The 230,686-nt window shown below is 64.7% G+C and carries 197 protein-coding genes, 3 tRNA genes and 1 riboswitch (2 of these 201 cut by a window edge); of the genes, 134 read left to right on the top strand and 66 right to left on the bottom strand.

Annotation, left to right across the window (positions count from 1 at the left end; all coding sequences use genetic code 11):
• The 6 genes from ACSU04_RS06905 to ACSU04_RS06880 all read left to right on the top strand — a co-directional run.
• On the top strand, positions 1–940 hold the 3' portion of the coding sequence (locus ACSU04_RS06905) for a substrate-binding domain-containing protein (protein WP_439288867.1). The gene continues 56 nt to the left of window position 1, outside the view; 940 of the gene's 996 nt are visible here — the last part of the coding sequence; its start codon lies beyond the left edge, outside the window; the stop codon is at positions 938–940.
• Positions 941–1,039: 99 nt separating this feature from the next.
• Positions 1,040–2,797, top strand: coding sequence for a dihydroxyacetone kinase family protein (locus tag ACSU04_RS06900; RefSeq protein ID WP_439288866.1), 1,758 nt, complete (start codon positions 1,040–1,042; stop codon positions 2,795–2,797).
• The gene (locus tag ACSU04_RS06895) at positions 2,794–3,267 is read left to right on the top strand and encodes a ribose-5-phosphate isomerase (protein WP_439281361.1); all 474 of its coding nucleotides are present in this window, start codon (positions 2,794–2,796) and stop codon (positions 3,265–3,267) included. Before ACSU04_RS06900 ends, ACSU04_RS06895 begins: the two co-directional genes overlap by 4 nt.
• Positions 3,260–4,081 (top strand): triose-phosphate isomerase family protein, encoded by an 822-nt coding sequence (locus tag ACSU04_RS06890; protein WP_439288865.1) that lies wholly within the window; start codon positions 3,260–3,262, stop codon positions 4,079–4,081. The genes ACSU04_RS06895 and ACSU04_RS06890 overlap by 8 nt, the downstream gene beginning before the upstream one ends.
• Positions 4,082–4,101: 20 nt before the next feature.
• On the top strand, positions 4,102–4,932 hold the full coding sequence (locus ACSU04_RS06885; RefSeq protein ID WP_439281359.1) for a DeoR/GlpR family DNA-binding transcription regulator: 831 nt from the start codon (positions 4,102–4,104) through the stop codon (positions 4,930–4,932).
• A gap of 48 nt (positions 4,933–4,980) precedes the next feature.
• The gene (locus ACSU04_RS06880) at positions 4,981–5,646 is read left to right on the top strand and encodes a 2-phosphosulfolactate phosphatase (RefSeq protein ID WP_439288864.1); all 666 of its coding nucleotides are present in this window, start codon (positions 4,981–4,983) and stop codon (positions 5,644–5,646) included.
• Here ACSU04_RS06880 and ACSU04_RS06875 read toward each other — a convergent pair.
• From ACSU04_RS06875 to ACSU04_RS06865, 3 genes are all read right to left on the bottom strand, one after another.
• Positions 5,643–6,134: a SprT-like domain-containing protein gene (locus tag ACSU04_RS06875; protein ID WP_439281357.1), complete on the bottom strand. Its 492-nt coding sequence runs from the start codon at positions 6,132–6,134 to the stop codon at positions 5,643–5,645. The genes ACSU04_RS06880 and ACSU04_RS06875 overlap by 4 nt on opposite strands.
• An 85-nt stretch (positions 6,135–6,219) precedes the next feature.
• Positions 6,220–6,747, bottom strand: coding sequence for a hypothetical protein (locus ACSU04_RS06870; protein ID WP_439281356.1), 528 nt, complete (start codon positions 6,745–6,747; stop codon positions 6,220–6,222).
• Between the two features lie 80 nt (positions 6,748–6,827).
• Entirely contained in the window at positions 6,828–7,694 is an 867-nt protein-coding gene (locus tag ACSU04_RS06865) for a spermidine synthase (protein WP_439288863.1), read from the bottom strand.
• A gap of 194 nt (positions 7,695–7,888) precedes the next feature.
• On the opposite strand from ACSU04_RS06865, the gene ACSU04_RS06860 reads away from it, so the two are divergent.
• From ACSU04_RS06860 to rpoC, 6 genes are all read left to right on the top strand, one after another.
• Positions 7,889–9,571, top strand: a complete 1,683-nt coding sequence (locus ACSU04_RS06860) for an ABC transporter substrate-binding protein (protein WP_439288862.1) — start codon at positions 7,889–7,891, stop codon at positions 9,569–9,571.
• Positions 9,572–9,665: 94 nt separating this feature from the next.
• Complete coding sequence (locus ACSU04_RS06855; protein ID WP_439281353.1) at positions 9,666–10,670, top strand: ABC transporter permease; 1,005 nt, start codon at positions 9,666–9,668, stop codon at positions 10,668–10,670.
• Positions 10,667–11,617, top strand: coding sequence for an ABC transporter permease (locus ACSU04_RS06850; RefSeq protein WP_439281352.1), 951 nt, complete (start codon positions 10,667–10,669; stop codon positions 11,615–11,617). The genes ACSU04_RS06855 and ACSU04_RS06850 overlap by 4 nt, the downstream gene beginning before the upstream one ends.
• A 49-nt stretch (positions 11,618–11,666) precedes the next feature.
• Positions 11,667–13,325, top strand: coding sequence for an ABC transporter ATP-binding protein (locus tag ACSU04_RS06845; RefSeq protein ID WP_439288861.1), 1,659 nt, complete (start codon positions 11,667–11,669; stop codon positions 13,323–13,325).
• Between the two features lie 222 nt (positions 13,326–13,547).
• Positions 13,548–17,042 (top strand): DNA-directed RNA polymerase subunit beta, encoded by a 3,495-nt coding sequence (gene rpoB / locus ACSU04_RS06840; protein WP_439281350.1) that lies wholly within the window; start codon positions 13,548–13,550, stop codon positions 17,040–17,042.
• Positions 17,043–17,094: 52 nt separating this feature from the next.
• A complete protein-coding gene (rpoC, locus tag ACSU04_RS06835) occupies positions 17,095–20,970 on the top strand; it encodes a DNA-directed RNA polymerase subunit beta' (RefSeq protein ID WP_439281349.1) in 3,876 nt (1,291 codons plus the stop codon).
• A gap of 72 nt (positions 20,971–21,042) precedes the next feature.
• On the opposite strand, the gene ACSU04_RS06830 is transcribed toward rpoC, so the two are convergent.
• Complete coding sequence (locus ACSU04_RS06830) at positions 21,043–21,636, bottom strand: hypothetical protein (protein ID WP_439288860.1); 594 nt, start codon at positions 21,634–21,636, stop codon at positions 21,043–21,045.
• A gap of 73 nt (positions 21,637–21,709) precedes the next feature.
• Here ACSU04_RS06830 and ACSU04_RS06825 point away from each other — a divergent pair, with 73 nt between their 5' ends.
• From ACSU04_RS06825 to ACSU04_RS06780, 10 genes are all read left to right on the top strand, one after another.
• A complete protein-coding gene (locus ACSU04_RS06825) occupies positions 21,710–22,630 on the top strand; it encodes a carbohydrate kinase family protein (RefSeq protein ID WP_439288859.1) in 921 nt (306 codons plus the stop codon).
• An 87-nt stretch (positions 22,631–22,717) separates the two neighbouring features.
• A tRNA-Tyr gene (locus tag ACSU04_RS06820) sits at positions 22,718–22,799 on the top strand.
• A gap of 170 nt (positions 22,800–22,969) precedes the next feature.
• A complete protein-coding gene (locus ACSU04_RS06815; RefSeq protein ID WP_439288858.1) occupies positions 22,970–23,842 on the top strand; it encodes a bile acid:sodium symporter family protein in 873 nt (290 codons plus the stop codon).
• Between the two features lie 9 nt (positions 23,843–23,851).
• Positions 23,852–24,346, top strand: a complete 495-nt coding sequence (locus ACSU04_RS06810; protein ID WP_439288857.1) for an FBP domain-containing protein — start codon at positions 23,852–23,854, stop codon at positions 24,344–24,346.
• A 54-nt stretch (positions 24,347–24,400) separates the two neighbouring features.
• Positions 24,401–25,198 carry an enoyl-CoA hydratase/isomerase family protein gene (locus tag ACSU04_RS06805; RefSeq protein WP_439288856.1) on the top strand — a complete coding sequence of 266 codons (798 nt, stop codon included), beginning with the start codon at positions 24,401–24,403 and terminating at the stop codon, positions 25,196–25,198.
• A 124-nt stretch (positions 25,199–25,322) separates the two neighbouring features.
• Positions 25,323–26,384 carry a hypothetical protein gene (locus ACSU04_RS06800; RefSeq protein ID WP_439288855.1) on the top strand — a complete coding sequence of 354 codons (1,062 nt, stop codon included), beginning with the start codon at positions 25,323–25,325 and terminating at the stop codon, positions 26,382–26,384.
• Between the two features lie 8 nt (positions 26,385–26,392).
• Positions 26,393–27,181 (top strand): inositol monophosphatase family protein, encoded by a 789-nt coding sequence (locus ACSU04_RS06795; protein ID WP_439288854.1) that lies wholly within the window; start codon positions 26,393–26,395, stop codon positions 27,179–27,181.
• Positions 27,182–27,321: 140 nt separating this feature from the next.
• Positions 27,322–28,407 carry a M23 family metallopeptidase gene (locus ACSU04_RS06790; protein WP_439288853.1) on the top strand — a complete coding sequence of 362 codons (1,086 nt, stop codon included), beginning with the start codon at positions 27,322–27,324 and terminating at the stop codon, positions 28,405–28,407.
• Between the two features lie 66 nt (positions 28,408–28,473).
• Positions 28,474–28,545 (top strand) — tRNA-Thr (locus ACSU04_RS06785).
• Positions 28,546–28,579: 34 nt separating this feature from the next.
• Positions 28,580–28,653 (top strand) — tRNA-Met (locus ACSU04_RS06780).
• A 220-nt stretch (positions 28,654–28,873) separates the two neighbouring features.
• On the opposite strand, the gene ACSU04_RS06775 is transcribed toward ACSU04_RS06780, so the two are convergent.
• Entirely contained in the window at positions 28,874–29,101 is a 228-nt protein-coding gene (locus ACSU04_RS06775; RefSeq protein ID WP_439281340.1) for a hypothetical protein, read from the bottom strand.
• A gap of 65 nt (positions 29,102–29,166) precedes the next feature.
• On the opposite strand from ACSU04_RS06775, the gene ACSU04_RS06770 reads away from it, so the two are divergent.
• The 18 genes from ACSU04_RS06770 (at position 29,167) to ACSU04_RS06685 (ending at position 45,749) form a co-directional block, all read left to right on the top strand.
• The gene (locus ACSU04_RS06770; protein WP_439288852.1) at positions 29,167–29,445 is read left to right on the top strand and encodes a hypothetical protein; all 279 of its coding nucleotides are present in this window, start codon (positions 29,167–29,169) and stop codon (positions 29,443–29,445) included.
• 221 nt (positions 29,446–29,666) lie between these two features.
• Positions 29,667–30,251 carry a TetR/AcrR family transcriptional regulator gene (locus tag ACSU04_RS06765; RefSeq protein ID WP_439289436.1) on the top strand — a complete coding sequence of 195 codons (585 nt, stop codon included), beginning with the start codon at positions 29,667–29,669 and terminating at the stop codon, positions 30,249–30,251.
• Between the two features lie 168 nt (positions 30,252–30,419).
• Positions 30,420–31,541 (top strand): ATP-grasp domain-containing protein, encoded by a 1,122-nt coding sequence (locus tag ACSU04_RS06760; RefSeq protein WP_439288851.1) that lies wholly within the window; start codon positions 30,420–30,422, stop codon positions 31,539–31,541.
• Positions 31,538–32,416, top strand: a complete 879-nt coding sequence (locus tag ACSU04_RS06755; RefSeq protein ID WP_439288850.1) for a succinate--CoA ligase subunit alpha — start codon at positions 31,538–31,540, stop codon at positions 32,414–32,416. Before ACSU04_RS06760 ends, ACSU04_RS06755 begins: the two co-directional genes overlap by 4 nt.
• 77 nt (positions 32,417–32,493) lie before the next feature.
• Positions 32,494–33,714, top strand: coding sequence for an FAS1-like dehydratase domain-containing protein (locus ACSU04_RS06750; RefSeq protein ID WP_439288849.1), 1,221 nt, complete (start codon positions 32,494–32,496; stop codon positions 33,712–33,714).
• A gap of 54 nt (positions 33,715–33,768) precedes the next feature.
• Complete coding sequence (locus ACSU04_RS06745) at positions 33,769–34,929, top strand: CaiB/BaiF CoA transferase family protein (protein WP_439288848.1); 1,161 nt, start codon at positions 33,769–33,771, stop codon at positions 34,927–34,929.
• Positions 34,926–36,116, top strand: coding sequence for a CaiB/BaiF CoA transferase family protein (locus tag ACSU04_RS06740; protein ID WP_439288847.1), 1,191 nt, complete (start codon positions 34,926–34,928; stop codon positions 36,114–36,116). Before ACSU04_RS06745 ends, ACSU04_RS06740 begins: the two co-directional genes overlap by 4 nt.
• Entirely contained in the window at positions 36,113–36,949 is an 837-nt protein-coding gene (locus tag ACSU04_RS06735; protein ID WP_439288846.1) for an FAS1-like dehydratase domain-containing protein, read from the top strand. The genes ACSU04_RS06740 and ACSU04_RS06735 overlap by 4 nt, the downstream gene beginning before the upstream one ends.
• Entirely contained in the window at positions 36,946–37,782 is an 837-nt protein-coding gene (locus tag ACSU04_RS06730; protein WP_439288845.1) for an HpcH/HpaI aldolase/citrate lyase family protein, read from the top strand. The genes ACSU04_RS06735 and ACSU04_RS06730 overlap by 4 nt, the downstream gene beginning before the upstream one ends.
• 239 nt (positions 37,783–38,021) lie before the next feature.
• Positions 38,022–38,768, top strand: coding sequence for an SDR family NAD(P)-dependent oxidoreductase (locus tag ACSU04_RS06725; RefSeq protein ID WP_439288844.1), 747 nt, complete (start codon positions 38,022–38,024; stop codon positions 38,766–38,768).
• Positions 38,765–39,532: an N-acyl homoserine lactonase family protein gene (locus tag ACSU04_RS06720; RefSeq protein WP_439281330.1), complete on the top strand. Its 768-nt coding sequence runs from the start codon at positions 38,765–38,767 to the stop codon at positions 39,530–39,532. The genes ACSU04_RS06725 and ACSU04_RS06720 overlap by 4 nt, the downstream gene beginning before the upstream one ends.
• A 36-nt stretch (positions 39,533–39,568) precedes the next feature.
• Entirely contained in the window at positions 39,569–40,483 is a 915-nt protein-coding gene (locus ACSU04_RS06715) for an NAD(P)-dependent oxidoreductase (protein ID WP_439288843.1), read from the top strand.
• A 17-nt stretch (positions 40,484–40,500) separates the two neighbouring features.
• Positions 40,501–41,718, top strand: a complete 1,218-nt coding sequence (locus ACSU04_RS06710; protein ID WP_439288842.1) for an ABC transporter substrate-binding protein — start codon at positions 40,501–40,503, stop codon at positions 41,716–41,718.
• Positions 41,719–41,753: 35 nt separating this feature from the next.
• The gene (locus ACSU04_RS06705) at positions 41,754–42,614 is read left to right on the top strand and encodes a branched-chain amino acid ABC transporter permease (protein WP_439288841.1); all 861 of its coding nucleotides are present in this window, start codon (positions 41,754–41,756) and stop codon (positions 42,612–42,614) included.
• A gap of 6 nt (positions 42,615–42,620) precedes the next feature.
• Positions 42,621–43,652, top strand: a complete 1,032-nt coding sequence (locus tag ACSU04_RS06700; RefSeq protein ID WP_439288840.1) for a branched-chain amino acid ABC transporter permease — start codon at positions 42,621–42,623, stop codon at positions 43,650–43,652.
• Positions 43,649–44,464, top strand: coding sequence for an ABC transporter ATP-binding protein (locus tag ACSU04_RS06695; protein ID WP_439288839.1), 816 nt, complete (start codon positions 43,649–43,651; stop codon positions 44,462–44,464). The genes ACSU04_RS06700 and ACSU04_RS06695 overlap by 4 nt, the downstream gene beginning before the upstream one ends.
• Entirely contained in the window at positions 44,457–45,152 is a 696-nt protein-coding gene (locus ACSU04_RS06690; RefSeq protein WP_439288838.1) for an ABC transporter ATP-binding protein, read from the top strand. The genes ACSU04_RS06695 and ACSU04_RS06690 overlap by 8 nt, the downstream gene beginning before the upstream one ends.
• Before the next feature lie 9 nt (positions 45,153–45,161).
• Positions 45,162–45,749, top strand: a complete 588-nt coding sequence (locus tag ACSU04_RS06685) for a cysteine hydrolase family protein (RefSeq protein ID WP_439288837.1) — start codon at positions 45,162–45,164, stop codon at positions 45,747–45,749.
• Positions 45,750–45,818: 69 nt separating this feature from the next.
• Here the strand turns inward: ACSU04_RS06685 and ACSU04_RS06680 are convergent, their stop codons facing one another.
• On the bottom strand, positions 45,819–46,169 hold the full coding sequence (locus ACSU04_RS06680) for a DUF3870 domain-containing protein (RefSeq protein WP_439288836.1): 351 nt from the start codon (positions 46,167–46,169) through the stop codon (positions 45,819–45,821).
• A 132-nt stretch (positions 46,170–46,301) separates the two neighbouring features.
• Here ACSU04_RS06680 and ACSU04_RS06675 point away from each other — a divergent pair, with 132 nt between their 5' ends.
• Positions 46,302–49,712, top strand: coding sequence for a pyruvate carboxylase (locus ACSU04_RS06675; RefSeq protein ID WP_439288835.1), 3,411 nt, complete (start codon positions 46,302–46,304; stop codon positions 49,710–49,712).
• On the opposite strand, the gene ACSU04_RS06670 is transcribed toward ACSU04_RS06675, so the two are convergent.
• Positions 49,693–49,851 carry a hypothetical protein gene (locus tag ACSU04_RS06670; RefSeq protein ID WP_439281320.1) on the bottom strand — a complete coding sequence of 53 codons (159 nt, stop codon included), beginning with the start codon at positions 49,849–49,851 and terminating at the stop codon, positions 49,693–49,695. The genes ACSU04_RS06675 and ACSU04_RS06670 overlap by 20 nt on opposite strands.
• Positions 49,852–50,000: 149 nt before the next feature.
• Between ACSU04_RS06670 and ACSU04_RS06665 the strand changes: the two genes are divergently transcribed.
• Together ACSU04_RS06665 and rraA are read left to right on the top strand one after the other, a co-directional pair.
• Positions 50,001–50,390, top strand: coding sequence for an SHOCT domain-containing protein (locus ACSU04_RS06665; protein ID WP_439281319.1), 390 nt, complete (start codon positions 50,001–50,003; stop codon positions 50,388–50,390).
• Positions 50,391–50,500: 110 nt separating this feature from the next.
• Complete coding sequence (rraA, locus tag ACSU04_RS06660; RefSeq protein WP_439281318.1) at positions 50,501–50,968, top strand: ribonuclease E activity regulator RraA; 468 nt, start codon at positions 50,501–50,503, stop codon at positions 50,966–50,968.
• Positions 50,969–51,040: 72 nt separating this feature from the next.
• Here the strand turns inward: rraA and ACSU04_RS06655 are convergent, their stop codons facing one another.
• Positions 51,041–51,895, bottom strand: a complete 855-nt coding sequence (locus ACSU04_RS06655; RefSeq protein ID WP_439288834.1) for an SDR family oxidoreductase — start codon at positions 51,893–51,895, stop codon at positions 51,041–51,043.
• 96 nt (positions 51,896–51,991) lie between these two features.
• On the opposite strand from ACSU04_RS06655, the gene ACSU04_RS06650 reads away from it, so the two are divergent.
• Genes ACSU04_RS06650 through ACSU04_RS06640 form a run of 3 tightly spaced genes read left to right on the top strand, consistent with a single transcriptional unit; the run spans position 51,992 to position 54,485 of the window.
• Positions 51,992–52,369 (top strand): winged helix-turn-helix transcriptional regulator, encoded by a 378-nt coding sequence (locus ACSU04_RS06650; RefSeq protein ID WP_439288833.1) that lies wholly within the window; start codon positions 51,992–51,994, stop codon positions 52,367–52,369.
• Between the two features lie 59 nt (positions 52,370–52,428).
• A complete protein-coding gene (locus ACSU04_RS06645) occupies positions 52,429–52,797 on the top strand; it encodes an ArsR/SmtB family transcription factor (RefSeq protein ID WP_439281315.1) in 369 nt (122 codons plus the stop codon).
• Entirely contained in the window at positions 52,794–54,485 is a 1,692-nt protein-coding gene (locus tag ACSU04_RS06640) for a SulP family inorganic anion transporter (RefSeq protein WP_439281314.1), read from the top strand. Before ACSU04_RS06645 ends, ACSU04_RS06640 begins: the two co-directional genes overlap by 4 nt.
• Here ACSU04_RS06640 and ACSU04_RS06635 read toward each other — a convergent pair.
• Complete coding sequence (locus ACSU04_RS06635) at positions 54,445–55,758, bottom strand: M20/M25/M40 family metallo-hydrolase (RefSeq protein WP_439281313.1); 1,314 nt, start codon at positions 55,756–55,758, stop codon at positions 54,445–54,447. The genes ACSU04_RS06640 and ACSU04_RS06635 overlap by 41 nt on opposite strands.
• Positions 55,759–55,847: 89 nt before the next feature.
• Here ACSU04_RS06635 and ACSU04_RS06630 point away from each other — a divergent pair, with 89 nt between their 5' ends.
• From ACSU04_RS06630 to ACSU04_RS06620, 3 genes are read left to right on the top strand one after another with little or no spacing between them, the layout of a single operon-like run.
• A complete protein-coding gene (locus tag ACSU04_RS06630; protein WP_439281312.1) occupies positions 55,848–56,777 on the top strand; it encodes a MetQ/NlpA family ABC transporter substrate-binding protein in 930 nt (309 codons plus the stop codon).
• Entirely contained in the window at positions 56,774–57,817 is a 1,044-nt protein-coding gene (locus ACSU04_RS06625) for a methionine ABC transporter ATP-binding protein (protein WP_439281311.1), read from the top strand. The genes ACSU04_RS06630 and ACSU04_RS06625 overlap by 4 nt, the downstream gene beginning before the upstream one ends.
• On the top strand, positions 57,817–58,506 hold the full coding sequence (locus ACSU04_RS06620) for a methionine ABC transporter permease (protein ID WP_439289435.1): 690 nt from the start codon (positions 57,817–57,819) through the stop codon (positions 58,504–58,506). The genes ACSU04_RS06625 and ACSU04_RS06620 overlap by 1 nt, the downstream gene beginning before the upstream one ends.
• A gap of 14 nt (positions 58,507–58,520) precedes the next feature.
• Here ACSU04_RS06620 and ACSU04_RS06615 read toward each other — a convergent pair whose 3' ends face one another.
• Positions 58,521–59,198: an endonuclease/exonuclease/phosphatase family protein gene (locus tag ACSU04_RS06615; RefSeq protein WP_439281309.1), complete on the bottom strand. Its 678-nt coding sequence runs from the start codon at positions 59,196–59,198 to the stop codon at positions 58,521–58,523.
• Positions 59,199–59,250: 52 nt separating this feature from the next.
• On the bottom strand, positions 59,251–60,096 hold the full coding sequence (gene truA / locus ACSU04_RS06610) for a tRNA pseudouridine(38-40) synthase TruA (RefSeq protein ID WP_439281308.1): 846 nt from the start codon (positions 60,094–60,096) through the stop codon (positions 59,251–59,253).
• Positions 60,097–60,159: 63 nt separating this feature from the next.
• Between truA and ACSU04_RS06605 the strand changes: the two genes are divergently transcribed.
• The 4 genes from ACSU04_RS06605 (at position 60,160) to glmM (ending at position 64,664) form a co-directional block, all read left to right on the top strand.
• On the top strand, positions 60,160–62,145 hold the full coding sequence (locus tag ACSU04_RS06605; protein WP_439288832.1) for an acyltransferase family protein: 1,986 nt from the start codon (positions 60,160–60,162) through the stop codon (positions 62,143–62,145).
• 184 nt (positions 62,146–62,329) lie between these two features.
• The gene (rplM, locus tag ACSU04_RS06600) at positions 62,330–62,776 is read left to right on the top strand and encodes a 50S ribosomal protein L13 (protein WP_439281306.1); all 447 of its coding nucleotides are present in this window, start codon (positions 62,330–62,332) and stop codon (positions 62,774–62,776) included.
• Between the two features lie 29 nt (positions 62,777–62,805).
• Positions 62,806–63,291, top strand: a complete 486-nt coding sequence (gene rpsI / locus ACSU04_RS06595; RefSeq protein WP_439281305.1) for a 30S ribosomal protein S9 — start codon at positions 62,806–62,808, stop codon at positions 63,289–63,291.
• A gap of 14 nt (positions 63,292–63,305) precedes the next feature.
• Positions 63,306–64,664 (top strand): phosphoglucosamine mutase, encoded by a 1,359-nt coding sequence (gene glmM / locus ACSU04_RS06590; protein WP_439281304.1) that lies wholly within the window; start codon positions 63,306–63,308, stop codon positions 64,662–64,664.
• A gap of 113 nt (positions 64,665–64,777) precedes the next feature.
• Here glmM and ACSU04_RS06585 read toward each other — a convergent pair whose 3' ends face one another.
• Positions 64,778–65,749, bottom strand: a complete 972-nt coding sequence (locus tag ACSU04_RS06585) for an acetylxylan esterase (RefSeq protein ID WP_439288831.1) — start codon at positions 65,747–65,749, stop codon at positions 64,778–64,780.
• Positions 65,750–65,908: 159 nt separating this feature from the next.
• Between ACSU04_RS06585 and ACSU04_RS06580 the strand changes: the two genes are divergently transcribed.
• From ACSU04_RS06580 to ACSU04_RS06565, 4 genes are all read left to right on the top strand, one after another.
• Positions 65,909–67,417 (top strand): glycoside hydrolase family 43 protein, encoded by a 1,509-nt coding sequence (locus tag ACSU04_RS06580; protein WP_439288830.1) that lies wholly within the window; start codon positions 65,909–65,911, stop codon positions 67,415–67,417.
• Positions 67,418–67,520: 103 nt separating this feature from the next.
• Entirely contained in the window at positions 67,521–68,519 is a 999-nt protein-coding gene (locus ACSU04_RS06575) for an ABC transporter permease (RefSeq protein ID WP_439288829.1), read from the top strand.
• A gap of 13 nt (positions 68,520–68,532) precedes the next feature.
• Entirely contained in the window at positions 68,533–69,501 is a 969-nt protein-coding gene (locus ACSU04_RS06570) for a carbohydrate ABC transporter permease (protein ID WP_439281300.1), read from the top strand.
• 32 nt (positions 69,502–69,533) lie between these two features.
• On the top strand, positions 69,534–71,291 hold the full coding sequence (locus ACSU04_RS06565; protein ID WP_439288828.1) for an ABC transporter substrate-binding protein: 1,758 nt from the start codon (positions 69,534–69,536) through the stop codon (positions 71,289–71,291).
• An 89-nt stretch (positions 71,292–71,380) separates the two neighbouring features.
• Here ACSU04_RS06565 and ACSU04_RS06560 read toward each other — a convergent pair whose 3' ends face one another.
• A complete protein-coding gene (locus ACSU04_RS06560) occupies positions 71,381–71,992 on the bottom strand; it encodes a YesL family protein (RefSeq protein ID WP_439288827.1) in 612 nt (203 codons plus the stop codon).
• The gene (locus ACSU04_RS06555; RefSeq protein WP_439288826.1) at positions 71,993–72,976 is read right to left on the bottom strand and encodes a LacI family DNA-binding transcriptional regulator; all 984 of its coding nucleotides are present in this window, start codon (positions 72,974–72,976) and stop codon (positions 71,993–71,995) included.
• A 144-nt stretch (positions 72,977–73,120) separates the two neighbouring features.
• On the opposite strand from ACSU04_RS06555, the gene ACSU04_RS06550 reads away from it, so the two are divergent.
• The 4 genes from ACSU04_RS06550 to ACSU04_RS06535 all read left to right on the top strand — a co-directional run bounded on the left by ACSU04_RS06550 (position 73,121) and on the right by ACSU04_RS06535 (position 81,631).
• Entirely contained in the window at positions 73,121–75,151 is a 2,031-nt protein-coding gene (locus ACSU04_RS06550; RefSeq protein WP_439288825.1) for a beta-galactosidase, read from the top strand.
• The gene (yicI, locus tag ACSU04_RS06545; protein ID WP_439288824.1) at positions 75,148–77,445 is read left to right on the top strand and encodes an alpha-xylosidase; all 2,298 of its coding nucleotides are present in this window, start codon (positions 75,148–75,150) and stop codon (positions 77,443–77,445) included. The genes ACSU04_RS06550 and yicI overlap by 4 nt, the downstream gene beginning before the upstream one ends.
• Positions 77,445–79,922 carry a glycoside hydrolase family 3 C-terminal domain-containing protein gene (locus tag ACSU04_RS06540; protein ID WP_439288823.1) on the top strand — a complete coding sequence of 826 codons (2,478 nt, stop codon included), beginning with the start codon at positions 77,445–77,447 and terminating at the stop codon, positions 79,920–79,922. The genes yicI and ACSU04_RS06540 overlap by 1 nt, the downstream gene beginning before the upstream one ends.
• Before the next feature lie 113 nt (positions 79,923–80,035).
• Positions 80,036–81,631, top strand: coding sequence for an isocitrate lyase (locus ACSU04_RS06535; protein WP_439288822.1), 1,596 nt, complete (start codon positions 80,036–80,038; stop codon positions 81,629–81,631).
• An 80-nt stretch (positions 81,632–81,711) separates the two neighbouring features.
• On the opposite strand, the gene ACSU04_RS06530 is transcribed toward ACSU04_RS06535, so the two are convergent.
• Positions 81,712–82,653 (bottom strand): Ppx/GppA phosphatase family protein, encoded by a 942-nt coding sequence (locus ACSU04_RS06530; protein WP_439288821.1) that lies wholly within the window; start codon positions 82,651–82,653, stop codon positions 81,712–81,714.
• Positions 82,654–82,711: 58 nt separating this feature from the next.
• On the opposite strand from ACSU04_RS06530, the gene coaA reads away from it, so the two are divergent.
• Complete coding sequence (gene coaA, locus ACSU04_RS06525) at positions 82,712–83,665, top strand: type I pantothenate kinase (protein ID WP_439281638.1); 954 nt, start codon at positions 82,712–82,714, stop codon at positions 83,663–83,665.
• A gap of 78 nt (positions 83,666–83,743) precedes the next feature.
• Complete coding sequence (gene glmS / locus ACSU04_RS06520) at positions 83,744–85,591, top strand: glutamine--fructose-6-phosphate transaminase (isomerizing) (RefSeq protein ID WP_439288820.1); 1,848 nt, start codon at positions 83,744–83,746, stop codon at positions 85,589–85,591.
• 141 nt (positions 85,592–85,732) lie between these two features.
• Here the strand turns inward: glmS and ACSU04_RS06515 are convergent, their stop codons facing one another.
• Positions 85,733–86,566 (bottom strand): endonuclease domain-containing protein, encoded by an 834-nt coding sequence (locus ACSU04_RS06515; RefSeq protein WP_439288819.1) that lies wholly within the window; start codon positions 86,564–86,566, stop codon positions 85,733–85,735.
• A 219-nt stretch (positions 86,567–86,785) separates the two neighbouring features.
• Here ACSU04_RS06515 and ACSU04_RS06510 point away from each other — a divergent pair, with 219 nt between their 5' ends.
• From ACSU04_RS06510 to ACSU04_RS06470, 9 genes are all read left to right on the top strand, one after another.
• A complete protein-coding gene (locus ACSU04_RS06510) occupies positions 86,786–87,163 on the top strand; it encodes a holo-ACP synthase (RefSeq protein ID WP_439288818.1) in 378 nt (125 codons plus the stop codon).
• Entirely contained in the window at positions 87,160–88,266 is a 1,107-nt protein-coding gene (gene alr, locus ACSU04_RS06505) for an alanine racemase (protein ID WP_439288817.1), read from the top strand. Before ACSU04_RS06510 ends, alr begins: the two co-directional genes overlap by 4 nt.
• The gene (gene tsaE, locus ACSU04_RS06500; protein ID WP_439281287.1) at positions 88,263–88,748 is read left to right on the top strand and encodes a tRNA (adenosine(37)-N6)-threonylcarbamoyltransferase complex ATPase subunit type 1 TsaE; all 486 of its coding nucleotides are present in this window, start codon (positions 88,263–88,265) and stop codon (positions 88,746–88,748) included. Before alr ends, tsaE begins: the two co-directional genes overlap by 4 nt.
• 63 nt (positions 88,749–88,811) lie before the next feature.
• On the top strand, positions 88,812–89,456 hold the full coding sequence (gene tsaB, locus ACSU04_RS06495; protein ID WP_439288816.1) for a tRNA (adenosine(37)-N6)-threonylcarbamoyltransferase complex dimerization subunit type 1 TsaB: 645 nt from the start codon (positions 88,812–88,814) through the stop codon (positions 89,454–89,456).
• Positions 89,453–89,923: a ribosomal protein S18-alanine N-acetyltransferase gene (gene rimI, locus ACSU04_RS06490; RefSeq protein ID WP_439288815.1), complete on the top strand. Its 471-nt coding sequence runs from the start codon at positions 89,453–89,455 to the stop codon at positions 89,921–89,923. Before tsaB ends, rimI begins: the two co-directional genes overlap by 4 nt.
• Positions 89,920–91,005, top strand: a complete 1,086-nt coding sequence (gene tsaD / locus ACSU04_RS06485) for a tRNA (adenosine(37)-N6)-threonylcarbamoyltransferase complex transferase subunit TsaD (RefSeq protein ID WP_439288814.1) — start codon at positions 89,920–89,922, stop codon at positions 91,003–91,005. Before rimI ends, tsaD begins: the two co-directional genes overlap by 4 nt.
• Positions 91,002–91,460, top strand: a complete 459-nt coding sequence (locus ACSU04_RS06480; protein WP_439288813.1) for a hypothetical protein — start codon at positions 91,002–91,004, stop codon at positions 91,458–91,460. The genes tsaD and ACSU04_RS06480 overlap by 4 nt, the downstream gene beginning before the upstream one ends.
• A 3-nt stretch (positions 91,461–91,463) precedes the next feature.
• Positions 91,464–92,132 carry a hypothetical protein gene (locus tag ACSU04_RS06475; protein WP_439288812.1) on the top strand — a complete coding sequence of 223 codons (669 nt, stop codon included), beginning with the start codon at positions 91,464–91,466 and terminating at the stop codon, positions 92,130–92,132.
• A 13-nt stretch (positions 92,133–92,145) separates the two neighbouring features.
• On the top strand, positions 92,146–93,207 hold the full coding sequence (locus ACSU04_RS06470) for a hypothetical protein (protein WP_439288811.1): 1,062 nt from the start codon (positions 92,146–92,148) through the stop codon (positions 93,205–93,207).
• A 10-nt stretch (positions 93,208–93,217) separates the two neighbouring features.
• On the opposite strand, the gene ACSU04_RS06465 is transcribed toward ACSU04_RS06470, so the two are convergent.
• On the bottom strand, positions 93,218–94,405 hold the full coding sequence (locus tag ACSU04_RS06465; protein ID WP_439288810.1) for a THUMP-like domain-containing protein: 1,188 nt from the start codon (positions 94,403–94,405) through the stop codon (positions 93,218–93,220).
• A gap of 183 nt (positions 94,406–94,588) precedes the next feature.
• Here ACSU04_RS06465 and groES point away from each other — a divergent pair, with 183 nt between their 5' ends.
• The 3 genes from groES (at position 94,589) to ACSU04_RS06450 (ending at position 97,439) form a co-directional block, all read left to right on the top strand.
• Positions 94,589–94,885: a co-chaperone GroES gene (gene groES / locus ACSU04_RS06460; RefSeq protein ID WP_028502311.1), complete on the top strand. Its 297-nt coding sequence runs from the start codon at positions 94,589–94,591 to the stop codon at positions 94,883–94,885.
• A 186-nt stretch (positions 94,886–95,071) separates the two neighbouring features.
• Positions 95,072–95,989 carry an EamA family transporter RarD gene (gene rarD / locus ACSU04_RS06455; RefSeq protein WP_439288809.1) on the top strand — a complete coding sequence of 306 codons (918 nt, stop codon included), beginning with the start codon at positions 95,072–95,074 and terminating at the stop codon, positions 95,987–95,989.
• Between the two features lie 181 nt (positions 95,990–96,170).
• Positions 96,171–97,439: an ABC transporter substrate-binding protein gene (locus ACSU04_RS06450; RefSeq protein WP_439283997.1), complete on the top strand. Its 1,269-nt coding sequence runs from the start codon at positions 96,171–96,173 to the stop codon at positions 97,437–97,439.
• Between the two features lie 89 nt (positions 97,440–97,528).
• Here ACSU04_RS06450 and ACSU04_RS06445 read toward each other — a convergent pair whose 3' ends face one another.
• From ACSU04_RS06445 to ACSU04_RS06430, 4 genes are read right to left on the bottom strand one after another with little or no spacing between them, the layout of a single operon-like run.
• Positions 97,529–98,296 (bottom strand): ABC transporter ATP-binding protein, encoded by a 768-nt coding sequence (locus ACSU04_RS06445; RefSeq protein ID WP_439288808.1) that lies wholly within the window; start codon positions 98,294–98,296, stop codon positions 97,529–97,531.
• The gene (locus ACSU04_RS06440) at positions 98,293–99,291 is read right to left on the bottom strand and encodes an ABC transporter ATP-binding protein (RefSeq protein WP_439288807.1); all 999 of its coding nucleotides are present in this window, start codon (positions 99,289–99,291) and stop codon (positions 98,293–98,295) included. The genes ACSU04_RS06445 and ACSU04_RS06440 overlap by 4 nt, the downstream gene beginning before the upstream one ends.
• Positions 99,281–100,258, bottom strand: a complete 978-nt coding sequence (locus ACSU04_RS06435) for a branched-chain amino acid ABC transporter permease (protein WP_439283992.1) — start codon at positions 100,256–100,258, stop codon at positions 99,281–99,283. Before ACSU04_RS06435 ends, ACSU04_RS06440 begins: the two co-directional genes overlap by 11 nt.
• 2 nt (positions 100,259–100,260) lie before the next feature.
• Positions 100,261–101,619, bottom strand: coding sequence for an ABC transporter permease subunit (locus ACSU04_RS06430; protein WP_439283990.1), 1,359 nt, complete (start codon positions 101,617–101,619; stop codon positions 100,261–100,263).
• A gap of 205 nt (positions 101,620–101,824) precedes the next feature.
• Here ACSU04_RS06430 and guaB point away from each other — a divergent pair, with 205 nt between their 5' ends.
• The 17 genes from guaB to ACSU04_RS06345 all read left to right on the top strand — a co-directional run bounded on the left by guaB (position 101,825) and on the right by ACSU04_RS06345 (position 124,148).
• A complete protein-coding gene (guaB, locus tag ACSU04_RS06425) occupies positions 101,825–103,327 on the top strand; it encodes an IMP dehydrogenase (RefSeq protein ID WP_439283988.1) in 1,503 nt (500 codons plus the stop codon).
• 75 nt (positions 103,328–103,402) lie between these two features.
• Positions 103,403–103,678 (top strand): DUF2277 domain-containing protein, encoded by a 276-nt coding sequence (locus ACSU04_RS06420; RefSeq protein WP_439283986.1) that lies wholly within the window; start codon positions 103,403–103,405, stop codon positions 103,676–103,678.
• 115 nt (positions 103,679–103,793) lie between these two features.
• Entirely contained in the window at positions 103,794–104,345 is a 552-nt protein-coding gene (locus ACSU04_RS06415; RefSeq protein WP_439283984.1) for an OsmC family protein, read from the top strand.
• A 111-nt stretch (positions 104,346–104,456) separates the two neighbouring features.
• The gene (locus ACSU04_RS06410) at positions 104,457–105,575 is read left to right on the top strand and encodes a GuaB3 family IMP dehydrogenase-related protein (protein ID WP_439284021.1); all 1,119 of its coding nucleotides are present in this window, start codon (positions 104,457–104,459) and stop codon (positions 105,573–105,575) included.
• A 58-nt stretch (positions 105,576–105,633) separates the two neighbouring features.
• Positions 105,634–106,389, top strand: coding sequence for an SURF1 family protein (locus ACSU04_RS06405; protein ID WP_439284019.1), 756 nt, complete (start codon positions 105,634–105,636; stop codon positions 106,387–106,389).
• Between the two features lie 151 nt (positions 106,390–106,540).
• The gene (locus ACSU04_RS06400) at positions 106,541–111,190 is read left to right on the top strand and encodes an ExeM/NucH family extracellular endonuclease (RefSeq protein WP_439288806.1); all 4,650 of its coding nucleotides are present in this window, start codon (positions 106,541–106,543) and stop codon (positions 111,188–111,190) included.
• Between the two features lie 237 nt (positions 111,191–111,427).
• Positions 111,428–115,534 (top strand): ExeM/NucH family extracellular endonuclease, encoded by a 4,107-nt coding sequence (locus ACSU04_RS06395; protein ID WP_439288805.1) that lies wholly within the window; start codon positions 111,428–111,430, stop codon positions 115,532–115,534.
• A gap of 132 nt (positions 115,535–115,666) precedes the next feature.
• Positions 115,667–115,789, top strand: a complete 123-nt coding sequence (locus tag ACSU04_RS06390) for a hypothetical protein (protein WP_439283979.1) — start codon at positions 115,667–115,669, stop codon at positions 115,787–115,789.
• 10 nt (positions 115,790–115,799) lie between these two features.
• Complete coding sequence (locus ACSU04_RS06385) at positions 115,800–116,324, top strand: DUF3817 domain-containing protein (protein ID WP_439283977.1); 525 nt, start codon at positions 115,800–115,802, stop codon at positions 116,322–116,324.
• Positions 116,321–117,898 carry a glutamine-hydrolyzing GMP synthase gene (guaA, locus tag ACSU04_RS06380; RefSeq protein ID WP_439288804.1) on the top strand — a complete coding sequence of 526 codons (1,578 nt, stop codon included), beginning with the start codon at positions 116,321–116,323 and terminating at the stop codon, positions 117,896–117,898. The genes ACSU04_RS06385 and guaA overlap by 4 nt, the downstream gene beginning before the upstream one ends.
• A gap of 4 nt (positions 117,899–117,902) precedes the next feature.
• Positions 117,903–119,288 carry a glycosyltransferase gene (locus ACSU04_RS06375; protein ID WP_439288803.1) on the top strand — a complete coding sequence of 462 codons (1,386 nt, stop codon included), beginning with the start codon at positions 117,903–117,905 and terminating at the stop codon, positions 119,286–119,288.
• Positions 119,289–119,449: 161 nt separating this feature from the next.
• Entirely contained in the window at positions 119,450–119,650 is a 201-nt protein-coding gene (locus ACSU04_RS06370; RefSeq protein ID WP_439288802.1) for a hypothetical protein, read from the top strand.
• An 86-nt stretch (positions 119,651–119,736) separates the two neighbouring features.
• Positions 119,737–120,258 (top strand): GNAT family N-acetyltransferase, encoded by a 522-nt coding sequence (locus ACSU04_RS06365; RefSeq protein ID WP_439288801.1) that lies wholly within the window; start codon positions 119,737–119,739, stop codon positions 120,256–120,258.
• A gap of 157 nt (positions 120,259–120,415) precedes the next feature.
• Complete coding sequence (locus ACSU04_RS06360) at positions 120,416–120,922, top strand: RNA polymerase sigma factor (protein ID WP_439288800.1); 507 nt, start codon at positions 120,416–120,418, stop codon at positions 120,920–120,922.
• Positions 120,923–120,967: 45 nt separating this feature from the next.
• Entirely contained in the window at positions 120,968–122,296 is a 1,329-nt protein-coding gene (locus ACSU04_RS06355; protein ID WP_439288799.1) for a hypothetical protein, read from the top strand.
• A gap of 140 nt (positions 122,297–122,436) precedes the next feature.
• A complete protein-coding gene (locus ACSU04_RS06350) occupies positions 122,437–122,865 on the top strand; it encodes a YciI family protein (RefSeq protein ID WP_439288798.1) in 429 nt (142 codons plus the stop codon).
• A 20-nt stretch (positions 122,866–122,885) separates the two neighbouring features.
• Positions 122,886–124,148 (top strand): RNA polymerase sigma factor, encoded by a 1,263-nt coding sequence (locus ACSU04_RS06345; RefSeq protein WP_439289434.1) that lies wholly within the window; start codon positions 122,886–122,888, stop codon positions 124,146–124,148.
• On the opposite strand, the gene ACSU04_RS06340 is transcribed toward ACSU04_RS06345, so the two are convergent.
• Entirely contained in the window at positions 124,145–124,417 is a 273-nt protein-coding gene (locus tag ACSU04_RS06340; RefSeq protein ID WP_439283965.1) for a GlsB/YeaQ/YmgE family stress response membrane protein, read from the bottom strand. The genes ACSU04_RS06345 and ACSU04_RS06340 overlap by 4 nt on opposite strands.
• Before the next feature lie 144 nt (positions 124,418–124,561).
• Entirely contained in the window at positions 124,562–125,467 is a 906-nt protein-coding gene (locus tag ACSU04_RS06335; RefSeq protein ID WP_439288797.1) for a Bax inhibitor-1/YccA family protein, read from the bottom strand.
• A gap of 89 nt (positions 125,468–125,556) precedes the next feature.
• On the opposite strand from ACSU04_RS06335, the gene ACSU04_RS06330 reads away from it, so the two are divergent.
• From ACSU04_RS06330 to ACSU04_RS06305, 6 genes are all read left to right on the top strand, one after another.
• Positions 125,557–126,543, top strand: coding sequence for a glycerophosphodiester phosphodiesterase family protein (locus ACSU04_RS06330; protein WP_439288796.1), 987 nt, complete (start codon positions 125,557–125,559; stop codon positions 126,541–126,543).
• A gap of 53 nt (positions 126,544–126,596) precedes the next feature.
• Positions 126,597–127,529 (top strand): ABC transporter ATP-binding protein, encoded by a 933-nt coding sequence (locus tag ACSU04_RS06325; RefSeq protein ID WP_439288795.1) that lies wholly within the window; start codon positions 126,597–126,599, stop codon positions 127,527–127,529.
• Positions 127,526–128,548: an ABC transporter permease gene (locus tag ACSU04_RS06320; protein WP_439283957.1), complete on the top strand. Its 1,023-nt coding sequence runs from the start codon at positions 127,526–127,528 to the stop codon at positions 128,546–128,548. The genes ACSU04_RS06325 and ACSU04_RS06320 overlap by 4 nt, the downstream gene beginning before the upstream one ends.
• Before the next feature lie 127 nt (positions 128,549–128,675).
• A complete protein-coding gene (locus ACSU04_RS06315; protein WP_439288794.1) occupies positions 128,676–131,903 on the top strand; it encodes a lamin tail domain-containing protein in 3,228 nt (1,075 codons plus the stop codon).
• A gap of 101 nt (positions 131,904–132,004) precedes the next feature.
• Positions 132,005–132,295, top strand: a complete 291-nt coding sequence (locus tag ACSU04_RS06310; protein WP_439288793.1) for a ribbon-helix-helix protein, CopG family — start codon at positions 132,005–132,007, stop codon at positions 132,293–132,295.
• Positions 132,292–132,720 (top strand): type II toxin-antitoxin system VapC family toxin, encoded by a 429-nt coding sequence (locus ACSU04_RS06305; protein ID WP_439288792.1) that lies wholly within the window; start codon positions 132,292–132,294, stop codon positions 132,718–132,720. Before ACSU04_RS06310 ends, ACSU04_RS06305 begins: the two co-directional genes overlap by 4 nt.
• A gap of 6 nt (positions 132,721–132,726) precedes the next feature.
• Here ACSU04_RS06305 and ACSU04_RS06300 read toward each other — a convergent pair whose 3' ends face one another.
• Positions 132,727–133,122 carry a YccF domain-containing protein gene (locus ACSU04_RS06300; protein WP_439283951.1) on the bottom strand — a complete coding sequence of 132 codons (396 nt, stop codon included), beginning with the start codon at positions 133,120–133,122 and terminating at the stop codon, positions 132,727–132,729.
• Positions 133,123–133,200: 78 nt separating this feature from the next.
• On the opposite strand from ACSU04_RS06300, the gene ACSU04_RS06295 reads away from it, so the two are divergent.
• From ACSU04_RS06295 to ligD, 3 genes are all read left to right on the top strand, one after another.
• Positions 133,201–135,675 carry an ATP-dependent helicase gene (locus tag ACSU04_RS06295; RefSeq protein ID WP_439288791.1) on the top strand — a complete coding sequence of 825 codons (2,475 nt, stop codon included), beginning with the start codon at positions 133,201–133,203 and terminating at the stop codon, positions 135,673–135,675.
• Between the two features lie 67 nt (positions 135,676–135,742).
• Positions 135,743–136,852 carry an SseB family protein gene (locus tag ACSU04_RS06290; RefSeq protein WP_439283947.1) on the top strand — a complete coding sequence of 370 codons (1,110 nt, stop codon included), beginning with the start codon at positions 135,743–135,745 and terminating at the stop codon, positions 136,850–136,852.
• A 38-nt stretch (positions 136,853–136,890) separates the two neighbouring features.
• Complete coding sequence (gene ligD, locus ACSU04_RS06285) at positions 136,891–137,934, top strand: non-homologous end-joining DNA ligase (RefSeq protein WP_439288790.1); 1,044 nt, start codon at positions 136,891–136,893, stop codon at positions 137,932–137,934.
• Positions 137,935–137,936: 2 nt separating this feature from the next.
• Here the strand turns inward: ligD and ACSU04_RS06280 are convergent, their stop codons facing one another.
• From ACSU04_RS06280 to ACSU04_RS06270, 3 genes are all read right to left on the bottom strand, one after another.
• A complete protein-coding gene (locus ACSU04_RS06280) occupies positions 137,937–138,668 on the bottom strand; it encodes a hypothetical protein (RefSeq protein ID WP_439288789.1) in 732 nt (243 codons plus the stop codon).
• A 90-nt stretch (positions 138,669–138,758) separates the two neighbouring features.
• Positions 138,759–139,802, bottom strand: coding sequence for an ATP-dependent DNA ligase (locus ACSU04_RS06275; RefSeq protein WP_439283942.1), 1,044 nt, complete (start codon positions 139,800–139,802; stop codon positions 138,759–138,761).
• A gap of 107 nt (positions 139,803–139,909) precedes the next feature.
• Positions 139,910–141,361 (bottom strand): phytoene desaturase family protein, encoded by a 1,452-nt coding sequence (locus ACSU04_RS06270; protein ID WP_439288788.1) that lies wholly within the window; start codon positions 141,359–141,361, stop codon positions 139,910–139,912.
• A 93-nt stretch (positions 141,362–141,454) separates the two neighbouring features.
• On the opposite strand from ACSU04_RS06270, the gene ACSU04_RS06265 reads away from it, so the two are divergent.
• Entirely contained in the window at positions 141,455–141,946 is a 492-nt protein-coding gene (locus ACSU04_RS06265; RefSeq protein WP_439283938.1) for a hypothetical protein, read from the top strand.
• Between the two features lie 4 nt (positions 141,947–141,950).
• Here the strand turns inward: ACSU04_RS06265 and ACSU04_RS06260 are convergent, their stop codons facing one another.
• Positions 141,951–142,616, bottom strand: coding sequence for a TetR/AcrR family transcriptional regulator (locus ACSU04_RS06260; protein WP_439283937.1), 666 nt, complete (start codon positions 142,614–142,616; stop codon positions 141,951–141,953).
• A 113-nt stretch (positions 142,617–142,729) separates the two neighbouring features.
• Between ACSU04_RS06260 and sucC the strand changes: the two genes are divergently transcribed.
• Positions 142,730–143,896, top strand: coding sequence for an ADP-forming succinate--CoA ligase subunit beta (gene sucC, locus ACSU04_RS06255; protein ID WP_439283935.1), 1,167 nt, complete (start codon positions 142,730–142,732; stop codon positions 143,894–143,896).
• 28 nt (positions 143,897–143,924) lie between these two features.
• Complete coding sequence (gene sucD / locus ACSU04_RS06250) at positions 143,925–144,827, top strand: succinate--CoA ligase subunit alpha (protein ID WP_439283933.1); 903 nt, start codon at positions 143,925–143,927, stop codon at positions 144,825–144,827.
• A gap of 85 nt (positions 144,828–144,912) precedes the next feature.
• Here sucD and ACSU04_RS06245 read toward each other — a convergent pair whose 3' ends face one another.
• Positions 144,913–145,899: a glycerophosphodiester phosphodiesterase gene (locus ACSU04_RS06245; protein WP_439288787.1), complete on the bottom strand. Its 987-nt coding sequence runs from the start codon at positions 145,897–145,899 to the stop codon at positions 144,913–144,915.
• A 185-nt stretch (positions 145,900–146,084) separates the two neighbouring features.
• Between ACSU04_RS06245 and ACSU04_RS06240 the strand changes: the two genes are divergently transcribed.
• Complete coding sequence (locus tag ACSU04_RS06240) at positions 146,085–146,525, top strand: nitroreductase family deazaflavin-dependent oxidoreductase (protein ID WP_439283929.1); 441 nt, start codon at positions 146,085–146,087, stop codon at positions 146,523–146,525.
• A 34-nt stretch (positions 146,526–146,559) separates the two neighbouring features.
• Here the strand turns inward: ACSU04_RS06240 and ACSU04_RS06235 are convergent, their stop codons facing one another.
• Entirely contained in the window at positions 146,560–147,144 is a 585-nt protein-coding gene (locus tag ACSU04_RS06235) for a TetR family transcriptional regulator (RefSeq protein ID WP_439283927.1), read from the bottom strand.
• 74 nt (positions 147,145–147,218) lie between these two features.
• Between ACSU04_RS06235 and ACSU04_RS06230 the strand changes: the two genes are divergently transcribed.
• On the top strand, positions 147,219–147,626 hold the full coding sequence (locus ACSU04_RS06230) for a VOC family protein (RefSeq protein WP_439288786.1): 408 nt from the start codon (positions 147,219–147,221) through the stop codon (positions 147,624–147,626).
• On the opposite strand, the gene ACSU04_RS06225 is transcribed toward ACSU04_RS06230, so the two are convergent.
• The 4 genes from ACSU04_RS06225 to ACSU04_RS06210 form a co-directional block, all read right to left on the bottom strand.
• On the bottom strand, positions 147,604–148,650 hold the full coding sequence (locus ACSU04_RS06225) for a hypothetical protein (RefSeq protein ID WP_439288785.1): 1,047 nt from the start codon (positions 148,648–148,650) through the stop codon (positions 147,604–147,606). The genes ACSU04_RS06230 and ACSU04_RS06225 overlap by 23 nt on opposite strands.
• Before the next feature lie 82 nt (positions 148,651–148,732).
• Complete coding sequence (locus ACSU04_RS06220) at positions 148,733–150,700, bottom strand: glycerophosphodiester phosphodiesterase (protein WP_439288784.1); 1,968 nt, start codon at positions 150,698–150,700, stop codon at positions 148,733–148,735.
• Between the two features lie 165 nt (positions 150,701–150,865).
• On the bottom strand, positions 150,866–151,615 hold the full coding sequence (locus ACSU04_RS06215) for a GntR family transcriptional regulator (protein WP_439283919.1): 750 nt from the start codon (positions 151,613–151,615) through the stop codon (positions 150,866–150,868).
• A 110-nt stretch (positions 151,616–151,725) separates the two neighbouring features.
• Complete coding sequence (locus ACSU04_RS06210; protein ID WP_439283917.1) at positions 151,726–153,198, bottom strand: NCS2 family permease; 1,473 nt, start codon at positions 153,196–153,198, stop codon at positions 151,726–151,728.
• A gap of 93 nt (positions 153,199–153,291) precedes the next feature.
• Between ACSU04_RS06210 and ACSU04_RS06205 the strand changes: the two genes are divergently transcribed.
• From ACSU04_RS06205 to ACSU04_RS06170, 8 genes are all read left to right on the top strand, one after another.
• On the top strand, positions 153,292–154,683 hold the full coding sequence (locus ACSU04_RS06205) for a cell division protein PerM (protein ID WP_439288783.1): 1,392 nt from the start codon (positions 153,292–153,294) through the stop codon (positions 154,681–154,683).
• Positions 154,684–154,692: 9 nt separating this feature from the next.
• Positions 154,693–155,274: a phosphoribosylglycinamide formyltransferase gene (gene purN, locus ACSU04_RS06200; RefSeq protein ID WP_439288782.1), complete on the top strand. Its 582-nt coding sequence runs from the start codon at positions 154,693–154,695 to the stop codon at positions 155,272–155,274.
• A 75-nt stretch (positions 155,275–155,349) separates the two neighbouring features.
• A complete protein-coding gene (gene purH / locus ACSU04_RS06195) occupies positions 155,350–156,957 on the top strand; it encodes a bifunctional phosphoribosylaminoimidazolecarboxamide formyltransferase/IMP cyclohydrolase (protein WP_439283912.1) in 1,608 nt (535 codons plus the stop codon).
• Positions 156,958–157,048: 91 nt separating this feature from the next.
• Positions 157,049–158,599, top strand: coding sequence for a DNA-3-methyladenine glycosylase 2 family protein (locus ACSU04_RS06190; RefSeq protein ID WP_439288781.1), 1,551 nt, complete (start codon positions 157,049–157,051; stop codon positions 158,597–158,599).
• Positions 158,596–159,108: a methylated-DNA--[protein]-cysteine S-methyltransferase gene (locus tag ACSU04_RS06185; protein ID WP_439288780.1), complete on the top strand. Its 513-nt coding sequence runs from the start codon at positions 158,596–158,598 to the stop codon at positions 159,106–159,108. The genes ACSU04_RS06190 and ACSU04_RS06185 overlap by 4 nt, the downstream gene beginning before the upstream one ends.
• 268 nt (positions 159,109–159,376) lie before the next feature.
• Complete coding sequence (locus tag ACSU04_RS06180; protein ID WP_439288779.1) at positions 159,377–161,290, top strand: ABC transporter ATP-binding protein; 1,914 nt, start codon at positions 159,377–159,379, stop codon at positions 161,288–161,290.
• Positions 161,287–163,101, top strand: coding sequence for an ABC transporter ATP-binding protein (locus tag ACSU04_RS06175; RefSeq protein WP_439288778.1), 1,815 nt, complete (start codon positions 161,287–161,289; stop codon positions 163,099–163,101). The genes ACSU04_RS06180 and ACSU04_RS06175 overlap by 4 nt, the downstream gene beginning before the upstream one ends.
• A gap of 150 nt (positions 163,102–163,251) precedes the next feature.
• Positions 163,252–164,169, top strand: a complete 918-nt coding sequence (locus ACSU04_RS06170; RefSeq protein WP_439288777.1) for a hypothetical protein — start codon at positions 163,252–163,254, stop codon at positions 164,167–164,169.
• A 75-nt stretch (positions 164,170–164,244) separates the two neighbouring features.
• On the opposite strand, the gene ACSU04_RS06165 is transcribed toward ACSU04_RS06170, so the two are convergent.
• Positions 164,245–166,578, bottom strand: a complete 2,334-nt coding sequence (locus ACSU04_RS06165; protein ID WP_439288776.1) for a glycosyl hydrolase family 95 catalytic domain-containing protein — start codon at positions 166,576–166,578, stop codon at positions 164,245–164,247.
• Positions 166,579–166,769: 191 nt separating this feature from the next.
• Positions 166,770–167,228: a GNAT family N-acetyltransferase gene (locus ACSU04_RS06160; RefSeq protein WP_439288775.1), complete on the bottom strand. Its 459-nt coding sequence runs from the start codon at positions 167,226–167,228 to the stop codon at positions 166,770–166,772.
• Positions 167,229–167,347: 119 nt separating this feature from the next.
• Between ACSU04_RS06160 and ACSU04_RS06155 the strand changes: the two genes are divergently transcribed.
• Positions 167,348–169,564 carry an NADP-dependent isocitrate dehydrogenase gene (locus ACSU04_RS06155; RefSeq protein WP_439288774.1) on the top strand — a complete coding sequence of 739 codons (2,217 nt, stop codon included), beginning with the start codon at positions 167,348–167,350 and terminating at the stop codon, positions 169,562–169,564.
• 76 nt (positions 169,565–169,640) lie between these two features.
• On the opposite strand, the gene ACSU04_RS06150 is transcribed toward ACSU04_RS06155, so the two are convergent.
• The 3 genes from ACSU04_RS06150 to ACSU04_RS06140 form a co-directional block, all read right to left on the bottom strand.
• The gene (locus tag ACSU04_RS06150; protein WP_439288773.1) at positions 169,641–171,083 is read right to left on the bottom strand and encodes a L,D-transpeptidase; all 1,443 of its coding nucleotides are present in this window, start codon (positions 171,081–171,083) and stop codon (positions 169,641–169,643) included.
• Positions 171,084–171,231: 148 nt separating this feature from the next.
• The gene (locus tag ACSU04_RS06145) at positions 171,232–171,699 is read right to left on the bottom strand and encodes a hypothetical protein (RefSeq protein ID WP_439283894.1); all 468 of its coding nucleotides are present in this window, start codon (positions 171,697–171,699) and stop codon (positions 171,232–171,234) included.
• Positions 171,700–171,824: 125 nt separating this feature from the next.
• Entirely contained in the window at positions 171,825–172,232 is a 408-nt protein-coding gene (locus ACSU04_RS06140) for a RidA family protein (protein WP_439288772.1), read from the bottom strand.
• Positions 172,233–172,257: 25 nt separating this feature from the next.
• Here ACSU04_RS06140 and ACSU04_RS06135 point away from each other — a divergent pair, with 25 nt between their 5' ends.
• From ACSU04_RS06135 to nagB, 5 genes are all read left to right on the top strand, one after another.
• The gene (locus ACSU04_RS06135) at positions 172,258–173,475 is read left to right on the top strand and encodes an alanine racemase (RefSeq protein ID WP_439288771.1); all 1,218 of its coding nucleotides are present in this window, start codon (positions 172,258–172,260) and stop codon (positions 173,473–173,475) included.
• Positions 173,466–176,774: a family 20 glycosylhydrolase gene (locus ACSU04_RS06130; RefSeq protein WP_439288770.1), complete on the top strand. Its 3,309-nt coding sequence runs from the start codon at positions 173,466–173,468 to the stop codon at positions 176,772–176,774. The genes ACSU04_RS06135 and ACSU04_RS06130 overlap by 10 nt, the downstream gene beginning before the upstream one ends.
• An 80-nt stretch (positions 176,775–176,854) precedes the next feature.
• Complete coding sequence (locus tag ACSU04_RS06125) at positions 176,855–178,042, top strand: ROK family transcriptional regulator (protein WP_439288769.1); 1,188 nt, start codon at positions 176,855–176,857, stop codon at positions 178,040–178,042.
• A 38-nt stretch (positions 178,043–178,080) separates the two neighbouring features.
• The gene (locus ACSU04_RS06120; RefSeq protein WP_439284014.1) at positions 178,081–179,013 is read left to right on the top strand and encodes an ROK family protein; all 933 of its coding nucleotides are present in this window, start codon (positions 178,081–178,083) and stop codon (positions 179,011–179,013) included.
• On the top strand, positions 179,006–179,785 hold the full coding sequence (gene nagB / locus ACSU04_RS06115; RefSeq protein WP_439283884.1) for a glucosamine-6-phosphate deaminase: 780 nt from the start codon (positions 179,006–179,008) through the stop codon (positions 179,783–179,785). The genes ACSU04_RS06120 and nagB overlap by 8 nt, the downstream gene beginning before the upstream one ends.
• A gap of 83 nt (positions 179,786–179,868) precedes the next feature.
• Here the strand turns inward: nagB and ACSU04_RS06110 are convergent, their stop codons facing one another.
• The 6 genes from ACSU04_RS06110 to ACSU04_RS06085 form a co-directional block, all read right to left on the bottom strand.
• The gene (locus tag ACSU04_RS06110) at positions 179,869–180,282 is read right to left on the bottom strand and encodes an NUDIX hydrolase (RefSeq protein ID WP_439288768.1); all 414 of its coding nucleotides are present in this window, start codon (positions 180,280–180,282) and stop codon (positions 179,869–179,871) included.
• A complete protein-coding gene (locus ACSU04_RS06105) occupies positions 180,275–181,636 on the bottom strand; it encodes an FAD-binding oxidoreductase (RefSeq protein WP_439288767.1) in 1,362 nt (453 codons plus the stop codon). Before ACSU04_RS06105 ends, ACSU04_RS06110 begins: the two co-directional genes overlap by 8 nt.
• On the bottom strand, positions 181,633–182,004 hold the full coding sequence (locus ACSU04_RS06100; protein ID WP_439288766.1) for a YrdB family protein: 372 nt from the start codon (positions 182,002–182,004) through the stop codon (positions 181,633–181,635). The genes ACSU04_RS06105 and ACSU04_RS06100 overlap by 4 nt, the downstream gene beginning before the upstream one ends.
• Before the next feature lie 30 nt (positions 182,005–182,034).
• Positions 182,035–184,098, bottom strand: a complete 2,064-nt coding sequence (locus tag ACSU04_RS06095; RefSeq protein WP_439288765.1) for a sigma-70 family RNA polymerase sigma factor — start codon at positions 184,096–184,098, stop codon at positions 182,035–182,037.
• Positions 184,099–184,456: 358 nt separating this feature from the next.
• Positions 184,457–185,605, bottom strand: a complete 1,149-nt coding sequence (locus ACSU04_RS06090) for an N-acetylglucosamine-6-phosphate deacetylase (protein ID WP_439288764.1) — start codon at positions 185,603–185,605, stop codon at positions 184,457–184,459.
• On the bottom strand, positions 185,605–187,101 hold the full coding sequence (locus ACSU04_RS06085; protein ID WP_439288763.1) for a beta-N-acetylhexosaminidase: 1,497 nt from the start codon (positions 187,099–187,101) through the stop codon (positions 185,605–185,607). Before ACSU04_RS06085 ends, ACSU04_RS06090 begins: the two co-directional genes overlap by 1 nt.
• A gap of 75 nt (positions 187,102–187,176) precedes the next feature.
• Positions 187,177–187,260, top strand: a riboswitch (ZMP/ZTP riboswitch).
• 27 nt (positions 187,261–187,287) lie between these two features.
• Here ACSU04_RS06085 and glyA point away from each other — a divergent pair.
• Both glyA and ACSU04_RS06075 read left to right on the top strand, forming a co-directional pair.
• A complete protein-coding gene (gene glyA / locus ACSU04_RS06080; protein ID WP_439288762.1) occupies positions 187,288–188,562 on the top strand; it encodes a serine hydroxymethyltransferase in 1,275 nt (424 codons plus the stop codon).
• 139 nt (positions 188,563–188,701) lie between these two features.
• A complete protein-coding gene (locus tag ACSU04_RS06075; protein ID WP_439283868.1) occupies positions 188,702–189,583 on the top strand; it encodes a bifunctional methylenetetrahydrofolate dehydrogenase/methenyltetrahydrofolate cyclohydrolase in 882 nt (293 codons plus the stop codon).
• Between the two features lie 17 nt (positions 189,584–189,600).
• Here the strand turns inward: ACSU04_RS06075 and ACSU04_RS06070 are convergent, their stop codons facing one another.
• The 4 genes from ACSU04_RS06070 to xylA form a co-directional block, all read right to left on the bottom strand.
• Positions 189,601–190,161, bottom strand: a complete 561-nt coding sequence (locus ACSU04_RS06070) for a hypothetical protein (RefSeq protein WP_439288761.1) — start codon at positions 190,159–190,161, stop codon at positions 189,601–189,603.
• Between the two features lie 62 nt (positions 190,162–190,223).
• Positions 190,224–190,943, bottom strand: coding sequence for a DUF6882 domain-containing protein (locus tag ACSU04_RS06065; protein ID WP_439288760.1), 720 nt, complete (start codon positions 190,941–190,943; stop codon positions 190,224–190,226).
• Between the two features lie 145 nt (positions 190,944–191,088).
• A complete protein-coding gene (gene xylB, locus ACSU04_RS06060; RefSeq protein WP_439288759.1) occupies positions 191,089–192,492 on the bottom strand; it encodes a xylulokinase in 1,404 nt (467 codons plus the stop codon).
• A 2-nt stretch (positions 192,493–192,494) separates the two neighbouring features.
• Positions 192,495–193,682: a xylose isomerase gene (gene xylA / locus ACSU04_RS06055; RefSeq protein ID WP_439288758.1), complete on the bottom strand. Its 1,188-nt coding sequence runs from the start codon at positions 193,680–193,682 to the stop codon at positions 192,495–192,497.
• A 385-nt stretch (positions 193,683–194,067) separates the two neighbouring features.
• Between xylA and ACSU04_RS06050 the strand changes: the two genes are divergently transcribed.
• Complete coding sequence (locus ACSU04_RS06050) at positions 194,068–198,327, top strand: endo-1,4-beta-xylanase (protein WP_439288757.1); 4,260 nt, start codon at positions 194,068–194,070, stop codon at positions 198,325–198,327.
• Positions 198,328–198,348: 21 nt separating this feature from the next.
• On the opposite strand, the gene ACSU04_RS06045 is transcribed toward ACSU04_RS06050, so the two are convergent.
• Positions 198,349–199,383, bottom strand: a complete 1,035-nt coding sequence (locus tag ACSU04_RS06045) for a LacI family DNA-binding transcriptional regulator (RefSeq protein ID WP_439288756.1) — start codon at positions 199,381–199,383, stop codon at positions 198,349–198,351.
• Between the two features lie 162 nt (positions 199,384–199,545).
• Between ACSU04_RS06045 and ACSU04_RS06040 the strand changes: the two genes are divergently transcribed.
• The 5 genes from ACSU04_RS06040 (at position 199,546) to ACSU04_RS06020 (ending at position 206,415) form a co-directional block, all read left to right on the top strand.
• Positions 199,546–200,844, top strand: a complete 1,299-nt coding sequence (locus tag ACSU04_RS06040; protein ID WP_439288755.1) for an extracellular solute-binding protein — start codon at positions 199,546–199,548, stop codon at positions 200,842–200,844.
• 10 nt (positions 200,845–200,854) lie between these two features.
• Complete coding sequence (locus tag ACSU04_RS06035) at positions 200,855–201,871, top strand: carbohydrate ABC transporter permease (RefSeq protein WP_439288754.1); 1,017 nt, start codon at positions 200,855–200,857, stop codon at positions 201,869–201,871.
• The gene (locus ACSU04_RS06030; protein WP_439283850.1) at positions 201,868–202,758 is read left to right on the top strand and encodes a carbohydrate ABC transporter permease; all 891 of its coding nucleotides are present in this window, start codon (positions 201,868–201,870) and stop codon (positions 202,756–202,758) included. The genes ACSU04_RS06035 and ACSU04_RS06030 overlap by 4 nt, the downstream gene beginning before the upstream one ends.
• Positions 202,759–202,763: 5 nt before the next feature.
• Positions 202,764–205,145 (top strand): beta-glucosidase, encoded by a 2,382-nt coding sequence (locus tag ACSU04_RS06025; protein ID WP_439288753.1) that lies wholly within the window; start codon positions 202,764–202,766, stop codon positions 205,143–205,145.
• A gap of 106 nt (positions 205,146–205,251) precedes the next feature.
• On the top strand, positions 205,252–206,415 hold the full coding sequence (locus ACSU04_RS06020) for an ROK family transcriptional regulator (protein ID WP_439288752.1): 1,164 nt from the start codon (positions 205,252–205,254) through the stop codon (positions 206,413–206,415).
• Between the two features lie 42 nt (positions 206,416–206,457).
• On the opposite strand, the gene ACSU04_RS06015 is transcribed toward ACSU04_RS06020, so the two are convergent.
• Genes ACSU04_RS06015 through ACSU04_RS05985 form a run of 7 tightly spaced genes read right to left on the bottom strand, consistent with a single transcriptional unit; the run spans position 206,458 to position 214,046 of the window.
• Positions 206,458–207,900, bottom strand: a complete 1,443-nt coding sequence (locus tag ACSU04_RS06015) for an aldehyde dehydrogenase (NADP(+)) (protein ID WP_439289433.1) — start codon at positions 207,898–207,900, stop codon at positions 206,458–206,460.
• 13 nt (positions 207,901–207,913) lie between these two features.
• A complete protein-coding gene (locus ACSU04_RS06010; RefSeq protein ID WP_439288751.1) occupies positions 207,914–208,984 on the bottom strand; it encodes a mandelate racemase/muconate lactonizing enzyme family protein in 1,071 nt (356 codons plus the stop codon).
• Positions 208,981–209,892: a 5-dehydro-4-deoxyglucarate dehydratase gene (locus ACSU04_RS06005; protein WP_439288750.1), complete on the bottom strand. Its 912-nt coding sequence runs from the start codon at positions 209,890–209,892 to the stop codon at positions 208,981–208,983. Before ACSU04_RS06005 ends, ACSU04_RS06010 begins: the two co-directional genes overlap by 4 nt.
• Entirely contained in the window at positions 209,885–210,841 is a 957-nt protein-coding gene (locus ACSU04_RS06000; protein WP_439288749.1) for an NAD-dependent epimerase/dehydratase family protein, read from the bottom strand. Before ACSU04_RS06000 ends, ACSU04_RS06005 begins: the two co-directional genes overlap by 8 nt.
• Entirely contained in the window at positions 210,838–212,187 is a 1,350-nt protein-coding gene (locus ACSU04_RS05995) for a Gfo/Idh/MocA family protein (RefSeq protein ID WP_439288748.1), read from the bottom strand. The genes ACSU04_RS06000 and ACSU04_RS05995 overlap by 4 nt, the downstream gene beginning before the upstream one ends.
• A gap of 16 nt (positions 212,188–212,203) precedes the next feature.
• Positions 212,204–213,115 carry a carbohydrate ABC transporter permease gene (locus ACSU04_RS05990; RefSeq protein WP_439283836.1) on the bottom strand — a complete coding sequence of 304 codons (912 nt, stop codon included), beginning with the start codon at positions 213,113–213,115 and terminating at the stop codon, positions 212,204–212,206.
• Entirely contained in the window at positions 213,105–214,046 is a 942-nt protein-coding gene (locus tag ACSU04_RS05985) for a carbohydrate ABC transporter permease (protein WP_439283835.1), read from the bottom strand. Before ACSU04_RS05985 ends, ACSU04_RS05990 begins: the two co-directional genes overlap by 11 nt.
• Positions 214,047–214,209: 163 nt before the next feature.
• On the opposite strand from ACSU04_RS05985, the gene ACSU04_RS05980 reads away from it, so the two are divergent.
• From ACSU04_RS05980 to ACSU04_RS05965, 4 genes are all read left to right on the top strand, one after another.
• Complete coding sequence (locus ACSU04_RS05980) at positions 214,210–215,211, top strand: LacI family DNA-binding transcriptional regulator (RefSeq protein WP_439283833.1); 1,002 nt, start codon at positions 214,210–214,212, stop codon at positions 215,209–215,211.
• Between the two features lie 111 nt (positions 215,212–215,322).
• On the top strand, positions 215,323–216,630 hold the full coding sequence (locus ACSU04_RS05975; RefSeq protein WP_439288747.1) for an ABC transporter substrate-binding protein: 1,308 nt from the start codon (positions 215,323–215,325) through the stop codon (positions 216,628–216,630).
• 176 nt (positions 216,631–216,806) lie between these two features.
• Positions 216,807–218,126, top strand: coding sequence for an ABC transporter substrate-binding protein (locus ACSU04_RS05970; RefSeq protein WP_439288746.1), 1,320 nt, complete (start codon positions 216,807–216,809; stop codon positions 218,124–218,126).
• 70 nt (positions 218,127–218,196) lie between these two features.
• Positions 218,197–219,834: an MGH1-like glycoside hydrolase domain-containing protein gene (locus tag ACSU04_RS05965; RefSeq protein WP_439288745.1), complete on the top strand. Its 1,638-nt coding sequence runs from the start codon at positions 218,197–218,199 to the stop codon at positions 219,832–219,834.
• Here the strand turns inward: ACSU04_RS05965 and ACSU04_RS05960 are convergent.
• Genes ACSU04_RS05960 through ACSU04_RS05950 form a run of 3 tightly spaced genes read right to left on the bottom strand, consistent with a single transcriptional unit; the run spans position 219,815 to position 222,282 of the window.
• The gene (locus ACSU04_RS05960) at positions 219,815–220,699 is read right to left on the bottom strand and encodes a glycoside hydrolase family 43 protein (protein ID WP_439288744.1); all 885 of its coding nucleotides are present in this window, start codon (positions 220,697–220,699) and stop codon (positions 219,815–219,817) included. The two genes, ACSU04_RS05965 and ACSU04_RS05960, sit on opposite strands and share 20 nt — an antisense overlap.
• A 26-nt stretch (positions 220,700–220,725) precedes the next feature.
• Entirely contained in the window at positions 220,726–221,775 is a 1,050-nt protein-coding gene (locus tag ACSU04_RS05955; RefSeq protein WP_439288743.1) for a M24 family metallopeptidase, read from the bottom strand.
• 54 nt (positions 221,776–221,829) lie between these two features.
• The gene (locus tag ACSU04_RS05950; protein WP_439288742.1) at positions 221,830–222,282 is read right to left on the bottom strand and encodes a flavodoxin family protein; all 453 of its coding nucleotides are present in this window, start codon (positions 222,280–222,282) and stop codon (positions 221,830–221,832) included.
• Positions 222,283–222,407: 125 nt separating this feature from the next.
• Here ACSU04_RS05950 and ACSU04_RS05945 point away from each other — a divergent pair, with 125 nt between their 5' ends.
• The gene (locus ACSU04_RS05945) at positions 222,408–223,733 is read left to right on the top strand and encodes a short-chain fatty acid transporter (RefSeq protein ID WP_439284010.1); all 1,326 of its coding nucleotides are present in this window, start codon (positions 222,408–222,410) and stop codon (positions 223,731–223,733) included.
• A gap of 64 nt (positions 223,734–223,797) precedes the next feature.
• Here the strand turns inward: ACSU04_RS05945 and ACSU04_RS05940 are convergent, their stop codons facing one another.
• The 6 genes from ACSU04_RS05940 to ACSU04_RS05915 all read right to left on the bottom strand — a co-directional run bounded on the left by ACSU04_RS05940 (position 223,798) and on the right by ACSU04_RS05915 (position 230,312).
• The gene (locus ACSU04_RS05940; protein ID WP_439288741.1) at positions 223,798–224,622 is read right to left on the bottom strand and encodes an HpcH/HpaI aldolase family protein; all 825 of its coding nucleotides are present in this window, start codon (positions 224,620–224,622) and stop codon (positions 223,798–223,800) included.
• Positions 224,607–225,392, bottom strand: coding sequence for a 2-keto-4-pentenoate hydratase (locus ACSU04_RS05935; protein WP_439288740.1), 786 nt, complete (start codon positions 225,390–225,392; stop codon positions 224,607–224,609). The genes ACSU04_RS05940 and ACSU04_RS05935 overlap by 16 nt, the downstream gene beginning before the upstream one ends.
• 9 nt (positions 225,393–225,401) lie before the next feature.
• Positions 225,402–226,559, bottom strand: a complete 1,158-nt coding sequence (gene hpaD / locus ACSU04_RS05930; protein ID WP_439283817.1) for a 3,4-dihydroxyphenylacetate 2,3-dioxygenase — start codon at positions 226,557–226,559, stop codon at positions 225,402–225,404.
• 108 nt (positions 226,560–226,667) lie between these two features.
• Positions 226,668–228,164, bottom strand: coding sequence for a 5-carboxymethyl-2-hydroxymuconate semialdehyde dehydrogenase (hpaE, locus tag ACSU04_RS05925; RefSeq protein WP_439288739.1), 1,497 nt, complete (start codon positions 228,162–228,164; stop codon positions 226,668–226,670).
• 13 nt (positions 228,165–228,177) lie between these two features.
• Positions 228,178–228,858, bottom strand: a complete 681-nt coding sequence (locus ACSU04_RS05920) for a GntR family transcriptional regulator (protein WP_439283813.1) — start codon at positions 228,856–228,858, stop codon at positions 228,178–228,180.
• Positions 228,855–230,312: a fumarylacetoacetate hydrolase family protein gene (locus ACSU04_RS05915; protein WP_439288738.1), complete on the bottom strand. Its 1,458-nt coding sequence runs from the start codon at positions 230,310–230,312 to the stop codon at positions 228,855–228,857. Before ACSU04_RS05915 ends, ACSU04_RS05920 begins: the two co-directional genes overlap by 4 nt.
• 127 nt (positions 230,313–230,439) lie before the next feature.
• On the opposite strand from ACSU04_RS05915, the gene ACSU04_RS05910 reads away from it, so the two are divergent.
• Positions 230,440–230,686: the 5' end (the start) of an MFS transporter gene (locus ACSU04_RS05910; RefSeq protein WP_439283809.1), read on the top strand. The gene runs 1,127 nt beyond the window's last position; 247 of the gene's 1,374 nt are visible here — the first part of the coding sequence; it begins with the start codon at positions 230,440–230,442; the stop codon falls past the right edge of the window.

The raw sequence follows: 230,686 nt of genomic DNA, 5'->3' as shown, positions 1-230,686 counted from the left end.
CCTCGCTGGCTGCGCCAGCGGAGGTACGGACGACGCAGCCGAGCCGACGGATACCGGAAGCGCTGACGGCGGCGGTCTCATTACGATCATCGTCAACGACCCGTCCAACCCGTACTGGAAGACCGAAGGCGACGTTGCCTCGGCTGTTGCCGAAGAGCTGGGCTACGAGGCAACGGTAGGCGCTCACAAGGGTGACGCCAACACCGAGAACACGCTCATCGACACGGCTATCTCGAACAAGTCTGTCGCGATCATCCTCGACCCGGCGAACGCTGACGGTTCGATCGCTGCGGTGAAGAAAGCCAATGCCGCGGACATTCCGGTGTTCCTGGTCAACGCTGAAATCAACGAGACCGGCCTCGCGAAGGCACAGCTCGTCTCGAACAACGCTCAGGGTGCCGCTCTCGGCGCCCAGGAGTGGGTTGCCGCCATGGGCGAAGCCGGCGAGTATGTCGAGCTCTTCGGCGCTCCCGCCGACAACAATGCTCAGACGCGCTCGAACGGTTTCACGACCGTGATCAGCCAGTACCCCGAACTCGTTCAGGTCGGCAAAGAGGTAGCCGACTGGGATCGCACCAAGGGTCACGACAAGATGCAGTCGCTGCTGCAGGCCAACTCGGACATCAACGGTGTCATGGCCGGTAACGACGAGATGGCGCTCGGCGCGATCGCCGCGCTCAAGGAAGCCGGCAAGCTCGAGGGCATCGTCGTCGGTGGGTTCGACGGCGCACCTGACGCTGTTGAGGCTGTCATCGCTGGCGAGATGGCCTACACGGTGCTGCAGCCGGTCGCTGTCTTCGCCGAAGAGGCTGTCGTCCTGGCGGACACCTTCATCCGCACGGGCGAGGCTCCTGCGGAGGAGAAGCAGTCCTTCGACTGCATCCTCATCACGGCGGACAACGCTGCCAACATGACGGCGCCGTTCACCTACACGCCCTGATCGACTGAGTAACATCTCGCGCGAACCTGCGCGAAACGGCGGGGGTGGGAGCCTTCCGGCATCCGCCCCCGCATTTTCACACCAAGACCGAGAGACACTATGAGCTACGTTGTGAATGACCCAGCGGCCTTCGCCGATGAATCCACTCTCGGATTCATCGCGGCGAACAAGGCTCTCGTGCGGCGGGTGACCGGCGGCGTCGCACGCCGCTCGGCAACACCGGACGGACAGGTCGCCATCGTCGTCGGCGGCGGATCCGGTCACTATCCTGCCTTTGCTGGCCTTGTCGGCGCAGGGCTCGCGCACGCCGCGGCACTGGGTAATGTCTTCGCATCGCCGAGCAGCCAACAGGTCTATTCCGTCGCCAAATCTGTGGCGACGAAGGCCGGAGTGCTCCTCAGCTACGGCAACTACGCCGGTGACGCATTGAACTTCGATCTCGCACAGCGCAGGCTGATCGCCGAGGGCATTGCCTGCCGCACGGTGCGGGTGACCGATGACATCTTCAGCGCCTCCGTGGACGAGCGCGAGAAGCGCCGCGGCATCGCGGGGGACCTCGCGATATTCCGTGCTGCGGCATGGGCAGCAGAGCAGGGGTTCGACCTCGATGCTGTCGCCACGATCGCCAGCCGTGCGAACGAGCGGACACGGTCCATCGGTGTCGCCTTCTCCGGGTGCACTCTTCCCGGAGCAGTCGAGCCTCTGTTTAGCGTTCCGGCAGGGCAGATGGCTGTCGGGATGGGCATTCACGGCGAACCGGGCATTGAGATGAGGCCTTTGCCCACCGCGCGCGAGTTGGCAGTGTTTCTCGTCGAGAGCCTGCTCTCCGAGATCCCCGACGGCGTCTCGGTCAACGGGGCCAAAGCGGGCATCATCCTGAACGGTCTCGGCGCTGTGAAGTCCGAGGAACTGTTCGTCATCTACGGCACCGTTGCCGCAGAGCTGGAAGCCGCAGGCGTCACCGTGATCGACCCGGAGGTCGGCGAGCTCGTCACCAGCTTCGAGATGGCGGGCGTCTCGCTGACTGCTTTCTGGCTCGACGACGAGCTGGAAGCCGCGTGGACCTCGCCCGCTTACGCCCCGGCCTACCGCAAGGGCGTCGTGGCGCGCGGGGATGAAGCCGATGTCGCCGACGAGGCCATGGACGAGGTTTTCGCTGTCGTGGGCGAATCATCCGACGCTTCGGTGGCGAGCGGGCCGCGTGTGGCCGCGGTCATCGAAGCCATTCGGGTGGTCATTGATCGCGAAGCCGACGAACTGGGACGACTCGATGCCATCGCCGGTGACGGGGATCATGGCATCGGAATGAAGCGCGGTTCCCTGGCTGCTGCTGCTGCCGCGGCGGAAGCGGTGAAGCGCGGCGCAGGGGCAGGATCGGTCCTCACGATCGCCGGAGATGAATGGGCCGACAAAGCAGGCGGCACCTCGGGTGCGCTGTGGGGCGCTGGACTGCGTGCTGTCGGCGAGACGGTCGGTGACCAGGATGCTCCGGATGCCAGAAGTATTGCGGCCGGCATCGAAGCTGCGCGTGCGGCAATCCAGGACTTCGGAAAGGCGATCGTCGGGGATAAGACTCTCGTCGATGCGCTGGTTCCCTTCGTGGAGACACTGGCAGCGCGGGTGGCCGATGGGGCCGGGCTCGCCGCAGCCTGGACGGATGCCGCGTCGGTTGCGAGCATCGCCGCCGACGCCACCGCAGAGCTGCTTCCCCGGATGGGCCGGGCCCGCCCGCACATGCAGAAGAGTCTGGGAACACCGGACCCCGGCGCGATTTCCCTCGCGTTGGCGATGACCGCGGCATCCGCGGTGCTGAACAGCTCGGCTCAAAACAGTGCAGATACAGAGGAGAACTCATGACCGCTCAGTGGCGCATCGTCGTCGGATCCGACGACGCAGGATTCCAGTACAAGGAAGCACTCAAGGCCGACCTGGAGAAGGACCCGCGCGTTGCGTCGGTCATCGACGTCGGAGTGGATGCGGACGGGCACACTGCTTACCCCCGCGTGGCGATCGCTGCGGCTGAGAAGATCCGTGCGGGCGAGGTCGACCGCGCTCTGCTCGTCTGCGGTACCGGTCTCGGTGTCGCAATCGCGGCAAACAAGGTGCCCGGCATCCGTGCCGTGACCGCGCACGACAGCTACAGCGTCGAGCGCAGCGTGCTCAGCAACAACGCTCAGGTGCTCACCTTCGGCCAGCGCGTCGTCGGACTTGAGCTCGCTCGTCGCCTGGCGAAGGAATGGCTCGGCTACGTCTTCGATGAGGGCTCTGCCTCTGCCGAGAAGGTTGCAGTCATCGAGGAGTACGAACAGACAGGTACCTGTGAGTGACCCATCGTCGGCGTCCGAGAGATCGGCATCCGAACGCCCTGTGATTCTCGGGATCAGCCTGAAGCTGTACCTCGATATCGCCCAGACCACGCAGTGGGCGCTCGATGTCGCTGCGATCGCGCGCGCTCATGCGGCAGTAAAGAGTGGTGCAGTCAGGCTGTTCGCGCTGCCCTCTCTGCCAGCGCTTCCCGCTGTGCGCGAGGCGCTGACCGACAGCGAAGTGGCATGGGGTGCGCAGGATCTTCACTGGGAGGATCGTGGCGCGTTCACCGGTGCCATCAGTGGCGCCGACCTGGCAGCCGTCGGCTGCAGCGTCGTGGAAGTCGGTCATGCCGAGCGACGGCATGTCTTCGGCGAGAGTGACGACATGATCTGGCGGAAGCTGGCAGCAGCATTCCGCAACGGATTGACGCCGGTGTTCTGCGTCGGCGAGCAGGAAGAGATGTCTGCGGATGCCGCGGGGGCGGAGTGCATTGCTCAGCTCGAGGCGGCGCTCGCCTCAGCAGTCGCGCATGCCGATGTCGATCAACACGGTTTCGTCGGTGAACTCATCGTCGCCTACGAACCAGAGTGGGCAATCGGCCGGGCGCAACCGGCATCGGTGGAACACGTCATCGCCGTGGTTGGCGCATTGCGCGCCCGGCTGGCATCCGAATCATCGCTGCGCTCCTCCTCGGTGATCTACGGCGGCAGCGCGCAGCGGGGCACGCTGGCCGCGCTGGGTAACAGTGTGGATGGGCTCTTCCTCGGTCGTTTCGCCCACGACCCGGAGGATCTCGCTCACATCATCGACGAAGCCGCCGCGCTACGGTGAATGCTGGGAGGTCGAATTCGATGGACAGCACGACGCACGAGGATGACACCGCGGCAAGCGATTCACGGCAGAGCCGCCAGCTGACGCGTCAGCGTGCGATCACCGAGGCGGTGATGGCCGAGGGATCCGTTCGAATCGAGCAGCTCGCGGAACGCTTCGACATCAGTGTCATGACCGTTCATCGAGATCTCGACGACCTTGAGGGTCGGGGACTCCTGCGTAAGAACCGCGGCGTCGCGACCGCGCTGTCGACCGCGCTCGTCGAGTCCTCCGACGTGTACCGGACCGGTCGAGAGAGCGCTCAGAAAGAGGCGATCGCGCACGCCGCACTCGAGTTCATCGAGCCGGGGCAGGCGATCATGCTCGATGATTCGACCACCGCGATGCACCTCGTCCCTCATCTGAGGGCGAAACGGCCGCTGACGGTGATTACCCACACGCTCACGATCATGGATCAGCTCCGTGGGGCGAACGGCATCACCCTGCTGGGGCTCGGGGGCGAATATCACAACTGGTGCAGCTCATTTATGGGGCACATCACCACCACCGCCATCAAGGCGATGCGCGCCGACCTGTTCATCATGTCGACCGCGGCCATCACTGATGACGTCGCCTTCCACCAGACGTTGGACACGGTGGACGTCAAACGCGCCATGTTCGATTCTTCGATGAAGCGCATCCTTCTGGCTGACAACACGAAGTTCGACAAGCGGGCGCTGCACGCGCTGCTGCCGCTGAGCGAGTTCGATGCGGTCATCGTCGACACGGACACAGACCCCAGCCATGTCGCTCGTCTGCGAGGCAAGGGCGTCGAGGTCGTGGTCGCCCGCCGGCCAGCGGCAGTGCGCTGAGCCGTCGGCTCACACCGCGCCGCTCGAATCCGGCCATAGGCTGGATGAATGCCTCAGCCGTTCGACCAGTCCTCGTATCAAGTCCGCTTCGAATGGGGCGTCGCTGGTCTCACGCGCCTCGCCCAGGCAGACGTGGTCGTGGTTGTCGATGTGCTCCGCTTCTCATCGACGGTGACGGATGCCGTGGCATCCGGACGCAGCGTCTCACTGACAGATGCCGCGGGCTGGTCGCGAAACGGCGCAGCGACGGCCGCTGCGGCCGCCGAGACCGGTGCGACGGTACTGCTCGGATCGTTGCGGAACGCTTCGGCGGTCGCGCGCACGGTGCTCGAGCTGCAGAATCGGCGCCAGCAGCGCACCTCGGTCGCGGTGATCGCGGCGGGTGAGCTGACGGATGTCGGAGAGCTCCGTTTCGCCGTGGAAGATCAGCTCGGTGCGGGAACGATCATCGCGGCACTCAGCGACTTGGGCGCCGATCACACCTCACCCGAGGCCGCAGCAGCATGCGAATCGGCGCGGGGGCTGCGTCGGGCGATGCGGCATCTGCTCACCGCATCCGGATCCGGCAAAGAACTCGCGGATGGCGTCGCGGTGACCGCACGCATCGAAGCGGCCGGACTCGTTCCTACCGAAACAGCCGCAGCAGCTGAGGTCGACGCGACTGACGCCGTGCCTGTGCTCGCGGATGGCGTCTTCGTCGCGTTCGAGGCTTAATCCCGCGGCATCTGTGCGGCCAAGCGCACGGCCGCGCTGATCTCACGACGCACCCAGTCGAACGCGAACCGCGCATCGAACGCCCGCGAGCACTTGGCGCATGAGGTCGGCCGGCCCGGTCGCCGATGCCGATAGGTCACGTGCCCGGCAGGGCAGGTGCCGACCCACGGCGCCAGTTCTTCTGCCGTTTCGCCGCGGTGTGTCGTGCCTCCGACATAGCCGAGATCGCGGGCGATGTGTTTCCACTTCGCACCGTGCGCGGCACGGTGACCGGCGAGCGCGTGGGCGACCTCGTGCAGCAGCACCTGATGGATCTCATCGTCGTCGAAACGTGCGGCGAGATAGCGCGAAACGGTGATCCGCTTCGCCTGAAAATCACACTGTCCGGCGCGGCGCTTCGCATGGTCGAAACCGAACGACCATGAGTCATCCAGGTGCAACCGAATCAGCGCCTCGCCCCAGATGCGCACACGGTCAAGTTCGGCCATGCGCCAAGGGTAAATCATCCCGCGGACATTTAGCGACAGTGCAGTGACGCTCCAGTGTAGTGACGCTCCAGCGCCATCGTCTAAGTTAGCCCGTGATGAGTTGGCTGCTGCCGCGCTTCTGAGCGGCTTCAATCGCCAGCAACGCGGTCTCCAGTTCCTGGTCCGGAGCGCCGGTCTCGCGACGCAGGAACAGTGCCCGCTTGAAGCTTTCGCGCGCCTCGTCGAAGTCGCCGGCGTCATAGGCATTCTTGCCGTGGTGCTGGTGTGCGAACGCCGCGATCGAGGCCCAGCCTTGACCTTCGGCTTCTGACGCGCACGTGGCCAGTTCCTGCCCGGCCGCAGCGAACGCGCCGCGGTACTGCAGAATCGTTGCGTGCAGCACACGGGAGCGCAGTACGTCCTTGCGTGTGCCAGCCATACGGGCGACGCGCACTGATTCGTCAGACAGTGTGAGTGCCTCGTCGAGGCGGTCGAGGACCTTCAGTAGCCAGACGCGCTCCAACAGTGCCGGCAGGCTCCGCTGCGTCTCGATCTCGGCCAGTCGGTCGGCGCATTCGCGCAGATCAACCTGTTCCCGAAGAGTCTCTGAGTCGTAACCCCTGATGTAACCCATATGCTCTCCTCTCGCAGCGCTCTTCCCAGTGTGCCTGCCCGTTCAGCGGACTGACGGTTGGCGCGCCCCGGACAGCGATTTCAGCGCAGGAAGATCGACGCGTCGGGCTTGGGGGATGCCACGGCATCCGCATCGGTGACGATTCGTGCGCCCTTGGCGAAGGCGGTGACCTCCGCATCCTGAGCGATCTTCGCCGGATGTGGACCTGCCGCCAGCATCCGTGGAAGCCATTCGGTCGGCAGAGGAGAAGCGGATGCCGCGACCACGAGGTTTCCGAATCGGCGGCCTTTGAGTACCTGGGTGTCGGCGAGCAGCGCGACCTCGGGAAGCACCTGCGCGACGGTGGCGACCTGGCGCCGAGCGAAGGCAAGACCGGGCCCATCGGCAACGTTGATGAGCAGCACACCGGTGGGCGCGAGCAGGGCGCGCAATTCGGTGTAGAACTCGACGCTGGTCAGGTGTGCTGGCGTCTGCGCACCGGAGTAGACATCCGAGACGACCAGGTCGCAGGCGCCGGTCAGCGCAGCGGGAAGTTTCTGCACTCCCGAGCGGGCATCGCCGATACGGATGCGGATCGCCGCCCCGCGAGGCAGCGGTAAACGCTCGCGAACGAGCGCGGCCAGCGGTGCTTCCAGTTCGATCACCTGTTGCCGCGAACCGGGCCTCGTCGCCTCGATGTAGCGCGGCACGGTCAGCGCACCGGCGCCCAGATGCACAGCGGTGAGGGCCGCACCGGGCGAGGTCAGCTGATCGATCACCGCGCCCATTCGCACGACGTACTCGAAGTGCAGGTGAGTGGGGTCGTCCAGGTCGACGTGCGACTGAGGAGTGTCGTCGACGATGAGCTCGAAACCGCTCGTGTACTCCGAGGGGATGATCCGGGCGGTACCGCCGTGGTCAAGGCGGGCCTGGGGATGCTCGGTGTCCTTCGCGCGCGTTCTGCCCATGGTCTCGAGCCTACGGCGTGCCGGTGAGCGAGTGCCCATGTCACGTGGCGTTACCGAGCTGATACCGGATCGCAACATGGATGCGTTTGGATTCCAGGAGCGGGCTGGGTAGCGTCGGATCATCACCGTGTTACGGGAGCGATGACGCAACCGGCACGCGCAAAGAAGCGCCCCACCAGGGAAGGTACACAGACATGCTCCACTCATCCATGCGCCGGCGAGGTCTCATCGCCGTCACCGGAACCGCGATCGCAGCGATGCTGCTCGCGGGTTGCGTCGCCAGCGATCGCGGCGACGACACGGGCGACACCGCCGAAGGCTCGGGTGACGTCGACGGCACATTCGTGTTCGCCGCATCATCTGACCCGGCCAGCCTCGACCCGGCCTTCGCTCAGGACGGCGAGACTTTCCGCGTCGCGCGCCAGATCTTCGAAGGACTCGTCGGCACCGTGCCCGGCACCGCCGACCCCGCTCCGCTGCTTGCCGAGTCGTGGGAGCCGTCCGAGGACAACATGTCGTACACGTTCGCGCTGAAGGAGGATGTCACCTTCCAGGACGACACCCCGTTCAACGCGGAAGCGGTCTGCTACAACTTCGACCGTTGGTACAACTGGGAAGGACTCGCCGCTTCTGAGGCGTTCGGCTACTACTACAGCAAGCTCTTCCACGGGTATGCATCGAACGCTGCGGATGCCGTCTACAAGTCCTGCACCCCTGATGGCGACTACTCGGTCACCATCGAGCTGAACAAGCCGTTCGCCGGCTTCATCCCGTCCCTCTCGCTGCCCGCGTTCTCGATGCAGAGCCCCTCCGCTCTCGCCGAGTTCGAAGCGGATGCTGTGAGCGGCTCCGCCGAGGCGCCGCAGATGTCTGAGTATGCGATGGGGCACCCCGTCGGTACCGGTCCGTACCAGTTCGACTCCTGGGCACCCGGTGAGAACGTCACTCTGAAGAGCTACGACGGCTACTGGGGCGACAAGGGCCAGATCAACGAGATCATCTTCCGCACGATCGATGACCCGACCGCACGCCGCCAGGCGCTCGAATCCGGCTCCATCGACGGTTATGACCTCGTCGGTCCCGCCGACACCGGTGCGCTTGAAGAAGACGGCTTCACCATGGTTCCGCGCCCGCCGTTCACGATCCTCTACCTGGCGTTCAACCAGGCGATTCCTGAGCTGCAGGATCCGAAGGTGCGCGAGGCGCTGTCCTACGCGATCGACAAGGACGCGCTGATCACCCAGGTGCTGCCTGCGGGTACCGAGAAGGCCATCGAGTTCATGCCGGACTCTGTCAACGGTTACAACCCAGACGTCACGACCTACGACTACGACCCGGCGAAGGCCACGGCGCTGCTTGCTGAGGCAGGATACGACGAGGCCAACCCGCTGAAGCTGGACTTCAACTACCCGGTCAACGTATCCCGTCCGTACATGCCAGACCCCGAGCAGATCTTCACCGTGCTGTCCACGCAGCTCGCTGAGGTCGGCGTCGAGACCACACCGGTCTCCGAGGAATGGGTCGAGTACCTCGACCGCACCACTGGTACCCCGGATCACGGTATCCACCTGCTGGGCTGGACCGGCGACTACAACGACACCGACAACTTCGTCGGCGTGTTCTTCGGTGCGCAGAGCTCGGAGTGGGGCTTTGACAACCCGGAGCTGTTCCAGAAGCTCGCCGATGCTCGCGGAGTGTCCGACCTCGAAGAGCAGAGTGCCCTGTACGAGGAGATCAACGAGGACGTCGCGACGTTCATCCCCGGTGTGCCGCTCGCACACCCCGCTCCCACGCTGGCATTTGACCCGCGTGTGGAGAGTTACCCGGCCAGTCCGGTGAACGACGAGGTCTTCACGGACATCGTCCTCACCAAGTAGGGCTCACTGACGCGACACCCCTCTGGCTTCTGACCCTGTTCCAGGGCAGACCGGAGGGGTGTCGCGCCGCACCTGAAAAGCTGGGAGATACCTCTTGCTGCGTACTATCGGCAGGCGACTGCTGTTCCTCATTCCCACACTGATCGGCCTGAGCATCCTGCTGTTCGCCTGGGTCAGGGCCCTTCCCGGCGGCCCGGCCGTCGCCCTTCTCGGCGAGAAGGCGACACCGGATGCGATCGCCAGGGTCAACGAACTTTATGGCTTCAACAAGCCGCTCCTCGAGCAATACTTCATCTGGGTCGGAAGGCTCCTGCAGGGCGACTTCGGCGCATCGATCCAGACCAACCGGCCCGTGCTGGAGGAGTTCCTGCGCCGGTTCCCTGCGACGCTGGAGCTGTCCATCGCCGCGCTCATCTTCGCGGTGGGTGTCGGTGTTCCGCTGGGCTATTGGGCCGCTCGGCGGCACGGCAAACTCACCGATCACGCCTCCGTGGTGTTGAGCCTGGTCGGCATCACGATCCCGGTGTTCTTCCTCGCGTTCATCCTGAAGTACATCTTCGCGGTGGAGTTGGGGTGGTTGCCTTCCGACGGCCGCCAGAACCCGCGGATCGACGCCACTCATCCGACCGGCTTCTACATCTGGGACGGAATCATCACGGGGGAGTTCGACGCCTCATGGGACGCCCTCCTGCATCTCGTCCTCCCCGCGCTGGCGCTGGGCACGATCCCCTTGGCGATCATCGTGCGCATCACCAGGGCGAGTGTCCTTGAAGTGCAAAACGCGGATTACGTGCGCACCGGCCGGGCGAAGGGCGTCGCTCCTGCGACGCTGCGGAATCGCTTCATCCTCCGCAACTCGATGCTGCCCGTGATCACCACGATTGGGCTGCAGACCGGGTTGCTGATCTCCGGCGCAGTGCTCACCGAGACGGTGTTCGCCTTCCCCGGCATCGGCGCTTTCCTGGCTCGAGCGATCTTCACCAGGGACTTCCCGGTGCTACAGGGATTCATTATCTTCATCGCAATCGCCTATGCGTTGATCAACTTGGCTGTCGACGTGTCCTACAGCCTGATCGACCCGAGAGTGAGGGTCCAATGAGTGCAGTTCTTCCTCCCGCCCAAGGCGGAGAGATCATCAACACCGTCTCTGTCGCGCAGGCGAACCTCAAAGAGGGACCCGGTGGGTTCTGGCGGGACGTCTTCCGCAGAATCCGGCACAACCCGACCGCATGGGCGGGCGCGGCGATCGTGCTGCTGTTCGTTCTTGTCGCGGCGCTCGCGCCGCTGCTCGCCCCATACCCGGAGACGGCGCTGCCCGGTGCGAAGTTCATCACACCGACCCACATTCCGGGGCCCGGCGATCTCCCCGAGTTCCCTCTGGGGCTGGACCGCTTCGGCGGAGACGTGCTCTCCAAACTCATCTGGGGCGCGCGGGCGTCACTCCTGGTCGGTGTCGTATCCACTGCGCTGGGGCTCGTTGGCGGCATGGTGCTCGGCCTCGTCGCCGGCACCTTTGGTGGTTGGGTCGACACGGTCATCATGCGCATCGTCGACATCATCCTGTCGGTGCCGAACCTGCTCCTCGCCGTCTCGATCGCCGCGATCCTCGGGCAGACTCCGTACGCGGTGATGATCGCCATCGGAGCATCCCAGGTGCCGATCTTCGCCCGGCTGCTGCGCGCATCCATGCTGCAGCAGCGCTCATCGGACTATGTGCTCTCCGCGCAGACCCTCGGTCTCGGTCGAGGCAAGGTCACAATGTCGCATGTCCTGCCCAACGCGGTCGGACCGGTCATCGTGCAGGGCACGCTGACGCTGGCGACCGCCGTGATTGATGCGGCGGCGCTCTCCTTCCTCGGTCTCGGTGGCGGACGACCGGAGACAGCTGAGTGGGGGCGGATGCTCACCTACGCGCAGAGCGAGTTGGCGATTGCGCCATGGCTGGCGTTCTTGCCCGGTATCTGTATCGCGGTCACTGCGCTGGGCTTCACCCTCTTCGGTGAAGCTCTACGTGAGGCCATGGATCCGAGGACGAGGGCACGCTGATATGTCTCCCGCTGACAAGACTCCTGCCTCCACGAGCAAGGAACAGAACATGAGCTCTACCCCGTTACTGTCGGTCCAGGGCCTCGCGGTCGACTTCTCCACGCTGGACGGTCCCGTCCATGCGGTCGAAGGTGTGGACCTCGAGATCTCTGCGGGCGAGACAGTCGCGATTGTGGGGGAGTCGGGCTCCGGCAAATCCACCACCGCGATGGCGATCATCGGCCTCCTCGCCGGCGGCGGACGCATCACTGCTGGCAGCATCCGTCTCGACGGGCGCGAGATATCCCAGGCGCCAGAGCGTGAGATGCGCACCATCCGCGGACGCGACATCGGGCTCGTGCCACAGGACCCGATGTCGAATCTGAACCCGGTTGCCAAGATCGGCACGCAGGTGGCTGAGACGCTCCTCGCCCACGGGCTCGCGACGCGCCACAACGTGTCGGCGAAGGTCGTCGAAGCGTTGGAAGCCGCGGGGCTTCCGGATGCCGCGAAGCGGGCCAAGCAGTATCCGCACGAGTTCTCCGGCGGGATGCGCCAGCGTGCACTGATCGCGATCGGCATGGCCTGCAACCCGCGCCTGCTGATCGCCGATGAGCCTACGAGTGCTCTGGACGTCACGGTGCAGCGGACGATCCTCGACCAGATCGGGGCGATGACGCGTGAGCTCGGCACCGCTGTGCTGCTGATCACGCACGATCTGGGATTGGCCGCGGAGCGCGCGGAGCGAGTCATCGTCATGCACAGGGGCAAGGTTGTGGAGCAGGGTGCGGCCAGGCAGATCCTGGAGGCACCGCAGCATCCATATACGCAGTCGCTGGTGGCTGCTGCGCCCTCCGTCGCCGTCGCGCGACTGCAGCCGCAGGCGCTTGCGTCTTCGACGAAGGAACGGGCGCCTGAAGCATCCGGCGCAGTCGGAGCATCCGACAATATCGTCGAGATGAAGAATCTCACCAAGGTGTACCCGGTACGTGGTCGTGGTGAAGATTTCGTCGCCGTGAATGATGTGTCGTTGGTGATTCCGCGCGGTGAGACAGTCGCGATCGTGGGGGAATCAGGTTCGGGTAAGACCACGACGGCACGGATGCTGCTGAAGGTGATCGAGCCGACCAGCGGCCTGATCACCTACGAGGGCAAGGACATCTCGAAGCTCAACCGCGCGGAGACCCGCGATTTTCGCCAGCGCGTGCAGCCGATCTTCCAGGACCCGTATTCGAGCCTGAATCCGATGTTCACGATTGAGCGGCTGATCGCCGAGCCGCTGGAGTTCTACAAGCGGGGAAGCAGCGCCGAGCGGCGCACGCGCGTGCGAAAGCTGATGGATGATGTCGCGCTGCCGCATTCGATGCTGCGCCGGTATCCGTCTGAGCTGTCGGGCGGTCAGCGTCAACGCGTGGCGATCGCCAGGGCGTTGGCACTCTCGCCCGATCTGATCGTCTGCGACGAGCCGGTCTCGGCGCTGGACGTGCTCGTGCAGGACCAGATCCTCACGCTGCTGCGCGACTTGCAGAGCGAGTACGGGCTCAGCTATCTGTTCATCTCGCACGACCTCGCCGTCGTGCGACTGATCAGCGATTACGTGTGTGTGATGAAGGATGGCGCGCTCGTGGAAGCGGCGACATCCGAGGAGATCTTCACCAACCCTCGTGATCCATACACCAGGCGTCTGCTGGCATCCATCCCCGGCAACGAACTTGATATCGCTTCGTAGCCTGCGCGGAGGGTGGGGCGAACGGATGCTTCTACCGCAGGTTTCGGAATTGGTCAAGGATCCCGCTTGCCATGTCGCGAAATCCGACGTATAGTTGATCTTTGCGCCTCGGTTCTCCCTGCCCTCATATGGTGGTCGGCAAGTTGTTGAGCATACGAGTGCGCAATCAACCTGACGACAAAGGAATCGAGAAGCCCTGCGGGGCTCACGGAGGTTATTCCCTTGGCTGCTGCTCGCAACGCATCCACATCCACCACCAACAAGAACGGGCGCGGCGTATCGCGGCTCTCGTTCGCCAAGATCTCCGACACGCTGGAAGTCCCTGACCTCCTCGCGTTGCAGACCGAGTCGTTTGACTGGCTCGTTGGCAATGAGACCTGGAAGGCCCGCCTCGCTGAAGGCAAAAAGGCCGGCCGCACGGACCTCAATGAGTTCAGCGGTCTGGAGGAGATCTTCGAGGAGATCTCTCCGATCGAGGACCTCAGCGAGACCATGCAGCTGAGCTTTACGAACCCGTACCTCGAGCCTGAGAAGTACTCGATCGATGAGTGCAAGGAGCGTGGCAAGACATACGCCGCTCCGCTGTACGTCGAAGCCGAGTTCATGAACCACCTGACCGGTGAGATCAAGACTCAGACCGTCTTCATGGGTGACTTCCCGCTGCAGACGCTGCGCGGAACCTTCATCATCAACGGCACCGAGCGTGTCGTCGTGTCGCAGCTCGTCCGCTCGCCGGGTGTCTACTTCGACAAGTCCCCGGACAAGACCTCCGACAAGGACATCGTCTCCGCTCGCGTGATCCCGAGCCGTGGCGCATGGCTCGAGTTCGAGATCGACAAGCGCGACCAGGTCGGCGTGCGCATCGACCGCAAGCGCAAGCAGTCTGTCACCGTGTTCCTCAAGGCCCTCGGCATGACCAGCGAGGAAATCCTCGTTGAGTTCGCCGGTTACCCCTCCATCGAGGAGACCCTGGCCAAGGACACCATCCTTACCAAGGAAGACGCGCTTCGCGACATCTACCGCAAGCTCCGTCCGGGCGAGCAGGTTGCCGCTGAGGCTGCCCGCGCACTGCTGGACAACTTCTACTTCAACTCGAAGCGTTACGACCTCGCGAAGGTTGGTCGTTACAAGATCAACCAGAAGCTGGGCCTGAACCAGCCGCTGGACTCGTCGGTGCTGACCGTCGAAGACATCGTCGGGACTATCAAGTACCTCGTGCGTCTGCACCGTGGCGATGAGACCTTCGAGGGTCTCCGCAGCGGCAAGAAGGCCGAGATCCGGATGTCCACTGACGACATCGACAACTTCGGTAACCGTCGCATCCGCGCTGTCGGCGAGCTCATCCAGAACCAGGTCCGTACGGGTCTTTCCCGCATGGAGCGCGTCGTCCGCGAGCGCATGACCACGCAGGACATCGAAGCGATCACGCCGCAGACCCTGATCAACGTGCGCCCCGTCGTCGCCGCGATCAAGGAGTTCTTCGGAACGTCGCAGCTGTCGCAGTTCATGGACCAGAACAACCCGCTCGCGGGTCTGACCCACAAGCGTCGCCTTTCGGCGCTGGGCCCGGGTGGTCTGTCTCGTGACCGCGCTGGCGTCGAGGTCCGTGACGTTCACCCGTCGCACTACGGCCGCATGTGCCCGATCGAGACCCCTGAAGGCCCGAACATCGGTCTGATCGGCTCGCTCGCAACCTTCGCGCGCATCAACGCCTTCGGATTCATCGAGACCCCGTACCGTCGCGTCGTCGATGGCAAGGTCACCGATGACATCGACTACCTGACCGCGTCCGAGGAGAACGACTTCATCGTCGCTCAGGCCAACGCCGGTCTCAAGGCAGACGGCCGCTTCCGTGACGCACGTGTTCTGGCCCGCCGCCCCGGTGGCGAGGTCGACATGTTCGAGCCGACGGAGATCGGCTACATGGATGTCTCCCCGCGCCAGATGGTGTCGGTCGCGACTTCGCTCGTGCCGTTCCTCGAGCACGATGACGCTCAGCGCGCGCTCATGGGCGCCAACATGCAGCGTCAGGCTGTGCCGCTGCTGCGCAGCGACTCGCCGCTGGTCGGAACCGGTATGGAGGGCTACGCGGCTATCGACGCCGGCGACGTCCTCAGCGCCGAGAAGGCCGGTGTGGTCACAGAGGTTTCTGCAGACCGCGTCATCGTTCAGCTCGACGAGGGTGGAACCCAGGAGTACTACCTCCGCAAGTTCGACCGCTCCAACCAGGGCACGTCGTACAACCAGAAGGTTGTCGTCTCCGCTGGTGAGCGTGTCGAGGTCGGCGAGATCATCGCTGATGGCCCCGCCACGCAGAACGGTGAGCTCGCGCTCGGCAAGAACCTGCTGGTCGCGTTCATGACCTGGGAAGGCTACAACTTCGAGGATGCGATCATCCTCAGCCAGGACCTGGTGAAGGACGACACCCTCTCCTCGATTCACATCGAAGAGTACGAGGTTGACTCCCGCGACACGAAGCTCGGCAAGGAGGAGATCACCCGTGACCTCCCCAACGTCAGCCCCGAGTTGCTGAAGGACCTCGACGAGCGCGGCATCATCCGCATCGGCGCCGAGGTTCGCCCCGGCGACATCCTCGTCGGCAAGGTCACGCCGAAGGGTGAGACCGAGCTGAGTGCTGAGGAGCGTCTGCTCCGTGCGATCTTCAACGAGAAGAGCCGTGAAGTTCGCGACACTTCGCTGAAGGTTCCCCACGGTCAGCAGGGCACGATCATCGCTGTCAAGGAGTTCAACGCCGAAGACGGCGATGATGAGCTCGGCAGCGGCGTCAACCGCCGCGTCGTGGTCTACATCGCCCAGAAGCGCAAGATCACCGAGGGTGACAAGCTTGCTGGCCGTCACGGCAACAAGGGTGTCATCGCGAAGATCCTTCCGATCGAGGACATGCCGTTCCTTCCGGACGGCACCCCGGTTGACATCGTCCTGAACCCGCTCGGTATTCCTGGACGAATGAACTTCGGTCAGGTGCTGGAGACCCACCTCGGGTGGATCGCCAAGCAGGGCTGGAAGGTTGAGGGCAACCCGGATTGGGCTTCGACTCTGCCGAAGGCCGCCTTCGAGGCAGCTCCAGGTACAAAGGTCGCCACCCCGGTGTTCGACGGTGCGGAAGAGCACGAGATCGCAGGTCTCCTCGACTCCACGCTGCCGACACGCGACGGTGTGCGCCTGATCGACTCGACCGGTAAGACGCAGATGTTCGACGGCCGCTCCGGCGAGCCGTTCCCGGCGCCGATCTCGGTGGGCTACATGTACATCTTGAAGCTCCACCACCTGGTCGACGACAAGATCCACGCGCGTTCGACTGGTCCGTACTCGATGATCACCCAGCAGCCGCTTGGTGGTAAGGCGCAGTTCGGTGGACAGCGCTTCGGTGAGATGGAAGTGTGGGCCCTCGAGGCCTACGGTGCGGCATACGCACTCCAGGAGCTCCTCACGATCAAGTCCGACGATATCCTCGGCCGCGTCAAGGTCTACGAGGCGATCGTCAAGGGCGAGAACATCCAGGAGCCTGGCATCCCCGAGTCGTTCAAGGTGCTCATGAAGGAGATGCAGTCGCTCTGCTTGAACGTCGAGGTCCTCTCGGCTGACGGCACGACGGTCAACCTCCGCGACACCGATGATGAAGCATTCCGCGCAGCGGAAGAGCTCGGTATCAACATCTCCAGCCGATTCGAGTCCGCCTCGATCGACGAGATCTGACGCTTCGACAGCGTCCGATTTCGCAGAATTTTATTGAGACACAGGAGAACTAGTGCTCGAGTCAAACACCTTTGATGAGCTTCGCATTGGCCTGGCCACCGCTGACGACATTCGCGGATGGTCCTACGGTGAAGTGAAGAAGCCCGAAACCATCAACTACCGCACGCTCAAGCCCGAGAAGGATGGCCTCTTCGGAGAGCAGATCTTCGGACCCAGCCGCGACTGGGAGTGTGCCTGCGGTAAGTACAAGCGTGTCCGCTTCAAGGGCATCGTGTGCGAGCGTTGCGGCGTGGAGGTCACCAAAAGCTCCGTTCGTCGTGAGCGCATGGGTCACATTGAGCTGGCCGCACCCGTCACCCACATCTGGTACTTCAAGGGCGTCCCTTCGCGTCTTGGATACCTGCTGGACATGGCGCCGAAGGACCTCGAAAAGGTCATCTACTTCGCCGCCTACATGGTGATTTCGGTTGACGAGGATGCTCGTCACCGCGACCTCGCCACGCAGGAGAACAACATCCGCCTCGAGCTGAAGACGCTGGGGGATCGCCGGGACTCGAAGATCGCTGAGCGCCTCACCAAGCTGGAGGAGGAGCTCGCCGCTCTCGAGGCGGAGGGTGCCAAGGCTGACGCTAAGAAGAAGGTCAAGGACGCCGCCGAGAAGGAGATGACTCTCACCCGCAAGGGTGCAGACGAGCAGATCGCCAAGCTTGAGCGCGTGTGGGAAGACTTCCGCACGCTCTCTGTTGGTGCGCTTCGTCCGGAGGATGACGTCTTCCACGAGCTGCAGGACCGGTTCGGACAGTACTTCGAGGCCTACATGGGCGCCGAGTCGATCCAGCGCCGCCTGGCAGCTTTCGACCTGCAGGCCGAGTCCGAGAGCCTGCGTCTGCAGATCTCTGAGGGCAAGGGCCAGCGCAAGATCCGTGCGATCAAGCGTCTGAAGGTCGTCAACTCGTTCCTGGAGACCGGCATGAGCCCGGCCGCCATGGTTCTCGACGTCGTTCCGGTCATCCCGCCGGAGCTGCGCCCGATGGTGCAGCTCGACGGTGGCCGCTTCGCGACCTCTGACCTGAACGACCTCTACCGTCGTGTGATCAACCGCAACAACCGTCTTCGTCGTCTGATCGACCTCGGTGCCCCCGAGATCATCGTCAACAACGAGAAGCGGATGCTGCAGGAGGCCGTCGACGCACTGTTCGACAACGGTCGCCGTGGTCGCCCGGTCACCGGTACCGGCAACCGTGCCCTCAAGTCCCTCAGCGACATGCTGAAGGGCAAGCAGGGTCGTTTCCGTCAGAACCTGCTCGGAAAGCGTGTTGACTACTCTGGCCGTTCGGTCATCGTCGTCGGCCCGCAGCTCAAGCTGCACCAGTGTGGTCTGCCCAAGCAGATGGCACTCGAGCTCTTCAAGCCGTTCGTGATCAAGCGCCTGATCGACCTCGGTCACTCGCAGAACATCAAGGCAGCCAAGCGCGCCGTTGAGCGCACCCGTCCCGAGGTTTGGGACGTGCTCGAGGAGATCATCCGCGAGCGTCCGGTGCTGCTGAACCGTGCACCTACCCTGCACCGCCTGGGCATCCAGGCCTTCGAGCCACAGCTCGTCGAGGGTAAGGCCATCCAGCTTCACCCGCTCGTGTGTGCCGCCTTCAACGCGGACTTCGATGGTGACCAGATGGCTGTGCACCTGCCGCTGTCGGTCGAGGCTCAGGCCGAGGCCCGCGTGCTGATGCTCGCGTCGAACAATATTCTGAAGCCGTCTGACGGTCGTCCGGTCACCCTGCCTTCGCAGGATATGATCATCGGCCTTCACCACCTCACGGTGGTCAAGAAGGGTGCTTCCGGCGAGGGACGTGCATTCGTTTCTGTCTCCGAGGCAATCCTGGCCAAGGATGAGGGCAGCCTCGACCTGCAGGCGAAGGTCCGCATCCAGATCCCGGGTCTGACCTTCCTCGAAGGCCAGGCTCCTGAGGGCTACGAGCGCCACGGCCTCGTGGACGCCTCGCTGGGCCAGGCGCTCTTCAACGCGACGCTCCCGAAGGGCTACCCCTTCGTGCGTGAGCCTGCCGACAAGGGCAAGCTCTCGCAGATCGTCAACAAGCTGGCCGAGGAATACCCCAAGGTCGAGACGGCTGCAACGCTGGACCGCATCAAGGATGCCGGGTTCTACTGGGCCACGCGCTCCGGTGTGACCGTCGCCCTTAGCGACATCCTCACTCCTCCGAACAAGAAGGAGATCGTCGGTCGCTACGAGAAGCTGGCCGCGAAGGTTCAGTCGCAGTACGAGAAGGGTCTGACGACCGACTCCGAGCGTCGCCAGGAGCTCATCAAGATCTGGACCGAGGCTACCGACGAGGTTCAGGTCGCGATGCGCGAGAACTTCCCGGAAGACAACAACATCAACCGGATGGTCACATCTGGCGCTCGTGGTAACTGGCTGCAGATCCGTAACATCGCGGGTATGCGAGGCCTGGTGAACAACCCGAAGGGTGAGATCATCCCTCGCCCGATCATCTCCTCGTACCGCGAGGGGCTGTCGGTTGCGGAGTACTTCATCGCGACGCACGGTACCCGTAAGGGTCTGGCTGACACCGCTCTGCGTACCGCCGACTCGGGTTACCTGACCCGTCGTCTGGTGGATGTCTCGCAGGACGTCATCATCCGCGAAGAGGACTGTGGCACATCGAAGGGCCTTGAGCTCCCGATCGCCGCACCGAACTCGCAGGGTGAGCTTGTGCGCGACGCGAACGTCGAGAACTCGGTGTTCGCTCGTACGCTGGCTTCTGGTGTTGTCAGCGAATCCGGTGAGGTTCTTGCCTCTGCCGGTGACGACGTCGGAGACGTTCTGATCGACAAGCTCGTTGAGCTCGGTGTTGACACCATCAAGGTGCGCTCCGTGCTGACGTGTGACTCGGCAGTCGGTGTCTGTGCACAGTGCTACGGCCGCTCGCTTGCAACGGGTCAGATCGTTGACATCGGAGAGGCCGTCGGCATCATCGCCGCACAGTCGATCGGTGAGCCCGGTACCCAGCTGACGATGCGTACGTTCCACACTGGTGGTTCGGCATCGGCGGATGACATCACTCAGGGTCTGCCCCGTGTGCAAGAGCTTTTCGAGGCTCGTACGCCGAAGGGTGCTTCGCCGATCTCAGAGGCCGATGGCCGCATCACGATCGACGAGAACGACAAGGCTAAGAGGGTTATCCTCACGCCAGACAACGGTGACGAGGAAGTGATCTACCCGGTGCTGAAGCGTGCAACGCTTCTCGTCGAGGACGGTCAGCACGTCACGGTCGGTCAGCCGATCCTGGTTGGCACGTTGGACCCCAAGGAGGTCATGCGTGTCATGGGTGCCCGCGAGGTGCAGCGTTACCTCGTCAATGGCGTCCAGGGTGTCTACCGTTCGCAGGGTGTGCCGATTCACGACAAGCACATCGAGGTCATCGTCCGTCAGATGCTCCGCAAGGTCACCGTCGTCGATCACGCCGACACTGACCTGCTGCCGGGTGAAATGGTCGACCTCAAGCGTTACCAGGCAATCAACCGCGCGACTGTCGCCGAGGGCAAGCGCCCGGCGTCGGGTCGTTCGGAACTGATGGGTATCACGAAGGCGTCGCTTGCGACCGAATCGTGGCTGTCGGCCGCCTCCTTCCAGGAGACGACCCGTGTGCTCACCGAGGCTGCCATGCAGGGCAAGCGCGACCCGTTGATCGGTCTCAAGGAGAACGTCATCATCGGTAAGCTCATCCCCGCTGGAACTGGCCTCTCGAAGTACCGCGACATCATTGTCGAGGCGACGGAGGAAGCCAAGAGCGAGCGCTACCCGAACCGGATCTTCGCATCCGACGGCGCGTACGCCGAGGGCGACTTCGGTTACGTCGACTTCGACGCGTTCTCAACAGATGACGTCACCCCCGGTACTTACAACTGAGTGTGACTGATTGAAGAAGGCCCCGGTTCCGCAAGGAATCGGGGCCTTCTTCGTGTGTGCGTGAAGCGACGATCAGTCGAACAGGCTCGCCACGATGCTCGCGGTGTAGCCACTGGGAGCGAGGTTTGAGTACGTGGTGTCGATCAGCACGTCGTCGCGCCAGTACAGCGTGCGCCCGTCGGTGACCGGGTACAGCGCGTTCTCCCACGTCTTCTCGCAGCGTGTGCCGTCGTCTGGCGTGAAGCAGGTGAAGGCCTCGTCCTCGACGAGTGCGTTCAGCATGTCGAGTGCGGGCCCCCGGTTCATTCCGGAGATCTCGGTGACCAGCCCGGTCGTGTCGGCTGCGGGATCGCGCCAGATGCACAGCAGTGATCCATCGGCCTGCACTCCAGACGTGCCCAGGCTCGGGTCATTCAGTGGCACATCCGCGAGTTGCGCGAGCACGTCCTCCGAGAGGATCTCCTTGCAATCCTTCGGAAGGGCCACCGGCGTCGAGGTCGGAGTCGGTGTGGCGCTTGGGGTCGCGGACGCTGCCGACGAAGCGCTCTCGCTCGGGGACGGGGCGGTGTTCGAGGGGGAGTCGCCGGGCTCCCCGGCACAGCCAGCGAGCACTCCGGTGAGCAACAGCATGGCTGCGGCGCCGGTGATAAGACGTGATGCGTTCATGGCCACACAGTAGCGCCGCCACGCCGGTGTGTGAGGCAGGCTCGTCGATCCCGTGATACGTCAGAATGGCAGGATGCAGCAAAACGCACTGGGCGTCGTCGTCATCGGCGATGCCCTCATCGACGAAATCCATGACACCGGCGGCGTTCGCGAGTTGGTCGGTGGTGCCGCGTTGAACGTGGCTGTCGGGCTCCGGCGTCTCGGTGTGCCGACAACCCTCGTCGCCATGGTCGGCGATGACGAAGCCGGTGCGCACATCCGCGGGTACCTGGCAGACCACGATGTGCGTCTGATCGCGAGCGCGGCGCCGCACGGATCGTCTCGCGCGATCGTGCAGCGCGACGCGCACGGTGAGCCGACCTACGTCTTCAACGAGGCGGCTCAGCGCCGCAGCATCCGCTATGGGCAAGAAGCTCGGCAGGCACTCCTTGACGCGGATCTCGCTGTGATCAGCTGCTTCCCGTTCGATGTTCCGGCCGAGGTGGATGCCGTCGCCGAAGCGCTTGTGGGCGTCAGGGTCGCGATCGACCCCAACCCGCGCGCTGGAATGCTCAGTGATCGTGCCGAGTTCGTGCGCGGCTTCGAACGGCTGGCTGTGGATGCAGCGATGGTCAAGGTGGGTGCGGACGATGCAGTGCTGCTCTACGACGGCGACCTTGATGCGCTGCGGTCGAGGCTACGTGCGCTGGGTGCGGAAGCTGTGCTCGCGACGGCAGGCAAAGATGGCGCAGTGCTGGAGGCAGATGCGGGAACCTTCTCCGCCGGAATCTCTGCGCTTCCAGGGCCAGTCATCGACACCGTGGGCGCTGGTGATGCCACGCTGTCTGGTGTCGCGGAAGGGCTTGTCGGGAAGCGTCCGCAGACCGGCGAAGAGTGGCAGTTGTTGCTCGAGCGGGCGATGGATGTCGCCGCGGCGACGTGTCGCGCCGAGGGCGGGCTGCTCCGCACTCCGGAGTCGTTGGAGGCCGGCGAACGCGGAGTGACAGGCAGCTGAACCGTCGATTTCTTGCACTCGCTTCTGGCGGGTATGCTTGATAATCGCGCCCCCGGTTGGCTGTACAAGCTGGACGGGTGCGCACCTGGCAAGTTACCCAAGCGGCCAAAGGGATCTGACTGTAAATCAGACTGCTCAGCATTCGGGGGTTCGAATCCCTCACTTGCCACAACCGCAGAATCACGCAGTAGAAAGCCCCGGCAGGATCTCTCAGGAGGTACTGACCGGGGCTCTTTCGTTCTCGGTGAGGACACTTGTGAGGACATTAGCGCGCGCCCCGGACACCGAGGTGTCGTAATTGCGTGACACCGAGGCTCACTATCAGCCAGACTGAGCACCATGGGATCAGCGTTGACCACCATCGGATTACCTGTCGCACTCGGCATCATTATGCTCGGGCTGGGATTGAGCCTCACGCTCGCGGACTTTGCGCGCGTACTGAAGCAGCCGAAGGCGGTGATCATCGCCCTTGTTTGCCAGCTCCTGGTACTGCCAGCCGTCTGCTTCGGCCTCGTGTTGCTGTTCCAACTCCCACCCGTGCTGGCTGTGGGCATGATGATGCTTGCGGCGTCGCCCGGTGGCACCACAGCAAACCTCTACAGTCATCTATTTCGCGGCGACATCGCACTGAACATCTCGCTCACTGCGGTGAACTCGGTCATCGCAGTGATCACGCTCCCCGTGATCACGAACTTCGCGATCATGTACTTCAACCCGTTCGACGACCAGCTCGGACTGCAGTGGGCCAAGGCGCTGGAGGTGTTCGCGATCGTGCTGCTCCCCGTCGCGATCGGGATGCTGGTGCGGCGCTTCTGGCCGAAGTTTGCAGACCGTATGGACAAGCCAGTGCGTATCGCCAGCGTGGTCATCCTCGTCGTCGTGATCGGAGGCGCCGTGGCATCCAATTGGGAACTCTTGGTCGACAACTTCGCCCAGCTCGCACTGATCACGGTCTTGTTCTGCCTGATCAGTCTTGCGATCGGATTCTGCGTACCGCGGATGCTGAAGGTGGGCAAACGGCAGTCGATCGCGATCTCGTTCGAGATCGGCATCCACAACGCGACCCTGGCGATCGTCATCGCGCAGACGGTGTTGGGATCGGTCGAACTGAGCCTGCCGGCGGCGGTCTACGGCGTGCTGATGTTCTTCATCGCGTTCGGGTTCGGGTTCCTCATCCGCGGCCGCGAGCCGAGTGTCGTGGCGGCTTCGTAGACTGGACGGATGCGAGCGCTCACCGAACTGGACGTCCGTGCATCCTTCATCAATGCCGCGGAGGAGGAGCTCGGACTGATCGGCATGCCGCACGACTTCCTGCTCGTGGACTGGGAATTCCACGACTTTCTCGCCTGGCGAGACCCTGCGTCGAGTAAACGCGGCTGTGTGGTCGTAGAGACTGACCGGGGTCCCGTCGGGATCGTGCTGCGTGCGAGCAACACCAGTCGCACACGCTCCGGCATGTGCAACATCTGCCAGACGATGCAGCCCGGCAACCAAATTGCGTTGTTCTCAGCGCGGCGAGCGGGGGCTGCCGGTCGTCGCGGCGACAGCGTCGGCACTTATATGTGCACTGACCTGTCCTGTCACGAGGGCGTGCGGCTCGCGCATCCGCTCGCTCCCAACGAGATTCGTGCTGAAGGACAGGTCGACATGCGACTCGATGGCACGCGTCGACGCATGGAACGCTTCGTCGCGCGTGTCTACGAAGGAACGGACTGACTTCGGGCCGCGGTTAGGCTGGCAGAGTCCGTCCAGTGCTTCAAGGGAGACGCCATGAGCGATGCCATTCTGTTTTCAGTCGATAAGGGGTTGGCTCGGCTGACGCTGAACCGCCCCACTCGCCTCAACGCTTTCAATGCCGACCTCGCACAGGCGTGGCGCGAGGTGACGACAGAGGCGACGTCGCGTGATGACGTGCGCGCCATTGTGCTGGATGCCGCCGGCCCCGCTTTCTGCGCGGGCGGCGACGTGATCGATATGGCGACGACCATGGGCGAGGGCTCGCAGATCGCCGATCTCGCAGGTGTCATCAATGTCGGTATCCGTGCGCTGACCGAGTCAGCGATTCCGGTGGTGGCGGCAGCCCACGGCACGACAGCGGGCGGCGGCCTCGGCATCCTGCTTTGCTCTGACTATGCCGTCGTCGGCTCCCGCTCCAAGATCGGCAGCCTGTACGCGAACATCGGCCTCACTCCTGACCTTTCGGTATCTGCCCACCTCGCGGCCGCCGTTGGGCAGCGCCGCGCCCTGCAGCTGGTGTTGCAGGATCGTCTGCTGACCGCCGATGAAGCGCAGGAGTGGGGGATCGCCGCAGAAGTTGTCAGCGGAGCGGATGCTGCGGACGAGGCCGACCGTGTACGCGAGCGCGCGGAGGAGATCGCGCGCTTCTGGCTCGCAGGCGCCGCTGGTGCTTATGGGCAGGCGAAGCGGCTCGTGCGCTCTCGGCCGGAGCGCACTTTTGTCGAGCAGCTGGAGGAAGAGGCGCGCTCCATCGGTGCGGCCTTCGACACGGCGGATGCGAAGGCGCGCGTAGCGAGTTTTGCGGCAGCATCTGCAAAGAAGGCACGCTGACGCACCGACTGGTTATCCACAATCGTGCGGACGCACCGAATTATTCACAATCGCGCGGCTCCACAGTGTGAAGGTATTCGCGCGTGGCAGGATGAGAACATCGTCGACCGAAGAGGGGACCACCATGTCAGAGGTCACAACTGAGCAAAAGGGGAAGGCGAACGCTTCCCTGATGATCAGAGGGGCGATCTGGATCGCCATCGGTGCGCTGATCGCGGCCGCCATCGTCTGCGTCGTCTGGGTCCTCGTCGGCAATCAGGACGGCATCATCGGGCGTGCGTTCCTGACGATCGTGCTGCTTGCAGGGTTCGCCGGCATCGCGATCCTCGAGGCAGGGCTTGCCACGAAGCGGCCGGAATGGCTCGCGCTCGCCAGCATGATCACCTGGATCGTCGCGCTCCTCGTCGGTGCGATTAAGATCTGGCTTCCCGAAGCACACGACGAGTACACCGGCGGTGTTGGGCGCTTCTTCATGCTGCTGCTTGTCATCGGTGTGATGCAGCTCGCGCTTCTGCACGTGCGCCTGTTCACTCCCGCAGCTCGTCGCTACGTCACGACATTCACCCAGGTCATCTACTACGTCACCATCTCGATTCTGGTGCTGTTGGTCGGCATGCTTGTGATCTACCTCACGCTCCCGGATACCTTCGAATACGGCGATCTGTACTGGCGCATCGTGGTGGCGCTGGCGATTCTCGCCGCGGTCGGAACCACTCTCATTCCGCTGTTGAATGCCCTGTTTGCTCCGAAGAAGCACGAGGCTCAGGCTGTTCATTTCGCGCCCAACTCGTTCGCTTCGGCTCCGGCGGTTGCGCCGGGCGCTGCACCGGTCGCTCAGCAGTGGCCGACCTACGCCGATGGGGCGACTCCGCTCCCCGTGCTGCAGGACGGATCACCAGACTGGAACGCGTACTACACCGGGTACCCGACGCAGCAGCAGGCTCAGATCCCTGCCCCCGCGCAGAGCTTCCCGGTCGCGCCGGACTATTCGCAGGCACAGCCCGCCCCGCAGGTGGCTGAGGTGCCGGTTGTGCAAGAGGTGCCGGTTGTGCCGGAGGTTCCTGCCGCGGAGCAGCCCGCGCCCGAGCAGCCCGCGCCCGAGCAGCCTGCGCCCGAGCAGCCTGCGCCCGGACAGCATCCCGCTCCCGGCGCCTTCCCGCCTCCGCCGCCGGCGCCCCCGCAGTGAGCAGCGGTGTGAGTGACGTTCGGCACCTTCAGGCGCTCGCATCCGATATCGCCAGGGAAGCGGGCGAGCTCGCCCGCCAGCGGCGCGCCGAGGGCGTCTCGTTAGCGGCCACGAAGACGACAGTCGCTGATATCGTCACCGACGCCGACCGTGAGGTGGAAGTGCTCATCCGGTCGCGGCTTCAGGCAGAACGACCCGGTGACGGATTCCTCGGCGAGGAATCTGGCGGAGCCCGCAGCTCCACCGGTGTGACGTGGGTCGTTGACCCGATCGACGGCACCGTGAACTACGCGTACGGCATGCCGGCGTACAGCGTGAGTATTGCGGCAGTTCAAGGTGATGCTGACCCGAGCAGCTGGACGGCGCTGGCCGCGGCCGTGTGCAGTCCCGTGCTGGGGGAGTTGTTCACCGCGGCTCGCGGTGAGGGTGCGTGGCTGGATGGCAAGCGGCTTGCTGTCAACACCGAGACACCGGCCGGAGCACTGCTGGCGACCGGGTTCGGCTACGACCCCGCGACGCACGACGGGGATCTGGCCACGGTACGGCGGGTCATGCCGCTTGCGCGCGACCTGCGCAGGATCGGATCAGCGGCGCTCGATCTGAGCTACGTGGCTGCCGGGCGGTTGGACGGCTACTTCGAACGGGGGCTCAAACCCTGGGATTTCGCAGCAGGTGCGCTCCTGGTCGAGGAGGCCGGAGGTGTGGTGTCACGGTTCGACACAGCATCGGATCGTCCGATGTTGATCGCCGCCGGTCCTGATTTGCACGAGAAGATTTCCGTCCTTCTCAACAAATGAAAACTGGGAGTCCTTGCATGGCATTCTCAGGCCGAGCACGATAGTGTTTATCTGTTCGTTATCTTCGTTGCCCGAACTTCGAAGGTCCCCCCGCTTCTTTACGAATCCCCGAGAGAACCGTTTTGCCCTTCGATTCCCCTATGGCTGAGCCTGTGGCCACGCGCCGTACCAGCCGTCACCGGACCGCGAATTCTGCGAACCCGGTTCGCGTCGAAACGACCTCTCCGATGGATGCTTTCGTGCAGCCGCTTTCGCGTCGTGCCGTCCGCGAGCGCCAGCGCGCCGCGATGTCGGCCGAGACCCAGATCGAGGACGACGCTGTTACTGAAGACGTCGAGCCGGATGCTGATGTTGCTGCTGACCCGTTCCTCTCGGCATCCCGCGCGTTCCGTACGGTAGCGACGGAGCCGTCGAGTTTCGGAGCCGCTTCCGAGCAGTCACTCCCGGCTGAAGCGACCACGATTCACGTGGCTCCGCGCAAGGGCAAAGCCCGACGCAAGTTTCTTGCCGCCGGTGCGACGGTGGGAGTCATGGGAATCGCGGGCCTGCTCGCGGTGTCGATGACGCTTCCCACGGAGGCCGTCGCTGCGGCGCAAGGTGCCCAGGTGACGTCGGCCACTTCGTTGGTCGCCACGTCGCAGGTGCTCGCATCCGAAGTTTCTGAGGCCGAGATTCAGGCGTACGTCGCCTCATCCGATGTGCAGAACGAAACGATCCAGCGCACGGAAAACTTCTCGACGGCGTCGCTCATCGACCTCGCAGCCGAGAAGGGCATTCACTACTCGAGCGCGCTCTACACGAACGACGCTGATGCAGCCATCCAGTGGCCGTTCGTGGTCGGTGTAGCGATGAGCTCGCCGTACGGCATGCGCAACACCGGGATGCACGAAGGTATTGACCTCGTTCCCGGTGCTGGTGCTCCCGTGCAGGTGATCGCCGACGGAACCGTGCGTATTGCGACCGAGTCCGGCGGTAACTACGGCGTGACCGTCTACGTCGATCACATCATCGACGGAAAAGTCATCACGAGCCACTACTCGCACATGCAGTACGGCTCGCTACGGGTCGCCGCAGGTGAGAAATTGAAGGTCGGCGACATCATCGGATTGGTCGGCAACACCGGTCGTTCCTACGGTGCGCACATGCATTTCGAGCTGATCGTCAACGGATCCACCATCGATCCGCTGCCCTGGTTGCAGAAGAACGCGGGAAGGTATGACTACTAACCGCCTCGGTTTTTGAGAACGCCGAAGAACTGGTATTCTCGTATAGTTGCCTTCTGGGCAGCGAGCGCCCCGATAGCTCAGTGGTAGAGCACTTCCATGGTAAGGAAGGGGTCCCGGGTTCGAATCCCGGTCGGGGCTCGCAGCATTCATCTCACGCGGACGGATGCCTCGCGGCAGGGTAGCTCAGCTGGTTAGAGCGCACGACTCATAATCGTGAGGTCGCGGGTTCAAGCCCCGCTCCTGCTACAGATAGAAACCCCCGGTAAATCGGGGGTTTTGTCGTATCCGGGACGCGTTGGTGTGCCCCGAGGTGTATCTCTGTGCCGGTATTGTGCCGGTTCGATACGCCGATGAGGCACTGCTGGCCCTGCACAGCACGTCCGCGGTACACTTGAGTCACGGCGGGCAGTAGCCCTCGGAGCCTGGCAGTCTTCCGGACGGTATGACGAGCCGGGCTCACGTGTTTCTATAGCCGGGTGACGCGAGACTCGACGATCGTGTCGATGCGACGGGTCCAGTCGCCGCCGTTCGAGTAACACCAGGCGACGGCGTCGCTCACCCAGAGCAGCGGATGCTCGTGAGGTACGACATGCCGGTACTGCATTTCTGATGATCCAGCGCGGCGGATCACATTGGCGATCAGCTGACGGTCAGCACGTTCAAGGGACGCGTCTCGTTCGATGATCAGCGGCATCCATGTGCAGGCGCGGTGTTGCCGCACAGTTGCGAAGGCCCCACGTGTGGCGAGAGTCTGGTGTCATGGACGAACGAGAGAACCTGGTGGCTCGCCGACAGATCCTCGGTGCCGTTCTGCTCGCTATGGAGAACGCGCCAAGAGTCCTTCAGGTGTGCGCGAACGCATCCGGTGACAATGATGTAGTGGCCACCGCGCTTGCCGCAGCTTTCGGCATCAGCGAGTTTGAGGCGCAAATCATTCTCGACATGCAGGTGAAACGATTCACGCCGCAGAACATCACGCGGGCGCGATCCGAACTGGCAGCAGTCGAACAACGTATCGGCGACATTGATGGCGCGTGAGCGATGTCGTCTGGTCGATGTCGTCCCGCAACGGGCATTAGGCGGGCCGTGCTCCTGAATGAGCCAGGCGGACCTCGTTAACGGCAGCGGGATGGCCGAGAATCCGCGAACACATCGTGCACCAAACCCGGCATGATGGCATGCATGTGCACACGTTCGCCAACGAGCGGGGTCAGAATTTCGTGGTCCCCTGAAAACAGCAATGGAGCGTCGCCGTGGTGATGCGGGCTGTCGATGCTGAAACTATCGCTGCGACACCGGTCAAGCTCGAGCGCTGGCGGTCGATCAGGTCCGCCGCGATCGCACTGATCGAACGTGATGGCTACGCGGCGGTGTCAATCGACCACATCGCTCAGGCTGCAGCCATTTCACGGCGAACTTTCTTTAATTACTTCGACTCCAAATCATCTGTATTGTTCGATCCGGACCCGAGCCAAGCCCGAAGCCTGGCTGAGTTGCTGGACGCGGAATCGCCTGAAGGCGATCTGTGGGGTGCGCTGACTCGAAGTCTCAGCGCCTACATGCAATCTCAAAGTGAGATCGTCACCACGCGGCGTCGTATCCTGCACATGGATCCAACGCTCTACTCATATTTCCTCCAGACCAACTCTCATTTCAAGGAAACTCTCGTGCACTGGTTGACCGCTCGCGGTATGGACAGCTTTCACGGCAGTCTCTTCAGTGGCATGGCACTCACCGTCGTGCGGGAATCGTTCCTGCACTGGAATGCGGATGACGGAGCCGACGCCTTGGGTGCTCTGATGGCCCGCGGTTTCTCCGTCGTGGCGACGGGAATCGAAAACTGAAAGTTGACAGATGCGCTGGCATGAGCCAGAGTGTGATTGCTGGGGTGAACGGACATAGTCGTCGCCCCCGGTATTTGCACCATCATCGGCGGTCAGCTATTTAGCTAAACCATCCCGGAGTGGGATCGCAATACCTTGATCGGCTTGATTGCCGGTCTTGGAGTATTGATGTTGCTCACGGAAGCGGCCGGAAAACGGCTTCTGCGTACGGCTTTTGTTCCCACCGCTGACGGCGTCGTGGTTCAAAGCGAACAGGACCTCACTGATTCTGCCCCCTGGCCATTCCCGGTCGCTGCGAAGGCGCAGGTCGCCGCTGGCGGCCGTGGCAAAGCAGGCGGAATTATCGCCTGCGATGACGAGGCGGCGCTACGAGACGCGTTCACCCACATCATGGGCTCGACGTTCTCGGGAGAGGCGCCAAGCGGCGTTCTCATCGAACCCTGGCTCACGATCGAACGCGAGTTGTACCTGTCAGTCGTGCTTGATCCTTCAGCAGACGGCTACACGGTGCTGTATTCGCCGACAGGCGGCGTCGAGATTGAATCCGCTGATACCGTGGTTCGCTATCCGTTCGGCGATCCCGCAGATTTCCGGGGCCACCTCCTACGGGAGGCAATCTCGGGCGTAGAAAGCGATGAGAGCGTGCGCGAGCACGTCGTCTCGTTCGCACGTTCACTGCTCGATATTGCAACACGCTTCGAGGCAACCACGGTCGAGATTAATCCGCTCGCCTACAGCAACAGACGGCTCATCGCGGTCGATGCAAAGGTGGTGCTTGACGACTCGGCCGTCTTCCGGCAGTCGGTAACCGCGGAACAGTTGGCCATTGCGTACTCCCAGGAGGATGAAGTCGCTGCCGCCTGCCGTGCTGCCCGGCTAGTCTTCGTGCCGCTCGGCGGCTCCGTTGGTTTGGTATCCGGAGGCGCGGGCATGACCATGCGTGCTATGGATGCCGTGTCAGAAGCCGGCGGATCGGCTGCCGGCTTCCTTGATATCTCCAGCAACCCGACGCCAGACGGCATCGCAGTCGCCGTTGAGTCGCTGCAGCAATTGGAGGGAGTCGACCGGATCCTGATCAGCATCTTCGGTGGTGGCCTCGACGTGGGACGTATCGCTAAGTCTTTGGTGGGCCTGCTTGACTCTGGACGGATCACGCTCCCGGTTGCTTTCCGGCTCTCCGGCTCTGGACGGGATGCCGCGACCACCGCGCTGGATCAGCGCGGCCTGACCAATCACGACACTCTTGAGTCCGCGGTCGCGGAACTGATGACGAAAGAGGTCGTCGCATGAGCGTTCTTCTCAACGCAGAGTCGAAGGTCGTGGTCGTAGGCGCCACCGGCCGGTTCGGTCGCCAGACGCTGGAAGACATGCGGGCCGCCGGGACGAATGTCGTGGCAGGCGTGGCATATAAGGCTAGCTCCGACGTCGACCCGACGCTGCCGTTGTTCTCGTCGGTGTCTGGCGCGGTTGCTCAGACGGGCGCGAATGCAGCGATTGTCTTCGTACCGGCATCCCGTGCTGTTGACCCACTGCTTGAAACACTCGAATCGGGTGTGAAACTGGTGGTTTACCCGGGCGAGGGTCTACCCATTCTCGATGCGATCACTGTTCGACGGGCGGCGTTGGCAAACGGTGTCGTGTATGTCGGAGCCAACACGCCCGGGCTGATTACTCCTGGGGTAGCGAAGCTCGGGTTCATGCCCACTGACTGCTACACCCCTGGCCCAGTGGGTGTGATCTCCCGCAGTGGCTCGCTCTCCTACGAGGCAGCCGCAGCGCTCACAACTGCTGGTATCGGTCAATCGACTGCCATCGGCATCGGTGGTGATCCCATCCGGGGCCTCACTGCCGGTGAGGCAATCGAGCTCTTCCATAGTGATGACGCAACGCAGACGGTCGTGTACCTGGGTGAGATCGGCGGCGATGCGGAGTACGAGATTGCCGATTATGCAGCGCGACCGGATGCGAAGCCGGTTGTCGCGCACATTGTTGGTCGTACCGCGCCCAAGGGCAAGCAGATGGGACACGCTGCAGCGCTGGTCGGTTCTCATCGCGATACTTGGGACGCCAAAGTCGAGGCGCTCGAAGCGGCCGGTGTCGTTGTCGCACGCTCGATGCGCGAGCTCCCCGAGGACGTCGGGCGCGCCCTGCGCGGTCACGAATGAGCCCGGCACTGTCGGCGCTCCCGAAGAATAACGCTGCCACTCGCAGTCAACTTTGAAACCTCTAGAAAGGAAACACCATGAGCACCAGCACCACTGAAATCGATCACGAAGCCGCCGTCGGGACAGCTCCCAAGGAGGGAGTCATCACCGAACAGGGCATTGAGGATGCCCGCAGCATGATCGGGCTGCAGTTGCGACCCGAAGGCCCGTACCTTCGGGACGCGTCACCCGACACGATCATGAACTTCTCGAACGGCATCGGCGATCTGAACCCGCTGTACCGTGACTCCGAGCATGGCCGCAACTCGCGCTACGGCACTGCGGTCGCGCATCCGATGTTCCCGATGGCCTACGGCTGGATCGGGCGCACCCGCTGGGGCCTTCCTGGGGTGCACGGCTTCTACGCCGGAAACGACTGGGAGCTGTTCCGCCACATCCGTCCAGGCGACACGATCAATGCGATCGAGCGCGTGGTCGGCGTCGACGTGAAACAGTCCAAGTTCTCCGGCACGCTGGTTCTGCAGTATGTCGAGGGCACATACTACAACCAGCGCGGTGAGATGGTGGCCCGGGCACTCGGCACCTGCACTCGTCACGAGCGCAAGGCCGCACGTGACGCCGGTAAGTACGCCGACATCACGACCTACGATTACTCCAGCGAGGAGTACGACCAGATCCACGAAGCGATCATGGGCGAGCAGGCGAACATCCGCGGCGAGCAGATTCGCTTCTGGGAGGACGTCAACGTCGGCGACGAGCTGCCCTCGATCGTGCGTGGTCCGCTTTCTCTCATGGATACCATGGGCTTCCTAGTGGGCTGTGGCCGTGGTCACACGAACGGCGTCATCTACCAGGCCGCGATGAAGCACCCAGGCCACTTCTTCCGCAACCCAGAAGCCGGTGGAGGCATCGAGTACACCGGCATCGGCCATCACCGCGAGTCGGTGGCAAAGAACGTCGGCGTCCCCGGAACGTACGACTACGGCCCCCAGCGCTCAGCTTGGATGGCCAGCCTTGTCACGAACTGGGCCGGCGATGCGGCCTTCGTGAAGCGGGTACGCACGCAGATGCGCGGCTTCAACATCATGGGTGACTCCACCTGGTGCAAGGGCAAGGTTTCGGCAAAGTACATCAAGGATGGGCACGCGCTGGTCGACCTCGAGATCTGGGGCGAGAACCAGCGGGGCGAGATCACCACACCGGGAATGGCAACCGTCATCCTCCCGTCTCGCGATGTGAACATCCGGCCGTTCATCGATGGTGGCAACCTCGATCTCGAGCTGCCTGTCGTTCGGTGACGTTCCCCTCCCCACGCTGCCGATCGCAGCATCCACTCTCACAATGAGGTGAAGATGAACAGCTCTGATGCACCCCTAGATGGACTCACGGTGATCGAACGCACCCAGTCCGTCGCCGGGGCTTATGCTGGCCGGCTTCTGTCGGCGCTCGGCGCGAATACGGTGTTGGTCGAACCGCCCGAAGGTCACCGACTACGCCGTCAACCGCCGATGCTTGCTGAAAACCAGAGCAGTCTCTTCGCCTATCTGGCGGCGGGGAAGCGCAGCGTCTCACTCGACCTGCGTGACCCCGCCGACCAGACGCGTCTCACCGACCTCGTCTGTGACGCAGACATCTATATCGACGACTTCTCATCTACGGAACGCGGTCACACGACGGCCCCGTCGACGTTCAGAATCGAGCATCCGCAACTGATCTACGTCTCGGTGCGGCCATACGGGATGACTGGACCGAAGGCTGACTGGGACGGCGAGGAGGTCACTATTCTGCACTCCACGGGTGAAGGCTACCTCTTGCCCAATGGGCTGGCCTACGAGCGTCATCCCAATCGGGCGCCGATCAAGATCTTCGGACACTTCGCAGAAATGCAGGCGGGAATTGCCGCGGTGCTCGGAACCCTGGCCAGCCTGGTGAGCGGTGTCGGACAGGTGATCGACGTCGCGATTCAGGATGCCGTTGTTGCGCTCGCAGCATTCGGCCTTCAGCGCTTCGGTGACGGATCGATCGAGCATCGTAGCGCACGCTCCTTCAAATATGGCGGTGTGCTGGAATGCGCCGACGGTTATGTAGAGCTTCTGACTCTTGAGGATCGTCAATGGCACGGACTTGTCACCCTGATGGGTGGCCCGGAGTGGGCTACCGATCCCGCGCTCGCCGACGGTGTGGGCAGAGGGCATCATGGAGCTGAGATCAACGAGCGCCTTCGGTCCTGGGCGAGGACGCTCAACGCAGCCGATCTAGTGAAAGCAGCCCAGGAACTGAACGTGCCGGCCGCGAAGTACGCGACCCCGTTCGAGGTGCTGCGTGACCCGCACGAAGTCGCACGTGGACTGTTCCAGCAGGCATTCGTGCCCGGCTTCGGCGACATCGATATCGTGTCCGCGCCATTCCAAATCGATGGAGTGGTGCCCCGGCTGAATGGTGGTCCACCAGAGCTTCCGATCAGGCAGGCGGCCATCCCAGCTGACACAAGTGCACGTGGAGGGCTCCGATGAGGCCGCTTGCTGGCGTGCGAATCGCCGACTTCACCATCCATGCGGCCGGGCCCTTTGCCACCCATGTGCTCGCGCAGCTGGGTGCCGAGTGCATCAAGATAGAGAGCGCCGCACGTCCAGACATCTTCCGCAAACCTCACGCGGTGTACGGACGTATGGAAGCCGCGACCTTCGACCAAGTTTCATCTGGAAAGCTCTCGGTGCGCCTCAACCTCAAGGACCGCCGCGGGCGTGATCTGGCTCGCCGTATCGTGGGTGTCTCGGACATCGCAGCTGAGAGCTTCCGACCTGGGGTGATGGACCGATTGGGGCTGTCCTATGACGATCTGCGCGCGGTGAAACAGGACATCGTGATGGTGTCGGTTTCATCGTCGGGCCAGTCTGGCCCTGACTCAGTCTTCGCAGGTTACGCACCCCTGTTCGGCGCGTGGAGCGGGTTGGGTACGCTGACTGGGCATGCCGACGGCCCGCCGGTAGAGATCCGACATGTAATGGACCACTCGGTCGGGCTCAACGCTGCCACAGCTGTTCTCGCTGCGCTGATTCGTCGCCGCCGCACCGGCATGGGCGGGCATGTTGATGTCGCAGCGCGAGAGGTCGCAGCATCCCTCATCGGCGAAGCGCTCGTGGAGGCATCGGCCGGAATACAGACCGAACGTCTCGGCAACAGCAGCCCCGCCCTCGTACCGTCGGGTGTCTACCGGTGCGCAGGTGAGGACGCCTGGGTGGCTGTCGCTGTCTCGGATGATGTGCGCTGGGCGCAACTCATCGAACTCATCGGTACCCCGCCGGCGGGACTGACGGCGACATCGACGCTCGAAGCGCGGATCAGTCATCGCATTGAGCTTGACGCTTGGATCGAGGCCTGGACTCTGCAATCGACACCGGACACATCAACGGCAGCACTTCAGTCAGGCGGGATCGCAGCGCATCCGGTCTGGTCGACCGCAGATGTCGCCGCCGACCAGCACTTGCGCGAACGTGGAGCCGTCATAGAGGTAGCGGAGCCTTCGGGACGTGTGCGCCAGGCCGTTGGTGTGCCGATCGTCTTCTCCGAGACCACCGATGTCGGGATACATCGAGGCACTCCGGAGCTCGGCGGAGACGAGGACTATGTGTATGGCGAATTGCTCGGCCTTGGCCGTGCGGAGCGCATGCGATTGGAAGAAGAAGGAGTGATCTCATGACCGATGAAGACCGTCTGGCCTCGTGGGTCGGAACGACACAGGAGAAAACTGTGTTGGTGCGGCCCGAGATTGACAGCGCGTTGCGGGGAGTTCTCGGACTGCCAGAAGACAACGGTGCAGGCTTCCTGCAAGGACTGCACTGGTTGCTCTTCGACGAGTTTGTCCCGGTCTCGCAGATCGGTGTCGATGGGCATCCGAAGCGGGGAGGATTCCTCCCGCCAATCGAACTGCCGCGCCGGATGTGGGCGGGTAGCCGCATCGAGTTCCTCGCTCCGGTGCACCCCGGCGACGAGCTCACTCGGCACAGCACGATCGCTGCGGTGACGCCCAAAGAAGGCAAAGCCGGTCCGCTCGTGTTCGTCACGGTCGATCACGTGGTCTCTTCCGGCAATGAGGTGCTCATCCGTGAGCAGCAGGACATCGTCTACATGAACATTTCGCCTGCGGCTTCTCGTGCAGCAGAGGTTGAATTCAACAGCGAAAGCGAAGCTTCGACCACAATATCGCCGGACGAAGTCATGTTGTTCCGCTACTCCGCGCTCACTCGCAACAGTCACCGAATCCATTACGACGCTGATTACGCACGTGAGGTTGAGCTGTACCCCGGCCTTGTGGTTCACGGACCGTTGACGGCGACTCTGCTGATGTGGTTCTCGAGCCAAAGTGCAGGCAGTGCGCCGCTGCGCTCATTTGCCTTCCGCGGTCGCTCACCACTCTATGTCGGGGATCCGCTCCGTCTGGAAGCTGACCACACGGAGGATGGTATTGCCACCACTGCACGCAACGCGGGCGGTGGGGTCGGCATGACCGGGCTTGCCACGGTGGCACAATGACCGTCGCTGAGGCGCTCGAATCGGCTCGGACCTTCCTGTTTGTGCCGGGCAACCGGCCCGATCGATTTGACAAGGCGCTCGACGCGGGGGCGGACGTCGTCGTATTCGACCTCGAGGATGCGGTGCCGCCCGGCGAGAAAGTGAGTGCCCGGCAGCACATCATTGACGTACTGCGCAGGGTTCACGTGCCGGTTGTCGTGCGCATCAACGGGGTGGAGACGATTTGGCATGACGACGATGTGCGCGCCGCCGTCGCTGGAGGAGCGCACATTATGCTCCCCAAGGCGGAGGCGCCGTGGACGATCGACGCCATGGGGATACCGTCGGACTCGGGAGTAAGGGTCGTCGCGTTGATCGAGACGCCGACCGGCGTGCTCAATGCGGTACAAATCGCACGCAGCCCGCTCGTCGCCCGGCTCGCCTTCGGCAGCCTCGATTTGGCGGCTGCATTAGGGGTCGACCCTGATCACCGGGAGGCGTTGGTTGCCGCCAGAGCGCACCTAGTGCTCGCATCGGCTGCGGACGAGTTGCCAGGGCCCATCGACGGTGTCACTCAGGCTGTGCGCGACGAGGACGCTCTCGACGCCGATCTGTGCCATGCAAAGATGCTGGGGTTCACTGGCAAGCTTTGCATCCATCCGGCACAGCTGCCACAAACGCGGCAGTCATTTGCTCCGACAGCGGACGAGCTGCGCTGGTCAGCGCGCGTCCTTGACGCGGTGACATCCCAGGCTGGCGCCGACGGCGGAGTCACCGTCCTGGACGGAAAGATGATCGATGCTCCAGTCATCAAGCGAGCTCAGCTCATCCAAGCTGCGGGTGTCTTCACATGATCATTGACGCGCTGCACAACACCGGGCTAGAGTCCTACACAACCGAGTCCTGCTCATCGTTAGCGGGCCGCGGCCAAGCAAATGTGGAACCGCCCCGTCATCGCCGACGGGGGTCGACCCTCCGCTGCGAACGCAAATCAACCTCTGCTCCCATACGCTTTTTTATGAGCCGGTTTTCTTCTAACCGTTCCGTATGGTGCACTGAGTGCAATAGTTCGCGGAAGCGTTGAGGCGGAGACATGATGGTCGTTCCCACTAGTAGCAATGAAGGCCTGGCTGGCAAGGTCGCCGTCATCACAGGCGGGGCCGGCGGCATCGGCCGCAAGGTTGCCGAGGCACTTGAGGCGCGAGGCGCGAAGGTGTACCTCCTCGACCTGAACAAGCCCAGTGGCGATCACGATTCCCGGCCGTTCCTGGCCTGCGATGTGAGTAGCTTCGGTTCCGTAAGCACAGCGATCAATCTCGTTGTCGCGGTGGCCGGTCGCGTGGACATCGCCGTCGGATGCGCTGGTGTCGTCTCCGGCACTGGACTGCTCGATCTCGATGATGACGAGAACAAGCTGATCCTCGACGTGAACCTCCTCGGTTTCATCAACTTGCTACGTGCTGTTGTTCCGCCTATGCAGAAGCAAGGCGGTGGAAAAGTTGTCGCCCTCGGTTCCGTCGCCAGTCGTATCGGCGGGGTGAAGTCCGGGCCTGTTTACGTCGCAGCAAAGGCAGGTGTCGCCGGTGTCGTGAAATGGGCAGCAAAAACCTACGGGCCCGACGGTATCCTCGTCAATGCTGTCGCTCCCGGGCCAGTGCTCACGTCCATGTGGGAAGGCTTGAACGGAGGACAGCTCGAAGAGGATGCCACTGGTTACCCGCTGGGGCGCCTCGGTCGCCCCGAGGACATTGCTGAACCGATCGCATTCCTGGCTGGACCGGAGTCGAACTGGATCACCGGTCAGACCCTCGATATCAACGGTGGGAGCTACTTCTCATGACCGTCGAGAGAGTGTGGCTGTTCAATTGTGGATGGATCGACGTCGAAGGTAGCCTGCTGATGTACCGGCAGGATTTTGGTAATCGCCGCACAATTCCGGTGACCGCGACCCTGGTTAAATCCACTGAAGGCTACTTCCTATTCGATACCGGACTGAACGTCGACGCGGTAACGGATCCCGACGGGGCCTTGGGTGCCAAAGCGGGAGCTCTCGTCGACTTCGATGAGGAGCACGGCATCCTCGCCCACCTCGACAGCGTGGGCATCGGCCCGTCCGACATTCGTTGGATGACGAACTCTCACCTGCATTGGGACCACACCGGCGGCAACGCGTGTATCGACGCCGATGAGGTGCTCGTGCAGCGAGAGGAGCTCCGCTTCGCCCATGATCCTGACGCCTTCGTTTCGCAAATCTATCTGCAGAAGCAGTACGGGCTACCGGAAGACGTGACCGTCATCGACGGTGATCACGTGGTCACCGACGGTATCGGTCTCATCAGCACTCGAGGTCACACCCCGGGACACCAATCACTGCTCGTTCGGCTGCCCTCGGGGCGCACCATTCTCTGTGCAGGCGATGCGGCATACAGTCACGCGAACGTCGATGAGAGCTGGCCACCGGGCAACGCGTGGTCAATGCCAGATGCGTATCGGTCGCTGCGGCGGATGGGCTTCGAGCAGAACTTCACGAACGCCGAACTGGTCATTGGCCATGATCCGGATCTTTGGTCGCGCGACGGGGAGCGCATCAAAGAACTTCACTGAGGCAGCGAACCTCGAATTCACAAAGGAGTGAAAACAATGAGCAAAATCGGATACTTGGGCCTCGGCGCAATGGGCGGAGGTATGGCGCGCAATCTGCTGCGCAAAGACTGCGACGTGACGGTTTTTGACACCCGTCCTGCCGTGCTCGCGGAGTTTGCAGAACTCGGTGCCGGAGTCGCTGGGTCTGCACGAGAACTGGCATCGCTGGTAGATATCGTCATCACATCACTCCCGGGAGTTGCCGAGGTGCGCAACGTCTACCTGGGCGATGACGGGATCGTTGCGGGCTTGCGGGCGGGATCTCTCGCCATCGATATGAGTACGATTCCACCGGCGACGTCCCGCGAGATCGCCGATGCGCTGAGCAAGACCGGGGGAGCGTACATCGACGCGCCGGTGGCACGCACAAAGCAGGCGGCCGAAGCGGGCACCCTTGCGATCATGGTTGGCGGTGCATCGGCCGATTTCGAGCGAGCACGCCCGGTCCTCGAGCTCATGGGCACATCGGTGCGATACGTCGGACCGGTAGGCAGTGGAAACATCGCCAAACTTGTCAACAACGCGGTTCTGATGGCCAACATCCTCGCGGTCAGCGAAGGCCTCGCTCTCGGCGACAAACTTGGCGTCGACACTGTCGAACTGGCGGAGGTGTTGTCTGAGGGCTCCGCCAATTCGTTCGCGCTGCAGAATCACGTCATCGGCTCCGTCCTCACAGGCGAGTTCGGTGAGGGGCGTTTCCCATTGACCTACGCCATCAAAGACATCACGTACTTCCTCGAATCGGCCGAATCGGTCGATCTGGTCAGTCCACAGCTGAGTCAGATGGCCACGTTCTACCTATCGGCACTCGGTCGAGGATTCGACAACGAGTACTTCCCGATCGCCACCACAGTCCTCGACGAAATCAACCACACCGCGATTGTCGGCGCAGCGACGCGTCGCAATCACTGACTACACCTGGAGACCCCATGAAGAACCGAAATCGCGCACTACGCGCCGCGGCGCCTCTCACACTGGCTGCCCTCTTGCTGTCCTCTTGTGCTTTCGCAGGTGGGGCAGAACCACTCGAGGCTGGAGCAGAGCAGGGCGTCGACATTGAAGCCAAGACCATCGAGATTGGCTCATTCGTGCCTGAGACCGGCCCTGTCCCTTCCTACAAGCTGATTGCCGAGGGATCAAAGGCTTACTTCGACTGGCTGAATGCAAACGGCGGACTCGACGGCTGGACCATCAACTACACCCAGATCGACGACGGCTACGACCCGGCCCGAAGTCTCGCAGCGACCAAGGAACTCGTCCAGAAGAACCAAATCTTCGCGCTCGTCGCACCGATCGGAACGCCGACGAACTCGGCCGTCCAGCCGTTTGCCGTAGCGGAGAGTCTGCCCGTTGTCGGTGCCGTCGGCGGGGACCCCTCCATGGCAGAGCAGGAGAACTACTTCGTCCTGCTGCCGAACTACTATGACGAGGCGAAGCTGGACACCATTTTTGGGGTGGAGGAGCTCGGCGCAACGAAGGTTGCGGTGCTCTACGAGAACGATGACCTCGGAAAGCCGGCTCTGCAGGGTGTGAAGGATGCCGTCGAAGAGTTGGGCGTGGAATTGGTTGCCGAAGAGGCATTCAACGTGAGCGACACCGACCTTACGGCTCAGATGACCAAGGCGAAGGAAGGCGGCGCAGAGCTCACCGTCGTGTGGGGCTCGAACAGCAACATCGCCACAGCGGTCACCACTGCCGAGCGCCTCGGTTTTGAAACCCAGATGTTCGCCCCGTTCTACACCGCGGACCCGACAACCTACGCACTCGCGGGTGACGCGCTGGACGGCACGATGTTCGGCTCGTGGCTGCTTCCCACCACTGATGACAACGCATCGGTGCAGGCGTATGTGGAACAGATGACTGCTGACGGCAACGCCGACGAGATCGGCGTGTTCAGCCTCAACGGATGGACGAATGCGGCACTGTTTGCTGCTGGCCTGGAGAAGTCGCTCGAGACCAGCGATTCGCCCACCAGGGCCGGCCTGCTCGAAGCACTCAGTGGCTTCGAAGAGGTGTCGGTCGGTGGGGCGCCTGCAGTGACGTTCAGCCCGGGAAACCACGCGGGCACACGTTCGCTGTCGATTATTCAGGCAGGCGATGGCGCCTTCGCCACGATCACCGACGAGACAATCCCGTTCAGCTGGTAGATCGAGAACAAGCGTAAAGAAAGGAGGGACGGACCATGTGGCAAGTACTCTTCCAAGGCGTGGTTACCGGACTGCTGTACGGTATCGCCGGACTGGGGCTGGTGTTCATCTTCCGGGCAACTGGGGTCGTGAACTTCGGCCAGGGCTATATGCTCACGTTGGCACTGTTCGGGATGTCGACGGTGATTCTGGCCGGTGGTCCGTTCCCCTTCGCATTACTCGTTGCGGTGGCGATTGCGGCCGCTATCGGCCTGGCGACCAACGAAAGCCTCAAGCTCATCAAGGACAAGAGCGAGCTGAGTATGGTCATGGCCACGCTCGCGATAGGCCTGGTGATCAAAGGTGTCGTGAGTATGGTGTGGGGCTCTCAAACCCGCGCGATTGAGCTTCCGTTTCCTGACGGCGGCCAGCAGTTCGGCCCCGTATTCGTGGAATGGAGTCAGCTGATCACCCTCGGACTTGGTCTCCTCATCGCGGCCAGCGCATTCGCGGTGATCAACTTCACTCGCGCCGGGCTCGGCATGCGGGCAGTGTTCGAGAATGAGGGCAATGCACGACTTCTCGGAGTTCCGGTCCGGCGACTGAGAATGCTCGCGTGGGCCATCGGCTCCGCGTACGCGATATTCGCCGCAGTCCTGGTCGTTCCGCAGACCTACCTCAATGAGGCCAGTCTCGTGACCTTCGCTCTCGTCTCGTTCGCTGCGATCACCATCGGCGGGTTGAGCAATATGTTCGGCACCCTGGTGGGCGGCATCCTTGTGGGCGTCGTGCTCAATCTCGTGGCTCTCTACCTCTCCTCGTCTCTGGCGCACACGGCAACTCTCGTTCTGATCGTCGTCGTGCTCTTCCTCCGGCCGCAGGGGCTGCTGTCCGCTCGTCGAATCGTGAAGGTGTGATGCACCGTGGCTACAAACGCAACTGACCAGGTCATCGCCAAGGCGCATGAGTCGCCTCCTCCCGCGCCCACGCACACCCGAGCAGCGATCGGGGAGTTCGTGCGAAACTATCGGACGCTCATCGTGGTGGGCCTGCTCCTGGTCTTACCGCTGTTCATTCCGGTAGACGAGCAGTACAACGCGAACCTCTGGGCGGCGATGGCGATCATGGCACTCAGCGTTGTGGTGGTCACTGGAGGATCAGGACAGGTGACCCTTGGTCACGCAGGCCTGATGGCTGTGGGAGCGTACGGGGCTGCGATCGCTTCGACGAAGCTGGATCTACCGCAGCCGCTTCCGCTGTTCGTCGCGCTGGGGGCAGCCACGCTCGTCGGCACCCTGCTGGCGTTCGTCTGTCTCCGACTCAACGGCATCTATTTGGCCGTGGTGACGCTCGCCTTCGGTTGGGCCGTGCCCGAGCTCGTGATGCGGTTCGAAGGTCTGACCGACGGCTACCGGGGTCTTTTCCCGGGGCCAATCATGATCGGAGACACCGAAATCACTTCGGGGCTACCCGGTGTGTATTTCGGAGTGATCGGTGTGATCATCGCGTTCGTGCTCGCCAGTAACATGCTCGGTAACTGGTCTGGCCTCAACGTTCTTGCGGTGAAGCAGTCGGAGATCCTCGCTGGAGCATTCGGCGTCGTGCCAGCACGTCAGCGCATCTGGGCGTTCGTCGTAAGCTCCTTCCTGGCCGGGCTTGGCGGTTATATCTATACGTTCTCGGTCGGCGCGGTCACCCCATCGTCGTTCACCTTCGACAACTCGATCGCCTTTCTGTCGGCCGCGGTCATCGGTGGCGTGGTCTCACCCATCGGAGCGCTGATCGGCGCAGCATTCGTATCAGTGGTGCCCAATCTGCTCGCGTCGAGTCCTGAGGTTGCGTCGATCGCATACGGAGTGCTGCTGTTCGCGGCACTGGGACTGCGAAGTGCGTTCCGGCAGTTCTCGTTCGCAGGGTTTAGGAAGAAGAAGAGCAAGAAGGGGACGGGACTGTGACGCTACTCGATAGCAGATCCGAGGAGACCACGCTCGGCGACTGCGTTCTCGAGGTCGACGGGGTCAGCATCCAATTCGGCGGCGTTGCCGCACTCAAAGGTGTGTCGTTCCGTGTCCATGCTGGCGAAGTTGTGGGGCTCATCGGACCCAACGGTGCTGGCAAATCGACGATGCTCAACTGCATCTGCGGCTTCTACCGCCCCACCGCAGGCAGGGTACGGGTGGACGGCACCGACACCGTCGGCACTGTCCCACACCTGATGCGGTCCCGCGGAGTGGCACGCACATTCCAGGAAACGTTGCTTATCGACGATCTCTCACTGATCGACAACGTCATGCTGGGTCGTACAGTGCAGCGTCGCCGCGATCTGCTGCGTGGTGTGTTTACCCTTCCCGGAGCGAGCCGCCACTATCGTGAGCAACGAGAGCGGGCTGCCGTGCTGCTCGAGGAATACGGACTGCGGACCTATACGCACACAGCTGCGGGCTCGGTCCCATACGGTGTGCGAAAGCTCGCTGAGGTTGCGCGTGCGCAGTTCGCCGAGCCCCGACTCCTGCTGTTGGACGAGCCCGCGGCAGGCCTCGGACCGGTTGAAGCCGAGAACCTTGCCGATCGACTGGCCAGTCTTGCGGCCTCGGGTATCGCCGTGGTTCTCATCGACCACAACATGGACTTCGTGGCACGCGCGGCCGATCGGGTTGTCGTGATGAGTGCTGGCGCGCTGCTCGCTGAGGGTACGCCGACCGAGATTCGACAGAACCAACTGGTGACCGAGGCTTACCTCGGTCGGGGGAGAGGCAACCGTGCTTGAAATCACTGACCTGACGGCCGGATACCGCCCTCGCGTCGACGTGCTTCATGGCGTGACGATGACCATCGGGGACGGCGACTTCGTGGCCATACTGGGCGCGAACGGTGCAGGAAAATCATCTCTTGCCCGCACGATCTCCGGCATGATCCGGCCGCGGTCAGGCTCGATCACTTGGAATGGTGTGGCCCTGCCCTCGGATCCCGAGAAGGTGGCGCGCATGGGCATCAACCACGTGCCAGAAGCGCGCGGAGTCTTCGGCAACCTCACCATCCACGACAACCTCCTCCTCGGCGCCTACTGGGTACGCGACCGACGCACCCTGACCGAGCGTGCAGAAGTTGCCTATGAGATGTTCCCGATACTTCGTGAGCGACGTGACCACCTGGCAGGGACGCTCAGTGGTGGCCAGCAGCAGATGCTCGCGATCGGCCGCGGGTTGATGGCGAACCCGAAGTTGCTGATCGTCGACGAACCATCGCTCGGCTTAGCGCCAAATCTTGTCGAAGAGGTGATGGAGACTCTTGCGTCACTCAACAGTTCGGGTGTGACAGTGGTACTGATCGAGCAGAACGCAATCGCCCTGGAGTACTGTCAGCGCGGCTACGTTCTGCGCGCGGGCCGGGTCGTTGTCGGAAACACTGCAGAGGCGCTGGCAGGCAGCGACCTCCTCCGTGACAGCTATTTGTGAGGTGAAGGCATGACTGACGTACTGCTTCTGATGGATTACCAAGAGGGCATCTGCCGCTCGGACGGGGTGATCGGTGTTGCCGGTATGGGGGCACAGGCTGAGAAACGTGGCGTGCTGCCTGCGGCCGCCCGAGTGCTCGAGAAATACCGGGAGCTGGACTTGCCGAGGGTGTTTGTACGGGTCGCATTCGACGCCGACTATCAGCGGCTCTCGAGCGCCTCACCACGATTCGACGGATTTCGTGGCCGCGGCTTGATGATCGAAGACTCTGATGAGGCACAGATCTGCTCGGAGATCGCCCCGCTGCCGGGCGAGCGGGTGGTGTCAAAGGGATGCGTGATCCCCTTCATTGGCACTAATCTCACGTCCATTCTGACCAAGCTCGGCGCAACTCGGCTAGTACTGGGCGGTGTCGCAACCAACATGGTGGTCGAGGGGACCGCTCGAGTTGCAGCTGACTCCGGGTACGCCGTCACTGTATTAGAGGACCTGTGCGCCAGCTCGAGCATCGAAGCTCACGAGTTCTCGGTGGGGCAGATGTTGCCGGCATTCGGCTCAGTTCAGCACTCTGAGGAGTATCTGGCGCGACTCGCCTAGCCCAAATCGCGGCGACGGTTTTTTGTGTCGAGGCAGGAAACCGTCGCCGTTCCGGGGTAGCGCAGAATCTCAGCTGCTACCCGCGGCATTTCCGTGCGCAGAAGAGGCTTCAGTGAATCGCCTAACGAGGTCGCGGAAAGCCGCGATCATCGCCTTCTGGGCAAGTCCGTGGTACCGAAGCGACAGGAACTCGATGAATGATGCTGCATCGGTGCTCAGTTTTCGTCCGACCATCGCGCGGCAGATGAACTCATCCGCGGTGCGCGTGGCGAGGGTCGTTGAAACGTCGATCACCGTTCCCGTTTGCCTGTCTACCAGAGCGACGACAGCGAGCACCTTATGCAGGGCCTCGGCGCTCGTGCCCTGCGGGAACTTGCCGTATCCAGCCACGATCATGACGTCGTCGTCGACAGACTCCACGGCACACTCAACTTTCTTCACGAGACAGAGCAATGTCAACACTCCGTCGACCAACTCGCCGGTTTCCAATGCGAGCGTGGCAATACTCTCACAGTCGATCGATTCTGCGGTTATCGAGATAGGGCTCTAAAGATGGCATTCTTCAATAAGATTCTGGTCGCGAATCGTGGTGAGATCGCGATCCGGGCATTCCGCGCGGCATATGAGTTGGGTGCGAAGACGGTGGCGGTGTTCCCGTATGAGGACCGCAATTCGATGCATCGACTGAAGGCCGATGAGTCGTACCAGATTGGTGAGACGGGGCATCCTGTGCGGGCATATCTCGATGTGGCGGAAATCCTCCGGGTAGCGAAGGAGAGCGGTGCTGACGCTATTTACCCGGGCTATGGGTTTCTCTCGGAGAATCCTGAACTGGCGCGGGCTGCGGCTGCGAACGGGATCACCTTCATCGGTCCGGGTGAGCATGTGCTGGAGATGGCGGGAAACAAGGTCACCGCGAAAGAGCATGCGATCGCGGCGGGCGTGCCAGTGCTCGCATCGACGCCAGCCACGCGCGACATCGATGAGTTGATCGCGGGCGCTGCGGCAATCGGATTCCCGGTATTCGCCAAGGCTGTCGCAGGTGGTGGTGGCAGGGGGATGCGCCGGGTCGAACGGCCAGAAGATCTACGCAGTGCACTGGGGGCCGCCATGCGCGAAGCCGATAGTGCGTTTGGCGATTCGACGATGTTCGTGGAGCAGGCCGTGCTTCGGCCTCGGCACATCGAAGTACAGATTCTCGCCGACCGTGCGGGGGAGACCTTTCATCTGTATGAACGGGATTGCTCGGTACAGCGCCGCAATCAGAAGGTGGTCGAGATCGCTCCGGCGCCAAACATCAGCGATGAGCTGCGGGCAGCGTTGCACGCTGACGCGATCAAATTCTCGAAGTCAATCAACTACGTCAACGCGGGCACGGTCGAGTTCCTGGTCGACACCATCGGCGATCGCGCGGGTCAACATGTGTTCATTGAGATGAACCCGCGCATCCAGGTGGAGCACACGGTGACCGAGGAGGTCACAGACATTGACCTGGTGCAATCGCAGATGCTGATTGCGTCGGGCATGACATTCGCCGATCTGGGCCTCGTCCAGGAGGATATCCAGTTGCGCGGTGCGGCTTTGCAATGCCGCATTACGACAGAGAACCCGACCGTGGGGTTCCGGCCAGACACGGGCAAGATCACCGCATACCGTTCGCCCGGTGGTGCAGGGGTGCGTCTGGATGGCGGCACGCTGGATGTCGGTTCGCAGATTAGCCCGCACTTCGATTCGATGCTGGCGAAGATGACGTGTCGTGGCCGGGACTTTCCCGGGGCGGTGCGGCGGGCTCGTCGGGCGCTAGCGGAGTTCCGCGTCCGCGGAGTGTCGACGAACATCCCGTTCCTGCAGGCGGTGCTGGACGATGCCGATTTCATCGCGGGTGACGTGTCGACCCAGTTCATCGAGGAGCGGCCACAATTGCTCGGAGGGTACCAGTCGAAGGACCGCGGGACGAAGATTCTGAGCTGGCTCGCGGACGTGACGGTGAACCAGCCCAACGGTGTCCGCGTGGGCACGATGGATCCGGCCGATAAGCTGCCGACGATTGACCTGGGAGTTCCTGCGCCGCACGGTTCGCGGCAGCGACTCCTCGAACTCGGGCCGGGCGGCTTCGCCGCGGCGCTGCGTGCACAAGCCTCGCTTGCGGTCACTGAAACGACGATGCGCGATGCGCACCAGTCACTGCTCGCGACCCGCGTGCGCACCCGTGACCTCGTGGCTGTGGCGCCGTACGTGGCACGAATGACTCCCGAGTTGCTGAGCGTGGAGGCATGGGGTGGGGCGACATACGACGTGGCGCTGCGGTTCCTGGGCGAGGACCCGTGGGAACGCCTCGGCGCGTTGCGGGAGGCCTTGCCGAACGTGGCGATCCAGATGCTCCTGCGCGGACGCAACACCGTTGGCTATACCCCGTACCCCACCGAGGTGACTGATGCGTTCGTGCGCGAGGCCGTGGCAACCGGAGTCGACCTCTTCCGCATCTTCGATGCCCTGAACGATGTCGAGCAGATGCGCCCTGCGATCGAGTCCGTGCTGGCCACCGGCGTTGCGGTCGCGGAGGTCGCCGTATGTTACACCGGTAATCTTCTTGATCCGGCTGAAGACCTGTACACGCTCGACTATTATCTCCGGCTTGCCGATCAGATCGTTGCGGCTGGCGCACACGTGCTCGCGATCAAGGACATGGCGGGGTTGCTGCGTCCGGCCGCGGCTGCAAAGCTCGTGACGGCATTGCGGCACGCGTTTGAGCTGCCGGTACACGTACACACCCATGACACAGCTGGCGGTCAGTTGGCCACTTTGCTCGCGGCAAGCGCAGCGGGTGCGGATGCTGTCGATGTGGCATCCGCGCCGATGGCGGGAACGACCAGTCAGCCCAGCGCGTCCGCTCTGGTCGCAGCATTGGCTCACACTGAGCGCGATACGGGCCTCTCGCTGGCTGCCGTCTCGAATCTTGAGCCGTATTGGGAGGCGGTGCGCCAGGTCTACCGCCCCTTTGAATCCGGGCTGTCGGGCCCAACCGGGCGCGTCTACCGTCACGAGATTCCCGGTGGTCAACTGTCCAACTTGCGCCAGCAAGCCATGGCATTAGGGCTGGCAGACGACTTCGAGCGCGTCGAGGACCTGTATGAGGCTGCGGACAAGATCCTGGGCCGTGTACCCAAGGTCACACCCTCATCGAAGGTCGTGGGAGATCTTGCGCTGCACCTGGCTGCAGTCAAGGCTGACCCAGCCGATTTCGAGGAGAACCCGCACAATTACGACATCCCGGACAGCGTCATCGGTTTTATGGCGGGTGAACTGGGAGAGCTACCTGGGGGCTGGCCTGAGCCGTTTCGTACCAAGGTGCTCGCCGGTCGCACCGTGAAGGCAGGCCTCACCCCGATCTCTGCGGACGACGAAGCTGCGCTCGCCGACAACGGTCGGCCACGTCAGGAAGCCCTGAACAGACTGCTGTTTCCCGCGCCCACCAGCGCGTTCATCGCGCAGCGGGAACTGTTTGGTGACCTCTCCGCGATTGACACCGTCGATTATCTTTACGGTCTCACCCAGGGTGTAGAGCACGTTGTCGAGATCAGCAAAGGTGTGCGTTTGTTGGTGGGGTTGGAGGCCATCGGCGTAGACGACGAGGGCATCCGCACGGTTATGACCACGCTCAACGGGCAGTTACGTCCGGTGAATGTGCGTGACCGTCAGGTGGCGGTCGACACCAAGTCTGCCGAGAAGGCGGATATTGATCAGCCTGGGCAGGTGCCCGCGCCGTTTTCCGGGGTGGTGACTCTCAACGTGAAGCAAGGCAGTACAGTCGGCGCTGGCGATGCGATTGCGACGATCGAGGCCATGAAGATGGAAGCAGCCATTACGACTCCCGTAAGCGGCACGGTCACACGCCTTGCGATCTCGAAGACTCAGCAAGTAGAGGCAGGTGACCTCCTCGCCGTTATCGCTCCCGGTTCCTAACAGGCCGCCGGCGCAGGTTCGACTTGATCGTTCCGAGTGCCTTGCGAGACAGGCGGATCGTGTCGACCGCGCTGTGCAGGTCACCTCGCACGAGTGGGATATCGGATGCTTCGAGCGTGACGTCCGTGCCGGTGCTCATGGTCAGACCTAGCGTGAGGAGTTATCTTGGGTATCGGTCGTATTCCTGGACGTATACATGCCTTCTGCGCCATACTTCGATTGGGGTCGATTCGGCGCGACACGTCCACGCATCGAGTCCTATTCATCACTGACGAAGGGGTCTGATCCATGTCTTTCTGGTCTGCAATCTGGGATGTGCTGCTGTGGGCGCTGACCTTCACGGTCTTCATCGCGTACCTGATGGCGCTTTTCTCGATCATCAGTGACTTGTTCCGCGACCACAAGCTCAACGGCGTAGCCAAGGCAATCTGGTTGATCTGCCTGATCTTCCTGCCGCTGCTCACCGCTCTCGCCTACCTCATCTTCCGTGGACGGGGCATGAGCGAGCGCGCGGCTGCTCAGCAGCAGGCCGCCAAGAATGCAGCGGACAGCTACATCCGTACCGTCGCAGGCAACCCGGTCGAGGACATCGCTCGGGCCAAGGAACTGCTCGACGCGGGAACGATCACCGCTGACGAGTTCGCCCAGCTCAAGTCGGCAGCGCTCGCGAAGAGCTGATCTGACACACCTGGAGGAGGCTCCCGACTTCGGTCGGTGGCCTCCTTTTGCGTGTCCCGAGATTCATCGCGTGAGACGATGGCCGCATTGCCGAGACGTGAGGAAATCCCATGACCATCGCCACCGCTGACCTCTATGACGAGCTCGACGAGAGCATCCAATCCCTGCCTGTGCAGTTGCGCTCCTTCGGACGCAAGGCCGCCTTTGACGGGCCGATTCGCACGATCCGCTGCTTCGAGGACAACGCCCTCGTGAAATCGACACTGGCGACACCCGGCGACGGCGCCGTGCTCGTCGTTGACGGAAGTGCTTCGCTGCAGACCGCGCTGATGGGTGACATGATCGCCGACTCCGCCGTTGCGAACGGCTGGGCAGGCGTCGTCATCAACGGCGCGATCCGCGACAGTGTCGCAATCAACGCGCTCGACCTCGGAGTGAAAGCGCTCGGAACCAACCCGCGCAAGAGCAGCAAACTCGGCGCCGGTGAACTGGACGTCACCCTGAAATTCGGGGGAGTGGTCTTCCGCGTCGGCGCACACCTGTACAGCGACGAGGATGGCATCCTCGTCGAGCGGTGAGTTCCCCTCCGGTCGCGATTTCTGTCGCCTGAGCGCGACTCAAGCGACAGAAATCGCGACGGGAAGCGCGGATCAGGCGAGCGCGCGGAGGCTCTCGGCGAGCGGCGTCGTCGGGCGGCCGATGAGACGGGCGAGCGTGCCGTCGGTGTCGGCGAGTGCACCGCCGCGGATGCCGGCCTCCAATGTCGTCACGAAACCGATGGTTCCGGCATCGAGGCCTGCCGACTCCAGCGCGGCAGCGTGCTGCTCGGTTGAAAGTGCCGTGTACTCGACCGGGCTGCCTGCGACATCGGCGATCGTGGCCGCAAGCTCGGCGTGATCCCAGGCGGCGTCGCCGCCGAGTTCGTACACCGCACCGATGTGGCCGTCTTCGAGGAGGACGGCGGCCGCGGCATCCGCGAAGTCACGGCGGCTGGCCGAGGCGACCTTTCCGTCTCCCACGCTCGCGGCGAGCACCCCGGTTGACGCTGCCTGAGCCATGGGCCCGGCGTAGTTCTCGTTGTACCAGTTGTTGCGTAGGATCACGGCGGGGATGCCCGATGCGGCGATGAGCTCCTCGGTGTCCTTGTGGTCAGGCGCGAGTATCAGGTCGCTGGTGGTGGCTTTGGGCGCGCTCGTGTAGACGAGCTTCGCGACACCGGCCGCCTTCGCAGCATCCACCACAGTCTGGTGCTGTGTGACGCGCTTGCCGAGCTCTGAGCCAGAGATCAGCAGCACGGCATCGACGCCCTTGACGGCCGCGGTGACGGTGGCGGCATCGTTGTAGTCCAACGACGCGACGCGCACTCCGCGCGCCGCGAGGTCGGATGCCTGGGCCACGTCGCGGGCTCCGGCCACAATCGACTGCGGATCCGTGCCGCGGGCGATCAGGCTGTCGATGACGAGGCGGCCGAGCTGTCCAGTTGCGCCGGTGATGAGAATGCTCATGTGAGGTCCTTTCGTGGGGAAGATCATCGGGGACAACTCTCTCTGCACCGATAACCTTCCAAACCGGCGGTACCCACTTTGAAGTAAGGTACCCACATGACAGTGAGTTTTGCGCAGATTCAGGAGAGATCACCCAACGTCTTCGAAGAAGGCTGCAGCACACGGGTGATCCTCGATCACATCATGAGCAAGTGGGGCGTGCTCGTCTTGGCTTGTCTGTCGGAGGGGACCCGTCGATGGGGCGCACTGCGCCGTGAGGTCGACGGCATCAGCGAGAAGATGCTCGCCTCCACTTTGCGCAAACTCGTTGATGATGGTCTCGTGCATCGGGAGGCTTTCCCCACCGTGCCTCCGCACGTCGAGTACAACCTGACGCCGCTCGGCCTGGATCTCATGGAGCGGATGCTGCCACTGGTCGCGTGGGTTGCCGACAACGCGGACGGAATGCTGGGGCGTGGGGATACAGGCCAGTAGACGAGAAGGAGCCGGCCACCCACCCCACGGTATCCACTCGATGATATGATGATTTCATCATGTCATTAAGTAATGCGCAGAAACCGCTGTACGAGGTGAAGGCGAATCTGTTCAAGGGGCTCGCGCATCCCTTCCGCATCCGCATCCTCGAACTCCTCTCCGACTCGGACGAGGTCAGCGTCGCGCAGATGCTGGCAGAAACGGGGCTGGAGGCCTCGCACCTGTCGCAGCATCTGGCGGTGCTCCGACGCCATCGGCTCGTGGAGTCCGAACGGCGGGGGAGCCACGTCTACTACCGTCTCGCGCACCGGCAGGCGGCGGAGATGCTCGCGGTCGCCAGACTCCTGCTGCTCGAAGTTCTCGCGTCGGATGGTGAGCGTCTGGACGAAGCGCGCGCGCTGCCTGCCGTCGGCCGCGGAAGCCGATGACCATGGGCGCAGGAGCCGCTGCACGGATCGGCGCGCGCCTGCGCGCGCTCCTTCCCTCCCCAAAGGACTATCGGGGGCTACGACGCACGTGGCGAGGCGATCTCGTCGCCGGAGTCACCGTCGGTATCGTCGCACTTCCACTGGCGCTGGGTTTCGGAGTCAGCTCGGGGCTTAGCCCCGCAACGGGACTGGTGACGGCAATCGTCGCGGGCGTCCTGGCCGCGATATTCGGCGGCTCACATGTGCAGGTCTCCGGACCCACCGGGGCGATGGCGGTCGTGCTGCTTCCGATCGTCGCGCTGCACGGGGCCGGTGCCGTTGCCCTCGTCAGCATCATGGCCGGCATCATCGTGCTGGCAGCCGGAGCCCTGCGCCTGGGGCGAGCGGTCAGCTTCATCCCCTGGCCGGTCATCGAGGGGTTCACCCTCGGCATCGCCGTGATCATCTTCTTGCAACAGGTGCCATCGCTGACGACGCCGGTCGCGATGGATGCCGCATCCCACAGCTCCAACGCGCTCGTCGCTGCGGCGCAGGCCGTGGCTTCCGCCGACTGGACCTACGTTCCGTGGGGTGTCGGGGCGGCGCTCATCGTCATCGTCTGCATGGTCGGAGCGCAGCGTCTGCATCGCGGAATCCCTGGCTCACTGGTGGGCATCGTCGTCATCACCGTGCTCTGCGCGTTCGTGCCGAACTCGCTGGCTGTCATCGGCGCGCTGCCGGCCAGCCTGCCCGCGCCCACCCTGCCCCCGCTGGTTCCCAGCACGCTGATGTCGCTTGTCGGTCCTGCGCTGACTGTCGCGGCCCTCGCTGCCATCGAGTCCCTACTGTCTGCGCGCGTCGCGGCCTCGCTCGATGACACCGGGCCCTACGACGCTGATCGCGAGCTGGTCGGGCAGGGCATCGCATCCATCGGCTCTGGGCTCTTCGGAGGCATGCCGGCGACGGGTGCCATTGCCCGCACCGCGGTCAACGTGCGATCGGGTGGTCGTTCTCGACTCGCTTCGATCATGCACGCCCTGGTGCTGCTGCTCATCGTGGTGGCAGTGTCTGGGCCGGTGGGGATGATCCCGCTGGCGGGCCTGGCCGGCGTGCTCATGCTGACGGCCGTTCGCATGGTGCAGCGGGCGACGATGATGTCAATTCTGCGCTCGACGCGCGCGGATGCCGCAGCGTTCTTCCTCACCGCGATCATCACCGTGTCGTTCGATCTCATCGTCGCCGTGATCATCGGCATCGTCTTTGCGGGGATCTTCGCGGTCCGCAACCTCTCACGCACGTCAGGCGTTCAGCGCGAGACGCTGCCAGGCGAAGCGATCCCTGGCGATGACCGGATCGCGATCGTGCGGTTCGACGGCCCCCTCATCTTCGCATCCAGCGATCGGGTGTTCGACGAGGTGACCGCGGTGCGAGATGCCACTGTCGTGATCTTGCGCATGTCCAGGGTCGAGCACGTCGACGCCACCGGCGCGCACATCCTCTCCGACATCGTGCGTGCGCTCGAACGCCGTGGCATCACCGTGCTCATCAAAGGTGTCCAGCCTGCGCACGAGGGCCTGTTTCGTACCGTTGGCGTGCTCGCATCGCTACGACATCATCGGCATCTTTTCGCCGACATGGACGCGGCCGTCGCCCATGCGCGCGATCACGTCAGGCGCTCTGAAGGATCCGCGCCGTCGTCCTCGCACTGAAGTACAGGCTCTCCACCGGTACGCATTCGTCGGCCGCATGGAACTGTCCATACACATCGAAGTCGTCAGGCACACGCAGCGGCACGAAGCCGTATCCGTTCACTCCGAGCCGTGCGAAGTGCTTGTTGTCAGTGGATGCCGGCAGCAGATAGGGCACGACGACACCGTCCGGATCTTCGGCGCTGATGGCCGCGGCGATCACATCGATGAACGGCCCATCGATTGGTGCATCGATCGGCGAGATCATCCGCTGCCAGGACACCTCCACCGTGTCTCCGGCGAGCTTCTCGATGCCGTCTCGCAGAGCGGCTTCGCCATCGGGTAGCGCCCGCAGATCGACTGTCGCATGTGCGCTGCCAGGGATGATGTTGCTCTTGTCGCCCGCGCGCAGCACTGTGGGAGCCGCGGTGTTCCGCGCGGCTGCGGCGATCACTCGCCCGACGAACCCGAGGGCCTCGAGCTCAGCATCCAGATTCTCATCGGTGAACTCGACACCACGCGCCGCGCCGAAAACCTCGAGGAACCGTTCCAATGCGGGCGTACGCACCACCGGAAAACGGTGCTCCCCGATCCGAGCCACAGCGCCGGCGAGCTGCGGCACCGGATCGCTCGGCAGCGGCCGTGATGCGTGCCCTGCCTCGCCGCGCGCGGTCAGCTTCACGCTGCCGACGCCCTTTTCTGCAGTCGCGAGCAGGTACGCACGGCGTCCCTGGGCCAGCGGAACTGAGAATCCGCCGACCTCGCTGATCGCCTCACTCGCACCGGCGAACAGCTCTGGCCTGTTGTCGACCAGCCACGACGCGCCCCACACGCCGCCGCTCTCCTCATCTGCGAGGAACGCGAAGATCAGATCCCGACGAGGGCGGATGCCGGAACGCGCGAAGTGCCGCGCCACTGCGAGGATGACACCGGCGAAATTCTTCATGTCGACGGCGCCTCGGCCGTACAACAGGCCGTCTTCGATTTCGGCGCCGAACGGCGGATGCGTCCAATCGTCAGCGTTGACCGGAACCACATCGAGGTGTGCGTGCACGATCAGCGCCGCAGCATCCGTGTCACTGCCGGCGATGCGCGCGATCACGCTGCCGCGCCCAGGAATCGGCTCGACGAAAGTCGTCTCGATACCGACTTCTTCCAGCTTGGCCTGCACGAATCGCGCAGCACGGGTCTCGCCGTCGCCGATCGTCTCGAGGTCTCCGGTGTTGACGCTGTCGATGCGGATGAGATTGCGGACGAAGGTGAGGGTTTCTTCTTCCAGCAGGTGGTGAGTCACCACCTCAGCGTATGTCGGACACCGCGTGCGTTACGCACGGTTACCTCTCGAATCGGAGTGGTGGTCGCTCGCGTGGTTCACTCACTCTCGTGAACAACTCCCGCGTGAAGAAGAAGCTTCTGTCCGTTCTCGGCGTGCTGGCAGCCGGCGCGCTGACCATGTCGATGGCGGCATGCGCGGGTGGTGAGCAGAGCGCCGCCGGTAGCGCTGGTACCGCTGGCGGCGAAGACAGCAAGATCGTCCTCGTCGCGGATGACGGCATCGAGGCGCACTGGACGCTTCTGAAGGAGAAGCTGGCAGACGAGGGCATCGATCTCGAGGTGCGCACTCTCACCGACGGCGTGCAACTCAACCAGGCCGTTCAGGACGGCGAAGCCGACATCAACCTGTTCCAGCACCTGATCTTCCTCTCCGACTTCAACGTGAACAGTGGGGGCACCCTGGTGCCCGTCGGCGCCACGGCACTGTACCCGCTCGCGCTGTACTCGGAGAAGTACTCCGATGTCGCAGATATCCCTGAGGGCACCGTCGTCGCAATCCCGAACAATCCCACCAACCTCGCACGCGCACTGCTGAACCTGCAGCGCGCAGGCCTGCTTGAGCTCAAGGATGGCGGCGACGCCTTCTCCTCGGAAGCCGACATCACCTCCAGCACGGTCGAGATCCTCGCCGTCGACTCGAACCAGACCGTCACTGCACTCAAGGACGGCAGCGCCGAGGCGGCAGTCGTCAACAACACCCAGGCGCAGAAGGGCGGGCTCGGCGACGACCTGATCATCTTCAAGGAAGAGCTCGATAACCCTGAGCTCGCGCCCTACATCAACGCCTTCGTCGTGAAGGACGAGAACAAGGATGACCCGCGCTGGGCGACACTCATCGAGGCCTACCACTCGGCCGAGGTCGAGGCCGCGGTCTCTGATCTGAACCAGGGCAACCTGGAATTCAAGGGCGATTGGACCGCAGAAGACCTGCAGGCCGAGCTGACCGACCTCGAAGATCAGCTGCGCGCTTCGAAGTGACATCGCGCAACGACGGGCCCGAACACCGCATCATCACGTTCGAGAATGTCTCCAAAGCGTTCCCCGGAACGCGCAAGGGGCCCGTCGTTGACGCCCTCGATGACGTCGACTTGGAAGTCCAGCAGGGCTCCATCGTCGGCGTCATCGGATACTCGGGCGCGGGAAAATCCACGCTCGTCCGGTTGATCAATGGGCTGGAGAAGCCTTCGTCCGGCACCGTAAACGTGCTCGGAACAGATGTTGGCAACGCGTCGGAGAACCAGCTGCGTGCCCTGCGTGGGCGCATCGGCATGATCTTCCAGCAGTTCAACCTCTTCAACTCGCGCACGGTGCGCGGCAACGTCGCATATCCACTCAAGGTCGCCGGGTGGAAGAAGGCAGACATCGGCCCGCGCGTGAGCGAACTGCTCGACTTCGTCGGCATCGGCGAGAAGGCCGACAGCTTTCCGCGTGCGCTCTCGGGCGGGCAGAAGCAGCGCGTCGGAATCGCGCGGGCGATCGCGACGAATCCTGAGTTGCTGTTGGCGGATGAAGCGACCAGCGCACTCGATCCGCAGACCACCGGAGAAGTACTGGCGCTGCTGCGTGAGATCAACCGCAGCCTCGGCATCACGATCGTCGTCATCACTCACCAGATCTCCGTCGTGCACGAGCTGTGTGATCAGGTCGTCGTGATGGACGGCGGCCGCGTGGTCGACAGTGGCGACACCTATCGCGTCTTCGCTCACCCGCGGGCCGCGCTCACCGAGCGATTCGTCTCGGCGGTCACCCAGGGGGTGCCATCGGGGGAGACCCTGGATGCTCTGCGTGCAGGAGGCGGGACGCTGGTCAGCGTCGACGTCAACGAGTTTACGAGCGAGAACGTCGACGAGGTCTTCGAGAAGCACGCGCTGCGCCGCGCTGTCGTTTTCGGCGGCGTGACCGACATTCGTGGTCGCCAGCTCGGCACACTCACCTACCGAGTGCAGGCGGGGCCGGATGCTGTCACCGCTGTCGTCGCGGAACTCACTGCGAACACGAAGGCGCAGGTGCTTGCGTGATGGGGGTCGGCACGCTGGGGGTTCGCACAGCGACTGACTGGATCTCACTGACCCCGGTACTTCTGGAATCGATCCAGGAAACCGTCTACATGGTTGCGGTCACTCTGCTGATCGGCGGCGTCGCTGGACTCCTGATCGGCGCATCGCTCTATGCCACGCGCCCGGGCAATCTTTTCGCGAACCGCGGCGTCTTCAATGTGATGAACTTCGTGATCAACGTGGTGCGCCCCATCCCGTTCATCATCTTCCTCACCGCTGTAGGACCACTGACGAAGGTGATCGCGGGAACCTCGCTCGGCACGGACGCCGCGATCGTGCCCATGACGATCATGGCGGCCGTGGTGATCGGACGCGTGGTCGAGCAGAACCTCGTCGCGGTCGACCCGGGGGTTGTCGAAGCAGCACTGGCCATCGGTGCCAAGCGGATTTCGATTCTGTTCGGCGTCGTGATCCCTGAGGCGCTGGCCCCGCTGATCCTCGGTTACACGTTCATGTTCATCGCGGTCGTCGACATGTCGGCGATGGCCGGATACATCGGTGGCGGAGGACTCGGAAACTTCGCCATCATCTACGGCTATCAGCAGTTCAACCAGGAAGCCACCTGGGTCACCGTGGCGATCATCATCGTGATCGTGCAGGTCGGCCAGATCTTCGGCAACTGGCTCGCGCAGCGGGTGCTGCGGCGTTAGCAGCCGGCTGAGATTTACCGCACCTGATCCACAGCGGCAGTTATCAGGATCGGCCGATGATCGCTGGAGCGCTGCGGAAGAGTCTGGATGCTGTCGATCGTGAAGCCGTCCGACGTCGCGAAATCATAATGCCCCTTGAACACGCGGTACCGCGTGTACGTGCGGTCATCGCTGAGCGTCAAGGTGTAACCGTGATCGCGCACGGTCTGGCTGAGGTTTTCTTTGAACACCGGGTAGTTGTAGTCGCCGACCATGAGCAGTGGTAGCCCCGGGCCCATCAACCTGAGCTCGGAGAGCGCGGCGCGGATCTGGTTGCGTCGCAGCGAGTTCAGCGCGGTGAGGGGAGCGGCATGGAACGAAGCCACGATCAGCTCGCGTCCGTCATCGATGTCCTGCAGTCTCACTCCGAGCACTCGTTCATGCGCCGGCTTCAGCATTCGGTCGTGCAGCGACTTCTTCAGACCGAACGTGCGCATCGCCCGCAGACGAAAAGTGTTCGTGCGGTAGTAAACGGCCAGACCGAGACGATTCCCCTGCGTAGCATCCGCAAGCGCGAGGCCGCCGATCTCATCCGGCAGAGCGGCCACGTCGCATTCCTGGAGGCAGAGGAGATCCGGCGCATACTCGGCGGCGAGCTCCTCGAGCTCGGTCGCAGCACGATGCTTGCGCAGGTTGTACGAAATGACCTTCATCATTGCCACGCTACTGCGTTTGGACGTGCGTGCGGGTGCCAACCGGAAACGTTCATTCCGATCGGTCGCGCCGTGCGCGTGTCTGCTCGGCTCGCGTCGCGAGCAGGTCATCGGCGGGATAGCCGACCTCGGTCAGTGTGAGTCCGCGGGCCGCAAGAACCTTGAACTGGCTGGTGCGATCGAGCGCGTCGCGCAGCACCACGAGATCGCTCACATCGAGGCGCTGTTCACCGACGGCGACGCATCCGCCCACGAGCGCCCGCACCATACTGTGGCAGAACGCATCGGCCTTGACCTCGGCGATCAGTACACCCTCGGCATCACGATGCCAGCGGTAATCGAGGAGCGTGCGAATCGTCGTCGCCTCCTCGCGGGCCTTGCAATAAGAGGCAAAGTCATGCAGGCCGATCAAGGTCTGTGCCGCGGCATCCATCGCCTCGACATCGAGCACACCACGGATACTGGTGGTATCGAGCCTGCGCGATGGATCGAAGCCAGCGACGTCGTCTGCGAGCCGGTAGCGATACCGGCGCCAGACCGCAGAGAACCGGGCATCGAAGCCTTCTGGGGCGAGCGAGGAACGATGCACGGTGGCGTCGGGGTAGGCGCCGAGGACTCCGCGCATGCGACGAGCGATGGATGCTGCCGGATTCTCCATAGCGAGACCATGTCGTGCGTGGATACGCGACCACTGGTCTTCATTGAGATCGACGTGCGCGACTTGGCCTGCGGCGTGTACTCCCGCATCCGTGCGCCCGGCGATCACGAACTGCACGTCTGAGCCAACGATGCGCCCGAGCGCGGCCTCCAACGTGCCTTGAACGGTGCGCAGCCGTGGCTGCTTTGCCCAGCCGCGGAAATGGGTGCCGTCGTAGGCGATGTCGAGCCGAATTCGCACCAGGCCAGCTTAGACTGGACTTTTGACTTCGTTTCGGCCGCGAGCCGACGCGCACCCCTCACGATGACACAAAACCAGACCTCTTCCCTACGCTTCGCAGGCCTTGACGGCCTGCGTGCGGTCGCCGTCATCCTCGTGGTCATCTATCACCTCTTTCCTGGCTCGCCACTGCGGGGCGGATTCGTCGGGGTCGATGTCTTCTTCGTGATCAGCGGGTTCCTGATCACTTCGTTGCTTTTGCGGCCGTCGCGCCTCGGGCGCCTGGGTACGCCCCGTCGTCTTATCGATTTCTGGCGTCGCCGCGCTCGCCGATTGCTGCCGGCGCTGGCCGTCGTCGTCACTGTGTGCGCGACCGCAGCCTGGCTGCTGGGTGGTGACCTGCTGGTCGGGATGGGCCGCCAGGTGCTGGGTGCTGCGACCTTTAGCTACAACTGGCTGGCCGTCGCCGACGGCACTGACTATTTCACCGCAACCGCACCGGAGCTGTTCCGTAACTTCTGGTCGTTGGCGGTGGAAGAGCAGTTCTATGTGGTGTGGCCGTTGCTGCTTCCGCTCGTCCTGTTGATCCCCGGGCGCTGGGTGCGCGTGGCTTTGCTCGTCGTCGCGGCGGGCGGGTCTGCGTGGTGGATGGCGCAGCTCGTCGGAGCCGGCGACGTCACGCGGGCATATTTCGGCACCGACGCGCATGCATTTGGGCTGCTGCTCGGTATCGCGCTGGCGCTGACCATCGTCAATATGCCGGAGAAGGCATGGATGCGCGGGCGAGGGATGCAGGTGACCTCGCTGTTCATCGGAGTGGTGGGTCTCGGTGCAATCGTCATCGCCGCGCTGATGCCGGAGTCTCCGGACACGGCGACCTTCCCTGGTGCGCTGCTGCTGGCTACCGTCGGTAGTCTGCTTGCGGTGCTCGCTGGCGCCTGGCCGGGTTCGTGGTTCGGGCGCGGCCTGGATGTCGCTCCGCTGCGCTGGATCGGCGATCGCTCGTACGGCATCTATCTCTGGCACTGGCCGGTTCTCGTGCTCGTGCTCGTGGGCACACAGGGCTTCGGGCCCGAGGCGGGAGTGCCGGTGATGGCCGGACTGTTGGCCCTCGTTTTGTCGGTCACGGCGGCCACGCTGTCCTACCGATTCGTCGAGCAGCCTTTGCGTCGATACGGATTCCGTCGTTCGCTTCGCGTGCTCGGGCAGCGGATTGCCGGCACTGCGGTGGCTCGCTTCACCGGGCTCGCAGCGCTGACCGTCGCTGTCGTCGCGATCGGTGGGACTACCGGCGCGATCGTGAACGCTCCGCACGCGTCGTCGGCCGCCGCGATGATCCACCTCGGCGCGCAGGCAGTCGAGGAGGCATCCCAGACGCCCGCGCCTGTGTCGTCAGATGAGCCTGTGTTACCGACTGCGTCGCCCTCGCCGGACGTGCCTGGGGAGCTGGGCGCGACGGGTGAGCCTGCGGAGTCTGGTGAGCCTGGTGCTGGGGCATCCGAATCGGTGATCGTCGTGCCTGACGGCACGCAGATCACGGCCGTGGGTGATTCGGTGATGCTCGCGTCGGCGCCGTCGTTGATCGAGCAGTTTCCCGGGATCACAGTGGATGCGGAGGTGTCGCGTTCGATCTGGGCGGCACCCGACATCCTGAACGCGCTAGCAGAGAACGGCGGGCTCCGCGAGAACGTCGTCGTCGCTCTCGGGACCAACGGGCCGGTCGACTGGGGCGTGCTCGACCAGATGGTGCAGATCGTCGGTGCCGACCGGAACCTGATCCTCGTCAACGCACATGCGCCGCGTGACTGGATTCCCGGTGTTAATGCTGACCTCGATGCCTTCGCCGGCAGCCATCGCAAGGTGTGGGTCGCAGACTGGTCGGGAGCGATCGGTGCGCGCACGGATCTGCTCGCCGGCGACGGCATCCACCCCGGCCGAGGCGGCGGAGATGTGTTCGCGGCATGCGTGGAGTCGGCCTTCCAGACGATCGAGAAGGAGCGCATCCGCGCGGAGAAGCGCTTTGAACAGGCGCCGTCCGGCCGGGCACCGCGCGTGCCGTTCCCGGAGTGAGTCGGACACCGCGCCCGCCAGCAGCACACCGATTCCCACTTCCGGGCAACATGACGTAAGCTATATCTTTGGTACTCGACTGCCGAGTGCCGCGAACGTGAGCCCTCCACTGGCGTGTTCCATAGGAACCACCCCGGAGTGGGATTCACGAACCTCTCCGTTCGAACAAGAAAGCAGCACTATTGTGACGCGCACTTACACCCCGAAGGCCGGGGAGATCCAGCGTGACTGGGTCATCATCGACGCCAACGACGTCGTTCTCGGCCGCCTCGCCTCGCACGCCGCAGCGCTCCTGCGCGGCAAGCACAAGCCGACCTTCACCAACCACCTCGACTCGGGTGACTTCGTGATCATCGTGAACGCCGACAAGGTCGCGCTCACGGGTCAGAAGCTCCAGAAGAAGATGGCGTACCGCCACTCGGGCTACCCGGGCGGCCTCAAGAAGGTCTCTTACGAAGAGCTCCTCGAGAAGAACCCGATCCGCGCTGTGGAAAAGGCCATCCGTGGCATGCTCCCCAAGAACAGCCTCGGTCGCGCGCAGCTCACCAAGCTCAAGGTTTACGTCGGTGCAGAGCACCCGCACGCTGCTCAGCAGCCCACGACGTATACCCTCGACCAGGTCGCCCAGTAAGCGCCGCAAAGATTACTAAGGACATTCTCGTGGCTGATACTCAGGACACCACCGAAACCCCTCAGAACTACTCGACGTCGAGCCCGGAGACCGAAGTAACGGAGACGGCTCCCCGTCCCGTGCTGAACGTCCCCGGCGCAGCTGTCGGCCGTCGCAAGCAGGCAATTGCCCGCGTGCGTCTGGTCCCCGGCTCCGGCACGATCACGGTCAACGGCCGTACGCTCGAGGACTACTTCCCGAACAAGCTGCACCAGCAGCTGATCACCGACCCGTTCACGGTGCTGAACCTCGTCGGTGCGTACGACGTCATCGCGCGCATCTCCGGTGGCGGCGACTCGGGTCAGGCTGGCGCATTGCGTCTCGGCATCGCCCGTTCGCTGAACGGCATCGATGAGGAGAACAACCGCGCGACCCTCAAAAAGGCCGGCTTCCTCTCCCGTGACGCTCGCGTCATCGAGCGCAAGAAGGCCGGACTCAAGAAGGCCCGCAAGGCGCCTCAGTACTCGAAGCGTTAAGGTCCACCAACTCGATGCCGCTTTTCGGCACGGATGGTGTGCGGGGGCTTGCCAACGGCATCCTCACCGCTGACCTCGCGCTCACCCTGGCCCAGGCGACTGCTGTCGTCCTGGGCCAGGGCCGCACTGCAGAGGCTCGTAAGTCTGACGGCAAGCGACTGTCCGCAGTCGTCGCCCGCGACCCGCGTGTTTCCGGTGAATTCATCGTGGCTGCAGTTTCTGCCGGCCTCGCTGCCTCTGGTGTCGATGTTCTCGACGCCGGCGTCATTCCGACTCCGGCACTGGCGTTCCTCGTCGCAGATCACGATGCCGACTTCGGCGTCATGGTGTCTGCGTCGCACAACCCGGCGCCCGACAACGGAATCAAGATTTTCGCCCGTGGTGGTGTGAAGCTCCCCGACGTGGTCGAGCAGCGCATCGAAGCCGCGATGGCGGGGGAGATGCTTCTCCCCACTGGCTCTGGCGTCGGCCGCATCAAGCGGTTCTCCGACGCTGAGGACCGCTACAAGCTGCACCTTCTCGCGTCGCTGCCGCATCGTCTTGACGGCATCCATGTGGTGCTCGATTGTGCGCATGGTGCGGCATCCGGTGTGTCGCCTGAGACGTTTAAGGATGCTGGCGCCACCCTGACCGTCATCGGCGCTGACCCTGACGGCGTCAACATCAACGACGGTGTCGGTTCGACGCATCTCGACAACCTTGCTGAGGCCGTCGTTCGTCTCGGTGCCGATGTCGGCATCGCGCACGACGGCGACGCGGATCGCTGCCTCGCCGTGGATGCCGATGGCAACATCGTCGATGGCGACCAGATCATGGCCATCCTTGCGGTGGCGATGAAGAAACGCGGAGACCTCACCGACGACACCCTGGTCGCGACCGTGATGAGCAACCTCGGTCTGCACCTGGCGATGAAAGAGCACGGAATCACTGTCCGCCAGACGGCTGTCGGCGACCGTTATGTGCTCGAAGACATGAACGCCGGCGGTTACGCGTTGGGCGGCGAGCAGTCTGGTCACGTCATCATGAGCGAGTTCGCCACCACCGGCGACGGTGTGCTTTCGGGCCTGCACCTGGTTGCCGAGATGGCACACCAGAAGAAGACTCTTGCCGAGCTTGCGGCCGTCATGACGGTGTACCCGCAGGTGCTCATCAACGTGCGCGGCGTTGACAAAGATCGTTGTGCGGACGACGAAGGTGTGCAGGATGCTGTCGCCGCTGTCGCGGCGGAACTCGGAGACTCCGGGCGTGTGCTGCTGCGCAAGTCCGGCACCGAACAGCTCGTGCGTGTGATGGTCGAGGCTGCGGATGCGGAGACCGCTCAGGCGCATGCCGACCGGCTCGTCAAGGTCGTCAAGGAGCGGTTGGCGCTGTAACACTGCGGCGCCAGTGCACACCTGCAGGGCGTTGGCACGGATGGCGGGGCATCCATCGGCGTTTCGCCCTGCAGGTGTTCGATCGCCCTGCATCTGTGCAGGGCGAATCGCCCTCAGGCCCCGAGGCGCTCCGCGAGCCACTGCGTCTGGCGCAGCCAGTGCGCGTGCTGACCGCCCTCGTGTCCGTTGAACGAATAGACCTCGATCGTGGCATCCGCTGACGCCAGATGGTTGTACGCGGCGAACACGCTCGACGGCAGCACGACAGCATCCATCAGCCCGACGGAGAACAGCGCAGGCTTCTCGATGCGGCGCGCGAAGTTCACTCCGTCAAAGTACGACAGTGTCTGGAACACCTGATCGATGCGCTCACGGTGTACGGCGAGGTAGCGCTCGATCTCGCGATACGGATGCTCCGGCGTCTGCTCGACCGAACGTCGGAAGTGGCAGAGGAAGGGCACATCCGGCATCGCGGTGAACACGTCCTCGTGTAACCCAGCCGCTGCCAGTGCGATGCCGCCGCCCTGGCTCGCTCCGGCCACGCTGACCCGCGCGGCATCGACGAAGGAGAGCGCGCGCACAGCGTCGACGGCGAGCACCGCGTCGGTGAACAGGCGTCGGTAGTAGTACTCGTCGCGATTCAAGATGCCGCGAGTCATGAAACCGGTCGATGCGCCATCCGAGCCGTGTGGGTCGGGGGTATCCCCGCCAGAGCCCCAGTTCGCACCCTGCCCGCGAGTGTCCATCAGCACATGCACGTATCCGGCGCTGGCCCACTGCAGACGCTCGCCGGCGATGCCGCGGCCGCCACCGTAGCCGATGTACTCCACCACTGCGGGCAGTGCCTTGCCGCTGCGCGGGCGAGTGACCCACGCACGGATCGGCTCGCCGCCGAAGCCGGAGAACGTCAGATCCTCCACGATCAGCTGACTGATCGGAGTCTCCGCAGCGACGAGCCGCGGCTCGGTTGCCGCCGCACGCGATGCCGCGAGCGTGGCATTCCAGAAGTCGTCGAAATCGTTCGGCTCGGCGACATCGGGGCGGAAGGAGCGGAGGTCATCGAGGGGCATATCTGTTAGTGGCACGCCGGTTACGGTACCGCAAAACGTGCCATCTTCGAAACGCTTCGCCTGATGCGTTGCGGATCGTGTCATGAACGGATACTCTCGGTCGAAGCGTTTCGACTTCGAATGCTCCGTCGCATTCCGAAACGCCCTCAATGACCCGAGGTGAGTGGAGATTCGATGACGCTTGGTGCCCCGACCCGAGAGGGAACAGCGGAGAACGTCGTCAGCAGCGCAACGCATCCGATCATCCCCGGGTTCTATCCCGATCCATCGATCTGCCGCGTGGGCGATGACTTCTACATCGCCAACTCGTCGTTCGAATACCACCCGGGCGTGCCGCTGTGGCACAGCACGGATCTGCTCTCCTGGCGACTGGTCGGGCATGCTCTGGCGGACGAGCCGCGTTTTCCTGCCGGGCGTGCTGGCGCGAACGGCGGGGTGTACGCGCCCACGCTTCGCCACCACGATGGCCGATTCTGGATGATCACCACTGATGTCTCCGGCGGTGGCGGACAGCTGGTTACCTCGGCGCCCGCGATCGAGGGCCCGTGGGGCCCGGCGCGGGTGATCGAGGGCATCATCGGGATCGACCCCGACCTCGCCTGGGATGCAGACGGCACCTGTTACGTGACCTACAGCTCAGATGACAAGCGTGCACCCGACATCGCGCAGGTCCGTGTCGACCTCGAGCGTGGCGTCGTGCTGGGCGAGCCGTACACAATCTGCCACGGCACAGGAATGGCTTACCCCGAGGGGCCGCATCTGATTCGCCGCGGCGAATGGTGGTACCTGCTGTACTCCGAGGGCGGCACCGAGCGCGGACACTGCGTGAGCATCGCACGCGCGACGACGCCGTCCGGACCCTTCACGCTGTTCGACGAGAACCCGATCCTCACCCGTCGCAGCACCGTCTTCCCGGTGCAGAACACTGGCCACGCCGACATCGTCGAGCGCCAGGATGGCTCCTGGGTCATGGTCTACCTCGCCGTGCGCGCACGCGGCACTACTCCGATGTTTCACGTCAACGGACGCGAGACGTTCATTGCCGGCATCGACTGGGCAGGCGACTGGCCGGTTGTCGTGCCGGACGCGTTCTCTTTCGCCCCGGATGCCACGGCCTTCACCGATCGCTTCGAGACTGCCCAGCTCGATCCGCGGTGGGCATCGCCGGGAGCCGCGCTGACGACCTTCGCGCGCGCACTACCAGGTGGCGGCGTGGAGATATCGCCGGCATCCTCACCGAATGGCGCCCCGGCCATGCTGGCGGCCAGGGTGAAGGATCTCACCTGGCGATTCGAAGCCGACACCACAGCGACGGATGCCGCGGCACTGCGCCTGCGAATGGACGAGGCGCACTGGGCCGAGCTGCGACTGGAGGCCGGACGCGCCGTGTTCGCCCTGCAGATCGGGCCCGCTCGGCGCCTCGTCGTCGATGAAGAGCAGCTGCAGGCGCCGGTCACTCTACGCATTGAGGCGGCAGCGCCGACACATAATGGGCCGGACGATCTGATCGTCACCATCATCGACCAGGCGGGAGAGCGAACGCTCGACCGGATCGATGGTCGCTACCTTTCCACCGAGGTGGCCGGCGGCTTCCTCGGCCGCACGATCGGGGTGCGGGCAGAGGATGTGCCGGTGGTCTTCTCCGAGCTTCGGTACGAGTCATCTGAGGTGGCGGACACGTGAACCTGTCGCCCTCAGCGGCGTATGGCGCGCGCACCGTTGGGAGCGCTCCCAAACGTTCGATTGACCCAATGATTCCGAGCCACGCACGACAAGGCGGTAGACGATGACGATGCCCACCACGGTCACGAGGACAGTGGCTGAACAGCTCGACAAGAAGAGCGAGCGCTCGCCGCGCGCAAAGGAGCGCCTGCAGAAACGATCCGGCGGCCGGAAATCCTATGGGATGTTCCTGGTGATCGTGCCATTCCTGGTACTGGTGTTCCTGTTCAGCTACTTCCCGCTGTACGGCTGGATCTACGCGCTGTTCGACTACAAGCCCGCGCTGGGCCTTGAAGGCAGCGAGTTCGTCGGTCTGCAGTGGTTCCAGATGCTGGTCAGCTCGCCGACCCAGATGGCGCAGATCGGTCAGGTGTTGATGAACACCCTGGCGATCAGCTTTCTCGGCATCCTCACGTCGATCCTGCCACTCGCGTTCGCGGTGTTCCTCAACGAAGTGCGCAGCAAGTGGTTCCGAAACGCCGTGCAGACGCTGACCACCCTGCCGAACTTCATCTCGTGGGTGCTCGTCTACATGATCGCCTTCTCGTTGTTCTCGAGCTCAGGCCTCGTGAACAACGTGCTTGCGGATTTCGGCCTCATTACCGCTCCGATCAAGTTCCTCGACACGAGCGACAACGTCTGGATCGTGATGACGCTGTGGAGCATCTGGAAGGGGCTCGGGTGGGGCGCGATCATCTACCTTGCCGCGGTCGCCGGCATTGACCCGTCGATGTACGAGTCGGCACGCATCGACGGCGCGGCGCGCTTTCAGATCATGTGGTACATCACGGTGCCTGCGCTGATGCCGACCTACCTCGTACTGCTGCTGCTGTCGGTCGCGAACCTGCTCAACAACGGCATGGAGCAGTACTTCATCTTCCAGAACGCCTTCAACATGCAATGGATTCAGGTCCTCGACCTGTACGTCTACAACATCGGCATGACCGGCAACAGCCTGTCGATGGCAACCGCGATCGGCATGCTCAAGAGCGTCATCTCGGTCATCCTTCTGTTCACCGTCAACGGCATCGCCAAGCGTGTGCGCGGCGAAGCGATCGTCTGAGAGGGATCTGCACATGACCGGTCTCGCCACTGCTCCCAAACTCACCAATCCGCTGAAGAACAACACTGCTTTGACGCACAAGATGTCGCACCGCACCAGCGGAGACATGCTCTTCGCGATCATCAACTACACGGTCTTCGGGTTACTCGTGGTGATCTGCGCCTATCCGTTCTACTACCTGATCATCAACTCCGTCAGCGCCAACGACGTCTCCGCGCTCGGCGACGTGCGCGTGTGGCCGATCGGCTTCCACCTGCAGAATTACAAGGACGTCTTCGCCCTGAACGGGCTGGGGATGGCAGCCATCGTCAGTGTCGCACGCACCGTGATCGGCACGGTCGCCACGGTGCTGGCATCCGCCTTCCTCGGCTTTATGTTCACGCAGAGCCGCATGTGGGCACGCAAGTTCTGGTACCGCTTCGTCATCGTCACGATGTACTTCAGCGCGGGTCTGATCCCGGTGTTCATCATCATGAAGAACCTCGGTCTGACGAACAACTTCTGGGTCTACGTGCTGCCGTTCATCGTGCAGCCGTTCTTCATCATCCTGGTCAAGACCTATGTCGAGTCGATGCCGGAATCTCTGCAGGAAGCTGCCGAGCTGGATGGTGCGAACATCGTGCAGATCTTCTTCAAGGTCTACCTGCCGAATATGACTCCGATCCTGGCGACCGTGGCGATCTTCTCCGCCGTGGCGCAGTGGAACAGCTTCCAAGACACGTTGATCTACGTCACCGACCAGAGTCTGTACACGCTGCAGTACCTGCTCTACATGTTCATTAACCAGGCCTCCAGCCTCGCCCAGGCGGCGCAGAACGCCGGCGGCGACCTCGGTGCCATCGTCGGAGCTGCCACCTCGCAGACGCCGACCTCGATTCGGATGACAGTCTCGGTGCTCGTGGTGCTGCCGATCATCTTCATCTACCCCCTGTTCCAGCGCTTCTTCGTGAAGGGCATCATGCTGGGTGCCGTCAAGGGCTGACGCGTTCTCGCATCCATAAGAAAGGAAAAGCAATGAAGCTGAAACGGAAGGTTGCGGCGGGCGTCGTCGCCCTTGTCGCCGTGGGCATGCTCACCTCGTGCACGGGCGGAGGTGACGATAAGACGGAGGCCGAGGCCATCGACGCCTTCCCCTCGCAGTGGGAGGAAGAGATCACGATCGACGTCTTCGACGGCCTGGCCAATTACATGGGCGTTCAAGAAGGCTGGTTCGCGAAGATCGTCAAAGACAAGTTCAACATGAAGTTGAATATCATCGCCCCGAATGTCGCTGGCGGTGGCGACACCCTCTACAACACTCGAGTGTCTGCCGGCGAGCTCGGAGACCTGGTCATCATCGACAAGGGAGAACAGCTCGACGAGCTGATCGAGGGCGGGCTGGTGGCGGATGCATCCGCTTACTACCCGGCGATGGAGAACGCCGAGCGCTTTGACTCGGCGGTCGAGAACCTGAACGCGAGTTCAGACGGCATCTACGCCTTCCCGACCTCGGTCTCCAGCCTGCTGCCGACCGATCCCTCTGAGGGCATCGACTCGACGTTCGGACCGTTCCTTCGCTGGGATCTGTACGGCGAACTCGGCTATCCCGAGGTGGACACGCTCGAGGACTTCCTGCCGGTTCTGGAGGACATGCAGAATCTTGAGCCGACCGCACCGAACGGCCAGAAGGTTTACGCCCTCTCGCTGTTCAAGGACTGGGACGGCAACATGATGAACAACGTCAAGCAGCCGATCACCTACTACGGGTACGACGAGCTCGGCTTCGCCCTCGCCATGGCCGATGGCTCGGACTACCAGGGGCTCCTCGACGACGACGGCATGTACAAGCGTGTGCTGGAGTTCTTCTACGAAGCGAACAAGCTCGGCCTGGTCGACCCGGAGTCGACGACGCAGAACTACGACACGCTGTGGTCGAAGATGCAGAACGGCCAGGTGCTGTTCACCTGGTGGCCGTGGCTGGGCCAATCGGCCTACAACACTGACGCCAACATGGACGAGGGCAAGGGCTTCATGATCGCGCCGCTCAAGGACCAGGAGATCTTCTCCTACGGCGCCAATACGTACGGCGGCAAGACGGTGCTCGCGATCGGTTCGAAGGCGGAAGATCCGGAGCGTATCGCCGCGTTCATCGACTGGCTGTACTCGGCTGAGGGCTCGCTGACCAACAGCAGCCAGACGATGGGTGCCGCTGGGCCCCAGGGACTGACCTGGGATGCCAACGACGCCGGAGAGCCAGAGCTTACCGACTTCGGTAAAGAGGTCTTCCTCAGCGGCGACGCCACAGTGCCAGAGGAATGGGGCGGCGGCGGTTACCTCGACGGCGTCTCGACGCTGAACGTCACTGTCGTCCTGCCGATCGACACCGACCCGGAAACCGGCTTCCCGTACAGCTACAAGCTGTGGGAGACGTACCAGGGTCAGACGGCAAACCCGTTGACCGATGACTGGTCGGAGAATATGGGCGGCGCTACCACGACGATGCAGTACCTGCAGGACAACGACCAGCTTCTCGTTGCTCCGGGTGCCAGTTACACGGCGCCGGCTGACAGCTCTGAGATCAACACACTGCGCAATCAGGTCAAGGCAGTGATCGTCCCGTCGTCCTGGCAGGCAGTCTTCGCCGAGAGCGATGAGCAGTTCGACACGATCTGGGCCGACCTGCAGAAGACCGCGTCCGGCCTTGGCTACGACAAGGTGCTCGAATTCGACCTTGCGAATGCGAAGGAGCAGAACGCGCAGCGCGTGGCCATCGCCGCTGAGTTCGCCGAGTAGCACCGAAACCGCAAAACCACGCCGAGACTGTGGGGTTTCCCACAGTCTCGGCGTGGTTTTGTTGTCTCGCGGTCAGGGACGTCTCGCGGTCAGGCCCCGGGAGTGTGGCGGGCGAAGGCGCTGCGGAAGAGGAACGCCGTCACGTAAGCGCCGACCGAGAAGCCGACCGTGACGAGGATCACGCCGAACATCGGAATGACCACGGTGATGCAGATCAGCGCCGCTGGCACCAACAGGATGCCCATCGTGCGCAGCGGCTGCGCCATCGGCAGCAGCAGCGCATTCCTCGCCGTCTGGCGAAACGGCGTCTCGTACACGGCGGTGAGCGCCATGGCATACAGGAACGCCGCGAACAGGTAGAGCGCGGCGATGATCGACACGACCATGGCGACGCCTCCGACCACGGTGGCAGAGCCTGACCAGAACACCGCGACCGCCAGTAGCAGGAGCACTGGCAGCAGCAGCGCGAGGGCCAGCAGTGAGGCGGGCTTGAAGTTGCGCACGAACGCGGGGAAGAAGTCCTTCAGCGGGCGCCCGCTCTCGTCATCCGAATAGCGAATCGTCACCTGGTACAGCGCCGCGGTGGCCGCTCCGATGGTCACGATGGGCAGACACAGCAGCAGGTAGAGCAGATTCAGCGTCACGAAGCCGAGGAAACCAGTGATGCCCTGAGCCGTACGGCCCTCTGGATCGATGCGCACTCAGATCTCCGTGCCCGAGAGATCCACTCCAGAGACGAATGTCGGGGCCAGCAGCTGCACGCGCTCGGGGTTCTCGTCGCCCAGCACGGCCAGGATCGCGCGCGTTGCGATCGCGCCAATCTCAGCGGCTGGCACGTCGATAGTGTCGAGCAGCCCAGGCATGTCGCGCACAAGATGCGCAGGGCTCAGCGCGATGACATCGCGTCCGCGGCCCGTCACGTGGCCGGCGACGTGGGCGAGCGCGGCCTCGTTGTGGAACAGGATGCCGGTGATCGCCGGATCGGTCTTCAGGATGCTGTCCACGACCCCGACCGCATCCGCGGAACTTGGGCACGCGTGCACGGTGCCGGTGAGTCCCAGCTCGCGGCATGCCGTCAGGAAGCCGTCGTTCAAACGCTCGGCGTACGAGGTGTGCCGCTGCAGCACTTCGGCGGATGCGCCGAACAGCGCGACGCGCTGGTGCCCGAGGCGTGCAAGGCGTGTGGCGGCCAGGCGCCCGGCGGCCGCGAAGTCGAAGTCGACACAGAAGAGGCCGCCTGCGCCGGCGGGGAGGCCGATGAGCACGCTGGGAGTCGGCAGGTCCTGCAGCGTCGCGATGCGAGGGTCCTCTGATTCGATATCCATCACCATCAGGGCATCAACCATCGACCCTCGTGCGGCGCGGCCCAGCCCCTCAGCGTCGTCGCTGGTGAGCAGCAGGATGTCGTAGTGGTTCTCTCTGGCTTCTTTCACGACACCCGAGATGATCTCCATGATGACGTTTACGTCGACGCCTGTGCGTAGCGGCGCCTGCAGTCCGATGACGTTCGTGGAGCGGGAAGCGAGTGAACGCGCACTGGCGTGCGGGCTGTACGCCAGTTTGTCGATGGCGGCCTCGACGCGCTCTTTGGTGTCCTGCGAGATCGTGCGTTTGCCGCTCATCACATAGGAAACCGTTGAGATCGAGACCCCAGCGGCCTCTGCGACATCCGCGATCGTCACCATGAAAGCTCCTTTGTTTCGATGGTCGCCGGACGTCGGTAACGCAACACGTGGAGGGTCTGCATGGCCCGCGTGGACATCGGCATCTGGTTAGTATATGTTCTCGTTGTTGAAACGCTTCGACAATTCGACGGGGAATCACTGAAAATGTCATCGACGACCAGCGCACGGCATGCCTTCGACGCGCTCATTTCCGACCGTGGACTCGCGTTCGGCGGTGATTACAACCCCGAACAGTGGTCGAGGGAGACGTGGCGTGAAGACGTCGAACTCATGCGCCAGGCCGGGGTCAACTTCGTCACCGTCGGGGTGTTCAGCTGGGCGACGATCGAGCCGCGTGCCGGCGCCCGCGAGTGGGGATGGCTGGACGAGATCCTCGATTTGCTGCACGCCGCCGACATTTCGGTCGATCTCGCCACGCCCGTGGCATCCCCGCCGCCGTGGCTGGGGGTGCAGCATCCTGACATCCTGCCCGTCGACCGTGACGGCGTGCGTCTGATCGCCGGGTCACGCAACCAGTTCTCCCCGGCCTCGCGCACGTACCGTGAGCATGCGCTGGCGATCACCCGAGACATCGCCGAGCGCTACGCGACTCACCCCGCCGTGCGTATGTGGCATGTCGGCAACGAGTACGGCCAGATCGACCATGGCGATGAGGCGGCACGTGAGTTCCGTCGGTGGTTGCAGGAGCGCTACGGTTCGATCGACGAGGTCAACCGGGCTTGGAATACCGCGTTCTGGTCGCAGCGCTACGACGACTTCGCCGAGATCATGCCCCCGAGGCGCATGCCGTATCTGGTCAACCCCGCGCAGTCCCTGGACTTTCGCCGGTACAGCTCTGACCAGCTGCTGGACTGCTACACCGAGCTGCGCGACGCCATTCGTCAGACCGGCGCCGAGCAGCCGATCACCACGAACTTCATGGGATTCTTCGCGCTGGCCGACTACCACTCCTGGGCAGGCGAGGTCGACGTCATCGCGGACGACCAGTACCCCGACCCGGCGAACCCGAACGCGCCGAGTGAGATCGCCCTGGTGCAGGATCTGATGCGTTCCCTCGGCGGCGGGCGCAGCTGGGTGCTCATGGAGCAGGCCATCAGCGCGGTCAACTGGCGCTCGCACAACGTACCCAAGTCGCCGCTTCGTGCGCGTCAGGATTCGCTGCAGGCCGTCGCCCGTGGCGCGGATGCGATCTGCTTCTTCCAGTGGCGGCAAGCACGCTCTGGCGCCGAGCGCTTCCACTCGTCGATGCTTCCGCACGCCGGTGCGGACAGTGACGTGTTCCGCGGCACCTGCCAGCAGGGCGCCGACCTGAGGCTGCTCGCCCCGGTGGGCGGATCCCGCGTGGCCACCGACGTCGCGATGCTGTTCGACTGGTCGAGCTGGTGGGCGGCGGAGGAGCCCGCTCGCCCCACCGAGCGCCTGTCGACGATGACCGAGATGAATCGCTGGTATCGCTCACTGTGGCGCCGCGGCGTCTCGGTCGACGTGCTCAGCCATGACGCTGCGCTGGATGCGTACAAGGTGATCCTGGTGCCGCACGCGTACATCCTGAATTCCGCCACCGCTGCGGCGCTCACCGCTGCCGCCGCGCGCGGCGCGCAGATCGTGATCGGGCCGTTCAGCGGCGTTGCCGATGAGAATGGCGGCATCATGCAGGGCCGATCGCCCGTACTGCTGCGCGAACTCCTCGGCGTAAGTGGCGAGGAGTGGGCAGGGATGCCGGATGAACCGGGCGCGCTGCGCTTCGCCGATGGCTTCGGGCCGTCCGAGCCGCAGACGGCAAGCATTCTCGCCGAGCACCTCCGTACCGAGGGCGCCGACGTGATGGCAACCCATGACGGCGGCGAACTGGCAGGGCTCCCGGCGATCACGCGCAACGGCACCGCCTGGTACCTGAGTGCGGTCGTCTCGGATGGCGCGCTGGATGCTATTCTCGCAGCCGCTCTCGCCTCGGCATCCGTCTCCGGCGCCGTCCCTGGGCTCGATGTGCTGCCCGAAGGACTCGAGGCCGTGCAGCGCGGCGACGTGCTGTTCCTGCTGAACCACGGCATCCATTCCGTCGAAGTGCCGGTGACGGCGGGTCTGATCGACCTGCTCACCGGAGATGAGACCGCAGAAATCGTCGGCATCGCGCCCGGCGAAGTCCGCGCGCTGAGTGAAAGGCACACGAGGTGAAGTTCACCGACGGCTACTGGTTGACAAGGCCGGGATTGACCCCGCTGTTCGCGGTCGAAGTCGACGACATCCGCATCGATGAGGCGGCGGGCACGCTCACCGTGTATGCGCCGACGGCGCACATCCGCCACCGCGGAGACACGCTGAACCGCCCGATGATCACCGTCACGTATTCGTCTCCGGCGCCCGGCGTCGTGAAGGTGCGCGTGCAGCGGCATGCCGGCGGTGTGCATCGCGGGCCCGACTTCGAGATCAACGCGGAGCCGGGGTTCGTGCCGGCGGTGTCAGCCGATGAGGACGGCGGCGTGCTGCAGACCGGCGACCTCACGGTGCGCGTCAGTCATGGTGACGGCTGGGATGTCGTCTTCGAGCAGGACGGCCGTGTCCTCACCCGCTCCGAGCGGCGTTCGGTCGCTCACTACAGCGACACGGACCAGGCCACCTGGGTGCACCAGCAGCTGGCGCTGGCACCCGGTGAGCGCGTCTACGGCTTCGGTGAGCGCTTCGGCGCCTTCGTGAAGAACGGTCAGACCGTCGAAACCTGGAATGCCGATGGCGGCACCTCGAGTGAGCAGTCGTACAAGGCAATCCCGTTCTACGTCACCTCGCGCGGTTACGGCGTGCTCGTCGACAGCCCGGACAAGGTCTCGTTCGAGGTCGGCAGCGAGGTCAACTCCCGCGTGCAGTTCTCGGTTCCTGGTGAGACGCTCGACTACTTCGTCATCGGCGGAGGCACCCCCAAGGCAGTGCTGAGTCGGTACACGAAGCTCACCGGCCGCCCCGCGCGCGTGCCGGCGTGGTCGTTCGGGCTGTGGCTGACGACCTCGTTCACGGCGAACTACGACGAGGCCACGGTGAACGAGTTCATCGACGGCTTTGCCGAGCGCGAGCTGCCGCTGAGCGTGTTCCACTTCGACTGCTTCTGGATGCGCGAGTACCAGTGGACCGACTTCGAGTGGGACCCGCGCACCTTCCCCGACCCGGAGGGACAGCTGTCTCGTCTGCACGAGCGCGGACTCAAGGTCTCGGCCTGGATCAACCCGTACATCGCGCAGCGCTCGGCGCTGTTCGCTGAGGCGGTCGAGAAGGGATACCTTCTCACGCGCACCGATGGCAGCGTCTGGCAGTGGGACCTGTGGCAGGCGAGCATGGGCATCGTCGACTTCACGAACCCGGATGCCGCGGACTGGTACGTCGCGCACCTCGAGCGGCTGATGGCGCAGGGTGTCGACTCGTTCAAGACCGACTTCGGCGAGCGCATCCCACATGAGGGCGTCGAGTGGTTCGACGGATCTGACCCCGCGCGGATGCACAATTTCTATCCGAAGCTGTACAACGAGGTCGTCTTCCGTGCGCTGGAGAAGCGTCGCGGAGAGGGACAGACGGTGCTCTTCGCCCGCTCGGCGACCGCAGGCACGCAGCAGTTCCCGGTGCACTGGGGCGGCGACAGCGACTCGACGTTCCCATCCATGGCCGAGTCGCTTCGCGGCGGCCTGTCGTTGGCGATGAGCGGCTTCGGCTACTGGAGCCATGACATCGGCGGCTTCGAGGGCACACCTGACGCGGGGCTGTTCAAGCGCTGGCTCGCCTTCGGGCTATTGTCTTCGCACTCGCGACTGCACGGCTCGGACAGCTTCCGGGTGCCGTGGATGTTCGACGAAGAGGCCGTCGACGTCACCCGCGCGTTCACGACCCTGAAGATGCGGCTCATGCCGTATCTGGCCGGCATCGCCGAGCAGGCACACACCGACGGTATTCCGATGATGCGTCCGATGGTGCTGGAGTTCCCCGAGGACCGCTCCGGCTATGACGCTGACACCCAGTACATGCTGGGCGGCTCGTTGCTGGTGGCGCCGGTGTTCACGTCCGAAGGCGACGCCTCGTATTACCTTCCGGTCGGCTCATGGACGTCGCTGATCGATGGTTCGGTTGCTGCGGGAAGTCGCTGGATTTCCGAGAATCACGACTACCTGTCGGTGCCGCTGCGCGTGCGCCCCGGCACCGTGCTGCCGTGGGGTGCAATCGACTCCCGCCCCGACTACGAGTGGCCCGACGGCGTGACGTTGCGCTGCTTTGAGCTGCCGGATGGCTATGACGAAGTGACTGTCGTCCCCGGGCTTGCCGGTTCATCGACGAGCTTCCGGGTGCGCCGCGAAGGCTCGCGTGTCGTTGCGTCGAGTGCCGACGCGACCGCATCGTGGTCGCTGCAGGTGGGCGAGAGCGTCGCGGTGGCGGACGGCGCCGGCGAGATATTTGTTTTCGTGGGAGATGTTTCTGTGGAGGGTAACGAGTGATGTTCCGTCGTACTGATCTGTCGGTGTCCGAGCGTGCCGCCGACCTGCTGTCGCAGCTGACCGCCGAAGAGCGCATCGCAATGCTGCATCAGGCGATGCCGGCGATCGAGCGACTGGGCGTCGCCGAGTCTCGTACCGGTGCCGAGACCCTGCACGGGGTCGCGTGGCTGGGCAACGCCACGGTGTTCCCGCAGCCGGTGGGCATGGCCGCGACCTGGGATCCGGCGCTTCTCGAAGCGATCGGCGAGGTCACCTCGACGGAGGCGCGTGCGAAGCGCGCCGAAGACCCACTGGTGAGTCTGAATGTGTGGGCGCCAGTGGTCAACACGCTCCGCCACCCCCAATGGGGACGCAATGAGGAGGGGTACTCCGAGGATCCGCACCTGACCGGTCAGCTCGGCGCAGCGTACTCGAAGGGCCTGCGCGGCGACGATGAGCGGGTCTGGAAGACAGTCCCCGCGCTGAAGCACTTCCTGGCGTACAGCAACGAGACCGACCGCTCCGCGACGTCGTCAGAGATGTCACTGCGGACACTGCACGAGGAGGAGCTGCCCGCGTTTCGTGCAGCCATCGAGCAGGGCGTCGCCGGCAGCATGATGCTGGCGTACAACCAGGTCAACGGGTCGCCCGCGCACACACAGCCGGAGCTCGTCGCCGAGGCGCGCAGTTGGGCCGAGGGCTCGCTGGCGATCGTGTCGGATGCCGGTGCGCCGACCTTCACCGTGACGATCCAGGGGGCACAGCCCGACAGCATCCATGCGGCCGCAGCGCTGGTGCGAAGCGGTATGGATTCGTTCACCGACAATGATGCTGACGCAGAGCCGACGATCAAGAACCTCACGGCCGCGCTGGAGCAGGGGCTCCTCACCACCGCTGACATCGATCAGGCGGTGACGCACATCCTCGAGATGCGCGTCCGCACTGGCGAGTTCGACGGGGATGCCGATCCATACGCAGGTATCGGCGCGGATGCGATCGACGCACCCGGTGCGCGTGAGTTGGCGCGCGAGGCCGCCGGCCGTTCGGTGGTCGTGCTGCGCAATGACGATGCTGTGTTGCCGATTGCTTCGCCCACGCGGATCGCCGTGGTCGGCCCGCTCGCCGATGCCGTGCTGACCGACTGGTACTCGGGAACCCCGCCGTACGCGGTGGGCATCGCGCAGGGGCTTGCCGAGCGGTATCCGGCAGCGGATGTCGTGGTCGAGACCGGCGCCGACACCATCTCGCTGCGCGCGGCGAACGGCCGGTATGTCGTGGCATCCGCTGACGGCAAGACGGTCGCGGCGACCGCACCTTCGGCCGAGGATGCCGCGTTGTTCGACGTCACCGACTGGGGTGACGGGCTGCTGACTCTGCGCGCGCACGCCAGCGGCAAGCTGCTCACGGGTGGCGGGTGGCCGATGCGTGCCGACTCCGCGCGGGTCGGTGAGTGGGTCGTGCAGGAAAGCTTCCGCACGCATGTGCACGCCGACGGCACCTGGTCGCTGCTGCACCTGGGATCTGGCCGCTGGGTACGCGTGGCGCGCGAAGTGGGACTGCTGCTGGCCGAGGGCGTAACCCTCGATCAGGCCGAGCGCTTCGGCGTGCGCACGGTGCGTGCGGGCCACGCCGCAGTTGCGGCGGTTGCGGCCGCGGCGGATGTCGTCGTGGTCGCCGTGGGCAATGATCCGCACCTGGCCGGGCGTGAGACCGAGGATCGTCCGCACCTGATGCTGCCGGACACGTTCACGGAGATCTGGCGCACAGCGCGCGAGGCCAACGAGCACACCGTGCTCACGATCGTGTCGAGCTACCCATACGTGCTCGGCGAGGCGGATGCCGCGGCCACGGTCGTCTGGTCGAGCCACGGCGGTCAGGAACTCGGACACGGCATCGCCGATGTCTTCAGCGGTGACCGCGAGCCGACCGGGCGTCTGGCGCAGTCCTGGCCGGCCGACCCCGCGCAAGCCGGCGACCTGTTCGACTACGACACGCTGCGACAGCAGGCGACGTACCGGCACCAGCCGGCGCCCTACACGTTCGCGTTCGGGCATGGCCTGACGTACTCGACCGTCGAGTACCGGGGTGTGACGCTGAATGCGGATCAGGTGGCGGCGCCCGCGCCGACACATCGGCATCCGGCCCTCGGCGTCCGAGGCGACATCACGGCCGTCGTCACCGTCGCGAACACCGGCGACCGCCCGGCCGAAGAACTCGTGCAGGTGTATGTGCTGGCACCGTCGCTGCCGCTGCCGGCAGCGCGCCGTCTGCTGGTCGGGTACCGGCGCGTGCGCCTGGAGCCGGGGGAGGAGCGCCGGGTTGAGGTGTCGTTCGAGACCGCGCGGCTTTCAGTCTGGGATGACGCGCTGCGCCTGGACGGCGCCGTGGACGATTGGCTGCACGAGGGCGCGCTGCGCGTGCAGCCCGGCGAGTACCGGGTGGCCGCGGGGCCGAGTGCTGACGAGCTGCCGGTGGCGGCGGCGCTCACGATCTCCTGATCCCTTCTGGTTCGCAGAAGAATGGACTTTCTTCTCGCCGTCATTGGCTAGAGGACCGCTGTTTCTTGCCTAAGAGTGGACGTAACGCCTCGCCACCACAGTAAGGAAACATCATGACCGCCTACCAAGACGACATCGACGCTATCCGGGAATTGAAAGAGCAGGCCGGGTCGAGCTGGGATGCCATCAACCCCGAGTCGGTTGCTCGAATGCGGGCGCAGAACCGCTTCAAGACCGGACTGGAGATCGCCCAGTACACCGCTGACATCATGCGCCGCGACATGGGTGAGTACGACGCCGACTCCTCGGTTTACACGCAGTCGCTCGGTGTGTGGCACGGTTTCATCGGTCAGCAGAAGCTCATCTCCATCAAGAAGCACCTCAAGACCACCAACAAGCGATACCTCTACCTGTCCGGTTGGATGGTCGCCGCGCTCCGCTCTGAGTTCGGCCCGCTCCCTGACCAGTCGATGCATGAGAAGACCTCGGTGCCTGCGCTCATTGAAGAGCTCTACACCTTCCTTCGCCAGGCCGATGCCCGCGAGCTCGACCTCTTGTTCACGCAGCTTGACGACGCGCGCTCCGCGGGCGACGACACTGCGGCAGAGTTCGTCCAATCACAGATCGACAACTTCGAGACTCACGTCGTGCCGATTATCGCCGACATCGATGCGGGCTTCGGAAACCCCGAGGCCACCTACCTCCTCGCGAAGAAGATGATCGAGGCTGGTGCCTGTGCCATCCAGATCGAGAACCAGGTCTCGGACGAGAAGCAGTGCGGTCACCAGGATGGCAAGGTCACCGTTCCGCATGAGGACTTCATCGCCAAGCTCACCGCCGTGCGCTACGCGTTCCTTGAGCTCGGCATCGGCAACGGAGTGATCGTTGCGCGCACCGATTCGCTTGGTGCTGGCCTCACCCAGAAGCTCGCCGTCACGAACACTCCCGGCGATCTGGGTGACCAGTACAACTCCTTCCTCGACGTCGAAGAGATCACTGAGAACGAGCTCGGCAACGGCGACGTCATCATCAAGCGCGAAGGCAAGCTGCTGCGCCCGAAGCGTCTCGCCAGCAACCTGTTCCAGTTCCGTGCTGGAACCGGCGAAGAGCGTTGCGTGCTCGACAGCATCACGTCGCTACAGAACGGCGCAGACCTGCTCTGGATCGAGACCGAGAAGCCACACGTGGAGCAGATCGCCGGAATGATGGACAAGGTGCGCGAGGTCATCCCGAACGCGAAGCTGGTCTACAACAACAGCCCGTCGTTCAACTGGACCCTCAACTTCCGCCAGCAGGCCTACGACCTGTTCGTGGAGCAGGGCAGAGACGTCTCGGTATACGAGCGCGGTGCACTCATGAACGTCGACTACGACGACACAGAGCTGGGGCGGGCGGCCGACGAGATGATCCGCACGTTCCAGCGAGACAGTTCCGCGCGGGCGGGCATCTTCCACCACCTCATCACTCTGCCGACGTACCACACGGCCGCGCTCTCGACGGATGACCTGGCCAAGGGCTACTTCGCAGAGGAGGGCATGCTCGCCTACGTCAAGGGTGTGCAGCGCCGCGAGATCCGTGAGGGGATCGCCACGGTCAAGCACCAGAACATGGCTGGCAGCGACATCGGCGACAACCACAAGGAGTACTTCGCCGGCGAAGCTGCCCTCAAGGCCGGCGGCAAGGACAACACGATGAACCAGTTCGGCTGAGTTCGGCTGAGTTCGTCCACGCGAGGGGGCTCCGGTGCTGCCGGTGCCCCCTCAGTATGTGTCGGGGTGTCGCGGGAAGCTCAGATTCCGACGCCGCCCCAGCTGAGCGACTCGGTGTAGCGCAGCAGCACGCCCTCGCGCAGCGCCCACGGCGAGACCTCGAGCTCATCGAGGTCGAGCATCTTCATCGCCGTGTGAAGTGACACCGCAGCGGCGACGATCTGGAAAGTGCGGTCGGGCGTGATTCCCGGCAGTTCTTGACGAGCGGATGCCGGAATGCGCGCAAGCCGCGGAATCCACGAGCCCAGCGCCGAACGCGACAGCACCGTGCGGTCGAAGCCGAGCCCTGACACTTCGCGGCCGGCCAGGTTCGCGAGCGAACGAATCGCCTTGGATGATCCGACGATGTGATCAGGATCGGGCAGCGCGTTGAGCTTCTCCGCCACGGGGGTGAGTACCTCGGTGGCGTGAGCGCGCAGCAGCGCGACAGCATCCTCACCCGGAGGGTCATTCGGCATGAACTGCACGGTCATGCGTCCGGCGCCGAGGGGGACGGATGCGGCGACCTCCGGCTGCTCGTCCTCGCCGGCAGCGAACTCGAACGAGCCGCCGCCGATGTCGAGCAGCAGAATGCGTCCGGCATCCCACCCGAACCAGCGCCGCACGGCGAGGAAGGTCAGCTCAGCCTCCTGCACACCGGTGAGCACCTGCAGTGGCTGGCCGAGCGCCTTCTCGATGCGCGCGATGACGTCTTCGCCGTTGAGCGCATCGCGGACCGCGCTGGTCGCCGTCGCGAGCAGCGTCTCGACGTGCTCGGTCTCAGCGATCTGGCGGGCACGGGTGACCGCAGCCTCCAGCGCCAGGACGCCCTGTTCGCTGATTGCACCCTCGGGTGTGAGGAAGCGCATCAGACGCACCACCGTGCGATCGCTTGTCGTCGCGTGTGGACGGCCCCCGGGGCGGGCATCCGCAGCCAGCAGGTGGACAGTGTTCGAACCGATGTCGAGGATTCCTAAGCGCACGGGTTGAGACTACGCGGGTGGGGCGCCGGTGCGTCGCGCGCATCCGGCCCCCGTTACGATGGAGTTCGTGACCACCGCTGACCCCACGCTGCCACTGTCGCCGTATCGCGAGATCGGACGTGCGGAGTGGGCGCGATTGGCCGCGGGCCTGGATCAGCCGTTGAGCGAGACCGAGGTCGTGGAGCTCCGCGGGATCGGTGACCGCCTCGATCTCACCGAGGTGCGTGAGGTGTACATGCCGCTGAGTCGTCTGCTCAGCCTGTACGCGACATCGACCAAGCGTCTCGGTGCGGCGACCAGTGCATTCCTCGACGAAGAAGACACCACGACGCCGTTTGTCGTCGGTGTGGCGGGATCCGTCGCCGTAGGCAAGTCGACCATCGCACGCCTGCTGCGCGAGTTGATGAGCCGCTGGCCCGGAACGCCTCGGGTCGAGCTCGTCACCACTGACGGATTCCTCTACCCGAACGCGGAACTCGAGCGCCGCGGGCTGATGGACCGGAAAGGGTTCCCGGAGTCGTACGACCGCCGCGCGCTGCTGGAGTTCCTCACCGAGGTGAAGTCAGGGGCGCCTGAGGTGCGCGCGCCGTTCTACTCGCACATGCGTTACGACATCGTTCCAGATGCCCGCGTCGTCGTACGTCGCCCCGATGTCGTGATCGTCGAGGGCCTCAACGTGCTGCAGCCGCCGCCCGCGCCCAACGATGTCGCGGTCAGTGACCTGTTCGACTTCTCGATCTTCGTCGACGCCGACACTGCGCACATCGAGAAGTGGTACGTCGACCGGTTCCTGGCGCTGCGCAAGGGCGCGTTCAGCAACCCATCGTCGTACTTCAACGTGTTCGCGCATCTCACCGATGAAGAGGCTCAGGCCACGGCGTTGGGGTACTGGAACGACATCAACATGCCGAACCTCGTCGAGAACGTGATGCCGACCAGGCACCGGGCGACGCTGGTGCTGAACAAGGGCATCGATCACAACGTTGAGAGCGTGCTGCTGCGCAAGGTGTGAGGGTGGCGGGTGGAGGAGTACGCGGCATCCAGATATTGTTCGGAACCCTCGCAAATTTTCGGCCGTACCCTTGATCCCATGTGTGGAATCGTCGGATACGTGGGCCCGCGCCCCAGCCAGGACATCCTTATTGCTGGCCTCGCCCGCCTCGAATATCGCGGTTATGACTCCGCAGGAGTCGCGATCATCGACGGCAACGGTGAGCTGGGGATGCGCAAGAAAGCGGGCAAGCTCAGCATGCTGCGCGACTCGCTCGCAGACTCACCGCTGAGCGATGGCAACACCGGCATCGGCCACACGCGCTGGGCGACCCACGGTGGCCCCACCGACGTGAACGCGCACCCGCATCTTGCTGACGATGACAAGCTCGCCGTCATCCACAACGGCATCATCGAGAACTTCTCTGCGCTGCGCGAAGAACTGCTCGCCGCCGGCACCACCTTCCGCAGCGAGACGGATACCGAGGTCGCCGCGGCTCTGCTCGGCCAGGAGTACGTCTCAAACGGGGGAAACCTCGAGCTCGCCTTCCAGAACGTCGTGAACCGTCTCGAGGGCGCATTCACTCTCCTCGCGATGCATCAGGACCACCCCGGCCTCGTCGTCGGCGCCCGCCGCAACTCGCCGCTGGTGATCGGCCTCGGCGAGGGGGAGAACTTCCTCGGCTCCGACGTCGCCGCCTTCGTCGAGCACACCCGCAAAGCGCTCGCCATCGGTCAGGATCAGATCGTCTCGATCACGCCTTCCGCGGTCACAGTCACCGATTTCGAGGGCAACCCGGTCGAGGCCGAGCCGTTCGACGTGTCATGGGATGCCGCCGCCGCAGAAAAGGGCGGCTGGTCTTCGTTCATGGCGAAGGAAGTCTCTGAGCAGCCCGAAGCCGTCGCGAACACGATCCGTGGCCGCGTGCAGGACGGACAGGTCGTCATCCCTGAGCTCGAGGGTCTGGACGAACTCTTCCTCGGCATTAACCGTGTGATCATCACGGCGTGTGGCACGGCATCCTATGCCGCCCTCGTCGGAAAATACGCGATCGAGCAGTGGGCACGCATCGCCACCGACGTCGAACTCGCGCACGAGTTCCGCTATCGGGACCCGGTGATCGGCGACGACACCCTCGTCATCTCGATCAGCCAGTCCGGCGAGACCATGGACACGCTGATGGCCGTCAAGTACGCCCGCGAGCGTGGTGCGCGCACTCTGTCGATCTGTAACACGCAGGGCGCGACGATTCCTCGCGAGTCGGATGCTGTGGTCTACACGCACGCGGGGCCAGAGGTTGCCGTCGCATCCACCAAGGCGTTCTCTGCGCAGATCACCGCACTGCTGCTGCTCGGCCTGCACATGGGGCGCGTGCGCTCGACGCTGCCCGCCGACTCGACCGATGTCGAAGAGCTCACCACGCTGCCCGAGAAGATCGCACGCGTGCTGGCAGAGGAGCAAGAGCACGTCTCGCAGCTGGCGAGCTGGATGGCCGACACTCGCTCGGTGCTGTTCCTCGGCCGCCACGTCGGCTACCCGATCGCGCTCGAGGGTGCGCTCAAGCTCAAGGAGATCTCGTACATCCACGCCGAGGGCTTTGCTGCCGGTGAGCTCAAGCACGGTCCGATCGCGCTGATCGAGCCGGGTCAGCCGGTGTTCGTGATCCTGCCGTCGCCGCGTCACTCGGCGCTGATCCATTCGAAGGTGGTCTCGAACATCCAGGAGATCCGCGCCCGCGGGGCTCGTGTGATCGTGATTGCCGAAGAGGGCGATGCTTCGGTGCTGCCGTTCGCCGATGAGGTCATCCGCATCCCGCTCGCTGGTGCGATGTTCGAGCCGCTTCTCACGGTCGTCCCGCTGCAGATCTTCGCCATGGCGCTGGCTACGGCCAAGGGCCTCGACGTCGACCAGCCGCGCAACCTCGCGAAGTCCGTCACGGTCGAGTAGGGACTGGACCGCTCGGCCGGCCCAGTGGCCTCCGGGTACACCTGTCGGTCGAAAGTACAGATGTCAGCCGAATCTGCGGATTCTGGCTGACATCTGTGTTTTGGGCCGACATCTGTACCGGGGGAGTCGGTGCCGGCGGGCTTAGGCCCGGGAGCGGGCGAGCGCAGGCAGGATCGCGGCGACGACACGAGGCCAGTCGTGCACGATCATTGCGTAGTCAAAGTGCAGGGTTTCGTATCCCAGAGCGGATGCCGCGGCATCCCGAATCAGGTCTTTGTGGCGTTTGTCGGCTCCTGCGTGGTTCTCCTTGCCGTCTGCTTCTAGGATCAGCCGTCCGCCGACTACGAAATCGACCCGCCCGACCCCGACGATCTCCACTTGGCAGTCGAGCTGGATGCCGAGCAGATGCAGGCGAAGGCGCAGGATCGATTCCAAGCCGCTCTGCGCGTCAGCACGAGCCAAATCCAACAGCCAAGCAGCCGAATCGGGAAGCTCTTGGCGGATGCGCGCACGGTCGACAGCGGAGATGAGCCGGCTGTTCCATGCCGATTCGTAAGCGGCGAAGAATGTCTCCTGGTCGAGGCAACGATAAACATGGATGAGCGCCGTTGCGACCGGTGCGAGGCCAAGCTCCGCCCGGCCGGGGGAGTAGTGCGTCACACACGAGCATCCCTCGTGCGGATGCTTTCGCCCAGCTCCGCCCAGCCACACGTGGATTCCCGCGTCCGGATCTGGCAGCATCCAGACACCGTGCGCGCGCAACGCCGCCGCACAACTGAGCGCACCACCGTGTGCCGCCGCAGCCACAAGCTTCGTATCGGCCGTCGGGAGCGCGAAGACTCCGGGCCTGACGCGGCGGATTTTTCCGGCGTTGGTGTCCGCTGCGAGCTGATTGCGCGTGCATCCGTAAGCCTGCAGGAGTGTGCCGCGAGCGACACCGTCGAGGCGGGCGAGAAGATCTGCGGGAGGAAACATCCCCCGAGTGTGCCGGAGAGCGCGAGTTGTGCGGGGCCGATTGCGGTGAATGTGGATGAGTCGGGCAGGAGGCGAACTGTGGAGAACAAGTGGCCGGGTACACCTGTCGGTCGAAAGTACAGATGTCAGCCGAATCTGCGGATTCTGGCCGACGCCCGTGTTTCGAACCGACATCTGTACCCGGGGAGAACGGGAGAGGGGCGCGAGTAGGCTGGAAGCGTGATCATCGGGACCGGCATCGACCTCGTCGACATCCCGCGGTTCGAGCGCACTGTGTCCCGAACTCCGCGGCTTATGGAGCGACTTTTCGCGCCGTCAGAGCGCACCCTCAAGCTGGCGTCGCTTGCCGCACGTTACGCCGCGAAAGAAGCCCTGATCAAGGCGCTCGGAGGATCCGACGGCGTGCACTGGACCGAGATCGAGATCGCCTCGGAAGAGTCCGGCAAGCCACATTTCAGGCTGTCGGGCACCACCGCCGCGGTCGTGGAGCAGCGCGGCATCACGCACCTGCACCTGACCATGTCGCACGACGCTGGCCTCGCCACGGCCTTCGTCGTCGCCGAAGGAGCACCGCGCGGCGCCGAGGGAGAAGCATGACCGTTCCGTTCCGCGAGGCAACCATCGAGCTGGATGCCATCTCCGACAACACCCGGCACCTGCGCCGTCTCACCGGCGTCGAGGTCATCGCGGTCGTGAAGGCCAACGCCTACGGTCACGGCGCTGCGCCCGCCGCGGTAGCCGCACTGTCGGGGGGAGCGACCAGGCTCGGCGTCGCCGAGATCGCCGAAGCAATCGATCTGCGACGCCAAGGCATCAACGCTCCGATCATGGCGTGGCTGCACGAGCCAGGCCAGCGATTCGAGCTCGCCGCGGCCAACCGCATCGAGGTGGGCATCTCCTCCTTCGATCAGCTCGAAGCAGCAGGCGCAGCCGCTGGCGTCAACCAGCCCGTCGGCGTGCACCTCAAGCTCGACACAGGTCTGTCGCGCAACGGAATCGCACCGGGCGACTGGAGCCGTATCTTCGCCGAGGCTGCCCGCCTGGAGCGCATCGGACGCGTCCGTATCGTCGGACTCTTCAGCCACCTGTCCAACGCCTCGCCCGCAGATGACCGTGCAGCACTTGCACGGTTCGAAGAGGGCTCAGCGGCCGCCGTGTCTGCGGGCGTCCGCCCTGAGATCCGGCACATCGCCGCCACTGCCGCCGCGATCGACCTACCCGAGACGCGCCTCGACGCCGTGCGCATCGGCATCGGGCTTTACGGACTCTCTCCGTTCGATGACCGGTCTTCGGCTGAACTCGGGCTGCGACCTGCCATGACTCTGCGCGGTGCGGTTGCCGCCGTGCGACGCGTGCCCGCCGGTGCCGGCGTCTCATACGGATACGACCATCGCGCGAACCACGACACGACTCTCGCTCTGATTCCGCTCGGTTATGCCGACGGCATCCCGCGTCAGGCGTCCGGACGGGGCCCCGTCGTCATCAACGGGCGCCGCTTCACGGTGGCCGGTCGCATCGCAATGGACCAGTTCGTCGTCGACGTCGGCGACGCCCACGTCGCGGTGGGCGATGAGGCCGTGCTGTTCGGCGACCCGACGCTGGGCGCACCGTCTGCCACCGAGTGGGCCAACGCTGCAGGCACCATCAACTACGACATTGTCACGCGCATCGGAAACCGGGTGCCGCGGAGGAGCGCGTGAGCGTCGATCCGGCCTTTCTCGGCCGCCGCGAGATTGCGACCTCGGACGACATGGAGCGCCTCGGATTCGTCATCGGCGAGCAGCTGGATGCCGGAGACCTGCTGGTTCTCACCGGGCCCCTCGGCGCGGGCAAGACGACCTTCACACGCGGGCTCGCCGAAGGGCTCGGCGTGCGCGGACCCGTGCAGAGTCCGACCTTCGTCATCGCCCGCACGCACCCGTCGCTCGTCGGACGCGCCCCGCTCGTGCACGTCGACGCGTACCGGCTCGGATCGGCCGCGGAGCTTGACGACCTCGACGTTGACCTCGCGCGTTCGGTCGTCGTGGTCGAGTGGGGTCGTGAGATGGCGTCGTCGATTGCGGATTCCTGGTGGGACATTGAATTGGAGCGGCCCGTGGGCGTCGCCGACGACGGCGTCGCGGACGAGGACCTGGATGCCGATGCGCCACGAGTCGTGACGATCGAGCGCCTCGGGCGCTGAGAGTGCGGCGGGCAGTAGCGGCGATCTGCGACACGTGACGAGACGGCCGACTACCCTGGAGAGGTGATCCTTGCCGTCGATACCTCCCTGGGCACCGCCGTCGCGCTTGTCGACCCGGATGGCCATCTGCGGGCGAGCGCTTCCAGCTCGGACCCACTCGGACACGCGGAAGTCATCGGCACGCTCCTGGAGCAGGTGCTGACAGACGCTGCCGCAGACGATGCAGCGGCTGCCACCGAGGACATTACCCATGTTGTCGAAGGCATGGGCCCTGGCCCCTTCACCGGCCTTCGCATCGGCATCGCCGCGGCACGGGCATTCGCGCTCGGACGCGGCATCCCGGTCATCGCTGTGCCCAGCCATTTCGCAGCCGCCCTTGCAGTGATCGAGGCGGAATCCCCGGACACCCCCTTCGCGATCGTCACGGATGCCCGCCGCCGCGAGGTCGCGATCAGTGTGTTCGACGGCCTCGACGACGACGGCATCCCGAACCTCACCGCACCCACTGTGCTCGTGCCCCGGGCCGACTCGGAGGAGCGACTCAGCGGCATCCATGCCATTGAGGTCGCCACGCTCGACGCCGCAGCGCTTGGCCGGGTCGGCATCCGCGCAGTGAAAGCCGGACGCGAACTGGCCGGTGCCGAACCGCTTTATCTTCGCCAGCCCGACGTCACCGTTCCGGGCGCCCCGAAACGCGTGGGCTCGTGAGCGTCCGTATCGCGACTCCCGCCGATCTCGACGCGATCATGGCGATCGAGAACGACTCTTTCCCCACCGACGCGTGGAGCACGGAGTCGATGGCAGCCGAACTTGTCACTGAGCACGGCCGCTACCTCGTAGATGAGGATGCCGGCGACATCATCGGTTACGCCGGCCTCCGTTCGATTCGCGGAAATGCGGATGCTGACATCCAGACCATCGCGCTGCTCGAGGCGCGCAGGGGAGAGGGCCGTGGCCGTTTGCTTTTGCGCGCGCTGCTCGCCGAAGCATCCGCTCGCGGAGCCCGCGAAGTGTTCCTGGAGGTCCGCGCCGACAACCCCGGTGCTGAGTCGCTCTACCTTTCGGAGGGGTTCGATGAGATCGCCCGCCGGTTGCATTACTACCAGCCTGACAACGTGGATGCGATCGTGATGAAGCTCGACCTGCGGGCGTGGACGAAGAAGGCGACAGCATGAGCGAACCACTGGTCCTCGGTATCGAGACGAGCTGCGACGAGACCGGCATCGGAATTGTCCGCGGGCGCACGCTGCTGTCGAACACGATCGCCTCCAGCATGGACGAGCACGCCCGCTACGGCGGCGTCGTGCCCGAGGTCGCCGCGCGCGCGCACCTCGAAGCACTGCAGCCGTCGATCGAGGCCGCGCTCGCAGAAGCGCAGGTGCGGCTCGAAGACCTTGACGCGATCGCCGTCACGAGCGGCCCAGGCCTCGCCGGTGCCCTCATGGTCGGGGTCGGTGCGGCCAAGGGCCTCGCTGTCTCGCTCGGTAAGCCGCTGTACGCGGTGAACCACCTCGTCGGACACATCGCCGCCGACATCGTCACACCGGATTCTGACCCGCTCGAATATCCGACGATCGCGCTGCTTGTGTCGGGCGGACACACCTCACTGCTGCACGTGCGCGACCTCACCACCGACGTTGAGCTGCTCGGCGAGACGATGGATGACGCGGCCGGCGAAGCCTTTGACAAGGTCGCCCGGTTGCTGTCTCTGCCGTATCCGGGAGGACCCGAGATCGATCGTGCCGCGGTCGGCGGCGACCCGAAAGCGATCCGCTTCCCGCGGGGACTCTCCAAAGCGCCGGACATGGTGAAGCACCGTTACGACTTTTCGTTCTCGGGGCTGAAGACGGCCGTCGCGCGCTGGGTCGAGCGCTGCGAGGCAGAGGGCAGGCCGGTGCCGGTTGCCGACGTGGCAGCGAGCTTCCGCGAGGCTGTCGTCGACGTGCTCGTCACCAAGGCGCTCGCCGCCTGCAGCGACCTCGGAGTGCCTCGGCTGCTGCTTGGCGGCGGTGTGATCGCCAACAAGCGACTGCGCGATGTGGCCGTCGAGCGCGCCGAAGCAGCAGGTGTCACCGTGCGGATCCCGCCGCTGTCGCTGTGCACCGATAACGGTGCGATGATCGCCGCGCTCGCCGCTGATCTCATCGCCTCCGGGCGTCGCCCTTCCACACTCGCGTTCGGTGCGGATTCCACGTTGCCGGTCACCGAAATTCAGGTCGCCGAAAGAGCGGATGCCGTCCGCGAGGATGCCGTATGAGCGAGTCGACCGATCGTCCGACTTTCGAGGAGCCGAGCGCCGAAGTTGAGCGGCCGGCGGGTACTGCGCGAATGCCGGGAGCGCCGCGCGAGGGGTACACGAAGCTTCCTACCGGTCCGGTCGGCATCGAACCGGTCGTCGCCAGCGGGCCGGCCGACACCGCGGGGATGCCTGCTGTGCAGTGGGCTCCGAATGACGATGCCGTCGGCGATGACAACACTCGCCTCGCACCGTGGGCGCTTGTCGCTGCGATCGTCGCGCTGGTCGCGTCGTGGTTCGTCGGCTGGGGCATCCCGCTCGCGATCGTCGCCGTGGTAGCCGCGATCATGTCGTTGCGTCGCCCGGTCGAGAGCCGTGCGATCGCGCGTTGGGCGCTCGTGCTCGGGCTTGCCGCCACGATCTTCAGTCTGGGGTGGCTCCTCTGGGCCGCAATGCAGTTCGAGAAGCTCGGATAGCGGATGCTGACCGCCGATGAGTCCGCAGAGTTGCGGATGCTGCAGGCCCAGGCGTACCGACAGGACGACGACCTGTCGACGGAGCAGATCACGAGGCTGCGAGAGCTGGAGCGGCGACGCGACGCGGAGGTGTCCGCCGGCGAAGCAGATGCGCGGCCTGTCGATGACTCGTCGACGCTCTCAGGGCTCGAAGTGGTGCGTGACGTTTCCGGCGACTTCCCGGTGGCGCCGTCTCCGCGCATCCGAACGTGGCTCGCCGCGCTCGCGGCTATTGTCGTCTTCGCTCTGGGGATCGGCTTCGGCTGGATGCTGTTCGGACGCGCGGACACCTCGTCGATCGGACTGACCCAGGAGCAACGGCTGCGCGGCGAGGAACTCGTCGCCGACGGCAACTACGACGCGAACTCGCTGCGGGCGATGCTCGCACACGACGGTGTCATCGTCTGGCTCGCGACAACCGATGCTGGCGAAACGCTGTGCTTGATCGTCGATGACGGCCTCGATGCCACCAGCGCCTGCAGCGATGAGGATCGGGTGGCATCCGACGGCCTCGCCGTGGTGCACCAGACCGACGGCGATGGCTATACCGACGAGGCGTACGCCACGCTGCTGCTCACCGCCGAACGCGAACCGGCTGTGCACCTGGACGTGCATCGCAGCACCGACGAATGACATGATCGAACGGATGCTGAACGAATCAGAGACCGCGCAGCTGCGGTCGCTTCATGAACGCGCGTACGGACGCGAGGGCGGTCTGACCGCCGAGGACGCGGCGCGACTGCACGAGCTGGAATCGAAGCTGCGGCCGGTCGTCGTGGCACCTTCCGTTGCGGAACCTTTGGAGGTCGCGGCGCCGGTCTCGATCGGCGAGCCTTCGACAGCCTCCGAGGTCGAGGCATCCGAGGCTCCACCAGAAGAAGCATCCGCCCCGCCCCGCAGGCGCCGATGGCTCGCCTTCGCCGCCGTGGGTGCCGTGCTCATCGGGCTGGGTGTCGGATGGGTGCTCTGGGGCTGGAACACCGCCGAGTTCGCCCTCGCCGCAGCCCACGCCGAGCAACGTGGCGAGTTGGAAGCGAGCGGCGACTACGACGAGGGAACCGTTGCCGCAGTGTCAGAGAACCACGGCGTGGTCATCTGGCGCGCAGAACGAGGCGAGGGCGAGCAGCACTGCGTCATCGCCACCACGTCGACCCAGACGCAAAGCGGATGCGCGGCGATGGAGGACAGCAACTCGGAAACCGCCAACGCCACCATCACTGTGCCAGAAGGCGATGAGTTGGCGGGGCAGACGCTGTCGGCATACCTGTTGCTCTCCGTGACCGGGGAGATCGTTCCCACTATTCAAATCTGGAACCAACAGGACAACAACTGGGAAGCGCAGTTCAGTGAGGAAGAACGCGAAGCCATCGGCCGCATCGAAGCGGCGGGCTTCGATCCCTCATTGCTCAGTATTCTCGGCTACGACGGCGATACGCCCGTTTGGACGAGCTGGGGCGGCGAGATGTGTCTGATCGCAGAATCTGACGATGGCATCGTGTCGGACTGCGCATCGACCACGGAGACGCCACCGACCGACCTCATCCTCGCGGCAACGGTGGGTGGAGTCCCGACTCAGTACATCGTCCACCAGAGCGCGACGCGTGGTCAGCAACTCACGATCGTGAAGGTTCCTGAAGTCACTCGAGTCGAGGTCGGAGACGGCGAGCAGATCGAGATCGACGACAAGACCGGCGACAGGAACGGCTGAGCGCCCCGTCTCACACCCGGTCGGCGAGGATCGCCACCCTCTTGTCGCCGGTGCGCGTGAGGATCAGTGTCGCCGACTGTGAACCCTTGAGATTCAGCTTCTTCCGGAACGCGGCGGGATCGATGTCCATCCCGCGCTTCTTGATCTCCAGCGTGCCGATGTCGTTCACACGCAGCACAGCATTGATCGACTTGGGATTCACCGCCATCACCTCGCGCACCCGGAACGACTGCACGAACGGACTCGTCAGAGCCGCATCCCCGGTGATGTAGGCGATCTTCTCGTCCAGCATCCCTGACTTGAGGCTGCGCGCCACGTCGCCGATCAGGCGCGCGCGGATGACGGCGCCATCGGGCTCGTGCAGGAATGCGCCGAGTTCGCGGACGTCGGCGTCCTCGGCATCCGCCCCGCCGGTGAGCTCGTGTGACTCGTCGCCGCGGATCACGAGCGCTGCACGCCGCACGCCCTCGCGAGCCAGGATGCCTGACCAGAGCACGAGTTCGACGACGCTGCCGTCGGCGCTGACCCACTGCGCCTCGGCGTCCGCAGGAAGCGCGTCTCGATCATGCCCCGGGCCGAGCTTGATGCCGGTCGGCACGCGCGATGCGAGATCGAAGGCCCAGTCGAGGGAGGGGGAATAATCGGATGCCGCGACCCGCCGCGTCTCGCTATGACCTGCCGTCCGGCGCGCAGGATCGAGCCAGACCGCGTCGATGCCGGCAAGGTCGGTGGTCTCGGCGGTGCCGTGCTGCACGGTCGCGTCATCGCCGAACGGCGCGAGGTTGTAGGCGGCGATCGCTGCGGTCACCTCGTCGGCATCCACCGCGAGCACGCTCAGGCCAGCGCCGGCGAACGCAAGCGCGTCGCCGCCGATGCCGCACCCGAGGTCAGCAACGCGTGAGATTCCTGCGCGGCGCATGCGTCCGGCGTGCCGTGCGGCGACTCCCAGACGCGTGGCCTGTTCGAATCCGGCTCTCGTGAACAGCATCCGCTCGGCGAAGCCGCCGAACTTGGCTGCGCCCTTCGCGCGCAGATGCGCCTGGCCGACGACAGCGGATACGAGATCGGGGGAGTGGCCTGCGGCGCGCAGGCGGGAGACGCTTTGCGCGACATCCGCCGTCGATTCGATCGTGCCGACCTCGTCGAGCAGCCGGAGCCCCTCGGAGGTGAGCAGGGCAGTGAGCTCAGACATTTCCACGTGTTCAGCCTACGAGGCGGTCGGCGAGGGGTCGTCCGTGGGACGAAGATCCGCCTCAAGATGTCCAAAACTGGCACTCGCATTGCATGAGTGCCAGCCGACGGCATACACTCGAGTTAGCACTCTCGGGTTGAGAGTGCGAACAAGTCTTTCGTGTCAGCGTCAAGAAAGAAGAGGTAGACCGTGTCGGTTTCCATCAAGCCGCTCGAAGACCGCATCGTCATCCAGCAGGTCGAGGCCGAGCAGACCACCGCGAGTGGCCTGGTCATCCCTGACACTGCCAAGGAGAAGCCCCAGGAGGGCGAGGTTGTGGCCGTAGGCCCCGGCCGCATCGACGACAACGGCAACCGGGTTCCGATCGACGTCGCCGTCGGCGACCGCGTTCTGTACAGCAAGTATGGCGGCACCGAGGTGAAGTTCGGCGCCGATGAGTACCTCGTGCTCTCGGCTCGCGACGTCCTCGCCGTCGTCGTTCGCTAAGCGTTCAACAAAACCAAGAAGGGCCCGGATGCCAACGCATCCGGGCCCTTCTTGTTTTCCCCCCCGCCCGCTCACGCCCGCCCGCCCACGGTTGCGAGTGGCCATTTGTGGCTCAATTTCTGCCAAAAAACGAGCCACGAGCGCCCACTCGCAACCGAAGGGGTGGTGAGCTAATAGGGTGAGGCGGTGGAGAGAACCCAGCAGCCTGCCGGCGTTGCCTATGCAGGTGGCGCATATCTGCTGTGGGGCGTGCTGCCGCTGTACTTCCTGCTGCTGGTGCCGTCGGGCCCGTGGGAGATCGTCGCCGCACGAGTGCTGTTCTCTTTTGTCTTCTGCCTCCTTCTGCTGACCATCACTCGCGGTTGGCGCCGGATCATCGCGATCATCCGACAGCCTCGACTGCTCGGCTGGACGGCTCTCGCAGGGGCGCTCATCTACGTCAACTGGCAGGTGTTCCTCATTGGGACACTCAGCGGGAATGTCGTTGAGACATCCCTGGGTTACTTCATCAATCCGATCGCCACTGTGCTGCTCGGCGTGTTCGTGCTGCACGAGCGCATTCGCAGGCTCCAGTGGGTCGCGATCGGTATCGCCGTGATCGCCGTCGTCGTGATCATCGTCGCCTACGCTTCGTTCCCCTGGATCGCGCTCTCGCTGACAGCATCCTTCGGGATCTATGGTCTGATCAAGAAGAAGATCGGGCCAGCGGTGGATGCCGTGAGCGGCCTCACCCTCGAATCCTTCTGGCTCCTCCCCGTCGCCGTGGTCCAGCTCATTATCGTCGCGCAGACCACCGGCATCACCTTCGGTACCGAGGGTGCGTGGCACACGTCGCTCATGCTGTTCGCGGGTATCGCCACTGCGGTGCCTTTGCTGCTGTTCGCCGCCGGTGCACGGCGCATCAACCTCACCGTCATCGGGATGATCCAGTTCATGACGCCGATCATGCAGTTCCTGACCGGCGTGCTGATTCTGCACGAGCCGATGCCCGCCGAACGCTGGATCGGGTTCATCATCGTCTGGATCGCGGTGCTCGTTTTCGTCGTCGATCTGCTGATTGCTGCCGGTCGGGGCCGGCGCATCCGCCTTACGCCGATCGCGTGATCGCTCGCTGATCATCCGGTGCGAGATCGCGTGATCGCTCGCCGGGAGATGTCAGGATCGCGAAACATTCGGTATCACACCGTTAACGCATCGCAACACACGGATGACGAGTTCGCGTATACGTTTAGGTCACGGACGGCGCCCGAGTCGTTCGGGAATCATGAACTAGCAAGGGAGCAGCATGAGCGTCTTCACACACACGCGCGCGCGGAAGATCCTGGGCGGAATCGCCCTGGTGAGCGCGAGCGCGATTGTCCTGGCCGGATGCAGCGGCGGGGGTACCCCTGCAGACCCGTCGGAAGAGCCGGCGGCGCCCACTGACCGTGAGGCTCTCACGCTCAGTATCGGTACCGTCCTTCCGCAGACTGGCCAGCTCGCCTACCTCGGCCCGCCCGAGGAGGCCGGTGTCGGACTCGCCACCGCAGAAATCAATGCGGCAGACCTCGGTGTCACTGTCGAGGTCGAGTACGGCGACTCGGGTGACCCCGACAACAAGGCGTTCGAGACCACGGTCCCGCGTCTGCTGGACTCGGGTGTCTCCGCGCTGATCGGTGCGGCATCGTCCGGTGTGACGAAGCTGTTCCTCGACCAGGCAGTCAGCGCTGGCGTCATCACCTTCTCGCCGGCGAACACGTCGCCGGACTTCACCGAGTGGCCCGACGAAGGCCTCTACTGGCGCACCGCTCCGAGCGACCTGCTCCAGGGTGAGGTGCTCGCCACCGAGATCGGCCTCGACGGCTACGCGAACCTCGGCATCATCTACCTCAACGACGCCTACGGTTCGGGTCTTGAGGCGTCTCTGACCGAGAACTTCGAGGCTGGCGGCGGCACGGTCGTGGCATCCGAGGCGTACAACGCCAACGACACCTCGTTCGACGCGCAGATCTCGACGATCCTCGCGCAGAGCCCTGACGCTGTTGCCGTGATCGGCTTCGAGGAGACCTCGACGATCGTTCCGGCATTCATCTCGAGTGGTTTCGACGGCAGCAAGTTCTACTTCGTTGACGGCAACACCCAGCAGTGGGGTGCCGACATGCCTGTTTCGATCGAGGGCAGCAAGGGAACTCAGCCTGGCCCCGTACTCGCTGACGACTTCCAGCAGCGTCTGATCGATCAGTGGCAGGAGCAGTCGGGCCTAGAGCTCGTCGACTTCAACTACGCGGCCGAGTCTTACGACGCGGTCGTCCTGCTCGCCTTGGCTTCGCTCGCTGCGAACTCGACGGATGCCACCGAAATTGCAGGCTTCCTGCAGGAGGTTTCCGGCGGCTCAGGCGACGGCGAGAAGTGCGACTCGTTCGAGGCGTGCGCCACGATCATCCTCGATGGTGGAACGGCTGACTACGACGGGTACTCCGGCGCGATCACCTTCGACGACAACGGTGACCCGACGGAAGCAACCATCGGCGTCTTCCAGTACGGCGCAGACAACCTGCACACGCGCATCAACTAATACGCAGTGACGGAAGGGACCGGATGCTTCGGCATCCGGTCCCTTTCCTGTGTGGCGTTCCGCGCGTGGCGGGGGCGGCGCGCCCGCGCCTAGTCCTCGCCCAACGTGCCCAGGTACAAGCCGATGACCTTGGGGTCGTTCAGTAGCTCGCGGCCAGTGCCGGTGTAGGCGTCGTGGCCCTGATCGAGCACGTACCCGCGGTCGCAGATCTGCAGACAGCGTCGTGCATTCTGCTCGACCATGATCGTCGTGACGCCTGCCTTGTTGATGTCCGAAACACGGATGAACGCATCATCCTGTCTGACCGGCGAAAGACCGGCAGACGGCTCGTCGAGCAGCAGCACAGACGGATCCATCATCAACGCGCGCGACATCGCGACCATCTGTCGCTCACCGCCTGACAGGGATCCTGCCCTCTGCTTCAGGCGTGAGCCCAGCTCGGCGAAGATTCCGGTGACGAACTCCAGCCGCTCACGGTACGCCTTCGGGCGCTGGATGATGCCCATCTGCAGGTTTTCCTCGATGGTCAGCGAGGGGAAGACGTTATTCGTCTGGGGGACGAATCCGACACCACGCTGCACGAGCTCGTTTGCCTTGAGTCCGAGGATGCTCTCGCCATTGACATGGATATCGCCACCACGCACCTTCACCTGCCCGAAGATCGCTTTCAGCAGCGTCGACTTGCCGGCGCCGTTCGGTCCGATGATGCCGATCAACTCGCCCTTCGACGCGATGAGGTTGGTGTCGTTGAGGATGTCCACGCCTGGCAGATAGCCGGCCGTCAGGCCCTTGACCTCGACCACGATCTCCGACGTGCGTGCCGTGCCCTGCGGCTCGACGGTTACGGGAGTGCTCATGCCTTGTCCTCCTCTGAGCTCTGGATCGCGGCTTCGTGCTCTTCGCGGATCTCCTCAAGCATCTCCGCAGCTGACTCGTCGAGCTCGCCGGAATAACGCCCGGTGACGACGCCGAGGTCGACGTCCTGGTGGCTGCCGAGGTAGGCGTCGATCACGGCCTGGTTCTGCATCACCTGGTCAGGAGGTCCCTCCGCGACGACACGGCCCTCGGCCATCACCACGACCCAGTCGGCGATGTGACGCACCATGTTCATATCGTGCTCGACGAAGAGCACGGTCATGCCGAGTTCCTTGAGGTCGAGGATGTGATCCAACAGCGACTGAGTCAGGGCCGGGTTGACGCCGGCCATCGGCTCGTCGAGCATCACCAGGTTCGGGTCTCGCATGAGCGCGCGTGCCATCTCCAGGAGCTTGCGCTGGCCACCGGAGAGGCTGGCCGCATAGTCCTGCGCCTTGGCATCGAGCTTGAACCGCGTGAGAAGGTCCATCGCCTTCGCCTCGAGCTCCGTGTCCTGCTTGCGCCAGATCGCGGGGATCAAGCTGGGAAGGAATCCCTCACCCTTCTGGTTCGGTGCCCCGAGCTTCATGTTCTCGAGCACCGTCAGCAGCGAAAGCGCCTTGGTGAGCTGGAACGTGCGCACCTGCCCCATTCGCGCCACCTTGAACGACGGGATGCCCGACAGCTGGTGACCGTCAAAGCTCCACTTGCCCGAGTTCGGCTTGTCGAACCCACACAGCAGGTTGAACAGTGTCGTCTTGCCGGCACCGTTCGGCCCGATCAGTGCGGTGATCGCGTGGCGCGGAATCTCCAGGTGCTCGACATCCACGGCGGTGAGACCGCCGAAGCGACGCGTCACGTTGTCGGCGATGAGGATCGGGTCGACCTTCTCGCAACCGACCTCGATTTCACCTTTGTGAAGACCTGTTGTCTTGATGCGCCCGGTGTTCGGCGCCGTGCTTTCGGCGGACGTGTTGTCTGCAGTGTTATTTGACAAAGGTCAGCTCCCTCTTGTTTCCGAGGAGCCCTTGCGGCCGGAAGATGACCAGCAGCATGAGCGCGACTCCGACGATCACGAAGCGGAGGGTGGCCGCCTGGATTGCCGTCATGGGTAGGATTCCCTCCGCTGCCAGGCTCGGCAGTACGCCTTCCAGGAACGCCATGAGAACCCAGAAGATCACGGCGCCCAACGCCGGGCCGAACACAGTCGCCGCCCCACCGAGTAGCAGGATCGTCCACAGGAAGAACGTCAGCGACGTCGTATAACTCGCCGGCACCACAGCGGAGGGGAGCGCGAAGACCGCTCCGCCGAGCCCGCCCATGATTCCACCGATCACCAGCGCCTGCATCTTGTACGAGAAGACGTTTTTACCGAGCGAGCGCACGGCATCCTCGTCTTCACGGATGCCCTTGAGCACGCGACCCCACGGGCTGCGCATCAATGCCCACACCAGGTAGATGCAGACGGCGAGGACGAGAAGTCCGAACACGCGCACCCAGAGCTGGCTGGCGTTGTACGTCCACGGACCAAAGCCGTAGGTGCCCTCCGGGAAGGGGTTCGCATCGCGGAATCCGGCGTGGTAACCGCCGAGCCCATCGGCCGCGTTGGTGTGCTCCTCGAACGCGGTCGAGGTGAACAGCAGACGCACGATCTCGGCTGCTGCGATGGTTGCGATCGCGAGATAGTCCGCCCGCAGCCGCAGTGTCGGGATGCCAAGGATGAAGGCGAACACGGTCGACATCACCATGCCGACGATGATGCCCACCCACCACGGGAGGCCGAACGAGAGGATCGAGATCGCGTAGCTGTACGCGCCGATTGCCATGAATCCGGCCATGCCGAAGTTGAGCAGTCCGGCGTAGCCGAAGTGCACAGCGAGTCCGGTGGCAGCGATCGCGTAAGCGATCGTGGTCGGGCTCAGAATCCATGTTGCCGTGTTGCTGAAAATTGCTCCCCAGTCCATCGTCAACCAATCCTCTCTTTACGACCGAGGATGCCCTGTGGTCGGAACAGCAGCACCAGAATAAGGACGGCCAGTGCCCCGACATACTTGAGGTCGGAAGGTAGCCAGAGTGTCGAGACCTCAACGAGGAGGCCGACGATGATCGAGCCGATCAGTGCGCCGAAGGCCGTGCCGAGTCCGCCGAGGCAGACCGCGGCAAAGATGAGCAGCAGGATGTGCACGCCCATGTCCCAGCGCACGCCGGGGCGGAAGTACGCCCACAGAATGCCACCGAGCGCGGCGAGCGCGGATGCCAGGATCCATACGATTCGGATCACCCGGTCGACGTTGATGCCGGATGCCGCAGCGAGCGTGGGGTTGTCGGAGATCGCTCGTGTCGCCTTACCGGTGCGGGTCTTCAGCAGCCAGAACGCGACGGCGATGAGGACGACCACACTGATGCTCATCGACATCATGTCGATGACGCTGAGCCTGATCGGGCCCCAGATCGTGATCTTCGGTGCCCCCGCGTTCGGCAGCTGCACGGTGCTGCCGCCGAAGTAGAAGAGGAAGATGTAGCGCAGCGCGAAGGAGAAACCGATACTGACGATCATGAGCGGAATGATGCCCATGCCTCGTTTTCGCAGCGGCTTCCACAATCCGACATCCATCAGGAGGCCGAATAGTCCACCACAGATCACGACGAGCGGAATGGTCAGCCACATCGGCACGGCCAAGGTGACGCCGAAGACCACGGCCATCACCGCGCCGAACGTGACCATCTCGGCGTGAGCGAAGTTCGTCAGGTTCATGGTGCCGAAGATCAGCGAGACGCCGATCGCGGCAAGTGCGAGCAGAAGCCCGAAGTTGAGGCCGTTGATGATCCGTTCGACGAGTTGGTCGATGAAACTCGTCGTCTCTCGCACACCTTCACCGAGGAAGAGGTTGATGACGACGCGGTTCGTGAGACCGAATTCCACCTCCTGCGAGGCGGAGTCACCTTCGACGATCACACCATCGGGGAGGGTCGATTCGTCGACCGTCAGCGTGTAGGTGTCCTTCTCCGGCACGTACAGCGTCCAACGACCGCTCTCGTCCGTTGTGGTCGCTGCCTCGAAGCCGTTGCCCTCGATGGAGACAGCCACATCGGGAAGGGGGTCCGTGTTGAAGCGAATCACGCCAGCGAAGAAGTAGTCGGTCACCTCCTGCTCGTCAGCGCCCTCATCGCTGTCCGCGGTTGATGTCTCATTGGTGCCGCTGTCATCACTCTCAGCGAATGCCGCTGGTGCAGCCATGAACAGCATCGTTGCTGCCAGTAACGCGCTCATCAGCGCGATGATCCAGGGCACCGTTCGACGCTTGTGGCTAGTCGTCAGTTCCACGAAACCTCCCTTGTCGTCCCATGGGTGCCGACGCTTCGGGTCGCATCGGCGATGATGAACGACGTTATGAGCGTAATGTGTCGGCTTCGTTTCTGACCAGTGTCCGGTGTGTTGTTATCAAACGGTGGCGCGTTGATGGGGAATTTTTGGAGGCTCTGCACGCTTAGAATTGGTACACCGCTACGCGCCTGCACGAGGAGATTTCATGGAACAGCACGATCCCTTCGGTTTCGTCGGACTCACCTACGACGATGTGCTGCTTCTTCCCGGCCATACCGACGTGATCCCCAGCGAGGCTGACACCTCGTCTCGGATCACCCGCCGCATCTCGGTCGCAACCCCGCTGCTTTCCAGCGCGATGGACACCGTCACCGAGAGCCGCATGGCGATCGCGATGGCGCGCGAGGGCGGCATCGGCATCCTTCATCGCAATCTTTCGATCGCCGACCAGGCCACACACGTTGACCGTGTCAAGCGCAGCGAATCCGGCATGATCACCGATCCGATCACGACGACCATCGAGGCCACGGTCGAAGAGGTCGACGAACTCTGCGCGAAGTACCGTATCTCTGGTCTGCCGGTCGTCGATCCCGATGGTCACCTCGTCGGCATCATCACGAACCGCGATATGCGCTTCGTCTCCGGGCGTGAGCGGCAGACGACGTTCGTCAAGGACGTCATGACCCGCGAGAACCTCGTCACTGCGTCGGTGGGTGTCGCCGCGGGTGACGTCATCGCGCTGTTCGCGAAGCACCGGGTCGAGAAGCTGCCGCTGATCGATGACAACGGCAAGCTCGCCGGCCTCATCACCATCAAAGACTTCGACAAGAGCGAGAAGTATCCGCTGGCCACGAAGGATGAGCAGGGTCGCCTGCGCGTCGGCGCCGCGATCGGATTCTTCGGTGACGCGTGGGAGCGTGCCGAGGCGCTGCGCGATGCCGGCGTCGACCTACTCGTCGTGGATACCGCGAACGGCCAGTCCCAGGGCGTCATCGACCTCGTTCAGCGGCTGAAGGCCGACCCGACGTTCGAGCACATCGACATCATGGGCGGCAACGTCGCAACGCGTGAGGGCGCCCAGGCGTTGATCGATGCGGGCGTGGATGCCGTGAAGGTCGGTGTTGGCCCCGGTTCCATCTGCACCACGCGCGTCGTTGCTGGTGTCGGTGTGCCGCAGGTGACTGCCGTCTACGAGGCATCCCTCGCAGCTCGTCCCGCCGGTGTGCCGGTGATCGCCGACGGCGGTCTGCAGTACTCGGGCGACATCGCCAAAGCGCTCGTCGCCGGTGCGGATGCCGTCATGCTCGGCTCGCTCCTCGCCGGAACCGACGAGTCTCCTGGCGAGATCGTCTTCCAGGCCGGCAAGCAGTTCAAGCAGTACCGCGGCATGGGCTCGCTCGGTGCGATGCAGACCCGTGGCAAGCAGACCTCGTACTCGAAGGACCGCTACTTCCAGGCAGACGTGCCGAGTGATGACAAGCTCATCCCGGAGGGCATCGAGGGTCAGGTTCCGTACCGCGGCCCGGTGTCGGCCGTCTCATACCAGCTCGTCGGAGGACTGCGGCAGTCGATGTTCTACGTCGGTGCTCGCACCATCGAGGAGCTCAAGACACGCGGCAAGTTCGTGCGCATTACCGCTGCCGGGCTCAAGGAATCGCACCCGCACGACGTGCAGATCGTCGTAGAGGCGCCCAACTACAAGAAGTAGTTCGATCTGCGAAAGGGGCGGATGCCGCAGCATCCGCCCCTTTCGCGTGTCCGAAGTGCGGCGTAGCGTGCCGGTATGTGCCGGAACATCCATACCCTTCACAATTTCGAGCCAGCCGCGACTTCAGATGAAGTGCAGGCAGCGGCGTTGCAGTACGTGCGGAAGATCGCGGGGGCGACGAAGCCATCGAAGGCGAACCAGGAAGCCTTCGATCACGCCGTCGCCGAGATCGCGCACGTGACGCAGCATCTGCTCGCCGATCTCGTCGCCACGACACCGCCCAAGAACCGCGAGGAGGAGGCGGAGAAGAAGCGCGCACGTGCGATCGCCTCAGGACGCTACGCAGCTTGACCGATGACCGATCGGCGCGACCACAATGTCGCCGTCGATGACTGTCGATGACCTCCCATGACCTCGAATGACATAGGAGGTGCGAGTGAGCGCACTCGCTCGCTACCGTCGCGTCATGACTCTTCTTCAGGACCAGATCGCATCCGTCACTGACGTCACCGCAGCCGAGCGGGCGCAGCGCCTCACCGAGGCGGGAACGACGTGGAACGAACGCATCGCTCGCGACGCCAAGAACGCCGAACTCACGTACAAGGTCGTCGGCCGTGGGATCGGCTCGGTCGCGACCGAGATTCAGGCGGGCACGCACCGTTTCCTCGTCGATGAGCCCGGTGCGCTCGCCGGAGATGATGCGGCCGCGAGCCCTGTCGAGTACGCGCTCGGCGCGCTCGTGTCCTGTCAGGTCGTGGTCTTCCGCCTCTATGCGCAGGCGCTGGGCCTGACCATCGATGAGATCGAAATCACCGCCGAGGGTGACCTGGACGTGCGCAAGCTTTTCGGGATCGACGAGTCAGGGCGGGCGGGCTTTCACGACGTGCGGGTGAAGGTCGACATCACCGGCCCTGACACCGCCGAGCAGTATGAGAATCTGCGCCAGGTCGTCGACGCGCACTGCCCCGTCCTCGACATCTTCTCCCGGCCGGTCCCTACCTCCGGTGCTCTCGCCTGATCGGATTCGCCTGGGACGAGAGACGGGTTGTTCGTGCACGATGAACGCCGGTGTGTACGCCGCGCACGCGGGAAGCACATTGCCGATGGCAGGTAGGCTGGTCTGGTGAGCATGGACATCGAAATCGGCCGAGGCAAGCGCGCACGTCGCGCGTACACGTTCGACGACATCGCGGTGGTACCGTCGCGGCGGACTCGTAACCCCGAGGATGTTTCAACTGCGTGGACGATTGACGCCTACCAGTTCGATACTCCGATCATCGGTGCACCGATGGACTCTGTGGTCAGTCCTCAGACGGCAATCGCGCTCGGCAAACTCGGCGGCATCGGCGTGCTCGACCTCGAAGGCCTGTGGACTCGCTACGAGAACCCGGAGCCGCTGCTGGCAGAGATCGCTGAGCTTCCCGACGCCAAGGCGACAGTGCGGATGCAGGAGCTGTACTCCGAGCCGATCAAACCGGAGCTCATCAAGTCGCGACTCGCGGAGATCCGGGAAGGCGGCGTCACGGTCGCAGGCTCCCTTACGCCGCAGCGCACTCAGGAGCTCTACGACACCGTGGCCGCCGCGGGCGTAGACCTGTTCGTCATTCGCGGCACAACCGTCTCGGCTGAGCATGTCTCCAGCGTCGCCGAGCCGCTGAATCTGAAGAAGTTCATTTACGACCTCGACGTTCCCGTCATCGTCGGTGGCGCTGCCACCTACACGACAGCCCTGCACCTGATGCGCACAGGCGCGGCCGGTGTGCTTGTCGGCTTTGGTGGGGGAGCAGCGTCCACCACTCGCGTGACTCTCGGCATCCACGCGCCGATGGCCACTGCTGTTTCGGACGTTGCCGCTGCGCGTCGCGACTACCTCGACGAGTCTGGCGGACGCTACGTTCACGTCATCGCTGATGGTGGCGTCGGCACGTCTGGTGACATCGTCAAGGCGCTTGCTATGGGCGCGGATGCTGTGATGCTGGGCGTCGCGCTCGCACGCGCAACGGATGCACCCGGCCGTGGCTTCCACTGGGGTCCTGAGGCGCACCACCCGCAGCTTCCGCGTGGCCGCCGCGTTGAGACCCCTGGCATCGCGACGCTCGAAGAGATCCTGTACGGGCCGGCTCCTGTCGCCGACGGCACAGCCAACCTGATCGGGGCTCTCCGCAAGTCCATGGCCACCACTGGATACTCCGATCTCAAGGAGTTCCAGCGGGTAGAGGTCGTACTCGCTCCCTACCACCTGTCCTGACGGGCGCGCACAGCACGTGACGATTCCACAGGAGTTCCCGCCGACCCTTCGTGAGGTCATGCTGCGCGGACGCTGGATTGGCGTACTCCTCGCCTGCCTCGTGGTCGCTGGCGTCTTCGCTTTCCTCGGCCAATGGCAGCTCGAACGTGCCATCAACACCGACCCCGCTCCAGTGGGGATCACGGAAGACGTGCGTCCGCTCGCCGATGTCGTATCTCCGGGCCAGTATCTCCCCGAGCCATACGTCGGCCAGCGAGTGGAGACCACCGGCACCTGGGTCGCTGACGACTTCCTGGTCGTCTCATCGCGCTTCAATGACAATGCCGAGGGTTACTGGGTGACCGGTCAGCTGCGCGTCGCCGAGCGCACCTCGATCGCCGTCGCTGTCGGATGGGCACCAGATCGTGAAACTGCGGATGCCGCGGCATCCGCTCTCGAGAAGGATGCCGCAGGGACGAAGGCGACGATCACAGGTCGCGTCATCTCTGACGAGGGCCCGTCGCTGCCGACCACGGACGATCCGCTGGCGATGACCCGGATGTCCCCGGCGATGCTGCTGAGCCAGTGGCATGACATCGAGGAACTGTCGGTGTACCGTCCGTATCTTGCTTCAGTGGATGCTTCGGAGGGGCTGGTCGACATCGTCTCGCCCGCTCCGGAAGAGCTCGCAACGGTCAACTGGCTGAACGTCTTCTATGCCATCGAATGGGCCGTCTTCGCCGGCTTCGCTTTCTACATCTGGTATCGCCTGGCGAAGGACCGCTGGGAGATCGAAGTCGAAGAGTTCGAGGAACGCGCAGCCGTCGCTTCCTGACGTCAAGGATGACGCTCGGGTTACTGATCGGCAAACACCATTGAGAGTGTCGGATCCGCTCAGTATGCTCACGAACATGTGCGTGCGCTGTGAGCGCCCACATCGGCAGTTTCACGAGAGCTGCCGTTCGTGTCGACGAGGAGAGTCACCGATGATGTCAGCCCCAGACGGCAGGAACCTCCGGGCTTCTGTTTCGCACAGTAGAGGCAGGGGCCGCATCGGCACCCTTGCTGCAACGTGCGTTGTTGCTCTCGGCGCCAGCGCCCTGATCGCAACGCCCGCCTTCGCCAATGCGTCAGGCACGGGCCTGGTCATCAACGAGGCGTATCTCTCTGGGGGGAGCACGGGTGCTGCGTTCAAGAACAAGTTCGTCGAGCTCTACAATCCGACTTCGGCTCCGATCACTCTCGACGGGCTGTCGCTGCAGTACCGCTCCGCGACGGGAACCGGCAACTTCAACGGGGTCGCAGCGCTCACCGGCGTCGTTCCGGCAGGCGGCTACTTCTTGGTGCAGGGCAACAGCAACGGTGCGAACGGCGCCGAACTGCCGAACCCGGATGCCATCACCACTCTGACTCCGAGCGGCACCAACGGTACGCTTGCGCTCGTCGAGGGCACCGCCGCCGTCAATCTCACCCCTGGGTCGGTCGCAGGCTTCGACGGCGTCGTCGACCTTCTCGGCTACGGCACCTCGAACACGTTCGAAACTGCCGCAGCGACACCGCCGGCTGGCAACACCGATGTGAAGTCGCTGAATCGCACCGACGGCGTCGACACCGACGACAACAGCACAGACTTCACCCTGTCTGCCACGATCACCCCGCAAGGCTCCGGCGCCACAGATCCGGACCCGGACCCGGACCCCGACCCCGATCCGGGCACCGACCCGGTTGCGGTGTCGATCGCTGAGGTGCAGGGCACTTCCGATGTCTCGCCGCTGAACGGCCAGACCGTGATCGTCGAGGGTATTGTCACCGGTGACTACCGCGTCGGCGGCTACAAGGGAATCTCGATCCAGACCGCGGGCAGCGGTGGAGACACGGATGCCACCCCCGGAGCATCCGATGGCGTCTTCGTGTTCCTGGACAACCTCACTCCGACACTCGCGATCGGTGACCTGGTCTCGGTCACCGGCGCCGTCAGCGAGTACTTCGGCCAAACGCAGATCTCTCCGGCATCCGTCGACGTCATCACCACTGGCTTCGGCGTTCCTGCAGCCACTCCGCTGCCGGAAACCGTGGTCGGTGCCGACCGCGAGGCCTACGAGAATATGCTCGTGGCTCCCAGCGGCACTTACCGCCTGGCATCCAGCCACCAGCTTTACAACTTCGGCACGCTCTGGCTGAACCCGGGCGAGCTGAACGTCAAGAGCACCGAGACGACCCGTCCCGGACCCGATGCTGACGCCATCGCGAGCGCGAACCGTGCGGATCGCATCCTCCTCGATGACGGCTGGAACTCGCAGGTCACCAGCGGAGCGCACACCGGCGAGCAGCCCTACTTCACCACCGACACCACGGTGCGAAACGGTGATGTCGTCGACTTCGCTGAGACCGGCTATGTGCTGCAGTACGGCTTTGACGACTGGCGCCTACAGCCAGTCATCGCGATCGACGACGCGAGCGACGCGACGTACAAGGCGACGTTCACGACCGAGAACCCGCGTACGGATGCAGCCCCAGAGGTTGGCGGCGATGCGCAGATCGCAGCGTTCAACGTCTTCAACTACTTCACGACGTTGCAGAGCGAGAGCAGTAACGCGCGAGGCGCCAAGACGGCCGCGCTGTTCGAGATCCAGAAGTCGAAGATCGTCACCGCGATCAACGGTCTGGATGCCGAGATCGTGGCGCTTATGGAGATCGAGAACTCCATCCACTTCGGCAAGCCCGTCGATACGGCTGTCGCGGATCTGGTCGCAGGGCTCAACGAAGATGCCGGATCTGACGTCTGGGCGTACGTGCCGACTCCGGCTGCGCTACTGACCACCGACACCGACGTGATCACCAATGCGATCATCTACAAGACGGATGCCGTCACCCCGGTGGGAGACAGCACCACAGTGGTCGACGAGACGGTGTGGGGAAACGCCCGCGAGCCGATCGCACAGGCCTTCGATATCGACGGAAAGACCGTTTCGGTCGTCGCCAACCACTTCAAGTCAAAATCTGGTGACGGCGCGGAGCCCGCGGATGGCCAGGGCCACTTCAACGCCGACCGCGTGAAGCAGGCGCAGTCGCTGCTGGCCTTCACCGAGACGTTGGCAGAGACCAGCGGCAGCGAGGACATCCTGCTGCTCGGCGACTTCAACGGGTACAGCATGGAAGACCCGATCGATGTGTTCGCGCAGGCCGGTTGGACCGACCTGGTGCCTGCCGCCGATGCCGGTTACACGTACACGTTCGACGGTGAGCTCGGCTCACTCGATCACGCGATCGCCTCGCCATCGCTCGCCCAATCGGTGACCGGCACCGGCGTGTGGGGCATCAACTCCGCAGAGTGGAGCGACCGTGGCTACGCGTTCGGCGCGGTCGAGGCGGGCACGCCCTTCCGATCCAGCGACCATGACCCTGTGATCGTCGGCGTCTCCAGCGAGATCCCGCCGGTGAGCATCGACATCGTCACGATCAACGACTTCCACGGAAGGATCGAGGCCGACGGCGTCGCGGCGGGTGCTGCGGTTCTCGCGGGCGCCGTGCAATCGGTGCGTGATGCGAACGCGAACACGGTGTTCGCTGCGGCCGGTGACCTCATCGGAGCATCCACCTTCACCTCGTTCATTGCCGATGACAACCCGACGATTGATGCGCTGAACGCGGCAGGGCTCGATGTGAGCGCAGCCGGAAACCACGAGTTCGACCAGGGCTGGGAAGACCTGGAGGGTCGTGTGCAGGATCGTGCGGACTGGGAGTACATCTCCTCGAACGTGTTCGTCACCGAGACCGGTGAGACCGCTCTTGCTCCGGCGTGGGTGACTGAGATGGACGGCGTGAATGTCGGTTTCATCGGCGCCGTGACGGAGGAGCTTGGCTCGCTGGTCTCGCCGGAGGGTATCGCCGATCTCGAGGTGCGCAGCATCGTTGATTCGGTGAATGCCGTCGCCGACGATCTCACCGATGGGGATGCCACGAACGGCGAAGCCGACGTGCTGATTCTCCTTGTGCATGAGGGTGCGACCTCGACCGACATCGCCAGCATTACACCGGAATCTGCACTCGGCGAGATCGTCGCCGGTGTCGATGACAGTGTGAGCGCGATCGTCTCCGCGCACACGCACCTCGCATACAACCACGTCGTCGACGGCCGCCCGGTCATTTCGGCGGGCCAGTACGGCGAGAACTTCGGGCTGATGAACCTGCAGGTCGATCCCGAGTCGAAGGAGCTCATTTCGATCACCAACGAGATCAAGCCGCTCACGAAGTCGGAGAAGGACCCGGTCACCGGTAAGGTCACCGTCACGCCGCTCTACGACGCCGACGGTGACGTGCAGAAGATCGTCGACGCGGCCAAGGTCGAGGCGGACGTGCTGGGCGCGGAGCCGGTCGGTGCGATCACTGGTGACTTCAACCGGGCGCGTCAGAGTGACGGTTCGGAGAACCGCGGTGGCGAATCGACGATCGGAAACTTCGTCGCCGACGTGCACAAGTGGGCGACGGGTGCGGAGATCGCGATCATGAACCCGGGCGGCATCCGCGCGAACCTCGCGTACGCCTCGTCCGGAGCATCCGACGCCGACGGCAACGTGACATTCCGCGAAGCGGCGACGGTGCAGCCGTTCGCCAACACGCTCGTCACGCTTGACCTCACCGGTGCGCAGCTGAAGAGCGTGCTGGAGGAGCAGTGGCAACCGGAAGGGTCAAGTCGTCCATTCCTGAAGCTCGGCGTCTCGGAGGGCCTGCAATACACCTATGACCCGACGGCAGAGGCAGGGGAGCGGATCACCTCGATCACCCTGAACGGTGAGCCGATCGACCTTGCGGCGTCGTACCTCGTCGCCGCGAACTCGTTCCTCGCAGCGGGTGGAGACAACTTCTTCACCTTCGCCGAGGGCACGAACAAGGCTGACACCGGCAAGATCGACCTCGCGTCGATGGTCGACTGGTTCGACGCCAACGGCACGGCGACGACCGATCTCGCACAGCGCGCGGTCGGTGTGACGCTGAGCGCACCGGATACCGACGGCTACAGTGCCGGCGATCAGGTCACGATCGATCTCTCCTCGCTGGCGTTCAGCGCGGGCGAGACAGTGCCGGCCGAGGTCTCGGTTTCGCTCGGCAACATCGCACTCGCCACGGGCGCGATCGATGCGGCCATCCTCGACACCACCGACGAGGTCGGACGCGCGAGCCTGACGTTCGCGGTTCCGGATGGCGTGATCGGCGAGCAGCAGCTCACCGTGATCGCCGGGGAGACGAGCGTCCAGGTGCCGTTCACTGTCACCGGTGAGATTGGCGGAGGAGAGTTCATCGGCACCATCGAGGTCGCCGCGAAGACGGTGAGCGCGGGCAAGAAGCTCACGGTGACCGGCGTCGACTTCGAGCCCGGTGAGATCGTGACAATTACGCTCGAGTCGAGGAAGGGCAAGATCCTCGAGCTGGGTACCGCTTCGGTGAACGAGGACGGCACCTTCACCAGTGCGGTCACGGTCCCGAAGAGCGCGGATGCCGGAAAGCACACGGTCATCGTCGCCCAAGAGGACGGTGATCAGGCCACCGGTACCGTCACCGTCAACCGCGGCAAGGTCGGCGGCATCGTGCGCGACATCCTCGACTGGCTGTGGGACATCATCGGCGGCTGGTTCTGAGGCTGGACTGAGCAGGAGGCCGTCGGGAGTGATCCCGGCGGCCTTCGTCGTGCGCACGCTCGCCACCGTGGCAGATCACGCCAATCGGAGAAGACCATTGAGGATGTCGGCGGTTAGCCATAGGCTCACAATCGGGCGCCTCTTTCACACGCTGACGTGCGACTGCGGTGTTGCCTCTTCGTGTGCCTCACGATGGCGTGCGAAGTCTTTCCTGTCGACGTCGAGGAGAACCACCGAATGATGTCCGTCCCTGTCGGTGCAGTGCAACGCATCGGATCGTCCCACCCACACCGACGAGGACGCCTTGCGGCACTCGCCGCCACCGCGACTGCAGCGCTCGCCTTCGGCGGGCTGGTGGTCGCCCCGGCCTACGGGGCCGAGCAGACCATCGCCGAAGTGCAAGGCACGGGTGCGTCGTCGCCATTGGCAGGTCAGAACGTCACCGTCGAGGGCATCGTCACCGGCGACTACCGCGTCGGCGGCTACAAAGGAATCTCCATCCAGACCGCGGGCAGCGGTGGAGACACGGATGCCACACCCGGAGCATCCGACGGCATCTTCGTATTCCTTGACCTGCTGGCCCCCACGCTGGAGATCGGCGATCTCGTCTCGGTTACCGGCATCGTCACCGAGAACTTCGGACAGACCCAGATCTCGCCCTCGACGGAGCAAGAAGTCGCCGTGATCACTGCGGGAGTCGGCGTTCCTGCTGTCACCCCGCTTCCCGATACCGTCATCGGTGCAGACCGCGAGGCCTACGAGAACATGCTGGTGGCGCCCACCGGCACCTACCGGCTGGCATCCAGCCATCAGCTTTACAACTTCGGCACGCTCTGGCTGAACCCTGGCGAGCTGAACGTCAAGAGCACCGAGACCACTCGTCCCGGCACCGATGCCGACGCGATCGCCGATGAGAACCGTGCCGAGCGCATCCTGCTCGACGATGGCTGGAACTCGCAGGTCGTCAGCAACGCGCACCCGGGCGAGCAACCGTACTTCACAACCGGCACGACCGTGCGCAACGGCGACCTCGTCGCGTTCGCAGAGACCGGTTATGTGCTGCAGTACGGCTTCGACGACTGGCGGCTGCAGCCGGTGATGGCAATCGACGACTCCAGCGGCGCGATGTACAAGGCGACGTTCACAGCCGAGAATCCGCGCAGCGATGCGGCCCCCGAAGTCGGCGGCGATGCGCAGATCGCAGCATTCAACGTCTTCAACTACTTCACGACCCTGGGCAGCGAGAATTCGGAAGCCCGTGGCGCGGCGAACTCCGAGAAGTTCGCGATCCAGAAATCCAAGATCGTCACCGCGATCAACGGGCTGGGGGCAGACGTCGTCGCGCTGATGGAGATCGAGAACTCGATTCACTTCGGCAAGCCGGTGGACACCGCCGTCGCTGACCTGGTCGCGGGACTCAACTCCGCGGCAGGTGCGGACGTGTGGGCGTACGTGCCGACTCCGGCCGCGCTCGTCGACACCGCCACGACGGATGTCATCACCAACGCGATCATCTACAAGACGGATGCCGTCACCCCGGTCGGCGACAGCGCCACCGTCGTCGATGAGACCGTGTGGGGTAACGCGCGCGAGCCCATCGCGCAGACCTTCGACATCGACGGCAAGCTCGTCTCGGTCGTCGCCAACCACTTCAAGTCGAAGTCACCGCCGGAAGACGGTGGAGATGAGCCCGCTGACGGCCAGGGGTTCTTCAACTCCGACCGCGTCGCGCAGGCGAACTCGCTGCTCGGCTTCACGCAGACGTTGGCAGAGACCAGCGGCAGCGATGACATCCTGCTGCTCGGCGACTTCAATGCGTACGCGCAGGAAGACCCGATCAACGTCTTCGCCCAGGCGGGTTGGACCGACCTCGTGCCGGCGCACGCCGCAGGCCAGTACACGTACACGTACGACGGCGAGCTCGGCTCGCTCGACCACGCGATCGCCTCGCCATCGCTCGCTGCGTCGGTCACCGGCACCGGCGTCTGGACGATCAACTCTCCGGAGTGGAGCGACCGCGGATATGCCTTCGGTGCTGCCGAGTCCGGCACGCCGTTCCGATCCAGCGACCATGACCCGGTGATCGTCGGAGTCTCCAGTGAGATTCCGCCGGTGAGTATCGACATCGTCACGATCAACGACTTCCACGGTCGCATCGAGGCGGATCGTGCATCTGCCGGTGCTGCGGTTCTTGCCGGAGCGGTGCAGACCGTGCGCGACGCGAACCCGAACACGGTGTTCGCGGCGGCCGGTGACCTCATCGGCGCATCCACCTTCACCTCGTTCATCGCTGATGACAACCCGACGATTGATGCGCTCAACGCGGCAGGGCTCGATGTGAGCGCAGCCGGAAACCACGAGTTCGACCAGGGCTGGGAAGACCTGCGCGACCGCGTGCAGGACCGTGCGGACTGGGAGTACATCTCCTCGAACGTGTTCGTCACCGAGACCGGTGAGACCGCCCTCGCTCCGGCATGGGTGACCGAGATGGACGGCGTGAATGTCGGCTTCATCGGCGCCGTGACGGAGGAGCTCGGCTCGCTGGTCTCGCCGGAGGGTATCGCCGATCTCGAGGTGCGCAGCATCGTCGACTCGGTGAATGCCGTCGCCGACGATCTCACCGACGGGGATGCCACGAACGGCGAAGCCGACGTGCTGATTCTCCTTGTGCATGAGGGTGCGACCTCGACCGACATCGCCAGCATCACACCGGAATCTGCACTCGGCGAGATCGTCGCCGGTGTCGATGACAGTGTGAGCGCGATCGTCTCCGCGCACACGCACCTCGCATACAACCACGTCATCGACGGCCGCCCGGTCGTTTCGGCGGGTCAGTACGGTGAGAACTTCGGGCTGATGAACCTGCAGGTCGACGCAAAGTCGAAGGAACTGATCTCGATCACCAACGAGATCAAGCCACTCACCGAAGACGACGTCGCGCTGTACCCCGCGGTTCAGAGTGTGCAAGACATCGTTGATGCGGCAACCGCCGAGGCGGACGTGCTGGGAGCTGAGCCGGTGGGTGAGATCACCGCCGACTTCAACCGGGCACGTCAGAGCGACGGTTCAGAGAACCGCGGTGGCGAATCTACAGTCGGCAACTTCGTCGCCGATGTGCACAAGTGGTCGACCGGGGCAGACATCGCGTTGATGAACCCCGGTGGTATCCGTGCAGACCTGACCTTCGCCTCGTCTGGAGGAAACGACGCCGACGGCAATGTGACGTTCCGCGAAGCGGCGACGGTGCAACCATTCGCCAACACGCTCGTCACGCTCGACCTCACCGGTGCGCAGCTGAAGAGCGTGCTGGAGGAGCAGTGGCAGCCGGCGGATTCGAGTCGTCCGTTCCTGAAGCTCGGCGTCTCGGAGGGTCTGCAGTACACCTATGACCCGACGGCAGCGGCAGGGGAGCGGATCACCTCGATCACGTTGAACGGCGAGGCGATCGACCTAGCGGCGTCATACCTCGTGGCGGCGAACTCGTTCCTCGCGACGGGTGGAGATAACTTCTTCACACTGGCTGAAGGCACGAACAGGGCGGATACCGGCAAGATCGACCTCTCCTCGATGGTGGAGTGGTTCGACGCCAACGGCACCGCGACGCCTGACCTCGCACAGCGCGCGGTTGGTGTGACGGTGAGCGCAGCGGACGCCGACGGATTCAGCGCCGGTGAAGAGGTCACAATCGACCTCTCATCGCTGGCGTTCAGCGGCGGAGAAGCAGAACCGGGCGACGCCACCGTCTCGCTGGGGGACGCCGTGCTCGCCACTGGCGCCGTCGACTCCACGATCGTCGACACCACCGACGAAGCGGGTCGTGCCAGCCTGACATTCACCGTTCCGGAGGACGTGTTCGGCGCGCAAATGCTCACCGTCGCGACCGCCGCGTCGGGTACGAGCGTGCAGGTGCCGATCGAGTTCGCTGATGCGCCTGCGGCTCCGGGCAACATCACTCTCGGGGCGACCTCGGTTGCAGCCGGTGGCACGGTTGACGTCAGCGGTGAAGGTTTCGACGCCGGCCTCGAGCTGGTGCTGGAGCTGCGATCCACGCCGGTGCAGGTCGGTGCCGTGACCGTCGCAGATGACGGCACGTTCCGCACCACCATTACCGTGCCGAAGAATACCGCGGCCGGCGAGCACACTCTCGCGGCGATTCAGCCGAACGGCGCGGAAGCCACTGCGACGCTGACCGTCACTGCGGCGCCCGGTGGCAGCGGTCAGCTGCCGACGACCGGTGCGGATTCCACCCCGTACATCGTCATGGCAGTAGTCCTGCTGCTGCTCGGTGTCGGGTTCCTGGTGTTCCGTCGCCGTCGCCGCGTGGACGAGAACGCCGACGAGTAAACGCAGCGCAGCTCGCGTGAGTATGAAGGCCGTCGGGAGTGATCCCGACGGCCTTCGTGGCGTGGCGACCACCTGCGCCACCTCGACAGGTTCACCAGGATCGGGCAGCCCGCTCCCAGAGGAAGGCACCGGGTGCGGCTGACCGCCCAGCTCGGCCTGCAGCTGAGCGCGAGCGGCATCCGCGTAATCTGGCCTGGTCAGCGCGACCAGGCCATCGCCCTACGCGTGACCGAGACTGCTGCAGACCCCGGGTAGAATGGACTTCATGCGTGAACCGAAAGCTGCCTCCTTCCCGAAGATCCGCGGGGCGCTGAAGTTCTACCAGGTTGCGTCGATCATCACCGGCGTCATGCTGCTTCTGCTGCTGACCGAGATGATCCTGAAGTACAGCCCCATCCACGTCGAGCTCTTCGCCGGCGGATCGGGTGGTCTGCTCTGGTTCGCCGACGTGATCGTGGGGGACGGATGCCAGTGGTATTCGCTCTTCGTCCCGGGCGGCATGGGCTGTGAACTCATCTCGGTGGGCGATGGCACGAACCTCTCACTGCTGATCCTCGTCGCGCACGGCTGGTTCTACGTTCTTTACTTGTTCGCCATCTTCCGTCTGTGGAGCCTGATGCGCTGGTCGTTCATCCGCTTCATCACGCTCGCGCTCGGTGGTGTCATCCCGGCCCTCTCCTTCGTCATGGAGATCAAGGTCTCGCGCGAGGTCAACGCCTATCTCGTATCCCGCGAAGCAGCAATCGCTGCAGAAGCCGCATCTGCACAATCCCAGGAGGCAGCGCGATGAGCGCCGACACCGCCCAGCGTCCCGTCCTTGTCGTCGACTTCGGCGCCCAGTACGCACAACTCATCGCGCGCCGCGTGCGCGAAGCCGGCGTCTACAGCGAGGTCGTGCCGCACACGGTCAGTGCTGCAGAGATCAGCGAGAAGAACCCGGTCGCACTGATTCTCTCCGGTGGGCCGTCATCGGTCTACGAAGAGGGCGCACCCGCGCTTGATAACGCGATCTTCGATCTCGGCATCCCCACTCTCGGCATCTGCTACGGCTTCCAGGTCATGGCGCGCGCACTCGGTGGCGAGGTCGCGAACACTGGCCTTCGCGAGTACGGCGCGACGGATGCTGCGCTCACCGGCGACGGTGGCGTGCTGCTCGGCGGACTGCCGAACACCCAAAACGTGTGGATGAGTCACGGTGATCAGGTCGCCAAGGCGCCCGAGGGCTTCGAGGTGCTCGCATCCACGGCGGACACTCCTGTCGCCGCGTTCGGCAGTGCCGAGAAGTGCTTCTACGGTGTGCAGTGGCACCCCGAGGTCAAGCACTCCGACCACGGCCAGGCCGTCATCGAGAACTTCCTGCACAAGGCTGCGGGCCTCTCCGCAGACTGGAACAGCGGCAACGTCATCGAAGAGCAGATCGCCCGCATCCGCGAGCAGGTCGGCTCGGCTCGCGTGATCTCGGCGCTGTCCGGCGGCGTTGACTCGGCTGTTTCGACGGCGCTTGTGCACAAGGCGATTGGTGACCAGCTCACCGCCGTCTTCGTCGACCACGGTCTCCTGCGCAAGGGCGAGCGCGAGCAGGTGGAGAACGACTACGTCGCATCCACGGGTGTGCGCCTGATCACGGTGGATGCCGCAGACACATTCCTTGGCCACCTAAAGGGCGTCAGCGATCCAGAGCAGAAGCGCAAGATCATCGGCCGTGAGTTCATTCGGGCGTTCGAGAAGGTGCAGCTGGATCTCGTCGCTGAAGCGAAGGCTTCCGGCGAGCCGGTGAAGTTCCTCGTGCAGGGCACTTTGTACCCTGACGTCGTCGAGTCCGGTGGGGGCACCGGAACAGCGAACATCAAGTCGCACCACAACGTCGGCGGTCTTCCGGAAGACCTCGACTTCGAGCTCATCGAGCCGCTGCGCACCCTCTTCAAGGACGAGGTGCGCCAGATTGGCCGTGACCTGGGTCTTCCCGAAGCGATCGTCGGGCGGCAGCCCTTTCCGGGGCCAGGCCTCGGCATCCGCATCGTGGGTGAGGTCACCGCTGACCGTCTCGAGATTCTGCGCGAGGCCGACGCCATCGCCCGCGAGGAGCTGACCAAGGCTGGTCTCGACAGCGAGATCTGGCAGTGCCCCGTTGTGCTGCTCGCCGACGTTCGCTCAGTGGGTGTGCAGGGCGATGGTCGCACTTATGGACACCCGATCGTGCTGCGCCCGGTCTCCAGCGAAGACGCGATGACGGCCGACTGGACCCGCCTGCCGTACGACGTGCTGGCGAGGATCTCCAATCGCATCACGAACTCGGTGCGCGACGTGAACCGTGTGGTGCTGGATGTCACGTCCAAGCCGCCGGGGACCATCGAGTGGGAGTAGGACTATGAGCGGAGCCAGCGACGGTTCCGTGCTGCCGGATGCTGAGTACCTCGTACTCGCCAGCCGGCTCATCCCCGATCTGGACGGCGGTTTCACAATCGCCGTGCTCCGTCGTGCGCGGGATATGGCTGCGGCCGGTGCACGCGTCCGCGTTCTCACCGTAGATCCTGGAACCGCTGAGGATCACGACGCGCACCGTGCCGAGTGGCGCCGCCGCGGCCTGCTGCCGGATGGCGTCGAGCTGCGCAATCTCTTCGACGATGCCAGAGCAGATTCCGGGTGGCTGCGTGCCGCGGCTGTTCTGCTCGGCGCGGACGGCATCGGCGACGTTGGTGAGCGACGCGTCATTTTGGATGCTGCCGGGCACACGGTGCTGGAGCTTCCTGTCATCGCCGGCGACCCGAACTGGCATCTGAGTGAAGCGCCGGTCATCGTCTGGGATGCGGACGGGCCCATCGGTTCGTTGGCTGGTTTCGGGGCGCTCTACCGGGCATGGGTGAACGCCGTCACCGCGGCTTCAGATGGTGCCCCGGTTGTGATCTGCGAGGCGCGTCAGGTTGGCGAGCTGCTCGTCGCCGATGCGGCTCCGCTTCTGCATCCTGCGGTGCGTGTGTTGCACGCCACGCACGCCTGCCACGTGCAGGCGCCGTATCACTGGGATTCACCGATGGATGCCGCCTGGACGCGGTGGCTCGCTATCGCCGATCGCTTCGACGGCGTGCTCTGGCTCACTCCCTCTCAGCAGGCGGATGTGGAACGGCGCATCGGGTCGGGCATCCGGTCTGCGGTCGTGCCGCACCCGGTACCGGTCACCGGTTCGAACGATCCTGTGCCGGGTCGCCTGGCGATGATGTGCTCGCTCATTCCTCGCAAGCGCGTCGACCATGCGATCCGCGCGATGGAGCGTGTTCGTCAAGTCGTGCCGTCGGCGCGGCTGCATGTGTATGGCGGGGGAGGTCTGCGCGACGCGCTGGAACGGCTGAGCGTTGAGCATGGCGTCTCCAAGGATGTTGTCCTCCACGGGCACATGGCTGATCTTGAGGATGCGTGGAGCGAAGCGGATGCCTTCGTGCTGACGAGCGCGAACGAGGGCCAGGGGCTGGTCGTGCTCGAAGCGCTCGGACACGGCGTTCCCGTCGTGTCCTATGACATGCCATACGGCCCGGGGGACACCCTTGCCCAGGGCGGTGGCATCCTCGTGCCCGACGGCAACATTGATGCTCTCGCATCCGCACTGATCGAAGTGATCGGCGCCCGTGATCGCCGGACCGTCCTCGCCACCGAAGCGCGCTCAGCTGCCGCGACCATGGATCCGGCAGCATCCATGGCGGCGCTCGGCGCTGCGGTACGGGATGCCCTCAGTGCCCCTGTGTCGCGCCCTGGGCGCTGAGCTCTCTTCTTTCGCGTGCACGGATCTCGCAGAACAACACGAATCTCGCAGATTTCTCGGCAATCCCTGCGCAATTAGTGCTGTTCTGCGAGCAGCCGGGAGGCTTCATGTGCTTCTTCTCGGGCAGCGGATGTGTTCAAGCGCGACGTAGTGTTCTGGACATGGACAGTAACGAGGACACGGAGCAAGATCGGCACCCGAAGGGAAGCCGGGTCGGGTACGGCCTCGTGCTCGGTCTCTTCATCGGCGCTGCGCTGGGGCTTATGGTAGACAACCTCGCGTTTGGGGCAGGTATTGGACTCCTCGTCGGGATCGTGGTCGGAAGTCTCCTCGATGCCCACGAAAACAGCAGCGAGGAGTAACTCATCGAAGCCCTCAGAATGAGGTTGCGGGCGCGGGCCCAGACTGGGATGATGCTTGCCTGCGAGAGCGCACGGGAGGTCGAGAGATGCGAGATGGTGCGGCCGGTTCGATCTGGTTCCGTGCACTGTCGAGCGGGGATGCCGCCCTGGTGCACGACTTGCATAGGGATCCGATGACGAATGCGCACAATCCACTGGGCGCCTCACCGGACCTCCTTGCGAGCGAGAGGATGCTCGAGAACTGGTTGCAACACCGGATGGATCACGGTTTCGGCTACGAACTGGCCTTCGAGGGCAACCGACTTGCCGGGATCTGCGGCGCTCGACGTGATCTCTGGCTCAATATGCCGGTCATCAATCTCTACTGGCGTCTCCTCCCCGACTTCTGGGGAAAGGGACTCGCGGCCGATCTTGGTCGGCACGCTCTGGACATTGCGCGCTCAGCGACGCCCCTGGTCGATGAGCTGACCGTGGCGAGGATGCTGCCTGGAAACGCGGTTTCTGTGCGCGTGGCCGAGAAACTCGGCCTCACCCGCCGCAGCGACCTGGACGGCGAGGCTCACGGCGCGCACTGGATCCTGTATGCGGACAGCGGCCTGGTCCCGTAGCTCGGTTGGCGGCGACGGACTGCACGCAGGGAAGCTTCGCGCAGGAAGCGTCGCGTTGGTCTGCGGATCCCCGCACTCACGGCCCTTCTGCAAGAATCGGCTCATACCCGACATATCCCTTGTGAGCGGAGCCGTCGGCCCCGTCGTGAGGAGTGTCATGGGCCATCGACCTGACGACGCTGAGGCGTGGTTTACCTCCGAGGTCGCGGCGCATCTTGATTCGCTCTATCGCTATTTTCTGCGGCGTGCAGTCAAGCAGGATGCCGACGATCTGACTGCCGAGGTGTTCGAGATCGCGTGGCGTCGACGTGACGATATTCCCGCAGAGTGGATCTTGCCTTGGCTGTATCGTACGGCGGCTTATGTGCTCGCTAACCATCGGCGCCGGGCACACGTTGTCCCGCTTCACCTGACGGATGCGCCCATCGATGGTGACCATGCGCAGCGGATCGCCGACCGCGATGAGCTCATGCGGGCTCTCGCCGGGTTGTCGGAGCGTGACCGTGACATCTTGCTCCTGCACGCGTGGGAGGGCCTGACGGGCACCGAACTCGCCGAGGCACTCGGGATCTCTCGCTCGGGCGCGCAGGCTGCTCTTTCGCGTGCTCGGGGTCGGTTGCGAGAGCTGTGGACGCCGTTGATGCAAGATCGCGGCTCGCTCTGACATTGACCAAGTGAGACGGATGCTGTGAGGAGACGAGGGCGCACCATGCACGAACCATTCGCTGACGATGACATTCGCGCGGTACAGGCCGCGGATCCGGCCGAGGGTGCCGTCGCCTCGGCTGCGCTGCGTGCTCGGGTCGCCGGCATACCCGCTGCCGACCGCACAGTGCCGGTCCGGCACGGGCGCCGATGGCTCATGCCGATCGCTGCTGCGGGGGTGGTCCTCGCTGCGATCGGTGGCGGCTACATCTGGGGCACAGGCGGGATCCACTTCGGCCCGGCGCCGGTACTGCTTGCGGTGGAGACCGGGGCGCCGAATGACCCGGCAGCGCCCATCGAACTCGGTGACGGCACAGGCAACGGGTCGGAGCTGGATGGCGTCGAACCCCAGGTTGGAGTTCAAGCCAACGCGATGCCCGGGTTCGGCTGGTGGGGCTATCCCAACCGTCATCGCTTCATCGTGCCTGCCTTTGACCCGTCTCCGTCGCACGCCAAGGTGTTTGCCGTCGATGCGGGCGTGCAATATTCGGCGGAGGATGCTGCGCGTATGGCGAGTGTGCTCGGCGTCACGGGGGAAGTGCGGGCGAACGAGTTCGGTGGTGGATGGGTCCGCGGCGATTATTCGGGTGCCTACTTCGATCTGTCGGTGTGGGGGACAGCGAGCTTCAACAGTGGCATCCCCGATCGCGTGGTGGTCTGCGAAGACGCCGCCACCGCGTTGCATGGCCGCGAAAAGCGAAATGATGACGGCACATGGGCATTCGGCCAGGAGATGATCAGGTGTATGGCTGACACGCCATTGCCTTCTGACGAGCTGGTGCACGATTCCGTCTCTCTTTTCCTCGCCGCGATCGGCGTCGATGACGATGCCGTTGAGATCACCCTGACGCCCGATGATTCGGGAGGAAACGTCACGGCGACGGCGGCCAGGATCGTGGAGAACAACGTGACCGAGCTCGTGGCGTATGTCACCGTCTCCGCGCAAGGGATCATGAATGCATTCGGTCCGATTGGGGAGGTGGTCTCGCTCGGCGAGTACCCGATTGTGAGCCCCGCAGAGGCGGCGGCGCGCCTCAACGATCCCGCATTTTCACCGCGACTCGTCTCGGCGCCAGACCAGATCGCAGACCCCGGTGAATACATACCGCCCACGGCTCCGGCCAGGGTTCCCGATGCCGGATCCGCAGTGCCATGGAGGATCGATGAACACGAGATCGTGTCGGCACGACTGGGACTTGCACTGCTCAACGGCGAGAACGGTGAGCAATATCTAGCTCCCACGTACGAGTTCACCGCAGCCGACGACACCGTATGGAGCGTCGTCGCGCTTGCAGAAGATGAACTCGACACGACAACGACCGCGCGGGGTTAGAACGACAAGAGTCCTGGACGCAACGCAGCACGATTCCGCAGATCGAAAAACTTTTGCGGAGGTTGTCGATCTGAACTCTTCCCGTTCGACGTCTTCAGTGAGAGGGTCGAAAACGACCCCGCGATTGAAGGAGAAAAATCATGAAGTTCATGCTGATCATGCGAGCGACCGACGCGGCCGTAGAGGCGTACAAGGACGTCCCGTTCGAGCAGGTTATCGAGGCGATGGGCAAGTACAACGAGTCGATGACGAAGGCAGGTGTCCTCCTCGCGGGTGAGGGCCTGACCGACGCCGCAGAAGGCTTCGTCGTCGACTTCTCGGCAGAGGCACCCCTCATCACAGACGGCCCGTACGGCGAGACGAAGGAGCTGTTCAACGGCTTCTGGATCATTGAGGTCTCCACCCGTGAAGAGGCCGCGGAGTGGGCGGGCCGTGCCCCGCTCGGCCCCGGCTCTTTCCTCGAGGTGCGTCGTGTGACCGATGCGTCGGACTTCCCGGCCGACAACGAGTGGATCCAGAAGGAAGAGATCATGCGCGGCGAACAGGCGAAGCGCGCGCAGGCGTCGTGAGCGATCCGACACGCGATGCGATGGCGCACTCCATCGAGCAAGTGGAGCGCGCCATCGCCGCGGTCTGGCGCATCGAATCGGCCAAGATCGTCGCGACGCTCACTCGCCTGGTCAGAGACTTCAGCCTCGCCGAAGACCTCGCCCAGGAATCGCTCATCGATGCGCTGAAACAGTGGCCCGTCGAGGGTGTGCCTCGCAACCCGGCGGCATGGCTGACCGCCGTAGCCAAGCGCAAAGCGATCGACGGATGGCGCCGCCAAGAACGCTACGACGACCGCATCGCCGGGATCGCTCATGACCTCGAACGGGAGCAGGCGGATGCCGCGGATGCCGACCCCTGGGATCCCGACGTCATCGACGACGACGTGCTGCGGCTCGTCTTCGTTTCGTGCCATCCGGTGCTCGCTCGCGAAGCCCGCGTGGCTCTGACGCTCCGTGTCGTCGCTGGCCTCAGCAGCGAGCAGATCGCCCGCGCATTCCTGGTGCCGGTCGCGACGGTGCAGCAGCGCATCGTCCGGGCGAAGAAGACGCTGACGGCGGCGAATGTGCCCTTCGAGGTGCCGCCGCGCGAGGAGTATGCCGAACGACTGAGCGCGATCTTCGGCGTGCTGTACCTGATCTTCAACGAGGGGCACGCGGCGAGCAGCGGCTCGGACTGGATGCGCCCCGAACTCAGCGCCGAGGCTATCCGTCTGGCCCGCGTACTCACTTCGCTTGTGCCGAAAGAGCGCGATGCTCACAGCCTGCTGGCTCTGATGGAACTCACCGCCGCGCGTTTTCCTGCCAGGGTGGATGCGAAGGGCGAGCCGGTGCTCCTGGCCGACCAAGACAGATCGCGCTGGGACCGTAGTCGCATCACCCGCGGCCGGGCGGCGCTGGCCAAAGCCGACGCAATCGGTGGCGGACGCACTGCCTATGCGCTGCAGGCCGCAATTGCCGAGTGCCATGCGGTCGCGGCCTCCATCGATGACACCGACTGGGAACAGATCGTTGTGCTCTATGAGGCACTCGGACGCATCGCGCCCTCGCCAGTCGTCGAACTCAACAGGGCAGTCGCTGTCGCAATGGCCACTGGTCCGGCATCTGCCCTCCGCATCATCGACCAACTCGCGGCATCCGACGCTCTCAAGGGCTACCACCTGCTGCCGGCAACCCGCGGGGAAATGCTGCTGCGTCTTGGGCGCAGAGAAGAGGCGCGCTCTGAGTTCGCCACCGCCGCGAGACTCGCGGGGAACGACAGGGAGCGCGCCCTTCTGGAGGCAAAAGCCTCCGGGTCGGTCTAGTCGCTGACCTTTTTACCGCGGCCGACGATCAGACCGTAGATCAGCAGCACGATGATCGCGCCACCGATTGCGAGAGCCCAGGAGGACAGGCTCCAGAACTCGTTGATGTCGACGTTGAAGAGCAATCCGCCGAGCCAGCCGCCGAGAATTGCTCCGACGACGCCGAGGAGCAATGTGACGAACCAGCCGCCGCCCTGCTTCCCAGGCAGGATCAGTTTGGCGATCGCGCCGGCGATCAATCCGAGGAGAAGAAATGCGAGGAAACTCATGATGTAAATCCCCTTTCGTTGTGCGGTGACGTAACTATGCTCCTTTGCACAAGCGAATACCAGACCCTTGTGCGCGTGTCGCGGATATGGCAAAGGACCCCGCCTCCGAAGAGACGAGGTCCTTTGTAGATCAGCGCGACGCGGTCAGTTGCTGCCGCGGACGATCGCGATCATACGCAGGATCTCGACGTACAGCCAGACGACGGTGACCATGATGCCGAAGCCGCCGAGCCAGCCGTACTTGCGAGGAGCGCCGTTGCGCACACCCTGCTGGATCTGGTCGAAGTCCATCACCAGCGAGTACGCGGCCATGAAGACGACCAGCACGCCGAGGATGAGCCCGAGCGGGATGCCCATGATGGGCATGCTGCGCAGGCCGAATTCCTGGCCGGCCGGGAGAACATTGGTCCACATGAGCACCATGTTCAGCACGGAGAAGACGAGGTAGCCGACCATCGCGATCATGAAGATCTTCGTCATCTTCTTGGAGGCGCGGATCTTGCCGCTGGCGAAGAGCGCGAGCGTTACGCCGACGACGGAGACCGTCGCGAGAGTCGCCTGCATGACGATGCCGGGGTAGATGGTCTCGAAGAACGCCGAGATTCCACCGACGAACAGACCCTCAAGTGCTGCGTAGGCGAAGATCAGTGCAGGACGGATCTTCTTGCGTGAGGTGAAAACGATGATCATCGCGAGGACGAATCCGCCGAGCGCGCCGACGATCATGGGCAGCATGTTCGCTTGGCCGGTGGCCGGAAGCGTGCTGAGCGTCCAGACCCAGCCAACGACGGCCGTGACGAGGAGGATGGCGAAGAGACCTGCGGTCTTCCAGACGGTGTCCTCGACGGTCATCCGGTCCGTCTCGATGGCGCCGGCCGGGGGAGCGGCGTACATGCCCTCGAGCTGCGCGTTTGCTGCGGCATCCATGCCCGCGTGCGCTACAGACGCGGCCTGTGCCCCCTGCGCGGCCTGCGGGCCACCCGGGTAGGTCGCGACATTGCGCGGATCCTGCTGCTTGAACGCCGGATTGTTGAATGCGAAATTACTCATTGGTGGGCCTCACTCCGAGGGGGTATATAGGTCGCTTTCCTCCACGATACCGGGCGATCTCTCGGCATGGCGTGTTCTACGCTGAGAGCATGCCCAGGAAGTTTCCCCTCGTGATCGGTCATCGGGGCGCCCCTGGTTACCGTCCGGAGCACAGTCGGTCGTCGTATGAGCTCGCGCTGGCCATGGGCGTGGACGCTGTGGAGCCCGATATCGTCGCGACCAAGGACGGCGTACTCGTCGTTCGACATGAAAATGAGATCTCCGCTACCACGGATGTCGCGGATCACTCTGAGTTCGCCGATCGCAAGACGACCAAGCGGATCGATGGGCAGCCGCTGACCGGCTGGTTCACCGAGGACTTCACCTGGGACGAGCTCGCGACGCTGCGCGTTCGCGAACGGGTCCCCGCGCTGCGGACGTCGAGTGCCTCGTTCGACGGAGCGCAGGGCGTCCTTCGGCTCACCGACGTGCTCGATCTCGTGCGCGCAGGTTCTGCTGAGCACGGGCGTGAGATCGGCGTCGTGCTCGAGATCAAGCACGCCACGTACTTCGAGAGCATCGGACTCGATCTGGTGCCGCTGATCGTGCGAGATCTGAAGAAGGCAGGATGGGCCGAAGGGGAGTTGCCCCTCGTCATCGAGGCGTTTGAGTCCACGGTGCTCGCGCAACTGCGGGCACACGGCATCGCCGCGTCGTACATCTACCTGATCGAGGCATCCGGCCGCCCCTACGACCAGCTGGTCGCCCACGGTCGCCAGGCGGCCACCTACAAGGCGACGGTCACACCGCACGGCTTGGATGGTCTGGTCGGCAAGGTCGACGGCATCAGCGTCAACAAGCGGATGCTGTTGGCAAAGGGAAATACGATCGTCGACGATGCGCACGCCAGGGGACTCAAGGTCTTCACATGGACTGCGCGTCCGGAGAACGCCTTCCTCTCGGCGGAGTTCCGCGGCGACGGCGGTAAACCGGCGTTCGGGGACTACGAGTCGGAGTGGGCCGTGATCGCCCGCACCGGCGTGGATGGGGTCTTCGTCGATCACCCCGATCTTGGAGTGGCGTTCTTCCGCGGCTGAGCGTCTGCCGCGAGTCCTGAGACGCGGCATCGCCGAGATGCCAGACTGACGGCATGAGTGGAATCGTCGCTGATGGTGTCAGCAGATCCTTCGGTACGGTGCAGGCTGTCCGAGACGCGAGTTTCCAGGCGGCGCCGGGACGGGTGACGGGCCTGATCGGTCCGAACGGTGCAGGAAAGACCACGCTGCTGCTGATGCTGGCATCCCTGCTCGCGCCTGATACCGGAACGATCCGCATCGGGGACATCGACCCGCTCGCCGATCCGCTGGGTGCACGTCGCCAGCTCGGCTGGATGCCGGACGCCCTCGGCGCCTGGCCCTCCCTCACTGCACGGGAGACGATCGTCATGACCGCACGGCTCTATGACATCGACAGGCCGGTGGCGCAGGCGCGTGCCGCTGAACTTCTGACGCTGGTTGGTCTCGCCGAGCTTGCGGATGCGCCGGCGAAGGTGCTCTCGCGCGGACAGAAGCAGAAACTCGGCCTGGCCCGCGCGCTCGTGCACGCCCCTCAGGTGCTGCTGCTGGATGAGCCGGCATCCGGTCTCGATCCGGAAGCACGCGTGCAGCTGCGTGTGTTGCTGCGCAGACTCGCAGGCGAAGGGCGCACGGTGCTGATCTCGAGTCACATCCTCTCCGAGTTGGAGGAGGTGATCGACGACGCGGTGTTCCTCGTTGCCGGATCAGTTGTCGATGCCGCGCCGTCGCAGACCGCGGTCCGCGCCTGGCGTATTCGTCTCGCCGGCTCGGTGGAGTCGCAGTTGCGTGTTGACGCTGGGCGGGTGGCCGCAGCGCTGAGCATGGCACCGGAGTCGCTTGGCGTAGACCGAACCGCTCTGCTTGTCGGATTCGATACTGAGCTGGCTGCGGCCGATGGCCTGCGCAGGATGGTCGAAGCCGGTCTTGCGGTGAGCGAGTTCGCGCCCGCGCAGAGCGCGCTGGAGCATACGTTCCTCAATCTGCCACGGACGGAGGCCGGATCATGACCATCGCGCATATCGGAACTGTCGCCCGTCTGGAACTCATGCAACGCCTTCGCAGCGTCGGCTGGTACGTGCTGCTCGGGATCTTCGCCGTGATTCTGCTCGCCGTCACCGGTCTTGCTTTCGCGGTGTATTCGTATAACGGAGCGACCGGCGCGGGGGTCTACTCGATCGTCGTCAACGTCGTGCTGCTGCTCGTCGTGCTCGTCTCTCCGACACTCAGCGGGAATGCGATCAATGGTGATCGTGAGGCCGCAACGCTGGCCGCTGTGCAGGTGACGGCCGTATCCACGGGCGACATCATGATCGGCAAGCTTCTCGCGGCGGTCGCTACCGGCGGGGTCTTCCTGCTGGTCGCGCTGCCGTTCCTGGCCGTCTCGCTGTTCGGAGGCGGGGTACGCCCGGCGACTTTTGCGGTGTCGCTGCTCGTGCTTGCCGCCGAGATCATCATCGTCGCAGCCGTCGGTGTGGGGCTGAGCGGGCTCATCGCCCGCCCGCTCTTTTCCGTGGCCGCGACCTATCTCGTCGTGGCTGCGCTGACGATCGGTACGCTCATCGCATTCGGCCTGGGCGGAACGGCGCTGCGCAGCGAGGCCACCAGCTACCACCGACCCTACGACAACGCCGGAAACGTGGACTGCGAACGGTGGGAGACCAGTACCTACGAGACGCCCCGATTCGATCGAGTCTGGTGGGCGCTCGCAGCCAACCCCTTCGTGGTTCTGGCGGATGCCACCCCGACGGTGTTCGATTCGAACGGATGGCCCGTCGACCTGTTCGGCCAGATCAAGTACGGTCTGCGCAGCGCACAGCAGTCGCCCACGGAATATCGCTGGGATGAGTGCGCGCCGATGGGGCCCGACGCCACACCCACGGCGGAGGAAGTCATCAACAACAGCGTGCCGAGCTGGTTCGTCGGTCTCGGCATCCAGATCGTAATCGCCGGCGGACTGTTCGCCGGTGCATGGGCGCGCACGCGCACACCGGCACGGATGCTTCCGCCGGGCACACGCATCGCCTGAGCCGTCGGCGCAGCCCGGCGCTGCCGGACAGCGGCTATTCACCTCGCGTACACCGTGCCGACGTGGAGATTTAAGCGCGACTCGATGGTCTGGACGTATCCCGTCCGCCTCTTGACCATGGAGTCATATGTCCCGCCTGCAACGCGGACTCGCGACGACAGCGGTGTGCGCACTCAGCGCTGCTCTGCTGCTCGCTGTTCCCACCTCTGCCCTCGGCGCTGAGCCTGAGACACCCGCCTCGGGTGTCGTCCTCAACGAGATCATCTACGACGAGATCTCCGGCTACACCGACCGCGTCGAGATCTACAACGCCAGCATCGAGACCGTTGCGATCGGGGGATGGACGATCTCTGACGACAAACGTGATCGATTCAGCATGCCCTTCGCTGACGGCACGACGCTCGCGCCCGGCGGGTTCGCGATGCTCGTCACCGATGTCGATTTCGACTTCGGTCTGGGCAAGGGTGATGAAGTTGTTCTGTACGACGCCGACAGTGCTGAGATCGACTCCTACCTTTATGAGAACACTTCACCGATCGCGACCTTCGCACGTTGCCCCGACGGTACGGGCGAGTGGGCGCACGCGACCACGGCGACGCCTGGCACTGCCAACGACTGCACGGTACCGACGGTCCCCGGATCAATCGTGCTCAATGAGGTTGACTCTGGGCCTGCCGACTGGGTGGAGCTGTACAACCCGGGAACCGAATCTTTCGACATCTCGGGCTACGAGATCCGCGACAACTCCGACGATCACCGCTGGGCGTTCCAGGCCGACACATTGATTGCGGGCGGCGAGTTCCTCGTGGTCGAGGCTTCCTCGCTCGGCATGGTCGACGGACAGCTCACGCGATTCGACGCCCCGATCGGCATCGGCAGCACCGACGAGATCCGCCTCTTCGATTCGGCCGGCACACTGACCGATCGGACCGGCGCATGGGAAGGCCACGCCAACATCGACGGTGACGAGATCGCGGCCACACTCGCGCGCTGCCTCGATGGCGTCGGCACCTTCGTTCTCGCGTATGCGACACCCGGTGCGGCTAACAACTGCGTCCCGCCGACGATTGCCATCAACGAGATCGACTCGAACGGTGCACCAGACTGGGCCGAGATCGTCAACACCGGCACCACGCCGATCGACATCTCCGGCTGGACCCTGATGGATAACGACGCGGCCGGTCACGCCGCGGATGTGCACCCTTTGGCCGAGGGCACGATCATCGAGCCCGGTGCGTACTTCGTCTTCAACGGCACCGATCACTTCACGTTCGGTCTCGGCAACGGTGACACGGTCACCATCCGCAACGCGGATGGCCTTACCGTCGCGGAGCACGCCTACGCCAGCCACGCAGAGGGATTCTGGGCGCGCTGCGAGGATGGCACGGGCGACTTCGTCGACGTCGCCGTGGGTACACCCGGCATCCGGAACGCCTGCGGGAACCCGGTTCGCATCAACGAGGTCGAATCCGACGGTGAGCCCGACTGGGTGGAACTCGTCAACCCGACCGACGCCGCACTCGACGTCTCCGGCATCGTCGTGAAGGATGACGACGACTCGCACGAGCACGTGATCTCTGAAGGCACCAGCATCCCGGCGAGCGGTTACCTCGTGCTCGACGCGCTCGGGTTCGGAATCGGCAAGGACGACACAGTCCGCGTCTTCGATGGCGACCAGCTGGTCGATTCGACCTCGTGGGGCGAGGGCCATGCGGCCACGACCTGGGGCCGATGCCCCGACTCCAACGGTCCCTTTGCCGTGACTGCGGAGTCCACTCCTGGTGCGGCCAACGTGTGCGTGGGAGAGGTTGCGGTCTCGCTGTGGCCCGGTTCCGCAGACGTGCGGGTGCTTGACACCGTGCCGACCTTCCTGGAGGACAGCTCCGGACTCGACATCCAGGAGACTGCCGACGGTGCATTCCTCTGGGCCGTCGACAACGGCGAAGGACGCATCTGGAAGCTTGAGGCCTCGGCCGATGGCTCGGTCACGCTCGTCGAAGGCTGGGCAGACGGCAAGCGCGTGCGCTTCCAGAAGGATGCGGATGCGCCCGACGCAGCCGGTCCTGACACCGAAGGCATCACCGTTGACGGTGACGGCCTCGTCTATGTGGCATCCGAGCGCGACAACAGCGTGAAGGGCGTCAACCAGAACAAGGTGCTGCAGGTCGATCCTGACTCGTCAGAGGGCGATCTCATCGCGCTGAACGAGTGGGACCTCACCGGTTTGCTTCCTGCAGTCGGTGCGAACCTCGGCATCGAGGCGGTCGAATGGGTATCGGATGAGGTGCTCGCCGGCAAGCTTTTCGACGACAACGCGCAGGCGGCCTACGATCCGGCGGCGTACTCGGGAGCCGGCCTGTTCTTCGTTGCGGTTGAGGACGGCGGCGGGGTGTTCGCCTTCGCGCTCGCCGCGGATGGCTCGGCGCAGCTCGTCTCGACGATCGATCCCGGGCTCGCCGGAGTTATGGGCCTGGATTACGATTCGGTTCTTGGCGTGCTGTGGGCCGTGTGTGACGACGGATGCCACGGGCGTTCAGCCCAGATCACGCTGAACGGAACGGCTGATCCTGGCATCGCACACTTCGCTCCGCCGGCGGGTCTGCCCGACATCAACAACGAAGGCTTCGCCACGGCGCCGGCCTCGCTCGCAGTGGACGGTGACCGCCCGGTGTGGTGGTTCGCCGATGGCTACGCCTCTGAGGCGCTGCGCACCGGCACGCTGCCTGGTGTCGTCGAGCCGGCCGAGCCGGCCGAGCCGGCCGAGCCGACTGAACCGGGTGAGCCGGGTCAGCCGACCGAACCGACCGAACCGACCGAGCCGACCGAACCGACCGAGCCGACTGAGCCGGCGGAGCCTGGTCAGCCTGGTCAGCCTGGTCAGCCGACGGAGCCTGGTCTGCCGGCCGAGCCGACTGAGCCTGGCATCCCGGGAACTCAGACCCCGCCGCTGCCCGGTGCCGATCTCGTCGACGGAAATCGGGGTGGTGTGACAGTGGACCCCGCTGTCGCAGCGCCCGGCGACCGCGTGACGATCACGGTCGCCGCGCAGCACGCCGGCGTGGACGTCGCTGTCTGGATGTACTCCGACCCGGTATTGCTCGCCAACGGAACCTTGAACGCATTGGCCTCGATCAGCGTCAGCATCCCGAAGGATGCTTCTGTCGGGGTGCACCGGATCGCGGTCTACTCGGTGGCAGGTGACCTGCTCGGCTGGGTGGACATCCAGGTTGATCCAGACGGCGCGCTGGCGGCCACAGGCTCCGAGCTACCGGTCGGCAGCGCCGTACTGGCGCTCGGGCTGCTGCTCGCGGGCGCGCTCGCAGTGACCCTGCGGCGCCGCACACACCGGGCCTGACAACAACGGTAGAGGCGCGAGGAATCGATCGTTCCTCGCGCCTCTGTCGTCGCATCCGAATTGAAAGGCATATATATACTTAGGGTGATATGCTCAGGCATATGCGTACCACAGTCATTCTTCCCGACGAGCTCTATCGTCAAGTGAAGGAGCGTGCCCGCCGCGACAACCGCACCATGACGTCTTTCCTTGAAGAGGCGTTGCGGCGGGCGCTCGCAGAGAACGGTGAAGCCAGGCCCGACTTCCGGCTTCAGGCTTTCCGTCCGGCGGTCGGGGCTCGCGGGGTGCAGCCTGGTGTCGACCTCAACAGCAACGCCGCGCTCGAAGACCTGATGGACGCGGACGACTTCACTGTCAAGAGCATTCGTGCTCAGCAGGCGGCTCGTGCATGAAGATGCCCGATGTGAACGTTCTTGTCCACGCCCACCGGCACGACTCGGTCGAGCACGAGTGGTTGGCACCCTGGTTGCAGGAACACGTGAATGCGGATGAGCAGCTCGGTCTTGCGGATTCCGTCATCTCTGGATTCGTTCGAGTTACGACCCACCCGCGGATCTTCTCGGAGCCCACGCCGCTCGTCGTTGCCCTCGAGCAGATCGAGGCGCTCCTCCAGCATCCAGGGGTCACACGAATCAGCGCGGGGACGCGGCACTGGGAGATCTTCTCCGGACTATGCAGGGGTGCCGATGCGCGCGGAAACCTGATCAGCGATGCCGCTCATGCGGCGGTCGCGATCGAGCACAGCGCCACGTTCGTCACCCTCGACCGAGACTTCGCGCGATTCCCCGGGCTGCGCTGGGAAGTTCCGCCGACCTGACGCGCATCACTTTGTGTCGAACGGTCCCCGACGCGTGGAAACGATGTCCTTGCCGAGCGGCATGAGCGAGATCGGTACCATCTTGAAGTCGGCGATGCCCATCGGGATGCCGATGATCGTCACGCACAGCGCGATGCCTGAGACGATGTGCGCGATGGCAAGCCACCAGCCGGCGAGGATCACCCAGACCACGTTGCCGAGGAACGCACCCACGCCGCTCTTCGGCTTGTCAACGATCTGGCGTCCGAACGGCCAGAGCGCGTAACCGGCGACGCGGAAAGAAGCGATCCCCCAGGGGATCGTGACGATCAGCACGCACAGGATGATGCCGGCGAACATGTATCCCAGAAACAGCCAGAAACCGGACAGGACCAGCCAGATGATGTTGAGGATCGTGCGCATGTGAATGATTGTGGCACCCGCGGATGGGAACGCGCCAGGGACAGTAACGTCGGTGCCGCCGCTTAGACTCGAATAGCCATGACCGACGCCCCTCTCATTGTCCCCGGAACCGCTGGCCCTCACTCTTCGGAGCAGGGAAACCAGGACGACCTCCTTGCAGGTCTGAACCCTCAGCAGCTCGATGCGGTGACCCATCGCGGACCCGCGCTGCTCATCGTCGCTGGCGCCGGCTCCGGCAAGACCAGCGTGCTCACCCGCCGCATCGCCTCGCTCCTGCGAGGCCGTGAGGCGTGGCCGAGCCAGATTCTTGCGATCACCTTCACGAACAAGGCAGCGGGTGAGATGCGAGAGCGCGTCTCAGCGATCGTTGGCGAAGCCGCCCGCGGCATGTGGATCTCGACCTTCCACTCCGCCTGCGTGCGCATCCTCCGTCGCGAAGCAGAGCAGTTCGGTTTCACCAAGGCGTTCACGATCTACGACTCCGGCGACTCGCGCGCGCTGATCAAACGTTTGGTCAAGGAACATCAGGCCGATGCGTACGGGTTGACCCAGGCATCCGTGATGTCACGTATCTCGAAGTTGAAGAACGAGCTGGCGGATGCCGAGTCCTACGCGCGCGATGCGAATATGAGCGACCCGGCCGAGCGGATGTTCGTTGAGATCTTCGCCGATTATCAGCGCAACCTGCGCAAGGCCAACGCCTTCGACTTCGACGACCTGATCGGGCAGACGGTCTACCTGTTCCGCGCGTTCCCGAAGGTCGCTGACACCTATCGCCGGCGCTTCCGGCACATCCTGGTCGACGAGTATCAGGACACAAACCACGCTCAGTACTCGCTCATCCACGAGCTGACGCGCCCGGTATCTGCCTCGGCGCCAGACCCGTATGCCTCTGACGGCATGATGATCTTCGAACCTGAAACAGCGCCCGAATTGGAAGGCGCATCGCTCACCGTCGTCGGCGACTCCGACCAGTCGATCTACGCGTTCCGCGGTGCGGATATCCGCAACATCAGCGAGTTCGAGCGCGATTTCCCCGGGGCGAAGGTGGTGCTGCTCGAGCAGAACTACCGCTCGACGCAGAACATCCTCTCGGCTGCGAACGCCGTGATCGGCAACAACTTCGACCGCAAGGACAAGAAGCTCTGGAGCGACAAGGGTGCAGGCGACAAGATCGTCGGGTTCACCGGTTACTCGCAGCACGATGAGGCTCAGTTCGTCGCCGACGAGGTCGACGCGATGCATCGAGCCGGCATGCCGTACTCCGAGATGGCCGTGTTCTATCGCACCAACTCGCAGTCACGTGCGCTGGAGGAGATCTTCATTCGCTCGGCCGTGCCGTACAAGATCATGGGCGGCACGAAGTTCTACGAGCGCGCCGAGATCAAAGACGCACTCGCCTACCTCGTCTCGGTCGCGAACCCGGCAGACGAGATGGCGGTGCGGCGCGTTCTGAACAGACCCCGCCGCGGCATCGGCGACGTCACTGAGACAGCGATCGCGCGCTTCGCTGAAGACAACGCGATCAGCTTCCGCGAAGCGCTGTCGGTTCCGGCTCAGCTCGGGGTCGGTCCGAAGATACAGGCTGCGATCGGTCAGTTGGATGCAGTGCTGAAGGAAGCGACGGCACTCATGCTGCCCGCCTCCGGCGAGGTGCCAGCACCCACGGTGGTCGCCGACGGCCTCAACCTGCTGCTTGCCAAGAGTGGCTATCTCGATTCGCTGCGGGCCAGTCGCGATCCACAAGACGAGGCACGCGTCGAGAACCTGGATGAGTTCGTCGCCGTCGCTCGCGACTTCGCACGCAATAATCCCGATGGCACGCTCATCGACTTCCTCACTGAGGTGACACTGGTCTCCGCCGCGGATGATCTGGACGACGAGTCCGGGTCGGTGTCGATGATGACGATGCACACGGCAAAGGGCCTCGAGTACGATGCCGTCTTCGTCACGGGCGTTGAAGAAGACCTCATCCCGCACCGCATCTCGGCGGGGGAACCTGGCGGACCACAGGAAGAACGGCGGCTGTTCTACGTCGGCATCACCCGTGCACGCAAGCGTCTGCACCTGTCTCTCGCGATGACACGTGCACAGTTTGGTGAGGTGACCGTCGCCATGCCAAGCCGGTTCCTGCAAGAGATTCCGGCCGATCTCGTCGACTGGCGCCAGTCGCCCGGAGACGTAAACTCTCGCGGCGGCTCGCAGTCGCGCGCGCTCAACGCGCGGCGTGGCGGTGGCTACGGCGGCGGCGGTTTCGGCAGCGGTGGATCAAGCAATAACGACCGATTCGCCGTCAAGCCGCTGGGCTCGCGTGACGGGCTCAAGCCTCTGTCGACATCGATGGACAAGTTCCCCAACACAGTCACCAGCAAGGTACGCGACAACGGTGATCTCGAACTCACAGTGGGCGAACGCATCCGGCACGCTGACTTCGGTGAGGGACGAGTGGATGCCGTGACCGGCGAGGGGGCGAAGCGCATAGCCCACGTACGCTTCGACTCCGCCGGGTTGAAGAAGCTCCTCATCAAGATCGCCCCGATCGAGAAGCTGTAGCCCGCACGGCTCGCGCTACCCGAGTGCTCGCGCGCGCTGCAGGAGCGCTCAGGTTAGGCTGACAGATATGGCTTTGTTCTCCCGCCGCAAGAAAATCGACGACGCTGTACCCGAATCGCAGACGCCTATCGAAGCCGATGGCTCCGACGTGGAAGAAGCCTCGGTGGAAGCGCCCAGCGAACCGGTACCGCAGATCGGCATCTCTGTGCAGGCGTTCCGTGGCGTCGGCGCTGACGCCGGACCCGAGGTGACGCTTCCAGACCCGGATGCTCCCGCACCTGCCCGCAAGGTCGCTGCACCGAGGCCACAGGCATCCACTCCGCCAGCGCCGGAGAAGCGCACTCTGCCACTCGCATCGGCGCTGCCGCCAGAGCAGACCGAATCAGTTCCCGGTATGAAGGACAACGTGCTGCTACGCACGGCCCTTGCCGAGCTCAAAGAGGGACCGAGCAACGAGCAGCTGATCGGCGTGCTGCGTCAGATGTTGCAGGGACACCTCTTCCTGCGCGTGCACGGCGACGCCCGCACGCAGATCGCCGAGGGCAAGCCGCTCTCGGTCGCGGTTGTTCGTGATGGCGAGCGTGCCTTCATGCTCGCCTTCAGCTCCGCAGTTGCGGTACGCGATTCTGTGCAGCGCGAGACGGACCCGACGGCAACATCCGCTGTGGCTCAGCCTGTGACGGCGGTGCTCGAGCAGGTGGTCTCCGGCAAGTTCAGCGGCCTCATCATCGACAACGCCTCTGGTGTGCACCGCGCGGTGTACCCGACTGAGGTGCTGGCGAAGGCGCTCGAGCAGGGCGATACAGGCATGACGATCAAGACTCTGCTGGCTGCGCCCCGCGAGCAGGACACCACGCACAAGGTCGGCTCTGCGCTCGCCAAGACCAAGGTCTGGGTCGCTGTCAACGACGGCACTACCGGTGGGCCGGTCGGCATTGCCGAAGCACACACTGCGGATGGCAGGCGTTTCCTGCAGGTGTTCTCGCACCCGCTCGAGGTGGTGGCTCTCGGTCGTGCAGAGAAGCCGCTGCCGTTCACTCCGGAACAGCTCTCGAAGGTGCTTTCCACGCACAGTGAGCTCGCTGGTGTGCTCGTAGACCCCGCCGGCCCCTCGATCATGGTGGAACGCGACGCGCTGGCCGAGGTGCTCGTGCTCGCTATCGACCTCGGCGACTGACCCTTCCGCGCGCGGCGGCGCGGCTCTAGGGTCAGAGCATGGCCTCTGAGCGCGTGACGTTGACGGTCTCCGATCCCGAAGGGGATCGCGAGGTGGAGCTGTCTAGCCCGAATCGTGTGGTGTGGCCGGACGCTTCGACAGGATCAGCGACAGATGGTGGCATCACCAAGGCTGAGCTTGCGGAGTATTTCCAGGTCGTCGCGGCACCGTTTCTGAACGCCAACGGCGACCGCCCGGTGTCATTGGAGCGTTTTCGCGCCGGTATCGGCAGTGACGGGTTCTTCTCTAAGAATCCGCCCAAGGGCACGCCTGATTACGTGGATGCCGTAACTGTGACGTACAACAGTGGGCGTCAGCATCCGCAGATCGTCCTGAACCGACCGAGTGCGATCGTCTGGGCCGTGCAGATGAACACGATCGTGTTCCATCCGTGGGCTTCGCTCGCATCCGATACCGACAATCCGATCGAGTTGCGCATTGACCTGGATCCGCAGCCGGGAACAGATTTCGCGGATGCGGTGGCCGCCGCACATGGCTTGCGCGAGGTGCTGCGCGAGGCCGAACTCGAGCCGTTCATCAAGACCAGCGGCAACCGTGGACTGCATGTGTTCTGCCCGATTGAGCCGACGCACGAGTTTCTCGATGTGAGGCATGCGGTGATCGCGGCAGGGCGCGAGCTCGAGCGCCGGATGCCGCAGCAGGTCACCATGAACTGGTGGAAGGAAGAGCGCGGCGAGCGCATCTTCATCGACTTCAACCAAGCAAACCGCGACCGCACGATGGCCGGTGCTTACAGTCCTCGCGCACTGCCGGTGGCGACGGTGTCGACGCCGGTCGAATGGGACGAGATGGACGGGCTCGACCCCCAGCGCTTCACTGTGCGCAGCATCCCGAAGCGCCTCGCCGATGTGGGCGACCCGTGGGCGCGCATGCAGGAGAACCCGGGGCGTATCGACACGCTGCTGAGCTGGTGGGAACGCGACGTGGGGGATGGCCTCGGCGAGCTGCCTTTCCCGCCGGAGTTCCCGAAGATGCCGGGGGAGCCGCCGCGCGTGCAGCCCAGCCGGGCGAAGAAGGACTGAGCTCAGGCGTCTTCGGTTGGGGCTGGCGCCGTCAGGAACTCCGATGGTTCCGGATGGCGGATGCTGCCGGGGTCAGTCTCCATGAGCACATCCGTGGGGTTCGATCCGTCGGCGGTGACCCAGAGCAGCACTGTGCCGCCGACCGTTGGAGCGTCGTTGATCGTCGTGAACAGTCGCTCCTGCACCCGGTGCAACCCTGACCGCGTCTCGTACTCCGCAGTGACCTCGAAGAGCAGCATCCCACCGACCCACACCTCGGTGGATGCGGCCTCGACCACTTCGGCGCGCACGCGTCGACCATGATCGCGCAGACGGGCAATGCGGACGCGTTCGATCCTCGTACCGCGAATCTCCGCCCGGAGACGGCTCAGATACACGATCGTGAGGACCACCGCGGCGGCGGCGACTACCCCTGAGACGACCTGCATCGGCAGGTGATCAAGCAGGAGCATCGCGGCGAGCGCGCCCATGGCTGCGCCCGCGAGCATGGCAGTCGCGGCCAGATAGGACTTCACCGGAAGGTCATCGACCCACTCGTTCGCATGTGCGAGTGCGCGGCTTCCCCATGCCATCGCGATGAGGCCGAGGACACCCGGAATCGCATACGGCACGATCGCGCCGGAATCGTTGGTGGTGATGATCGCCGCGATAACACTCAACGCGGCCCACGACGCGGTCACTGTGCCGAGCGCGGCGACCGACGTCGTTGCAACGAGTTTGATCGAGCCGTTCATGTTCTCATTCTTGTGCACTCATGCCGCCCGGATGGCATCACGTATTCGCGCCGTAGGTGTGGAGGCGCACTCCCGCTCACAGGTCAGAAATCACTCCAGCACATCGGCGAGGTCGTAGCCCGCGACGGTATCGAGCTGATCGTAGGTGCAGGAAAGAGCGTCGCGGTCAGGGCGCCATCGCTCGAACTGCACGGTGTGCCGGAAGCGTGCGCCCTCCAGTTGGTCGTATCGCACCTCCAGCACACGCTCGGGGCGGAGTCTGACGAAGGAGACATCTTTGGAGCCGGTGAAGCGGGAGCGCTCGCCCTCGGCGGTGACGGCGGCACCGTCATCGTCGCGCTCCACGAATGGCGCGAGTTCCCCGATGAGTTCCTGCCTGCGCACGTCGCTCCACGCGGCGACGCCGCCGACCTGGCGCAGGACGCCGTCGCCGTCGTACAGCCCGACCAGCAGCGAACCGACGCCCGAGCCGGACTTGTGGATGCGATAGCCGAGTGCAACGACGTCGGCGGTGCGGGCATGCTTCACCTTGATGAGGGTGCGCTTCCCCGGGGCATACGGTTGGTCGAGCGGCTTCGCGACGATGCCGTCGAGGCCCGCGCCTTCGAACTCAGCGAGCCACCGGACGGCGGTGGCATGGTCCTCGGAGGTGCGGGTGAGCTGGAGCGGATGCCTGGTTCCTGCGAGCAGCGCTTCGAGGCGAGTTCGGCGCACGCGGAACGGTTCGGGCTGCAGATCCTCGTCGCCCTCGGCGAGCAGGTCGAACGCGATGAACATCGCTGGCGTCTCGGCGGCGAGGCGTGCGACACGGGATGCCGCGGGGTGGATGCGCTGGCTGAGCGCCTCCCAATCGAGTCGTTGTGTTCCCGGCTCGCCGGTGGCGACGACGATCTCTCCGTCGAGTAGGCACGGGCCCGGGAGGATCTGCGCCAGAGCCTCAACGAGCTCGGGGAAGTAGCGGGTCAGCGGCTTCGCCCCGCGCGATCCGATCTCGAGTGTCTCGCCATCCCAGGCGATGAGTCCACGGAATCCGTCCCACTTCGGCTCGAACAGCAGACCGCCGGGCGTCTTCGCCGGATCGGGCACGGCCACGGCGGCCTTCGCGAGCATCGGTATCGGGATCTCGTAGCGCATACCGCCATCCTCGTCGCGCCTGCCCTGTGGCGGAAGGCCCCGATTGTGTTTCGCCACCGGGGAGGGGTCGCAGATGGTCGCTGACGGGTGGGCGGTCCGAGCAGCTCTCAGCCGAACAGATCGCCGAGTGAGACCCTTGTCCCGGCATCGCGCAGCGCAGTGCGCGCGGCATGCCATCCGGCCATGCCGTTGACTCCAGGACCTGGTGGAGTCGAAGCCGAAGCGAGGTACACACCGGGCATCGGGGTGCGCCACGGCGCGATCCCGAGCGTCGGCCGCCGCAGCGCCTGTGGGATCGTGAACGTGCCGCCGAGGATGTCGCCGCCGATCGCGGCGGGGTTGATGGCCTCGCGGGACGAAGCGGGAACAGACGTGTGCGCGAGAATCCGGTCGCGGAATCCGGGGGCGAATCGCTCCACCTGACGGGTGATGAGCTCTGTAGCATCCAGATCAGAGTTCTGAGGAACGTGGATGTATGCCCACAGCACGGCCTTGCCCGCCGGGGCTCTGGTGTTGTCGAAAACGGATGGCTGCACGGCCAGCACGTAAGGGCGATCGCTGACGCGGCCCTGTGCGACGGCGTTCTCGCTCTCCCAGACCTCGGCCTGAGTTCCACCGACGTGCACGGTCGGTGACTGGGCGACATCGGCGTTCATCCACGGCACCGGGCCGTCGAGAGCGAAGTCCACCTTCGCGGCGGCCGGGCCGTAGCGGTAGGAGGAGATCGCGCGGGCGTAGCGTGCGGGGATATCGGGATGGGTGAGTGCGAGCCGCGGCGAGGAGTTCAGCATCAGCAGGTCGCCTCGTGCGGGGTCGCCCCAATCGAGGGAGCCGAGGTCAGTCACCTGCGCACCGGTCTCGACCGAGCCGCCGTGTGCTTCGAGGTCGGCGACCATGGCATCGGCGATCCGCTGCGCCCCGCCGCGAGGGTACATCCATCCGCCCGCGTGCGCCTGCGCAGCCAGCAGCAGCCCCGCCGCTGCGCCGGCGAGCGAGGGGAGAGGAGTGTTGGCGTGTGCGAGAACGCCAGACACGAGAGCCGCCGCCTCGTCAGTGCGGAAGGTTCGGCGTGCGAGCGGCGTGCCCTGATCCAGCATTCGCAGCGCGAACCGCATCGCAGTGAGCGGATCGCGCGGGATGCGCAGCATCTGGTTGCCGGTGAAATCGACGACGCCGTCGATGTGTCGGCTGAGTGGACGCAGGAGAGAGAGCCACGCGCGACCGTCTGCGCCGAGCCCTGCCGCGGTGCGATCGATGTCTCGCCAGGCGATGCCGGCACGACCAGCATCGAGGGGATGCGCGTAGGAGATCTCCGGGTGAATCCAGTCGATGCGCTCGGCGAGACCGAACGCTTGGAAGAACGGCGACGCGAGGGCCGCCGGATGCACCGAGGAGCCGACGTCGTAGCGGAAACCGGAGAGAGTCGACTCGATGGTCCGGACGCCGCCGCCGATCGCGTCTGCCGCTTCGAGAACTCGTACCGCGTACCCGGCGCGGGCCAGGGTCACGGCCGCCGAGAGCCCGTTCGGACCGCTGCCGATGATCGTCGCACGCACCATATGGTCAGTCTCGCACGTTCAGATGGCGTCGGAAGTGAGCCGAAACAGCAAGTGGGTACTGGGCGCATGGTCAAGCGTGCGATCCTGGTAGTGATGAGCGAAATACAGGGGCCGACCCCCGCAGGCACCTCCCGTCCATACCGAAACCTCTCGGAGGCGCTGCGCGCGCACCGAATCGAAGCTGAGAACCACGAGTTCATTACCGCGCTCGTGGATGCTGTCGGCATCTCGTCGTTGATCGATCGCGGTCGCTACATCGAGGCGATCCGTCGTGATGAGGGCACTTCCCTGCACATTGGAAAGACCTACACCAACGGCTTCGCTGAAGACGAGCAGGTCGTCGTCGGCTCTGCCGCGCTGCGTCTGCGGCCGAGCGAAGGGCGCGCTCCGTACTTCTACGTCACGCACCCGAGCGAGTTCCGTCCCATCGTCCCGGCCGCATCATCGTCGCGTGCACCGCGCAAGGCTGCGGCGACTGCAGAGCCACGTGTACAGCGCGTTGCGAAGCCGATCGAGCGCGACTACGGCTCCTGCGACGTCTGCTTCATGGTGCGCAATGCCGCCGGTGGCTGCAGCTGCGACTGACGCGTTACTGCTCGAGCTGCGACTGCAGGCGCCGCGAGACCTCGGCGATCGGCATTGCGCGCGGGAACACCGCGACCACCATGTCGTCGGGGGCTGCGGCCGCGGCATCCGGCAGTACGCCATAGCGGCGGCGCGCATCGTCGAGCGCGTTCTGCAGCACTGACGGCGCAACCTTTTTCGTGCCACGCAGCAGCTGGCGCAGAACATGGTTGTGCACTGCGGTGACGATGGCGGCGAAGCCGACGGCATCCAGAGGGTCGATTCCTGGAAGTGCACGACGCAGATAATCGTCGAACAGTCGCTCGTAACGGAACACCGTCACGATCTCGCGCTCACGCAGTGCGGGAACCTGACGAACGATCTGGTAGCGCAGACGAGCGATCTCCGGATCATGCGAGAAGTGCGAGAACACGTGTTGGGATGCACGGCAGACGGCTTCCCACGGGTCAGTGTGGCCCTCCGCGAGGAAGGCGCGAAGCTCATCCAGCAGAATCTCATGATCGGCGAAGACGACGTCTTCTTTGCCGCCGAATTGGCGGAAGAACGTCGAACGGGACACTCCCGCGGCCTTCGCGATCTGCTCGACCGAGGTCTGATCGAAACCCTGGGCCTGGAACAGCGCGAGCGCGGCGGCCACAACGCCGGTGCGTGGTTCTGCGGACTCATGCATAGCGAGAAGCCTAGACCGACGGGGCCGTTCATTCAGAGGTAGTAAGATTTGGTCTTGGTCGATATCTCGACATCGAGAGACTTTCCGGACCGCAGACCAGCGAAGGAAGCACAGTGGATCTGTACGAGTACCAGGCACGTGACCTATTCGAGAAGTATGGGGTGCCGGTTCTCGCCGGCATCGTTGCTGACACCCCCGAGGAGGTGAAAGCAGCTGCAGAGAAGATCGGTGGCGTCGTCGTCGTCAAGGCACAGGTCAAGGCCGGTGGACGTGGCAAGGCTGGTGGCGTTAAGGTCGCCAAGACTCCCGACGAGGCATATGAGGCAGCGAAGACGATCTTCGGTCTCGATATCAAGGGCCACATCGTCAAGCGCGTCATGGTCGCTCAGGGCGCAGCGATCGCCGAGGAGTTCTACTTCTCCGTGCTGCTGGACCGCGCAAACCGCTCCTACCTGTCGCTCTGCAGCGTCGAGGGTGGCATGGAGATTGAGGTTCTCGCCGTCGAGAAGCCCGAGGCTCTCGCTCGCATCGAGGTCAACCCGCTGACCGGCATCGACAAGGTGAAGGCCCTCGAGATCGCCCGTGAGGCGAAGTTCCCTGAGGAGCTCGTCGAGAAGGTCGCCGACGTCTTCGTCAAGCTGTATGACGTCTACAAGGGTGAGGATGCCACACTCGTCGAGGTGAACCCCCTGGTTCTCACCGAGGACGGCTCCATCATCGCGCTTGACGGCAAGGTCTCGCTCGACGAGAACGCGTCAGAGATCCGTCACCCCGAGCACGAGGCGCTTGAGGACAAGGACGCTGCGGACCCGCTCGAGGCCAAGGCCAAAAAGAGCGGCCTGAACTACGTCAAGCTCGACGGCGAGGTCGGAATCATCGGCAACGGCGCAGGCCTTGTCATGTCGACGCTCGACGTCGTCGCTTACGCCGGCGAGAACCACAACGGCGTCAAGCCCGCGAACTTCCTCGACATCGGCGGCGGAGCATCCGCAGCGGTCATGGCCGCAGGCCTCGACGTCATCCTCGGTGACCCGCAGGTGAAGTCCGTCTTCGTCAACGTCTTCGGTGGCATCACCGCCTGTGACGCTGTCGCCAACGGCATCAAGGGTGCGCTCGAGACGCTCGGTGCTACAGCATCTAAGCCGCTCGTGGTGCGCCTCGATGGCAACCGCGTCGATGAGGGTCGCGCGATCCTCGCCGAGTACGCCCACCCGCTCGTGACCCTCGCCGCCACCATGGACGAGGGCGCCGACAAGGCCGCCGCGCTGGCGAACGCCTAATCCGACGCTGAGAGACAAGGACTAAGAAATGTCGATTTACCTCAACAAGGATTCCAAGGTCATCGTCCAGGGCATCACCGGCGGTGAGGGCACCAAGCACACCGCCCTCATGCTGAAGGCTGGTACCCAGGTCGTCGGTGGCGTGAACGCGCGCAAGGCCGGCACCACGGTTTCGCACACGGATGCCGCAGGTAACCCGGTCGAGCTGCCCGTCTACGCCTCCGTTGCAGAGGCCATGAAGGAGACCGGCGCTGACGTGTCGATCGCCTTCGTCCCCGGCGCCTTCACCAAGGACGCCATGATCGAAGCCATCGATGCCGAGATCCCGCTGCTCGTCGTCATCACCGAGGGCGTGCCCGTCGGTGACAGCGCCGAGGCCTGGGCCTACACGAAGAGCAAGGGCAACAAGACCCGCATCATCGGACCGAACTGCCCCGGCATCATCACCCCCGGTGAGGCGCTCGTCGGCATCACCCCGGCGAACATCACCGGCAAGGGCCCGATCGGTCTCGTCTCAAAGTCAGGAACCCTGACCTACCAGATGATGTTCGAACTGCGCGACCTGGGCTTCTCGACCGCCATCGGCATCGGCGGAGACCCGGTCATCGGCACCACGCACATCGACGCGCTTGCAGCGTTCGAGGCTGACCCCGAGACCAAGGCGATCGTCATGATCGGTGAGATCGGTGGCGACGCAGAAGAGCGTGCCGCTGACTACATCAAGGCGCACGTCACCAAGCCGGTCGTCGGCTACGTTGCAGGCTTCACGGCTCCTGAGGGCAAGACAATGGGCCACGCCGGCGCCATCGTCTCCGGCTCCGCAGGCACCGCGCAGGCGAAGAAGGAGGCCCTCGAGGCCGCTGGCGTCAAGGTCGGCAAGACGCCGTCCGAGGCCGCTGACCTCATGCGCGCCATCATCGAAGCGCTCTGATCTGATCTGAGATCGTAGAAGGCCCCGAGCGTCACGCTCGGGGCCTTCTTTGCGTCTGGTATTTCGCCGTGACGTGCGGATGCCTTTACCGAATGGTGACTGAGGATGCGGAAGCGGTCACCGTGCCCGGCGCTGGGGCTTGACCCCGGTCATGCATCCACTTCTGGAGAGCATCCGGGCGGTTGGTGATGATCCCGTCCACGCCCATGGCGGTCAGCGCTTCCCAGTCCGCATCCTCGTCGTGGGTCCAGACGAAGACGCCGAGTCCGGCGCGGTGCGCCTGCGCGACGCTTCGGGCGGTCGCTCTGCTCGGGTTGACGGCATCCGCACCGATCTGCTGTGCGGTGGTGATGATCGACGCGTTGATCGTGTCGGTGAGCCAGCCCACCGGGAGGGTGGGTGCGACCTTTGAGATGTTCGCCACTGTCTTCTGGCTGAAACTTTGGGTGAGGACCTTGTTCTCGAGGTCAGCCGCGTCGATCATGTCGATGGTCGTGCGGATGCCCGCCGCGCTCCAGGTGCCCTTGTACTCGATGACGACGTCGGCGCCGCTGTCCGCGACGTAGTCGAGCACCTCGTCGAGCGTCGGGATCCTCGTGTCAGCGAATGTGTCGTCGAACCAGGAGCCGGCATCCAGAGCGCGTAGTTGCTCGATGGTCATGTCCGCCACGGCGCCTGTCCCATCAGTCGTCCGATCCACCGTGCTGTCATGAATGACGACGGGGACGCCATCCTTCGACAAGCGGATGTCGATCTCGAAGTACTCTGCCCCGACGGCCGTCGTGGACGAAAGTGCGGGCATCGTGTTCTCCGGTGCGGCCGACGAGTACCCGCGGTGTGCGACGATGGCGCCTGCCTGTCCAGGAAGTCGCAGGACCGCCAGTGGGCGCCGCAGGACTCTGTCGAGCGACAGGAGTGACCGCTCGCCATCGGACTGGGAGATGACTGTGCCCGCATCGAGCGGGGAGTGCGTGATCGCCTCAGCTGCTGGAGATGCGAACCCGGTGAACACCGCCCAGACAGCGGCACAGACGGCTCCTGTGCCCGACAGGCGTCGTCTGCGTACGCTCATGATCTGCATCCTGCCAGAGGCGCGAGGCTGCGTCGAGACCTTTTCGTTACTTTTGATGAAACGTTCGAGAAAAGGCCAGCCGACAGTCGTCTATATGGCGCTAACGTGCACTCTGCCGCTACGGAACCGCAGGTTCGTGCCATATGGCGCGGTAGCGTGCTGCACCTGTGTCGTACGCTGAGGGCATGCCATTGACAGGAGAATACAAGCCGTCCTCATCCGAATGGGCCCGTACGCAGGCCGAGAAGTTTGAGGCGTCGAACGGGGAAGAGGCGAACACTCTGCAGGGCGTGCCGATCATCGTCCTGACCACGGTCGGGGCGAAGTCGGGTGCACTGCGCAAGACCGCGCTGATGCGCGTCGAACACGAGGGTCTCTACGCCGTCGTCGCGTCGAAGGGCGGGGCGCCAGACGAGCCTCGCTGGGGTGAGAACATGCGCCGACACCCGCACGTCGAGCTGCAGGATGGCGCCGACAAGCGTGACTACAACGCGCGCGAGCTGTCCGGTGATGAGCGTGAGGAGTGGTGGCGTCGTGCGGCCGCCGTATGGCCTGCGTACGACACGTATCAGACGAAAACCGATCGGAAGATCGCGATCTTCGTTCTCGAACCCTTCCAGGACTGAGCTGCGGGTCGGGTGACGGGATCCGGACGTGCGATCAGCGGCGTCCAGATGCCAGCACAGCAGACAGCAGTAGATCAAGCGTCTCGTGCGCGTTGATGCGCGCCGCAGCATTGGCAGGGTGCTCAGAGAGCCAGAGTGCCAGCTCATTCATTGAACCGGACAGTGCGGCGGTCAGTGTGTCGAGCAGTGCGGGCGCGACTTCTGCCTCCGCCAGTCCTTCGCGCAGCTGCGTTGCTGGACCCTCGGCATCCATCCGGCGCCATTCGTCCCAGCTGAGCACGGCCGGTCCGTCGATGAGTAGCACGCGCGCTGCGGCGCCCTGCGTGATCGCGTCGAGGAAGGCATGACTCCCGAGGCGGAGAGCGGCCATGGCATCCGCCCCCTCCGTCGAGGTGGCAATCGCGTCCGCGATCAGCTGCTGCTGCCCGGAGACCACCGCGGTGAAGAGCCCGGGCTTCGAGGAGTAGTGGTGGTAGACCGCTCCGCGCGTGACGCCGGCTGTACGTGCGATGTCGTCCACGGATGCCGCGGAGTAGCCGTGCTCTGCGAACTGCGCGGTGGCGACCGCAAGGATTCTTCGAGAGGTCTCAGCGGCTTCCGCCGCAGTTGTTCGAGGCATACGGTTCCCTTACATGCGATGTGTATGTATCTTAGTTGGTACCGATACAAACACTAAGTATGTAAAGAGGGATGATGAACTTCTCCAGTTTTTACCCGGTCCTCATGGTCGACGACGTCGATACTGCTGCCAGGTTCTACCGCGACGTGCTCGGGTTCGAGACGACGTTCGAGGCCGACTGGTATGTGAGCCTGCGCTTCGACGGTGGCGAAATCGCGATCCTCGACCGCACACACGAAACCATCCCTGAGGGGTTCCGCGACCCCGTGCGTGGCCTGCTACTCAATGTGGAGGTGCCAGATGCCGCGGCCGAGCATGTCCGCATGGTCGGGACGCTCGGGCTGCCGGAGCGGCTCTCCCTGCGCGACGAGGACTTCGGGCAACGGCATTTCATCATCGAAGCACCGGGTGGAGTGCTCATCGACGTGATCGAGCCGATCGAGCCGTCAGCGGAGTTCATCACGGCGTACGCGGGGGAGTGACGCGCCTGCGCACGGCGAATCGTACGGCGACAACGAGCACCAGCGCGGCGCCGGCGAGGAGCACCCACCATCCGGGTGCGATGGCGACAGCCGAGAGGCTGAGCTGCTGCTGGGCGATCGTGGGCATCTCATCCGAAGCCGACGCGATGACTGTCGGCGAGACGGCCACCTGTACTGCGGTGAAGGGCAGCCAAGCAGAGAGCCCCTCGACTGTCGCGTGAACATCGACACGGGCCGCGGGAAGGAGCTCAGCGAGGGTGAGCAGTCCCGTCGAAGCATCCGGTGATGAGTACAGCTCGACGCCAGGGGCCGTGACCAACTGTATGGCGGTGAGGCGGGTGTTACCCGTGTTCCCCACGACATAGGAGACGTCGGCAGAAGCCGCCTCCCATGGCCAGAATCCGGTCGCCACGTCGAGCTGTGCCTGATCCAGCGACAGGCCGGCGGTGAGATCGCCGGCGACGGTCACGGTGACACGCGTCGCGTACCTCATGTCGACAGAGACCGTCTCTCCAGCGCTCTGCAGCACCGTGAGGAGGGCTCCGGCGTGCTCACCCGGCTGCGCGTCCGCGGGGACTGAGACGGAGAAGGGGATGCGGGCGACCTCGCCTGGCTCGATGTGCACGCTCGCGACGCTCGGAGCGATCCATGTGCCGATGGCTGCGGAGCCTGTCTCGGCTGTCGCGATGTCCAAGGCTCCGGATCCGTCGGTGAACGCGTCGGATCCGTACACGGCGAGGTCGAGCACTGCTGCGCCGGAGTTGCGAACCAGAACAGCGTCTTCGACGACGGCACCCGGCTCGAGGGCGTATGCGAAGTTGCTGCGCTCCTCTCCGATGTTGGTGATGACCGGCATCATGCTCCATGCGACCTGGCCTGCGGCGGATGCTGGCACAAACGATGTGGGAGCCTCGACCGCGGAAGCCTTCAGCGCCGAGGTCGCGGTCGAGCACAGCACGACCAGCAGTGTGGCGGCGACGGCGCCGAGGAGGAAGCGCGGGAGGCGAGGAAGGGGACGAGGCATCGGAGCGGCCTTTCAGTGGAAACAGAGAGAAAGAGCGGATGCGGGGCGCAGCCGCATCGTGCCGGCTGCGCCCCGCATTCTGTTACTGGATGACGGTGACAGTCAGTGTCGACGCATAGTCGCCGGCGACCTGTCCCAGCGGCAGGCGCAGGTCGAGGTCGGCCGCGACGATCGCAGTGTCGACGCCCTTGTACTCATCGCTGGGCGCCGCGACAAGCACGGCGTTCTGCGAAAGTCCGCCTCCAGCGCCAGCGACAACCGGTTCACCGGCGACCGCTCCGGCGCCTTCGGCCGTGAGCCGTGGCGTCCAGCCGAGTGCGCTCGACTCGAAGGAACCAGCGGCTGATGCGAACGCAGATGCCTGACCAGACAACGTCCAGCTCGAGGACGGATTCACCCGGGTGTCGGTGATCTCGATGTCGTTCAGGACACCGGTCGCGACGTAGCTGTCGCCCAGAGGAGCTGCCTCACCAAGCGAGACGACGTCCTGCGAGCTGAAGCGCCAGGTGAACTCGCCTGCCGGCTGCGTCGAGTCAGGGATGCTCACAGCGATGGCCTGCTCGTTCGGGGTGGGCTCGGCCGGGGTCTCAGGCTCTTCGATGGTGGGAGGCGCCTGGTTGTAGCGCTGCATCCAGCCACGGAGTGCGTCAGGACGATCGGTGATGATGCCGTCGACGCCCATCGCCGTCAGGGACTCCCAGTCGGCCGCGTTGTTCTTCGTCCAGACGAACACACCCAGACCTGCATCATGGGCCATCGCTACGCTCTCTGCGGTCGCGCTGCTCGGGTTGATGGCATCCGCACCCATCTGCTCGGCCCTGTCGATGATCGAGGCGTCGATCCCGCCGGTGAGCCAGCCCACAGGAAGATCTGGTGCCACCGTCGCGAAGTTTGTGACGGTCGTGGCGCTGAAGCTCTGTGCGAGGACCTTGCTCTCGACGCCGGCAGCCTCGATCATGTCGACCGTGAGCTGCGTGTCTTCGACGTTCCAGTCACCCTTGTACTCGATGACGACATCCGCGCCGCCGTTTGCGACATAGGTGAGAACCTCGTCGAACGTGGGGATCTTCGTTCCCGCGAACGCACTGGAGAACCAGGAACCGGCATCCAGCGCACGGAGCTCCTCGAGCGTCATGTTCGTCACCGAGCCGGTGCCATCGGTGGTGCGATCCACCGTGCCATCGTGGATGACCACAGGCACGCGGTCCTTGGAGAGGTACATGTCGATCTCGAAGTATTCGGCACCGGCGCGAGTCGTCGAAACGAACGCCGGCATCGTGTTCTCCGGGGTCACGGTCGAGTTTCCACGGTGTCCGACGATGACGCCGGTTTCGCCGGGCTGACGGATCGTGATCGGAGGGAGCGGGTCGATCTCGGTGAGCACGACGTTGTCGTAGCGCACGATCGAGTCGTTCGCGATGAGCCCCTGCACGCCGTCCGCGGTTCGCACCAGCTGACGCGTGGTCATGATCTTCTTGCCGTCGATGTACCACGTGCCGACGTTGTCGTTAACCTCGACGCGAAGGTGCGCCTGGGTGCCGATGCCGATGTCGCTTGCCGTTGACCCCGTGTCGGTGACTCTCCAACTGTCGGCTGCGGTGCGCTGGGTGAACTCGACGCCGTTTCCTGCGGCAGAACCGTTGCGCAGAGCAGCTTGCTGCCAAGGGATGGAGCCGTCAGCGGGGGCATCGAGCAGCAGCGCCAGCCAACGCCCGCTGTTCGCGGCCGATTCGAATGTGATGTCGACGTCAAGCGCGAAGTTCTCACGGTTTTCGCCGAAGGTGATCTTGGCGTCGCCAGGACCGCTGGCACCGACGAGCTCCCCGTCCTTCACGCTCCAGGTGCCCGCGACGGCATTCCAGTCCTCCGGGATCGTGCCCGAGTCGAACGACTCGGAGAGGAAGACCCGATCATCCACGGGCATATCCGTGGCTGTCGGTGCCGATGTGGCTGCGTGCGCGATGCCTGGAGCGAGAACGCCCGCAAATACGGCGGTCGTGGCAACGCAGACGGCTCCGATACGCGATAAACGCGAACGGCGAATGGTCATGGTACGTCCTTCCGGGGGAGGGTGCCTCGGGGTGGGTCCCGGGGCACCTCCCACTCAAGAAGGCGCGCGCATCGGCGCCCTGCACAGCACAAGACCGGCAGGGCCCATCTGGGCGAAGAGCTGGTGACGCGCAGTGACGGTCGAGCCGAACCGTCACTGATCGACTCAGAGACCCAGTGCAGAGCGAGCCGAGTTCACGATGCTCAGCGAGGTCGATGTCGCGAGGTAACGATCGTCGCTGTACTCGAAGGGGCGTCCGTCGAAGGTGCGGGCGGAGCGCTGGACGCGCAGCAGAGGCGTGGTGCGAGACACCCCGAGCAGTCGCGCATCCTCTGGGTCCGCGAGCACAGCGGAGATCAGATGCTCGCCGTAGGCGAGCTGAGGACCGTGCACGCGTTCGACTACCTCCATGATCGAACGTGCGTCCCGCGGGAGCTGCGCGATCGTCGGGATGAGCCATTCCGGAAAGGTTGTGCGCTTGACCATGACGGGCACATCGTCGATGGATTGCAGCCGGGTGATGCGCAAGACGGGGCGTTGAGCGCTGATTCCCAGCGCGTGCGCCTCCTCGGTGGTCGCACGTCCTTCGCTGCTGAGTAGCGTCTTTCCGCCCGGCTGATGGCCGATCGCCTTCGCCCATTGGCCGAAGGATCGGAGCTCGGTGACGTCCTGCGCGAGGGTCGCGGCATGCACGACCCACCGCGTTCCACGGCGTGAAAGCTGGCGGTTGGTGTGTTCTACGTGCTCAAGTGCGCGGCGTATGGTTCCGCGAGCCACGCCGAAGCGAGCAGCGAGTGACGATTCGCTGGGGAGCGCGTCGCCGATGCTCACACGTCCGGTCTCGATGTCTGCGGTGATCTTCGCCGCGATCGAGAGATGCTTTCGATTGGTCTGTGGTGTGGTGCGTTGGGGCACATCTTGAGCGTGCCCGGTCAGGGTTAACGGCTGATGCCAGAGCGGATGCCGGGCTGAAAACGACGAGGGGCGGATGCCGTAGCATCCGCCCCCACGTCATGGAACTGGTGTCAGGAGACGCCGAAGAGCGCCTCGATCGGTCCGCGCGCGAAGAACAGCACGAACCCGAAGCCGACGATCCACAGCAGCGGGCTGACGGACTTCGCCTTGCCGGAGAAGGCCTGCACGAGCACCCAGCTGACGAAGCCCGCGCCGATGCCGTTGGCGATCGAGTAGGTCAGCGGCATCACCGAAACGGTGAGGAATACCGGCAGCAGCACGCTGAAGTCGGTCAGATCGATGTACTTGATCTGTGCCATCATCATCGCGCCGACGATGATCAGCGCGGCAGCCGCGATCTCGGTCGGAACGATCGAAGTCAGCGGCGTCAGGAACATTGCGAGAAGGAACATCACGCCGGTCACGACGTTGGCGAAGCCGGTGCGTGCACCCTCGCCGATACCGGCGCCGGACTCGATGAACACGGTGTTTGACGAAGACGAGGTGCCACCACCGGCAATCGCGCCGATACCCTCGACGATCAGCGCCGACTTGATGCGGGGGAAGTCGCCCTTCGCGTCGGCGAGGTTCGCCTCCTTGGCAAGACCGGTCATCGTGCCCATCGCGTCGAAGAAGTTCGAGAACACCAGGGTGAAGACGATCATCACGATCGCGACCAGGCTGACCTTGCCGAAATCGAACCCGAAGTCGACAGCACCGATCAAGCTCAAATCGGGCAGGCTGACCGGGGATCCGGAGAGTGTCGGGACGGTCAGGCTCCATCCGGCCGGGTTGAATTCGCCATCCGAGCCGAACTGCGGACCCAGGTGCCAGATGGCCTCGACGATCACGGCGAGCACCGTGCCGGAGACGAGACCGATCAGCAGGCCGCCCTTGACCTTGCGGGCGACGAGCACTCCGGTGATGATCAGGGTGACGATGAACAGGACGGTCGGAACCGTGGCGACGGAGCCGCCGATGCCGAGGCCGACCGGGGGAGAAGAGCTGCCGGTCGCGGTCACGAAGCCGGAGTTCACGAATCCGATGAAAGCGATGAACAGACCGATACCGACGGTGATCGCGATCTTGAGCTGGAATGGCACGGCGTCGAAGATCATCTTGCGCAGGCCAGTTGCCGCCAGCAGCACGATGACGATTCCGTTGATCATGACCAATGCCATCGCCTCGGCCCAGGTGACCTGGCCGACAACGGAGAAAGCAAGGAACGCGTTGATGCCGAGTCCGGCGGCGAAACCGAACGGCAGGCGGGTGATCAAGCCGAACAGGATCGTCATCACGCCGGCGGTCAGCGCCGTCGAGGCGCCGACTGCGCTGAAGCTCAGCACAGTGCCGTCGACGTCGGCGGCGCCGGCGAGGATGATCGGGTTGAGGATCACGATGTAGGCCATCGTGACGAACGTCACCAGGCCGCCGCGGACCTCCGTGCCGATCGTGGAACCGCGTTTGGTGATCTCGAAGAAGCGATCAAACGCGTTCTTCGGCTCAGCAGTGCGCTCAGTTGTGGTCGAGGGGGCAGTTGTCATCGGGTTAAACCTCCTTGGAGACGATATCGTGTCCGACGCCTCGCGCGCGTCCCCCGCGAGGCAGTCAGGTTCTCGTCGTAGTCTCTTGGAGTCATGCAACGCCTCCTCGTCGCGATTCTCGCCGCCGTCGACGCTGCCATCGCGGCGGCCGTCGGCCTCGTCGTGCTGCTCGCTCCGCTGACCATGCTCTGGACGCTCGCGTTCGGCGTCACCGCTGAATGGGGAGCCCTGTGGCCGGTGACGGGCACGCTGTGGCAATTCGGTCATGGTGTTCCGATCGATATCGCAATCCCGGATGCTGTGGTCGCGGCCGTCGGCATCGCACCGGAGGCCGCGAACTTCACGCTTTCGCTGACGCCGCTTGCCTGCTTCATCTTCACCCTGCTGTTCGCGGCGCGCTCCGGAGCCAGGGCCGCCCGTTCAGGGGCCTGGATGCTCGGGGCCATCTCCGGCGCCGTGGCCTTCACCCTGGTCGCGGTCGCCGTCGCGTACACCGCGCAGGCGGACATCGCGCGGGTCCCGTTCGGCCTTGCGATTCTGCTGCCATCCTCCGTGTACCTTGTCGGTGCCCTCTGCGGGGCCATCCGCTACGCCTGGCGCGAGGGCGATAACGGACTTATCGACCGCGTGCACGACGTCGTCGACAGCTGGGGAGACTGGGGCGTGGTGCCCGCCGAAATCGTGCGCGGCGCCACTGTGGTCGTCGTGGGACTCACCGGCATTGCGGGCCTTGTCGTTGCGCTCACGGTCGCGCTGCGTGGAGGAGAGGTCGTCGCCCTCTTCGAAGCGGCGCGCGTTGATGCCACCGGTGTCACCGTCCTCACGCTCGGACACCTCGCGTACCTGCCCACGCTGCTCGTCTGGGCACTGGCCTGGATCGCCGGCCCCGGATTCTCGGTGGGCGCAGGCACCGCAGTCTCACCCGCCGGCACGCAGCTCGGTGTCGTTCCCGGCATCCCCATTTTCGGCCTGCTGCCGGAAAACAGCTCCATCTGGATGCTGATCGTTGTGCTGTTGCCCGTCGCAGCGGGTGCCTTCGCCGGTTGGATGGTTCGATCCAAGCTCGTCTGGGAAGACGTCGCGCGCGGCCTCGCACCGCGCGTCGCAATCGCCGCGGGAATCGCCCTACTCGCTGCCGGAGTCATCGCGCTCGCAGCGGTGCTCGCATCCGGGTCGATCGGTCCGGGGCGGCTTGCCGACACCGGCCCGCATGTCGGGTGGATGACGCTCGCGATCGGACTCGAGGTTCTGATCGGCGCCGGCATCATGCTGCTCGCGCCCAGACACCGTGATGAGCTCGCCGAAGAGCGCACAGATCGCTGGGCCACTGAGATGGGTACGTCTGTGGCAACGGATGCCGACACCGCTGCTGACGCTTCTTCCGCGTGGCCAGCGCAGGCGCCGGTGCCCGGTGATGAGACCGAGACGCAGCCGCTGAGCGAGCATGGCTTCTTCGGGGGCGGCAGCACTCCCACGCCCCGGTAGACTAGCCGGGTGCTCACGGTCGCCGTTCTCATCTCAGGCACCGGCTCGAACCTCCGCGCCCTGCTCGAAGCCGCACGCCACCCCGATTTTCCTGCGCGGATCGTTGTCGTCGGTGCTGATCGCGATGCTGAAGGTCTCGCTCACGCAGAGGAATTCGGCATCCCGAGCTTCACAGTGCCGTTCCGCTCTTTCGAGAGCCGCGAGGCATGGGGCGAAGAGCTCGGCAGCCAGCTGGACGTCTGGACCCCCGACCTCGTCGTACTCAGCGGTCTGATGCGGCTGCTGCCCGCACCGCTCGTCGCCCGCTACGCGCCGCGGATCATCAACACGCATCCGGCGTACCTGCCCGAGTTCCCCGGTGCGCACGGTGTGCGTGACGCGCTCGCCGCCGGCGCCGAGCAGACCGGCGCCAGCGTCATCGTCGTAGACGACGGCGTCGACACCGGCCCGATCCTCGCCCAGGAGCGTGTGCCCGTGCGTCCGGATGACACCGAGCACAGCCTGCACGAGCGCATCAAACCCGTCGAGCGACACCTGCTGATCGATGTGGTGCGCCGCATCGCCACCGGCGAGCTCTCGCTGACACCCTGACCTCTACCCGCACAAGTTCTGCACAATCACCGCACGCATATTCACCGCACACACACCGCACGAAGGAGACCTCCCATGGCCGGCCCGAGCCACGACTCTTCCCTGTACCGCGATCGCGACACTGTGCCGATCAAGCGCGCGCTCGTCTCGGTGAGCGACAAGACCGATCTGCTCGTGCTCGCCGCGGCGCTTGCCGATGCTGGCGTCGAAATCGTCTCGACCGGATCGACCGCTGCGACCATCCGCGAAGCGGGCTTCGATGTCACTGACGTCGCCGCAGTCACCGGCGTCGCCGAGATGCTCGACGGTCGCGTGAAGACTCTGCATCCGAGCATCCATGGTGGGCTTCTGGCCGACCTGCGCCTCGAGGGCCACGCCCGCGAACTCGCCGAGCTGGAGATTGCCCCGTTCGAGCTCGTCGTCGTGAACCTCTACCCGTTCGTAGAGACGGTCGCATCCGGTGCGACCGGCGATGACGTCGTCGAACAGATCGATATCGGCGGCCCGGCTATGGTGCGCGCGTCGGCGAAGAACCACGCGAATGTCGCGATCGTTGTCTCTCCCGAGTCCTACCAGGCGATCATCGAGTCGATCTCGGCCGGCGGAACCACGCTCACGCAGCGCCGGGAGCTTGCTGCCCGTGCGTTTGCGCACACCTCCGCGTACGACACGGCCGTTGCCGCCTGGTTTGCCGAGGAGACCCTCAACGAGCCCGGAGACCTGCCAGAGCACTTGACGATCAAGGCCGAGCGACTATCGACGCTGCGCTACGGCGAGAACGCACACCAGCGCGGCGCGATCTACTCTCGCGTTGGCGGCCACGGCATTGCCCAGGCTGTGCAGCTGCAGGGCAAGGAGATGTCGTACAACAACTACGTCGACGCGGATGCCGCGCTGCGCGCCGCATTCGACATGGTGCTGCCCGCCGTCGCTATCGTGAAGCACGCGAACCCCTGCGGAATTGCGACCACCGCGCCGAACGCCCTCGACCCGATCGCCAGCGCGCACCTGCGTGCCCACGAGTGCGACCCGGTATCGGCCTATGGGGGCGTGATCGCCACTAACGGCACTGTCACGCTGAAGATGGCAGAGAACCTCAAGGACATCTTCACCGAGGTCATCGTCGCTCCGTCGTTCGAGCCGGCCGCGCTTGAGGTGTTCAAGGCGAAGAAGAACCTGCGTCTGCTGCAGCTGCCGGATGACTGGCAGCAGGAGCCGATGGACGTGCGCCTGGTCTCCGGTGGTCTGCTGCTGCAGGATGCCGATCGCTTCCCCGATGAGATCGGCTCTGTTGCGAAGAACTGGGAGCTCGTCACGGGTGATCGCCCCGACGAGTCCGAGATGGAGAACATGATCTTCGCGTGGAAGGCGTGCCGCGCGGTTAAATCCAACGCCATCGTGCTCGCCAAGGGCAATGCCACCGTCGGCGTCGGCATGGGCCAGGTCAACCGTGTCGACTCCTGCCGCCTCGCGGTGGAGCGTGCTGGCGTCCGTGCGGTCGGATCCGTCGCAGCATCCGATGCGTTCTTCCCGTTCGCGGATGGCGCTCAGGTGCTCATCGATGCCGGCGTCACCACGATCGTGCAGCCGGGTGGATCTGTGCGCGACGAGGAGGTCATCGCTGCGGCGAAGGCCGCGGGCGTGACGATGTTCTTCACCGGGGAGCGTCACTTCTTCCATTAAGTCGGGTGCCTCGCGACGGCCGGGCTGGGCGTTTCACAGTCATGTCCGAATTCCGCTAGCCGGTCGTCGCAGCGCGTGTCAGAGTGGAGGCATGACCTTCCCGGCGATGAGCTCGATGAGCTTCGATGAGCGGTACCGTGCGATCGATGCGCGCGACACCCGCTTCGACGGGCAGTTCGTCACGGCGGTGCACTCGACGGGCATCTACTGCAGGCCGTCCTGCCCCGCGCGCACACCCAAGCCGGAGAACGTCAGCTTCTATCCGACCAGTGCCGCAGCGCACGAAGCAGGCTTCCGTGCGTGCAAACGCTGCCTACCCGAAGCGGCTCCTGGCTCGCCGGCATGGGACCTCCGCGGCGACACCGCTGCGCGCGCGATGCGCCTCATCGCCGACGGCGTCGTGGAACGCGAGGGCGTCCCCGGCCTTGCCATGCGCCTGGGCTACTCGTCGCGCCACCTCACCCGGCTACTCGCGACCGAGCTCGGCGCCGGCCCGCTTGCTCTTGCCCGCGCGCACCGTGCCCACAATGCGCGGATGCTGCTTGTCGGAACCGACCTTGCGATCGCTGACATCGCGTTCTCGGCCGGGTTCGCCAGCATCCGCCAGTGCAACGAGACGATCCGCGAGGTGTTCGGCCTGACTCCCACCGAGCTGCGCGCACGTCGCCGCATCTCCTCGATCGTCACACCGGGGACGATCGACCTGATCCTCCCGCACCGCGAGCCGATGGATGCCGCGGGCATCTTCGCCTGGATGGCCGCACGCGCCCTGCCCGGCGTGGAGAGCACGACGGAGAACTCGTTCGCCCGGCACCTGCGCATGCCGGGTGGGGCCGCGTGGTTCGAAGTGCGTCAGGACGAGAACGCCCGGCTTCGCCTACGCGCCCAGGTTACGCATCTCAGCGACCTCGCCCCGCTCGTCGCGACCGTACGTCGCATCTTCGATCTGGATGCCGACCCCATCGCCGTCGACGCCGCGTTGTCGTCGCATCCGGAGCTTTTGCCGCTGGTCGCGCGGATTCCCGGCATCCGTGTGCCTGGCGCCGCAGACCCCCACGAGATGCTCATCCGCGCGATGATCGGCCAGCAGATCACTGTTGCTGCCGCCCGAACGGCGCTCATGAAGCTCGCCGAGGCGTTGGGGGAGCCGACGCCTGACTCGGAGGGTCACCTGTTCCCGACGATGACGGCGATCGCCGAACACGGTACCGAAGTGCTCCGGGGGCCTGCGGCGCGAATCAGCGCCATCACCGGAGCAGCTGCAGCGCTGGCAGATGGTTCGCTGACGTTGACCGTCGGTGACGATCGCGTCGAGCAACGACAGGCACTCCTGGCCATGCCCGGCATCGGACCCTGGACCGCCGATTATGTGCGGATGCGCGTGCTCGGCGATCCGGATGTGTTCCTCCCCGGAGATGTTGCCGTGCGTACGGGTGCCGGGGCCGCCGCCCTCCCCGCCGATCCCGCACCGCTTGCTGTCTGGTCAGAACGCACCGCACCCTGGCGCAGCTACCTCACCGCGCACCTCTGGCGTGCCCCACGCCCCACCACCCCCACTACGTCCCGCGAGACTTCACGTGTGTCACTGAAATCCGCGATTTCTATGACACACGCGAAGTCTCGCGGAGGAAAGAGTGCATGAAAATGAGCATCATCCAGACCATCGACACTCCTGACGGTCCGTTCACGCTCCTCGTCGACAGCGAACAGCGAGTTCTCGCCTCCGGGTGGACCGCCGACCCCGATGCGATCGTCAATCGGCTCGCAGAGCGGTTCCGCCCCACAGAGATCCGAGAAGGCGAGATCCGAGAGGGCGAGACGGATGCTGCGGCCGCCGTCCGTGCGTATTACGACGGCGACCTCGGTGCGATCGACACCGTCGCGGTGCACCAATTCGGCACTGAGATGCAACGGGCCGGCTGGGCGGCGCTGCGGCAGATAACGCCAGGGGAGCCGTTGACTTACACGTCTTTCGCCGCAGAGCTGGGCAATCCGAGCGCGGTGCGCGCTGCAGCATCCATCTGTGCACGCAACGCGCCTGCGCTCTTCGTGCCCTGCCATCGCGTGCTGCGCGCCGACGGGACACTCGGCGGCTTTGCTTGGGGGCTGTCCGTGAAGGAATCGCTGCTCGCCAGGGAATCTGTGCTCTGAAATCCGCAGTCCTGGGCGCCGATCGGGAATAGCTCTTGCATTCAGCCTGTTCACAGCAATAGGCTGGAGGGCTGTCGCGCCGACCGGGCGACGAAGCCGAGCCTGAGGAGGACACCATGATTTTGATCGCCGTCGCGCAGATCACCGTTCTTGGCTCGAACCCGGCGGATCTTCACCGGTAGCGCCCGCCCCACTCTGCAACTTCCGGGGTCAGCGCCACAGGTGCGCCTCGTCAATTCCCTTCCGTAACGCAACTCATCTGAGAGTCATGTCTTCCTCGTCTTCATCGCAGAATTCGTCTGCTTCGCTGTCCACTCCCGCCGCACTGTGGCGCCTGAAGCCCTTCGTCAGGCCGGCCCTGGGGCGCATGATCGGCGGTGCCGCGAGCGCGCTCGCCGCAGCCATCATCGCCCTGATGATCCCCATCGTGCTCGAACAGATCATCGCCGGACCGGTGATGTCCGGTCAGGTCTCTGCGATCGTCTGGGGTGCGGTCGCCGTGCTTGCTCTTTCGCTCGGGGAAGCCGTGATGGTCTGGCTTCGTCGGTGGTTCATCTTGAAACCTTCCACCGAGATCGAGTACCGGATGCGTTCGGATCTGTACTCGCGCCTGCAGGCGCTGCCTGTTGCCTTCCATGACCGTTGGCAGTCCGGACAGCTGCTCAGCCGCATGATGCAGGACATCGGCCTCATCCGCCGATGGCTCGCCTTTGGCTTGATCCTGCTCGTCGTCAACATCCTCACGATCATGATCGGATCCGTGCTGCTGTTCCGCTGGCACTGGCTGCTGGGGGTCATCTTCCTCATCACAGGCATCCCACTGTGGATCCGCGGCTATCTTTTCGAGAAACGCTACGGCGTGCTCACGCGCCGTAGTCAGGACCAGGCGGGCGACCTCGCCACCAGCGTCGAGGAGAGCGTGCACGGCATCCGTGTGCTGAAGGCTTTCGGCCGCGGAAAGCACGCGCTCGGCCGCTTCAGCAACCAGGCCGAGACTCTGCGCCAGACCGAGCTGAGCAAGGCCCGTGCCGTCGGTTCGCTATGGTTCTTCCTCGACCTGATGCCGCAGATCGCCTTCGGGCTGAGCCTCATCAGCGGCATCTGGCTGATCTCCCAGGGTGCCATCTCGGTCGCCGAGCTGTTCGCATTCTTCGCGATGGCGACCGTGCTGCGCTGGCCGATCGAATCGATCGGCTTCCTGTTCTCGTTCGCTCTGGATGCGCGCACCGCGACCGACCGTGTGTTCGAGATCTTCTCTGAGACCAACACCATCACCGACCCGGAGAACCCGGTGCACATCAACCAGCCGCGCGGAGAGCTCGCTTTCGAGAACGCGCACTTCCGGTATCAGGACGCCGGGGCCTCCGAGCGTGACCTCCTGGACGGCATCGACCTGGTTCTGCGCCCAGGCGAGACCATGGCGCTGGTCGGTCTCACAGGCAGCGGCAAGACCACGCTGACCACTCTGCCGACGCGTCTGTACGACGTCACCGGAGGCAGGGTGACTCTGGACGGCGTCGATGTGCGAGATTTGCCGGTGGCAGAGTTGCGCACACACATCGCGATGGCGTTTGAGGATGCCACGCTGTTCTCGGCATCCGTGCGGGAGAACGTGCTTCTGGGTCGCGCCGAGCTCGACATCCACAGCGACGAGGGCGAGCGCGTGCTGCGCGAGGCGCTCCAGATCGCGCAGGCCGAGTTCGTCGACGCGCTGCCAGACGGCGTCGAGACCGTCATCGGTGAGGAGGGGCTCAGCCTGTCCGGTGGGCAGCGTCAGCGTCTCGCACTGGCACGTGCCGTCGCCGCCAACCCCAAGGTTCTCGTGCTCGACGACCCCCTCTCGGCGCTGGATGTCGATACCGAGGCACTGGTGGAGCGGGCGTTGCGCCGGGTGCTCGCCGACACCACCGCGATGATCGTCGCACACCGCCCGTCGACCGTCGCGCTCGCTGACCGGGTGGCGCTGCTGGAGCGCGGCAGGATCACCGCCGTCGGCACACACTCCGAACTGCTGAAGACCAGTGCACACTACCGGCACGTGATCTCCAGCCTCGAGGCTGAGGAAGCCGCGCGCACCGGGGCGATCCCCATCATCCGCGAGGATGCCGCGACGGACGCCGCGACGGATGACTCCGCCACCGAAGACGATACGAACAACGCCAAGAAGGAGGTGCAGGCATGAGTGCAGCACTCACCGGAACCCAGGGCGAAGACCGCTCGAACTACACGCGCGAAGAGAGCAAGGCGATCCGCCAGCGCTCGATGCGTCTGCTCGGCTCTCTCGTCTCTCCGCTGCGGGCGCAGATCATCGTCGCGGCAGTATTGCTCGTGATCTCAACGGCTCTGCAGGTCGCGGGCCCCATCCTCATCAGCATCGGAATCGACCGGGCGCTGCCCGCTGTGCTCGACCACGCAAACTGGATGCCGACCTTCATGATCGGGCTCATCTACCTGCTCGCGGGTGCGTTCGGCGCCGCGCTGATCGGCCTGTACGTCGTCGTCGCCGCGCGCATCACCCAGGCGGTGCTGATCGATCTGCGCAAGCGCATCTTCCTGCACACACAGCGGCTGAGCCTCGAATTCCATGAGACTTATACGTCAGGGCGCATCATCTCGCGTCAGACCAGCGACCTGGACTCGATCCGCGAACTCCTTGACGGCGGCCTCAACAACCTCGTCTCAGGCGTGCTGTTCGGTGTGTTCACCTTCATCACACTGCTGGTGTGGGACTGGCAGTCGGGCGTCATCCTCGCGCTCGCACTCGTTCCGCTCTTCTTCCTGATGCGCTGGTTCTACTCGCGTTCTCAGCTCGTCTTCCGAGAGTCGCGTGTCATCAGCGCGAAGGTCATCGTGCAGTTCGTGGAGACCATGACCGGCATCCGTGCGGTCAAGGCATTCCGCAAGGAGCCGCGCAACGACGTCACCTTCCAGAAGGTCGCCGGTGACTACCGTGATGTGAACCGCCGCTCGATGCTGCTGTTCGGCACATTCGAGCCAGGGCTCATGGCTGTGGCCGCGTTCACTCTCGGGCTCGTCGTGCTGTGGGGTGGCATCCGCGTCTCGACAGGAGCACTGACTGTCGGAGTCCTGCTTTCTGCAGTGCTGTACGTGCGCAACTTCTTCGCGCCGATGCAGGAGATCGCGATGTTCTTGAACTCCTACCAGTCCGCGACTGCGGCGCTGGAGAAGGTGTCAGGTGTGCTGGACGAGGTGCCGACGGTTCCGGATCCCGAGAAGCCTGTCGACCTCTGGTCGTCGCAGGGACACGTGAACTTCGACGAGGTCACGTTCGGCTACTCGGGGGAGAAGACGATTCTGCCGAACTTCTCGCTCGACATTCCAGCCGGGCAGACGATCGCGCTGGTGGGAACCACAGGTGCCGGAAAGTCGACGCTGGCGAAGCTCATCTCTCGGTTCTACGATCCTTCGCTCGGCCGAGTGATGCTGGACGGCGTGGATCTGCGTTCGCTGCATCCGAAGGACCTGCGGCGCGCGATCGTCATGGTCACGCAGGAGGCGTACCTGTTCAGTGGGACCGTCGCAGACAACATCGCGCTCGGTAAGCCGGATGCCACGATGGACGAGATCCAATCTGCCGCTCGCGCGGTGGGGGCTGACGGGTTCATCTCGGCTCTGCCGGACGGGTACAACTCGGATGTGAACAAGCGCGGCGGGCGGGTGTCTGCAGGGCAGCGTCAGCTGATCTCGTTCGCACGTGCGTTCCTGGCAGACCCCGCGGTGCTCATTCTCGATGAGGCCACGGCGTCCCTCGATATCCCGTCGGAGCGGCTCATCCAGGATGCGCTGCAGACGCTGCTCGCCGACCGAACTGCGATCATCATCGCGCACCGGTTGTCGACGGTCGCGATCGCCGACAGAGTGCTGGTGATGGAGCACGGGCAGATCATCGAGGATGACACTCCTGCGACCCTGATCAGCGGAACCGGCAAGTTCGCACAGCTGCACGCGGCCTGGCAGCAGACGCTGGTCTAGGCCGGGCCGGCCGCGCGCGGCCGGGTCGGGGCCGGGAGGTGGCGCGGGTTGCCGCATTGCGGGTGTTGATGCGGCAAACTGCGATGTGCGACCCCTGCGGATGCTGCAGGCCGGGCGCCCCGACCGACCTAGCCTCGCTACCATGAAGGGGTGGACCCCCTCTTCTTTCTGGCGACCGAGTGGTGGTGGATCGCGCCGACCGCGGTCGGTGCAGGCGCCGTCACGGCGGTTGGTGTGCGTCACCGGAGCAGCACCAGCGGCCGCCGACTCGCATTCGACGCCGCGCGCGACGACCTGAAGGAAGCTCAGCATGAGCTTGGCGAGCGACGACGCGCCGTGAAGATCGCGCGCGCAGAGCATGCCCGCCTCGTCGCCGAGCGCACCGCCTCGCGTGCCACGAGCGCCGACGTCGCGAGCGTGCGGCGCACACTGAAGCAGGCCGAGCAGAACGCCAAGGCCGCTGCGGCGGACGTCCGCGCTCGCCGCGTGCACCTGAATGTGGCTCGAGCCGAGATCCCCGCCGCATCCAAGCGCGAGCGGTTTCCGGTGGCGCGCTTGCATCGCGCGCACGACACGGTCACGGCGCGCTGGATGGATTACGAGACCGACCCCGCGAAGCTCATCGCCTATCCCACGATGAGTGATGCGAAGGACCCGGCGACAGCCGCCTTCCTGGGCGCGTCACGCCGCGCGCAGGAGCTGCGGCCGGTAACCGGGACACGCATCAAGACCGAAGAGTTCGCTGCGTATCGGGATGCCGTCGCGCACCTCGAGCGCACATTCGATGTCGCCGAGTTCACGGCGAAGGCGCGCGCGAACGGTGTCGACCCGAACGCGGTGCCCGCATGGCAGGATACGGCGCAGCAGGTGTTCACCAGGTCGGCCGAGGCTCTGGACAAGGCTGCCGAGGCGGCCGCGTCCGCCTTCGCATCATGGAGCTCTCGCCATCAGCCGAGCAAAAACGACGCCGCCGAAGAGCCGAAGACGAACGCGCCAAAGCCGGAGACGAACGCGCCGAAGCCGCCGTCGAGCAAGATCTGGCCGCCGCCGCGCCGCGACAACTCCTAGCGCTCACCCGGGCAGAGTGCGTGTTCGCACCAACTCCTGGTACCAGCGGCCGGAGTCCTTACCCGTCGGTGAACCTCACGGATGAACCTCCTCGGTGGGAAATGATCGGGCATCGAGGCGGGTGTCGTGCTCCGTGTCGATGTGGACGGTGATCGTCTGGCCGCGCCAGCGCACCCGGTGCGATCCGACGGCGGCAGGATGCCGGGCGCGCAGAGTCGCGCTCAACAACTGCGCATCGCGCCACTCCAGCCCGACGATGACGCCGGGGCGGGCGACGAGCCCGGTGACGCTGCCCGTGCCGAGCTCGGCGGGAAGGGCGGGAAGGAGATGAATGCCATTGACGGATTGCAGGAGCGCCTCGGAGAGCGCACCGACGATTCCTAGGTTTGCGTCGATCTGGAATGGCGGATGGGCGGCGAACAGGTTCGAGTACAGCCCGCCGGCCCAGGGGCCGGAGACATCGTCCGCATTGCGCAGGGCGAGCTCCAGCAGATCGGCGACCTTGTCCGGGCGGTGTAGCCGCGCCCACAGTGCGAGCTTCCACACCAGCGACCAGCCGCTGGAGTCGTTGCCGCGGTGCTCGAGCGTCGTCGCAGCGGCGGCGCGCCGCGCTTCGTCCCATCGCTCCGTTCCGGGAAACAGGCCGTACAGCGCACTGACGTGACGGTGGTGCGGGTCCTCCTCGGGGCGAGGAACGTCCCACTCGACGATCGTGCCGTCCGGGGTGAGCGCCGGCTGCTCGGGAAGTACGCGGAGCCGTGCGTCGGAGGCTTTGGAGACCTCGTCGTCGGCGCGGCCCAGAGCCTCGGCCGTCCGGACGGTCGCGGTGAACAGGTCGCGCAGCAGCGCGAGATCCATCGCTGTCGTCGCGGCGAGCGACCCCGATCTGCCGTCCGGGGTGAGGAACGCATTCTCCGGGGAGGTCGCGGGGGAGGTGCGATTGTCGCGATGCCAGGCGAGCGCGAACTCGGCGGCGCCGCGAAGAGCGGGCCAGATGTTCTCGAGATATTCGGCATCTGCCGCTCCGAACTCCCATGCCTGGGGGAGGAGACTGGCGAGCCAGGCGCCGCCCAGCGGCCAAAAAGCCCACCGAGGGTCGCCCGCCCCGCGGCCGGGAGCGGTGGCATACAACCAGGCGTCACTGTTGTGATGCACCGTCCACCCTGGGGTGCCGTACAGCCGACGGGTGTGCGAGGCTGCGGCATCGGCGAGCGCGACTGTGAAGTCGGCCAGCGGCTGCGCCCGTGCGCTGAGGTCGGTAACGTGCGCACCCCAGTAGTTCATCTCGGTGTTGATGTTGAGCGTGTAGCCGCTGCCCCACGGCGGGCGAAGCTCGGCGTTCCAGATCCCCTGCAGGTTGGCCGGGAGACCGCCGGGCCGGGAGGAGGAAACGAGCAGATAGCGACCGTAGTCGAAGAGCAGCGCAGCAAGGCCCGGATCGCTTGTCAGCACGCCACGGGGATCGGCGCGCGCGGCAGCGAAGCGCGCGGCGGTGTCTCGAGCTCCTGGGGCTGCGGCGACGGCAGACGGCGATCCGAGTGACAGCGTCACGGTGCCCAGAAGAGCGCCCATCGCCCGTTCGGTTTCGCTGCACAGCGCGTCGACGCCGATCTCCGTTGCGCGTTCGATGCGTTCGAGCGCATCGGCCAACGCATCGGATGCCGTGCCGACCGGAGTCTTCCCGAGGCCGGCGAACGTGGTGGCAGCGGCGACGAGAATGACGGTCCGCCCGGACTCCTGGATGACCCGCGCACCGATCGCGGCGCGAAGAGCGGCCCCGGGGGTGGTGTCCCAGAGTGCGCCAGGCAGATCGGGTTCGTGACCGGGTGCGACATCGCTGGGCAGGCGCAGGAGGAGCCCGACGGTGTCGGCACCGATCGAGTGCTGCTCCGGGTCGTCGCCGTCAGGGGAGCGCAACGGGGAGTGCAGGCTGACGATGGCCGGCGCAGCAGGCTCGATCACGTGTACGAGCACGCTCTGCTCTGCGGCGATGAACGTCGTCGTGCGCATCGGTCCGGCAACAGAGCGATGGATGCCGGTGGCCAGATCGAGCTCGCGGGTGAGCGGAGCATTCGGGTCTGCACCCGCGACGTCGATCACGACGTCCCCTAGGGGTACATACGACTGCGCGTAGCGGGTCTGCATCGCCCGCAGCGGCGCCTCAGCCCCGACATGGTCGCCGGCAGCGATGGCGGCGCGGGACGCTGCGAGCAGGCGCGCAGATTCCGCAGCATCCGTCAGAGGATCCACCGCCTCGCTTGCCGGCGACCCCGACCATGCGGTGGCATCGTTCAGGTGCAGGGTGGTCGTAGCCACACCGCCATCGCTCATGGCGCCCAACCGGCCGTCGCCGAGCGGCAGGCACTCCAGCCAGGATTCGGCTGTCCCGGTGAATCGGATCGTACTCATTGCTTAGCCGCGGCTGACGCGGTCGCCGTTGACGAAGGTTGTACGGGGAGACCAAGATCGACAGATTCCCGCCCTTCCCGAGAGTCGTTCTCGCGATTTTGTTGCATCATGCAACGAAATACTAGGTCGTCATTAAGGAAAAGGCGACGAGGCCTCGGTGGGGGAGGGGATCCGAAGCCCCGCCGCCGCTATTAGGGCGCGAGGCGAATCTCTGCGATGACCTCTGCGTACTCCGTTTCGCCGACCGGGGTGAAGCCCACTCGGCGGAAGAACGCCTCAGGTCCGCCGTCGCCAGCTTCGTAGATCACGACGACACGATCCATATTGCGGGTACGCGCCTCAGCCAAGAGGCCAGCTACCGCGAAGCGACCGAGGCCGCGGCGCTGGTCGTTCGCGTCGACGTTGATGCGCCACAGTACAGAGCGGAAGTGCTCTTCCGGGGCGTCGGCGTCAAAGTTGGCGCTGACGAAGCCCACGACTTCGTCACCGTCGAGGATGACACGCTGCCACGACGTCTGAGGATTGATCACGGTGGCAGCGATGCCGTAGGAGACCGGGGCGAGGTACTGTTCCTGACCCGGTTTGAGGGACAGGTTGTTCACTGCGACGATCGTCGCAGCAGAGAGTTCCACCATGCGCAGTTCCGACATAAGCCCAGGGTAACCTCTCGAACCAGATCGCGGGCGGAAAGATGTCTGCGAACGTCATCGAGGGCACTCAGGTATCTTGGTATCGAGACAAATTTGACTCGTGAACGGAGAATCTCCCGGTGACCGACGACGCCATCATCTACACGCACACGGACGAGGCACCGGCTCTGGCCACTGCCTCGTTCCTTCCGATCGTCCAGGCCTTTGCGGGCCAGGCCGGAATCGAGATCGAGACCCGCGACATTTCGCTCGCCGCACGCATCCTCGCCGCGTTCCCGCAGCGACTGAGCGCGGACCAGGAAGTGTCCGATGCGCTCGCTGAGCTCGGCGGTCTTGCCACGCTCCCCGAGGCCAACATCATCAAGCTGCCGAACATTTCGGCATCCATTCCTCAGCTCAAGGCGGCCATCGCCGAGCTGCAGGGCCAGGGCTACGACATCCCGAGCTTCCCGGATGAGCCGTCCTCTCTGGAGGAGAAGGACATCCGCGCCCGGTACGACCGCATCAAGGGGTCGGCGGTGAACCCGGTGCTGCGCGAGGGCAACAGTGATCGTCGCGCGCCACTTGCGGTGAAGAACTACGCGAAGAAGCACCCGCACACGAACAAGCCGTTCGCTGAGGGTTCGAAGACCCGCGTCGCCACCATGACCCAGGACGACTTCAAGCACAACGAGAAGAGCTGGATCGCCGCTCACGACGACGTCCTTACGATTCGTCACACTGCGCAAGACGGCACCGTCACGGTACTCAAGGACAATCTCAAGGTGCTGCCGCGCGAGATCATCGACGCGACATTCCTCTCGGCATCCGCTCTTGACGCATTCCTCGCCGAGACACTGGAAATGGCGAAGGCCGATGACGTGCTGTACTCGGTGCATCTGAAGGCGACGATGATGAAGGTCTCCGACCCGATCATCTTCGGTCACGCAGTGAAGGCTTTCTTCGCCGACGTGTTCGCTCGCTTCGGCGACGAGCTGGCTGCTGCCGGCCTCAGCGCCAACGACGGACTGGGCTCGATCCTCTCCGGCCTTGCCGACGTCGAGGGTGGTGCAGAGATCGCTCAGGAGTTCGCGAAGGCGATCGGCAACGGCCCGCGCCTGTCGTACGTCAACTCCGACAAGGGCACCACGAACCTGCACGTGCCTTCTGACGTGATCGTGGATGCTTCGATGCCAGCGCTCATCCGTAACGGCGGCAAGCTGTGGGGCGTCGACGGGGGCGAAGACGACACGCTCGCTGTCATCCCAGACTCCTCCTACGCAGGCGTCTACCAGGCAGTCCTCGACGACGTGATCGCGAACGGGCCGCTCAACCCGGCAACGATCGGCACTGTGCCGAACGTGGGTCTGATGGCTCAGGCCGCTGAGGAATACGGCAGCCACGACAAGACCTTCGAGATCGCGACCGCTGGCCGCGTCGAGGTCGTCGACGGTGAGGGCACCGTGGTCATCGAACACGAGGTCGGCGCTGGCGACATTTGGCGTGCGACGCAGACCAAGCACATCCCGGTCATCGACTGGGTGCGCCTTGCCGTCTCGCGGGCGCAGGCGACTGGCGTTCCAACCGTGTTCTGGCTTGACCTGAACCGTGCACATGACGCGCAGCTCATCGCCAAGGTGCACCAGGCGCTCGCAACGCTCGACACGAAGGGCGCACAGATCTCGATCCTCGCCCCCGAGGAGGCGACGCGCTACACGCTGGCACGTCTCCGCCACGGGCTCGACACCATCTCGGTGACCGGCAACGTGCTGCGCGACTACCTGACCGACCTGTTCCCGATCCTCGAGGTCGGAACGAGCGCCAAGATGCTCTCGATCGTCCCGCTGCTCGCTGGCGGTGGTCTGTTCGAGACCGGTGCGGGTGGTTCTGCTCCGAAGCACGTGCAGCAGCTGGTCGAGGAGAACTACCTGCGTTGGGACTCGCTGGGCGAGTTCTTCGCGCTGGCAGCCTCACTCGAGCACTTCGCCGACCGCACCGGAAACGAGAAGGCTCGCGTTCTCGCGGCGACGCTGGATGCTGCGACCGGAACGTTCCTCGAAGAGGACCGCTCGCCGGGACGCAAGCTCGGCACGATCGACAACCGCGGCAGCCACTTCTACCTGGGCCTGTACTGGGCGCAGGAGCTGGCCGCACAGACGAAGGACGCCGAACTCGCAGCGGCCTTCGCTCCGATCGCCGCAGACCTCGCTGGCAAGGAGCAGGAGATCATCGCCGAGCTCGCCGCAGCCCAGGGCAGTGCGGTCGACATCGGCGGGTACTACCGTCCTGATGTCGTCAAGGTCGCGAAGATCATGCGTCCGTCGACGACTCTGAACGGGATCATCGACGCGCTGTAGGCGCTGAACGACGAATGGGGCGGATGCTACGGCATCCGCCCCATTCTCGTTTCATGGCTTAATCGCGGGGCGCTGCTCACCAGTGAACGGCGACCTGGGTTCCCATAGCAGTCCACTCGTAGACGTACTCGGCCTGCCATACCGGCATGTTCACGCAGCCGTGGCTCATCTGCTGGCCGAAGTTTTCGTGCCAGTACGCGCCGTGGAAGGCGATGTCGGGGGCGAACCAGGTGTTCCACGGTACGTCCGGGGTGACGTAGTCGTTTCCGACCATGTCCTGGATGCTCGTGTAGCCGAAGACAGTGAAGTTCCCCGTCGGGGTCGGCGTGTTCGGCAGTCCAGTCGAAACCGGCCAACGCTCTATCACGGTTTCGTTCTCGTACAGCGTTACCGTCTGCGTGCTGAGGTTGAGATCGACGCGGCGGAACAGGGCTGTCGTCTCAAACGCGGTCTCGTTGACGTTGAGCGCGTACACGGCGTTGCCGTCCTCGAGCTGCTGGGCGAAGTCGGATGCCGCGTTGCTGACGTCGCCGACCTCACGCCCGGTGGCGCCCTCGGTGAGCGTGCGCAGCACGTCGCCGGAGGAATTGGTGACGACCTCGGCGTTGACAGCGGCGCGGTTCACGGCGGCGGGGAGCGTGTCGACGACGCCCTGGATCGCGGATGCATCGGCGGTGATGGTCAGAGCGCCGTTCTCGTCGACGACCTCGAGCCACGTCGCGGCCACGTCTGGAGCGACCGGAACCGTGCGCTCTTCGCCGACGTAGAAGCCGATGGAGCCGAGCATGGTGTTCAGCGATTCAGCGGTGCTTGCCGCCTCGTCGTCGCTGACCGCGGCGGGGGCCTCAGCGGGCGCGCCGGAGTAGTTCAGAGTGCTGTCGCCATCCGCAAGGGCCGTCGTCACAGCGGTGGTCAGGTCTTCGAGGTTGATGCCGGTTCCGGCAACAGCGGGGGTCGTCACATATGCAGCGGTGGCTGCATCGAATACGACCTCTGCGTCGATGGCATCCGTAAAGCTGGCAGGAATCAGCGCGCGCAATGTGTCGCCGGCGAGCACAGTGTCGAGGGTGATCGCGCCGGTGATCGGCTCAGGCATCCAGCTGCCGAGGTTCCACATCGGATGTGACATGAACGCTTCATCGGCGAGCGTACGCGCGTCGATCGAGGCGCCGAGATCGGCACCGGTAATGACCTGTTCATCGCCAATATCAGTGATCGTGATCTGAAGGTTTGCGAGATGCGAGCTGACAACATCGGCGGCGGCGCCGGGCGTGAGCCCGCCGACCTGAACTCCGGCGATCGACGTTCCAGGTGCGATGAGGAGCACGGATGCAGCACCGGCAGCGAGCAACAGCACACCGGTTCCGAGGCCGACCCAAAGTCCCACGTGGCGCTTCTTAGGAGCGGGCTCGCGCGGAGCCCATTCGACAGGACGTCCGCCATCGTTCGGCGGCAGTGCTGCTGCGACGACCGTGGTCTGGGCAGTGTCTGCACCAGGTGCAGCAATGAGATCAGTCACGAATTCACCCCCCGGAGATATCAACGCGACATACCTATTTATCATACGGGCTCTCGGGTAACAGCGCGGCAACGGTTTGACGCGGCTCCAGACAGACGAAGACCCCGCGGCCGGTCAGCCACGGGGTCTTCGAAGAAATGGAGGAAACTCAGCTGCACAGTTCCTGCAGTACGGTCGCCGACTCGGTCATATCGGTGGTGATGGTGCCGAGGTCGGAGGTTGCCGTGAGGTCCTGGTCGACCAGGACCTTCGACATGACCTCGCTGAGCGCCGCGAAGTCGTCGTATACCGCGGTCGTGGCATCCTTGACCTCGGTGTTGGAGACCTTATCGATGGTTCCGCCGAGCGTCTCGACGAAAGTGTTGAACTGGTCGACGGCGGCCTGAGGGTCTGCGCCTGCGGCAGTCGGGTCGATTTCACCCATTGCGGTGCTGGCCTCTGTCAACTCAGGGATGACGATGGCGCAGGCGTCCGCGACCGACTGATTGGGCTGTGCCTGCTCTGCGGCTGCACCATCTCCGGATGCGTCACCAGAGCCGCTGGGTGAGCCAGAGCAGGCGGTCAGGCCCAGCACGGCGACGGTAGCGATGGTCAATGCCGCGATACGACGGTTCATATAATTTCCCCTCAATGACGGCACCACAAACTGCGGTGCGATTCTCCGGTCGGCGATAAGTTAACCACACGCCGGGGACTCTCCCCATGGGGAGAACGACCCATGCGCGCGGGACGACTCCAGCGTCAATCCGCGATGATGGCGACCCCGTCGATCTCGACGAGCATCTCCGCACGGGGCAGACCGGTGAAGACCGTAGTGCGCGCGGGCAGCACGCCGCTGGAGGTGTGTGCGCTGACGAACTCGCCGTATGCGTCGTTCATGCTCGCGAAGTCCGATCGCTGCGTGAGGTAGACACGCAACATCACGACGTCATCGAAAGTTGCGCCGGAAGCCTCGACGATCGCCTTGACGTTCTCCAGAGTGCGAGTGGTCTGGGCGGCGACATCACCGGGAAAGAGATACTCACCTGACACCGGGTCGACCGGGCCCTGACCGGATACCTGGACGAACGGACCCTTGCGGACGCCCTGCGAGAAAGTGTGCGCGGGGGCCGGCGCAGCATCGGTTGTGACTCGGGTTTTCAGGCTCATGCGACCAGGTTAGTAGCCTGGTCAGATGCCGCTAAGAATTCCGAATCCCGTTCTCGGGTCGTGGGCGAAGGCCTTTCCTGCTCGCTCGCATGGTCTCCGCCTCTCCGATGTGCCTGCGGCAGGATTGCGGCTCTCGGAATTCAGCACACCCGTGATGACCGTGCACGAGGACGCGCTCGCACACAATGAACGCGTTGTCTTCGACTGGGCGGCCGCGCAGGGTGTGGTGATGGCCCCGCATGGCAAGACCACGATGGCTCCGGCTCTGTGGCAGCGGCTGCTCGACGACGGGGCGTGGGCGATCACCGTCGCTACGGCGTGGCAGGCATCCGTCGCGATCGACGCCGGCGTGAGCCGGGTACTGATCGCGAATGCCGTGACGGATGCCGCTGCCGCCGCCCGTCTCGGCGAACAGCTCGCAGCATCCGCTGACCTGCAGGTGCTGACCTGGGTCGATGCGGTCGACGCCGTAGAACTGCTCGCGCGCGCGGTCACCGACCCGCAGCATCCGCTCGACGTTCTTGTCGAACTGGGCGGAATCGGCGGACGCACGGGAGCGCGCACCATCGAGGAGGGCGAGCGGATCGCTCAGGCCATCTCCGCGGCGCCTGGCCTCCGTCTCGCCGGCGTCGGCGGCTATGAAGGGCCGTTCGGCCCCGACCGCAGCGAGAACTCGGTGCGCGCCGTGGATGCCTACTTGAGCACGATCGTCGAGTTGCATCATCGGCTGTCGTATCCGGCAGGAGTTCGTCCGGTGCTCACCGCCGGGGGCAGCTCGTTTCCCGACCGCGCAGCCGCCGTGCTCGCGCCGCTCCGAGACGAGGCCGAGATCGTGCTGCGCTCAGGGGCGTTCCAGATCCACGATGACGGTTTCTACTCGAGGATGTCGCCCTTCGGGCAGGTCACCGGCACCGCGCCGCTTCGATCCGCCATGCATGCCTGGGCGCGTGTTGTCTCACAGCCGGAGGACGGCCTCGCGCTGCTGGATGCAGGTCGGCGTGACGTGCCTTTCGACCTCGGACTCCCCATCCCGCAGACGGTCGAGGGCGAGATCACCGCGCTGAACGACCAGCATGCGTTCCTGAAGTTCGCGCCGGGCGCGCAGGTGCACCTGGGCGATGTCGTGCGCCTCGGGCTCTCGCACCCCTGTACGGCATTCGACAAGTGGCGGGCCATCCCCCTGATCGACGATCCTGACGCGGATGATCCGCGCGTGATCGGCGCGGTGGCGACATGCTTCTGAGCGCCGAGCATGCCGCCGACGGACGTGTACGCGTCTACCGCGGCGCCACCGTCGTAGACGGCACTGGCGCGCCGCGATACGACGCAGACGTCGCAGTCGAGGGGGCGCGGATCGCCTTGATCCTCAGTCCGGAAGACGAGCGAATCCTGGAACTGCCGGAGGGGACGGTCGAGGTGGATGCGCGGGGACTCATCCTCGCGCCGGGATTCATCGACATGCACGCGCACAGCGATCTGGCAGTGCTGGAGGGTGCCGCACACCTGGCCAAGATTCGACAGGGCGTGACGACCGAGGTCATCGGGCAGGACGGGCTGGGATACGCGCCGTTGGATGATGCCACGGCATCCGTCATCCCGGCGCAGATCGCGGGCTGGAACGGCCTGCCGCACGACACCCCATGGCGCACGATGGACGATCTTCTCGTGGCCATTGACGCGGCCACAGCCGCACACGTGGCGGTGCTCGTGCCGCAGGGGAACCTCCGCATGATGACCGTCGGTCACGAGAACCGGGCGGCGACCCGTGCCGAAATGAGGCAGATGGTCACGCTGCTCGGCGCTGCCCTCGACACGGGCGCCTTCGGCATGTCGAGCGGACTCACCTACACACCGGGCATGTATGCCTCCACGGCCGAACTTGAGGCGCTCTGCCGTGTCGTGGCCGAGCGCGGCGGATACTGGGCTCCGCACACTCGCAGCTATGGCGGGGGAGCGCTGCAGGCCTACCGGGAGGTGCTCGACATCGGACGACGCACCGGATGCCCCATCCATCTCACGCACGCCACCATGAACTTCGCACCCAATCGGGGACGCGCAGCAGAACTTCTCGCGCTCATCGATGAAGCCGTCGCCGACGGCGTCGATGTCACGCTCGACACTTACCCCTACCTGCCCGGTGCGACCACGCTGGCTGCGCTGCTGCCGAGCAGTCTTGCCGAGGGTGGCGACCTCATCGCCACCATCCGCACCCTTGACGCCGATGCTCGCGAACGGGTGCGCGTTGAGCTTGAGGATGTCGGCTGTGACGGCTTCCACGGCGAACGCGCGGACTGGTCGACGATCGAGATCGTTGGCACTGCGAACTCCGCGCTTGCCTCTCTCATCGGACGGACGGTCGCTCAGATCGCCGAGGACGAGGGCAAAGGCGCGATCGACGTCGTGCTCGACACGATCATCGCGGATGCCGGAGCCACCGGCATCCTGATGCACATCGGCGACGAGGACAACGTACGCGCGATTATGCAACATGAGCGACACACCGGTGGCAGCGACGGCATCCTCGTTGGCGCGAAGCCGCATCCGCGCGGCTTTGGCGCGTTCGCCCACTATCTCGGCCACTACGTGCGCGAGCTCGGCATCCTCACCCTCGAGGACGCCGTTCGCCACCTCTCCGGCACGCCCGCTGCTCGCCTTGGCCTGAACCGTGGAGACGCACCCCGCGGCGTGATCCGTGAGGGGGCCACCGCCGATCTTGTGCTGTTCGACGCCGAACGGGTGGCCGCCGGCGCGACGTTCGACGCACCGCGCGCCGGACCGGTCGGCATCGTTGAGGTACTCGTCGCCGGTGCCCCGGTGATCGAGTCGGGTGCGGTCACCGGTGCGACTCCCGGACATGCCCTGCGGATGTCGCCACCGGCCCACCGGGCGACGGTGCCGCTGATCGAAGGACAGATCGACGCTGCCGCGGAGCCATTCGTCTGGACGTCGGCGACCGCCGTTCACGCGCCGGACGAGCTCGCTGCGATCGCGGTATCGCTGCACGGAGCGGTTTCAGTGCACGGAGCGGTTTCAGTGCACGGAGGCGAGGCATCCAGCGCGCCGGCGATCACCCTCACGCTCGATGCCGAGGTCGGTTCTGATGCCGATGCTGATGGTCGGGTGGGCGCCGAGGCGTTCCGCATCACGGTCGCGGCCACCGGTGTCGAGGTGCGTGCAGCGAGCCAGGAAGGCGTCTTCCGCGGCGTCACCGCGCTGCGGCAGCTGCGCCCGCCGGAAAGCGTCGCGGATGAGGGCGTCGTCCGGATCCCCGCGGGTGGATGGCACGGCGCACCCGCATACGAATGGCGCGGTGTGATGCTCGACGTGGCTCGTCACTTTCGTCCGGCCGAGGACATCCGTCGCCTGATCGATCTGCTCGCGCTGCACCAGTTGAACGTGCTGCATCTGCATCTCACAGACGACCAGGGCTGGCGCTTCGAGGTGCCCGGATATCCGCGGCTCACCGAAGTCGGTGCCCGCCGGGAGGCCACGCAGCGCGGTCATGGCCCGCTCGCAACCGTCGAACCCGGCGTGCATGAGGGGTTCTATACCGCGGCCGAGCTGCAATCACTGGTCGAGTATGCGGCCGCGCGCTTCATCACGTTGGTGCCAGAGGTCGAGCTGCCCGGTCATGTGCAGGCAGCGCTCGCCGCATACCCCGAGCTTGGCAACACCGACGCTTCGGAGCCGGTGACGTCGTCGTGGGAGCGCTTCGGTGTGAACTCGCACACGCTTGCACCCACGGAGGCCTCACTCGCCTTCGGACGCGCGGCGATCGATGCCCTGTGCGACATCTTCCCGTCGCCGTGGATCGGTATCGGGGGCGACGAGGTTCCGGTCACGGAGTGGGCTGAGAGCCCGGCTGCGGCCGCGCAGATGCAGCGACTCGAGCTCGACTCACCGCACGATGTGCAGCCGTGGTTCACTGGCCAGTTCGTGGAGCATGTCCGTTCACGCGGGCGCACGGCGCTCGCCTGGGACGAGGTGCTCGAGGCCGAGGTGCCCGACGGCGTGCGCATCCTCGCCTGGCGCGGGCCGGTCGCGCTCCGGGAGGCCATCCGGCGGGGCATCCCCGTTGTGGGGTGCCCTGATCTTGAGACCTATCTGGATTACCGGCAATCCGAATCGGCCGATGAGCCGGTCCCGGTGGGACCGCCGCTGACGGTCGAGCATGCGTACACGCTGCGCCTGCCGGATGGCGTCGTGGGCGGTCAGGCGAACGTCTGGACCGAGCATCTGCCCACCCGTGATCGGGTGGACTTCGCGATGTTCCCGCGGCTCAGCGCGATCGCCGAACGACTCTGGGCGGGCGGCGAGCCGGGGGAGACCGATTCATTTCTGCGCCGGCTCGGCGTGCACCTGCGGCGGCTCGGTGAGGCGGGGGTGCGGTATCGTCCAATCGATGGGCCTGCGCCTGATCAACGCCGACCAGGCATCCCCGGAAAACCGATGACGACCCAGGCTCGCGAACAGATCGTGGCTGCACTCGTCGAGGGGCTTCCTGCTCCTTCGCGGGAGCCGAGGAATCACCGCGAAAGCTAATGTAACGTTTCGGTAACCCTCCCGCTCATGTGGTGGAGCAAAGGTTGCGGAATTTTTGTTCGTAAGGTCTACTAACAAATATGTCCGATTCGGATGAGCTGTATCAATCGACACCGGCCGGCTACACCGGCGTCAATTCGCATGGGTTCGGACCGGCCCGCCAGCTCCGTTCGCGGACCAAAGTTCTTCCCGAACAGGCCCGTGGCCACAACCGAGCGCTCGTGCTGCAGACGCTGTACCACGCCGGCTCGATGAGCAGAGCCGACCTTTCACGCGAAACCGGCCTCACCCGTGTGACGATCTCGGATCTTGTCGCAGAGTTCATCGCCGACGGCATCGTCATCGAACTCGGCGTGCGCGAGAGCTCCGGTCCTGGCAAACCAGCCATTCTCGTCGACATCGACCGGCTGGGCCATCAGATCGTCGGCCTTGATCTCTCTGACACCGAAGTGTTCCACGGTGCCGTGCTCAGTCTCGACGGTGATGTGCTGGAACGGCGCGAGATCGCACGCCCCGCGCAGCCCGACGGAGAGGCGGCGTACGCCGCTGTCCTTACACTCAGCCGCGAGCTCATCGCGGCATCCACCGCAACCTTGCTGGGTGTCGGCGTTGGCACGCCGGGCGTTGTGCGCCCGGATGGCGTTGTGCTCAATTCTCCGAACCTCGGCTGGACCGACTTTCCTCTTGAAACGATGCTCGGTCGCGACCTCGACCTGCCCGTGCTCGCCCGAAATGATGCGAATGCTGCCACGCTCGCCGAGTACACCTTTGGTGAGGCCAGAGCGGACTTCATGCTGATCAAGATCGGTGTCGGTGTTGGTGCTGGTCTCATTTCCGGAAGTCAGCCGATGCTCGGCAGCCGCTTCGCCGCGGGGGAGATCGGTCACGTCGTGGTGGGTAACGACGGCGGACCACGCTGTGCCTGCGGCAAGGACGGCTGCCTGGAAGCATGGCTGAGCGTCCCCCGTCTGCGTGACGAGATCGACGCGCGCCCCCATGCACGGGAGGAGATCCTGCGCGACGCGGGAACTCGCTTGGCGATCGCGAGCGCGCCGATCGTCACCGCGCTCGACCTGTCGGAGGTCGTGCTCTCCGGACCTGGTGATCTGCTCGAGGGCACTTTCGTCGATGCTGCCACTGAGACACTGCGCCAGCGGACTCTTGAGGGAGTCTTCGATGACGTGGTGATCCGACTCACACGCCAAAACGACATCGTGCTGCGGGGAACCGCAGTCATGGTGTTGTCTGGCCAGCTGGGAGTTTCATAGTGGCATCAGTGACTCCGGCCGGCCTGGCTGGCCGGTCCATTCGTGTGGGCCTGGACATTGGCGGAACCAAGACGGATGCCGTCGCAGTGACCGTCGCCGGCGAGATCGTCGGTCGCATCCGCCGCGACTCAGGGCAGGGTGATGACGCCGTCGTCGCCGGTGTCGTGGACAGCGTGCACGCGCTGCAGGCAGAGGTCGGATTCGACAATGCCGACGTGCTCAGCGTGGGCGTGGGAATCCCCGGTCTCGTCGATATCGTGAGCGGCCGGGTGTTGCATGCGGTGAATCTCGGTGTCGAATCGCTCGATCTTGCCTCGCGGGCCGCTGAACTGCTTGGTGTGCCCGTCGCGGTGGAGAACGATGTGAAGGCAGCGGCGCTCGGCGCCGCCGCGATCCGTGGAAACCTCGGCGACGGATCGATGGCCTACTTGAATCTCGGCACCGGCGTCGCTGCCGGCATCGTGATCGACGGTGCGCTCTGGCGTGGCGCGCGCGGCACCGCCGGGGAGGTCGGGCACATCTCGGTCGACCCGAACGGACGCGTGTGTGGCTGTGGTCAGCGCGGCTGCATCGAGACGCTCTGCGGCGGTGGGGCACTTGCCCGAGCCTGGGGTCGTCCCGGAGCCCGGCCCGTACGCGACATCTTCGACGCGGCAGACCTGGGTGACACTCACGCGCTGCTGTTGCGTGCCGACCTTGCTCGCGGTGCTGCTGCCGCGGTGCGCATTCTTGTGCTGGGTACCGACGTGGAAACGGTCGTTATCGGGGGCGGTCTCACCGCGCTCGGAGACCGCCTCAGCGACGGCATCCGCACCGCTCTCATCGCAGACGCGAGCGCATCGTCGTTCCTTCGCTCCCTGCACCTCGATGAGAGAATTGAACTGCTTCCTTCCGGTTCCCCTGCGGCTGCTCTCGGCGCCGCGCTGGTTGGAATGTACGTCCCTGAAGAGGAGATCGCCATCCATGGCTGAAGTCGTCATCGTCGAGAATGCCGCCGCCGCAGGTGCACTGGTTGCGGATGAGATCGTGCAGCTCATCGCGAGTCGTCCCGATGCCGTGCTGGGCCTTGCCACTGGCTCGACACCGCTGCCGGTGTACCAGGCGCTGCACGGGCGTCTGGCCGGGACTGATGTTTCACGGGTGCGTGCCTTCGCGCTCGATGAGTATGTGGGCATCGACCCGAATCATCCGGAGAGCTATCGCTCGGTGATCACGCGCGAGGTCGTCGAGCCGCTGGGGCTGAACCCCGAGCTGATTCGGACGCCGAATGGTGCAGTCGATGGCGTTGAGCACGCCGGCGCCGACTACGAAGCGGCGATCGAGGCCGCAGGTGGAGTGGACCTGCAGATCCTCGGTATCGGCACCGACGGGCACATCGGCTTCAACGAGCAGGGATCGTCGTTCGCCTCGCGCACCCGTGTCAAGACGCTCACCGAGCAGACGCGCAAGGACAACGCACGCTTCTTCGACTCGATCGATGAGGTACCCGTGCACTGCATCACGCAGGGACTGGGCACGATCCTGCGCGCACGGCACCTGGTGCTTCTCGCGTTCGGCGAGGGCAAGGCCCAAGCTGTCGCAGCTGCCCTCGAAGGCCCCATCAGCGCGATTCTGCCAGGCTCAGCGATCCAGCTGCACGAGCACGTCACGGTCGTTGTCGACGAGGCTGCGGCTTCGAAGCTGAAGCTCGCCGACTACTATCGCTACGCCTTCGCCAACAAGCCCGAGTGGCAGGGCCTCTAGCCCCGCGCCAACCGCTTGCGAGCGGGCAGTTGTGGCTCGAAATTTCGCAATTTCTGAGCCACAACTGCACACTCGCAGACGCGCTACGGAGTGCTGGAGGAGGCGGGCCACGCCAGGGGGAGTAAGTGCTCCAGGCTGAGCGGGGCCAGCTCTAGCGTGCCGATGTCTGCTGGCGTGATCCAGCGCAGCTCGGCGATCTCGGCCTGCACAGCCACAGCATCCGCCTCAATCGTGAGGGCGAAGGCGTCGGCCACCACTCGGTGACCGGGCTCGTTCGCGGCGGCGGAGATGAACCTGCCCAGTGGACGCAACGCGTCTTCATCCACCTTCAGGCCCAGTTCTTCATCGAGTTCGCGGGCGAGTGTCTCTGCGGCGTTCTCGCCGGCCTCCGGCTTGCCGCCGGGCTGCATGAAGGCGGTGGTGCCCTGCTTGCGTACGACGAGCACGCGGCCCTCGGCATCGTGGATGATGGCGGCGCTCACATGGATGTCAGGCAACGGAGAACACCTTTCCGGGGTTGAGGATGCCGAGCGGATCGAACACGCCCTTGATCTGTCGCTGCAACTCCCACTGGTCGTCGCCCAGTTCTGTGGCGAGCCAGCGGCTCTTGAGCATGCCAATGCCGTGCTCGCCGGTCAATGTGCCACCGAGGCGGATTGCGGCACGGAAAAGGTCGTCAGCGGCTTCCCACACGTGATCGGGAACCTCTGCGCCCGCGAAGATGAAGTTCGGGTGCAGATTACCGTCACCGGCGTGCGCGACGGTCGGGATCGTGAGGCCGTACTGTTTCTCGATGCGGGCGATCTCGTCGAACATCGCGGGCAGGGCGCTTCGAGGAACGGAGACGTCTTCGATCAGAGTGGTGCCGAGGGCCGCGAGCGCCGCGTGGATCGAACGACGGATCGCCAGCAACCGCTCGCCTTCTTCGCGGTCGTAGGTCAGCGTCACCTCGCCGCCGCTGTCGCGAAGCACCGCGGCGATGTGATCGGCTTCTGCCCGGGCTGCGGGACCATCGGTCTGGATCGTCAGTTGGGATGCCCCGGCTGCCGGAACGGACAGCTTCAGAAGAGCGTGCACCGCAGCGAGGCTGGTCGCGTCGATCAGCTCCATGATCGCGGGCTGGGTACCGGATGCTGTGATCGCCGCCGATCCGGATGCCGCAGCGCGCACGGTGGGGAACAGAGCAGTGATCGTGCAGATCTCGCCCTCGACGATGCGCCGCAGCTTCAGCGTGGCTCCGACGACGACTCCGAGTGTTCCCTCCGAGCCGATCACGAGGGAGGTGAGATCCAGCCCGGTGACGCCTTTGACGCTGCGATGACCGAGGTGCAGGAGGCGTCCGTCGGCGAGCACGATGTCGATAGCCAAGACGGCGTCACGTACCACTCCGTACTTGGCGCACAGCAATCCGCCCGCGCCGGTGGCGATATTGCCGCCGACGGTGGAGATATCGCGGCTGGCGGGGTCGGGCGGCCACCACAAGCCCTGTTCGGCGAGCAGGCCGTTCAGCTCCGCGTTGAGGATGCCGGGCTCGACGACCGCGAACAGATCGTCGGCGCGCACTTCGAGCACACGGTTCATGCGCAGGGTCGACAGTACGATTTCGCCGGGGCCCGCGTTAGCTGCGCCCGCAAGCCCGGTGCCGGCGCCGCGCACCACGACGGGAGTGCGGGATGCCGTGGCGATCCGCATCGTCTGCTGAACATGCGCGACTGTTTCGGCGTGCACGACAGCGAGTGGACGGCCCGGTGAGGAGTGTCCTGAGCGATCAGCTCGTGCGGCCTCAAGGGATTCTTCGGCGACATCGACGATGTCACCGAGAGCGTCCCGCAGGGCCGCTGCGACGGTCACTGCAGGTTTCTCCGCCCGGCGAAGAGACCAGCGGTGACGGCGACGACTGCGAAGCCAAGGCCGACCCAGGCCTGATCCATCGACCACCATGCGAGGGTTACACCCACGTAGATCAGCAGCTCAACAGCGGCGCGCACGAATGGATGCAGGCTCAGCACAGGGCGAGGGGAGAGGAAAAGCGCCCAGACGAGCAACACGATCAGCGGTGTGCCGATGCCGAGGACGAGATTCCAGGGGAACGGCCACATCGCGAAGCCCCACAGCGCCAGCGACGCGATCGCGGCGATCAGGACGATGGCCCGGATGATGTCGAGCGGAGCAAGATTCGGACGGTTGACACCGGGGACAGCATCGGAGGCTTCGGACATGCTCTCAGTCTATTCGGCGGGAGGTGTGGGTCAGCCCGTCATCAGTTCGAAGAGCGTGCGCGACGCCGACGGTACATCCGGGTAATCGGTGTAATGGAATGTGACGTCGATATCAGTGAAGAGGGACCGGGTGATTAGGTCGCCTGAAGGACGTAGATCGATAACACCGGACCCGTTCTCATCAAGAATCGTGTTCCCCGAATACTCGGTGCTTCCGTCTATGAGTGCGTGGACGTTTGCGCCAGGCGTCCCGGAGACGGTGATCCACACGAAGGTCTTGAGATTGTTGTCGACGGTGACGGTTGAAGAATTGATCGTTACGGCGTTGGTCGGGACCGTCACGTCGGGAACTTCGACGGGAGGTATCTCTTCGACGGGTGGGTCGACGGGAGGTATCTCTTCGACGGGTGGGTCGACGGGAGGTATCTCTTCGACGGGTGGGTCGACGGGTGGGTCGACGGGTGGGTCGACGGGAGGTATCTCTTCGACGGGTGGGTCGACGGGAGGTATCTCCTCGACGGGAGGTGTGACGGGTGGTGCGACCGGCGGGCTGACTGGTGGGTCGACCGGATCCGTTGGTGCGGGTGTTGGTGTGGGGCCCGGGGCTGGTGTCGTCGGTGTGGGCTCGGGCTCCGGGGCTGGTACCGGAGTCGGCTCGGGCTCGGGCTCGGGCTCGGGGGTTGGCTCCGGCTCCGGTGCGACCGGCACCTCGCGGTCGTCAGGCTCGCTCGGACCGGTACCGCCGCCGCCATCGCCTTCGCGGCCGTCATCATCAGGAGCCGCAGGAGCCACAGGCTGCACCGCAGGCACGTCAGCTTCGACCGGAGCATCCGCCTTGGGCGCCGTCTTCGGGGCATCCTCAGCGATTTCGAGGATGTACTTCTCGTCTGCGTCGAGCGCGTCGTCTGCGGCGAGCTCTGAACTGATCGATGAGTTGTTCGCGTCGCCCGCGTTCGGCAGTGATGTCACGGGGCTCGCAACCACGAGACCGGGCACGATCGTGGCGGCGGCCACGACCCCGGCGACGAGGAGCGCAGCGGATCCAGCACCTACCAGGGCGCCGATTCCGGTGATTGCTCCGCCAGACGCTCCGGCTCCGCCCGCGGCGCCCCCGATTGATCCAGCACCTCCGGCTGATCCAGCACCCCCGGCACCTCCGGCTGAGCCGCCCTTACCACTGAGCGTGCTGACACTTCCGACAGCACTTCCGCTCGTGGCAGCACCGCCAACGGTGACTGCGCCACCCATCACCGAGGATGGCATTGCGGCCAGCGCCACGAGCGGGGCTCCGCCACCCTGGAGCATCGCGGTGTAACCGGCTGCCCCGGCGACACCGAGTACGAGCGGAAGCAGCACGAGCGCAAGACGGTTCGAGACGTCCTTCGCCTCGGCGGCGACGATCATGCATCGGGCACACTCTTCGAGGTGTAGATCGAGGCGCTTCTGATCTCGGGTGCTGAGGTTGCCGCGTGAATAGGCACCGAGATGCTCGATGCTCCAGTGACATTCCGATCCGGCCGTGGCGCTGCGCAGGTGCGCCTGAATCCAGGCCTCCCGCAGGCCCTCACGAGCGCGGAATGCAAGCTGCGAGACTCCACCGGCCTTCATGCCCAGCAGAGGAGCGACCTCGGCAGGCTTCATACGCTCGATCTCGGTGTACCAGAGCACCTCCTGCCAGCGGGTGGGAAGACTGCGAAATGCCTGGGCGGTCAGGCCACGGTCAAGCGCTTCATTCGTGGCCTGCTCTGAGCTGTCCGGATCAGCGACAGCATCCAGCTCATCCATCGTCGTCTCGCGCCGCGAGCGACCCCACGCGGCTGCGGTATTGCGGATGCTGGTGAACAAGTACGCGCGGAACGATCCGTTCGGTCCGCCGCCCTTGATGATCGCCTGAAAGATGCGCGTGTACGACTCCTGCACGAGATCGTCAGGGTCGATGCTGGATGTGACAGAACGTGCAACCGTCATCCCCGAGGGGTAGTGGCGTCGCCAGAGTTCACCGAACGCGTCCTTGTCACCCGAACGGGTACGAAGGATCAGGTCGGCATCGGCTGCCGAGTGTGATTCGGAAAGTTCGTCGTTCTGCACTGTCATCCATCGTTCGTGGGGCGCCGGTTGTGCTCCCACATGAAGAGACGCGTGAACCGGTCAATCTTCACGCGACTGAGCCATTCTCTCCCGAAACTCCCAGCCTGGCCACCCCTGTTGATAACTCGGAGGCAACTCTCAAAAAAGATTTCTCGCATTTCGCGTAATGAATCCGCTGCCTCGTCGTCTCATCAAACAGAGATAGCCATCAGAACTCCACCGGGGGGCGGAGTTCGGCGCCAGTGCGGGGGAATGCACTGGTGGGTGGACTCGGGCACCTCGGGGGAGGAGTCCTCGGGTCCACCCGTTCTCATGTCTGGGGAGACGGGGTCGCCGCGGGGGAGCGGCGACCACCCCCTCCCACTCAGTACAGAGGTCCGCCGGTCTGCACGTGCGCGACCTGCAGGTTCTCATCGAGTAGCACTGCATCGCCCAGATATCCGGGTGCCAGTCGTCCGAGTTGGTTGCCGAATCCGATTGCCGCAGCGGGAGTCTCGGTGAGTGCGCGCACTGCCTCCACTAGCGAGGCACCGGCCTGCACAGCGCGCTGCAGCGCGACATCTTGCGTGAGAGTGGAACCGGCGATCGAACCGGTGTCGTCGGCCCGCGCGACGCCGTCCTTCACCGTCACCTTGACGGCGCCCAGGTCGTAACTGCCGTCGGCGCTGCCAGCCGCAGCCATGGCATCCGTCACCAGCGCGACGCGGCCGGGAGCCGAGTCGAAGATCAGCTTGATCACGTGCGGATCGAGGTGCACGTTGTCTGCGATCGCTTCCAGAACGACCCGATGATCTGCGGCCGCCGCGAGTACGGGTCCTGGTGCACGGTGATGGATGCCTGGCATTGCGTTGAACGCATGCGTGAGGATGGTGGCCCCGGCCTCGAACGCGGCAACGGCCTGCGCAGCGTCCGCGCTCGTGTGGCCGACGGCTGCAGCGGAGCCCGCGGCGACGATCAGTCGGATGGCTTCGATGCCGCCGGGAAGCTCCGGAGCGATTGTCACCTGGCGAACGGTACCGCGGCCCGCGTCGAGCAGGCGCTGCACATCGGTGGCGACCGGATCGCGCAGCAGCGAGGGCTCGTGGGCTCCGTGGTGTGCGGGGTCGAGGAACGGACCTTCCAAATGAGACCCGAGGATGTCAGCATCTGTCTGCATGAGATCGGCGATCCTACCGACGCGACGCACGAGGTCATCGATCGGCGCCGTCACGAGCGAGACGACAGCGCGCGTTGTGCCGTGCGCACGGTGCAGATCGCGTGCGGTGCGGATCGCATCGTCGCCGTCATCGAAGGATGCTCCGGCGCCACCGTGTCCGTGGATGTCGATGAATCCGGGTGTGAGGATCGCACCCGGGCCCGCGACGGCGGCCCCGTCGATCACGGTGTCGGCAGCCGTCCAATCGGTGCCTGTGCCGGTCGCCGTCACGCGGCCATCTTCGAAACGCACCCATGAATCAGGAGTCTCGATGCCATCGGTGATGAGACGGACGGAATGGATCAGTGTCGCGGGCATCAGTTGCTCCAGACGATCTCGGCAGGACGGTGGCCTCCCCATCCTGCGGCATTCCACACGGTGCCGAGCGTCCCGACGCGCTCACGGAACGAAGACCAGTCGCGGTCCTCAGCCTGTGACCACGCCACCTCGGCGATCGCGGCCGCACGAGGGAAGACAAGTTGATCGATGTCGTCCAGCGTCTCCAGCGTCTCCGACCACAGCGGCGCTTCGACGCCGAGAATCGCCTCCGCAGGCAGATCATCGACGATCGCGGTCGGCTCCCAGTCGTACGCGGTCTCGAGGTTGATGAGCGCAGCCCAGTCCAAACCGAGCGGGAACTCAGCGTCGTATTTCTGGTCGAGGTACGCAGTGGTCGATGGCGACATGATGACCGAGCCTCCGCGCGCAGCGAAGTGGCGCGCAGCATCGGCGTGCGCGTCGCCGGGCTCAGTGTTGCCCCAGTACTGCCCAACGGTGCCCTCCGCGACCTGCGCGGAACCGGCTTCGTGCCAGGCAACCGGAGTCTTGCCCAGCTCAGTGGTCAACGCGGTGACGCGCTCGATGAACGCGTCGAAATCGGCCTGCGGGGTGCCGAGCGCTTCGTCTCCACCGACGTGTAGGTACGGCCCGGGTGTGAGCTCAGCCAGCTCAGTGAGAACATCGCGGAGGAACTCCCAGGTGGCCTCGCTGTGGATCTTCATCGAGGAGTGCCCGACACCCCAGCCGAGATATGGCTCACCGGCGACGGGCAGCGGCTGGCCGAGCGCGCTCGACTGCGCGAGAAGGTTGTCGTTCATGACCGGGTCTTCTACGAGCTCGGGATACGCGAGGCCGATGGCATGTGTGTGGCCGGGCAGGTCGATTTCAGGTACGACGACCATGTGGCGGGCCGCGGCGTACTGCACGATCTCGCGGAAGTCATCTTTTGTATAGAAGCCGCCTGGTCGGCCGAGCGCGGCCGTCGTCGAGCTGCGCTCGGTCAGCAACGGACGACTGTCGATCTGCAGGCGCCAGCCCTGGTCGTCGGTCAGGTGCAGGTGGAGGTGGTTGAACTTGAGAGATGCCGCCCGGTCGATGAACGCCTTCACCGTGTCGACGCCGAAGAAGGTGCGCGCAACGTCGAGCATCAGGCCGCGATATACGAAGCGTGGGGTGTCGTCGATGTCGACGTGGGGCAGCAACCAGTCGTCCCCGTCGGTGGTGAGCAGTTGGCGCAGGGTCTGGATGCCGTAAAAGAGGCCAGCCTCCGAACCATCGATGCGCACGTCACTACCGATCCGCAGGGCGTAGTGCTCGCCCTGGCGTGCCGTGCGATGCAGGACGATATCGCCCTGCGCAGCGGCGTCCGTGGTGATGTCAAGGCGAAGCCCGGTGCGCTCGGCGATCACATTCGCGAGTACGGATGCCGTGGCATCCGCATCATTGTTCACCACGATGCGCGTGCTCGAAGCAAGGCGGAACGTGCCAGGGGACTCCGTGAAGGAGGAGGGGAGCGGAACAACTGGAAGGACCATGAACAAAACCTACCCGCTGGGTGCGTTCGTGACCAGGTGTCGCGGCTATTCTGGGCGTGGCGAGTTCCGCTATGCTCGAACTGTCGCGACTGGCGTCTGGGTGGGTCACCACCGGGGAGCGACTGTTACGGAATTCGACCGCGCGCCTGGGCCGATGACACCTATTCCGCAACGAAAGAAGTCGAAATGACCGATCAGTATTTCAACGCCCCGCTGTCCGAGGTTGATCCTGAGATCGCCGAGGTTCTCGAGCGCGAGCTGAACCGCCAGCGCACATTCCTCGAGATGATCGCCTCCGAGAACTTCGTGCCCGTCTCGGTGCTGCAGTCGCAGGGATCCGTACTCACGAACAAGTACGCCGAGGGTTACCCCGGTCGCCGTTACTACGGTGGCTGTGAAGAGGTCGACGTCGCCGAGTCTCTCGCTATCGAGCGGGTCAAGTCCCTGTTCGGCTCTGAGTTCGCCAACGTTCAGCCGCACTCCGGCGCCACCGCTAACGCGGCCGTGCTGCACGCTATTGCTCGCCCCGGCGACACCCTGCTGGGTCTGTCGCTTGACCACGGTGGCCACCTCACGCACGGCATGAAGATCAACTTCTCCGGCCGTCTGTACAACATCGTCGCCTATGGCGTGAACCCGGAGACCTCGCTCGTCGACATGGACGAGGTACGTCGCCTGGCCATCGAGCACAAGCCGAAGGTCATCGTCGCCGGCTGGTCGGCATACCCCCGCCACCTCGACTTCGCGAAGTTCCGTGAGATCGCTGACGAGGTCGGCGCGCTGCTCTGGGTCGACATGGCACACTTCGCCGGACTCGTCGCCGCAGGCGTGCACCCGAACCCGGTCCCTCACGCGCACGTCGTCTCCTCGACCGTGCACAAGACCATCGGTGGCCCTCGCTCCGGCTTCATCCTCACCAACGACGCCGATCTCGCCAAGAAGATCAACTCGGCTGTCTTCCCCGGTCAGCAGGGCGGCCCGCTCATGCACGTGATCGCAGCCAAGGCGACCGCGTTCAAGCTCGCGGCAACGCCGGAGTTCAAGGACCGGCAGGTGCGCACCATCAGCGGCGCCCAGATCCTCGCAGACCGCCTCACCCAGCCTGATGTCGCGGATGCTCAGATCAAGGTTCGCTCTGGCGGCACCGACGTGCACCTCGTGCTCGTCGACCTGCGTGACGCCGCGGTCGATGGCAAGCAGGCCGAAGACCTGCTGCATGACATCCACATCACCGTGAACCGCAACGCTGTTCCGAACGACCCTCGCCCGCCGATGGTCACCTCGGGGCTGCGCATCGGCACCTCGGCTCTGGCCACGCGCGGATTCGGCGATGCCGAGTTCACCGAGGTCGCCGACGTCATCGCCCTGGCGCTTCAGCCCGGCGCAGATGTCGCAGCGCTCAAGGCTCGCGTCGACGCGCTCGCCGGCGCGTTCCCGCTCTACCCGGGCCTGCAGCAGTAACACTCCGCGTTCGCTGAGACACCATCTCCAGCATCCGGCAACACGCACGGCGTGAGACACCACCTCAGACGTGGTGTCTCACGCCGGAACTGATGTCGCGTGGAGCAGATGGTGTTTCGCTCAGGAAAGGAACTTCACGATGACTGCGAAAGTACTCGACGGAAAGGTCGCCTCGGCGGCCATCAAGAGCGAACTGACCGAGCGCGTTGCGGCGCTGCGCGCGCGGGGGATCACCCCTGGCATCGCCACGGTGCTCGTGGGTGCCGACCCGGCGTCCCAGCTGTACGTGGGGATGAAGCATAAGCAGTCCGAGGCGATCGGAATGAACTCGATCCAGCGCGAGCTGCCAGCGGATGCCACGCAGGAACAGGTCGAAGCGCTGATCGACGAACTCAACGCCGACGACAGCTGCCACGGATACATCGTGCAGTTGCCGCTGCCGAAGCACATTGACACCGATGCGATTCTTGAGCGCATCGACCCGAACAAGGATGCTGACGGCCTGCACCCGACGAACCTCGGTCGTCTCGTGCTGAATGTCAACGCGCCGATCCATACGCCGTTGCCGTGCACGCCGCGAGGAGTAATCGAGCTGCTGCTGCGCAACGACTACGACTTCAAGGGCAAGCACGTCGTCGTTGTCGGCCGCGGTGTCACGATCGGTCGCTCGATCGGGCTGCTGCTCACTCGTCGCGACCTCAATGCCACGGTGACGCTCACGCACACCGGCACGGTCGATATGTCCAAGTACCTGAAGGATGCCGATGTCATCGTTGCCGCGGCGGGGGTCAAGCACCTCATCCGCGCCGAAGACGTGAAGCCCGGCGCTGCGGTGCTTGATGTGGGCGTCACGCGCGAGATCGACCCCGAGACCGGTAAGAACAAGGTCTACGGAGACGTGCATCCTGACGTCGCCGAAGTTGCCGGATTCATCTCGCCGAACCCGGGTGGGGTCGGTCCGATGACGGTCGCACTGCTGATGACGAACGTCGTCGAAGCCGCGGAGCGACTCGTCGGCTGAAGCTGAGCAGGCTCGAGCTACAGCTCGTCCAGCATCCGCCGCTGTTCGGTGGTGAGCCCGTCTCGGAGCTCATCCTGACCGGCGGCGGTTGCATTCTGGGATCCGGCGTCTGCCGGGGTAGGCGCGCCACCCGATGAGCGGCGGCCGGTCATCTTCGACTGCACCGAGCCGATCACTTGACCGGTCTTCGCCTCGATCCGATCATCGATCTGGTCGTAGATCACCCAGGCGATGAGGAGGTACACCGGGGGAAGAACATAGCCCCAGAACCAGCCGTGCACGTTGACGCCGCTGAACCATACGGTCAGTACCCACACGATCAACTCCACGATGAATACCAGGGCGTACTGGACGGCCTTCTCACCGATCTTCGTCCTGGACTCGGCCGACTTCGCCGCCGTGCCGCGGAAAAACTTCAACAGCACCGGTTTGAGCGCGAGCGTCGCCACGGTCAAGATGACGGCCGCCCACAGCGCGTTCCAGCCGACCTGGACGCTGCGCATGAGCAGTCCGATCAGCAGCAGCGCCGCCACGTTGAACACGTACAGGGAGACGGCGCGCACGAGCCACTTATTCATGTGGACAGTTTTTCACAGCAGCGCGGGAAGCGCACGCCTGACGTCTGCGGCGGAGAAGCGAATCAGGCGCCGAGCGTGCTTTCGATGCCGCTGACGCGGGCCTGCTCGTCGAAGCGGAAGGTTGCTTCGCCGGAAGCATCGGTGACGGCGGCTCCGGAGTATGCCTCATCGGTCCACTGCATGCTCCAACCCGCCAGGCGAGCCGTGTCCCACACCGCGGAGCGCGCGTCACTGAGGTTGAGCCCGGCCAACACGCGAGGCGCGGCAATGACGGCGTCCTGCACGGTCAGAGGTGCGATCGGCGCGTCGAGGACGAAGACCGCACGAGTGCCGCCGTCGATCGGAGCAGAGTAATACGGTGAGCGTCCGGTGATCTCGACGGCGACCGTGCCGATCTGGTGTGCGGCCTGGGCGATCCACTCGTCGAGGTCGTCACCGGTGTCATCCGGGAAGGCGATCTCGGGCTGAGACAGCTCTGCGATGCCGTACTGGGAGCCGTAGTCGCGCAACTGTGCCGCGACGCCGCCTACGTCGCCCTGCGGGTGTGCCCATGCCCACAGCAGGGAGCGCGGTCCCGGTGCGATGGTCGCGATCAGGTGTGGCGTGGTCACCAGTTGCTGCTCGGGGTTCGCCGTCGCGCTGAATGTGAGCGTGCTGGCCGCCATGTCAGCATCCCAACGGTGCTCGCCCAGTGCGTCGACAGCGGCGGTGAACGCCTCCTGGCGAAGCGCGGTGAACAGGGCGGCGCGGTCGGCGAGGGAGCGAAGTGCGGCGAAGGTCATGACTCCAGTGTGGTGCCAGATCCTATGAGTTCGCCACTTTCGGCGCGGAAACGACCAGCGCTGTGGCGATCAGGTGAGCTCGCCCACCCGTTGCTGACCCGGTACGAAACGGGGTGACTTGTGTCAGCGACGGGCGGACGAGTGATCAGGGGAGGCGAGCGGCGTACTGGGCGCGGATGACGGGCCGCTCGTCGGCCTCGAAGCGCGCGGTGATCTCGACCGGCCAAGCCGGAGCCGTGCCGCGCAGACCCCACGCGGCCTGAACCGCGGCGCCCATGGCAACGTACTCTCCGGGCGCCGGCACCACCACGGGCGCGTCGAACACCTGAGCGGCGATTCGCGCGACCGCCTCATTCTGCGCCGCTCCGCCGACAAGCAGAATGCGATCGACTCTGACGCCGTGGCTGCGGATACGGTCGAGGCCATCAGCCAGGCCGCACAGCACGCCTTCGATCGCCGCACGCGCGAGGTTCTCTCGGCTGGTCGAACCCAGCGTCATCCCAAACAGGGTAGCTGTGGCATCGGGCAGGTTCGGGGTTCGTTCGCCCTCAAACCAGGGCTGCAGCACGAGCCCGCCGGAACCGGGTTCTGCCGAGAGCGCGAGCCGGGCGAACTCGTCGTGGTCTACTCCGAGAAGGGATGCCGTGGCATCCAGCACGCGCGCCGCGTTGAGCGTTGCTACCAGCGGGAGGAACCCGCCGGCGGCATCGGCGAAGCCCGCGACCGTACCGGAGGCGTCGGCGACAGCGACGTCGGTCACGGCGAATACTGTCCCGCTGGTGCCGATCGAGACGCCGATGTCGCCGCTGCCGGCGCCCATCCCGAGTGCTGCGGCGGCATTGTCGCCTGCACCACCGGTGACGAGGATGCCGTTCTGCCCGAGCACGTGCTCGGACGGACCCAGCACGCGGGGCAGCACGATGTCAGTAGCATCGCGACGCAGCGCGATCGACAGCAACTCCCGGTCGTATTCGTTTCGTGCCGGATCGAAGTACGCGGTGCCACTGGCATCCGATCGATCCGTGATGAGTTCCTCGAGGACCGGACCGAGCGGCGAATTCTCTGCGGGGCCGTAGCCGCGCAGACGCCAGGTCAGCCAGTCGTGGGGGAGCGCGATCGCGGCGATGCGGGCTGCGTTCGCGGGTTCCGCATCCGCCACCCAACGCACCTTGCTGACCGTGAACGATGCGACCGGCACGACGCCCGTACGGCGGGCGTATTCCTCCGCACCGACCTCGGTGGTCAGCGCGGTCGCGGCATCCGCTGACCGGGTGTCGTTCCAGAGCAGGGACGGACGGATGACGTGGCCGGCGGCGTCGAGCGCCACCAGTCCGTGTTGCTGGCCGCCGACGCCGATGGCTGCGACGTCGTCAAGCCCGCCGGCATCCGCGATCGCGCTCTGCAACGCGTCCCACCAGGCAGCGGGGTCGACCTCGGTGCCGTCTGGATGCCCGGCTCGGCCGGAACGGATGACAGCACCGGAGTCGACATCGCGGATGACGACCTTGCAGCTTTGCGTCGAGGAATCGACGCCGGCGACCAGCGTCACGATCAGCGTGCGCCGAGCAGGTGCTCGGTGGCGAGCTGCTGCAGGCGAACGAAGCCGAAGCCCTTGCCGCCAAGGTAGGCGTCGGTGTCGAAGTCCTCGTAGGCGCTGCGGTCAGCGAGGAAGTCGTCGTACGACTCGCTGGGGTTCAGCGTCGGCGTGGAGAGCTCGGCGACCTTGGCCGCAGCCAGTGCCTCCTGCACCTCGGGGTCTGCGCGGAATGCGGCCGCGCGCTCCTTGAGGAGCAGATAGGTGCGCATGTTCGCCGCGGCGGAGTCCCAGACGCCGGTCTCGTCTTCGGTGCGCGAGGGCTTGTAGTCGAAGTGGCGAGGCCCGTCGTATGCGGGAACGCCACCGGGGCCGCCGTTTTCCAGCAGGTCGACGAGCGAGAAGGCGTTGTGCAGATCGCCGTGGCCGAACACGAGGTCCTGGTCGTACTTGATTCCACGCTGACCATTGAGGTCGATGTGGAAGAGCTTGCCGTGGAACAGCGCCTGCGCGATGCCGGCCGTGAAGTTCAGGCCCGCCATCTGCTCGTGGCCGACCTCGGGGTTGACGCCGACGAGCTCGGGGCGTGCAAGCGAATCGATGAACGCGATCGCGTGGCCGAGGGTCGGCAGCAGGATATCGCCGCGCGGCTCGTTCGGCTTGGGCTCGATCGCGAAGCGGATGTCGTAGCCCTTGTCGGTGACATAGTCGCCGAGCAGGTTGACGGCTTCGCGGTAGCGTTCGAGTGCCTGGCGGACGTCTTTGGCGGAGTCGTACTCTGCGCCTTCACGGCCGCCCCACATCACGAACGTCTTCGCACCAAGTTCGGCGCCGAGGTCGAGCTGACGGAATACCTTGCGCAGCGCGAAACGGCGGACATCGCGGTCGTTCGACGTGAAGCCGCCGTCCTTGAAGACCGGTGCGCTGAAGAGGTTGGTGGTGACCATCGGGACGATGAGGCCGGTGTCGGCCAGAGCGCCCTTGAGACGGTCGATCTGCGTCTGACGCTCAGCATCGGTCGAACCGAATGCGAACAGATCATCATCGTGGAATGTGAGACCGTAGGCGCCGAGTTCGGCGAGCTTCTCGACCGCGTGCACGACGTCGAGTGCCGGGCGCGTCGGGCCGCCGAACGGATCGGATCCGTTGTATCCGACGGTCCAGAGACCGAAGGAGAACTTGTCTTCGCGGGTGGGGGTGACCATGACGGCTCCTTCTTGCGACGCGTCGTCGCGTACGTAAATTGTTGCTGTTCACAACCTATAGCAGGATGGGCGCCTACGTCCAGTGTTCCCGGCGCTTGAAAGCTGCTCGATGGGCGTTCGCCGGAGTTTCGAAACTTTCGCTGGAATGCTCGCGCGTCGCGCGGTTTGTGGTCGTCGACCCCGCGGGAGGTCCGGCGCCGGGTGCTGCGGATGGATCTCGCCACGCACCTCGTGGCGCGCGGAAGTGCGTCGATGCTGGCATCCTGAATCGCGTTCGAAACTTTCGAGAGAAGTTTCGTAACTTTTCGATCACAGGTTGACACGCGCTGCTGTTTACTCCTTATGTTTGGGCCAACGACAAATCATCTGCGCAAAGGAGCGCCCCGTGCGACGTCGATCAACCCTGCTGGCATTCTCCGCCGCCGCTGCAATCATCGCGGCCCCACTTATCCCTATCTCCGCTGCTGCGGCAGATCCTGAGATCATCTCGAGCGTCGATTTCGAGGACGGTACGACCGGCGACTGGTTCGCCAGCGGCGACCCAACCCTCACTGTCACCGCCGACCCGAACGGAGGTGCGGGTCAGGTACTGAGCGTGGCCGACCGCACCGAGACGTGGCACACGCTGCAGAGCCCTGAGGGCCTATTCACCGAGGGCGTGACGTATACGCTCTCGGCGCGAGTGCTGGTACAGGATGCCGCCGCGCAGGCCCGCTTCCTCGTCAAGGATGGCTATCACTGGGTCGCCGACAAGGCGATCCCTGCGGGGGAGTGGACCACGATCTCCGGCACGTTGACCGCAGACGCGGATGACACGCAGGTCTACATCGAGGTGGACCCGGCGACATCATCGTTCTATCTTGACGATGTGCTCATCACGCGTGCCCCCGCTCCAGGCGGAGGAGATTCCGACGTCGCCCCTGGCGGCGCCGTCGACCCGACAACCACACCGGTCAGTCTCGCCTCCGGTAGCGGGAACGTCTCCGCCCTCACATTCGATGACGGACCCAACGGTGCCACCACCGCGGCGCTGCTCGACTATCTGAAGACCAACGACATCCATGCGGTGTTCTGCGTCATCGGCCAGAACATCACCGCGCCCGGCGGTGCCGATCTGCTCAGGCGCACCGTCGCCGAGGGGCACACGCTGTGCAACCACACCACGAGCTACACGGATATGGGCTCCTGGGATGCCGACAGCATCCGCACCGATCTCGTCGAGAATCTGCGCATCATTCGTGAGGCGCTCGGCGACCCTGACGCACAGGTGCCGTTCTTCCGCGCGCCCAACGGCAGTTGGGGCGCCACTGCCGCCGTCGCTGTCTCGCTCGGCATGCAGCCGCTGGCCGTCACCAACACGATCAACGACTGGGCAGAGACCGACCCGGCCGTACTCACCGAGAATCTGCGCACCGCGATGAAGCCCGGCGAGATCGTGCTCGTGCATGACGGCGGCGGTGACCGCGAACCGTCGCTGCAGGCGCTCGCGACCGTCGTCGACGAGCGGCTGGCCGACGGCTGGGTCTTCACCCTCCCGCTCGGCACTCCCGCCCCGCAGCAGACGGGCGCACTCATCGACACGAGCTTCGACGATGGCGAGCTGGACGGATGGTTCGCCCGCTCCGGATCGGGAGAATCGGCACCGACCATCTCAGTCGTGCCAGGCGGTGCCGACGACTCGGCATTCGCCGCGCAGGTCTCCGACCGCACGCACGAGGGCGACGGCATCCAGTTCGACGTCGTCGACGTGTTACTGCCAGGGAGCACCTACCTGATCGAGGCCGCTGTGCGCTTCGCCGAGGGCGCAGACGTCGGACAGGGGCTGAGTATCTCGATGCGTACCGTCACCGGCGAGTCCGCCTCGTACGCCAACCTGCTCCAGATCGAGGATGCCAGCGTCGAGGGATGGACCACCGTGTCCGGTGAGTTCACGGTGCCCGCCTACGACACCGCCGCCGAACTCTATGTCGAGGCTCGCTACAACAGCGGCAACACCTCGGCCTTCCTGGTCGACCAGTTTCGCGTGAGCGTGCCGGAGCCGAACCCGGTCGACACCAGCCTGGTGCCGATCAAGGACACCGTGGACTTCCCGGTCGGCGTCGCGATCGATTCTCGCGAGACGAGCGGAGCCGCAGCCGACCTGCTGCTGCACCACTTCGACCAGATCACGCCCGAGAACCACATGAAGGTGGAGGCCTGGTACGACGAGAACGGTGACTTCCAGCGCAACGCCGAGGCGACCGCTCTGCTCGACTTCTCACAGCAGAACGACCTGCGAATGTACGGACACGTGCTGCTGTGGCACTCGCAGACGCCGGACTGGTTCTTCCAGGACGACTCCGGACGCGAACTGACCGACACCGATGCTGACAAGCAGATCCTCCGAGACCGTCTTGCGATCCACATTGACAACGTGGCCCGATCGATCTCTGATGACTACGGTCTGTACGGCTCATCGACCAATCCGATCGTCGCTTGGGACGTCGTCAACGAGGTGGTGGCGGATCAGAGCACTGACGATGGGCTGCGCACGAGCCGCTGGTATCAAGTGCTGGGCGAGGAGTACATCCCGCTCGCTTTCGAGCTCGCGGAGGAGGCCTTCAACAATACGTACGCCGCGTCAGGCACCGATCGCCCGGTGATGCTCTTCATCAACGACTACAACACCGAGCAAGACCGTAAGGGCGCGCAATATGAGGCCCTCGTGAAGAGGCTGCTGGCAGCTGGAGTGCCGTTGGACGGCGTGGGGCACCAGTTCCACGTCTCGATCAACACCACGATCGCGTCGCTGCAGGGCGCGCTCGACCGATTCGCCGGCCTCGGCTTGCTGCAGGAAGTCACTGAGCTCGACGTCACAATCAACCCGGTCACCGAGGCTAACCGGATCAGACAGGGATACTTCTATCGCGATGTGTTCCGGCTGCTGCGCTCCTATGACGCGGCGGCACCGGATGCGGAGAAGGTGTTCGCCGCCACGATCTGGGGTCTCACCGACAACCGCTCATGGCGATCTGAGCAGGAACCGCTGGTGTTCAGTGCCGGTCTGCAGGCCAAGCCTGCGTATTACGGAGTCATCGATGACCCGGATGGCCTGCCGGCGCTGATCACCACCGCGAACGTGTTCGCCGGTGACATCGCGCTGGCCGACGGATTCGCGGGCGCGATCGAATGGCAGAACCTGCCAGAGAACGTGCTGACCGGAGACGTGGGAGGGTTCCAAGCGCGCTGGAGCGATGACCACCTGACCGTTCTGGTTCGTAGCACGGTCGCCCCAGACCGCGTCGAGTTCACCTATGGCGACCAAGAGTTCGTCTACCAGAAGGATGCCCCGGACTCTGTCCCCGGTATCGAGACGGTTGTCGGGGGCGAGCATCTCATTGCGGTGCACCTGCCGCACAGCGAGGTCGTCGAGGGCTCCTCGGCGAAATTCGATGTGCGTGTCATCGTCAACGACTCGGTCGCCGGCGCTTGGAATTCGCCCGGTGAGACGGGCCGGCTCACATTCTTGGAGCCGCTGTCCTACCTGGAGATCCCGGAGCTGCCAGCCCCGACGGTCGATGGCATCGTCGACGAGGTGTGGGCGGATGCCGCCGTGGCGCAGACAGCGAGGACTGTCGAGGGTGATGCGAGCGGCGCCCAGGCGCAGGTGCGCACGCTCTGGCAGGGGAACCAGCTCTACGTGCTGTACGAGGTGACCGATCCGGTCGTCGACAACAGCAACAGCGACGCGTGGAACCGCGATTCCGTTGAGGTGTTTCTCGATCTGGGCAACACGAAGGCCGGGACGTACGGCCCGAACGACACGCAGATCCGGATCACGACCGACGGGGACCTGTCGTTCGGCACGGGCGATGCCGCGCTGCAGCAAGCACGTGTGGCCAGTAGCGCGACCGCTCTGACAGAAACCGGATATGTCGTGGAGGTCGCGATCGACCTCCTCGGCGAGTCTGGCGGTCAGAGCGACGTTCCACTCGGCGGCCTCGACACCTTCCATGGACTGGATTTCCAGGTCAATGATGGACGAGACGGCGCCCGCTTCGCCGTGCACACCTGGGCGGAGCCGACCGGCACTGGCTACCAGAACACGGCACGCTGGGGCGTCGCACGCCTGGTGTCGGCCGAAGAACCGAGCGAGCCGACGGAGCCGACGGAGCCGACTGAGCCGGCTGAACCCGGGACGCCGACGGAACCGACGGAACCCGGGACGCCGACGGAACCGACGGAACCAGGAGATCCGGGCGACGGCGAAGTGGTCGCCTGGGCGACGGTCGACGTCGGCGACGGCCGCGTGGAGCAGGGCGGAGCCCTGCCTGTGACCGTGTCGGGGCTGGAACCCGGTCAGCAGATCACGGCGACGCTGTTCAGTGATCCGATCGAGATCGCCGGTATCTCCGCGGCTGATGCTTCAGGTCGGGTGACCTTCGAAGTGTCGATCCCTGCGGATCTGCCGCTCGGTGCGCACACCCTGGTCATCGCGTCCGGAGAGCTCGACCCGATCAGTGCGGAGGTCACGGTCGTTGCGCCCGGGCAGCTGGCCGTCACCGGTGCGCAGCTGCCGTGGGGCATCGCACTGGCAGTCGTCGTGCTGCTCGTGATCGGTGGGATGCTGGTGGCCATGCGTCCGGCCAGGCTGGGGCGTCGATGACGCCGAGGCGGAGGTGGGGAATCAGTGCACGCTCGGGGGTGCGGCGACGCTCTCCCGCACGGTGAGCGTCGCCGGCAGTCGAAGGTGTTGCTCTTCGACAGCATCGCCGGCGAGCAGTGAGATCAGGATGCGCAGCGCATCGGCGCCCATCTGCTGTAGCGGCTGCGTGACAGTCGTCAGTGGGGGAGAGCTAATGGATGACTCAGGAATGTCGTCGAAGCCGACGACGGACAGGTCTTGCGGCACGCGCAGACCCAGTTCGCGTGCGACCTCGATGACGTGCAGGGCGGAAAGGTCGTTGGCCGCGAAGATCGCGGTGGGGCGAACACCTGCGGGCAGTCGGAGCAGCTCGTGGGCAGGGGCGTCGGTGAGGTCCGCACGATAACCGCCGATGCGGTCAAGTGCGGGGTCGACCTCGATGCCGGCGCCCTTGAGTGCCTCCGCGTAGCCTTCTCGTCGCAGGCGAGAGGACTCGAGCCCTGGCCGTCCGCCGAGGTGCGCGATGCGGCGGTGGCCCAATCCGATCAGCAGGTCGGTGGCGGCGCGGGCGCCCGCGACATTGTCGCCGTCCACGGTGGGCACGCTTTCGATGCCTGTGTGCGGATCGATGGCCACGACGGGGATGCTCGTGCCGTTCGTCATCGACATGGTGGGTGCGACCACGACTGCGCCATCGATGAGCGTGCCGCCAAGTCGAGAAAGTGAGCGTCGCTCCCAGTTCGAGCGTTTTCCATCGTCATTGCCTCCTGCGTAGGCGAGCAGCTCGTAGCTGGTCTCCTCGGCTGCGCGAGAAATTCCCTTGAGGAGCTCTGTCGAATACGGCTCGAAGTCGGCGAGCAGCACTCCGATCACGCCCGTCCGGCTACGACGCAGACTGCTCGCCACGATGGATGTTTCGTAGCCGAGCTCTTCGACGACGGAGAGCACACGCGCGGCGGTTGCGGCAGCGATGCCGTCGCGTCCGTTGACCACCTTCGACACGGTCGATACGGAGACGCCGGCGATTCGCGCGACGTCCGTGATGGTTGCGCGGCTGGGGCGAGTGGTGAGGGTCACATCGCGATCGTAGCCCCGACTGCGTCGCAACAGTGTTATTTCGAAGCGTTTGGAAAACGTTATCGATATCGTTTGACTAAATACCCGGCTGTCTGCCATTCTCAGTACACGAACCGCTGGGAGCGGTTGCATGATCTGTCAATGACGACGAAAGGGTTGATGATGACACGCAAGATGCGAGGTGCGGCGTGGGTCGCGCTGGGGGCCAGCATGGCATTGTTGCTGTCCGGCTGTTCCGGTTCCGGCGGCGGTGGCGGTGAGGAAGCTGGTGGCGACACCACCCTCACGATGTGGCACAACTCCACGACCGGTGACGGCAAGCAGTACTGGGAAGACGCCGCGGCGGCCTTCCACGAGGAAAACCCTGAGGTGACGGTCAAGGTCACTTCGATCCAGAACGAAGACATGGACGGCAAGCTGCAGACCGCCGTCAACTCCGGAGACATGCCGGACATCTTCATGGCGCGCGGTGGCGGCAAGCTGGCCGACATCGTCGAGGCGGGCAAGGTCAAGGACCTCACCAGCCTCATTGACGCAGATGTGAAGTCGGCGCTGGGAGATGCGCCATTCAGCGCGTTCACCATCGACGGCAAGATTTACGGTGTGCCGACGGCAGTGCTCCCCGGCGGCATCTTCTACAGCAAGGACCTGTTCGAACAGGCAGGCATCAGCTCGGAGCCGACGTCGATCGATGAGCTCGAGGCAGCCGTGCAGAAGCTGAAGGATGCGGGCATCGATCCGATCGCTCTCGGTGCGAAGGATGCCTGGCCGGCAGCGCACTGGTACTACTTCTTCGCTGTGCGAGCGTGCGGCCAGGACGTCATCGAGAGCCTGTCCACGGCTCCTGACTTCACCGATCAGTGCTGGTTGGATGCTGCCGAGAACCTCAGCGACTTCGCAGCGACCGAGCCCTTCAACAATGGCTTCCTGACGACATCAGCCCAGCAGGGTGCGAACTCGTCCGCGGGCCTCGTCGCTAACCACAAGGCAGCCATGGAACTCATGGGTGCCTGGAACGTCGGTGTGATCGCGAGCCTCACGCCCGACGAGCAGCCGCTGGCTGATCTGGGATGGTTCCCATTCCCCGAGGTGTCAGGTGGCGACGGCACACCCGGCGCGATGATGGGCGGCGTTGACGGATACTCGTGCTCGGTCGACTCCCCGGCAGCGTGTGAGCAGTTCCTCAACTTCGTCTCCTCGAAGAAGTGGCAGGAAGGCTACGCCACGGCATACCAGACGATCCCCGCCAACCAGGATGCACAGGGTGCTGTCACCGACCCGTCGCTGATTCCGCTGATGGCGGCGTACAGCAAGGCTCCGTACGTTTCGCTTTGGCTGGACACGGCGCTCGGACAGAACGTCGGAAACGCGCTGAACACCGGCATCGTCGAGTTGCTCGCAGGTCAGGGCAACCCGCAGAAGCTCGTCGACAGCATCGCGAACGCCGCGGCAAGGGGCTGAGAGTAGCAAAATGACCGATTCACAGGCGCTGATGGCATCCACTGCGCCTGCGAGGAGCAACCGTGTCGGGACCGATCATGCATCGGTCCCGACACGGGCGCCGCGGCGCCCTGACTGGCGCAAGCGCGGCGAGATCACGCTCCTGGCAGGTCCGGCTCTGCTGGTCTTCCTCGGCTTCGTCATCTTCCCGGTGATGATGGCCGCGTTCTACGGCTTCTTCAAATGGAACGGCTACGGCTGGCCCACCGAGTTCGTCGGACTCAACAACTACGTCCTCATGCTGCAGGACGACACGTTCCGTGAGGCGATAGGGCACAACTTCGCGATCGTGGTGCTCTCGCTGCTGATGCAGGGGCCCATCGCGATCCTGTTCGCGTTGCTCTTGAACCAGAAGATCCGCGGTCGCTCGGTGATCCGCGTGCTGATCTTCGCTCCGTACGTCATCGCAGAAGTAGTCGTCGGCACAGGCTGGAGCCTGATGCTGCAAGATTCCGGTGCGCTGAACTCCCTGCTGGAGAAGTGGGGCCTCGGCGCACTGCAGAACTCGTGGCTCGCTGATCCGGCTATCGCGTTGTGGTCGCTGATGATCATCATCACGTGGAAGTACATCGGCTTCGCTGTGATCCTCATGCTCGCCGGCATGCAGTCAATCCCCGAAGAGCTCTACGAAGCGGCGGCCATCGACGGCGCCGGCTTCTGGAAGACGCAGTGGAGCATCACGCTTCCGCTGCTCGCACCGACCATCCGCATCTGGGCATTCCTGTCGATCATCGGCTCGCTGCAGCTGTTCGACCTCGTCAACATCATCTGGGGTCAGTACATCGCGGCCACCGCAGGTACCTCGACGATGGCCACCTACATGTATCAGAACGGGCATCTGGCCGGCAATTACGGCTACGGCAACGCGGTTGCAGTGATGCTCTTCCTCATCTCCCTCGTCATCGCCCTCGTGTACCAGCGGTTCGTTCTTCGCCGCGACACCGAGGGTGCGCTGACGGGCGAAAGCCGAAAGGGGCGCCGGCGATGACCGACACTCTGAAGACGTCGGTGGCCATCCAGGCGATCGGCCGCAGCGGGCGTCGCCGTGCGCCATCCGGTGTTCGTTGGGGGAGCCCTGGCGTGTATCTGCTCGCGGTGATCCTGATCACGATCTGCATCACTCCGATTCTGTACATCATCGTCGGAGGGTTCCGAACGAACTCGCAGATCACCAACGACCCGTCTGGATGGCCGGCGCCGTGGGAGATCGCGAACTACACCGACGTCCTCGCCAGCAGCGAGTTCTGGACGGCAATGGTGAACTCGACCATCTCCGCGGTCGGCACCACACTCGGCGCTGTCACGCTCGGCGTTATGGCCAGCTATGTGATCGCTCGCTACGAGTTCTCCGGCAAGGTCATCATGTACTCCGTGTTCGCCGCTGGGCTCATGTTCCCGATCACCGTCGCGATCACGCCGCTGTATCTGCTGATCCGCAATCTGGGTCTGGTCAACAGCTTGGCCGGCATCATCCTGCCGCAGATCGCGTTTGCCCTGCCGACCACGATCATCATCCTGGTGCCGTTCCTGCGGGCGATCCCGAAGGAACTGGAAGAGGCAGCGTCGATCGACGGGGCATCCCGTCTCGGCTTCTTCTGGCGCATGGTGATCCCGCTCAGCCTGCCCGGGGTCATCACCGTCGGCATCCTTGCCTTCATCGGATCGTGGAACGGCTACATACTGCCGCTGTTCATCCTCAACGACTCCAGTCTGTTTACGCTTCCGCTTGGCGTGCAGAACTTCGCATCGCAGTACTCGGTCGATACCGCGCGAGTGCTCGCATATACCTCGCTGTCGATGCTGCCCGCGTTGTTCTTCTTCTCCATATTCGAGCGCCGCATCGTCGGTGGCCTCACCGGAGCGGTCAAGGGCTGAGCACAATGAAAGAGAAGATCGTGTCGAAATTGACCGCGGAGATTCCCGCTATGCCCACAGTGTCCGAGCGAGTGCGAGCGCTGCACGCGCAGATGACTCTGGAGGAGAAGCTCGCCCAGATCGTCGGGTATTGGCTTGACCAGAACGGCGTCGTCGCCCCCATGCAGTCGGAGATGGCCTCTGGACAGCAGGATGCCGGACACCTGATTGATGTGACCAGGAACGGCCTGGGGCAATACACCCGTGTGTATGGCACGCGGCCTGTCGATCCGGTGGAGCGTGCCGCTTGGCTGTGGGATGAGCAGCGTCGACTGAAGCGCGAGACGCGACTAGGGATTCCCGCGCTCGTACACGAAGAGTGCCTGACGGGACTTGCCGCCTGGAAAGCTGCGACGTTCCCGACACCCCTGGCATGGGGCGCATCGTTCAACCCGGAGCTTGTGCGCGACATGGCTGGGGCGATCGGCGGATCGATGCGGGAGCTGGGCATCCACCAGGGGCTCGCTCCAGTGCTCGATGTAATCCGAGACCCGCGCTGGGGGCGTGTGGATGAATGCATCGCCGAAGATCCGTACGTGGTCGGAGTGATCGGCAGCTCGTACGTCACCGGTTTGCAGTCGGCCGGCGTTCACGCCACGCTCAAGCACTTCGTCGGGTACTCGGCCTCGCGCGCCGGGCGCAACCACGCCCCGGTCTCTGCGGGGCCGCGTGAGATCGCCGATGTCTTCCTGCCGCCGTTCGAGATGGCACTGCTCGATGGCGGCGCACGTTCGGTGATGAACTCCTATGCAGAGATCGACGGTGTACCGCTCGGCTCCAGCGAGGAGTATCTGACGGGGCTGCTTCGTGAGCGCTGGGGATTCGACGGCGTGGTTGTCGCAGACTACTTCGCCGTCGCCTTCCTCGAAGTGACGCATGCGATCGCCGCCGACCGTGGTGCGGCGGCGGCGGCCGCGCTGACAGCGGGCATCGATGTCGAACTGCCCACCGGGGACGCTTACCTCGTCCCACTGGCAGAGCGAATTCGTGCCGGCGAGTTCGATGAGGCGTACGTGGACCGCGCAGTCCTTCGTGCACTCGCCCAGAAGGAAGAGCTCGGACTGCTCGAGCCCGACGTATTCGAAGACGAGGCTCCGACCAGCGTCGACCTGGATTCGCCGCGGCATCGTGAACTCGCGCGACGTCTCGCGGAGGAGTCCGTGGTGCTGCTCTCCAACGACGGCATCCTTCCGCTGTCGATCTCGGATGACCGCCCCTCGCGGATCGCGGTCATCGGCCCGAATGCTCATCGTGCGGAAGCGCTGATGGGATGCTATTCGTTCGCCAACCACGTGCTCGCCCATCACCCTGAATTCCCGATCGGCTTCGAAATCCCGACCTTCCTGGAAGGACTGACTGCAGAGCTGGGCACGGACGCGGAACTGGTCTACGCCGAGGGGGCCGCAGTAGAAGGGAACGACCGCTCTGGTTTCGACGAGGCTGTCACAGCCGCGGTCGATGCTGATGTGGCAGTCGTCGTCGTCGGAGACCAAGCGGGCCTCTTCGGGCGCGGCACGGTCGGTGAGGGCAACGATTCTGAGAGCCTGGAGCTGCCGGGTGTGCAACGCGAGCTTGTCGAAGCCGTCATCGCGACAGGGACCCCAGTGGTGATGATCATGCTGACGGGGCGGCCCTACGCGGTCAGCTGGGCACTGGACGACGAGCGGCGACCGGCAGCGGTGCTGCAGTCGTTCTTCCCCGGTGAGGAAGGTGCATCCGCGCTCGCCGGAGTGGTCTCGGGCCGGATCAATCCCTCCGGGCGGCTGCCGGTATCTATGCCGCGATCGGCGGGGGCGCAACCCTTCACCTACCTGCATCCGCCCCTGGGCGGAGCCTCGGAAGTCACCGCCACAGACCCGACGCCGGTGCGTCCGTTCGGTTTCGGGCTTTCCTACTCGCAGTTCGAGTACAGCGGATTGACCGTCGACAGCGAGGTGACGGCGGGCGGGGCGTTCACTGCTTCGGTGACCGTCACGAACACGGGCGCTCGTGTAGCGAATGATGTGGTGCAGCTGTATGGGCACGACGTCGCCGCGTCGGTCACGCGTCCTGTCGTGCAGTTGCTGGGCTTCCAACGGGTGGCCGTGGAGGCGGGGCAGTCCGTGACCGTGTCGTTCTTGGTGCCGACGCAACGATTCGCATTCAGCGACCGTTCGATGACGCGCATTGTCGAGCCGGGCGCCGTGCAGATCTGGGTCGGTGCACATGCGTCCGCGACAGCGGAATCGGCATCCGCAACGGTACGAAAGACGATGACGATCACCGGGGAGGCGCATGTGGTCGTGCCGAGCGATCGTCGCCTTGTCACGGCAGAAATCTCGCGCCTGTTCAGCGCAGTCGCGACCTGATCACGAGGAACTGATCCACTCGCCACGCTGAGCGCTGACACTTCGGAACGCGACTCTTGCCGATATCGTGACAGAGGCAACATATATCGCGCAGCGAGGGAGCAGCATGGCGGATCGGTCATCCGGAGTGGAAGGCGTGCGCAGGAAGAATCTCGGTGAGGTGCTGCGTCTCGTCCACCAGGAGGGCTCCCGCTCACGCGCGCGCATCACGGCGGAGACCGGTCTCAACCGTTCGACAGTTGCCGATCTTGTCACCGGGCTGGTCACCGCAGGTCTCGTGCGTGAGCAGAGCCCCGATCCCACGAGGCGGGTCGGACGCCCGAGCCCCGTGGTTTCCGCGAATCCGGATATCGTCGCCATCGGCGTCAACCCGGAAGTCGACGCGATCGAGATCGGCGCGGTCAGTTTCGGGGGAGGACTACGCGAGCGCACCAGGGTTGCTCTTGACAGCGTCCCGAGCGCTGCGGATGCCGTGGTCATAGTCGCGCGCGTCGTGCAGCAATGGCAACAGGATGCGCTGAAAGACTGTCGAATCGTCGGCGTCGGTGTTGCCGTGCCGGGCCTCGTGCGTGCGCTCGACGGTGTCGTGCGGCTTGCACCGCACCTCGGCTGGCGTGACGAGGACATCGCCACCCCGCTCGCTGATGCACTGGGATTGCCCGTCGCAGTCGACAATGATGCCTCGCTGGGCGCGCGTGCTGAGCGACTGTTCGGTGCGGCACGGGAGCACCGTGATGTGGTCTATCTCAACGGCGGTGCCAGCGGTATCGGTGGCGGACTCATCCTCGACGGGAATCTGATCGGGGGAGCCGGAGGGTACGCCGGTGAATGGGGCCAGACTCGTCCTGGCATCACCGCGAATGCTGATCGCGCCACGGACGACGGCGTGCTGGAGGACGAGGTCAACCGTGCCCGGCTGCTGCGGGCCGCAGGCCTCGGCGCGGCTGACGACGCGGTTCTTGCCGCCGCGCTGATCGGCTCCGAAGACATCGATGTACGTGCCGAGGTCGGCCGGCAACGTCGCATCCTCACCGCGTCACTCGGCAACGCGGTGAACGTGCTCAACCCCTCGGCTGTCGTGCTCGGCGGGTTCCTCTCCATTCTGCGTGAGTATGACGCTCAATCCTTTGACGCCGAGGTGCGCGAGCGCTCTCTGGCCGCTGCCGCCGAACAGGTCGAGATACAGTCGGCCGCACTCGGTCGTGACCGACTGTTGATCGGCGCAGCGGAAGCGGCGTTCGCACCGTTGCTCGCCGCTCCGCTCGCGTGACCTCGCCCGCCCGCGCCAGCCGCCAGCGCCAGCCCCACGGGTCTAGCGCAGCAGCAGTTGCCCGTCGACGCGGCGGGGGATGCCGAGCGGGTTCTCCTCGCGTAGCGCGAGCGGCAGCAGGTCGGCCGGTGCATCCTGGAACGCGATCGGTCGCTGAAAGCGTCGAACTGCGGCCGCACCGACCGACGTGAACTGCGTGTTCGTCGACGGCCACGGCCCGCCGTGGTGCTGAGCCCAGCTCACCGCGACACCGGTCGGCCAGCCGCCGAAGAGCACACGGCCCGCGAAGCCCGACATCGTGGCGACCAGATTCTCGACGTTCTCTCCGGGCTCGTGGTGCAGCGTGGCGGTGAGGGCGCCCGGCAGCGAGCGCAGGGCGGTAGTGAGTGTCTCCGGGGCATCGACGCGCACCAGCAGCGTGAAGGGGCCGAACACCTCCTCGAGTAGCACGTCAGCGTGTGCGAGCAGCGTCGAGGCATCCACCACGGCGACCGTCGGGCCGGTGGCCTCTGATGCGAGGACCTCCACGCCGGGTACGCCCGTGACGCGCTGCACGCCACGGGCGAAGCCCTCGGCGATTGTGGAGGTGAGCATCCGCGGCTGCGCACGAAGCAGCGCCGGCAGGTGCCGTTCGACCGTTGAACCCAGCGGCACGAACACGAGTCCTGGTTTGGTGCAGAACTGCCCGACACCCAGCTGGAATGACGCAGCAAGCCCGGCCGCATGCTCATCGCCGCGGGCAGCATCCGACGCAGGCGTGATGATGACCGGATTGACCGCTCCCAGCTCGCCATAGAACGGGATCGGATCCGGACGCGCCGTGACGCGGTCGAGCAGTGCCCGACCTCCCGGCACGGAGCCGGTGAAGGCGACAGCCCGGACTCCGGAGTGATCCACCAGAGCGAGCCCCGCGTCGAAGCCGGAGACGAGCGCGAATGCGCTGGCGGGCGCGCCCGCGTCGACAAGTGCATCCGTCACGACGCTCGCGGTGGCTTTCGAGGTCAGCGGATGCCCCGGATGCGCCTTGACGATCACCGGGCAACCCACGGCGAGAGCCGAGGCGGTGTCGCCGCCGGCGACGGAGAACGCGAACGGGAAATTGGATGCGGCGAACACAGCAACCGGACCGATCGGTCGCAGGACGCGGCGGAGGTCAGGGATGGGAGGTGTGGCATCCGGGTTCGGATGATCGATCGTCGCCTCGAGGTATGAGCCCTCGTCGAGCACGCTGGCGAACAATCGCAGCTGCGCGGTGGTGCGGGCGAACTCGCCGGTCAACCGAGGCAACCCGAGTGCGGTCTCCTCATCGGCGATCTCGATCAGCTCGTCGGCTCGCGCGTCGAGTCGGTCGGCGATGGTCCTCAGCCACGAAGCCCGGGTCGATTCGTCGGTGCGGGAAGTGATCTCGAATGCCTCGGCAGCTGCCCTGACGGCACGATCAACCCCGTCAGTGGTGCTGTCAGCAGCGGGAGTCAGTGTGGTCATCATCATGTTCGCCTCAATTCTTGAAGATCATTCCGAGGCCGAGTGACGGGCCACCGGCAGCCCATCCCTCGGTCACGTGCAGGCCGGTCGGCTCGGTCAGTGCGCCGAGTGCGGCGAATCCGGCATCTTCAACGTCCTCCACCCAACAAGTTTGCGGCAGCGCGAACGCGAGCTGAGCGGAAAGTTCCGGCAGCAGGTGCGGAGCCAGCTGTGCACCGCGTTCGCGCACCAGCTCGGCGATACGCAGGAACGGAGTGATTCCGCCCACTCGAATGATGTTCGGCTGTGCAATGTCGATGACGCCGGCGTCGAGGAAATCGCGGAACCTGTACAGGGTGTGCAGATTCTCACCCAGAGCGATGGGGACATCGATCCGCTGTCGCAGCTCGATATACCCGGCCAGATCGTCGGCGCGGAGCGGCTCTTCGATCCAGCCGATGTCATATGCGCTCAGCGCAGGGATCGCCCGACTGGCGGTATCAAGGTCCCAGCGTTGATTGGCATCGATGAACAGCCGGCGGCCGGGCCCGAGCGTGTCGCGTACTGCGGCGACGCGGTCGAGATCCTCGGCGAGATCGGGCCCTCCGACTTTGATCTTCACCGCCGAGTAGCCGGCATCGATCCATCGCTGTACCTGGGCGACCAGGTCGTCGTGAGAATAATGCAGGTTGACGCCGCTGGCGTAGGCGGCCAGTTTGTCATGTCGACGTCCGAGCAGATCGGTCACGGAGGTCTCGGCCGTGCGTGCGCGAAGATCCCACAGTGCGAGATCAACCCCGGCGAGAGCGATGGTGGTCACACCTCCGCCACCCGCTTCGTGCAGATGCGCCCAGGCCTCGTCCCACACCGACGGCGTGGCTGGTCGTCCGAGCAGGAACGGTGTGAGGTCGTCATCGATCATCGCCTGAACGGCGGTGCTGCCGATGGACGGGGTCCAGGAAAACCCGTGCCCCACGAGTCCGTCGCTCGCCTGCACGGTGACGGTGATCACGCAGATCTCGGTGACATCTGCGCCCCACGGCCGCCGCAGCGGAATCCTCAGCAGGTGCGTGTCGACGCGTTGGATCGACGCCTGATCGGTCACGCGATCAGCTCACGTCCGGTCTCGAGGAGACGCTCCAAACGGCCGGTCTGCTCGGCGGTCGGATCGACCAACGGTGCGCGCACGCCGCCCACCGGCAGCCCGCCGAGGCGGACGCCGGCCTTGACGAGAGCGACAGCGAAGCCGGGTGTCTCGTCGCGCAGCTCGATCAGCGGTGCGAAGAAGTTGTCGAGCAGTACGTGCTGCTTCGCCGTGTCGCCGCCGCGCAGCGCTTGGAAGAAGGCGACCGAGATATCCGGCGCCATCGCGAACACCGCGGAAGAGTAAAGGGGCACCCCGATGGCACTGTAGGCCGCCTGCGTCATCTCGGCGGTAAGTAGCCCGTTGAAGAAGAGCGATTCACCGGGGAGGGCCGCGGCGTCGCGGACGAAGCGCTGCGCGAGGGCGAGGTCGCCGACACCATCCTTGACGCCGATGACGCGGTCGTTGCGCAGCAGAGTGTCGATCGACGCCGGCGTGAACTGCGCAGCACCACGGTGGTACACGATCAGTGGCAGTTCCGTCGCCTCAGCGATCCGCTCCACATACGCGACGAGCCCGGCCTGTGGACCCTGCACCAGATAGGGAGGCATGACCAGGAGTCCCTCTGCGCCGGCCTCCTGCGCGCTGCGCGCACAGTCGATGGCATGTCCCAGCGGACCGCCGCTGCCGGCGAGAACGGGAACACGCCCCGCCGTGCCGCGAACGGCGGCGGCGACAGTCACCGCGTACTCGGCCGCGGACAGCGCGTGGAACTCACCGGTGCCGCACGCGGAGAACACCGCGCCGGGCTGATGTTCGACACGCTCAGAGACGTGCTGTTCGACCAGGTCGACATCGATGCGATCGGCGGCATCGAATGCGGTGACGGGAAAGAACAGCACGCGGTCGGGGATGGTCAGTTCAGGCACGAGAAGCCTCCTGGTCGTCAATGGGGGAAGCAGTGATGAGTTCGGTACGCCAGCTGCGCGTCGCGGTCCAGCCCAACAGCTGTTCGGCGCGGAGGCCGGAGAACGCCCCGCTGTTGCCGGCCACGGATGCCGCGGCATCCGCTGTCCTCGGCACCAGCCGTGCCAGCGACGAGGCCGTCGACTCCAGCACGAGAGCATCGGATGCGGTCACGAAGAAAACTTCACCGTTGGGGATGTCTGCGCAGTTCTGCAGCCATGCGCGCACGAAGTCGCCGGCATCTCGTGCGTCGACGTAGTTGAACAGTGCGACTGCGGACAACCGAGGATCGGCGAGCCGTTCGGCGACGGTGTGCCCCTGCTGGGTGCGCGCGCCGTGCCATTCCTCGGGTGCGATGACGTAACAGGGGCGGAAGAGGCCGAATCGCACGCGCTCGCCGTATCGCCGTACGGCCATCTGCACGATCTCCTCGACCGCGACCTTCGATACTGCATAGCCGTTCCACGGTGCGATCGGGTGGTCCTCGTCGAGCGGAAGATACGTCGGCTGCCACCCGCCGGGTGCGCCGTAGCCGATTACCGTCGGACTTGAGGCGACGAGCAGCGCACCGACTTCCGCGGCGACGGTGGCCTCGAGCACACTCCAGGCCAGCTGGGTGTTGATCTGGAACACGTCCGCGTCCGGAAGCGCACCAGGCACGGCGATCGCGGCAAGATGCACGACGGCATCCGGAGCGATCTCGATGAACGCCTCTCGAGTCGCGGCGGTATCGAGAAGATCGAGATCGATCTGACGCACGTCACGCACGGCGGTGTGGGCACGATCGACGGAGACGACCTCGTAGCCCGCACTCATGAGCTCATTCACGACGCTGCGTCCCAGCCGCCCGGCGCCGCCGGTGACGAGGACTCTGGAGCCGGGATGCACGCCGGCGGTCACGGTGGCACTCATGCCTTCACACCTGCGGCGACCGCACCAGCGGGGCCGAGTTCGAGATCGGAGATGCGCACGGCGCGGTCTTCCGCGAGCGAGCGGTTTCCGGCCAGGCCGACCACCATGCTGCGCACTCCGTCCGTCCAATCCGCTGTGCGCCCGAGTGGGTCAGGTTGAGCGCCGAGGAACACATCGCGCAGCAGCATTGCATCGCCGCCGCCGTGGCCGCCGGCGGCTTCGGGGATAGGGATCTCGCGCGCCGACTCGAAGTGGCGCTGCACGATCAGATGCTCCGAGGCAGGGCGTGCGGGCTCGGAGCCGACCAGATCAGGACGTGCGCTGGGGTCGACGACGGTGCGGCCCTGCTCATCGATGAGGACGGCGCCTCGTTCGACCACGTTCAGCTCAGCCCGTCCGAGCGTGCCATTGATGGCAACCGTGTACCCCTCCCACGGCGCGTGTGCGTTCAGCGAGTACGACATCGTGCTGCCGGCGGCGTAGTCCACGACGAGAGACAGATTGTCCTCGATGGTGATGCCGGCATCGAAGACATCTCGGTCGCGCAGGTAGCCGTCGTACTGCTCCTGATCGAGGTAGAGCCCGGTCCACGTCGGGTCCGTCCGCAGATCGAGGCTGAAGCGATCTCGCAGTGGCGAGTCGGTCGTGCCTCGTTCCGGCCGCGGGCCCAGACCGCGCCGTGCGGCGTTATCGGCGCCGTAGAAGCGCAGACCACCAGAAGCGAAGACGCGGGTAGGGACGTCGCTGATCCACCAGTTCACCAGGTCGAAGTGATGGCTCGCCTTGTGGATCAGCAGCCCGCCCGAGCGATCCTTGTCGCGGTGCCAGCGTCGGAAGTAGTCAGCACCGTGCGCGGTGTCGAGCACCCATTCGAAGTGCACACTGGTGACCTCGCCGATCTCGCCGGAGTCGATCAACTGTTTCAACGCGCTGTTGCGCGGCGAGTATCGGTAGTTGAACGTGATCGTCACGTTGCGCCCGGTGCGCTCCGTGGCCTCGGCGATGCGGCGGACGCCCTCTTCGCTGATCGTGAGCGGCTTCTCGACCACGACATCAGCGCCGGCATCCAGCGCGGTGACGATGTGATCGGCGTGCGTGAAATCAGGCGAGGTGATGATCACGCGATCGACGTGATGCTCGCGTACGGCTTCTGCCAGGGCATCCGGCGCGAACGACGCGGGGGTGCCAAGGCCGGGGTGCTGGGTGAGAGACCATTCCTGACGACCAGGGTTTGTATCGGTCCAGGCGACGAGCTCGGCGACGTCGGCATGTGTTGTCGCGATTGCATCGAGATACATCTGCGCGCGGGAGCCGGTGCCCACGAGGGCGTAACGGAGACGGGTCATCTGCTGATCCTTTCGATCACTTGATGCCTGAGGTTGCGGCGCCCTTGATGAGGAACCGCTGCCCGAACAGGAAGATGAGGAACAGAGGAATGAGGGAGACGACGCTCATCGCGAACATTGAGCCGTAATCCGAGCTCGATTGCGCATCCAGGAATCCCTTCAGCGCGAGTGACGCCGGGAACAGCTCAGGCAGGCGCACATAGATCAATGGCCCGAAGAAGTCGCCCCACGTCCAGATGAACGTGAAGATCGCGGTTGTCGCGAGCGAGGGCACGATCAGCGGGAGCGTGATCTGGAAGTAACTGCGGAAGTGTCCTGCGCCATCCACTCGGGCGGCCTCGAACAGCTCCTTCGGGAGCCCTCGGATGAACTGCACCATGAGGAAGATGAAGAACGCCTCCGTCGCCAGAAACTTCGGTGCGATCAGGGGGAGGAAGGTGTTCAACCAGCCGAGCTCCTTGAAGATCACGAACTGGGGAACGAGCAAAACCTGGAACGGCAGCATGATCGAGCCGAGCATCAGGATGAACGCGAAGTTGCGTCCGCGGAATCGCAGCCGAGCGAAGGCGTATGCGGCCATCGAGCATGACAGCAGGTTCCCGAGGATGGCGCCGAAGGCGATGATCGAGGAGTTGAGCAGGAACACCCCGAACGGATGCTGGAGATCGGTCCAGCCGTTCTGATAGTTCTCGAAGGTCAGATCCGCCGTGAAGATGCTCAGATCGCGGAAGATCTGATCGTTGGGCTTCAGGCTCGACACGACCAGCCAGATCAGCGGATAGAGCAGCAGCACCGAGAAGGCGATGAGCATCAGGTGCTTACCCAGTGCTCGTAGCGATTGGGTGCGGTTGCGACGCCGTCCGGCGGTCTCACGGCGCCGTCGCGGCGCATTGGAGGGACGCAGCAGGGTCTCAGTTTCAGTCGTCATAGAACACCCAATACTTCGAAAGCCAGAAGTTGAACGCGGTGAAGGCGGCGATCACGACGAGGAGGAACCAGGACATCGCCGAGGCGTATCCCATGTTGAGCTCGGTGAACGCTTCCTTGTACAGCAGCAGCGTGAAGAACATCGTTGAGTCGCTCGGGCCGCCTGTGCCGCCCGAGACGACATAGGCCTGCGTGAACGACTGGAACGAGAAGATGATCTGCAGCACCAGGTTGAAGAAGATCACCGGCGTGAGCAACGGGAAGGTGATGGAGAAGAACTGCCGGATCCTGCCAGCGCCGTCCATCGAGGCTGCCTCGTAGTACATCTCTGGGATCTGCCGGAGACCGGCAAGAAAGATCACCATGGGGGAGCCGAAGGTCCAGATGTTCAGGACGATGAGGGTGCCCAGCGCGAAGTCGGGGTGCCCGATCCAGCCGGGGCCATCGATGCCGAACCAGGCGAGGAAGCCGTTGACGATGCCGTCTTTACCGAACACCTGGCGCCACAGAATAGCAACGGCAACGGAACCGCCGAGCAGCGAGGGTAGATAGAAGATCGAGCGATAAAACGACAGGCCGCGCAGGCCCTTGTCGAGCAGCATCGCCAACCCGAGTGCGAGTGCGAGCAGCAGCGGGACGCTGACGAATACGTAGACGACCGTGACTCGGAACGAGTTCCAGAATCGGGCGTCGTTGAACATCTCGACGATGTTGTCGAGCCCTGACCAGATCGGTGGCTGCAGCAGGTTGTAGTCGGTGAATGACAGATACAGCGACGCGATGATCGGGCCGATCGTCAACCCCAGCATGCCGATCAGCCACGGCAACAGGAATATCGCCGCAGCCTTGTTGTCCGGGAATTTCTCTTTGAATCGCGCCCCCGGGGCGCGCTGAGTACGCGTTGCTGTGCGTAGCTCTCCGAGACTGCTCACGTGACCTCCTTGTCATGTCCGGTGCCGTAGGGGGTGCCGACAACCCCACTCGAGAAAGCGGTTTCACGAGTGATTCGATTATTGACGTGTCCGTGCCGATTCGTCAAGCCGACGCGGGTATGGTGGCACTGACCGGGCACCTGTCCTGGGCGGAGGGCAGCGAATGACCGCGCAGCGCGCAAGCGTCACGATCGCAGATGTGGCGCGCCTTGCTGGCGTTTCGCCAGCCACAGTCTCCCGTGTGATGAACGGTAGATTTGCAGGGGAACCCGGCGTTGCCGAGCGCGTGCGAAAGGCCGCAGTGGAGCTCGCCTACGCGCCGAGCCCGCTGGCGCGCAGTCTTGCCCTCGGACGCACTCACGCGGTTGCATTCGTCGTACCGGATCTCGCGAACCCCGCCTTTCAGTCGGTGCTGGCTGGGCTGAGTAAGACCGCGGCCCTGGATGGGTATCGGGTGCTGGTGGCTGACTCGGCCGAGTCTCCTGAGGACGAAGCGGCGCTCGCGCTCGAGATTCGCCGCCGCACGGACGCCATCGTGCTCTGTGCGCCCCGGATGCCGGAGGCAGAGCTGACCGCGCTCGCCGCGCAACTGCATCCGCTGGTGCTGATCAACAGATCTGTGCCGGAGATCACGGCGCCATCGTTGTCAATCGACTACCGCGCCGGAATCGTCGAGCTGGCCGAGCACCTCCACGGACTGGGGCATCGTCGTTTCGCCTATGTCTTCGGCCCGGAGGGCAGCGCATCCAACGCCCGCCGCGAGCTGGGGCTCGATGATTTCCAGCGTGCTCACCCTGATGTGACCATCGCGCGGATTCCCGCTGGCGCGAGCTCGGATGATGGTCGCGAGGCGGCCGCCGCTGTGCGTGACAGTCGAGCCACGGCTGCGCTGGCGTTCAACGATCTCGTTGCGATTGGGCTGATCGGTGGGCTGCGAACGCTCGGTCTGAGCGTGCCCGAAGACATCTCGGTGACCGGCTTCGATGACATTCCGCTGGCGCAGTATCTCGCCCCCGCATTGACGACGGCGTCGGTGTCGCACGCCGATCTGGGTGTGCTCGCATGGGGGCGGATGCACGACCTCATTGAGGGTGGGCAGCCCGGTCAGAACGTGGTGTTCCAGCCTCGTGTCGAGGTGCGCGACTCTTCCGGCATTGCCCCCTGAGCTTCTCGCCGACCTCTTGACGGCGGTTCGAGGCGATGCTAGCTTCTCGCGGAGAAAGCGGTTTCACCGATCGGTGTTGCCGCCGAGCTTCGCGATGAAGGGAAGACTGTGATGGGGAACGCATGGCGTAGAACTCTCGGAGGACTGGGGATCGCGGTGGTTGCCGCTGTCGTCGTCAGTGGCTGCTCGGCAGCCTCTGGTGAGGCTGGCGGGACTGACGAAGCCGGTGCAGGGCCGGTCACGATCCGATTCGTTTGGTGGGGCGGAGACGAACGAGCCGCGGCAACACAGCAGGTGCTGGACGACTTTTCGGCGGAGCATCCGGACATCACTGTCGTCGCCGAGCCGGCGTCGTTCGAGTCGTACTGGGATCGGCTGTCGACGGATGCCGCCGGTGGGAACATGCCAGACGTGATCACGCTCGCGAGCCCGTACACCCTGGAGTACGCGAATCGTGGTGCGTTGCTTCCGCTCGATGATGTCGCGGATGTGCTCTCGACCAAGGCATTCGCACCGCAGACTCTCGCCGGAGCGGAGGTTGACGGCGCCGCGTACGGTCTCCCGACCGGAGGCAACGCGATCGGTGTTGTCGTGAATCCGCGAGTGTTCGCCGAGGCCGGCGTTGATCTGCCGGACGGCGATGACTGGACGTGGTCAGAATTCGTAGAGATCGCAGGTGCTATCACGGCGGGGACGGCGGACGGTGTCTACGGCATGGAGAATCGCATCAATGACACGCTCGGCGTGTACGTCACTCAGCGTGGTACCCCGATGTACACCGAGGATGGCACGCTGGGGCCGGATGCTTCCACGCTCGAGGACTACTGGGAAACTGTGCTCGAACTGCTCAACGGTGGCGGGATGCCGCCGGCCGATCTGACGCAGGAGCTGTACACGCTCGGCCCCGCCGAGACGCTGATGGGACAGGGGCGGGCGGGAATGACGTTCGCCTTCAGTAACCTGATCGGCACCTACGCGGATGCCTCCGGCGACGACCTCGTGTTGCTCAGCCCTCCTGGGGAATCGGAGTTCCAGAGCCCTGGGGCTGCACTTCAGGCATCGCAGTACTATGGGGTTGCTGCGACGAGCGAGCATCCGGAAGCTGCCGCACTGCTCATCGATTACCTCGTGAACTCGACCCAGGCAGGGGAAATCATCCTGGCCGACCGAGGGCTGCCCTTCAACTCGGACGTACTCGAGGCGATCACTCCGCTGTTGGATCCGTCCTCGAAGGTGGCCGCCGCGTACGTGCAGCACGTCACGGAGGCGGGCGCAGACCCCGCTCCGGCGACGCCACCGGGTGGTTCTGGGCTCAAGGCTACGTCCGAAAGACTCGACGCCGAGGTGCTGTTCGGCCGGCTCACGCCGGCGCAGGCCGCGCAGTCATTCGTCGACGAGATGACGGCTGCGCTGGAGTGATGTCTCTATTTGTTGTCAACTCCGCATAATCGATTGACACACTTCTCGGCGGATGCTAGCTTCACTCGAGAAAGCGGTTTCTCCAGTGATGGATCATCGAGGCGAAAACGCGCTCTGAAAACCCGACAGACGTTCGGCCGCCATGGCAGCGGCCCCAATCCGAAAGAGGCGCAATGATGCGTACTACGCGTTCCCGCGTGGCCATCGGCTCTGCCGCCGTGGCCACGGCACTTGTACTCACCAGCTGCTCTGCAGGGACAGACACCACCGCCACCGGAGGCGGGTTTGATCCCGACGAGGACATCGAGCTCGAGATCTCCTGGTGGGGAGATGACAACCGCGCCACGCTGTTCGGCGAGGTCATCGATCTGTTCGAAGACGAGTACCCGAACATCACGGTGGTGGAGACGCCAGTCGGTTCACCCGACGACCTGTTCAACCGCCTCGCGACCGATTTCGCAGCCGGCGGTGACACCGCCCCCGACGTGTTCGCACTCGGCGGCGCGAAGCCGCAGGAATACGGCGGCCTCGGCGCTCTGCTCGACTTGGCCACAGTCAGTGAGCAGCTGGAAACCAGCAACTATCCGGACTTCTCGCTCACCAATGCACTGGTCGATGACAAGCTGTACGGGCTGCCCACCGGTGGCAACGCGACGGCAGCCTTCATCAACGCCGACATCTTCGAGCAGGCCGGAGTCGACGTGCCCGCCGACGGGTGGACCTGGGACGACCTGATCGAGGCGTCGAACGCGATCGGCAGCGCAGGTTTGGTCAACGCAGACGGCAAGCCCATCTACGGCATCGACCTGCGCGTCCAGGACATCCTGGGTACCTACGCCGGGCAGGTCAGCGAAGTTGGCATTTACGACTGGGACGGCCAGCTCGGCGTCGATGTCGACGACATCGCCGGTTGGTTCGAGATCGAAAAGCAATTGCTCGAGGGCGGGGCACTACCTGACCCAACGGTCGTGACCGCAAACTGGGCGCTCCCGCCGGACCAGCAGCCGTTCACGCTCGGTCAGGCCGCGGTCACCTTCGGTTACAGCAACCTGATGGGCGTGTACGCCGGCGGCGGAGAAGACGTGCAGATAATGCTGCCGCCGTCCGACACCGACGTCTCCGGCGTGGCACTGTTGCCTTCGGCGTTCTGGTCGATCAACGCGGCGAGCAAGCACCCCGAGGCTGCGGCTCTGCTCGCGAGCTGGTTCCTGAACGAACCCGCCGCTGCCGAGCTCATCCTTGACACCCGCGGTGTGCCGTTCAACCCCGACACTCTTGCGGTGGTCGCCCCACTGCTGAGCGGGCCCAGCCAGGTCGCGGCGGACTACGTCGACGTCGTGCTGACCGAGGGCGTCGTCGCGCCGCCGCAGCCGGCCGGTGGCTCGATCCTGAACGAGCTCGCGCAGCGCATGGAGTCTGAAGTTCTCTTCGGCCGTGCCACTGCTCAGGAGGCGGCGCAGCGCTTCATCGATGAGCTGGGGGCAGCACTGCAGTAATCTGCGAATTATCGGGGCGCGGGTGGTGTCTATGCCGCCCGCGCCCCACTGACGTCTTCAGGAGGCGGACATGACAGCGACTGCGCGGGCCGAGGCCCTGCACCGTCTACGCGCGGCAAACCCGATCGATCGTGCCGGGCTTTCGGGCACCCCTCTGGGGGAGGGACTCGAAGCATCCGGCATCCGCTTCGTCGCGATCGGTGGGCCGCTCGAGCAGCGTTGGAATGACGCACTCGCCGATCTCACGCGATGCATCCGCCCCATCGACGGACCACCGGTACTGAACGAGGGTGGCGTCTACGACGGATGCTGGCTGGAAAGCACCGGCACCATCAACGTCGAGATCCTCGACCGCTTCGCACCGGGCATCGGCCGCGACACCCTGCTGCAGTTCGCAGCCCTGCAGCGCGACGACGGGATGATCCCTTACAAGGTGACACCTTCGGGTGCCGGATTCAGTCAGATCCAAATCGTCACGCCGCTGGCCAGAGTCGTGTGGCGACACTTTCAGCGCACCGGTGATCGCGGTCTGCTGCGCACGATGTATGACGCGATGGTGCGCTACGACGAATGGCTGGCACGTTACCGCGACACCGCAGGCACCGGCGCAGTTGAAGCGTTCTGTGCGTTCGACACCGGACACGATCTCTCGCCTCGGTTCTGGTTCGCCCCCGATCGCGCGTTCGGGGGTGATGCCCGTCAGGTGGATCCGGCCGCATCGGGTGTGCCATACATCGCCCCGGATCTCACCGCGAACGTCGCATGCCAGCGCGCCTACTTGGCGGTGATCGCCGATGAGTTGGGGGAGGACGGCACGCCATGGCGGGACCGCGCATCCGCATCTCTCGACGCGCTCTGGGAACAGTGCTTCGACGAGGTCGACGGGATGTTTTACGACCGGGATCGTTCAGGACGTTTCGTGCGCATCGCATCAGATGTGTTGCTTCGCGTGCTGGCCTGCGAAGTCGGTGACGAGGCTTTCTTCGCAGAAGCTCTGCGCCGTCACCTGATGAACACCCGGCGATTCCTTGCGCATCACGGCTTCACCACGATCGCGATGGATGACCCTCGCTTCGACCACGATTCATCTCGCAATTCCTGGGGTGGCCCGGTGAACTTTCTCGCACAACTGCGCGCGCCAGAGGCATTCGAGCAGCACGGCCATGTGGCCGAGCTCACGTTGACCGCGGGGCCAGTACTGGCAGCGCTTGCGGTCGCCGACCGCTTCCCGCAGTGCCTGGATCCCTGGTCGGGAGACGCGGGCTTCACCGAGGTGTATTCGCCGTCGATCCTGTGGTTCTTGGATGCCGTGGAGCGATACAGCGGGGTGCTGGAGCGACCTGACGGCACGCTGTGGTTCTCGGGATTCGCACCGACGCGGCTGGAACATGCCGCCGCGGCCGAGGCGATCGGATATGCGCGCGTCATCCACGATGTCTCCTGGGAGCTCACGGCAGACGACGACTTGGTGGACGTACTCAAGGACGGGCTGCCGGTATTCTCCTTTCCGCGCGGATGGCGGGTCCAGACCGATGCCGTGGGAGAAGTCACGTCGATCATCGGACTCGCCGCACAGCCGGTCGCAGGCGCGCTCGTGCTTCCGGCCGGAACTGTTCAGCTCGAGATCGCGCCGAATGAGCGGGTGACGCTCTCGGGCGGTAACGTCATTGGCCGGTCGTCAGTGGAGTTCATTTCGCCGGTGTTCTGAGCCGCAGACCCTCTGGCGTCTCTTCAAGCGGGAAGAAGCGCGCGCGCTCGTCCGGCGTGCGGTTCGGGGTATGCAGGGTCAGCAGCAGCGTGCCGCCTGCATCCGTGAAAATCATTCCGTGCCCGCCGTCGGCCGGCCACAGTGGGAGTTCGGACTGCACCCACGGGCCGGCGATACTGCCGGACGTCGACGTCGCCACGCCCATGGCGTAGCCGGCATCGCCAAAGCTCGACCACAGCATCAGCAGACGGCCGTCTGCGGTGCGGTGCATCGAGGGGCCGTCGGTGACGAAGACCTGCGGGAACTCTGGGCGCGGGATACTGCGCGCCCACGGTGCTTCGGAGGCGCGGAACAGCAGTTGGGGTTCGCCGATCGTGGTGCGCAGATCCTCGGTGAGGCGCACGGAATGGATCTCGCCGTCGCCGACGTCCTTCCACTCGTGGCAGAAGACCAGATAGGGGATGCCATCGTCGACGTGCAGTGTGCCGTCAAGGCATTCCCACTCGCGCGGGGTGACCGGTTCGTTCGACCAGGGTTCATACGGCCCCTCCGGATGATCGGCACGCAGAATCTGGGTGCCGCGGCGATATCCTTCCGCGGTGAAGGTTGCAAGCAGGTAGAACGCGCCTTCGTATGGGTGCACCTCGGGAGCCCAGTACTGGGTATGTGACCAGAAGTCCTCGGCGGGACGGAACGCCGGGATCGGCCCGTGCCAGGTTTCCAGGTCGCTACTGCGATAGGTGTCAAAGCCCGTCGCCGGCCCGTTCCAGATGTTCGTGTCAGTGCTGCCGAACAGCCAGTAGTCGCCGGAGGCCTGGTCGTGCAGGACGAACGGGTCTCGGATCTGGATGTCTTCGAGGCGCATGGTGATCTCCGGCGGTCTCAGGAGGGTCAGGTCAGGTCGAGTGCGACGGGGCGCGGGATGCCGCGTACGTCGACGGTCGGCCACGCGGGGTCGGCGGTCAGCACGGTGGGGCCGGCATCATCGATGATCACGGTGTCTTCGAGCTTGGCATGCGGCACCCAGGGGTTCCAGGCGAACGCGCCACCGGAGACCACGCGACCGGCACTGGTGGGGGAGATCTTCGGATCGCGACCCAGATAGCCGGTAGGGCCGCCCTGGTGGTGCGCGCGCCAGGCTGGTTCTTGCGCGCTCCCGAAGCCGTGGGCTTGGTATGCGGAAGCAATGTCGGTCAGCACATCCGCAAAATCACGCCCGGGCCTGGTGGCCGCGAAGATGTCGGCTTCCACCAGACGGAGCCGGCGTTCCTGGTCGCTCTCATGGCCGCGGAATCGTACCCAGCGACTGAAACTGGCGTGCAGTCCATGACGGACGGCCGTGACGACGACGAGAGCGTGATCCCCGAGTGACGCACCGGTGGGGAGCGGATGCTGCACACCGCCGCGCGCCGATCCAGCGACGAGGATGACTGCGGGCGTCGCTCCCATCGACAGCACGGCGCGGCCGAGCTCCGCGGCGAGTTCGTGCTCTGTCATGTCGGCTGTGCTCGCTCGCAGCACCGCTGTGACGGCTACTGCGGCATCCTGACCCAGCAGTGCGTAGCGCGTGCGCTCGGCGGGAAGCAGCGCTGCGCGTGCCTGGCGCAGCTCATCGGCGATGTCACTGTCGACCAGCATCCCCTGCGGGGCATCTGCGAGCGATCCGAACCAGGGGATGCGCTGGAACTCGGCCCCGGCGATCTCCTCGGCCTGTAGTCGCTCGGCCTCATTCTCCAGAGCGGTGACGATGGCGGTGCCGTCGCGATGGATGATCGCCGAGCACACCGCGGCGCCTCCGATCGGCACCTGCACCCTGGCGCCGTCGAAGTACCAGGCGAGGTTCTCCGGCCCGGTCAGCAGCATGCGATCGACACCGTGCGCGTCAAGGATCGACGCGAGACGGGCGTGCTTGTGCGGGCGATCAGCAGTGACGGCAGGCATGTTGGCATGTTACCGGAGAAACCGCTTTCACGGGAGCTGTCGCGCTGTGCGAGATTAGATCGTCAGCGTCCAGGCGACGCTCGCACCCATCTCTTCGGCACGTGCCAGGTGCTCGTCGTCGATGTCGCCGGTGAACACCACAGGTGTGGCGGCGAGTCGGAGGCCGTAGCCGGTCGTGATCGACTGCATCGCCCTCTCGGCGCCGGTGGTGTCGTGGCTGCCGTGGATCCAGTAGGAGAAGGGTCGGCCCTTTGTTTGTGCGTGCGTCTCATTGAAAGTGGTATCGAAGAAGTGCTTGAGAGCGCCGGAGATGTACCCGAAGTTCGCCGTCGTGCCGAAAACGACGGCATCCGCGTTGAGCAGATCCTCGGCACTCGCATCGAGAGCGGCGCTTTCGATGATCTCCACGCCTTCGCTCTCTGCGGTGCGGGCACCGCGTAACACCGCCGCGGAGATGGTTCTGAGCCTCGGCGTCGGAGAGTGGTGCACCACCAGCAGACGGGACATAAATCCACCCTAGTTCGCTCCCACGTTGGGTGGGATCCCGTTGCTAAGGTGAAAGCGTATTCGGCTATTGAACGAAGGAGTTCAACGTGTCACAAATCAAAGAAGAGCACCGTTCTCGGGGTGTCATGCGACCGATCAACCGGTTCTTGGAGCGGTGGATCCCCTCCGCCCTGACCTTCGCGATTGTCTTGACACTCATCGTGGCGGTCCTTGCGATGACGCTCACGCAGACCAGTCCCGTCGACGTGGTGAAGGGGTGGGGTGACGGGCTCTCCGGGCTTTTGGCCTTCATGACACAGATGTGTCTGATTCTGTTGCTCGGCTACATGCTCGCCAACACGCGCCCGGTGCAAAAGCTGCTGCGGTGGCTCGCACGGGTGCCCAGCAACGCCGGCTTCGCATACGTCTTCGTGTTCGTCATCGCCGCGATCGCGAGTCTCATCACCTGGGGTCTGGGACTCATCGTCGGCACGCTGCTTGCCCGTGAGATCGCGGTCGAGGCGCGCAAGCGCGGACTGAAAGTACACTTCCCGTTGCTGGTGGCCTCCGGATACTCGGGCTTCGTCGTCTGGCACATGGGGTACTCGGGTTCCGGTCCGCTGACGGCCGCCACGCCGGACTCCTTCCTCGCGCCGAGTCTCGGCGGTGAGGTGCTGCCGATCACCGAGACGACGTTCTCGACCTGGAACATGCTCGCTGCCCTCGGCGTCATCGTTGTCGTCGCCTTCTTGATGTTCCTCATCCGGCCGAAGAAGAACGATCCGATCTTCGAGCTTCCCGCGAGTGTCGGCTCTGAGGAGACGGATGAGTATGACGATGAAATCGTCACTCCGGCTGACCGCATCGACGCGTCGCGCATTCTGACGACGATTGTCGGCGTGGGGCTGGTCATCTACCTCATCGTGCACTTCGTAGGGGGAGGCACACTCACCCTCGACATCGTGAACTGGTCGTTCCTGGCACTGATCCTGTTGCTGGTGCGCAACCCGTTCGAGCTCATCCATCTCACCAAGAAAGCGGCATCCAACGTCGGTGAGATTCTCCTGCAGTTCCCGCTGTACGCGGGCATTCTCGGCATCATGGCTTCGTCAGGTCTGATTGCACTGTTCTCCGACGCGTTCGTCTCGATCGCCACGCCGACCACGTTCGGCGTGCTGGCCCTGCTCTCGGCTGGCATCGTCAACTTCTTCGTGCCGTCCGGCGGGGGTCAGTTCGCGGTGCAGGGGCCGATCATGCTGGATGCCGCCAACCAGCTCGGCGTCGATCCGGCAATTGCGGTCATGGCGGTGGCCTACGGCGACCAGTGGACCAACATGATCCAGCCGTTCTGGGCGCTGCCGGTGCTGGCGATCGCAGGACTGAAGATGCGCGACATCCTCGGGTATACCTTCATCACGCTGCTGGGTTCCGGTGTCGTGATGGCGCTCGTCCTGTTCCTCGTCAGCCTCTGATGCACAACCACGCCGAGACTGCGACGATTCGCTGCGGTCTCGGCGTGGTCTTGCATCGTGACGATCAGTAGCTGGCGCGCTCGGTGCTTTTCTGTTCGCTAGCCGTGGCGTCCGGTATCCAGTCGGCTGCGAGCTTCTCGGTCGCACGCGCGAGGATCGACACGTCAGCGGCCACGAGGACGAAGGATGCTCCGGCGTCGAGGTAACGGCGAGCCGTCGCCGGATCGAACGCGTTCACGCCGACGGGTTTTCCTGCTTCGCGGACCGTCGCGATGGTCTGCTCTACCGCTGCGACGACGTCAGGATGCTCCTGCTGCCCGAGAAGGCCCATGGATGCGGCCAGATCACTGGGGCCGATGAACACGGCATCCACGCCATCGACCTCGGCGATCGCGCGAGCGTTGCGCACCGCGGCATCCGTCTCGATCTGCACAGTGAGTGAGGTGATTTCGTGTGCACGCTGCAGGTAATTCTCGATGCGGTTGAACTGCCCGGCGCGCGCCAGCGCGCTGCCGACGCCGCGGATGCCGCGGGGCGGATAGCGCGTCGCCGCGACAGCAGCCGACGCTTCGTCGGCGGTGTTCACCATCGGCACCAGCAGGTTCTGCGCACCGAGGTCGAGGAACTGCTTGATCAGCGTCGCGTCTGCCGACGGCACCCGCACCACGGGTGTGATCGGGTACGGCGCGACGGCCTGCAGCAGGGCGAGCGTCGATTCCAGGCCGATCGGGCTGTGCTCGCCGTCGATCAGCGTCCAGTCCAGGCCTGATCCGGCGACGATCTCCGCGGCGATCGGGCTGCCGGAGCAGATCCATGCGCCCACCAGCGGCCGAGAAGCATCCGCGAGTCGATCGCGAAACGACGGCGCGGGTTCTAGATGAATCGGCATGTGATCTTTCCCATCGGTCCGTAGTCGCACAGCACGTCATCGCCCTTGGACACCCACATCGGACGGGTGAACGAACCCGCGAGGATGATCTCCCCGGCCTCGAGCCGCGCACCGTGCTGGTGGAACTTGTTCGCGAGCCACGCGACGCCGGTTGCCGGATGTCCGAGGACGCCGGCGGAGACACCGGTCTCCTCGATCTCACCATTGCGGGAGAGCACACCAGGCACCCAGCGCAGGTCGATCTCGTCCGGCCGCTTGTGCACGTCGCCGAGCACCATCGCGCCGTACGCGGCGTTGTCGCTGATCGTATCGACGATCGTGCGTCCCTCGAGCTCGATGTGCGAGTTCAGTACCTCGAGCGCGGGCACGGCATAGTCGATTGCTGCGAGGGCATCATCGAGTGTGCAGTCAGGACCTTCAAGTGGATGCTTCAACACGAAGGCGAGTTCGACCTCGATCCGTACGTTCGAGAAATCATCGAAGCGGATCTCCGCACCCGACGGATACACAGTGTCGTCGAACATGACGCCGTAGTCGGGTTCAGTGATTCCCGTCGCCTGCTGCATTGCCTTCGAGGTGAGTCCGATTTTGCGACCGATGAGCGTGCGCCCGGCTGCGAGGTTCTTATCACGCCATATGCCCTGAATGGCATAGGAATCCTCGATTGTGGCATCCGGGAACCGCGCCGTGATCCGGGGTATCACTGCGTTGTTCTGCTCGGCTTCAGCGAGCTCATCCGCGATCCGCGCGATCACGTCAGGTGACAGCATTCTCACTCCTTAGAGCTGGTGGCCTAGCTTGTACTCACCCTGTTTGTACTCTGGCATCTCTTCGCCCTTGCGGGTGTACGAGAAGCCGTCGGCGCCGATCGTCACCGCCATCTCGCTCGCATCGGTGCGGGCGATAACGGGCTGGGGACTGCCGTCAAGGTCGAGCACAAGGGATGCGTCGGTGTACCAGCTCGGAACGACGGGGTTGCCCCACCAGTCACGGCGCTGGTTGTCGTGGACGTCCCAGGTGATGACGGGGTTGTCCGGATCGCCGGTGTAATAGTCCTGCGTGTAGATCTCCACGCGGTGCCCATCGGGGTCGCGCAGATACAGGTAGAACGCGTTGCTCACACCGTGGCGACCGGGACCTCGCTCGATCGCATCCGATCGGCGGAGCGCGCCGAGCTTGTCGCAGATCGCGAGAATGTTGTGCTTCTCGTGGGTCGCGAACGCGACGTGGTGCATACGCGGGCCGTCACCGCCGGTCGCGGCGGTGTCGTGGACAGTGGGCTTGCGGCGCATCCACGCGGCGTAGACGGTGCCGTCCTCATCCTGGATGTCCTCCGTGACGCGAAATCCGAGGTCTTGGTAGTGGCGGACAGCGCGCGGCACGTCGGGGGTGACCTGGTTGAAGTGGTCCAGGCGTACGAGTTCGCCCGGCGTGTGCAGGTCGTAGCGCCAGGACAGCCGCTCCACGTGGGTGGTCTCGAAGAAGAACTCGTAGGGGAAGCCGAGCGGATCCTCCACGCGCACCGAGTCGCCGATGCCCGTGACAAAGCCGTCCGGGCGCCGCTCGACGCGGCATCCGAGCTCGGTGTAGAACTCGACGGCGCGGTCGAGATCCTCCGCGCTGCGCACGCGATACGAGAACGCGGCGACGGCGGCAATCGGACCCTTGCGCAGCACCAGATTGTGGTGGATGAATTCCTCTGTGGAGCGCAGGTAGATCGCCTCGTCGTCCTCAACGGTGACATACAGTCCGAGCACGTCGACGTAGAACTGGCGGGATGCCGCGAGGTCGGTGACCACGAGCTCCATGTACGCGCAGCGCAGGATGTCAGGGGGAGTGCTCGTCGGTGTGGCGACGGGGTTGTCAGAGTGAATCGGCGCCTCCTGCGATACGTAGTATCCCGAGGAGGTGAGGGTCATGTCTTCACGGTTGGTCATGTCAGCGTCCTTGCTCATGATTCGCGAGACTTCGCGTGTGTCATATAAACCGTCCGTTTCGGTGACACAGGCGAAGTTTCGCGGGAGGTGGGGTGGTGTGGGGCAGGGTCAGTTCTTGCCGAAGGTGGGGGAGTGTGACTCAGCGAGCGTGATGTGCACGGACTGCTGGTCGGTGTAGAAATCGATCGAACGATAGCCGCCCTCGTGGCCGAGACCGGAGGCCTTCACACCGCCGAACGGGGTGCGGAGGTCGCGCACGTTGTTGCTGTTCAGCCACACCATGCCTGCCTCGAGGTCGCCCGCGAAGTTGTGCGCGCGCTTGAGGTCATTCGTCCAGATGTACGCGGCCAGGCCGTACCTGGTGTCGTTCGCCAGTGCCAGCGCCTCTTCATCGGACGCGAATGGCGTGATCGCGACCACGGGGCCGAAAATCTCCTCTTGGAAGATTCGCGCGTCGGGCGAGACATCGGCGAATACGGTCGGGGCGACATAATTACCGGTCTCGAAGCCCTCCGGGCGCCCGCCACCAGCGACCAGGCGCGCCTCGGTCTTGCCGATCTCCACGTAGCTCATGACCTTGTCGTAGTGCTCTGGATGCACGAGTGCGCCGACCTCCGTGGTCGGATCGTTCGGCAGTCCGACTTTGACACGCTTCGCTTGAGCCGCGTATTTCTCCACGAACTCCTCGTATATCGACTGTTCGACGAGGATGCGGGAGCCGGCAGTGCAGCGCTCGCCGTTGAGCGAGAACACGCCGAAGATGGTCGCGTCGACCGCGGCATCCAGGTCGGCATCGGCGAAGACGATCGCGGGGGATTTGCCGCCGAGTTCCATCGAGAGACCTTTGAGGAACGGTGCCGCGTTGGCGAAGATCAACTGCCCGGTGCTGCTTTCACCGGTGAAGGAGATCAGCGGCACACCCGGATGCTTGACCAGGGCGTCGCCGGCATCCTCTCCGAGTCCGTTGACAAGGTTGAAGACGCCCTTTGGCAGTCCTGCCTCCTCGAAGATTCCAGCCCACAGGGATGCCGAAAGCGGCGTGAACTCCGCGGGTTTGAGCACGACGGTGTTGCCGGTCGCGAGAGCCGGTCCGAGCTTCCACGACTCGAGCATGAATGGCGTGTTCCATGGCGTGATGAGGCCAGCGACGCCGATCGGCTTGCGGTTGACGTAGTTGATCTGACGTCCGGGCACTTTGAAGGTGTCATCCGCCTGGGCGACGATCAGATCTGCGAAGAAGCGGAAGTTCTCGGCCGCACGGCGTGCCTGACCGAGCGCCTGTGTGATCGGCAGGCCGGAGTCGAAGCTCTCGAGCTCTGCGAGGCGCTGATCGCGCGATTCGACGATGTCGGCGATGCGGTGCAGCACGCGTGAGCGTTCGCGGGGGAGCATCCGCGGCCATGGACCGTCCTGGAACGCGCGCGTGGCGGCGGCGACGGCGAGGTCGATATCGGCCTTCTTGCCTGCGGATGCTGTGGTGTAGTTTTCGTTGGTCACCGGGTCGAGCACGTCGAAGGTGTCGCCGTCGATCGAGTCGACGAACTCGCCATCGATGTAGTGCTGGATGTGATCGGGGAGCTCTGCGGGGATGCGTGAATCAGTCATGGTTCCTCCGGTGTCAGTGGACGTGCATGCCGACGGCTTCGTCGGGGTGCTTCTTCGTGAGGTAGGCGTCAAGGGTGGCTGCGTGGTGCTGGCGCGCAACGCGTTCGATCTCGATGATCGGGGCGCCGTTCTCGATCAGGGCAACGATGTTCTCGTGCTCACGCACCGACTCATGTGCGCGGCCGGGAACGAAGTTGAATGTTGAATCGCGCAGTCGGTTCAGGCGCGCCATCTCGACTGTCACGAGCTCCTGTAGTCGCGGGTTCGGGCACGCGGCGATGAGCGCCGCGTGGAACTGCTGGTTGAGGCGTGTGAACGACGGTGGGTCGAAGTGATCGAGAGTCTCGATCATCTGAGCATTGATCGCGCGGGCGAACTTCAGATCGTCGGCGCTCAGATGGGGGGCGGACATGGCCGTTGCGCTGCCCTCCAGGATGCTGAGTGCCTCCATGCTGTGCCGATACTGGGCATCGTCGACCATCGCGACTCTGGCGCCGACATTGTGCTCGAAGTGCACGAGCCCTTCGGCTTCGAGTTGACGGATCGCCTCACGCACCGGCACGACGCTCATGTCGAGCTCTCCAGCGATCGCGCCAAGGACGAGCCGGTAGCCGGGGGTGTAGGTCTGGCCCGCGATGCGCTCCTTGATCCAGTGGTACGCGCGCTGCGACTTGCTGATGATGACCTGTGTCATGGGCGGCTGCCTTCGTACTTCGCACGCCATTCGGCGTTCATCGGAAACAACCCGTCCAGGCCGTAGCCTTCAGCGACGCGCGCGGCGATCCAGGCATCCTCTGTCTCCTGGGCGAGTGCGGCGTCGGCGACCTGCTCTGCGAGAGCGGCCGGGATGACGATCACGCCGTCTCCGTCGCCGACGATGATGTCGCCGGGCTCGACGGTGGTTCCTCCGCAGGCGACGGCCACGTCGTACTCCCACGGCACGTGCTTGCGTCCGAGCACCGCCGGATGTGCACCGCGCGAGAACACCGGAAGTCCGATCTCGACGACGGTGTCGTAGTCGCGCACGCCGCCGTCCGTGACGATACCGGCCGCTCCCCGCGCCTGCGCGCGCAGAGCCATGATGTCGCCGAGGGTGCCGGAGCCCGATTCGCCTCGGGCCTCGATCACGATGACCTCGCCCTCACAGACTGTGTCGAACGCGCGCTTTTGCGCGTTGTATCCGCCGCCATGAGTCTTGAACAGATCCTCGCGGCCGGGCACGAACCGCAGCGTTTTTGCGGTGCCAACGAGTGTCATGCCGGGCTGGGCCGCGTGCACACCGTCGATGATGCAGGCGTTGATGCCGAGTTTGCGTAGTTGTGCGGAGAGGCCGGCAGTGGGAGCAGCCTCGAGCTTGGCGCGAAGTTCGGGGGAGAGCACGGTGCCGGTCGGTGCGCTGGGGAGGAGCCCAGCGGCCTCCGCCGAACCCCACGCCTCGGTGCGCTGCACGTCGTCGACGGCTGGCATCGATCCGAGCGTCTCGTCGAACGGCACGTCGCCCTGCGTGACGGTGGTAACCAGTCGGCCGGATGTCGGGGCTCCCGGTGCATCTGGGGCATCCACCTCGATCTCGACGACGTCGCCGGGCACGATCACGGAGGATCCGGCCGGGGTGCCAGTGAGGATGACATCGCCGGTCTCGAGGGTGAAGTGCTGGGAGAGGTCGGCCACGAACTGCGCGAGCGGGAAGATGAGCCCGTCCGAAGTGTCGTCCTGGCGGAGCTCGCCGTTGACCCAGGTGCGAACACGGATGCCGGTCGGGTCGATTGCTCGCGCGTCGATCAGGCGCGGGCCGAGCGGCGTGTAGCCGTCGCCGCCCTTGGAGCGGACGTTGGAACCTTTGTCGTTCGCGCGCAGGTCGTAGAGGCCGAGATCATTCGCGGCGGTGACGGATGCGACGTGCGACCAGGCATCCTCGATGCGGACGTGGCGGGCAGGAGTGCCGATGATCAGCGCGATCTCACCTTCGAAGGCGAGGAGCTCGGTACCGGCCGGCCGTTCGACGGTGCCACCGGACGGTGCGATCGAGCTTGCGACCTTGAAGAAATAGGAAGGATGCGCGGGGCGCCGGCCACGCTGATCAGCACGGGACGCGTAACTGAGGTGGATCGCGATGATCTTGCCGGGGCGGGCAATCGAGTCCGTCACGTTGGGCGCCTCCTTGCGTCTGTACGACGCTCTTGTGCGACGTATTCGAAATCGTATATCATCCTGGCAGTGGGTTGCAAGCATGCATCTGCTGCCCGTGACAACGACGTCATCCAAGGAGCATTCAATGACTGATCAGCCCGGCTTCACGCCGACAGGCACCATCGCCAGCGCGGCGGATCGCCGTCGCGTCGTCTTCGCCACAGTCGTCGGAACCACTGTCGAGTGGTACGACTTCTTCATCTACGCAACAGCGGTTGGCCTGGTCTTCGGGCAGCTGTTCTTCTCGTCTCTCGGCACCGATTCCGTGATCCTCGGCTTTGCGACCGTCGGCATCAGCTTCCTGTTCCGGCCCCTTGGCGCCTTCCTCGCCG

The sequence above is a fragment of the Microbacterium sp. A84 genome (assembly GCF_051842815.1).
Classification (GTDB): Bacteria; Actinomycetota; Actinomycetes; order Actinomycetales; family Microbacteriaceae; genus Microbacterium.
This window is presented reverse-complemented; position numbering and strand designations above follow the sequence as displayed.

Coding starts and splice junctions, on each gene's coding strand:
- ACSU04_RS06575 (WP_439288829.1), top strand. CDS start 67,521: ATGACGATGCCCACCACGGTCACGAGGACAGTGGCTGAACAGCTCGAC.
- ACSU04_RS06770 (WP_439288852.1), top strand. CDS start 29,167: ATGGACGAACGAGAGAACCTGGTGGCTCGCCGACAGATCCTCGGTGCC.
- ACSU04_RS06420 (WP_439283986.1), top strand. CDS start 103,403: ATGTGCCGGAACATCCATACCCTTCACAATTTCGAGCCAGCCGCGACT.
- ACSU04_RS06020 (WP_439288752.1), top strand. CDS start 205,252: ATGGCGGATCGGTCATCCGGAGTGGAAGGCGTGCGCAGGAAGAATCTC.
- sucD (WP_439283933.1), top strand. CDS start 143,925: ATGTCGATTTACCTCAACAAGGATTCCAAGGTCATCGTCCAGGGCATC.
- ACSU04_RS06885 (WP_439281359.1), top strand. CDS start 4,102: ATGGACAGCACGACGCACGAGGATGACACCGCGGCAAGCGATTCACGG.
- ACSU04_RS06825 (WP_439288859.1), top strand. CDS start 21,710: ATGCAGCAAAACGCACTGGGCGTCGTCGTCATCGGCGATGCCCTCATC.
- ACSU04_RS06000 (WP_439288749.1), bottom strand. CDS start 210,841: ATGAGTGCCACCGTGACCGCCGGCGTGCATCCCGGCTCCAGAGTCCTC.
- ACSU04_RS06605 (WP_439288832.1), top strand. CDS start 60,160: ATGACACAAAACCAGACCTCTTCCCTACGCTTCGCAGGCCTTGACGGC.
- ACSU04_RS06750 (WP_439288849.1), top strand. CDS start 32,494: ATGAGCACCAGCACCACTGAAATCGATCACGAAGCCGCCGTCGGGACA.
- ACSU04_RS06405 (WP_439284019.1), top strand. CDS start 105,634: ATGCTGCGCGGACGCTGGATTGGCGTACTCCTCGCCTGCCTCGTGGTC.
- ACSU04_RS06445 (WP_439288808.1), bottom strand. CDS start 98,296: ATGAGCACTCCCGTAACCGTCGAGCCGCAGGGCACGGCACGCACGTCG.
- glmM (WP_439281304.1), top strand. CDS start 63,306: ATGCCGCTTTTCGGCACGGATGGTGTGCGGGGGCTTGCCAACGGCATC.
- ACSU04_RS06125 (WP_439288769.1), top strand. CDS start 176,855: ATGTCCGATTCGGATGAGCTGTATCAATCGACACCGGCCGGCTACACC.
- ACSU04_RS06550 (WP_439288825.1), top strand. CDS start 73,121: ATGTCATCGACGACCAGCGCACGGCATGCCTTCGACGCGCTCATTTCC.
- ACSU04_RS06650 (WP_439288833.1), top strand. CDS start 51,992: ATGACAGTGAGTTTTGCGCAGATTCAGGAGAGATCACCCAACGTCTTC.
- ACSU04_RS06410 (WP_439284021.1), top strand. CDS start 104,457: ATGGACATCGAAATCGGCCGAGGCAAGCGCGCACGTCGCGCGTACACG.
- ACSU04_RS06305 (WP_439288792.1), top strand. CDS start 132,292: ATGAAGATGCCCGATGTGAACGTTCTTGTCCACGCCCACCGGCACGAC.
- ACSU04_RS05990 (WP_439283836.1), bottom strand. CDS start 213,115: ATGACGACTGAAACTGAGACCCTGCTGCGTCCCTCCAATGCGCCGCGA.
- ACSU04_RS05980 (WP_439283833.1), top strand. CDS start 214,210: ATGACCGCGCAGCGCGCAAGCGTCACGATCGCAGATGTGGCGCGCCTT.
- ACSU04_RS06900 (WP_439288866.1), top strand. CDS start 1,040: ATGAGCTACGTTGTGAATGACCCAGCGGCCTTCGCCGATGAATCCACT.
- ACSU04_RS05935 (WP_439288740.1), bottom strand. CDS start 225,392: ATGCTGTCACCTGACGTGATCGCGCGGATCGCGGATGAGCTCGCTGAA.
- ACSU04_RS06160 (WP_439288775.1), bottom strand. CDS start 167,228: ATGTCGGAACTGCGCATGGTGGAACTCTCTGCTGCGACGATCGTCGCA.
- ACSU04_RS06040 (WP_439288755.1), top strand. CDS start 199,546: ATGACACGCAAGATGCGAGGTGCGGCGTGGGTCGCGCTGGGGGCCAGC.
- ACSU04_RS06685 (WP_439288837.1), top strand. CDS start 45,162: ATGACTGACGTACTGCTTCTGATGGATTACCAAGAGGGCATCTGCCGC.
- ACSU04_RS06745 (WP_439288848.1), top strand. CDS start 33,769: ATGAACAGCTCTGATGCACCCCTAGATGGACTCACGGTGATCGAACGC.
- ACSU04_RS06535 (WP_439288822.1), top strand. CDS start 80,036: ATGACCGCCTACCAAGACGACATCGACGCTATCCGGGAATTGAAAGAG.
- ACSU04_RS06140 (WP_439288772.1), bottom strand. CDS start 172,232: ATGAGCCTGAAAACCCGAGTCACAACCGATGCTGCGCCGGCCCCCGCG.
- ACSU04_RS06415 (WP_439283984.1), top strand. CDS start 103,794: ATGACTCTTCTTCAGGACCAGATCGCATCCGTCACTGACGTCACCGCA.
- ACSU04_RS06850 (WP_439281352.1), top strand. CDS start 10,667: ATGAGTGCAGTTCTTCCTCCCGCCCAAGGCGGAGAGATCATCAACACC.
- nagB (WP_439283884.1), top strand. CDS start 179,006: ATGGCTGAAGTCGTCATCGTCGAGAATGCCGCCGCCGCAGGTGCACTG.
- ACSU04_RS06725 (WP_439288844.1), top strand. CDS start 38,022: ATGATGGTCGTTCCCACTAGTAGCAATGAAGGCCTGGCTGGCAAGGTC.
- ACSU04_RS06320 (WP_439283957.1), top strand. CDS start 127,526: ATGACCATCGCGCATATCGGAACTGTCGCCCGTCTGGAACTCATGCAA.
- ACSU04_RS06325 (WP_439288795.1), top strand. CDS start 126,597: ATGAGTGGAATCGTCGCTGATGGTGTCAGCAGATCCTTCGGTACGGTG.
- ACSU04_RS06335 (WP_439288797.1), bottom strand. CDS start 125,467: ATGAGTAATTTCGCATTCAACAATCCGGCGTTCAAGCAGCAGGATCCG.
- ACSU04_RS06830 (WP_439288860.1), bottom strand. CDS start 21,636: ATGAACGCATCACGTCTTATCACCGGCGCCGCAGCCATGCTGTTGCTC.
- ligD (WP_439288790.1), top strand. CDS start 136,891: ATGGCCTCTGAGCGCGTGACGTTGACGGTCTCCGATCCCGAAGGGGAT.
- ACSU04_RS05940 (WP_439288741.1), bottom strand. CDS start 224,622: ATGCCGATTCATCTAGAACCCGCGCCGTCGTTTCGCGATCGACTCGCG.
- ACSU04_RS06790 (WP_439288853.1), top strand. CDS start 27,322: ATGGCTGAGCCTGTGGCCACGCGCCGTACCAGCCGTCACCGGACCGCG.
- ACSU04_RS06065 (WP_439288760.1), bottom strand. CDS start 190,943: ATGACCTTCGCCGCACTTCGCTCCCTCGCCGACCGCGCCGCCCTGTTC.
- ACSU04_RS06175 (WP_439288778.1), top strand. CDS start 161,287: ATGAGTGCAGCACTCACCGGAACCCAGGGCGAAGACCGCTCGAACTAC.
- hpaD (WP_439283817.1), bottom strand. CDS start 226,559: ATGACCAACCGTGAAGACATGACCCTCACCTCCTCGGGATACTACGTA.
- ACSU04_RS06375 (WP_439288803.1), top strand. CDS start 117,903: ATGAGCGGAGCCAGCGACGGTTCCGTGCTGCCGGATGCTGAGTACCTC.
- hpaE (WP_439288739.1), bottom strand. CDS start 228,164: ATGACTGATTCACGCATCCCCGCAGAGCTCCCCGATCACATCCAGCAC.
- xylA (WP_439288758.1), bottom strand. CDS start 193,682: ATGGTCACCCCCACCCGCGAAGACAAGTTCTCCTTCGGTCTCTGGACC.
- ACSU04_RS06800 (WP_439288855.1), top strand. CDS start 25,323: ATGTCAGAGGTCACAACTGAGCAAAAGGGGAAGGCGAACGCTTCCCTG.
- ACSU04_RS06475 (WP_439288812.1), top strand. CDS start 91,464: ATGCTGACCGCCGATGAGTCCGCAGAGTTGCGGATGCTGCAGGCCCAG.
- ACSU04_RS06395 (WP_439288805.1), top strand. CDS start 111,428: ATGATGTCCGTCCCTGTCGGTGCAGTGCAACGCATCGGATCGTCCCAC.
- ACSU04_RS06665 (WP_439281319.1), top strand. CDS start 50,001: ATGTCTTTCTGGTCTGCAATCTGGGATGTGCTGCTGTGGGCGCTGACC.
- ACSU04_RS06240 (WP_439283929.1), top strand. CDS start 146,085: ATGCCATTGACAGGAGAATACAAGCCGTCCTCATCCGAATGGGCCCGT.
- ACSU04_RS06810 (WP_439288857.1), top strand. CDS start 23,852: ATGCGAGCGCTCACCGAACTGGACGTCCGTGCATCCTTCATCAATGCC.
- rraA (WP_439281318.1), top strand. CDS start 50,501: ATGACCATCGCCACCGCTGACCTCTATGACGAGCTCGACGAGAGCATC.
- ACSU04_RS06720 (WP_439281330.1), top strand. CDS start 38,765: ATGACCGTCGAGAGAGTGTGGCTGTTCAATTGTGGATGGATCGACGTC.
- purH (WP_439283912.1), top strand. CDS start 155,350: ATGGCCGGCCCGAGCCACGACTCTTCCCTGTACCGCGATCGCGACACT.
- ACSU04_RS06645 (WP_439281315.1), top strand. CDS start 52,429: ATGTCATTAAGTAATGCGCAGAAACCGCTGTACGAGGTGAAGGCGAAT.
- ACSU04_RS06865 (WP_439288863.1), bottom strand. CDS start 7,694: ATGGGCAGAACGCGCGCGAAGGACACCGAGCATCCCCAGGCCCGCCTT.
- ACSU04_RS06330 (WP_439288796.1), top strand. CDS start 125,557: ATGCCCAGGAAGTTTCCCCTCGTGATCGGTCATCGGGGCGCCCCTGGT.
- ACSU04_RS06225 (WP_439288785.1), bottom strand. CDS start 148,650: ATGCCTCGTCCCCTTCCTCGCCTCCCGCGCTTCCTCCTCGGCGCCGTC.
- ACSU04_RS06090 (WP_439288764.1), bottom strand. CDS start 185,605: ATGCCCGCGACACTGATCCATTCCGTCCGTCTCATCACCGATGGCATC.
- ACSU04_RS06775 (WP_439281340.1), bottom strand. CDS start 29,101: ATGCCGCTGATCATCGAACGAGACGCGTCCCTTGAACGTGCTGACCGT.
- ACSU04_RS05995 (WP_439288748.1), bottom strand. CDS start 212,187: ATGACCCGTCTCCGTTACGCCCTCGTGGGCACCGGCTCCCGCGCGCAG.
- alr (WP_439288817.1), top strand. CDS start 87,160: ATGACCGTTCCGTTCCGCGAGGCAACCATCGAGCTGGATGCCATCTCC.
- ACSU04_RS06755 (WP_439288850.1), top strand. CDS start 31,538: ATGAGCGTTCTTCTCAACGCAGAGTCGAAGGTCGTGGTCGTAGGCGCC.
- glyA (WP_439288762.1), top strand. CDS start 187,288: ATGACCGATCAGTATTTCAACGCCCCGCTGTCCGAGGTTGATCCTGAG.
- ACSU04_RS05945 (WP_439284010.1), top strand. CDS start 222,408: ATGCGACCGATCAACCGGTTCTTGGAGCGGTGGATCCCCTCCGCCCTG.
- ACSU04_RS06540 (WP_439288823.1), top strand. CDS start 77,445: ATGTTCCGTCGTACTGATCTGTCGGTGTCCGAGCGTGCCGCCGACCTG.
- ACSU04_RS06815 (WP_439288858.1), top strand. CDS start 22,970: ATGGGATCAGCGTTGACCACCATCGGATTACCTGTCGCACTCGGCATC.
- ACSU04_RS06580 (WP_439288830.1), top strand. CDS start 65,909: ATGACGCTTGGTGCCCCGACCCGAGAGGGAACAGCGGAGAACGTCGTC.
- ACSU04_RS06400 (WP_439288806.1), top strand. CDS start 106,541: ATGATGTCAGCCCCAGACGGCAGGAACCTCCGGGCTTCTGTTTCGCAC.
- ACSU04_RS06570 (WP_439281300.1), top strand. CDS start 68,533: ATGACCGGTCTCGCCACTGCTCCCAAACTCACCAATCCGCTGAAGAAC.
- ACSU04_RS06230 (WP_439288786.1), top strand. CDS start 147,219: ATGAACTTCTCCAGTTTTTACCCGGTCCTCATGGTCGACGACGTCGAT.
- ACSU04_RS06270 (WP_439288788.1), bottom strand. CDS start 141,361: ATGGTGCGTGCGACGATCATCGGCAGCGGTCCGAACGGGCTCTCGGCG.
- ACSU04_RS06015 (WP_439289433.1), bottom strand. CDS start 207,900: ATGACCACACTGACTCCCGCTGCTGACAGCACCACTGACGGGGTTGAT.
- ACSU04_RS06360 (WP_439288800.1), top strand. CDS start 120,416: ATGGGCCATCGACCTGACGACGCTGAGGCGTGGTTTACCTCCGAGGTC.
- ACSU04_RS06565 (WP_439288828.1), top strand. CDS start 69,534: ATGAAGCTGAAACGGAAGGTTGCGGCGGGCGTCGTCGCCCTTGTCGCC.
- ACSU04_RS06730 (WP_439288845.1), top strand. CDS start 36,946: ATGACCGTCGCTGAGGCGCTCGAATCGGCTCGGACCTTCCTGTTTGTG.
- ACSU04_RS06185 (WP_439288780.1), top strand. CDS start 158,596: ATGAAAATGAGCATCATCCAGACCATCGACACTCCTGACGGTCCGTTC.
- ACSU04_RS06245 (WP_439288787.1), bottom strand. CDS start 145,899: ATGAGCGTACGCAGACGACGCCTGTCGGGCACAGGAGCCGTCTGTGCC.
- ACSU04_RS06295 (WP_439288791.1), top strand. CDS start 133,201: ATGACCGACGCCCCTCTCATTGTCCCCGGAACCGCTGGCCCTCACTCT.
- ACSU04_RS06710 (WP_439288842.1), top strand. CDS start 40,501: ATGAAGAACCGAAATCGCGCACTACGCGCCGCGGCGCCTCTCACACTG.
- ACSU04_RS05955 (WP_439288743.1), bottom strand. CDS start 221,775: ATGCCTGCCGTCACTGCTGATCGCCCGCACAAGCACGCCCGTCTCGCG.
- ACSU04_RS06350 (WP_439288798.1), top strand. CDS start 122,437: ATGAAGTTCATGCTGATCATGCGAGCGACCGACGCGGCCGTAGAGGCG.
- ACSU04_RS06190 (WP_439288781.1), top strand. CDS start 157,049: ATGACCTTCCCGGCGATGAGCTCGATGAGCTTCGATGAGCGGTACCGT.
- ACSU04_RS06035 (WP_439288754.1), top strand. CDS start 200,855: ATGACCGATTCACAGGCGCTGATGGCATCCACTGCGCCTGCGAGGAGC.
- ACSU04_RS06640 (WP_439281314.1), top strand. CDS start 52,794: ATGACCATGGGCGCAGGAGCCGCTGCACGGATCGGCGCGCGCCTGCGC.
- ACSU04_RS06515 (WP_439288819.1), bottom strand. CDS start 86,566: ATGTTTCCTCCCGCAGATCTTCTCGCCCGCCTCGACGGTGTCGCTCGC.
- coaA (WP_439281638.1), top strand. CDS start 82,712: ATGGAGTTCGTGACCACCGCTGACCCCACGCTGCCACTGTCGCCGTAT.
- ACSU04_RS06715 (WP_439288843.1), top strand. CDS start 39,569: ATGAGCAAAATCGGATACTTGGGCCTCGGCGCAATGGGCGGAGGTATG.
- ACSU04_RS06145 (WP_439283894.1), bottom strand. CDS start 171,699: ATGAACCGTCGTATCGCGGCATTGACCATCGCTACCGTCGCCGTGCTG.
- ACSU04_RS06555 (WP_439288826.1), bottom strand. CDS start 72,976: ATGGTGACGATCGCGGATGTCGCAGAGGCCGCTGGGGTCTCGATCTCA.
- guaB (WP_439283988.1), top strand. CDS start 101,825: ATGGAACAGCACGATCCCTTCGGTTTCGTCGGACTCACCTACGACGAT.
- ACSU04_RS06205 (WP_439288783.1), top strand. CDS start 153,292: ATGCAACGCCTCCTCGTCGCGATTCTCGCCGCCGTCGACGCTGCCATC.
- ACSU04_RS05920 (WP_439283813.1), bottom strand. CDS start 228,858: ATGACACAGGTCATCATCAGCAAGTCGCAGCGCGCGTACCACTGGATC.
- ACSU04_RS06760 (WP_439288851.1), top strand. CDS start 30,420: ATGTTGCTCACGGAAGCGGCCGGAAAACGGCTTCTGCGTACGGCTTTT.
- ACSU04_RS06345 (WP_439289434.1), top strand. CDS start 122,886: ATGGCGCACTCCATCGAGCAAGTGGAGCGCGCCATCGCCGCGGTCTGG.
- ACSU04_RS06740 (WP_439288847.1), top strand. CDS start 34,926: ATGAGGCCGCTTGCTGGCGTGCGAATCGCCGACTTCACCATCCATGCG.
- ACSU04_RS05975 (WP_439288747.1), top strand. CDS start 215,323: ATGGGGAACGCATGGCGTAGAACTCTCGGAGGACTGGGGATCGCGGTG.
- ACSU04_RS06260 (WP_439283937.1), bottom strand. CDS start 142,616: ATGCATGAGTCCGCAGAACCACGCACCGGCGTTGTGGCCGCCGCGCTC.
- ACSU04_RS06340 (WP_439283965.1), bottom strand. CDS start 124,417: ATGAGTTTCCTCGCATTTCTTCTCCTCGGATTGATCGCCGGCGCGATC.
- ACSU04_RS06070 (WP_439288761.1), bottom strand. CDS start 190,161: ATGAATAAGTGGCTCGTGCGCGCCGTCTCCCTGTACGTGTTCAACGTG.
- ACSU04_RS06030 (WP_439283850.1), top strand. CDS start 201,868: ATGACCGACACTCTGAAGACGTCGGTGGCCATCCAGGCGATCGGCCGC.
- ACSU04_RS05965 (WP_439288745.1), top strand. CDS start 218,197: ATGACAGCGACTGCGCGGGCCGAGGCCCTGCACCGTCTACGCGCGGCA.
- ACSU04_RS06670 (WP_439281320.1), bottom strand. CDS start 49,851: ATGAGCACCGGCACGGACGTCACGCTCGAAGCATCCGATATCCCACTC.
- ACSU04_RS06370 (WP_439288802.1), top strand. CDS start 119,450: ATGGACAGTAACGAGGACACGGAGCAAGATCGGCACCCGAAGGGAAGC.
- ACSU04_RS06880 (WP_439288864.1), top strand. CDS start 4,981: ATGCCTCAGCCGTTCGACCAGTCCTCGTATCAAGTCCGCTTCGAATGG.
- ACSU04_RS06165 (WP_439288776.1), bottom strand. CDS start 166,578: ATGAGTACGATCCGATTCACCGGGACAGCCGAATCCTGGCTGGAGTGC.
- ACSU04_RS06615 (WP_439281309.1), bottom strand. CDS start 59,198: ATGAAGGTCATTTCGTACAACCTGCGCAAGCATCGTGCTGCGACCGAG.
- ACSU04_RS06280 (WP_439288789.1), bottom strand. CDS start 138,668: ATGAACGGCTCGATCAAACTCGTTGCAACGACGTCGGTCGCCGCGCTC.
- ACSU04_RS06265 (WP_439283938.1), top strand. CDS start 141,455: ATGAGCGAAATACAGGGGCCGACCCCCGCAGGCACCTCCCGTCCATAC.
- ACSU04_RS06220 (WP_439288784.1), bottom strand. CDS start 150,700: ATGACCATTCGCCGTTCGCGTTTATCGCGTATCGGAGCCGTCTGCGTT.
- ACSU04_RS06480 (WP_439288813.1), top strand. CDS start 91,002: ATGAGCGAGTCGACCGATCGTCCGACTTTCGAGGAGCCGAGCGCCGAA.
- ACSU04_RS06100 (WP_439288766.1), bottom strand. CDS start 182,004: ATGTCCGAAGCCTCCGATGCTGTCCCCGGTGTCAACCGTCCGAATCTT.
- ACSU04_RS06860 (WP_439288862.1), top strand. CDS start 7,889: ATGCTCCACTCATCCATGCGCCGGCGAGGTCTCATCGCCGTCACCGGA.
- ACSU04_RS06355 (WP_439288799.1), top strand. CDS start 120,968: ATGCACGAACCATTCGCTGACGATGACATTCGCGCGGTACAGGCCGCG.
- ACSU04_RS06470 (WP_439288811.1), top strand. CDS start 92,146: ATGCTGAACGAATCAGAGACCGCGCAGCTGCGGTCGCTTCATGAACGC.
- ACSU04_RS06310 (WP_439288793.1), top strand. CDS start 132,005: ATGCGTACCACAGTCATTCTTCCCGACGAGCTCTATCGTCAAGTGAAG.
- tsaD (WP_439288814.1), top strand. CDS start 89,920: ATGAGCGAACCACTGGTCCTCGGTATCGAGACGAGCTGCGACGAGACC.
- ACSU04_RS06180 (WP_439288779.1), top strand. CDS start 159,377: ATGTCTTCCTCGTCTTCATCGCAGAATTCGTCTGCTTCGCTGTCCACT.
- ACSU04_RS06620 (WP_439289435.1), top strand. CDS start 57,817: ATGGGGGTCGGCACGCTGGGGGTTCGCACAGCGACTGACTGGATCTCA.
- ACSU04_RS06300 (WP_439283951.1), bottom strand. CDS start 133,122: ATGCGCACGATCCTCAACATCATCTGGCTGGTCCTGTCCGGTTTCTGG.
- ACSU04_RS06765 (WP_439289436.1), top strand. CDS start 29,667: ATGCGGGCTGTCGATGCTGAAACTATCGCTGCGACACCGGTCAAGCTC.
- ACSU04_RS06655 (WP_439288834.1), bottom strand. CDS start 51,895: ATGAGCATTCTCATCACCGGCGCAACTGGACAGCTCGGCCGCCTCGTC.
- ACSU04_RS06845 (WP_439288861.1), top strand. CDS start 11,667: ATGAGCTCTACCCCGTTACTGTCGGTCCAGGGCCTCGCGGTCGACTTC.
- ACSU04_RS05960 (WP_439288744.1), bottom strand. CDS start 220,699: ATGCGCCTCGAAGACATCCAGATCCGAGACCCGTTCGTCCTGCACGAC.
- ACSU04_RS06435 (WP_439283992.1), bottom strand. CDS start 100,258: ATGGACTGGGGAGCAATTTTCAGCAACACGGCAACATGGATTCTGAGC.
- ACSU04_RS05970 (WP_439288746.1), top strand. CDS start 216,807: ATGCGTACTACGCGTTCCCGCGTGGCCATCGGCTCTGCCGCCGTGGCC.
- ACSU04_RS06385 (WP_439283977.1), top strand. CDS start 115,800: ATGCGTGAACCGAAAGCTGCCTCCTTCCCGAAGATCCGCGGGGCGCTG.
- ACSU04_RS06875 (WP_439281357.1), bottom strand. CDS start 6,134: ATGGCCGAACTTGACCGTGTGCGCATCTGGGGCGAGGCGCTGATTCGG.
- ACSU04_RS06075 (WP_439283868.1), top strand. CDS start 188,702: ATGACTGCGAAAGTACTCGACGGAAAGGTCGCCTCGGCGGCCATCAAG.
- guaA (WP_439288804.1), top strand. CDS start 116,321: ATGAGCGCCGACACCGCCCAGCGTCCCGTCCTTGTCGTCGACTTCGGC.
- ACSU04_RS06735 (WP_439288846.1), top strand. CDS start 36,113: ATGACCGATGAAGACCGTCTGGCCTCGTGGGTCGGAACGACACAGGAG.
- ACSU04_RS05950 (WP_439288742.1), bottom strand. CDS start 222,282: ATGTCCCGTCTGCTGGTGGTGCACCACTCTCCGACGCCGAGGCTCAGA.
- ACSU04_RS06870 (WP_439281356.1), bottom strand. CDS start 6,747: ATGGGTTACATCAGGGGTTACGACTCAGAGACTCTTCGGGAACAGGTT.
- glmS (WP_439288820.1), top strand. CDS start 83,744: ATGTGTGGAATCGTCGGATACGTGGGCCCGCGCCCCAGCCAGGACATC.
- ACSU04_RS06095 (WP_439288765.1), bottom strand. CDS start 184,098: ATGACAGTGCAGAACGACGAACTTTCCGAATCACACTCGGCAGCCGAT.
- ACSU04_RS06450 (WP_439283997.1), top strand. CDS start 96,171: ATGAGCGTCTTCACACACACGCGCGCGCGGAAGATCCTGGGCGGAATC.
- ACSU04_RS06365 (WP_439288801.1), top strand. CDS start 119,737: ATGCGAGATGGTGCGGCCGGTTCGATCTGGTTCCGTGCACTGTCGAGC.
- ACSU04_RS06130 (WP_439288770.1), top strand. CDS start 173,466: ATGCTTCTGAGCGCCGAGCATGCCGCCGACGGACGTGTACGCGTCTAC.
- ACSU04_RS06675 (WP_439288835.1), top strand. CDS start 46,302: ATGGCATTCTTCAATAAGATTCTGGTCGCGAATCGTGGTGAGATCGCG.
- ACSU04_RS06210 (WP_439283917.1), bottom strand. CDS start 153,198: ATGACAACTGCCCCCTCGACCACAACTGAGCGCACTGCTGAGCCGAAG.
- ACSU04_RS06895 (WP_439281361.1), top strand. CDS start 2,794: ATGACCGCTCAGTGGCGCATCGTCGTCGGATCCGACGACGCAGGATTC.
- ACSU04_RS06315 (WP_439288794.1), top strand. CDS start 128,676: ATGTCCCGCCTGCAACGCGGACTCGCGACGACAGCGGTGTGCGCACTC.
- ACSU04_RS06235 (WP_439283927.1), bottom strand. CDS start 147,144: ATGCCTCGAACAACTGCGGCGGAAGCCGCTGAGACCTCTCGAAGAATC.
- ACSU04_RS06290 (WP_439283947.1), top strand. CDS start 135,743: ATGGCTTTGTTCTCCCGCCGCAAGAAAATCGACGACGCTGTACCCGAA.
- ACSU04_RS06025 (WP_439288753.1), top strand. CDS start 202,764: ATGAAAGAGAAGATCGTGTCGAAATTGACCGCGGAGATTCCCGCTATG.
- ACSU04_RS06085 (WP_439288763.1), bottom strand. CDS start 187,101: ATGGTCCTTCCAGTTGTTCCGCTCCCCTCCTCCTTCACGGAGTCCCCT.
- ACSU04_RS06805 (WP_439288856.1), top strand. CDS start 24,401: ATGAGCGATGCCATTCTGTTTTCAGTCGATAAGGGGTTGGCTCGGCTG.
- ACSU04_RS06275 (WP_439283942.1), bottom strand. CDS start 139,802: ATGCGCTACGAGATCCCGATACCGATGCTCGCGAAGGCCGCCGTGGCC.
- ACSU04_RS06135 (WP_439288771.1), top strand. CDS start 172,258: ATGCCGCTAAGAATTCCGAATCCCGTTCTCGGGTCGTGGGCGAAGGCC.
- ACSU04_RS06705 (WP_439288841.1), top strand. CDS start 41,754: ATGTGGCAAGTACTCTTCCAAGGCGTGGTTACCGGACTGCTGTACGGT.